The following is a 230,686-nucleotide window of genomic DNA, read 5'->3' as shown; positions in this document are numbered from 1 at the left end:
GCATCAGCAATCAGTTTCTCTGCTTCTGCTTCATCTTTTGCTCTTACTTTATAGGTTCCAAACTTATAAATAGATTGTGGAGTTAATCCCAAATGTCCCATTACAGGAATTCCTGCGTTCACGATTTTCTTTATCGATTTAGAAATCTCTTTTCCTCCTTCAATTTTCACGGCATGGGCACCTCCTTCCTTCATCATTCTTACTGCAGATTCCAATGCTTTTTCAGGGTTACTCTGATAAGTTCCGAAAGGCAGATCTGCAATGACCAAAGCTCTGTCAGTTCCTCTTACCACACTTTGAGCGTGATAAATCATCTGATCCAGTGTAATGGGTAATGTAGTTTCAAAACCAGCCATCACATTTGCTGCAGAATCTCCAATCAAAATAGCATCTACACCGCCAGCATCTACCATCTTTGCCGTGGTAAAGTCATAGGCCGTAAGCATTGTTATTTTTTCCTTGTCGAATTTCATTTTACGCAAGGTTTCAGTCGTAACTTTTTTAATTTCAGAGTGAACAGACATAATTTATCTATTTTTAAAAGTTAAAAAGTCGGCCTTCAGCCGACTTAAATTTTGTATGATTTTTATAAAACTACGTGACCGAGTTTCATGAGTTTGTCGTGATTTAAAATCTTGATATTTCTTCCGTCTACTTCAATCAGGCTGTCCTGTTTGAATTCTGAGATCAGACGGATGGCACTTTCTGTGGCAGTACCAATAATATTGGCAATTTCTTCCCTTGTCAGAGAAATTTTAATAAAGCCTTCCGGATCTACTCCCAGCTTCTGCTCCAGAAGCAGTAATATTTCAGCCAGCCTTTCTCTTACCGTTTTCTGTGCAAGGAATGTAATGGTATTGGAAGATTCTCCCAATTCGTATGAAATTTTCTGAAGCATGACAAAAGAAAGCTGTGGATCTACCTCTAAGAGATACATAAAGATATCTGCTGGTAGAAAAACACACTCAATATCCGTCATAGCTTCGGCTTTGGCTTGGAAGTTTTCTCCACAAAGCAAAGAACGATAGCCGATGATATCCCCTTCTTTGATAAATCTTAAAATCTGATCTTTTCCGAACGCTCCTGATTTTGATAATTTGGCAGCACCTTTTTCAAGGACATAAACTCCCTTTGGAGTTTCTCCATCCTCAAAAATAGTGTCGTGTTTCTGAAAACTTAATTTCTTTTTGCCATTAATATATTTTTCAAAATCTGCGCTAGAAAGTCTTTCCTTAAATGATTTATCATTAAAAACTTTGGCGAACCTCTCTTCAATTGCTATCTGTTGTTCCTGCGGCATTTTATATGATATTTATCACAAAAATAGAACTTTTTAACACGATAAACAAAAAAAATTGTTATAATTTTGTAGTTCAATATTTTATGGTGGTGAGCGAGAACTGTTTTCATTGTGGTCAAGGTATAGAAAAAGAGAGAATTTTGTTTGATGAAAGGATTTTCTGTTGCAACGGATGTAAATCTGTTTACGAAATTCTGAATTCGAACAATTTAAGTAACTTTTACGAGCTTAATAAGGGTGCTGGAATTCGCCCGGGTGATGAAAACTCTACTCAGTTCGATTATCTGGACACCCCTGAAATTTTCGATAAGGTCACCGACTTTTCTGAAGGCAATACCAGCCTTGTAACATTCAAAATCCCTGTCATCCACTGTTCTTCATGTATCTGGCTGTTGGAAAGTCTGCATACCTTAAATAAGTACATTAAATATTCACAGGTTAATTTTACAAGAAAAACCTTACAGATCTCTTTTAACCATAAAGACTTACCTCTCAGCGAACTCGCTAACTTTTTAACTAATCTGGGATATAAGCCGGTAATCAGCCTTGAAACAGCCGAAAAAAATGTTGACCATCTCGACAAATCTCTTCTTGTAAAATTTGCCATCGCAGGTTTTGCATTTGGGAACGGAATGTTCCTGGCCTTTCCTGAATATGTAGGAGGGGAAGATTACTGGATGGAGCATTATAAAGGTCTTTTCAGAGTATTAATGTTTCTGCTGGCCTGCCCTGTTGTGTTTTATTCCGCTTCGGATTATTATAAATCAGCATGGTATGGTTTAAAAAATAAAATCGTCAATATTGATGTTCCTATTGTATTGGGAATATTTGTTCTTTTCGGAAGAAGTATTTATGAGGTAGCCACCAATTATGGCCCCGGATATTTCGATACCCTCTGTGGTCTTTTATTCTTTATGCTGATGGGAAAGCTTTTCCAAAAAAGGACCTACAGTGCCCTTTCCTACGACAGAGATTACAAATCTTTCTACCCTATTGCCGTAACCAAAGTTGATTTTGAAGGAAAACAGGAAAACATTCTGCTTTCTGAAGTAAAAGTAGGTGACAGAATATTGGTTAGAAACCAGGAAATCATTCCGGTAGATGCCATCCTGATCAACGGAGAAGGAAATATTGACAACAGCTTTATTACCGGAGAGAGTGAAAGCATCAGCAAACAGCCGGGAGATAAGATTTTTGCCGGAGGAAAACAAGTAGGATCATCTTTGGAGCTGGAAGTTATCAAAGATGTAGACCAGAGTTACCTTACCCAGCTTTGGAATAAAGAAGCATTTAAAAAGCACGAAACAGGGCTTGACACCCTTACCAATAACATCAGTAAATATTTCACATTCATCATCTTAGGCATTGCGGTTATTTCCGGAATTTATTGGTCATTTATTGATTTATCGAAGATGTTTCAGGTTATTTCAGCTATTCTGATCATTGCCTGCCCTTGCGCTCTTGCATTGTCCGCGCCGTTCACTTTCGGTCACATTATGAGGATTTTAGGTAGAAATAAGTTCTATGTAAAAGATACATTAACAATTGAGAAAATTGCCAAGCTGGATACGATTGTCTTTGACAAAACGGGAACCATTACCCATAGAAAAAAGTCAAATATCAAATATGACGGCTCTGAAATTGCTGAATTTGACTTACTTAATATCAAGACGTTATTAAAGAACTCCAACCACCCTCTCTCAAAATCACTGTATGAATTCATAGAAGTCAATGATGACTATTTCCCTGTAGAAAACTTCAGGGAGATTTCAGGAAAAGGATATGAAGCAAGCATAAGAGGAAATCTTTACAAAATAGGTTCAGCCCGTTATAACAACCAGGAACCAAAGAATCTGGAAACCGCTGTTTTCATTAGTAAAAATGATCAGTTTTTAGGAAAGTTCATCTTCAAAAATGAATACCGTCCTAAGCTTAAAGATTTATTTAATAAACTAACCCACTACAAAATATTTATCCTTAGTGGAGATAATTCTTCAGAAGAAACCCAACTGCAGGAACTTATTCCCAATTACAAAGGAATGGCCTTCAATCAAAGCCCGGAGGATAAACTGAACTACATTAAGAATCTTCAGGATCAGCATATGAAAGTAGCCATGCTGGGAGACGGACTGAATGACGCGGGCGCCTTAAAACAAAGCAATGTGGGCATTGCCATTGCTGATGACACCAACAGTTTTACACCATCTTCTGATGTCATTATGAATGGTGAGAAAGTAGTCAGTCTTGACAACTACCTGAACGTCTGTAAAGGCTCCATCACCATTGTGAAAATGACATTCATAATCAGTTTTCTATACAATATAGTTGGTTTAAGTTACGCAGTTACAGGACATATGCATCCTCTATTTGCCGCAATCATCATGCCGGCGAGCTCCATAACTGTGGTTGCCTTCACTACACTTTCAACCTGGATTTTAGGTCGTAAATATTTTAAAAAACGTGCTTAAAAGCCCTTATTTAGACTGATTTTAAATTAGCTGAAATCGGCATTTCGTGATGAATGTCATTATTTTTCACTAAATTTGAACCCCGAAAATAGGTTAATTTTGTTGTCCAATGGATATTCTATATTTAATGATCGTTTGCAGTGTTTCCTTAGCTGCGATTTTCTTGGTCGTATTTATAGTGTATGCCCGAAAAGGACAGTTTGAAGATGATGAATCTCCTGCTGTCAGAATCCTTTTTGATGATGAAAGAATCGAAGAAAAAGATGAAACCGGCGACAAGAATAAAGACGAAAAAGAAATAGGAGAAAATAATAAAAATTGAGAAAAATAGTGAATAGTTGATATGGAAACACAAAAGTTTAGTTATGACAATAGTATTGTCCGTGCGTTCCTCTATGCGACCATCATCTTTGGTTTTATAGGGTTTACGTTTGGGCTTACGGCGGCATTAATGCTTTTCTACCCGGAATTACCTGAATTTTTATTCGGTACAGATGATACAACCATTAATAGTTTATCATCCGGTAATATCCAAGGGTTAATAAACACTCATGGGGCGTTTGGTTTTGGTAGAATCAGGATGTTGCACACCAATACCGTAATCTTCGCGTTCGTGTGTAATATTGTTTATGTTGGAGTATATTACTCTACGCAAAGATTATTAAAAACAAGAATGTACAGTGATACATTATCATGGTTACATTTCTGGACTTGGCAGTTTATGATCGTTGCTACGTTCATCACCTTCTTTATGGGGATCAATACTTCTAAAGAATATGCTGAACATGAGTGGCCGATCGACATATTGATTGCTTTCTCATGGATCATTTTCGGGGTTAATATGATTCTTACTATTTCAAAAAGAAGAGTAAGACACCTTTATGTAGCAATTTGGTTTTATCTAGGTACCTGGGTTGCAGTAGCCATGCTTCATATTTTCAATAACCTTGAAGTTCCGTTGTCATTCACTGGCTGGAAGTCTTATTCTGCTTACGCAGGAGCAAAAGATGCCATCGTACAATGGTGGTATGGTCACAATGCAGTAGCATTCGTATTGACTACTCCAGTATTAGGTTTAATGTATTATTTCTTACCAAAAGCAGCAGACAGACCGGTTTTCTCATATAAACTGTCTATTATTCACTTCTGGTCATTAATTTTCGTATATATCTGGGCTGGTCCTCACCACCTTCAGTATACAGCTCTTCCGGCATGGGCGCAGGCAGTAGGAACAGGTTTCTCTATTATGCTTATTGCACCGTCTTGGGGAGGGATGTTAAATGGTCTTCTTACCTTAAGGGGAGCCTGGGATAAAGTAAGAGAAAATCCTATCCTTAAGTTCTTCGTAGTAGCTGTTACCTGTTATGGTATGGCCACGTTTGAAGGACCGCTTTTAGCAACTAAAAATATCAACAAAATTGGTCACTTTACAGACTGGGTTATCGGTCACGTACACTTAGGAGCTCTTGGATGGAATGGTTTCATGGCATTCGGGGTTATCTATTACCTGGTCCCTATTATGTGGAGAACAAAAATTTGGTCTGTAAAATTAGCTAACTGGCATTTCTGGTTAGGGACATTAGGAATCATTTTCTATGCAGTACCAATGTATATTTCAGGATTCACACAAGGATTAATGTGGAAACAGTTCAACCCGGACGGAACCTTATTATGGAAAAACTGGTTGGATACTGTAACGGCTATCATTCCTTACTTTAAAATGAGATTCTTAGGAGGTCTATTCTATATTTCAGGAGCTATCCTGATGATCGTAAACGTAATTGCTACGGTAAGAAAAGGATCATTCCAGAAAGAAGTACCAGCAGAAGCACCAGCTTTAGCAAATATTGGTAACAAACGTAAAGAAGGAGAAGGATTCCACCTTTGGTTGGAAAGAATGCCATTGTTGTTAACCGTATTATCACTGTGTACCATTTCAATAGGAAGTATGGTGGAGATTATCCCTACCCTATCTCTTAAGAAAAGTGTTCCTACTATATCAGCAGTAAAACCTTATTCTCCACTTGAATTGGAAGGTAGAGACATTTATATCCGTGAAGGATGTAATGCATGTCACTCTCAGATGATCAGACCGTTCAGGGATGAGATTACAAGATTCAACGGTAAAAACGGACAGTACTCTAAAGCAGGGGAATTCATCTATGACAGACCATTCTTATGGGGGTCTAAAAGAACCGGACCGGATTTACATAGAGAAGGAGGTAAAAACCCAAGTTCTTGGCACTACAAACACATGTATAACCCAAGATCTACATCCGCAGGTTCTATTATGCCACGTTACCCTTGGTTGATCGCTACTAACCTGGACAGATCTAAAATGGTAGACAAAATGAAGCTGATGAAGAATACATTCGATGTTCCTTATACAAAGGCTCAAATTGATTCTGCAGACCAGTGGGCGAATAACCAATCGGCAAAAATTGTAAAAGATATCTTCTCGGAAGCAAATGACTTGAAAGAGGCATACGCTAAGAGACCTCAGGGAGAATTAGAGAAAAAAGAAATTGTAGCTCTTATTTCTTACCTACAGAGATTAGGAACTGATATCAAAACAACAGAAATCAAAACAGCAAGTAATAACTAACATTAAAATGTTCATATGATTCCTCAGAACTTTAAAGATATATTATCCAATACAGAAAATGCTGGTTTCTACCAGACCCTGGCTCTAATTTTCTTTATGCTGTTCTTCGTTGCTTTGATAATCTATGTTTTTAGCAAGCCTAAAAAGTATTACAAAGAAGAAGAAGAGGCACCACTTGGGGATGATGAAGATGACGATTTTAATTTAAAAAATTAAACTATTTTTTATGAAACAAAGAACACCTGTTGTCGTAAACATCTTGATAATAATTGGACTTTTAATAGTTTTTTATTATTTATTTGTACAGAGCTACGCATTCCTGGCTTCACCTTATTTCTGGGGAACAGTAGTGATCGCTGGTATCTTGGCATACATCCATAGTTCGATTGGAGATTTGATTGAGAACAACAAATTCAAAAAACTATCTCCTGAAGAAAAAGCAGCTTATTTAGCTGAAAAGAAAGTTCCTTTCTTAAGAAGAATGTATGATGCAGCCTTCAAAAAGCAATCTGAAACTGAAGAAAAGGATATCCTTATCGACCACGGTTTCGACGGAATTATGGAATTGGATAACCAATTACCGAAATGGTGGGTAGGTTTATTCTATTTTGGGACTGCTTTTTGTATTGTATATATTGCCGCTTATTCATTTACAGATTTCGCTCACCCGTTAAGCGAATATGAAAAAGAATACAAAGAGCAATTGGCAAGTATTGAAGAATATCAAAAAACTCAGCCTCCTGTAACAATTGAAACAGCTAAATATTCAGCTGATAATATCGCAGAAGGTAAAGAATTATTCAAAACAAACTGTGCATCTTGTCATAAAGAAGACGGTAGTGGAGGTATCGGGCCAAACCTTACTGATAACTATTGGATCAACCAACCGGAGAAGACTTTATTCAAGAATGTTTTCCATATGGACTGGAATGGTTCTCCTACTAACCCGGCGATGAGAGCCTTTGGTAAAAACGGAGAAGTTTCAGGTGCCGAAATTGAGAAGATTGCAGCGTATGTATATCACATCAACCAAGAGCAACCACCGGTGACTCAGGCTCAGGGAGGAGCAGCTCCTCAAGGAACTGAAGCACATTGGGAAAAAGAATAATTTAAGAAATTAGAAACATATGAAAAAAACATAATTTGTTATTAACTAAAAAATAGTAACGAATTATGTTTTTTCTTTTTTAAATAAACCTAGTACAATATGTCAGACATAGAAGAAATAGAAGCAAGAGGCGGACAGGGGCAAGTTCTGGACCCTGAAACTTACAGAGATTCTATTGGGACAATGGAGCAATCCGGAAAAAGAAGATGGGTGTTCCCAAGAAAACCAAAAGGGAAATACACCAACTACAGAAACCTTGTAAGCTACGCTTTACTCATTATTTATTTTTCACTGCCATTTATCAAGATCAATGGCAACCCATTGTTGTTATTTAATGTTATAGACAGAGAATTTTTCATCTTTGGCCAGCCCTTCTATCCACAGGACTTTTTTATTCTTACTTTAGGTGCCATCGCATCTTTAATCTTTATTATTGTTTTTACGATTGCATTCGGAAGAATTTTCTGCGGGTGGATATGCCCTCAGACAATTTTTATGGAATCGATCTTCCGTAAAATAGAATATCTGATTGAAGGTGACCGAAACAGGCAGATGAAGCTGGACAGACAGGAGTGGAATAGTGAGAAAATCTGGAAAAGAAGCTTAAAATGGTCTGTTTATATTATTATATCACTTATTATCACTCACTTTATGTTTATGTATATTGTGGGTTATGAGGAAGTATTTAAAATTGTCTCTGAAGGGCCATTTGCCCATCCTACCAATTTTATTGTAATGATTCTCCTTACAGCAGCCTTTTATTTTGTATTTGCATGGTTCAGAGAACAGGTATGTACGCTGGTTTGTCCTTATGGCAGACTTCAGGGTGTATTGATTGATAAAGACACGATCAATGTTTTCTACGATTTTAAAAGAGGGGAAAACAGATCAAAATGGAGAAAAGGAGAAGACAGAAAAGCGGCAGGCAAAGGAGATTGTATAGACTGTCACCAGTGTGTAGTGGTATGTCCTACCGGAATTGATATCCGTGACGGACAGCAGCTGGAATGTATTAACTGTACAGCATGTATTGATGCCTGTGATGAAGTAATGGAAAAAGTAGGCCTTCCGAAAGGCCTGATAAGATATGCTTCTGAAAATGAAATTGAGCAGGAAACTAAGTTCAAGTTCACTGGAAGAATGAAAGGATTCTCCATATTCCTATTCCTATTGGTTGGGTTCCTGGGCTATCTCCTTTATAGCCGCGGTGAAATGGAAGCAAAATTCATTAAACCTGCAGGCAGTACATTCTTTGTAAGGGATGGAAAAATTACCAATACTTATAATTATACTTTCCTTAATAAAACAAACGATAAGAAAATTGTAACCATAAAAGTCATCAATCCTGCCCATGGGGAGATTATTTATAGTGGATCAAGCAAAATACAGGTAGACCGGGATAAAATTTCTAAGGGAACAGTTAATATCAGCTTCCCTGAAGATGAAATGAAGCTATCTAAGCAGAATATTACCATTGGTGTTTATGATATGAAAGGCAAGCTTATTGATTCCTATCAGACCTATTTTGAAGGACCTTTCAAACTACAATTTTAATTTTCAGGAAACCTCAGGGATTCAAAAGAATATTAATCAAGGGGGATTTAAGTATCATAAAAGACAAATAAAAAAAATACGGAAAAAATGAAGAACTTTAGTTGGGGACATGGTGTTGTAATCGCATTATTTGCATTCATCGTTTTTATATTATCCATGTTGTTTCTTTTCCCGAACGGGCAGAAGAATTCTGAAATGGTTACTGATAATTATTATGAAGAGGAGCTACAATACCAGGATGTAATTGATGCTAAGAAAAAGGCTGACAATCTGCAGGAAAAACCTGTATACAGCCAGGATGCCAATGGAATAAAAATCACTTTTCCAAAAGATTATAACAATTCTAATGCAACGGCAAAATTTGTTTTAAACAGAACCGACGATCAGAATTTAGATATCAAAAAATCTGTGCAGCTTGATGCTGACCACAGTTTCGTAATACCTGCACAGGTATTGAAAATGGGTAATTATACCTTAAGACTGAGCTGGACAAAAGATAAAGCAGACTACAGAATGGATTATGATGTAATATGGAAATAGGACTTATCATATCAGCTATTGCTTTAGGCTTTGCTTCCGGTTTTCACTGTATCGGAATGTGTGGTCCTATTGCCTTATCCATGGGACTCACAAAAAAGCAGGCAGCTAATTTCTATCTTCAAAATCTCACCTACCAATTCGGAAGGATATTTACCTATTCTTTATTAGGAGCTCTTCTGGGGATTATTGGACAGGGTTTTGAGATGGCAGGATTTCAGAAATACCTGACGATTACCGCAGGGGTTCTGTTGATTATTATGGCTGTATTCTCTTTTGGGGGAAAAGATTTTGCTTCAAAAATCCCTTTTCTCTCTAAGTTTTTATATTCTGTAAAGTCAAATTTAGGAAGACTGCTTCAAAAGGCAGATTACCGTTCCAGATTTACAACAGGTATTCTTAATGGTTTTCTACCATGCGGAATGGTTTATATGGCTTTAACGGCCAGCCTGGCAGGCGGAGGAATATGGCAGGGAGCCGCGTACATGGCTTTATTTGGTTTAGGAACCCTACCGTTCATGTTTGCTATTGTTTTAGCCGGAAATCTCATGAATCAAGCCTTTAGAATAAAAGTTTTAAAAGCTGTTCCCGTGATCATGATTATCCTAGGAGGATTATTCATTCTGAGAGGCCTGGAACTGGGAATACCTTACGTTTCCCCTAAAGCAGAAGCCATGACCATATCCAAAGATCCCAATGGAGCCGTAAACTGCCATTAAAAAAAAAAGAATAAAATAACTCGATGTTAATTCAAGACATTGATAATCCAATAAAGTTTTCAAAGAACCAAAAATTCAGCATACATAAAAGGTTAATTTTTTTTTTTTCATGTGCATTAATTAAGAGGTTCAATATAACCATACCATAGAGAATGATTAATATCAAAGAACATAGTGTTAATTTCTCTGTTAAACCATTTATAGTCCGGATCTTTAGAATAGCCAGGATTATTGACTGCTACAAACCGAATAACTCCTCCTTTTACAGTTTTGTATAAGTCATAGACCTGAAATTTATCAAAATTGTATCGGGAAAAAAATTGATTTTCATCTTCTTTATGTTTAACCGTAGTATACAATTTTTTTACGTCTTCAATGTTCATGTCTTTATAAAAAAAACCTAAAATATTTGAAAACGTAGGCTGGTTGTTATACATAAACAGAAATTGTTCACCATTCTTTTTAGGAACCTTGTAATGCAGTAGTTTGTGCATTTCAGAATTTTTAAAAAAAATATACTGTTTATCTATTTTTTTAAACCGATAATCTCCATAGGTATAGAATGGTATATTTTGTTTTCCGTTATCAAAGGTTAAAACAAATTTATCATACTTATCCGGGTGGTCGGTTTCTACCTTTTGCTGTCCATTAAAATAATAATAATTTTTACAGCTTATAAATGAAAGCAGGACTATTACTGCTATTATTTTAACTAAACCATTCACTTCTACTTGTTTCTCACAAATATAGAAAAATATAACTCCCTATAAAAGGAATAATAATTATTTATTATGTTGATACCCTTTTTTAGAAAACTAATAAAAATTAAAAAACAGAAAATTCGTAACAAACAAAAGAAGGTGCATCACAACTAGACAATGGGTAATCGTTTAAACGAAAACCCTTCTCATAAAGGAGTACAGGAAAATTCCATAAAAAAGGCCGTTCTCACGAGTGTGAGGCGGCCTCTTCTTTTTATGAATAAAAATATTCTAGTTAATAGTATCAAATCTCGCGTATTCAGCGATCTTCTTAGGAAGTTTAATTCCTTCTGCCGTCTGATTGTTTTCAAGCAATGCAGCCATAATTCTTGGCAACGCCATCGCGGATCCGTTTAAGGTGTGAACCAACTGAGACTTTCCGTCTGCTTTATAACGGCATTTCAGTCTGTTAGCCTGGAATGTTTCAAAATTAGAAACAGAGCTTACCTCCAACCACATTTCCTGAGCAGCACTCCATACTTCAAAATCGTAGGTCATGGCAGAAGCAAAACCTGTATCACCACCACAAAGTCTTAATACTCTGAAAGGCAGTTCAAGATCGGTAAGAATTTCTTTGATGTGCTCTACCATTTCTTCTAAAACAGCATAAGAATTTTCAGGCTTCTCAATTCTTACAATTTCCACTTTCTCGAATTGGTGAAGGCGGTTCAGCCCTCTTACATGAGCTCCGTAGCTCCCCGCTTCTCTTCTGTAGCATTGAGAGAAAGCCGTATTTTTAATGGGAAGATCTTTTTCTTCAAGCAATATATCACGGTAAAGATTCGTTACAGGAACCTCTGCCGTTGGAATCAAATATAATTTATCTTCGTTGATATAATACATCTGTCCCTCTTTATCAGGCAACTGACCTGTTCCAAATCCTGATGCTTCATTTACAACGTGAGGAGGATTTACTTCCGTATATCCCTTATCCACATTTTTATCCAGGAAATACTGCACCAAAGCTCTCTGTAATCTGGCTCCTTTCCCCAGATAGACAGGGAAACCGGCACCCGCAATTTTTACTCCCAATTCAAAATCAATCAGGTTATATTTTTTTGCCAGCTCCCAGTGAGGGATAGCCCCTTCGCCAAGACCTTCCACTGTATGAGACTGGAAAATAATTTCGTTATCATCTGCTGAAGCTCCACTCTTTACCAATTCATTTGGGATATTGGGAAGCTGGTATAGAATATCCAATAAAGCTGTTTCTTTTGCTTCTAACTGAATTTTCAATTCTGAACTCGACTCTTTGTACTGTGCTGTTTTAGATTTTGCCGATTCCGCTTCTTCTCTCTTTCCTTCCTTCATCAAAAGTCCTATTTCTTTGGAGATTTTGTTGATCTCGGAAAGCTGGGAATCTAATTCAAACTGGATTCTTTTTCTTTCTTCGTCAGCAGCGATAGCCTCGTCTACCAACTCAAGATTTTTGAATTGTCTTTTTTTAAGACCTTCTAAAACGCGCTCTTTATTGTCGCGTAAAAAATTGACTTGTAACATTTTATTGAGATGTTAAATATTAGAAAGTTAGCTTCAATAAACTAACAATTGTACAAATTTAAAATTATTTTGTGATAGTAAAGGTATTTATCGAATTTGGTTGATCCGCTTCTTTTGAAAATTGCAGCACATCATTGTAATATACTTTAGATACCTGGAATAAAGTGGGTGTTTTACGGTACTCAATTCTTAATCTATCTGTAATAGTATCCGCTACATTATTCACTGTTTTTATTAAACCCAGAGTCATTACAGAATAATAAGAATTACCTGTACCCGGATTGTCCGGACTTACAGAATCCAGTCTTTTTCTTTTGGCACCGGCAATATATTCCATATAAAATGTAGAATCAGCTGTCATTCTCAGTGGAATACTGACGGGAGAAATATCTCTGTCTCCTAAACTGTCGTTCACCGAATATCCACTGAATGATCCTGGTTTTTTGCTATTCAACAAATCCTGCCCTGCACCGTTAACCATATAAATATTCATGATCTGATCAATCCTTTGTAAAGATTCATCATCACTTTTACAACTTAAAAGTGCGAAAGCCATAACCCATATTCCAAAAACAATATTTCTCATTCACAACAAAGATAAAATATTAATCTTTAGACTCCTTCTTTATTTCTCAAAATATTTCTGGTACCACAACTCAAAAGTCACCAGCTGCCAGATTTTTACCCAGTCATATTCATTTTCCAAATGATTCCACCATTCATCGATGACTTCTGTTTTGAAAAAATTTCTTTTTTTAAGGCTCTCAAGATTTTCAACAATAAAATTTCTGATTTTTTCTTCATTCTTAATAAAATGGTTCAGAGGAAAAGAAAAACCTCTTTTTGTCATATTCAAAACTTCGGAAGGAAGATATCTTTCGGCTGTTTTCCGTAATAAGGGCTTATTCTGAATCCCATTAAACCTGAAACGCTCCGGTAAAACGGCAACATAATCTATCAACCGGTTGCTGAGATAGGGATAACGAAATTCCACCCCATATTTCATGGCACTCAGGTCGTCTCTGAAAACATGGTGAGACGACAGAGAATATTTCATATCATATTCAAAATAGCCTGAATAATTTTTAGATTCTGATAAATGATACCTTGTAAGATCTGAATCAATATTTCTGAAAATGTCTGGTCTTATTATATTTTTTGCTTCAAAGGGGGCCATACTTATCTGGCTCTGGCGGAAAAAATCAAACATAAAATCCTGAGAAAAGTAATTTTTCACCTTTCTGGAAAAAGGATCTTTCGTAACAATAAAATGTCTGGTGAAGTTAAAATTCTTCATCAAAAGCCATTTTTTAAGTTTCAATGTATGGGAATAGCCTCCAAAAAGTTCATCTGCCCCATTTCCGCTCAACACTACTTTTATATCATTATCTTTTGCATATTTTGCAGCATTGATCAGTACTTCAAGACTACAGTAAGGTTCTTCAAAATGCTGTATATTTTCTTTTAACTGGTCTAAGATATCTTCATCATTTACTTTTTCAACCTTATGTGAGACTCCAAAGTGCTCAGCTGCCAGAGAAGCGTTCTGTATCTCCTCTTCAGAAAAAGGATAGGAAATAGTGTATGTACTGATATTGGCATTAAAAAGTTTTGATTTCGAGGCAATTAACGTAGAATCAATGCCCCCACTCATCATGACTGCTACAGGAACATCTGCATATAGCTGCTCCGATATGCTTTCAGACAGCAAATGATCTATAGTTTTTACAGCTTCTTCTTCAGAAATATTCTGTTCGGTCTTTAAAGGCAGTTTCCAAAATTTTTCAGTCGTTATTTTCTGATCTCTTAAACTAATGGTCATCACAGAAGCCGGTTCTACAGAAAAAATCCCCTTAAAACAGGTTTTCGGAGCTAATGTTGTCTGAAAAAGAAAGTTAGTATATACTCCATCCCAATTGATTTCAGCCGCTACCAGCTCATTTTTCAAAATGGCCTTTATTTCTGAGGCCCAAACTATGCCCTGTTCACTTTGATGATAGAAAAGGGGTTTCATTCCTACTCTATCTCTGCCCAAAATAAGCTTCTTTGCGCTGAGATCAACAATGCAGAGTGCAAACATTCCATCCAGCTTTTCAAACATGCCAGTTCCCCATTCCTGATAAGACTTCAGCAGTACTTCAGTGTCAGAGGAGCCTTCAAAGTGATATCCTACTATACGGAGTTCTTCCCTGAGTTTTCTGAAGTTGTAAATCTCCCCATTGAAAGTAATCACCACCTGCTCATTTTCAGTAAGCATAGGCTGATGCCCTTTTTCAGAAAGATCAATGATAGAAAGTCTTCGAAATCCTAAAGCAATGTCTGAGCTATCATCTTCCAAAATGGGAAACTGCTCTTTTATTTTTGGAGTGGAATCATTGCCGGAAAAAGATGTTCCTTTTTTTATATCAGAAAGCCAAAAGCCCTCATCATCCGGTCCCCGATGCTTAATGGCCTGATTCATCTCTAAAATATTTTTAGAGGAAATACTTTTATGAAATGAATAATAACCGCTGATTCCGCACATATTAGATCTTAATAGTTGTAAAAATAGGAAAATGACTTTATTTGCTGGCCACAAGGACCTATTTCTTTATAAATTTTGATTTTAAAAGATAGATCTCTTCTTTTGAGATCATAAAATCACTCAATTTAAATTCTGTAGAACGGTAAAACTTCCGGAATAACAGGAATGAAGAAGCCAAATAAGAAAATGTGGTCACAAAACACGCCCCCCAAATTCCCCATCTCGGTATAGCTATAAAAGAAAAAAGAACCGTAATGACCAACCCTACAATTGACTTCACGTTCAGTATTTTAAGTTCTCTGATCCCTGAAAAATAATATCCGATCATATCACTTATCGCTATGGCAAAAATACCGGGAAATAAAAGAAGCATTATTTCTTTGGTATTCCTGAATTCCCTTCCAAAGATCATTTCATAGACCTGGGCGGGAATAATAACGATTCCCAGAACAAAGCCCACCATGAGGATAAAGGTCAGCTTGAGTGAAGATTTCGTTTTTTCTATAGATTCTTCCCTGCTTTTACTGTTGACAACATCAGAATATAAAACAACAGCAATACTTCTGGTAATCGTCCATATTGCTTCTGAAAAGGTAATCCCGATCGAAAAGATCCCTACACTTGCTATTCCCTCAAAATGTTCGAGGAAATAAAATGAAAGCCTGTAGTTCAGAAACTGGACAAATGCACTCAATTGTGTTTTCCAGCCATATTCAAACATATTCCTTGAAACCTCTTTTGAAAATGATATTTCTGAAATACTGCATTTTCTGATAATTTGAAAAAAGCTGGTAAAAAATAAAAGTCCCAGACATCCAATCTGGGCAAGGAAATACACAGAAACATCTTTACTATTGAAAAGATAGATGAAAATTCCAATAAAGACAATATGTACCAGCTGTTGTAAAACTGTATATATATTAAACTTTCTGATATTCTGTGTCCCAACAAACAAATTAATATTCGTTGATAACAGTGAAGAAAAAACTGAGATGCCGATAAGATAGGGAAGATAGCCACTCTGAATTGAGGCTAAACTAAAAGCAAGAGGAATTACTATACCTGTCACAAGTGACCATAAATAGGCATATAGCAACACTTTTTCAATCTTAAACTTTGAAGCAAAATAAGAAGTACTGCTGCCTGAAAAGATACTGCTGAAAAAGCTTACTGCGGCAGCATTGGCAATGACAATGGAAATAGTTCCCTTTCCCTCACTTCCCCACATATTCGTGGAAAAAATAACCAAACCGAAACTCAGGATCAGAATCAGGAAGCGCGAAATAAAGGTTTTAATAACAGTAAGCTTCATGGTTATTATTTTTCGATAGCTTTTTTTACAAAATTAGCAAATGAATCACGAATAGCTCCCCAATTGTATTTTTCCTTAAATTCTTTTCTGGCATTGAATGCGTGGGCATCATACAGCTCAGGGTTTGTCACATACTGTATGATGATTTCTGCAATCTGTTCCGTATTCTGAGGGTCTACAAGGCTTCCAAATGAAAGATTTCCCATATGTTTCCTGATTCCCTTCAGACGAGAATAAATTACAGGCTTTCCGGCTCCCATAAAATAAAACAACTTGATGGGAAGAGAGTGATTATTCTCAAAATTGATTTCCCTGAGGTCAAAGCAAATGTCAGCATCGGAAAATGCTTCTGTAAATTTCTCAAAAGAAACAGGTTCTTTAATTTCAATCTCATCAAACGCATATTTTTTAAGCAAAGCTGAAAAATGCACTTCATCACTTTCCTGTCTCGTTGACCCTACAATAAGGATTTTAAGTCTAAGCTGAGGAAGCTTATTTCTTACCCGATCAGCTGCTTTAAAGAAATTATCAATCCCTTTATCTTTTGAGATCATCCCTGTATAACAAAGGGTAATATTACCAGGCTCAAGTTTTTTTATACTTTCCCTGATATACATTTCATCCGGATAATAAGGAAGGACCATTTGTTTTTTAAACCCAAATAAATAGCCTAAAGGAAATTTCTTTGTAGTTTCTCCAAAAATAAAATGAGTACTGAGGAAACCGGCATACAGCTGAATCAGAAAAAATTTTGCTGCCTGAATGATCTTAACAGGAAATTGATAGACTTCAAGCATAGACATGGCAGGATACCATTCCGTAATATCATAAATACAGCTGATTCTATGCTTTTTTACAAACTTTCCGGAGGCAATTACTGCCAGAGGCTCTGAGCAGATAATACCATCCGGCTGAAAGGCCCGACAGACATCCCGGAATATTTTTATTTTCGTCTCTATGCTTTCTTCTAAAGCAGAATACGCCTCAATATCAATCCCGTCAAGAAATCCTTTATAATCTGTGTACAGACTGCAGATTTTAACGGTATACCCTTCATCTCTGAGAGCTTTAGCCTGATGATAAAAAATCCTGTCATCATCATATCGGTGTGAAGTCGTTAAAAAAAGTACTTTTGGCATTAGCAATTACTGAGTCTTTACAAAGATACATTAAAACAAAAAAGTGGAAATACATTCCACTTTCTGATTGATTACCGTGTTTCTTTAAACACTTATTTTATAGAAGCCGCCCAGCTTTTTTCCAAAGGTAAAAGGAAGTGGCTCAGGAAATCAAGGTAGGTATTTTTAGAGAAGTCAAAAACCTGGATATCTGTTGAAAGTTCTCCATTTCTCAATTGGGATTTAAAATCCTGAAGTTTTAATGTTTTTACCTCTCCGTTGTCTACAAAGCTGGCTTTCATTCTGTCGAAAAGTCCCAGTTGATATTCTTCATCAATTTCTCTCATAATCTTACCCAATGCGTCAATACTGCATCCTGAAGCCATTTCTTTTTCTTCATCTACACAGATGATGATAAACTGATTTTTTTCAATCTTAAAAGAAGAAGAAAGTGCTTTTCCATGGGCTGCCCATGTTGCAAGGAAGTCAAACAATTTTTCAGTAATTGCTTTTGCTTCTTTGGTTTCAAGAGGCCTTGAAGCCGGGTATATAATAACTCTGTAGTCGTTAGTTTCTACAATATTGGATTCTTCTATTTTCATATGTACGTATTTTTAATCCCATATGCTGTTATCATTGCCGCCTTTTTCTGTTGACAGGAAAGTTGGGTTAAATGACGACTTCATATGCTATCAATTTAAGTATCAAAATTAAGAAATATTCTTGAGTTGATCACAAATAAAAACTCAAGCCAAAGCCTGAGTTTATATTTGTATTGTATATAAAGGACCTATAAATCCTCTGCCTCAGCAAGAAGTTCTACAATATCCTTTACGGCAACTTCTGTATTTTTATTAAAATGTTTTACTCCATCTGTCATCATTGTATTACAGAAAGGACATCCTGTAGCAATCACTTTAGGTTCAAAAGATAAGGCTTCTTCTGTACGCTCAATATTGATGTCTTTATTTCCTTTTTCAGGTTCTTTAAACATCTGTGCCCCTCCGGCACCACAACAAAGACCGTTTGTTTTGCAACGCTTCATTTCCACAAGCTCTGCATCCAGTTTTTCAAGTAATAGTCTTGGCGCTTCATACTCGTCGTTGGCTCTTCCCAGGTAGCACGGATCATGAAAGGTAATTTTCTTTCCTTTAAATGCACCGCCTTCAATCTTTAGTCTTCCTTCTTCCATTAATGTTTTAAGGAACTGGGTATGGTGAACCACATCAAAGTGTCCGCCAAGGCTTGGATATTCATTTTTAAGGGTATTAAAACAGTGCGGGCAAGCCGTTACTATTTTTTTCACCTCATATGCATTCAATACTTCAATATTGGTAAGGGCCATCATCTGAAAAACGAATTCGTTTCCAGCTCTTTTTGCAGGGTCTCCGGTACAGCTTTCTTCCTGTCCCAGCACTGCAAATTCAACTCCTATTTTATTTAATATTTTGCAAAATGCTTTTGTAATTTTTTTGGCGCGGTCATCGAAACTTCCAGCACATCCAACCCAAAATAAAACTTCCGGGGATCTTCCTTCGGCAGCATATTCTGCCATTGTTTTAATTTGCATTTTCTTTTTGTTTAATTAATAAGTTAGCATAGTATTCCTTTGCCTTTTTCATGACCTCCACAGGGACTATAGAAACATATAAAGGATTGGCTTCGTCATAATTCAGATACTTCCAGGTATTTGATGTTGTTTTATCATTGAGGGCAAGGATCATACTTTGCTTACTCATTTCCAGGGTCGTATCATTTATAAATTTCGCCTCCATTCCCTGAGCCTCCATCATTCCCAGCACCATCTTCTTTTTATCATCATCGAACTTTTCCTTTAAAAATGTCATTTTCATTTTCATGGGATAGCTGCTGAACGCATATTTTGTATTATCTGCGGTGGTAAAGATATCAGAAACATTAAATGTAGTCTGATCTGTATCTACCATTTCTATTTCAAATTCATCATTCTTCTCAAACATTTTTTTGAAGCCATCGATCATTGTTTGTTTATCAATTTTTTCAAATATTGCCGGATGAGTCATATTCACCATTCCATCATAATCTTTCTTTTGAAATAAAGATATGAAAGACCGTGAATCTTCAAGAATTTTCTTCTGATCAGCCGATTGAGCCCATAGAAAACCTGAACATAAGAACAGAAATATGTAGATTAGCTTTTTCATGATTTAATCATTTGCCCAGTTCAAACGGTCCGCCTGGTTATATTGCCATGGCGCTGCATTATTTTCTACATTGGTCATCATCAGATTCAGTTCCTGCGGTGCAGCCGACTGTTCCATTACCAGGAATCTCCTCATATCAAAAATAATGGAAAGTGGATCTAATAATACAGGGCAAGCTTCTGTACAGGCATTACAGGTAGTACAGGCCCAAAGTTCTTCTTTTGTGATATAATCATTCAACAACTTTTTACCGTCGTCAACAAATTTTCCGTTTTTATCTATATTTTTTCCTACTTCTTCCAATCGGTCTCTTGTTTTCATCAGGATTAATCTTGGAGAAAGCTTTTTACCCGTAATATTAGCCGGGCAAACAGAGGTACAGCGTCCACATTCTGTACAAGAATAGGCATTAAGCAATTGTACCTGATTCAGATCAAATATATCTTCTGCACCAAATTTAGAGGGAGCAGCATCCGCCTCTCCTTCTGCCGGAGCAGCATAAGGGTCTGCATTAGGATCCATCATTAATTTGATTTCCTTAGTTACAGATTCAAGATTGTTGAATTTTCCTTTTTTATCAAGATTGGCAAACCATGTACTTGGGAAGGCCAGGATAATGTGTAAATGTTTTGAATAGTAAAGATAGTTCATGAAGAAAAGGATCCCTACAAAATGGAACCACCATGCCGCTTTCTCTGTAAAGAAAAGAAAACCGTCACTAAAGCCTCCTAAAACAGGTGCTAAAAAGGTAGAACTGATGGGGAAACTTCCATGCTCAGGAAGAAGGCCTCTCTGTTGCAAAACCCAATCTGCACCGTTCATCTTAAAGAAAGCCACCATTAGGGCAAATTCTATAATAAGAATCCAGTTAGCATCTTGTTTTGGCCATCCGAAAAGTTCTTTCATAGTTAATCTTTTAACCCCATAAAAGTTTCTTCTGATAAAGAATACAACCACTCCGATCACTACAAGGAGTGCCAGAATTTCCAATGTTGCAGTAAAGAAATTATAAAATCCATGTCCGAAAACCGAAGCCAGAAAACGGTGGGTTCCGAATACTCCGTCCACTACAATTTCTACAAGTTCGATATTAATAATAACAAAACCTACATATACAAAAAGGTGCAATATCCCTGCAACAGGGCGTTTTACCATTTTGCTCTGCCCCATAGCCACTTTTGCCATGGTACTCCAGCGCTCGGATTTCCTGTCATTTCTGTTGATTTCATGCCCGAGCCTGATATTTCTGTAGATCTTCTGCAGGCTTTTAGCAAACAAGCCAAACCCAGCCACTAATAAAATCAGGAAAATAATGTTATCGATGTACTGCATAGGACGTATTAGTCTTTATTATTTTTACCAAAAACCGAGAAATTAATATATCTCTTAGGATTCGCTTTCATATCTTCAATCAATGAATTCAGATTCAATGATGCTGAATTCAGATTATTATAAAGTTGTTCATCTTTCATTAGTTTTCCTAAACTTCCTTCACCTTTATCTATTCCACCAATTACCTGATTCAGCTTACCTACCGTGGTATCCAAATTGGCAATTGTTGCATTTAATTGTTTGGTATCAATGCTTTGTGCTAAGTTTCCATATTTATCTAAGGTTACTTTTCCACTCTGCATGGTAAGGCTTGCATCGTCCAATACTTTCTGAAGCTTAGGATCGTTATGCCCTACCAGAGTATTTACACTTCCTGCTGTAGTCTGCAATGCCCCTACCGTTTTATTCAGATTGGTTAACAGAGCCCTGATTTCAGCTCTATTCTGAGCATCAAAGATCTGATTGGCATTAGTCATCAGAGAATCTACCCTGTGTAATACCACCTGTAGCTGATCTTTAACCGGACCTACCTGAGAAGAAAGACTTCCCATCATCCCCAATTTAAAAGCTCCCTTCAAGGTATCCCCATCTTTTGCAGTAGGACCGCCATACACAAGGTTCACTCTCATTTCTTTACCGGACATTAATCCCGGTTCAAAAATTTCCAGCATTGAATTTTTTGAAAACTCAAACTTGTTGTCCACTGTAATTTTGACAACAAAGCTAATTTTACCCTCTTTTGTTGTCTGAGGAATAATCTTATCCACCTGTCCTACTTTCAGACCGTTGATAGACACTGCTGAAGATTGCGCAAGGCCTTCCACATTGTCATATTTTGCGTAAAATATATTATCGGTAGTAAAAAGGCTTTTCCCTTTCATGAATTGAAACAACACTACAAAGCCTACGATAGCTAGAAGTGTGATCACACCAGCTTTTAATTCTTTACTGAACTTCACTTGCTAATTTTTTTCTAATAAGCAAATATAGTACATTTTAAATAAATCTTTTCGGTTATTATTCTGCGTTAAATACAAAAAAAGCGACAAAAAAATTTGTCGCTTTTATATTGTTGAAATTTAATTTCTTATTGTTGCTGATTTCCTACCTTATTCCAGATCTCAATTCTATAATCTTCGATTTCAGAATTATCCTGAAGACTCTTTAGCCAAGCCTGTCCGAACATTCCTGCATTTCTCTGTGTAATAGATTCTGTGAACTGTTTAAGATCTCCAGGCTGCTTGTTTATTGTTTCTGATTTTTTGATCAGAACATACACTCCTGTTCCTCCTTCAACCGGCTTAGAAAGCTGACCTTTCTTCACTCCAAATGCAGCACCAGCCACCTTAGGTTCCATAGCACCTGCTACTGAAGGGTTCAATAGGTTCACCTGAGCTGATTGTTTTGAAGAAGCAAACATTGTAGCAATCTGATCTAAGCTAGAAGCTTTAGCTCCTGCAATTTTATCAGAAATCTGTTTTGCCGCCAATTTATTTTTAACAATCACTTCAATCTGATCTCTTACAGATTCCGGATCAGCAAGTCCGGCTTCCTGTTTTCCGTTCAGGTATACTACAATTTTGTCCCCTGTTCCGTCTACAGTAAATAATTCTGTATCTCCTTTAGTTCTTTTCTTATCAAAAGCCCAGGTTAAGATCTCAGCGTCTTTTTCAGTACCTAAGCCCTGAAGCTGGCCTTCAAATCTTTTTGCTGCTTTTGGATTGGAGAACTGATAATTACCTTTCTTAGCAATGTTCACAAAATCGTTGAAAGATTTCCCTTGAACCTGCTGAATGAATTTTCTTGATTTCTTATCTGTTTCAGCTTCTGTAGCATCTGAAGCTTTAATTGCCTTTACTAAATTAGCAACCTGATACCCCATTGATCCGGATTTTTTATCTTCAATATTGATGATATGGTAACCGAACTGCGTTTCTACTACCCCTGTAGCTCCTTTAGGATTATTGGCAAGGTAAGTAAGGAATTCCGGAACGAAAGGTGTTTCTGGAGTTGTCCATCCTAAACTTCCTCCTTGTGCTGCAGAGTTTGGATCATTAGAAAGCTTAAGGAATTCTGTAAATTTAGCAGGAGTTGCTTTTACAATAGCCCCGATAGAGTCTGCCAATTTCTTAGCCTGCTCCTTAGATCTTGTTACGCCTTCTCCGGCAGGGCTTCCTTTGAAAGCAATAAGAATATGTCTTGATAATGTAGAATCTGAAGTCTTTTTACCAACAAGTTTAGACACTACATAGAAATCCTGTTCTTTATACGGACCAAAAGTCTGCCCTATGGCTGCAGTAGCAATCTGGCTCTGTATAGTAGCCGGCAACTGAGTAGGTTTCATATACTGAGGATTGAAAGGCATATCAGAGTTTGCCATTACAAACATAGAGTCATTCTTCGTATTCTGGAAGTTTTCTGTACCTCCGCTGGCATCACTACCTACTGAGTATAATTTTGTAATTTCTTTCAATGCTGCGGCATCATCTGCTGCGCTAGGCTTAGATGGGAAAAATACAATCCCGATATTTCTGCTAGGCTCAGCTTTGAACATTACAGCATGCTGCTTAATATAATTAGCAAGATCTTCCGTTGTAACATTAATTTTAGTTTTCTGAAGGTAAGCCGCATAGTCTACTTTCACAAAGTCGATATCTGCAAGCTGGTCTCTCTGCTTCATCAATTCTTCAGCCTCTTTCTTACCTGTAGTAATCCCTGCTGAAATATTGCTGAACACCTGTCTGGCCATCAGTCTGTATTCAATTGTTTTTCTTGTCTTTAACCATTGAGCATACCCCTGAGGGTTAGCACTCTGTAATGTTTCGATTTCTTTTTTAAGCTCTTGAGTTTTAAAGTTACCCTTTTCATCAAAAAACTGTTTATTCTGAGCAAACATCTGATCATACTGAATCTGGTTCCAGAAATAATCATCAGTCATTTCAAAGCCCAATTTCTCGAACTGCTGTTTGATAAGTTTAGATTGCACCAATAATTGCCAAGCCTGCTCTTCAAGACCGGTCTTTGGACCACCTTGTTGTTCAGCCTGTTGCTGCAGTACGAAAAGTTGATCGTTAAACTCTTCGCGGGTAATTTTTTCACCATTTACTTTTCCTAAAATGTCAGGATTTTTACCAAAAACCTTGTCGATACTGTCTGGGTTAACCAAAAACGCTAAAAGCGCTAAGGCTATTACTCCCATTAAAAGCCAAGGCTTACTCCTAATTTGTCCTAAAATTGCCATTTTATAAATTATAGTTTTTTATCAGTTTGCGAAAATACACATTTTTAAGAAATTACAGAAATAGAAGTGCTTTATTTTAATTTTTAATCATCAAGTTTATTTAAAAAAGGAAATTTTGACCATATTTTTTCGTAAAAAACAAATGGCATAAGTATTGTGCAAGTTAAGGTATTATAATATATCACCCGTTTTCAGGGCTTATTATAAAAAATCACTTTAACGATTAAAAACGAAAATGACAATTTGTCATTTGATTGAGTATGACAGAATTTGAAGATATTAGTTTAGAAGAAATGATCAGCGACGGATTTGATATCGTAACTGAGGAAATCAATCTTTCCGACTTTTCGGAAACTGATAAAAATTCCGAACAAAAAATATTCCCTATACTTCCTGTAAGAAATATGGTAATGTTCCCCAATGTGGTAATTCCTATTACTGCAGGGAGAAAAACCTCAATACAACTTCTTGAGGAAGCTCAGAAGAACGGAGATTTTATTGGAATCGTAAGCCAGAAAAATTCGGATCTGGAGCAGCCTACTGAAAAAGATATCTATCTTACCGGAACACTGGCCAAGATCATTAAGATTATAAAATTACCTGAAGGTAATATCACTGCTATTACTAAAGGTTTTCACAGGTTTAAGATTAAAAAAATTGTGGGTCTTCAGCCTTATTTTAAAGCTGAAATTTCAAAATTAAAGGATTCTAAGCCTAAAAATCCTGAAGAATATGAAGCGCTGCTTGAAAACATCAAGGAGCTTGCTTTAAAAATCATCGAATTGGATCCTAACATTCCTAATGCAGCTAATTTTGCAATCAAAAACATTAATAACAATGATGATCTTTTGAATTTCATCTGCACCAACTCCAGTTTTCCTTCTGTGGAAAAACAAAAACTGCTGGAGGAAAAAAGCATGATGCAAAGAGCTAATAAATGCTACGAGCTGATGCATGAGGACTTCAGAAAGCTGGAATTAAGAAGCCAGATCCATCAGAAAACATCCAAAGATCTTGATAAACAACAGAGAGAGTATTTCCTGAACCAACAGATCAGAACAATTCAGGAAGAGCTGGGCGGTGGCCCTGAAAGCGATGTTGAAGACCTCATTGCCAAAGCTAGAACCAAAAAATGGAGCCAGGAAGTGGAAGACCATTTCCAGAAAGAGATCGGCAGGCTTCAACGTCAGAACCCTAATTCTCCGGACTATAATGTTCAGAGAAACTATCTGGATTTCTTCACGGATCTGCCCTGGGAAACTTATACCAAAGATGTTTTTGACATTGCAAAGGCGGAAAAAGTATTGGATAAGGCTCATTTTGGACTGGAAGATATCAAGAAAAGAATCCTGGAGCATATGGCTGTTTTAAAATTAAAAAACAACATGAAATCTCCAATTCTCCTATTGGTAGGGCCTCCGGGAGTAGGTAAAACCTCTTTAGGAAAGTCTATTGCTGATGCCTTAGGAAGAAAATATGTAAGATTATCTCTGGGTGGCCTTCATGATGAAAGTGAAATCCGGGGACACAGAAAAACCTATATTGGAGCAATGGCAGGAAGAATCATCCAGTCTATTAAAAAAGCTGGCACCTCTAACCCTGTGATCGTTCTGGATGAGATGGATAAAATTGCACAGGGCATCCATGGTGACCCTAGTTCAGCATTACTAGAAGTTCTTGATCCTGAACAAAATAAATCTTTCTATGACAATTTCCTTGAGATGGGCTATGATCTATCTAAAGTAATGTTCATTGCAACAGCCAATTCATTATCAACCATACAGAGCCCTCTTTTAGACAGAACAGAAATTATACAGATTGCAGGCTATACACTGGAAGAGAAGATTGAAATTGCAAAAAGACATTTAATTAAGAAACAGCAGGAAGAAAATGGGTTGAATGCCCAGTCGTTTAAACTTGGAAATCCTGAGCTTAAACATATCATAGAGGCTCACACATCAGAAAGTGGTGTAAGAAGTCTGGAGAAAAGAATTGCTTCCATAGCAAGATGGGTGGCATTACAGACTGCTCTGGTAAAAGAGTATGACTCTAAAATCTCATTAGAAAAAGTAGACGAAATTCTTGGTGTTCCAAGACCTAAAAGTCTATCTGAAATCACAGGAGTACCCGGCGTTGTAACAGGTTTAGCGTGGACAAGCGTAGGTGGAGATATTCTTTACATTGAAAGCATCTTAAGCAACGGAAAGGGAACATTAACCATGACCGGAAATCTGGGAACGGTAATGAAAGAGTCTGCAACCATTGCTTTAGAATATATTAAAGCCAGACATGATGAACTGGGAATTCCGCAGGAAGATCTGGATAAGAAAAATATCCACGTCCACGTTCCGGAAGGAGCAACTCCTAAAGACGGGCCATCAGCAGGTATTGCGATGTTAACTTCCATGGTTTCTTCTTTCAAAAACAAAAAGGTAAAACCTCACCTTGCGATGACGGGAGAAATTACACTAAGAGGAAAGGTTCTTCCTGTGGGAGGAATTAAAGAGAAGCTTCTTGCTGCTACCAGAGCTGGAATTAAAGATGTCATTCTTTGTGATGCCAACAGAAAAGATGTGGAAGAGATCAAAAAGGACTATTTAAAAAATCTGAAAGTTCATTATGTCAGCAGAATGGAAGAGGTCATAGACATCGCTATTGAAAAATAATTAGTAACATATCAACTCTCAATAAAGAAACACGTTCCGGGATATCCGGGGCGTGTTTCTGTTTTATCTTAAAATCAGTAAAAAATACATCCAACTTTCATTTTGATGGAATAAAATTTGCTCCGCTAAAAATAAAACTCAAGTTGATGATTAAATAATTTCTCAATTCGGTGGGTTTTCTTATTTTTAATCCATACGCATATTTTAAATTATGAATTTTCTTAGACTCCCTTTCCTTATCAAGCTCACTCTTGTAGTAGTTTCCATTATTGGTATTGGCTATCTGCTGGCACTAGGACAGAGTATTCTAGCCCCTTTTTTCTTTGCATTCCTGATGGCGATGCTTTTTTTACCGTTGGCTACTTTCATGGAAAGAAAGCTAAGATTTCCAAGGTCAGTCTCTACCATGACCTCTGTTTTTATTATGTTATTCATTTTAAGCGGTATCATCTATTTTTTTAGCACCCAACTGTCTGATTTCAGCAAAGATCTTCCCCACCTCAGAGAACAGTTTACAACGTTGTTCAATAATCTACAGCATTGGGTTTCTAAAACATTTAATGTGAAAGTAGATGAGCAGGTAGACTATATCAATCAGGGACTGAACAAGCTTTTATCTTCTTCCGGAGCCATTTTAGGTTTTACATTTGGAATATTTTCAACAGGATTTGGGTTTATTCTATTTTTCACGCTATTCTTTATCTTCATTTTAAATTACCGAAGACTTTTAAATAATTTTATAGTTACTGTTTTCAATGAGAGACATAAGAGCAGCGTGCAGGAAGCCGTCACAGAAATTCGTGTAATGACCAAAAAATATATTTTCGGGCTCTTCCTTCAGGTTATTATCGTATCGACGCTTACGTCCATTGTTCTTACTATTTTAGGGGTGAAATATGCCATCCTGTTGGCTGTCCTGACAGGTCTGCTTAATGTTATTCCCTATCTTGGAATCTTCATTTCTCTTGTCATATCCTGTTTTATTGCTTTTGCCACCTCTACTCCATCTACCTGTATTTATGTTATTATCGGCTATATTGGTGTACATGCTGTGGATGGAAACATCGTTTTGCCATTCGTAGTGGGTTCAAAAGTAAAAATCAATGCGCTATTTTCTTTTATTGGAATTCTTTTAGGAGAACACCTTTGGGGAATAGCGGGGATGTTTTTGTGTATTCCTGCCATTGCCATCATTAAAATCATCTGTGAAAAAGTAGATGATTTAAAACCTTGGGGAAAGTTGCTTGGAGAAGAACAGAAACCTAATAAAAAGAAGAAGAGCTATAAAATTTCAAAGAATATTACCCTCGAGGAAATGGATTAGATATTCGTGCAAGGCCATGAACAATGCGCAGTATTAAAACGCGGATATGGCTTACATCAACACATATCAATAATGAAAATTAAACATAGAAATTGTATTTTTTATGAAAAATAAATAAACAAGTATCATATTTGTTTTACATTTGATATAAAATTATCAATTATGAAAATCGTAAAATTCATTTTCTGTCTTTTGTTTGCACTTACATTTATTAATGCTGGTTTAAACAAGTTTTTCCAGTATGCTCCCATGCCTAAAATGACGGATGAGCAAATGAAAATATATGCTGCCTTCACTGAAATCGGTTGGCTGATGCCTTTGGTGGGGGTTGTAGAAATTGTTGGAGGTATATTATTTATTTTTCCAAAAACCAGAGCATTGGGCGCTATTATCATATTGCCTGTTATGATAGGGATATTTCTTCAGAATGTATACAGAGACCCATCCCAAATGGGGATAGGAATGTCTGTTGTCTTACTTTTAATCAACTTATGGGTAATTCTTGACAATAAAGAGAAATACAGGAATTTAATCAGTTAATAATTAGGTTGCAGGTGACAGATAATAGGAGATCACTATAGCACATGTGCTTCAAAATTTACGGTGATTAAAAACACCAAATCATGAAATCCATGTTATTTTACAAGCTGTCAGCTGCAACCTGTTCTACCATCTGCCACTTATATCCTATACAAATGCACTGAATCCTGTAATCGAACGTCCTACGATGAGCGAGTTTATTTCTTTTGTTCCTTCATAAGAATAAATAGCTTCTGCATCTGCAACAAATCGAGCTACATCATATTCCAGCAAGATTCCGTTTCCACCCATTACTTCTCTTGCTCTGGACACAATATCTCTTGTTCTAAGGGTACAGAAAACTTTAGCTAAGGATGCATGTTCATCTTTTAAAATCCCTTCATCCTGCATTTCAGATAACCTGAAAACCATAGTCTGCATCGCAGTAAGGTTGGATAACATTTCCACCAGATGTCCCTGAATCATCTGAAATGAAGCAATAGGCTTTCCAAACTGCTCTCTTTTTCGGGTATAATCCAAAGCACTCTCATAGGCACCTCTTGCGCAGCCTGTAGCCATCCAGGCCACTCCTGCCCTGGTCATCCGAAGTACTTTTCCGGTATCTTTAAATGAGTTGGCATTCTGAAGCCTGTTTTCTTCAGTTACCAAACAGTCTTTTAAAGTAATAAGGCCATTCTGAACAATTCTTAAGGCCATTTTTCCTTTAATCTTTTCTACAGAGAATCCGGGATTATCTTTTTCCACGATGAACCCTTTTACTTCTCCGCTATCCAAATCTCTTGCCCAGATAATGATAATATCTGCAAATGTTGCATTTCCAATCCATTTTTTCTGTCCGTTAAGAATCCAGCCATCAGCTGTTTTCCTGCAGGTTACGGTAAGACCTCCTGCGGCTCCGGATCCTACTTCGGGTTCTGTAAGCCCAAAAGCTCCTATCTTTTCAAATTTCTGCATTTGGGGGAGCCATTTCTGTTTTTGCTCTTCCGAACCGCAGATGTAAATAGAACCCATTGCCAACCCGGACTGTACTCCAAAAAAAGTAGCAATTGATGCATCTACTCTAGCCATTTCCATAGCAATAACACCTTCCATCAAAAAAGGCATTCCCGGACAGCCATACCCTTCGTAGGTAACGCCACAGATATCAAGTTTCTGAAATTTAGGAATCAGTTCGAAAGGAAATTCATCCCTCAGCCAATAATGGTTCACCAGAGGTTTCACTTCTTTTTCCATAAAAGCCCTTACTTTAAGCTGTATCTCCCGCTGTTCAGGAGTTAAGGTATGGTAGATATCATAAAAATCACCATCAATAGGTGGCAGCTCTTTCTTTTTCTTATCCGAATCCAGCATTTTCATAAGCCCGGCAAGCTGTTTATCATCCAGCTTTGAAAAATTTTGCATCAGTTTTGGTAAATCCACTTTTTTAGAGATTGTACTCAATTGATCAAAATCTATGGAAGTGAATAGCCCTATCGCGTTTCTTATTTTGGAAAAAGTATTTGACATAATGGTTTTTTGTGAATTTGGTTTGTAAAAGATAAGCAAAAATTACTCCGAAAAAAAATAACAGATATTGAATAGTTTTTACAAAATACTTAAAATCAATATATTATACCGGAATATTTTCTTTACAAGCTTTTTACTTCAGTTTTTCAAGCATTACAAAAGATCCTGCCCCAAATTTGACCTAAGCAAAACATTAAAACCCACACTATGAAAACTACTTACATTACATTATCGCTATCTGCAGCTCTTTTACTAGGATCCTATTCATGTAAAAAAGGAGAGGTAGCTTCTACAGATCTTGAAGCCTATGGCACTACAGATTCCGCAGCAACCATTGTATCGGACAGCATCTCAACAGTCGCTACGATGAAAGTAAAAGATAAGCAGTTCATCAAAACTGCAGATATTAATATGGAGGTAAAAGATGTTTATAGTACAACGATCTCTATCGAAAAATCAGTTCAGGATCTTGGAGGATTTGTAACTAAGAGCAATCTTCAAAGTAATGTCATTTCGGAAAATACTTATAATACATCTGATGAAGAAGCTATGCTTGTTAAAAAATATCAGACAGAAAACAGGATGCTGGTACGTGTTCCTACCGAAAAGTTAGGAGAACTTCTGACATTGATTAATAACAGCAAGCTATTCCTTAATTCCAGATCTGTTAACGCAGAAGATATTACAGCCAGCATTAAATATGCGGAAATGGAAAGTAAAAGAAACCAAAAAACATCCGAAAACATCAGCCAGCTGAAAACAAATAAGGATAAAGTAAAGCTTGACGACGAAAATATGACAGAAGGAAATATCCAGAAACTGACCAGTATGGATACAGCCGATAATCTGAAGTACAGTACTGTTGATATTTACATCAAAGAACCCAAATTACGCATCGCAGAAATAGCTGTTACCAATACCAATAGCATTGACAATAAATATAAAATCAATTTTATAGATCAGGTGAAAGACGGTTTTGTGTATGGATTTTATCTGATTCAGAATATTATAATAGCTCTTATCAACGTTTGGCCACTCTTATTAATTGCAGGTGCAATCATTTATTTTTTCAGAAAAAGAAAAACAGCAAAGCATGAGCAATCAAAAATCTCATAATAAAAAAACACCTAACCAATTGGTTATCAACATAATTTTAGATTTTACAACCTCCTTTTTTAGGGAGGTTTTTATTTTTTGCAAAAAAAAACTGTAACGATTCTAATATCCAATTTACCTACTGTTTAAAGAATAAGAAAAAAATTAATAATATGAAAAATTTAGTAAAACTTGGATTTGCAGCTTTATTATCAATGAGTCCTATTGCTGCAACAGCACAAAATAAAGATGCCGGCAATAACAGTCTGCTTTGGGAAATTTCAGGAAATGGTCTTTCAAAGCCATCTTATATAGCCGGAACTTTTCATATCTTATGCAGCAAGGATTTTGAAATAAAACCCAAGGTATTGAAAGCTCTTCAGAAGTCTGACAATTTTGTCATGGAGATCAATTATACAGATCCTGCTGAAATAAAATCACTACAAAAAATGTATCAGACAGATAAAAAAATATCAGATCAGCTTTCTCCGTATGAAGCTAAAGAACTGAATGCAATTCTGGCTGATTATGGGACAGATCTAAAAAGCATAGACTCATCAAGTCCACAAGCGCTTTATGCACTACTTTCTACTAAAGCAATACCATGTCCCCAGACTGAAATAAAGCTCTATGAAATAGAACTTCTTCAGAAGGCAATAAAAGATAAAAAAACGATCAGAGGTCTTGAAAAGGTAGAGGATCAGATGAAAAGCATTAATGAAGCTTATAATCTGAGAAGTACAATCACCCAACTAAAAATGGGCAAGGAATATGAAATTCTTTTTAAAAAGATGATAGAAGCTTTTAAAAATGAAGATGTACAATTACTTTATAGTCTTTTTAAGGATGAAAGATTTATGAATACCCAGCAGGAAAAAGCAATGCTTACCAACAGAAATCAAAACTGGGTAAAAGCAATGCCTGAAATAATGAAAAACCAAAGTTCTTTATTTGCTGTGGGCGGATCTCATCTTATGGGTGAAAATGGCATCATCCCTCTCCTGCAGTCAAAAGGATATACCGTAAAACCTGTATCCAGCTTATAACGACAACCAAACCATGAAACTATTGTGAGCAATCCAACTGAAACAGCTTTTTTAAAGCTTATCAACCAGCACAAGGGTATTTTATATAAAGCATCCCGCATCTATGCTGATTCTATGGAGGACCGGGAAGATCTGCAGCAGGAGATTCTTATCCAGCTATGGAAATCTTATCAAAACTTCAAAGGAAACAGTGAATTCTCAACATGGATGTACCGCGTCGCCATCAATACCTCCATTACCTACTTAAAAAAAGAAAAACAGAGAGCCACTGCCTATACAGACCCATCTCATCATTTTGAAGTAGCACAGGAGGACTACAACCCGGCAAAGGATAAGCAGCTGGAAATTTTTTACAGTGCCGTGCAGGAACTCAACCCGTTGGAAAAAGCCGTCATATTTTATTTCATGGAAGGGATGTCTCATAAGGAAATCGGAAGCAATCTGGGGCTCAGTGAAGGTAATGCGCGTGTAAAACTCAACAGAACAAAAGAAAAAATACAGCAAATCATAAAAAAATCAGGTTATGAATTTTGATCAATTAAAAGAACAATGGAATAGTGAAGGCGATAATGTCGAAATTCCAGATACTATAGAAAAGCTAAAAGAAAGCAAACATCCTGTTTCAAAGATCCAGAAAAACATGAAAAAGGAATTCCCATTGCAGGTGATTGCCATTATCCTCATTGGTTTTTTTCCTCTTCAACTGGAATTCCCATCTTCGCAATACATCATCTATTATATATCTTATACAATGATGATTGTTATATCTTCTTATTACCTCTATGGATTTTATAAGTTTTATAAACAAACTGAATTATATACAGGTAATACTAAAAACAGCCTCTGGAAAATATACCATGAACTGCGGTTGAATATGGAAAGATACCAGTCTTTCGGATTCTTATTATTGCCACATTTTCTTATTACCCTTGGTTTGGAAATCTACAACCTTTTGGAAAAAAAGGGAAAAGCACTGTCTGAACTTAGCAATTCATATCAGCAAGCCTTAATAATAGCCGTATTACTGGGAACCATTTCCATGGTTGTAAGTATTGTTTTATGGACAAAATATATCTATGGGCGCAATGCGAAACAACTGGAAAATATCCTGAATGAAATGGATGAATAAAATAACCCAACCTTTTTTAGGCCTAAAAAGACAAAGCCCCGGATCCTATCTGAGGCTTTGTTCTTTAAAAAAATGTTATTTCTCATCTTCAAATTTATTTGAGGTTTTATTTTTCCTTAAATTTGCAGATCAGAAATAAAGTCTTATGAATTTTTATAAATCTTATTCTCTGAACTCTAATTCCCGAAAAATATGCTATCAAAAATAAATCCTATACAAACTAACAGCTGGAAAGCTCTTGATGAACATTTCGCAGGAAACGATTTTGACCTGAGAAGCCTTTTCCAGTATAACCCGAATCGTTTTTCAGAATTCTCTTTACAAAAGGATAATTATCTTTTTGATTATTCTAAAAACTTAATTGATTCAAGAACAAAAGAACTTCTGTTACAGCTGGCCGAAGAATGCCAGTTGAAAGAAGCGGTTTCAAAAATGTTCTCTGGTGATAAAATCAATGAAACAGAAGGAAGAGCGGTATTGCATACAGCGTTGAGAGATTTTTCTGAACGCGAAATTCTTGTAGACGGTGAAAATATCAAACCACAGATCAAAAGAGTTCTTAACCATATGAAAGCTTTCTCCGAAAAAATCATATCCGGAGAACACAAGGGTTTCAGTGGAAAAGAGATTACAGATGTGGTGAATATCGGAATTGGTGGTTCAGACTTAGGACCTGTCATGGTATGTTCTGCTTTAAAGCACTTTAAAACCAGACTGGATGTACATTTTGTTTCCAATGTAGATGGCAATCATATAGCAGAGGTCGTTAAAAAATTAAATCCTGAAACCACTTTGTTCATCATTGCATCCAAGACCTTTACGACTCAGGAAACGATGACGAATGCCAATTCAGCAAAAGACTGGTTCCTGAAAGCTGGAAAACAGGAAGATGTAGCAAAACACTTTGTAGCCTTATCTACCAACATTGAGGAAGTAAAAAAATTCGGAATTGCAGAAGAAAATATTTTTGAATTCTGGGATTGGGTAGGCGGAAGATATTCCCTTTGGAGTGCCATCGGATTAAGTATTGTACTTGCTGTAGGATACGAAAATTTCGAACAGCTTTTAAAAGGAGCTTTTGATACTGACCAACACTTCCAAACTGCAGACTTCTCTGAAAACGTTCCGGTTTTAATGGGGCTTTTAGGAATCTGGTACCGTAATTTCTATGCCGCAACCAGCTATGCTATTCTGCCATACTCTCAGTATTTAGACAGGTTTGCAGCTTATCTTCAACAAGGAGATATGGAAAGCAACGGAAAATGCGTAGACAGAAACGGAGAATTTGTAGAATATGAAACAGGCCCAATTATCTGGGGAGAGCCGGGAACAAACGGGCAACACGCTTTTTACCAGCTGATCCACCAGGGTACTGAATTGATTCCTGCAGACTTTATTGCATATGCAAAAAGTGCCAATGAGGTTTCTGATCACCAGGAAAAATTGCTGGCCAACTTCTTTGCACAAACAGAAGCCCTCGCTTTTGGTAAAACTGAAGAAGAAGTAGAACAAGAGCTTGTCAATGCCGGGAAATCCGATGAGGAGATAGACCGACTGTTGAACTTTAAGGTCTTCCATGGAAATACACCTACTAACTCTATGATATTTAAAGAATTAACTCCTTTTTCACTAGGACAGCTTATTGCGATGTATGAGCATAAGATTTTTGTTCAGGGAGTGATCTGGAATATTTTCAGCTTTGATCAATTTGGAGTGGAATTAGGTAAAGTGTTAGCCAATAAGATTCTTCCGGAACTGGAGAGCAATGAGCCAATAAGCTCGCATGACAGCTCTACCAACGGATTAATTAATTATTATAAAGAAAATAAATAGTCCATAAAAGGAAGGTTCTGGAGAAATGATGTAGAAAAAGAGGGAGCTGATGAATTTCAGGATATCGTTGTATTCAATAAAATCTAAATAAAGTAAAAAAAGTAAAAATGGCAGAAATTCTTGACGGACTTAAAGTATCCAAAGAAATAAAAGCAGAGATCAAGGTTGAAGTAGACAAGATCCTTGAAAGCAAAAGAAGAGCACCACACTTGGTAGCAATTCTTGTTGGAAACAACGGGGCAAGCAAGGCTTATGTGAATGCTAAAGTAAAAGACTGCGAAGAAGTAGGATTTCAATCCAGCTTAATTAAATTTCCAAGTACAGTTTCTGAATCTGAATTGCTGGAAAAAATCGATGAACTGAATAAATCTAAGGCAGTAGACGGATTTATCGTTCAGCTACCTTTACCAGACCAGGTTGATCAGGAAAAAATTATCAATGCAATTGACCCAAGAAAAGATGTAGACGGATTCCATCCTGAAAACTTTGGAAAGATGGCTTTGGAAATGGATACTTTCTTACCGGCTACCCCTTTCGGAATCTTAACATTACTGGAGAGATACAATATTGAAACTAAAGGAAAAGACTGTGTAATTATCGGAAGAAGTAAAATTGTGGGAAGACCAATGAGTATTCTAATGGGAAGAAAAGATTTCCCTGGAAACTCTACTGTTACCCTTACCCACTCTTACACGAAAGATATTGAAGAGTATACTAAAAAAGCAGACATTGTGATCACCGCTTTGGGAGATCCACATTTCTTAAAAGGAGAAATGATCAAAGAGGGTGCTGTTATTGTTGATGTAGGAATTACAAGAGTAGATGATGATTCTCCAAAAGGATATTATCTGGCAGGTGATGTAGATTTTGACAGCTGTGCTGCTAAGGCAAGCTGGATCACTCCGGTTCCTGGAGGAGTAGGCCCTATGACAAGAGCAATGTTAATGAAAAACACCATTATTGCTTACAAAACTTCGGTCTATAACGACTAATTTTAAAAATGAATAAAGAAGAAGATATTTTATTAAAAGAAGGTAAAATGCTCCCTGTAATGGAGCATTTTTACACTTTACAGGGCGAAGGTGCCCATACTGGGAAAGCCGCCTATTTTATCAGGTTGGGAGGCTGTGACGTAGGATGCCACTGGTGTGATGTAAAAGAAAGCTGGGATCCTGAGCTTCATCCTCTGATGAATGCCACAGAGATTGCAGAAACAGCGGCTAAACACTGCAAGACAGTTGTTCTTACAGGAGGAGAACCCCTAATGTGGAACTTGGAGATCCTTACCTCCAAACTAAAGGAATTAGGATGTACCATTCATATTGAAACTTCAGGAGCATATCCTATGAGCGGACATTTGGATTGGATTACTCTTTCTCCAAAGAAAACAGGGCTCCCAAAAGAAGAAATTTATCAAAAGGCTCATGAGCTTAAAGTCATCATTTTCAATAACAACGACTTTAAATTTGCTGAAGAACAGGCTGCAAAAGTTTCTGATCAGTGTAGGCTATACCTTCAAAGCGAATGGAGCAAAAGAAATGATATGTATCCTAAAATTACAGATTTTATTCTGGAGCACCCGGAATGGCAGGCCTCTGTTCAGACCCATAAATACCTGAATATTCCGTAAAAATACGTAAATTAGCTAGCCATTCTGTTAAAATCATTAGATGCAGAGAATTCGATACTCTAGATACCTGAAATCGATTATTATTTTGCTTGACCTTATGGTTATTGCATCTATTTTTATATTTTTTTTTATAAGCAGAAACGAAAGTTTAAAATACCATAAGGAAACCTGGTATCAGAATATTTTTTCTCTGATTTTGTTATTTTTGTTCTGGGTGCTTTTAAGCGGTAGGACAAAAATTTACAATATTCCAAGGAATCTGACCTATACCCTTTTCCTTGAACGTCTTTTCATCCATTTCCTTTTTTTTATACTGGGGGTTCTGCTTATTGGAAAAGTAAGTAAAAATGTTTTTTTCAATTCAGACATTTACTGGCTTTCGTTTTACCTTTTGGCTTTTATTTTTCTGGCAAAATCGATCATTTATTTTACCATTAAATATTTCCGTTCACTGGGGATCAACTATAGAAATGTAATGTTTCTTGGAAACAACGATTCTACAGGCATTCTAAAAAATATATTTGAGGCCAGAAAAGATTATGGATACCGGATATTTGAATATGAATATGCAGATATAAATACAGATGAACTCGTTAGTTTCTGGAAAAAAAATGGAATACATACCTTATTTTTATCTACAGAAAATTCATTTAACGAAAATACGGAGACAAAAATTTTCAAACTGGCAGAAGACCATAAGGTACATATCTCATTGATTCCGAGTATAATACAAAGTGACTTTTTTCTTTATGATCTCGGATATATCCAGACCCAGCCCGTTCTTAACCAGGCAAGATATCCATTAGATTATTACTCTAATTTCCTGGTGAAAAGAACCTTTGATATTGCTTTTTCCATAATTATACTAGGTTTATTCTGCTCCTGGGCATTTCCTATTATTGCTATTTTAATAAAAGCCACTTCTAAGGGGCCGGTTTTCTTTATACAGAAAAGATATGGCTTCCATGAAGAAGTCTTTAATTGTTTAAAGTTCAGGACTATGGTTCCTAATGACGAATCTGCTACCCGCACGACCCGGGAAAATGATTCGAGAATCACTAAAATCGGTAAGTTTCTGAGAAAAACCAGTCTGGATGAGCTTCCACAGTTCATTAATGTATTGAAGGGAGAAATGTCTGTGGTGGGTCCACGTCCTCATATGCTGGCTGTAGATAATTATTATAAACCAAAAATCGGAAGATACAGCTTAAGAAGTATGGTGAATCCGGGAATTACAGGTCTTGCGCAGGTAAGCGGTTTGCGGGGTGATTTCGGAGATGTGGAAGTAGAAATGAAAAAGCGGGTTCTGGCAGATGCATTCTATGTCAGAAACTGGAGTTTCGTATTGGATATGGTTATTATTTTAAAAACAGTATTACTGGTTATAGGTGGGGACAAAAATGCAAAATAAGGCTTACAGCATAATAAAAAAGTTTTAATTTTAACACTTATCCGGGCTCCAGTCTTGGTATCAACCTTAGCCCAATTCAATAAAAAAGTCTAATTTAGCGCTATGTTAAAAAAGTTTTTCACAGCAGTAGGCGAATACATGATTCTACTGGGTAAATCCTTGCAGAAACCTCAGAAAATGAAGGTTTTCTGGAAGCTGTTCATGAGAGAAATTAATGATTTAGGGGTCAATTCTTTTGGCCTTGTGATCTTCACTTCTATATTCGTAGGGGCAGTAGTTGCCATTCAGATGTTCAACAACTTCGATGCATCTTCGTTCCCTATTCCTCCATCCTTTGTAGGGTATGCCACAAAGGCAGTACTTGTTTTAGAGTTTGCACCTACTATTATCAGTTTAATTCTGGCAGGCAAGGTAGGTTCTTATATCGCCTCCAGTATTGGAACAATGAGGGTTTCCGAGCAAATTGATGCGTTGGACATTATGGGAGTTAATTCACCTAATTTTTTAATTCTTCCTAAAATTATTGCCTGTATGCTTTTTAATCCCCTTCTTATCGCCATCAGTATCGTATTTGGTATTGGCGGAGGATATATTGCAGGGATATTAACAGGAAACTGGACAGAAAACGACTATATTATCGGAATTCAAATGTATATGCCTAATCTCTTTATATACTATGCATTTAGCAAAACCATAGTTTTTGCTTTCATCATTGCTACCGTTCCTTCTTACTTCGGATATAATGTGAAAGGTGGATCTCTGGAAGTAGGGAGAGCCAGCACACAGGCTGTGGTATGGACAATGGTATTTATTATCATTTCGGAATTAATTTTAACCCAATTAATATTAAGCTAATGATTGAGGTAAAAGATCTTAAGAAAAGTTTTGGAGATGTTGAAGTACTTAAGGGAATTTCAACGTCATTTGATAAAGGAAAGGTAAACTTAATCATTGGGCAAAGTGGCTCCGGGAAAACAGTTTTTCTTAAAAGTCTGTTGAATGTTTATATGCCGTCATCCGGGGAAATCTTATTTGACGGAAGGAATGTCAATACCATGACAAGAGATGAAAAACAACATCTCCGTTCTGAAATTGGAACGGTATTCCAGGGAAGTGCCTTATTTGATTCTTTAACTGTAGAAGAGAATATTATGTTTCCATTGGATATGTTTACCAATCTTACGTATAGAGAGAAAAAGAAAAGGGTTTTTGAGGTAATAGGCAGGGTTCATCTTGATAAAGCTGATAAAAAATATCCATCTGAAATTTCAGGGGGAATGCAGAAAAGGGTAGCCATTGCAAGAGCTATTGTCAACAATCCCAAATATTTATTCTGTGATGAACCCAATTCGGGGTTAGATCCATATACTTCCAAGATCATTGATGATCTTCTCTATGAAATCACCAAGGAATATAATACAACAACCATCATCAATACACACGATATGAACTCTGTAATGACGATTGGCGAGAAAATTGTATACCTGAGATTAGGGATCAAAGAGTGGGAAGGAAATAAAGATATCCTGATCACTGCAGGCAATAAAAATCTGATCGATTTCGTTTATTCTTCAGAACTGTTTAAAGAGCTGCGAGAATATCTGCTTGAAAATAATAAAACAATTGAAAATACAAATACAAAAATAGACGATAATGAAAAAGGTACTTAGTATAGCATTAATAGGGTTTTCAATGTGGGCTTCAGCACAGATTTCACTGGCTGGTAAAGCCAATTTAATATTTCCTACAGGCTCTCCTTCATGGTCAAACATCAAAGGAACGGTGAATGATGCTATTGAAGGAACAGGAAAAAATAATGTAGGTTTCAATGTGGGACTTTCCCTAAAAGTAGGTCTGCCTACTTCATTATTTGTAATGCCTGAAATCTATTATACACACTTCAAAAATGAGTTCACCACAGAGAACACAACTTTTGACGTAAAAAGCAACCGTGTAGACGTTCCGGTTCTTTTAGGTTATAATCTTTTAGGAAATATGCTGGGGGTATTTGTAGGTCCGGTAGGAAGTTTCAATTTGAGCAAGGATAATACTTATAATGACTTCAAAGAAAATTCCAAAAATGATTTTACAGTAGGATACCAGTTTGGAGCACAGCTTGAAATCAAAAAACTGATTGTCAATGCAAGATATGAAGGAGCATTCAGTAAGGATGAAAGAAATTTCATCAATAAGGTTTCAGGATCTGAAATCAGATATGACAACAGACCTAACTTATTTATGGTAGGTTTAGGGTATAAATTTTAATCAACTATCGAAAATAACAACTTGTAAATCCTCAAATTTTATATTTGAGGATTTTTATTCTGACTTTCTTCAAGCTCAGCCTGTCTTTTAGCAATCTCAGCAGCCTGTTTTTCAAGGTCTTCTTTATCCTTTTGCAGCTGCTTGAATTCTTTTTTCTTTTGCTCTGCCTTTATAGCACTTCCTTTACTTAGGTAGCCTACCATCCCTCCAATGATCAATCCTATTCCAACCCCTGCCATTACCCCCATAATGTGGGAAATTTTAATCTGCTCTACGGCAAAATCAGTAGTTAAATAAAAAAGTAATGCGGAAACAGCTAAAAGTATAAGTCCGGTAATTGATAAACTCTTCATAATATTGTGTTTAGGTGGTTAATTAAAAAAGCCTTACCAAATTTACTAAAAATTTAATAAGGCTTACTCAAGATTAAAATTCTATATGATTATATTTTCCCTCCTGCAGCCTTATAATACTCTAAAGCTTTAGGAAGATCCTTATTAATATCTGAAATTCTGGTTTCCGGATTCGGGTGTGTAGATAGGAATTCCGGCTGTCTGTTTCCTGAAGCTGAGGCTTCCATTCTATTCCAGAATGGGATAGCAGCTCTCGGATCATATCCTGCCATAGACATCAGGTAAAGCCCCATTTCATCGGCTTCAGACTCCTGCCCTCTTCCGTATTTCAATAAAGCAACCTGAGATCCGATAGGATAGACCTTTTCGAAAACACCCGCCCATTGTGCATTGGAAATTGTTCCTCCTAAAATAGCGCCTCCGTATTGAGCTACCATAGCCTGAGAAATTCTTTCATTTCCGTGTCCTGCCAATGCGTGGGAAACTTCGTGCCCCATTACTACAGCAAGTCCGTTATCATCTTTCGTTACCGGCAAAATCCCTGTATAAACAGCTACTTTACCTCCTGGCATACACCATGCATTCAACTCACTACTCTGCAAAAGATTAAATTCCCAGTTATAATTGGCAAGATCTGCTGATCTTCCAATGCTCTGGTAATATCTCTCCGCTGCGTTTTTAATTCTACTTCCAACATTGGCTACTTTCTTTGCATCTGCCGTACCGGTAATCACTTTACCTTTAGACAATGTCGTTCTGTATTCCTGTGCAGACATTGTTAAAATTTCCGAGTTGTTGGCCAACTGTAACGATGATCTCCCGGTAATCGGGTTCGTGGTACAGGCAACAGCCGACAGAGCAATAGCTCCTATTCCAAATAGATGTGTAACTTTCATAGTTTGAGTGTTAATAATTCAACCTTAACAATTTTTATTCCAAAACAGTATGAAAAAAATATATTTGCATACATTTTGCTATTTAAAATTAATAATTTAATTCGATCATGAAAAAGTTTATTTCTTTCTTATTTGCTTTTGGACTGTTGTTCTTTTTTCAGAACTGTGCTTCTCAAGGTTCAGCAGATCCAAAAACAGTAGAAACTTTAGTAGATTCACAGGAGTTTACATTCTATGCACAAAGGGCAAATGCTACAAACTATGATGTGATCAACATTATGAATTCAATGCCGAATTCCACAGCTACAAGAATGCTGAATCTGAATGGGGATTACACGATTGATCTCAGTAAAAATAATATGGTAGTCGTTCTTCCTTATTTTGGAAGAGCATTTAGCCCTAATTACGGAAATCCCGATCAGAATAGTTACCGGTTTACTTCAAAAGATTTTACCGTAAAGAAATCACAAACTAAAAAAGGAAAATGGGTGCTAAAGATCAAGCCTAATGACGTAAGTAATGTTAACGAAATCAATATTGAGATCTTTAAAAATGGCAAAGCATTTGTTTCTATAGGAAGCAATGACAGACAGCCGATTACCTACGATGGATATATTGGAAAAACTGAGATAAAAAAAGATAAGGAAAACTAGTCTTTATTTATCTTTAGATAAAAACATTTCTACAAATAACTTTGCTTCAGTGCTTGGACTTGAAACCATCTCTGAAGCATTTTTTTTGTGCATAGTATAAGCTTCTTCCATAGCCTCATTCTTTTTCATCAGAGCTAAAATATATTCCTGAACCCAATATTCGAATCGTTTTTCAGCCTGAAGGATGCGGATTTCTTCAAACCGTCCACTTTTTTTCTTCAGATCAATAAATTCAGTAATGGTATCGTATATTTCTTTTAATCCTTCGTTATGCAGAGCAGACCCCAGCAAAACAGGGATTTTCCAATCCTTTTCTTTAGGAGGAATAAAATCCAAAGCTCTTTTTAATTCTAATCTGGTATTTTTGGCTTTCTGAAAATTATCCTGATCTACTTTATTAATAAAGATAAGATCTACCATTTCCATGATCCCTCGTTTTATTCCCTGAAGCTCATCTCCTCCGCCGATAATTTTAAGAAACAGAAAAACATCTGTAATATCTGCAACCAATACTTCAGATTGTCCTACTCCAACAGTTTCAATCAATATGTAATCATAACCTGCAGCTTCGCAGATCATCATCGTTTCAAAAGTTGTATTGGCAACTCCTCCTAAGAATCCAGAGCTTGGGGAAGGACGGATGAAAGCATTTTCTTCTTTTGCAAGCTCTTCCATCCGGGTTTTATCTCCCAAAATACTTCCTTTGTTAATAGAGGAACTAGGATCAATGGCTAAGACAGCAACTTTTTTACCCTCAGCGATAACCAATCTCCCGAAATTTTCAATAAAAGTAGACTTCCCGGCACCAGGCACTCCTGTAACCCCTACTCTAACAGACTTTCCTGTAAAAGGCATTATCTTTTTCAGAAGTTCTTCTGCCTGCACTCTATGTTCTGCCTTTTTACTTTCAACCAAGGTAATAGCTTTTGCAATCAGGCGTTTGTTTCCTGATTGTATTCCTTCTATTAAGTCTTCTGTAGAAAATTTCATTGGTTCAAAAATAATTAATTAAATGGGAATAGCCAATAATTAATGGGCAATGATCAAGCAGAAACGAGGTATCATTTTATCAATACCTATTTCCTGTCTGTTTTAATTTTTATTTCTTCTAAATTAAAACAGCAACACGCCTTATCATGGGCTTAGAGAATTTATTACATTTGTTATGTATCAAAAAAAGAAATATGAAAAAACTCATCGCTGTGGCGTCATTTACTTCCATTTTATGGGCTTCTTGTACACCAAAAGCGGCTACGGCTACTGCCGGATCTTCAACCTCAACAGCAGAACAAATTGCCCAGGGGAAAACGATTTTTGAAAATTCATGTGCAAAATGTCATAAATTACCTGATCCCACGTCTCACAATCCTGTACAATGGGTAGGCATTATGAATTCTATGGCCCCAAAAGCAAAGTTAAATGATGATCAACACCAATGGGTTTACGATTATATCATTTCTGTGAAAAAATAATCACCAAACAAAAATATGGCTATGAAAAAAATGATTTTAAGTGGTATTGCAGCTTCGGCACTTCTGATGTCCTGCGGACCTAAAAGTACGGCTGTAACGGGACCTAAATATACCTCAGCTGAACAGCTGGCCCAAGGAAAAACAATTTTTGAAAACTCCTGTGCAAAGTGTCATCAGTTACCTGAACCGACAAAGCACGACAATGAGGGATGGATAAAAACCTTAAGCAGGATGGCTCCGAAAGCTAAACTGAATGATGACCAGCATCAAATGGTGTATGATTATCTGATTTCCGTAAATAAAAAATGAATTGTCACTTAATTCAATAAGGGAGTTGAAAACAACTATCCTCAGATTGAAGGTTAAGAAAAGATAAAAAGGCCAATTCCACTTGTGATGAAACGGCCTTTTTTATTATTCTGGAAAGATAACTTTTATCTTACAATAAGTTTTTCAGTCTGAGATTTATCTCCCTGCTGAATATAAACCATATATATCCCTTTCTGGAGGCCTTTTGTAGAAACAGCTTTTTTCGATGCAGATTCTCTGGAATCGGAAAATACCAGTTTTCCGGACATGTCAAACATTTTAATCTTAACTTCTTTAGATGACTTATCTATATTTCCTACAAAGAACTCATCATAAGTCGGATTAGGGAATATAATCAGTTTGTTATCTGCTGCTTTAGTTTCCTGAGTCGCCAAAGCAGTGTTGCATTCCGCAGGAACCGTAAAGTCTTCTACTTGGTCATTGGCCAGAGTATTACTTCCGGCAGAAGCATTTACCCCTAGTCCTCTTTTGGCAAATGCATTCCAGATCATGCACTTATCTGCTCCTGCATTTCCTACTACATCAGCCTGCAGAATGGCATCTCTACCATCAACAAATGAAGGGTTACATGCCTGAAGTTTAAGAGCATCTACTACAATCTGTAAAGCCTTTGCATTCCCAGAGGTGGGGCTAGCCATCACATCACTGTTATACCCATACTTTTCAATATATTTCCATGTAAGATCCCAAAGCATTGTTGCCCAGATAAATCCTATTGCATGTGACCCCGAAACAGTATTAGTCCTTCCATAAGTATAATTATTTATAGAAAAATCAGGAGAATATTTCGCTAATCTGATTCCGGTCCCTGCAGCATCCTGTCCGCTGCTATACGTACCTATTGATCTTGCCAGAGCAGACGTATCCCCCGGTCTTGTCGTAAGCATTAAAGCAAAATAATCAGACCATCCTTCCCCCATCTGTTCAGCAGAATTTAGACAACTATATCCTTGCCCTGTTAATCTATTTGAAATACCATGTCCATACTCATGAGCAACAATTCCATTATCCAAGCTCGAATGTTTAAAACCACTATAATCAAAATTTAAGGTAGCATTGATTGCTGTCCCGGCTGTAATTTGACTAACAAGATATTGCCCTTCAGTTTTTCCTACCATAATAGAAGGAATGGTAATCGTATTATCGGGTGTTGCTATTCCCATTCCTATCGGCGTATCGCTTGATGGATGATACTGAATAACCCCTACTGCCCCTGCATTTTGTAAATTTTTTGTTTTCAAAGAAAAACCACACCCTGCTGCAGTTACAACACCTATTTTTCCGGCCATACTTCCTGCAGCAACTGTTGTGCATGCATTGGCAGGTATAGAAACAGCCAGGTCGCCTGTCACAGATTGTCCACCAAATAAAAGTGAACCAAATGCAGCCCCTTCTGTCAGTACTTTAGGGCGGCTTGCAATATTTGCAGGTGAATTATATTGATATCTTGAAATAGGATCTGCCGCTGTTTGCTTCCTATCCCAAAGGTACATTTGCATAACCGGCGCATCGAGATAAGTTTGTCCTCCAATGACAGTTTCATATCCTGGATAGAAATTCGCATTATTAAGTCCACTTCCATCAAAAGCTTCTGCATTTACTGCATCATTCTGTATCCCACCTTTGCCAAAGTTATTGGTTTGATAGTTTCTTGCTGCTTCTGTAAATCCAAATTTATAGAATGTGTCGTGCATCTTATTATTCACATAAAATAAATTGGTGATGGCTGCATCTCTGTAAGCGAAAGGATTATCATATCTGCCATCTGCAAAAGGAAAATTGAAATTCAGTCCACTTCCTCCATCGGGAGAATATCCCGGAACATTAGCATTATCCTGGTCGGAATAAGCATACACATTATTACCTCTGGTGTTGGTATAACTGTTTACTCCATCGGAGTGCCATCCTTCAGGAGATGCCGTCAAGTTCCAGGGATTGTTAACAACCGCACGGGCACCAAATGTGGGAGCTTCTACCGGAAGCGGAAAAATATTGTAAGAAGCATCAGTGGGCAGCAGCAAATTGGCTGTTGCAGTTGGCGTATTTTCTTCAACATCTGCTGGTAAGTGCTCCAAAAGATTTAATCTCTCATCAGATTTTTGATGTATATTAGAATTATCTTCAAAATCGCAACTGAGTGTCATATTATTTTTACTCAGTATTTCACCGGTACTGGCATCAGCGATCACATGCCAGACATTCGGAGAATTCTTATCCGAAACAAATAGTTCTTTTGAAAGGATGTATACATTGTTTTTTTCAAAGTATACATCGGCCAGATAATCTACTTTGGAAATCTTCTCTAATCCAAGCTTCTGCTGTAGAGCTTCTTCTCTGAACCTCTCCTGTACTTTACCCTGTTTAGCTACAACCAGATTTCTGCTGAAATCATTTTTTTCAGAGATAATTTTACCTTCTTTAATGATAACTTTCCCCAAAGCATTATAAATCCTCAGCCCATTATAGGTTTGTTGTACATTTACAATATTGGCCCTTAAACTTTCGGAAACATCTTCATTGAGTATAATGACTCCAATCTTCTCCTGACTGGAGTTTTTTTGAGCCAATTGCCCACTTTTTTGATAATAGTCCTGAATTTGTTTTGTAGAATTTTGAGCATGTATACTGCCAAAAGCAAAAAACACCGCCATTGAAATTGGCATCAAAAATAGTTTTTTATTCATGTTTTTGTTTTTAAAATATCAAATCTAAATAACATAAGCACAAAAAACTAAAAAACATTATTAAAAAATCAAAAATGCAAACTTATTGTGTGTTTTCCAATCTTTTAGTTTTTTTATTTAACCATTCAAAAGATTTTGCATTATAAAATTAACTTTCAATATTAAAAACAATTTCTATTACTGAAAGCTTATCCTTCTAATTGTAAAGAGTTTATAAGTTAATCATCCTTTCCCGGCAATCTGGTTTTAGGCATTTTACTTTTAATAAATTTCTCTTTGTCTTCTATCATTTCAACCATACTTCTAAGCGCATAGTTCAGAGCTTCCATACATTCAGAAAGATTGTATGGAAAATAGTCTAACGCTTCAAAATAATATTTACTTTTAGTTAAGGTCATTTTTATAATTTTTCAGTTCATTTTTTAGAATATTTCTTTCTTTTTTGAAAGAGGTATCCTTATAATTTTTCTTAAAGTCTGTCCCGGAAAATGTGCGGACAGGATTTCCGCGCTGTACCTGAAGATGCTGAGTCCATGTCTCCTGTACTCTTCTTTCCAGCTCCTGAATATACACTCCCATTACCTTTTCTTTTAACCTAAGGACTGACCGTTTTTTATTTTCCAGCTGTGAACGTGAATCCTGTACAAATACGGCTTGTCCTGTCGGCATATGGGTAGCACGAACAGCTGTATTCACTTTGTTTACATTCTGACCGCCACTTCCCTGGCTTCTTGTTGTCTGAAACTGGATATCTTTTTCATTGAAGTCAATTTTTTTCAGGTTTTCCAGTTCAAAAATTCCAATAAACCAATTGCTTCTTTTATGCAGTTTTCTGAATGTACTTTTCCCCATCCAGCAGATACTTCCTAACCAGCCTTTCAAAAAATCATTAATTTCTTTTCCTTTTAAGAGCAGGGTTACCGATTTTAGGGTCAGGTTTTCATCACCGTTTTCACGATGAATAATTTCATAGTCTATTGTATGTTGCTTTATTTCTTCAAGAAATATTTTCAATACTTTAGCAACTACCCACTGGCATTCTAAAGGTCCTCTTCCTGAAGTTATTTGTATTAATTTTTCCATTGTTTATTTATTGAAAGCTGTTGGTTTACAGCTAACAGTCAAGTTTTCTCAACTGTCAGCAATAAACCATAAGCTTAATTATCGGTCCATTCTTACGATTCTTGGTTGGAATGTTCCTAAAATATCCACCAGTTCACTTTGTGCGTTCATCACCTCATTGATGTCTTTATAAGCCATTGGTGCTTCTTCAGCATTACCACCCATTAAAGTAACATTCTTCAGTTTCAGTTCCTTTTTAATGTCATTCTGGGTGAAAAGACTTCTGCATGCTCTTCTGGAGTGGGCTCTTCCTGCCCCGTGTGATGCAGAATTCAGGGCATCCGGATTTCCTTTTCCACGAACAATAAATCCTTTTGCCGTCATAGACCCGGGAATCATTCCCAGTTCATTTTCATTGGCTGGAGTTGCCCCTTTTCTGTGAACAATCATTTCTTTACCGTGATGAATTTCCTTCCAGGCAAAGTTGTGATGGTTTTCAATTCTGGCTTTTACTCTTCCGCCTACAGCTTTCACCAATCTCCGGTGAATATCATCATGACAGGCCGAGGCGTAGTCTCCTGCGAGATTCATGGCGGTCCAGTATTCTAATCCAAGATGGGTACTAAGGTCCAGCCAGGCAAATTGTTGGGCTTCTTTTGGCAGCGGACACTGTTCCACAGCCACTCTTGAATAATACTGGGCAATCTCTGCCCCTAACCCTCTGGAGCCACTATGAGAGAGAATTCCCAGATATTTTCCTTTTGGCAATCCGATCTGTTCATCCTCCGCTGTAATTTCCACTTCTCCAAATTCCACGAAATGATTTCCTCCCCCTGAGGATCCCATTTGTTTAATGGCTTTACCCTTTAACCTTCTAAGAATTGGAATATGATCAAAGGTATCTCTATCAAAGATTTCGTGGTCTATATGGGATTTATGGGTTTCATACATCCCAAATTTTGTGTGTTCTGCAAGAGCTTTCTCATATTTATCTCGTGCTCCGTTAAGATATGACACCGGTGTATCCAAAATACTAAGGCTCATCCTACAGCCGATATCCATCCCAACTCCATAAGGAATTACTGCGTTTTCTACCGCAAGAACTCCCCCGATCGGAAGGCCATAGCCACTGTGTGCATCGGGCATTAAAGCTCCCTGAACTGATACCGGCAGTTTTAAAGCAGTATACAGCTGGCTTTTTGCTTCTTCCGAAATATTGCTCCCGAAGATCTGAAAAGAAGCGCGCTGGGCATTCAGCATTCTTTTTTCTGTTTTTTTGGATGAAAGCAGGCTCTCTGCAATCTGTCCAAAGGTCAGATCTTTTTCAAAATTTTCCGGATGTACCAGTATTTCCTTTAAAAGAGATTTCACATGGTGGATATTTTTGGTGGCAAAATTTCTTTTCATGACTTCCAAAGCCACATTGACACTTTGATTATTTGGATAGCCCAGTTTTAATATATCTTTTCCTTTTAGTTTTAAATTTCCCATTGTTTTTGTTTTAAATAATAGCAGGACCTATATCGTCCATAAAGCTTTCTGCAATCTCTGTTGCAGACATTCTGCAGGCAATATATCTCCTGCTTTTGATAAGATGTAAGTCTTCTTTTTTCGTTCTCCATGAATTTGATTTGCCATAGATTGTTTTCTGGACAATTCCGGCAATTTTATGATGCTTTACATAAGATTCCAACTCCGCATATTCTTTTTCCAGTTCAAAGTCTATAGGCTTATAGTGGGTAATCATATGGGGTCTTACTCTTAAGATAAACCTCCATGGCTCGATAAATTCGTAGTACACTTCGTTGCATTTCCGATAAGGACAATATTCTTCGTATTTCAGAAAATATTGCCGCTCTTGTACAGTGAGTCCAAATTTTGGATCATTCCAGGACCAGGAAGAAACACGTTTAAGCTTCTGCTCTTTTTCTACATATATTCTTTTACCGAATTTTCTCTTCTTCTTAAGAAACTGCCGGCTATCGGAAAACATAGAGGTATTGATTTTCTTCAAAATTCCTTCAAAAAGCTCTCCGTCTTTGGATCTCATTACATCCTCCCTAACGACAAAGAATCTTATAAATCCTCTTTGATAAGGATTCTCTAGAGGAATCCATGGAATATTTATTTTTATACTCCAAAGCTCTTCACTACGTTTATACTTTTTTCTTATCTGCTTTATTATATCTTTTCTAACTGTTCTTTTCCTGCTTCTGGCGCTTCTAAGGCGAGAAAACAGAAGGTTATCATTTTCCATTTTAAGACATCAGATATCTGATACAAAATCAAAGATAATGACTTGTACTGCATCTGTTTTTTCAACTTAAATTTTAGTTGAATGATTTTATGATAATAAACATCATGAATCTGAATCATAGAGATTCTTTCATTCTGTCCTTAATGACACTGAAAAGATTTCGGGGAAACGTGAGTTTGAAATATTGCGCAATAAAAAACCCGAAATCTTTACGACTTCGGGTTCTGATATTTCATTGTACTGTTATTCTATGAGTATACCAAACCGCGAAGCCTTACCACGATAAGTGGCAATCCAAGTGTAGAATTCTGTTTTGTTCTGAACATTGCTTCGTTGTTTTTTTAATGGTTAAACTTGATTTTCAGGTGCAAATATATTAATTTTTCTGAATATTCAATTTTTTTAATAAAAGAGCCTGAATATTTTATATCCAGGTTTTCCTTTATAGGGAGATTAATCTTTTGATCCTAAGCTGTCCATCTCATCCTCCATTCCTTTAACTTCATTGGAATGGTAGACTCTTTCTGATCCCAGGAAATAAATATTGTGTCTTGCTTTGGCAATGATCCCGTTATATTCCTCTTCTGACATTCCTTCAGGAATGGTGTCCCGGGCTTCTGACGGTTTACGGTAAACTTCTAACGCGCCATTTTCATTTAAAACAGTTTTAGCCACCTTAGCCTGCTGAAGGTCATCCGCATACACAATAACATTGCTTCTGCCAATACTGTGTTTACGGTAGGCTTCGAGCATTTCCGCATCGTGGGCAAAAACGTATTCAAAAAATCCTTTTGTTTGTTCGTCCTCCTGATAATGATCAGCTGATAATCCACTTTCTACCTTAGATTTTGAAACAATAATATTTGCTTCATCAAAACCTTTTTCTTTTAAATTCTTTTTAATTTCCTCTGTATCTACAGTCACCGGAAATACTGAAACTACTGTATAAGCCATAATGAAATTTTCACTTAAACTATACAAAAGTTGTGCACTTATTCTATAAAAAATGTTAATTTAAAAATTTTTCTAAGATTTCCACAGCACATTTAGGAAGATTGGTTCCTGGCCCGAAAATAAAATCGGCTCCATTGGCATAAAGAAACTCATAATCCTGCTGTGGAATTACTCCTCCTACCACAATGGTAATATCATCTGCTCCCAATTTCGAAAGCTCTTCTACAACCTGTGGCACCAATGTTTTGTGTCCCGCAGCCAGTGAAGATACACCCAGAATATGAATATCGTTTTCAATGGCTTGTTTTGCCACTTCTTCCGGAGTCTGGAACAATGGAGCAACATCAACGTCAAACCCCATGTCTGCAAATGCTGTAGCTACTACTTTTGCTCCTCTATCGTGCCCATCCTGGCCCATTTTGGCTACCATAATTCTCGGACGGCGGCCTTCTTCTTCTTCAAATTTCTGAGTAAGGGCAAGGGCTTTTTCAAAATATTCGTTTTTACCGGCATTCATAGCATATACACCAGAGATTGTTTTAATATTTGCTTTATATCTTCCGAAGGTTTCCTCCATGGCATCACTCATTTCGCCAAGAGTAACTCTTCTTTTTGCCGCTTCGATGCACAAAGCCAATAGGTTTCCTTTGCCTGTTTTAGCGCTTTCACGGATATCATTTAAAATCTGTTCAACATTTTCAGCGTTTCTTTCTGCTTTGATGGTATTCAATCTTTCGATCTGCTTTCTGCGAACTTCTGTGTTATCAATATCCAGGATCTCTATTCCATCCTGTTTCAATGAGGATTTGAATGAATTGACACCAATAATGAATTCTTCCCCACTATCAATCTTAGCCTGTTTTTTTGCAGCAGCCTCTTCAATTCTCATTTTGGGAATTCCGGCTTCAATGGCCTTAGTCATTCCTCCTTCCTGCTCTACCTCATCAATATACCTCATCGCTTCTTCTATCATCTGCTGAGTAAGGCTTTCTACAAGATTACTTCCTCCCATAGGATCTACCACATCACAAATTCCACTTTCCTGCTGAAGGATGATCTGTGTATTTCTGGCAATTTTCGCTGAATAGTCTGTAGGCAAAGCAATAGCCTCATCCAATGCATTGGTATGCAGGGACTGTGTTCCCCCTAACGCTGAAGACAATGCTTCAATAGCTGTTCTTGTAATATTGTTAAAAGGTTCCTGCTCTGTCAGAGACCATCCGGAAGTTTGTGAATGGGTTCTTAAGGCTAAAGATTTTGGATTCTGAGGATTAAACTGCTTTAAAAGCGTAGCCCAGATATACCTTGCAGCTCTCATTTTAGCAATTTCCATAAAATGATTCATCCCGATTGCCCAGAAAAATGACAGTCGTGGTGCAAAATCATCTACATTCATGCCGGCTTTAATCCCCGTTCGTACATATTCTAGACCGTCTGCAAGGGTATATGCCATTTCCAGTACCGGAGTAGCCCCGGCTTCCTGCATGTGGTATCCCGAAATGGATATCGAGTTAAATTTGGGTATATTTTGTGAAGTATATTCAAAGATATCAGCAATAATCTTCATGGAAGGTGCCGGCGGGTAGATATAGGTATTTCTCACCATAAATTCTTTCAGGATATCATTCTGAATAGTTCCTGAAAGGAGTTCCTGTTTTACACCCTGCTCTTCTGCTGCAACGATATAAAAAGACAGAATAGGAAGCACCGCCCCATTCATCGTCATGGAAACAGAGATCTGATCCAAAGGAATTTCGTTGAAGAGGATTTTCATATCTTCCACAGAGTCTATGGCAACTCCTGCTTTTCCTACATCACCTACTACTCTTGCATGATCGGAATCATATCCTCTGTGGGTGGCAAGGTCAAAAGCAACCGACAGTCCTTTTTGCCCCGCAGCCAGGTTTCTTCTGTAAAATGCATTGGATTCTTCTGCTGTGGAAAATCCTGCATATTGTCGGACTGTCCATGGTTTCTGAACGTACATCGTGGAATACGGGCCTCTCAGAAAAGGTTCAATTCCCGGAGAAGTCTGTGTTAAAGATTCATCTTTTACATCTTTTTTTTCATAAGATGACTTAAGCTCCAATCCGTCTTTTTCAAAATTGTATATTTCTCTTTCCTGAGGCAATACATTAAAATCCGGCTTTTTCACAGAAATTGTCTTTCGCATTCCAATAATTTTTGTCTGCGTAAAGTTAATTTTTTTGAATGAAACACAAAACTTCTGTTAACATTCTATTGATCTAAAACTTAGCCACAAAAAAAAGACCGGACAAATGCCCGGTCTATGTTGATATACGTTTTGTTTATTTTTTGATAAGCTTCGTATTGTACGTATTTTTCTCGTCTTTGATTGTCACTACATACATTCCTTTGATTAATGAAGCAACGTTGATTCTTCCTTCAATCTTACCTTCCTGAACCAATCTACCGTCCGCAGAATAGATTTTGTAATCCGCTTTACCTTTAAGGTTTTTCACTTCTACAAAGGTATCAGCAGGGTTAGGATAGATAGATACTTCAGATGTTTTTGTATTGTTTACTTCACCTACTGCCAGGTTACCTGCAATTTTAACCGGGAAATCTTTAAATGAACCAGCTGAATAGATTTGTCCTCCTTCCATGTAAGACGGGCTACCACATGGTCCACCTGCATCAACAAAAGAAGTACTTGCTACTCTCATTCTTAAAGTTTTATCTCCTGAATAGGTATCACCAGGGACAGTAAATGTTATTGTTCCTGCATGCAGAGAATTCGCATCAGGAGTACCACTTTTAGATCCAATTTTCTCTGTACTTTCGAAAACACCATTTCTGTTGTAGTCTATCCATACCTCTACAATATCAGGATAACTTGCATCTCCGATCTCGTTACCTATATCAATGTAAGACAATGTATATTGTGTTCCCTGGGTAAGATTAATCACTTTGGTAGCATCTTCACTGAAATCTAAATAAGTTCTGAAGATACTCTTATAGGTTGCATCTAAGTAAGCTAAATTAGCTACGTTTAATTTAGCCAAACCACTGTTAAGTGTAAAGCTTGCAAAACTATTTCCACCAGTGCTCATTAAGCAATAATCAGCTCCTGTTCTTAATCCTTTAGTTTTAAAGGTATAGTTAGAAGAAAATGTTCCTGGGACAGAATTTACTACGGCAGCCACCTGTACTTCATAATTAGTTTCATCTTCAAGAGCGCTTAGCAATACAGAATTAGTAGGGCTCGTAGTATTTGTCCAGTTGGTAACTCCTGCTTTTCTATAATTAATAGAATAGGTAGCACCAGGAACACTATTCCAGCCTACAACAGCAGTGTTTTTCAATATATCCGCAGCGATGGCAGATACTCCGGTTGGCGCATCTGTAGTTGAAGTTGGAGCAGTACCAATGGTAACTTTTGGAGATACTGCATAGAATATATTTCCAATTGCAGAAATTTTTAATTTAATAGGACCCGTAACACCAGAAGGGATTTGGCCAGTATAACTTCCTGTATTAGGAGTAGAAGCTACAAGCTCTGTCCATGAAGATCCGTTTACAAGATCCGTTGTATATTCTATTTTTACGTTAGCTACGTTGTACGGTGCAGAGTTAGTATTCACTACATCCCATGAAATTGTATTAGCAGCATTATTGTATAATACTGTAGCTTCAGTAAGACCTTTAAATTTGAAAGGACCATCCGCTTTAACATCTACCGTAGTTTCAGCAGACACTAACATTGGGGTAGCATTTTCATCCCTAACAGTCACAGCATATTTAAGTAGTCTTGGAATATAAGAAACACTTTCCCATTTCGCTTTATCTGTTAGATTTCCTGACATCACTATAGGAAGGCTAGGAAAATATCTTCTTCCACTTGCTGTTCCAAAATAAGATCTTGTCAATGCTCCCTGAGCGTTATATCCCCAACCCGTATCTCCAGATATTGAATGATTGCGATCAACACTATCATACTGTTCCCACGTATATTTAATAGGGTCAGCATCTGTAGCTGCAGCATCCAGATAATAAGCAGTACCTTTAGGAATACTATAAGCAGTAAGAGGTGAAATTACCGGAGCTGTATTGGTTGTTATATCCTGCCATACCCCGCATGTTGTCTTGCTATCCAGCTTGTTTAACACCTGGTTCACAGAGGAATAATGGAAATAGGCATCCGTAAAGTTCTGTACATTATCTCCTGTAATTCCGGCATATCCCATGATGGTAGTACCACCACCTGGTTCTATATTTACTCCTGATCCTTCTGAGTTGTGTGAGAATGTATGGTTTGCTCCTAACTGGTGTCCCATTTCATGAGCTACATAATCTATATCAAAAGCATCTCCAGTTGGAGTTGTATTCTGTGTAAAAGCAGAACCTTTTGCTAAAGAAGTTGCAGTTGCAGGATTAGTACATGTGGTTCCTATACCTCCCGCATTACCGTTACCTCCTGCCGCATTGAATACGTGCCCCATATCATAATTTGCATTTCCAACTTGTGCCGTTAATGTCTGCTGAAGTTGTAAATTTAAATTTCCTGTATAAGGGTCTGAAGCAGGATCAATATATATGATATTAGGAAGGTCCTGGATCAAAGCTTTAATACCAAAATCTTTCTGAAAAATTCCGTTTACACGGGTCATTGTATTATTCATCGCTACGAGTGCAGGAGCTCTTTTTTCAGCATCTGTAGCAGTAGCGGGCACCCCTGCCTGGTTCATAAAATATTGGGTATACTCTCCTGATGCGGAAAGAGCCAATCTATACGTTCTGAATTTTGTACTTGCAGGCCTATTGGTAATCCCAACATTTACATTAGAAAGGTTTTTTTTTCCGTAAGCTTCTAATGACTTTATATCTTTAATGCTTTTCTCTTCTGTTGTACATTCAAACCCATGTTCTCCTTCCGTTCTCTTTGTTTTATAGAAAACACCATATGTTTGTTTGTCTGAAGTAATAGGCTCAATAAACTGGAATTTTCCATCTTTAATGATCATAGACTGCATTTCTGTAGGGGAGGTACTAAATCTTAAATATTTAGACGGATCGTCTACCCCCACTCCCATATAAGACCCTAACTGGTATCTGTCTGCCAGAGACTTCTCCATTACAGGATCACTGTATACAGCAAATCTTTCAATTTTCCCTTCTGCTGTAGGAAGAGAAACAATCACTGCCTGAGCTCCTTTTCCTGTTTCTACAGCATCTTTTAAAACATTCCTAAGAGACTGTAAATCTAGTCTATAAGAATGCTGAACTTCTACTTCTTTTCTGATTTCGGACGTTCTTTGCGATGCAGGCGTCCACCTCTGTGCATTAAAACTGGACAGCCCAGCCGCTAGTGCACAAACTAGTAAAATTCTTTTTTTCATAATTACTTAATTGAATAAAAATTAGTAAACTTTAAATATCCATCGTAAAAATACTAATTACAACTAAGGTAACATCGAAAAAAAACGACTAATTTTAATAAAATCAGCCGTTTTTGTTATTTTTTATTATTTATGTATTATTTCTTAATTCCCATCTCATACAAAGCAAACGATATAAGATCTGCATTTTCAGCAATTACTTGTTCTGTAGATCTTCCTGCTCCATGTCCTGCATTTTTTTCTATTCTCAGTAAAATTGGATTTTTACAAGCCTGCTTATCCTGAAGCTCTGCTCCAAATTTGAATGAGTGTGCCGGAACTACCCTGTCATCATGATCACTTGTAATAATCATGGTAGAAGGATAGCAAGTACCCGCTTTTACGTTATGAACCGGAGAATATGATTTAAGATATTCAAACATCTCTTTATTGTCTTCTGCTGTACCATAGTCATAGGCCCAACCGGCACCGGCAGTAAATTTATTATACCTCAACATATCCAAAACGCCTACTCCCGGGAATGCTACTTTTGCTAAATCCGGGCGGATAGTCATGGTAGCACCTACCAATAGTCCTCCGTTTGATCTTCCTGAAAGAGCCATATATTCTTTTGAAGTATAACCTTTACTTTGCAGGTATTCTCCAGCAGCAATAAAGTCTTCGAAAACGTTTCTTTTCTGCATTTTGGTTCCGGCATCATGCCATTTTTTTCCATATTCACCCCCGCCACGGATATTTGGAACGGCATAAATACCGCCATTTTCCATCCAGATGGCATTCACTACAGAGAAAGAAGGCTGTAAGCTGATGTTAAAACCTCCATAAGAATATAGGATAGTAGGATTTTTACCATCAAGTTTAGTTCCCTTTTTATAGTTAATCATCATAGGAACCTTTGTACCATCTTTAGAAGTATAGAATACCTGTTCAGAAACATAATCCTCAGGATTAAACTTCACTTTCGGCTTTTGGTATACGTCAGATTTACCGGAATCTACATTAAATTTATAAGTGGTTCCCGGTGTGATATAATTACTGAATGAATAATATACCTCTTTTTCCTTTTCTTTTCCTCCAAAACCGGAAATATTACCTTTTCCTGGAAGTGCTATTTCCCTGATTAATTTTCCTGTCTTATCAAATTGTTTTACCTGATCAATGGCATCAATCATATACGTAGCAAAGAAGTATCCTCCTCCCTGGGTAATCCCCAATACATTTTCCGTTTGTGGAATCACATCTTTCCATGTTTCAGGAGCCGGGTTTTTTATGGAGGTTTTCACAAGACGCATATTCGGAGCATCTTTATCCGTGAATATAAAAAGATCGTCACCTTGCGTATCTACAATACTGGCATTAATATCAAATCCTTTTGTAATTTGTACAAAGTCTCCTCCATTCTTTAAATCCTTGATATACAACTCATTTCCATTGGTTGCGTTGGCTGCAGAAATAATCAGAAATCTCTGATCTTCAGAAACACTTGCTCCCAGGTATCTTCTTGGGGTTTTCTCGCCACCGAAAATCAGCTTATCTTCAGACTGCCTGGTTCCCAATTTATGAAAATATACCTTATGTTTATCCGTCATCCCAGAAAGCACCGTTCCTTCTTTTGGTTTATCATAGCTTGAATAATAGAAACCTTCGTCTCCCTGCCACGAAATACCACTGAATTTCACATCCAGAAGGGTGTCATCAATCTGCTTTTTAGTGACCGCATCAATGATAATAATCTTGTTCCAGTCACTTCCTCCTTCAGAGATAGAATAGGCTGCAAGGTTTCCTTTTTTGTTGAATGACAAGTTAGAAAGTGAAGTTGTTCCTTTTTCTGAAAATTTATTAGGATCTAAAAATACTTCTGTTGCTTTGGTTTTATTATTTGTTCTGTACAAAACAGACTGTGCCTGTAAACCATCGTTTTTAGAATAATATGTATAATCTCCTTCTTTGAAAGGGGCTGAAATTTTTTCATAATTCCAGATCTCTCTCAGTTGATCTTTAATTTTATCTCTGAATGGAATTTTTGAAAGATAATTCTGACTGTAAGCTACTTCTTCATCCACCCATTTTTTGGTAGGTGCCGAATCATTTTCCAAATCTCTGAAAGGATCAGCTACAGCACTCCCAAAATAGGTATCAGTCTGGCTTCCCTTTAATGCTTTAGGATAATTCATTTTTTGAGAATAAAAAGATGCTGAAAACAGAACTCCAGCAGTTAATAATAAAGGTTTAAAATTCATAGTGAACGGTTTTCTCAAAAATACGTAAAGTAGGCGAAATAAAAAAAGCCCCGAAAAAACAGGGCCTTTTACTCTTCAATACATTCTTGATCATTATTCTTTTGATCCGAAACTGTCAAAATAGAAATCAGTCAGATTGGTAACAATCTCATCCGGGCTACCGTTCCAGTAATATATTTTATTGTTTTCTTTAAGCTCATATAAACTAAACTCCTGATCAATGCTTACTGTTTTATCTGCATTTTTAAAATCCTGAACAGCCTGAACCAGATATTTTTTCAAATCTTCCGCTTTTACTTTCTGTGGATTTTCTGCAGGCTCCGGTGCTAATTTTGAAGGAACTTTAAAGCTTACATTATAGCTTACCTGAGCAATCTTTTGGTCTTTAATATATTCATTAGCAACCACTTTCACATTTTTAACGGTAAGTTTTCCTTTTCTGAAGTTGTCAAACATCACTCTAAAGTAATCTTCAGCTTCTTTTTTACAGGTTGAGGCTACTGTTTTAGGGAAAGCTGTCAGGAAGTTTTCTGCAGTCGTCTTAATCATTTCTTCAGAGGTTTCTTTAAAGTTAACCTGATAAGCATCCTGCCCTTCTACCGTAGGTCTTAAATAATCATTAAGCTTACCAATTGAAGCATCGTCGTTATTTACAAAAGCGCCAAAAAATAATTCAAAAGCTTCTGCCGGCTTTTTTACTTCTGTCTGAGCTGTAGCGTAGTTACCCAGCATGGTAAGTAACACAAATAAAATAATTTTGTAGTTTTTCATAGTTCGATTTTATGATATGTTGTTGATTTGGAAAAAACAAAGCCTCCAAAAAATCGGAGGCTTTACTTTTATTTTTAAATATTTTAATAATTTTCTTCTTCTCCTTTCATCTTTTCTGCATTTTCCGCCATGATTACAGCATCTATCATTTCTGCAATATCTCCATTCATATAGGCATCAAGATTATACATAGATTTATTGATTCTATGATCCGTTACTCTTCCCTGGGGGTAATTGTATGTTTTGATTTTTGCAGAACGGTCTCCTGTAGAAACCATTGTTTTTCTCTGAGCGGCAATATCTCCCTGAACTTCCTGCAATTTGATATCATATAATTTGGCACGAAGCATTTCCATTGCCAATTCACGGTTAGCGAGCTGAGAACGGGCCTGCTGACAAACCACTACAAGACCTGAAGGCTTGTGTGTAAGCTGAACTTTAGTTTCAACCTTGTTAACGTTCTGACCTCCTGCACCTCCTGAACGTGAAGTCTGCATTTCAATATCAGCCGGGTTAATCTCTACATCCACTTCTTCAGCTTCAGGTAAAACAGCAATGGTAATGGCAGAGGTATGAACTCTTCCCTGAGATTCTGTTTCCGGTACACGCTGTACACGGTGAACTCCTGATTCGAATTTCATAATTCCGTAAACACCTTCACCTTCCACCTTCATGATCAGTTCTTTGTAGCCTTTTGCAGCTTCATTAGAATCTGTCACTTCATGTCTCCAACCTTTTGTTTTAAAGTACATGGAGTACATTCTGTAGATATCTTCCACAAAAATAGCTGCTTCATCACCTCCGGTTCCGGCACGTAATTCTACAATAATGTTTTTGTCATCTGCAGGATCCTTAGGAATAAGCAATACTTTCAGCTCTTCCTCCAAACCGGGAATCTTAGCCTGGGCTTCTAATTTTTCTTCTTTTGCAAGATCTACCAAATCTCTATCCGAACCATCAGCAATGATCTCATCAGATTCTTCAATAGCATCCAAGGCTCCTTTGTACTGATCATAAACCTTTACAATTTTACCCAAATCACTATATTCTTTGTTCAAAGAAGAATATCTTTTTTGGTCTGAAATGACATCAGGCTGTATAATAAGGTCTGCAACCTCATTATATCTCTGTTTTATAGCTTCTAATTTTGGAATTAATGATTTAGACATTATAGAATTTTTGTGGGTGCAAAGATAAGGATTATTAATTCAAAATTAAAATTACAAATCAGCATAAATTTTTGAACAATAGAGTACAATATCAGAAGGTCAATTTACAAATTCACTTATTCACTTTTGGAATCATCAGTTTCCGGCTTACTCCTTTTAGAAAGTTTTCTATCGATTAAGTACAATGTAATTCCTACTGCTACAATTCCCAACCCAATACAACTTTCCTTAGGATTGTGAATCAAAGTAAAATAAAGGATATAAATACTGAACAGTAAAAAAACAGTGGGGAAAATATAAAAAGCATTGGATTTAAATATTTTCCGGTCTTCTTTTTTAAGAAAATATACTGTAGAAATAGCCAGACTGGCAAATAACTGAAGAATGAATGCTGTATAAACGAAAATCTCTTTAAAACTTCCTGTTAAAATAATTACCGAAGCAATAACAGCATGAGCAAAAACAGCTCTTACCGGGATTCCTTTTTTATTGCCTGCTGAAAGAGGTTCCCACAGATAAGTATCCTTCGCAAAAGCCTGAGTAAGCCTCGAACCTACCCATAAATAGCCACTAATGGTTGCAATCAGTTGTAAGGCAATAAAGATATTCACTATTTTTCCAAAGGCAGAGCCCAGCATATTAACCGCAGCTTCACCCATTACATCCTCTTTTCCTGCCAATTGATCCACTGAAGCGTGCTTCAGCATAATGTAATTGACTAAAATATAGCTTACTGTCACAAAAACAGTTCCTATAATCAGAGATTTGGGAAGGTTTTTCTGTACATCCTTGATCTCTCCGGCAATATAAGATGCTGAATTCCAACCGGTATATGAATAGGTAACAAAAACCAGAGAAGTAGCAAAAGCAGGAAGCATGATTTCATTCTGCCAGCTGTCACTGAAGTTAAGACCGTTTCCCATTTGGGCAGATTCTGAAAGTCCTACACCCAAAATAACCAAAACGATAATAAAAGTGATTTTGATTAACGTGAAAAAATTATGAAATCTACTTGAAGCTTTTAAACTAAAGGATAAGGCAGCCGCTACGATAAAAATCACTGCGATGGCAAAACCATTTCCAAACGTGTATTGAAATACTGAGAGATATTTTGACATGGCTAACGCCGCTAAAGCCACCGGGGAAGAGAAACCAATAATCAAAGATATCCAGCTGATAAGGTATCCGAATAACGGATGATAGGTTTCTTTGAGATAGATGAAATCACCCCCATTTCCTTTAAAATGAGATCCTAATTCGGCATAGCAAAAAGCCCCGAATAATGCCAGAATTCCACCAATACTCCATAGCAGAAAGATGCTGTAGGTATTTGTAATATCAGACAACTGAAATCCCAGTGTTGTAAAAATTCCGGTTCCTATCATATTGGAAACCACAATAGCTGCAGCTGTTTTCCAGCCGATCTGATGTGAAGGAGTATTCATTGATGATTAAAAATTAAAATTAAGCCTTCCGAAGAAATAGCTACCCAAAGTTCCCATTTGTACAGGAGCATATTTAAATACTCCATAATATGAATTTTCATAAATCTGACGATCAGGGAATACATCAAAGACATTATTAGCACCTACGGTAAAGTTGATATTTTTTGTAATATCATATCCTACACTGACATCTGTAATCACCTTCGGCGAAAATTCCTGAACGCTTCCAAAAGGATATCCGTCCCTTATTACTTTACCAAAATAGGTATTTCTTACGAGAAAATTAAACTTTCCAATTCCATAATTCAATCCTAATGAGGCTTTTGTTTTGGGTGATAAAGTTTCAATAATATTGATCTGGTCGGGTCCAAAAAATTCATTCTGAGGAGTTCCCAGGTTTTCAGGAAAATGAAAATCTGTAATTTTTGTTTCTGTATAATTTCCGGCAAGGTTTATATTAAGGTTTCCGCCTTCCAACTTCCAGTCATAGGAAATAACCAGATCCACTCCTTTGGTTTCGGTATCAATAGCATTAGCAAAAAACCTTCCGCTTTCGACCTCTTTTCCCACGCCTACTACATCAGGGTCTGATAACCTGGAATCTGTAATATTACTTGTAATGACAATCCTGTCTTTCACTTTAATGAAGTATCCGTCTAAAGTAATGAATAGGCCTTTCACCGGCTTTAAAGTAAATCCAACGCTTCCGTTGACAGAGGTTTCCTGTTTTAGCTTATCAAATCCAAGCACCTGTGCAGCTTTACTGTCATTATTAAAAATCCCTTTGGTTACAATCGTAGATCCTGAAGTTGAAATATCTGCATAAGAATTATTGAAATACTGCTGCTGTAGGGAAGGAGCTCTGAAACCTGTTCCTACTGCTGCTCTTACAGCATAATTTTTTATAAACTCATACCGTACGGCTAGTTTTCCATTCAGGGTATTTCCAAAATCAGAATAGTTTTCAAACCTTGCTGCTGCATCAATATTCAGCTTTTTATCCAAATCATAAGATATATCAGCATATACCGCTGTAGAATGCCTGTCTTTTTTTAAAGTATTATCCGGTGAAAAGCCAATGAATGATTGCGATCCTCCTGCTCCGATCACTGTTGATCCCGTACCAGCTACATTTCCGTTAACATCATACTGAGTATAAGATGCAGGATCTCCGGATTTGATCTGATATTGTTCAAATCTGAATTCACCTCCAAATGCAATATTAATCCGGTTTATATTTCTAGAAACATCAAGATTAAGGGTATTTTGCAGAAAACTGTGTGCTCCGGCATAAAATCGGGTCGGCGATTTTGCTCCTAAAGAAGCATTATTCGTATTGCTTACATTATAATTGAACGTATTGTTTCCAAATGTATTGCTTACATCAAAAAGCCAGTTGTTTACATTATATTTTGCTCCGACGGCATAAGAGATATCATATACCTGAGATCCCAGCTCCGCCTGAAATCCATTGGGATAAATGGATGAAACAACATTAAACGTTTCACTGGGAAGCCTTCTGAAACCATATCCTTTTCCTTCTTTAATACTGAAGCCTCCAAAGGAATAAAGTTTAAAATTGTTATTAAAAGAATATTCTGAATTAAAAAACAGCTGCGCCTGCTTGATCTGTGCGTCTCCAATCTGAAAGTTGAAGTAATCACGGGTTAAACCCCTTTTTTTAATTTCCTCATCATCTGCAGCTCTTGCGGCCTCAGGATCATCAGCGAAAGGATACGCAAAATTATTTCCGAAAATATCTAAATCATGATTTTGAGTCCTTGTTGTTTTTCCTCTGTGGCTTAGCTGTAACGAAAGATTGACGTAACCTTCTTTTTTTCCTAATGATGCCCCGTAATTAACTCCTGCCTGGTAGGTGTCCCCATCATTCCTTCCGCTTAATCCGTAGGTAATACTTGCTGATGCGCCTGCATTCTTTTTGAGAATAATATTGATTACTCCCGCAATGGCATCAGAGCCATACTGTGCCGCTGCTCCATCTCTTAATACTTCAATTTTTTCAATAGCAATAACAGGAATTGTACTCAAATCTGTTCCCACAGAACCATTTCCAACTGTATTCTGATAGTTGACCAAAGAAGTGGTATGTCTTCTTTTCCCATTAACCAATACTAAGACCTGATCCGGGCCCATTCCTCTCAATGTCACTGGATCAATATGCTCGGTTCCGTCAGAAGCAGACTGTCTTACAGAATTAAATGAGGGAATGACATAGTTCAATAAATCCTGAACCGTTATTTGTGGGGATGCTTTCTGTATTTTATCGATATTAATAACATCTACAGGAACCGGCGTCTCTAGTTTTGTCCTTTTAACATTTCGGTTGCCTACGATGATAATATCTTCAATTTGTTTTCCTTTTTCTTCCTGTTCCTGGGCAGCGATCCCAATGGCACCAAGCAATAATACAGCTATGCTTACTTTTTTCATCTTTTGTTCCTGCAAAAATTATTATACATTCCGAGAATCAATCCTCAGACACACAAGACTTCAAGAAATGGAATTCATATAAGAATATTGACTTCAATTATCTCCCCCATCGGGTTGGAATTAGCACCTTTACACTGTTGGAATTGTGTAGGTTGCTAAGGTTTCTTTGGGCCAAATCCCTCCACCTTTCTTGATAAATCTACTGCAAAAGTAGACTATTTTTTTCAATATGCAAAAGCCGTTTTTACGATTTACAAACGCAGCATAAAAAAGGCTTATGAAAAATTTCATAAGCCTCCCTAATAAAAGTAATTGTAATTGAAGTGAACTATTTTATGTAAAGGGAATACAGTGATTCTACAAGAAGACTGCTTATCCTTTAATAATCTTTTTAGAAACCGTCTGTCCGTTTTTTAATTTTATTTCTACAATGTATAAACCGTCCGGAAGTCCTGTCATATTCATCTGATCATTTAAAAACCCGGCGTCCATCTTTTGTCCTACCGTATTTGTTATGTTTATACTTTCAATCGTGGAATCTGCTTTAATGGTCAGAATTCCTTTTGTTGGATTGGGATAAACCCCTATGTTGTTATGATTGAGTCTTACCTCCGAAGTAGCAAGTTCCGAGGTAGGTTTAATACATCTTACCGATGCCCCCTGCCCTCTGGGTGCCCCTGCTGAAGCATTCGCACTTATGGTCCCTACGTACAGATATTTCCCTCCAAGTCCGGATATATCCGAACTCCAGAAATATCCTCTCTTTCCTACAAAAGTAAAACTAGCGTCTGAAGAACTGCGATATCCTCCTGCAGGCAATTTCAGATGACTGTTGTAAGCACTTGCGGGAGCCGTAACACCTTCAAGGTTAACAATACTCCCCCAGTCTGCCTGTGTTGGCATTCTCCAATCAGCACCTATTGCCTTGCATGGGTCTACACCCACTGTTTTTCCTAGCCCATCTATGTTCTTTGCAGTCCATTCATCAGTAGGCTCAAGAGTGGACCACCACGCGGGTGTTCCTATGATATACGAGCTCACTCCTGCTAAACCATCCGGTCTGTTAGGGGTTGGAGCAGAAATGGTGGCAGAATTTCTTTCCTGATGTCCGTCATCCCATCTTCCCCATTGAAAAAGATCACCATATGAAGCTTCATCATCCAGAGAAGAGGCTACCTTAGAGCTTCCCAGATTCTGCTGCAGCCATATTTTTCCATCATTTCCTCTTACCGTAGTATAAGAAACTGTTTGGCCACGGTATGTAAATTTCACACATCCTACATCTCCAGGATTATTTCCAGGATCTGTATTTGTACAGTTTTGTGGATTTCCCTGTGCATATAAACTATTCAAAGCAATGAATATCAGCATCATTCCCACATTTATTTTTCTCATCGCAAAATATAGATTTTCAAACATAATCAATATTATTTTTAATTATTCTAAATTTAATTAATTTTGCACAAAAGTAGCTTTCCCGTTTAATTCAGAGTTATCATTTCCCAACTTTTAGTTATCCGGTATAGGAGTTATATATGGATATCATTAAAAACAATGCTGATTATGAGTTATTTAAATGGAGAAAAGATATTATTTGCCTCAGATAATATTAGCATAGAATTTTGTTCCGAACGATATTCAAGAACTTCAATACTGGAAGCTGGATCGAGCTTTACCCTGCTCTTCCTGTTGGGGTCAGACATTTATCTTGAAAAATCTACCTGCCTGCTTCCAATGGTTTTTAGAAAAAATCAATACATCCTTTATTATTCTTCGGAAGAAAATAAAGCTGAATTACACTGTGAGAGTCAGGAAGCACTCAAATATTTGCTGATCCGGATTGACTATCAGTATATTGTCAACCTTATTAATCCTCAATCCAGCCAGGAAAGCACGGATATACTGGAAAATATGATCACGAATAATTTCATCTATCTGCATAAAGAAACACCTCCCAACATGACCGTTGAAATGCATATGATTCTTAAAGAAATCATAGATTCTCCAAAGAAAGGTGTTATTCAGAAGTTGTTTATCGAGGCAAAGATTATTAAGCTTCTTATTCTTGTATTTGAGCAGTTCCATGAAAAAAACAGGGGACCATCAAAACCGGGGACTCCGGAAATGATCAAAAAATACCTGGATGAAAATTACCACAGCAATATAAAGGCTGAAGAAATAGGAAAACTACTCGGGATTAATCAGAATATAATCCGGCAGGAATTCAAAACCCAGTATCATATGACCATATCCCATTATATTTCTGAACTAAGAATGCTAAAGGCGAAAAAACTGATTACCAACAGTGATGTAATGATCAAAGAAATCGCTATTGAATGCGGGTATGAATATGTACAGAATTTTACACGCGCCTTTAAAAAGAAATTTGGTGTTGCTCCTGAAAATCTGAGAAATAACAAATAGAAAAACCGCCTAAAAAATTAAGCGGTTTATATATGTTGTTTTGCTTTGATATTACTTTTTCAGAATTAAGGTGAAAAAGCAATGACAATCAATTAATGATGATGTCCGTGATCGTGAATGAAAGGTCCGTTACCCTTAGGCTGGTTGTAAAGAACCTCTACACCTTCCTGCTCATAAATATTCTTTCTTCTGATATCTTCAGGATCGAAAGCCTTTACTTTTCCAAAGTATTCTTTCAAACCTTCCGTAAGCCACATTGGAATGACCAATCCGAAGAACATAAAAATACACCAGAACCCTACTAAGAACATAGTAATAAAGAATACAGTCCATAGGAACTGGTAGAACGGCCAAAATGCTGATAAAATAGTTATCATTCTCTTTAGATTTTAGGCAAAAATAGAGCTTTTTTCTTTTTTACACAAAAGATATAGGCTCTATTTTATAATTTATTTTAATTTTAAACTAACTAGTGGGCAAGATTTGCGAAGAAATCATTTCCTTTATCATCTGTAATAATGAATGCAGGGAAGTCTTTTACTTCAATTTTTCTTACGGCTTCCATCCCCAATTCAGGGAAATCCACGACATCTACAGATACAATATTATCCTTTGCAAGGATAGCTGCAGGCCCTCCGATAGATCCAAGATAGAACCCTCCATATTTATTACATGCATCTGCAACATCTTTACTTCTGTTTCCTTTAGCCAGCATAATCATACTTCCGCCATGGCTTTGAAACTCGTCAACATACACATCCATTCTTCCTGCAGTAGTAGGTCCGAAACTTCCTGATGCCATTCCTTCCGGAGTCTTTGCAGGCCCGGCATAATAAATCGGGTGGTTTTTGAAATACTCTGGCATTGGTTTTCCACTATCTATCAGTTCCTTGATCTTAGCGTGAGCAATATCTCTTGCTACGATAAGAGTACCATTTAATTTTAGTCTTGTTTTGATTGGATATTTTGAAAGATCAGCTAGAATATCCTGCATAGGCTTATTCAAATCAACTTCCACAGCTTCTTCCAAATGAGGAGGTGTAGCTGGTAAGAATCTTTTTGGATCCTGTTCCAGTTGCTCAAGGAAAATTCCTTCTTTTGTAATTTTTCCTTTGATATTTCTATCTGCAGAACAGGAAACTCCCATTCCTACCGGACATGAAGCAGCATGTCTTGGAAGTCTGATCACTCGTACATCATGGGTAAGATATTTCCCTCCAAACTGTGCTCCAATAGCACTTTCCTGGCATATTTTCTGAACTTTAGCCTCCCATTCAAGATCTCTGAACGCCTGTCCGGCTTCATTTCCTTCCGTCGGAAGATGGTCATAATATTTAGCGGAAGCTTTCTTTACAGCCGCAAGGTTCGCTTCTGCAGAAGTTCCTCCAATGACTAAAGCAAGGTGATACGGAGGGCAGGCTGCCGTTCCAAGATCTGAAATTTTCTCTTTGACAAACTCTTCAAGAGACTTTTCGTTCAGTAAAGATTTTGTCTTTTGGTACAGAAATGTTTTATTGGCAGAACCTCCTCCTTTTGTTAAAAACAAGAACTCATAATAATCTCCTTTTTTAGCATAGATATCAATCTGTGCCGGAAGGTTTGATCCTGAATTTTTCTCGTCAAACATGGTTAAAGGGACTACCTGAGAATATCTTAAGTTTCTTTTTTGGTAGGTATTGAAAATTCCACGGCTTAAAAACTCACCGTCGTCTACTCCTGTGTATACATTTTCTCCTTTTTTACCCATTACAATTGCTGTTCCTGTATCCTGACAAGAAGGAAGAGCTCCCTCAGCAGCTACTGCAGCGTTCTGTAGCAAGTTATAAGCAACAAATCGGTCATTGTCCGTAGCTTCAGGATCATCAATAATTCTTCTAAGACTCTCTAAGTGAGAAGAACGCAACATAAAAGAAACATCCGCCATAGCTTCCTCAGCAAGTAATTCCAACCCTTTAGGATCTACAGTTAAGATTTCTCTGTCTCCTAATTTTTCAACTTTTACATAATCTGATGTAAGCTTTTTATACACCGTATCATCTTTCTGAATTGGATACGGATCCTGATATCTAAATTCCATTCAATTTTTTGTTTGCGCAAAAATACGGCTACCGTAAAAAATATGAGTAAAATCAGTCATTAAAATTGATATTTATAATGATTATAAATTGCGAAATTCTGGTGTTATCAGTAACTTTATAAAAATTTCAATCACAATGAATTACAGAATAGAAAAAGACACCATGGGCGAAGTGCAGGTACCTGCAGATAAACTTTGGGGAGCACAGACAGAGCGTTCCAGAAATAATTTTAAAATAGGTCCTGAGGGCTCAATGCCACATGAAATCATTGAGGCATTTGCCTATTTGAAAAAAGCAGCAGCGTACGCCAATAGTGATTTGGGAGTTCTTCCCGCTGAAAAAAGAGATATGATTGCTAAAGTCTGTGATGAAATTCTGGAGGGCAAGCTCAATGATCAGTTTCCACTGGTTATTTGGCAGACCGGCTCAGGAACCCAGTCAAACATGAATGTCAATGAAGTTGTTTCCAACAGGGCACATGTCAATAATGGGGGTACTTTAGGAGAAAAATCTGAAATTCACCCAAATGACGATGTCAACAAATCTCAATCATCCAATGATACCTATCCTACAGCGATGCATATTGCTGCGTATAAAAAAGTAGTGGAAGTAACGATTCCTGCTGTAGAAAAATTAAAAAATACATTATCTGAAAAATCCAAAGCATTCAAGGATGTTGTAAAAATCGGAAGGACTCACCTGATGGATGCTACTCCCCTTACTCTTGGGCAGGAATTTTCAGGATATGTTGCTCAGTTGGAATTTGGATTAAGAGCCTTAAAAAATACCCTGCCTCACCTTTCTGAACTTGCACTTGGCGGAACAGCAGTAGGAACCGGATTGAATACGCCTAACGGCTATGATGTAAAAGTAGCCGAGCATATTGCAAAGTTTACCAACCTGCCTTTTATTACTGCTGAAAATAAATTTGAAGCCCTTGCTGCTCATGATGCTATTGTTGAAAGTCATGGTGCTTTAAAACAGCTTGCTGTCTCATTATTCAAAATTGCACAGGACATCAGGTTACTGGCTTCCGGACCAAGATCTGGAATTGGTGAAATTCATATCCCTGAAAACGAACCGGGATCATCTATCATGCCGGGAAAAGTAAATCCTACTCAAAATGAGGCCTTAACTATGGTTTGTGCTCAGGTTTTAGGAAATGATACTACGATCTCTTTTGCAGGAACTCAGGGAAATTATGAGCTTAATGTTTTTAAACCTGTTATGGCTTACAATTTCTTACAATCTGCCCAGTTGATTGCCGATGCATGTATTTCATTTAATGATCACTGTGCGGTTGGAATTGAGCCTAATCACGAGAGAATTAAAGAGCTTGTCGACAAATCTTTAATGCTTGTAACCGCTCTTAATACTCATATTGGTTATGAAAATGCCGCAAAAATTGCAAAAACAGCCCATAAAAATGGGACCACTTTAAAAGAAGAAGCGGTGAATCTGGGCTTGTTAACTGCCGAACAATTTGACGAATGGGTAAAACCTGAAGACATGGTGGGAAGCCTGAAATAATGTTAAAAACAGAATATATATCAGTAAAGTCCTGGGAATTCCCGGGCTTTTTTGGTAATGCAAAATACTGACTAACAATTTTTTATTAAATTCAGATTCGCATATTATTTTTTCATAAATTAGTGATATAGTTTAAAAACAAAAGCCATGAAAAACTTAACGAAATTAAAGAGACAAAACTTAAGGGAAGTACTAGGAGGAAATTTAGCTTCAAACTGCCAGGGGAAATTTAAATATCCTGCCTATTATAACGGATATTCTGCATGCTGCGTAGCACAAACAGATTATCCCTGCTCCCAGACTGTCATGTGCCAACTTCCTATTGGAATGTGTGATTGAGATTATCATCTGATATCATCTCTGTAAGTAATTGATAAAAGGCTGCTTCATTATTGAAACAGCCTTTTTTATTTATATTATCCTGAGAATTCGTCAAGCATATTTCTGGTTGGAATGAAGAAAAGAGTTCCTGTTACCGCGGTACTGAAATCTAAAATCCGGTCATAATTTCCCGGAGGATTGCCAATAAACATATTTGTAAGCATCTTTTTCGCGGTGCTAAAAGTACTTGCATAGGAAATGAAATAGGTTCCGAATTCATTTTTAGAAGGATTTCCGAAAGGCATATTGTCTCTTACAATTTTAAGTTCTTCGCCATTTTCCCCTTCTATATTCGCTAACGCAATATGTGAATTTGACGGTTTCACTTCATCAGACATTTCAATATCCTTATCTTTTGACCTCCCGATTACCTTTTCCTGGTCTTCTGTAGAAAGGCTTTTCCAGGCATCCATATTATGAAGATATTTCTGAACAAAGAGATAGCTTCCTCCCTGATATTGGGAATCTTCATTTCCAATTTTCGCAAAATAATCACGATCTTCTCCGTGTGGGTTTTCTGTTCCGTCTACAAAACCAAGAATAGACCTTGCATCCCAATATTTAAATCCATGAACTTCCAGAATACTTTCCGCCACAGAACTTAATAATTTGGATATCTCAATACCCATGTCAAAAATAACACTTTGATTGTCTGCTCTTAAGTGAAAATGTAAATCTCCGGGAGTAGAAACGGCAGTATGTTTCAGTCCTTTAATCTCTTCAAAGTCCACAAGTTCTTTCGGCATAGGTGTCGGAAGGCTCAGCTTTTTCCATGCTTCACAACCAATTCCCATCACACAACTGGCCCTGCTGTCCGGAAATCTGTTGAAAACAGAATTATTAAGATTTAAAACCAACGCGCATAGCTCCTGGAAAACCTCTTTCAGCTGTGGAACATCATTAAGCTTCCAAACCATGAATATGGTATTTGTGTTAGGGTAATCCGTAACATTTTGCGATTCTAAACTCATGCTTATTTTTTTGAATTAAGGTTCGTAACAGAATGCTGACTTACAAGTCTGTTAAAATTTTTAACCGATCAATTCTTTAGCCTGCGCCAAAGCTGCTTCTGTAATCTTACTTCCGGAAAGCAGCTGGGCAATTTCGGTTAGCTTTTGATCCTCTGTTAAAGGAATAATTGTAGATTGGGTTCTTCCGGAAACGTCCTGTTTTACCACCTTATAGTTATCATTTCCTTTTGCCGCTACCTGTGCCAGGTGAGAAATAACGATAAGCTGCATGTCTTTAGACATTTCTCTCATAAGGTTTCCGATTTCTTCAGCTACTTTCCCTGAAACTCCGGTATCTATTTCGTCCAGAATAAGAGTCGGAAGGTCATCACTTTCTGCAATAATTTTCTTTACAGCAAGCATAACCCTTGACCTTTCGCCACCAGAAATAGCCGTTTGAATAGGTCGTAACGGAAATCCTGAGTTCGCCTGAAATAAAAGCTGGATATTTTCTTTTCCGAATGCGTTAAATTCAGGAATATCCAGAAGCTCTATATCTACTTTTGCTTTTTCAAGACCTAATTTTTTTAGAAGGGTTTCTGCTTTTTTTACAAAAACAGGCACATTCTTTTTTCTGTTTTTTGAAAGTTTCTCAGAAAGAGCCTGGAGTATTTTTTCTTTATCAGAAATATTTCCTTCTGTTTCAATAATTTGTGCTTCCAATTCTGAAGCGCCTTTCTGATCGCCCGCCAGTTCATTCCTCACTGCTATCAGCTCATTTACGTCTGATACATTATGCTTTAAGAGTAAGGCATTGATTTTATTATTAAGCTCTGTAAGAAGTAATAAGTTCTCCGGATTAATTTCTACATTTTCGGCTTCGTTTTCAAGCTCGGAAATGATATCTTTTATTTCTACAAAAGAAGTTTCCAACCGTTGGTCCAGTTCAGCAAAGCTGGTTGAAATCTCAGAAATCCTAGACAGTTTATTCTTTGCTTCATTAAAGAAAGATAAAATCCCGATTTCTTCCTGGTGGAATCTCGATAAGATTTGACCCAGATTTTCAGAAATCATTCCTGCATTTTCCTGAATGGCAAGCTGATTCTGCATCTCTTCGTAATCTACTTCATCCAGCTTCAGCTCTTCCAGCTCATTAAGCAGAAAGTCTTTATAATCACTTTCTTTATTGGTTTCGGAAAGCTGTGTATGAAGCTTTTTAAGCTGCAGTTTCAAACTTTGGAAATCTGAAAATACCTGTTGATATTCTTCAATGATCTGCTTATTTTCAGAAAGTCCGTCAATTATTTTAAACTGATATTCTGAAGTAAAAAGATTGGAAGTTTCAAATTGAGAATGAATATCAATCAGCTGTGATGAAAACTCTTTAAGCACATCCAGGGTGACCGGAACATCATTAATGAATGCCCGTGATTTTCCCGAAGGTAGGATTTCCCTTCTTATGATCGTCTGAAGTTCATAATCAAGGTCATTTTCTATAAAGAATTTTTTAAACTGATTATTCAGTGCAAATTCGGTTTCTACGACACTTTTTTCCTCTGCGTTCGAAACTGACTTTACATCTGCCCTTTCGCCCAGAATAAGTCTGAGTGCACCCAGAATAATAGATTTACCAGCTCCCGTTTCACCGGTTATTACCTGCAAACCGTTTTTCAATGACACTTCAAGGGTATCAATCAGGGCAAAGTTTTTAATGTAAATTCTCGAAAGCATGGATGAGGGGCTGGTTACTTTAAGTAATGCAAATATAGAATTTTAGTGTTCAGTATTCAATAGCTGAATGTTTGAATTCTTTTATTTCCACTTATTCCACTTATTATCAATATTTTTTGGAGAAATAATAATCATGGTCTGCTTCAGATCATTAATATTGACGGGACCATTATTTCCTGAATTAAAAATATTGAATATCTCGTCACTTTTATTATCCATAAAGGTATTGAAGAAGTATGATTGCTGAAATGAGTTTTCGTACATTTTCAGCTGCATCAGGGCATCAAAAATCACTTTTTTGGCTCCTCCCTGATCCTGATTGAAGAGATTATCTAATCCTGCCCTGTGATAGGTATAAATTACCGAGCGTAATTGACTCCAGTTAGGATTCAAAATTTCATTAACCAGTATCGTGCGGCTTCTTGGCTCATTGACGGTATTCCATCCTTCATAATTTCTGTTCTGCGAATTCTGGGCGATCTGCTGGGCTTTTGAAAACCATTGTGAACCACCCATAGACTGGAAGCTGTCGGCATCATATCCTAAGATCAGATAAATATAAAAACTGATTACATCGGTAAGGTTCTTCCCGGAAAACTGTCTTTCATTAAATATAAGATTTTCATTTTCAATATATTCGAATGCAAATCTTTGATCCTGAAGGTTTATTAAAGGAGATTCATAATTTGAGCTATAAACAGGACGTACAGCCTGTACTACTATAGCTCCTTTAAATCTATTATCCGTTCTTTCAGAGATAACAATAGAGAAACCACATTTTATTTTTTCAAAATTCTGCAGTTTTTTTCCTGTCCAGCTGGTATTATTGATAAAGTCTTTAAGGCTTTTTTCCAAAGCCTTATAAGCTTGCTGGTTACTTCCTCCCAATTGTTGGGAGTTTACCTGTACTGTTGCCAGCAATTCCTGGGAAAAACTGATGCTGTATATAAAAAGCAGAAAAAATAAGCTTATAATTTTTTTCATTGTCTGTTAAAAATTGAGAACGGAAATTTATTAAAATTATTTTAAAAGCTGAGCTTCCACAAAGTTGAGAATATCTTTGGCTACTTCATCTTTCGATTTAAGGTTAAATTCTGTCTTTTCCGTTTTGGTAAATATTTTAATTTTATTGGTATCGTTTTTAAAGCCTGCACCTTCATCGCGCAGAGAATTTAAAACAATCATATCAAGATTTTTCTTTTCAAGTTTTCCTTTGGCATTCTCTTCTTCATTCTGTGTTTCGAGGGCAAATCCTACCAAAAACTGATGGGTTTTCTTTTCGCCCATTGTTTTTAAGATATCAGGATTTTTCACCAGCTCAATTGTCAGATTTTCATCATTCTTCTTGATCTTTTCTTTAGCCACTTCTTTAGGGGCATAGTCTGCTACGGCAGCACTGGCAATTCCGATGTCTATTGTATCATAAAACTCAAATACTTTAGCCAGCATTTCTTTAGCAGAAGTTACTTTGTGAAGTTCCACATTTTTATCATGAATCACCTGGGCACTAGGTCCTGAAATTAAAATTACTTTTGCTCCTCTCTTTGACGCTTCTTCAGCTAAAGCGAATCCCATTTTCCCTGAAGAATGGTTTCCTATAAATCTCACCGGGTCAATGGCCTCATACGTTGGACCTGCAGTAATCAATACCGTTTTTCCTTCAAGACTTTTTTCCTTAGCTTCAGTGTTAAAATAATTTTCAACTGCATTAAAAATGGTTTCAGGCTCTGCCATTCTTCCCTGTCCAATAAGTCCACTTGCCAATTCTCCGTTTTCTGCAGGAATTATTGTATGCCCAAAACTTTCTGCAAGTTCTATGTTTTTCTTTGTAGATGGGTGAACATACATATCCAAATCCATCGCAGGAGCAATAAATACAGGACATTTTGCAGACATATAGGTAGCAATAACCAGATTATCACACATCCCATGAACCATTTTAGACAGTGTGTTGGCTGTACAAGGTGTCACCAGCATTACATCTGCCCAAAGTGCTAACTCCACGTGGCTGTTCCAGCTTCCATTATCTCCATAAAAGTCTGAATAAACAGGCTTTTTCGATAATGTAGACAAGCTTAACTTCGTCACAAAATGTTCAGCATCGGGAGTCATAATAACCTGTACTTCGGCACCTTTCTTTACAAAATCCCTTATCAGAAAATGAATTTTGTAGGCAGCAATCCCTCCGGAAACTGCGATAAGTATCTTTTTACCGGAAACACTCATTTAGTTCTAATTTTTTTGAAATACTAAAATACTTATTTTTTCCCACAATCAGGGTTTAAAACAACAAAGGTCATAAAAGAACTCAGTTCCTTTATGACCTTTGTCTATAAAAATACAGATGATTATTTTCTTTCTTCTGTTTTTCTGAAATAAATATCTTCATTTAGCCATTCTTCAATAGCGATTGAAGTTGGCTTTGGAAGTTTTTCGTAATGTTTAGAGATTTCAATCTGCTCTCTGTTTTCGAAAACTTCTTCTAATGTAGAATTGTGAACGGCAAATTCGTCTAATTTATTGTGAAGTTCCGTACGGATCTCCGCATTGATTTGCTCTGCTCTCTTTCCCATGATAACAATAGCTTCGTAGATTGAACCTACTTTATCTTCAATCTTATCTTTGTCGTAAGTAATAGTATTTACTTCGGCTTTTGTATCTTTTACACTCATTTTGAGAAAATTATTTTATTTATAAGACGGCAAATTTACGAATTATCTTTTAATTTTGAAAGTCGCCGCTGGAGGAGGGGTATTAAGTGCCGCACTATCCCTCTGGATCTGCATTGCTTTCTTTTCATTACTGATTTGATCCTTGATTTGTTGATCAGTTTTATTTTTTTCAGTCAGTTTTGCTTCCTCTTTCTTTTGTTTTGCATTCAAAGTGGCAACTCTAGCTTCTACCTGTTTTTTAACAACAGCGAAATCTTTCTTTTCTTTTTCCAATTTAGCACGTAGATCTATTGCCGTTTTAGAGTATTCCGTATTAGGCAATTCTTTTTCTACCACCTTTGTGTAGGTTAATGCACTTTCAATACGTTCATCTTTAAGTTCATAAACAGATTTTGCGGCTAGCTCATAACGGGATTTCATGATATAATCATAAATCTTCGGACGGAGTTTTGTACTTGGAAAATCTTCCAACACGTTTTCAAGAGCTACGGTAGCGGCTTTATACTGCCCCATTTTGAAATACTGTCTTGCATTTTCATAGGCTTTGAACTCTAATTTATAAGTCAGCTCATCAATAAGCTGGCTGATATTTTTAGATCTTTCAGAATTTGGATAGTTGGTAAGGAAATCCTGAAGTTCGTTAATTGCCAGTTCTGTACTGGACTGGTCAAGGTTATAATCCATTGATCCTTCATAGTAGCATAATGCTGACATATAAGCCGCTTCTTCTGCTCTGGGATCTTTTGGAAAGTTGACCGCAAAGTTTTTAAATTGATGCCCCGCCAGTTTATAACTTTTATCGTAATAGTTTGCATAGGCTGTATTGAAACCTACGTTGGGAAAATCATCTGTTCCTGCTACCAGATTGGTAAGTCTGTCATAAAGAGCCAGTGCATTTTTCCACTTTTTCTTAGCAAAGTTGTCATTCGCTGCTTTTAAGATAAAATCTTTGTCAGCACTCTTCATTGCTTTTTCCTGACGGCTTGCACATGAAGCAACCACTGCTACAGCAAACAGCCCTAAAATATATTTTTTCATATAAAAAATTCAACAGTTTTCGGATTAGACAGCCGATTTACTAATTTGCAAAAATATAACTTTTTTGTCAATAGATTTTTTTTTATGAATATTTAACGTAATTTTAGTCTGCAGCGTATCCCAAAATTGCAAAAACGCTCAATAAAAGATTCATTCTTACTTTCTTTTCGGCTTCTTTTGCATAGGTTTCATCATTTTTACTTGGGACATACAGTTCGTAGAAGTTTTTATTTCGGATCACAAATAGAGTGGATCCTATAATCATGGTAAGAATATCTTCGGGTTTTGGGGTAAAAGTAAAAACGCCTGATGCCACCCCTTTTTTTATGACTTCATCCAGTTTCCTTACAAACAGCTGGTAGAAGTCAAGCAGCTCATCTTTCAGGTTTTCGGTATGACGAAGTTCCTGGGTAACAAAACCATGAAAATAATTGTATTTGAAAAGCTGTGATACAATGTATTTGATCATTTCTCTCATCTGCATTTCAGGTTTTCCTTCTTTGATCGTATCAGCAAATTCAGAAAAATTCTCTCTGGTCTTCAGCACTCTATATTGGTAGAGATAAGACATCATCTTTTCTTTAGATCCAAAATAATAGGAGATCATTGCTACGTTGATATTTGCTTTTGAACAGATATCTCTTACAGAAGTTCCTTCGTATCCTTTTTTTGCTATTAATTCTTCAGCAATATCTAAAATGTGAATCTGTTTTTCTGTAAATTTTTTCTTCATGAAGTGCACTTTGAGTAAAGTTAAGAAATTTTTAACACATTTGTAAACGTTTGTTTAATAATTTTATATTAATTCTAAATAGTCGTATTTTTGAGGATGGAATTTTTTGATTTTCATCACCATAAAAAAAACATCAGATATGGAATTTACAATGTAAATATTGGAGAAATTCCGTCAGATTCCCTTTATTCAATAGGAATTCACCCTAAAGATATTGATGTTAACCATATTGAAGAACAGCTTAAGCTGGTTAGAAATACGGTATCACAAAATTGTTTTGCTATTGGGGAATGTGGTTTAGATTCTTTGGTGATGATTAACCAGAAAATTCAGGAGGATGTTTTTTTGAAACAGATCCAAATAGCCAATGAGATAAAAAAGCCTATTATTATTCACTGTGTCAGAAAGTTTTATGAGGTAATTTCTTTTACAAAAAAGGCTGAACAAGCTATGATTATTCATGGTTTTAACAAAAAACAAAAAATTGCGGAAGATCTGCTGGCTCATAATTTTTATCTGAGTTTTGGAAAAGCTGTTTTGTATAATTTATCTTTGCAACATGTTTTAAGGAACACACCATCAGATAAATTCTTTTTAGAAACTGACAATGAAGATTTTGATATTGAAGAATTATATCAGAAAGTTTCAGAAATAAAGGGGATTTCTTTGGAACAAGTCAATGAACAAATTTTAGAAAATTTACACACTATAAAAAATGGATAAATACTGGCTCGAGAGAACTGAGCTTTTAGTTAAAGATGAAGGATTGGAAAAGCTGACAAAAGCAAATGTCCTGGTGGTAGGTCTGGGTGGTGTTGGCTCTTTTGCTGCAGAGTTTCTCGCAAGAGCGGGAGTAGGCCATATGACCATTGTAGATGGCGACACTGTAGATATTACGAACATCAACAGGCAGCTTCCTGCTTTACATTCTACCATAGGAAAACATAAGGTAGAAGTAGTTGCAGAAAGACTTCTGGATATCAATCCCGAGATAAAATTAATTAAAATCAATGAGTTTCTGAATCCTGAAAGAATGGATGAAGTGCTTGATTCCGGTAAGTTTAATTATATCCTGGACTGTATAGACAGTGTAACTCCTAAATTATACCTTATCCGTGCTGCTAAAAGAAAGAAAATAAAACTTGTAAGCTCCATGGGAGCCGGTGGAAAGACCGATCCAAGTAAGGTCATGGTAAGAGACATCAGTAAGACACAAAACTGTTTCCTGGCCAGACAAATAAGAAAAAGACTTAAAAAGGAAAAGATTAATAAAGGGTTTAGATGTGTTTTCTCCAATGAGCTTCAAAATGAGGAAAGCCTTAAGATGACCGATGGAGCTAATTACAAAAGGTCTTTCTATGGTACTATAAGCTATATTCCGGCCATTTTTGGTCTGTATGCTGCCTCTGAAGTCATCAATTATTTATTGAAACAAGATTAATGCAAAATTTTACATATCCCAGAGCTGAAAAACTCAAAAAGAATATAGAGATCGCTTTACTTTTCGAAAAAGGTAAATGGAGAACTTGTGGAAATCTAAGAATAATCATTTTAAAAGATAAGCCTAATCTTCCGGTAGAAAGTGTCAAGTTCGGGGTTTCTGTTTCTAAAAGATATTTTAAAAAAGCGGTCCACAGAAACCGTTTGAAAAGGCTTCTGAGAGAATGCTACCGCCTGAACAAGGGGTTATTCGAGACGGCATTCGGAGAAAAAACCCTTGCTATGCTGTTTTGGGTTTCTTCGGAAATGCCTCAAAAATACCAGGATGTAGAGGCCCAGTTTATCAAGCTCTGCGAAGCACAAAAAAAGCCATAACGGCAATATATACAATACAAATATCTGCTTATTCAATAAAATCTGTACATGTTATTTTTAGCTTTCAGGTGTATAGGGTAAGCAGATTTTTATTTTTTTTATATTCTTCCTTTTTTGGCACCATACTTCGGGCATCTTGACCTGGATACCTTTGTGAATTTAAGTTTTCATCACTGGGATACTTTTTGTACTTTTAAGGGAAACAATAAATCTGAAAATTAATATGTTAGACCATGTTCCCTATTTTTCTTACATTCTCAGCGCATTTATCGGCATTGGATTGGCTGCCGCCACAGGATTCCGGGTCTTCCTTCCCATGTTTTTTGTAAGCCTGGCTTCTTACTTCCATTGGATCCCTATGAGTGAAAATTTTGAATGGCTTTCCGGCCTGCCGGCGCTCATTACCACCGGTATTGCTACCATCGCGGAGATTCTGGCCTATTATATCCCTTTTATAGATCATTTACTGGATACGGTTTCTGTTCCAATGGCTGCGGTAGCCGGATCAGTATTATTTGCCAGCCAGTTTGCAGGCTTGGAAACGCTTCCCCAGTGGGCATTGGCTCTTATTGCAGGAGGGGGAACAGCCGCAACGATAAGTTCCGGTTTTGCAGGACTACGTGCAGCCTCTACGGCAACAACAGGAGGTCTGGGAAATCCCATAGTGGGAACTACTGAGACTGCAGGAGCGGGTGTAATGTCTATTCTTGCAATGGCCATGCCGGTTGTAGCAGCTGTTTTAGCCATCTTACTTATCATTCTGGTAGTTGTCTTCGGACGGAAAGCCTGGAGGAAGTTACGGGGCCGTAAAGAGACTCATGATACCTTATAAAAAATGTGCTGTCTCCCGGACAGCACATTTTTTTAGTTTTTACTTCTAAAATCTTTTATTTCCTTGATTTTAGATTCAAAATATTCTTTTTTATCAGGATTTTTCTTGATTAATATTTCGAATGCTTTTATTGCTTTAGTATATAGCTTCTGTTCAAAATAAAGGTTAGCCAATGTTTCTGTCATCAAATGAGAGATATCGTCATTTTTCTCTTTAACAACATAAGAGCTTTCTTCTTTTAACTGACTGATCTTAGGGTTATTTTCAATAAAGTTATCAATAACTTTTATCTTCTTTTCAGGCTTTTCTTTTTCAGCTTCTTCCGGTCTGTCGATTTTCAGCCAGCTTTGCCATGTATTGATAAAACCAGGAACATTGCTGTCTACAACAGGCTGAACTGTTTTTTGTACCGGAACTTCCTGCATTGTTTCTTCTTTCATTGAATCTTCATTAGCTTCTTTCTTTCCTTCTGCAACTCTCAGGCTCGAAATATCCGTTCCAAAGAATGATACATTCATCACCGGAGCTTCTTCTTTTGCCCCTTTTTGAGCATTTTCCTGAGCATGTTCAGCTTCATTTTCCGGCAGTTCAGGAACTTCTTCTACAATCTGTACTGCTTCTGCAGCAGACTCTTCTATTATATTTTCAGACTCTTCAACGGCTGCTGTGATATTCTCACTTTTCACTTCCACTTCTGTAGGAATTTCAGGAGTTTCATCCTGTAAGAACACTTCTATTTCAGGTTCAGAAACTTTTGCAGGTTTAGTGAGTAAGGAATCCGGCATATTGGTTTCAAGACTCATTGGCTTCCATGCAGACCGGATTTCAGGTGTTTTCTTTTCTTCCTGTGTAACCTCTTCTATATGAGATTCTTCTACCGGTTCAGGAGTTTCTTGTTTTTCTTCTCCTGAAGCTGACAGTACTTCCTCATCTTTGGCAGGTTCTTCTTCTTTCTCCGTAGACCAGAAATGGAAATTTTGAGTTTCTGCAAAGCTTATTTCATGATCAGCAACTACTTCCGGCTCTTCTTTTTCCTCTTGTGAAGCAGATTTAGCCTCTTTCATTCTTTTCTCAACCTCTTCAATCAGACGTCTCATTTCGTCTTCATGCTTGTTTACATTAGGTTGGGAAATTGCTGTGTTTTCTTTTATTTCTTCTTCATTTATCTGAATTTTGACATCCGGCATAAATGAATCTGTTCCATGGAAACTAATTTCAGCCTCAGGTTCATCAGCAATCCCTTCATTATTAGAAACCGCATTATTATTTTCTTCTACATTTTCTTGTTCCTCTTCATGCTCCTGAACAGTTTCTTCTTCAACGGTAACTTCCGGCACTATAGCTTCTACTTCATGGAAGCTTACTTCCTCTTCTTTCTGAACTTCTTCCTCTTCAGGTTCTGAAGAAATTTCATCTTCAGTAATAATGGTTTCCGGTGTGAAATTTTCTTCTCCCTCTTCATGCTCCTGAACAGTCTCTTCTTCAACGGTAACTTCCGGCAATATAGCTTCTACTTCATGGAAGCTTACTTCCTCTTCTTTCTGAACTTCTTCTTCGGGTTCTGAAGAAATTTCATCTTCAGTAATAATGGTTTCCGGCGTGAAATTTTCTCCTACATTTTCTTCTTTTTCTTCCTCTTTTATATTTTTTGCCACAGTTTGAAATACGGGCTTCTGAGTAACCAGCGTACCTGACTCTAATGTAGATTCAAGATCAATCTTTTCAGTATATACTTCATCAAGAAAGTTTTCTTCTCCTTCAAAAAGAATTCTGTTACGTTCACCGTTAACATAAATAGGCTCAACTCCTTGCGAGGTCTGCAACATACACGAAACGCCTTCTTCCTGCTCCACTTCTTTTTCAGAAGACGGCTCTCTTTTGATAGGAAAGATTTTTTCTTTATTAAAAGAATACCGGACTGGCTTCTGAGCGTTTTCAGAAACCTGCTTTTCTTCTGTAATTTCAGGTTTAGAGCTTTGCTGAATCTTTCCATTGATCAGCTGATAAAGAATTTTTTTATCTGTGGTATAAGCCGCCGTTATGGAAAGCTCCTTCTGATAACTTTCTTTATCATAGAGATGTACCCCATATAAGTGGAGTGCCCTAATATTTTGAATATAGGGAAAAGCGTGAATCTCTTCTTTCAAAAGATGAAGATCTTCTGACTGAATATTTTTCGGATTTTTTATTAATTCTAAAACTCTTGGATTCATCTTACCAATTCGCTACAATGTCGTTAAATATCTTATTAATTATTCTTTCTGTAACAATTTTCACCTGAGATGCTTCGATCTCACTCTGTGATAAATTGCTATTAAAAGCAGCTTCATCCGTGTAGGTTCTGTCAAAACTGGAATCAGGGTGTACTTTATTTTCATAATGTACTTTCACTGTTATTACAAGCCTGTTTTGAGCCTGTTGTATCACTCCACCAGAAGGATTTGTCTGGGTATTGGAACTGATGGTAGTGGGAGAAATGCTGTAATCTGAAATTTCTCCTTCTATCAGAATATCAGGATTTTCTTTAGTCCCTTTCAATGTTGTTCTCTGCAGAAATCTGTTTTGAATATCAGTAGAAAACTGTTGGGATAATGTAGGATTTACAAGCGCCGCATTATTAGGAAACTCATTGATCTGAACTGTCTTTTCATCTGTCAGGGATGACCCTGTGAAGCTGTAACATGAGTTTAGAACTCCCAGCAAAACGAAAAGTACCCCAACTAATATTGGTCTCTTCAGACTAATATTTTTAATCTTAATATTCATTTTTTATTTTATTTCATAGAATCCAATTCCTTTATGCAGGATTAGTCTTCCAGATTATACTGTTTTATTTTTCTATATAAGGTTCTCTGTGAAATTCCCAATTCATCTGCCGCTCTGTTTCTGCGTCCCTTATGCTTCTCCAAAGCCTTGACAATCAAATCTTTTTCATTATTTTGAAGAGAAAGGGATTCCGGTTTATTTTCCTCCACTTCAATGTCTTCAATATCTTCATAGCTGTCATCCTGCGACGAGATAATCGTTGGGTTCTGAACAGCCTGAGTATCGTTATTATTTTCAAAATACAATAAAGATCCCTGAGTTACCTGTGGCTGGCTTTCCGGAGTATAAATCCTGTTGATCAGATTTTTCTCCTGATTACTCAAGTCAGCTGTCCCTCTGTTCTTTATCAATTCCGAAGTTAGGGATTTTAAATCATTGATATCATTCCGCATATCAAAGAGAATTTTGTACATAATTTCCCTCTCACTTCCAAAGTCATTTTGCTTGGGTGTATTCTGATTATTGACCACCATTGGAAGATGCGTTTCCATTGGGATATATTCTGCAAGCTTCTCTGCTGTGACATTTCTATTTCTTTCCACCACAGTCATCTGCTCAACCAGATTTCTTAACTGGCGGATATTTCCCGGGAAAGCATAGTTTTCAATATAATGAACAGCACTGGGTTCCAATTCAAGTTCAGGCATTCTGTACTTCTCTGCAAAATCTATTGCAAACTTTCTGAATAACAAATGGATATCTCCTTTTCGTTCTCTTAAAGGAGGCATGTCTATCTGAACGGTATTCAAACGGTAATATAAGTCCTCACGAAATCTTCCGTCATGAATAGCCTTCATCATATTAACGTTAGTAGCCGCTACAATCCTTACGTTGGTCTTCTGAACCTGTGAAGAACCTACTTTCATAAATTCACCGCTTTCCAGTACCCTTAAAAGGCGAACCTGTGTTTGCAGCGGAAGCTCTCCCACCTCATCCAAAAATATAGTACCGCCGTCGGCTACTTCAAAATATCCTTTTCTGGTGGCTGTAGCCCCAGTAAAAGCTCCTTTTTCGTGTCCAAATAATTCAGAGTCTATAGTTCCTTCAGGAATAGCTCCACAGTTAACTACAATATAAGGCTGATGTTTTCGCCTGGATTCTGAATGGATGATTTTTGGAATAAATTCTTTTCCTACCCCACTTTCTCCAATCACCAAAACGGAAATATCCGTAGGTGCTACCTGGATAGACTTTTCTAAAGCCCGGTTAAGTGCCGGAAAATTTCCGATAATTCCAAAGCGGTTTTTTATGTTTTGTAACTCGTTGCTCATAAGTAAATGTTTGATTATTGATTTAATGTTATCTACAGCTCTTCAATCTGCTTTCTGTAGACTTTGTTAAAATGATGGGTATAGACATCTTTCATGGTCTTTCCTTCATCATACGTTTGCAATGCCAACGTTTTTAAATCCAAATAATCTTTGTTTCTTATTTTCGAAACTTTACTTTTAAAGTATATATTCTCTGCAAAGTCGTATTCTTTGCTTTGTTTTTCAAAATTTTCCAGGGCTTTATCATATCTCCCCAGTTCAAAATAGGTTACACCCAGCTGGTAATGGTCAAACATTCCCTTTACATACCCTCTGGTGGCCAGCTGTCTTTCAATAATTCCGGCAGCCTTCTCTTTCTGTCCTAAAGCACTGTAAGACATAGCCTTTACTATGCTCAGATTATAATCTCCGTTTAGAGATCTTCCCAAATCTTCAGGATAATAATTTTTTAGTGTTTCTAAATCCAGAATAGCACCACTATAGTCTCTTAAAAACTGAAATTTGCACCAGCCTCTGTATCCTAAATGCATTTTAGGATCTAAAGCAACCGCCTTATCAATTAATACCTTCCACGTTACAAAATCTCCATTTTTTAGATAAGGAACGGCCTTCTCCATATAGGCATTGGCAAAATCCGGACACAACTCAATCGCTTTATCAAAGCCTTCCTGAGATGCCCTGTACCCCTGAAAATCGGAAGCCAGGTTGTATAACTCACAAGCTTTTTTACAGTCCTCTCCCTCTATTGCATTACAGTTAACCTGTGCAATAGTATTGGTATACACTATAAGTAACAAAAAGCTAAGGTAATACCTCTGAAACTTTTCCATTTTCAATTTTATAGGTTAAATACTGATAATAGTCTACTTTGGAACCATTGATTTCCTTTGGAATCCATCCATCTAATGATTGGGTAAACTGTAACAGCTTATTTTCCAATTTTACATCCAGAACTGTATCTTTCAGATCCGGGCTCATATGCTGCAGCCTGAACAGTCCTGTCTTTCCTTCACAATTTACTAAAAATCTGACGGTAATAAAACCGTTACTCTTATTTTCAGAATAAATATTTTCTTTTTTCAGTTTTTCTACAATGGCCATCTTTTCTCCTTTGTAATCAAAGCCTTTTGCGCCGTGGTAATACTGAAAACTGAAAGGTTTATCTTTTCCTGTTCCGCATTTCTTAAGATCTGCGACATCTAATTTCCTGTCATATTCAATATCTCCAACCGTATTGGGGTATTTACTCACCTTTTTCTCTGCCTGACACGATATCAGAATACAGGAAAACAAGGCTAGAAAACAGATTGCTTTTACCAAAACTTCAAATTATTCAGCAATTCTCCCTAAAAGTGTGCCTTGCGTATTATCATAAACAAAAACGTCCACAATGTCTCCTATTTTCTGCCCTTCAAGCTTATCGAAGACACAAACGGCATTCTGAGAGTTTCTGCCCTTCCATTGGTTTTTGTTTTTCCTGGAAATTCCTTCAATTAAAATCTGATGTACTTTTCCAACATAAGAGATCATTCTTTTTCTGGAAAGCTCTCCCTGAAGTGCAATAACCTCAGCCAAACGTCTTTGTTTCACATCAGCCGGAATATTGTCTTCCATCTTCTTGTGAGCAGGGGTTCCCGGTCTTTCTGAATACGCAAACATATAGCCGTAGTCATACTCTACTTCTTTCATCAGGCTTAAAGTATCCTGATGATCTTCTTCAGTCTCATCACAAAATCCAACGATCATATCCTGTGAAAATGAAACATCAGGAACAATTTCTTTAGCCTTTCTGATCAGCTCCAAATACTCCTCACGGGTATGCTGTCTGTTCATGGCCTTAAGCATATTGTTACTTCCGCTCTGTACCGGAAGGTGTACATATCTACAGATATTATCATGTTTAGCCATCATGTGGAATACATCTAAACTCATATCCTGAGGATTTGAAGTAGAGAATCTGATTCTCATTTCAGGCACCGCTTTCGCCACCAAATCAAGTAACTGTCCAAAATTAATAGCTGTTGCTTTTTGCATCTCAGAAGCTTTAGCAAAATCTTTTTTAGGACCTCCTCCATACCATAGATAGGAGTCTACATTTTGACCCAGAAGGGTAATTTCTTTATAACCACTATTGCTAAGCTCTTTACATTCTTCGATAATAGAGTGTGGATCACGGCTTCTTTCCCGTCCTCTTGTGAACGGAACTACACAGAATGTACACATATTATCACAACCTCTGGTAATTGTTACATAAGCGGTTACACCATTACCACCCAAACGGACAGGATTAATATCAGCATAGGTTTCTTCCTTGGAAAGTATAACATTGATGGCATCTCTTCCATCATCTGTTTCTTTCAAAAGATTGGGAAGATCTCTGTAAGCATCAGGTCCCACAACAAGATCAACCAGTTGTTCTTCTTCCAAAAATTTGGTTTTTAACCTTTCAGCCATACATCCGAGAACTCCTACCGTCATATTGGGTTTTTCCTTCTTAAGATTTTTGAACTGAGAGAGACGCATTCTTACAGTCTGTTCTGCTTTTTCACGGATAGAACATGTATTCAGAAGAATAAGATCCGCTTCTTCCACCTTCATTGTTGTATTGTATCCCTGCTCATTAAGAATAGAAGCAACAATCTCAGAATCAGAAAAATTCATCTGACACCCGTAGCTTTCTAAAAATAATTTTTTAGAATTTTCAGGTTTTTCAGCCACTGCAAAAGCTTCCCCTTGCTTTGTTTCGTCTATATATTTTTCTTGCACAATAATCAGTTTAAGGTTCGGAATTTAAATTTCAGGGCACACGTCCTGAAAACTTAAATCACAAACAGATAAGTTTGCAAAGATACAAAATATTGTGACAGAATGTCAGGAGATTCTACTGAAGTATTATAGCTTTTTAAAACTTAGATTTAAGAAATAAAATCACCATCAAATTATTAAATTGTAAGCATTTATGCTAATCCTTTTTAAAAATCTATCAAGAACTTATTTTCTAATCTCCATGGTCAAAATGATCTGATGTAAAGTTGATTTTAATTATTTTTTTAGAAATCACCTGTATTCCATCTTTAATGGCCGGCTTCCATTTCTTTTTTACTCTTTTGATGGCAAACTGCATATCGTCAATAAACATTTCGCTATTTTTTACTTTGGGCAAAACATCAAGATTTTCAACCTTCCCATTCGTATTCACATCAAAAACAAAAACGAATTGTCCGTTTACGGCATACTTCTTTAAATCAACATAAGCATGAATCATTTTTAAAAACTCCTGAGTAAAAGCAGCATCTCCGCCGGGAAATTCAGCATTCTGCAAACTGGTTACACTTTCATTCTGTGGCTTTGATTCTTGAGAATACCCCAAAAAGCTAAAAAGAAGGAACAGGATTACAATATATTTTTTCATATTTATAGGTCTACAGATAAAGAAGTCAAGCTCATTCTCAGTTTCATTTCAGATTTTACAGGCTGGCCATTGCAGGTGGCAGGTACCCAGTTTTTCTTTATCCTTCTCACCACATACTGCATATCATCAAAGAAAACTTCGCTATGAAGCACTTTAGGAGAACCCACAATGTCAGTCACTTTTCCTTTTTCATCAATCATTAATGTAAATGTAAAGTCTCCTGTCAGGGTATAGAAATCCGAATTCAGATAGGTATACATATATTTTCTCAGGATCTCTTTGTATGCAGCCGCTCCTCCTTCATAAGCAGCAGGTTTAAAATCATTGCACTTAACAGCAACCTGCATAAAAGGTTCTTTAATATCTATTTTTAAAATATTTTTATTGTTCTCCGTGATAAAAGAATCGTCTCTGTCTTCAAGGTCCTGGGCATATGAAAAATTTGCAGCACAAAGAGCCAGAAGTAAAAATATCGTTTTCATAATTTATATGTATAATAATAAGCAAAGGTAAATATTTACCCTCTTTATAAAAAAGAAAAACTTCACACAATCAGTATGAAGTTTTAAGTTGAGTTTAGGGAATCACCATGCAATTTCAGTTTACAGCAATCCTTTAATATGCTTATAATTGGACTTTACTGTTTCAAAAGCTTCCTCCATTTTACCACCCAGCATCAGCTGGGCCATTGATTTTGTCATGCCTATAACCTGATCAAATTCAATTTTTGGGGGAAGGGCCAGAGCATTAGGATTAGTGAATATATTGAGAAGGTAAGGTCCGTTATAGTTTAAACACTCCTTAATCGCATTTTCCACCTCTTCAGGATCATGAACATTCTTCCCCGGATATCCCATTGCCTGAGCTACCATAGCAAAATCAGGATTGATCATATCGGTTTCATTATCCGGCATGCCTCCCACTTCCATTTCCAGCTTCACCATTCCTAATGTTCTGTTATTAAAAACAATCAGCTTTATGGGAAGTTTATACTGAAAAATGGTTGCCATATCTCCTAAGAGCATCGACAATCCTCCATCTCCACACATCGCAATCACCTGTTTTTCAGGATGAGCTAAAGAAGCTCCAATAGCCATTGGCATCGCATTGGCCATTGATCCATGGTTAAAAGAACCGAGCATCTTCCGCTCTCCCGTTCCGGTAATGAATCTTGCTCCCCAGACGCAGCACATTCCTGTATCTACCGTAAAAATAGCATCCTTTTTGGCAAGCTGGTCCAGGGTATATGCCACATACTCCGGCTGAATAGCATCTTTTTTTCCAAAATCTTTGACATACGTGAGCTGGTTCTCTTTTACTTTTTCGTAGAATGCCAGCTGTTCATTGAGAAAATGATCATCTGTTTTTTCTTTCAACATTGGAAGTAAGGCTTTAATTGTTTCTTTCACATCTCCCGCTAGTCCCAGTTCCAGCTTAGCTCTCCTTCCAAGCCTTTCCGGGCTTTCATCAATCTGTATGATTTTATTTTTGACCGGCATAAACTTTTGGTAAGGAAAATCTGTTCCCAAAAGGATAACGAGATCTGCTTCATGCATTGCATGGTAAGCTGACGGATATCCTAATAGTCCTGTAAGGCCCACTTCATTGGGATTATTGGGCTGAATAGCCATTTTCCCCCGGAATGAATATCCCACCGGAGCTTTTAACAATTTTGACAATTCCACCACTTCAGCATTGGCTGCACCAGCTCCTATTCCGCAGTAGAGAACAACTTTTTTATTATCATTCACAAGTTCCGCGAGATGTTTCAGCTCGTCATCCGATGGTCTGATAACAGGATTTGTTTTAAATATCTGGGCGGAAGTAGCTGCTTCCTCTGCATCCAGCTCAGAAACATCTCCAGGAAGACCGATCACTGCTACTCCTTTTTTAGAGATGGCATGTTGAATAGCAGTCTGCAGTGTTCTTTGCACCTGTTCGGGTCTTGTAATCATCTGATTGTAGTAGCTGCAGTCATCAAACAGCTTTATTGTATTCGTTTCCTGGAAATAATCCATCCCCATTTCCTCACTGGGAATCGTGGAAGCAATAACCAACATGGGAACATGGGAACGATGTGCCTCATACACCCCATTGATCAGGTGAACATGCCCCGGACCGCAACTTCCTGCACATACAGCAAGGCCATCCAGCTCAGCCTCAGCGGCGGCGGCATAGGCTCCCACTTCTTCATGTCTCACATGAATCCATTGAATACTGCTTTTTTTTACGGCCACATTCAGATGGTTGAGACTATCTCCGGTTACTGCATAAATTCTTTTCACATTGGCATTTTCGAGCATTTCAACAATCTGCTCTGCTATATTTTTAGCCATAATTAATAGGTTTGGTGTTATTTTAAGATAAAATACAGCCTTGAAAAATCTGTATCCCTATCAAATTTAACTAATTAAAATGAAACCTTCCCGTGGTTTCAATGTTAAAAAATGGTAATTTAATAATAAACCCGTCCCTACAAAAAGCAACTTTGCGATTAACCAAAAGTTTTTTAAACCTGAATGACTACAGTATTGAAAATAAAAAACGGCCATCCAAAGGACAGCCGTTTATACATTATATTTTTGATTTAAATAACTACTTCAATCTGATTTCTCAATAAATCTTCGAATTCATCTCTTTTACGGATCAAATGCGCTTTTCCATCAAGAAATAAAACCTCAGCAGGTTTTAATCTTGAATTGAAGTTAGAACTCATTTCAAAACCGTAAGCTCCGGCATTATGGAAAGCAAGGATATCGCCTTCTCTCACCTCATTCAGTTTTCTGTCCCATGCGAATGTATCCGTTTCGCAGATATTTCCTACTACAGTATAAATTCTTTCTGCTCCTTTTGGATTAGACAGGTTTTCAATGAAGTGGTAAGAGTCGTAGAACATCGGGCGGATCAAATGGTTAAACCCAGAGTTCACCCCCACAAAAACAGTAGCTGTTGTCTGTTTGATTACATTGGCTTTCACTAAAAGATAGCCACTTTTTCCTACTAAAAATTTCCCTGGTTCGAACCAAAGTTCAAACTTTCTTCCTGATGTTTTAGCAAATTCAGCTAAAACTCTTTCTACTTTTTTACCTAATGTTTTAACGTCCGTTTCTTCTTCGCTATCCTGGTAAGGAATTTTGAAACCACTTCCCATATCAAGATATTTCAGGTTAGGGAAATGCTCAGAAAGCTCAAGCATAATATCTAAAGCCTGAAGGAAAACTTCCGGATCTTTAATTTCACTTCCGGTATGCATGTGAAGCCCTTCCACATTAACGTTTGTACTCTTCATTACTCTTTCGATGTGACGAAGCTGGTGAATTGAGATTCCGAACTTACTGTCGATATGTCCTGTAGAAATTTTATAGTTTCCGCCGGCAAAAATATGTGGATTAATTCTCACAAAAATAGGGTAAGAATTTCCATATTTATTACCAAACTGCTCTAGAATAGAGATGTTATCAATGTTAATATGAACTCCAAAAGTCATTGCTTCCTCTATTTCAGCTAAGTCAACACAATTTGGAGTAAACAGTATTTTATCTTTCGTAAATCCTGCCTTTAGTCCAAGTTTAACTTCATTAATAGATACACAATCCAAAGAAGCACCCAGCTTCTTGACATACTTAAGGATATTGATGTTTGTCAACGCCTTCGCTGCATAGAAGAACTTAGTGTGTTTTAAAAAAGAAGATGTAAGTTTTTCGTATTGAACTTTGATGGATTCAGCATCGTAAACATACACGGGTGTGCCAAACTCATTGGCAATCTTTAATAATTCTTTTGAATTCATAATTTCATTTTTAACATAAAAAAAGGCAGATTCTTCGAAAAAGAGCCTGCCACATTACTTATTTTTATGCAAGACAAGTCTTTTAAATATTCCAAACCTTAGAGAACTTTACAGCTCCCTTTTTTCCAGTTTTTATTTGTTTAAAATTTTGCATTGCTTATTTTTATTTTTTGCAAAAATACTATTTATTTTTTATTTTATGAAAATTGATTTGAAAAGCTCTTTTTCTTGATAAAATCTGTAAAGTGCAAATTTTTCTATTATTTCGGTAACGGCAATGTTTCAAAATCACCACGAAGCAGTGCCAGCTGTAATTCGTTATTCAAATCACCCGCAGGTAAAGGAAGATCAATTTTCAATTTAGCAAGCTTACTCAGGGTTTGTATCTGCGTAAACAGTTCATAAAAACCGTATGATATCACCTTTCCGTTTTCAATAATTAAAAATAACTTTTCCCCTAGTTTCCTTCCTGATCCAAGCCAAAGCTCATTCCTTTTTCGGAAGTCTATTTTTTGTTTCAGTACAGCAGCTTCTTTATATTCCGGTAATGCTCCGAGAAACTGTACCGCTTTTGTTCCCTGGGTGAAAGACCTGAATTTCAAAATTGGCTTTTCTGTTTTATTGAGGTTGTTTTTTTCAACAACATATTTATTATTTCTAAAATAAAGTCCGAAAGGCAGGACCTCCTTCTTCTTAACATTTTTAGAATTGAGAATGAGCTTTGCAATAATATCTGTGCCGGTAAGCTCAAAATTAATCTGGCTGACATTTTTTTGAACCTCTTCCCATTTTTTTGATTTTGAATTGAAAACTTTTTTTGAAAATTTATTGATATCCTGAACATAGTCCGAGAAAATAATCTTTCCGGCTTCATTCTGAAAATAAACAAATCCTTTTTCATTTGGCAGATCCTGGGTCAGCTCTTTGATCTTATTGATATATGTTTGCGCATTAGATTCCTCATGCTGCTTCTGAATAATTTCATTTTCAATATCTTTTGACACCAAAAGCTTGAACAATTCCAGCGTTGCTCTGGCATCGCCTTCAGCTCTGTGATGATTCGTCAAAGGAATTCCTAATGATTTTACCAGTTTCCCTAACGAGTAACTTACCTCATCCGGAATGAGTTTTTTGGCGAGCGGTATAGTATCTAATGTATTGGTTTTAAAATCATACCCGAGTCTTTTGAAAGATTGGCGCAGCATCCGGTAATCGAAATCGATATTGTGACCTACCAAGGTGGTATTTTGGGTTATCTCGATAACTCTTTTGGCTATTTCATGAAATTTCGGTGCCGTTTTAACCATCTTTGGGGTAATGCTGGTCAGCTTCTGCACAAAAGGAGTAATATCACTTTCGGGGTTTACAAGAGATATAAACTGGTCCGTAATTTTCTGACCATCATACCTGTAGATGGCAATATCTATAATGCATTCATTTCTATAACCTGCACCATTACTTTCTATATCTATAATCGAATACATTTAATTTCCCGTTAACTGATATTTTTAATTTAAATTAATAATCCCGTGGTCCTGATATTTTCTTCACCCATCAAGATAACCTGCTAAAGTAACGAAAAATATATCAAAAATGTAGCAGGTCCTCTTTCTTTTCATCTATCTTCTTCTGCCACCGAGGCCAAACATTCCCAGAATAGCTTTTGCCCCTTCTCTCATTAAGGTAGAGGTAAAAGTTCTTCCCGCTTTACTCTGTAATACCTGCTCAAACATACCAGGCTCTTCTTTTACAGGTCTTGTTCTTTGATTAGGTGTAGGATTCTGGGCAGCCTGTTCCATTCTGTTTGTCAGCATTTCGTAGGCTGATTCTCTATCTACAGCCTCTTCATACTTAGCTACTAAAGCAGATTTCGCGGTGAGTTCAGAAATTTCAGCATCGCTCAGAACGTCCATCCTTGATTCCGGGGAAATAAGGTAGGTATGCACTAATGGAGTAGGAATCCCTTTTTCGTCCAAAGCTGTTACAAATGCTTCCCCAATTCCTAAATTCTGAATCAGGTTTGAAGCATTATAAAACTCCGTAGTGGGATAATTTTCAACAGCCTTAGTAATTTCTTTTTTATCTTTTGCAGTAAAGCCTCTAAGTGCATGCTGTATTTTCAGCCCCAGCTGTGACAATATATTTTCAGGGACATCTCCTGGAATCTGCGTAATAAAATAAATACCAACCCCTTTTGAACGGATCAGCTTCACCATTGTTTCAATCTGTGATAAAAGAGCTTTTGATGCTTCATCAAATATAAGATGGGCTTCATCAATAAACAGCACTAATTTTGGTTTTCCACTGTCCCCTTCTTCAGGAAATGTCATATATATTTCTGCAAAAAGCGAAAGCATAAATGTGGAAAACAATTGCGGCTTACTTTGAATCTCAGCTACTCTTAAAATGTTTACCACTCCTTTTCCGTCTCTTGTTGCCAGTAGATCCTGAACATCAAAGCTTAATTCACCAAAAAAACCGGAAGCTCCCTGTTGTTCCAAAGCCACAATAGATCTGAGAATAGTACCTAAAGACGCCGATGCTATTGATCCGTAATTGGCTGCAAGCTCTGCTTTTCCCTGAGCATTATCCGTCACATATTGCAGTACTTTCTTTAAATCATTCAGGTCAATTAATGGAAGACCTTTATCATCACAATATTTAAAAACAATAGACATGATGCTCTGCTGAGTATCATTCAATTGCAGTATTTTACTTAAAAGAACCGGCCCGAATTCTGTAACGGTGGCTCTTAGCTTTACTCCTTTGCCTCCGGAAATACTCATGAGTTCTACCGGAAATGCTTGTGGAGTATAAGGCAGTTGCGTTTTGGCATATCTCTCTTCAATAATAGCATTCATCTGGCCTGCTTCAGCTATCCCTGAAAAGTCTCCTTTAATATCTAAAACCAGCGAGGGTATTCCTGCATGAGAAAGCTGTTCTGCAAAAACCTGCAGTGTTTTTGTTTTACCGGTTCCTGTAGCTCCGGCAATAAGACCATGACGGTTGATCGTTTTTAAGGGAATTGTTACATTAACTTCGGGAACAACTTCTCCATCCAACATTCCCTTTCCCAATATAATATGATCCCCTTTTGGAGTATATCTAGCATTTAATTCTTCTATAAATTGTGTTTTGTCTGCCATCTGATCTTTTTTTAAACTTATAAATATAAAAGTTTTTATAAAATATTTAATCATTAAGAAAATATTATACCATTAATTTTTGTTTTTACTTTCAGCAGATTAATGCTTATCTTACTTTTTAAAATGAACATCAGATGTATGTAAACAAAATCCTTTGCAGAAAGAACTTATTAATTCTCTTCTCTTTTTTATTCACAACCCTTTTTTCCCAACCTCGGAAACAGCCTGTAGATCTATTGATAAAAGGTGATTTCACTCATCAAGCCACTTCAGTGATTTTCCCTCCACTATGGTCAGGATTCCAAAGAGAGGCCATTTATTCTTATGATATGCAGAATAAGCATGTAGCCATAAGCTATATACAGCAAAGCACGAAAAAGAACAAGACTATACTCACGCTGTATATTTACCCCAGAAAATCAATTGACAACCAATCGCTTAGAGATGAGTTTTCCTCATATGAATATGCCCTTAATCAGAATTCCAATAAAGGTACAGATATAAAACCTTCATTTGGAAGCGCTTCCAATGACCAGATAAAGGTAAATTATATTTATTCCATATTCAATCACTCAATGGGTGAACGCGACTTTTTCAAAGGGGTAAAGTATACTGATAAAATGTCTCTTCTTTCTATTTATGAATGTGGAGGATGGAATTTTAAGATCAGAATATCTAGTGATGATATGACCCAAGGTCAGCTGGCTGAATTAAAAGCTAAAACTGAAGGATATTTTGGCCTCCTGGATATAGCTTCTAAAAAAACTCTGCCGATCGAACAGACACCGGACATCATTCTGTCTCCAGTTGTGAAGAGAGATTCTATGATGATGTACTCCACAATCGCTGCAGCTAAGGCTAAAATAGAATGGTTAGGGAACCACTCAGAAAAAAAAGAACTTCTGACAGGGTTTAATGATATGAAAATTGATTCTGAGGTTTATGCCATTGAGAAAATGATAGCATTCTATAAAGCCCATGAAAAAGATTGGCCCCTGCACGAGGACACAAAAAAATATTTTACTCAAATGATCACCATAGCCGACAACGAAAAAATTAAAGATCATATTTATGATAAGTATAACAGATTGATTAATTATGAAGAAGGAGAGGCCAGAAAAGATGAGTATATCCAATTCAAAACAGATAAAAATATTTCAGAAAACACCAATGAAATTGTATACAAAATATATTATAAACTGGAATAGATAACAAGTCCGTTTAAACTTAACCACAAAAGTCATAAAAGATTTTTAAACACTTAAGCTATTTAAGTTATATACTTTGTGTATAAAAATTACACAAAAGTTTTGATGAAAATCTTTGATTTTCATCTTATGTGAACCTAATTATGCGGTATTCCTTTAAACTTTCTAAAGTGTCTAAAAAAACAAAAACTTTTGTGGTTTTTGACTAAGTCGAATCTTCGATTTGTGGTTGAGTAAAAAAGTTTAAACAGCTTTATATCTTAAGTTTCATTACAAGAACATGATAAAAAACAGCATTTAAAAATTAACATTCTCTAAGGCATTATTTTTGTTGAAAAGAAAGGGATCTACGTATTTATTGAGCTGTTGTATTGAAAGAAACTATGACTCAGATTTAACATTTCGTTTACAATTCATCTAATACTTTGTATCTTTAACTCATTAAAAAAATACCCAATGAAAATTGAACAAATATATACGGGCTGTCTGGCTCAGGGTGCCTATTATATTGTGTCAGAAAATGAAGCTGCCATTATAGATCCGCTAAGAGAGGTAAAACCTTATCTGGATCGACTGGAAAAAGACAATGTCACCTTAAAATATATCTTTGAAACCCACTTTCACGCTGATTTTGTTTCAGGTCATTTAGACTTAAGTGAAAAGACGGGCGCTCCAATCATTTATGGGCCAACTGCCGCTCCTGAATTTAAAGCCATCATTGCGGAAGACAACCAAATTTTTGAAATCGGAAAAATAAAAATAAAAGTACTGCATACCCCTGGGCACACCATGGAAAGCAGCACCTATCTTTTGATTGACGAAAACGGTACTGAAACTGCAATTTTCACTGGAGACACCTTATTTTTAGGTGATGTGGGAAGACCGGATCTTGCCCAAAAGGCAACCAGCCTTACTCAGGAAGATCTTGCCGGTATTTTATACGACAGCCTTCAAAACAAAATCATGCCACTGGATGACAGCATCACTGTTTATCCTGCACACGGTGCCGGCTCTGCCTGTGGAAAAAACATGCAAAAGGAAACGGTAGATATTCTGGGGAATCAGAAAAAAACCAATTATGCACTGAACCAGCCTGACAAAGAATCTTTTATCAGAGAAGTTCTGGACGGATTAACCACTCCTCCAAAATATTTCGGAATGAATGTAGCCATGAATAAAGGCGGATATGAAAGTCTGGACGTTGTGATGGACAAAGGTTTAACGCCTGTTTCCGCAGAAGATTTCGAAGCTTTTGCAGAAGAAACCGGTGCTTTAATTTTAGATACCAGAAGTGCTGCAGAATTCCATAAAGGATTTATTCCAAACGCTATCAATATTGGAATAAAAGGTGATTTTGCTCCCTGGGTAGGAACTCTTATTGTGGATGTAAAACATCCTCTGCTATTGGTAACAGATGCAGAAATGGAAGAAGAAGTGATTACCAGATTAAGCAGAGTAGGTTTTGACAATGTTGTAGGCTATTTAAAAGGAGGTTTTGAAGCCTGGAAAAATGCAGGCAGGGAAACAGATGAGATCAAAAGAATTACCCCTGCTGAATTTGCTGATCAGTTTACAGAAGATGCCACCGTTATTGATGTCAGAAAACTGAGTGAATACTCGGCTGAACATATTGACAATGCTTATAACAAACCATTAGACAGCATCAGTGAGTGGGCTAGCGGTATCGATGATTCAAAACATTTTTTCCTTCACTGTGCAGGTGGATACAGAAGCATGATTGCAGCCAGCATTCTTAATTCTCACGGGATTAGAAATTTCACAGAAATTGAAGGAGGCTTTAACGGAATCAAAAAGACAGGAAAATTTCCTACAACGGATTTTGTATGTCAATCCAAAACATTATAAATTCATGAAGATTAAATTCTGGGGGCTTATTTTCGCTTCAGCTTTTCTATTAAGCTCATGCAAAACAGCCAGTATAGCAGAAGCTCCGAAAGCCAATATTAAAGAAGTGGTAAACAGTTCGGACGTAACATTGGTAGACGTAAGGATTCCGGAACAATATACTGCAGGAACCGCTAAAAATGCCATCAATATTCCTCTGGCTGATATTCAGAATAATATTGAAGCCTTAAAAGGCAAAAAAGTAGTGGTATTCTGTAACAAAGGAATTCAGGCAGACCAGGCCATGGAAATTTTAAAGAAAAATGGCGTAGAAGCTTACGATGGAACATCCTGGAAAAATGTAAAAGCAATCCAGAACGAAACTGACAACAAATAATTTGCATAAGCTAAAAACTATGTCACAAAAATTTCAGGAAATTATAAACTCCGAAAGACCGGTACTTATTGATTTTTTCGCAACCTGGTGCCAGCCTTGTAAGGTACAGTCTTCGGTGCTGAACAGTGTAAAAGAAAACATTGGTGAAGGGGCCAGAATTATAAAAATAGATGTAGATCAATATCCGGCTATTGCGTCTCAGTACGGAGTTCGGGGTGTGCCTACATTAGCCATCTTCAAAAATGGAGAGCTTTTATGGAAAGAAAGCGGAGTACATGATGTCAATACATTGACTACCCTTCTCCAGCAATATATTTAACTAAGGCTGAGATTGAGGCCGGGCCTTATTGCTTAAAAACTCAGCTTCAATCTCAGCAATTTCTTATAATTGAATGGAAAAATCATCCCGGTCATTTAAAAACTGGAAATGCTTTCTAAAATCTTCCAATTCATTCATATCCAGTTCCGCAGATACCCTATTCCCGTTTTTATGGGAAATTTCTTTTCCATCGGCAAAAAAACAATGAGAACTTTCCTGATAAAAAAGATTATTGCCATCCGTTCCTATCCTGTTTAACCCAAAAACAAAAGACAGGTTTTCAATAGCTCTTGCTTTTAACAGATGCTCCCAGGCTCCTACCCTTTTTTCCGGCCAATTAGCTACATATAAGATCGCATCATAATCGTTATTGTTTCTTGCAAAAACAGGAAAACGCAGATCATAACACACCTGAAGCAGAAACCTGACTCCTTTATAACTGACAATAACCCGCTCTTTTCCTGGAGTATACACTTTATCTTCTCCTGAAAAGGAAAATAAATGTCTTTTATTATAAAATAGAGTCTCTCCATCCGGCTGTACAAAGTACATCCTGTTATAAAAGCGTCCATCCTGCTCTACCGGAGCACTTCCACTGAAAGCCGTATTCTTTTCTTTTGAGATCTTTTTTAAAAATTCCAGAGATTCTTCATTCCTGTCTGAAACTTCAGAAGCATCCATACAAAAACCTGTTGAAAACATTTCGGGCAAAAGAAAGAGATCAGCTTCCTGATTTTGAAGTTCTTTTTCTATTGCTTTAAAATTTCCGGTTTTATCTTTCCAGACGATATCTAAATTAAGCCCTGTCACTTTCATCTTTAATTACTTTTAAATTATTTTCAATCCGATGTATAAAAATACAGCTTTTATATTTACAAACAGATAAAGAGGAGTTATATCCTCTATTCTTTACCCTGAATAGTTACTCTTTTAAAACTTTCTATCAAAATATTGAAATTCTTAATAATTCATAAAGTCTTCTGTTTTTACAAGATTAATGGTTTTCGGTTTCATTTTTGATGGTGATAAATTTTATTAAAATCATTAAAAATTAGAAATTTATGAAGAAATTGGTTTTTATGGTGATGGTACTCTTTTTTGGAGTGGCTGCCAATGCACAGGCATGGACAGGAAAAGGAGACCAGAAAATTCAGTTGGGTTTAAGTGCCTGGGGATACGGAACAGGTATTACCGGAACCTATGATTATGGACTTAACAAAATGATATCATTGGGAGCCGGTATCAATGGCTATTTTGACAATTACAAAGATAACGATAAGGACAACCGTGTTTTTGTTTTCGGAAGACTGAATTTCCACTTACAGGAAGCATTGAACCTTCCTTCCAAATGGGATATTTACCCGGGAGTTGACCTTGGAGTGCTTGGAAAAGACTTTGGAATAGGAGCTCATATTGGAGCACGTTACTTTTTCACAGAAAAAATCGGCGTTTTTGCAGAGGTCGGTAATAATGGAAGTCTTGGAGTTTCGTTCAATTTATAACCAATCGTCTTTAAATATGACAAAGCTTCTCGTTTCGGGAGGCTTTTTTATTTGGCATAGTTTTGATAATTGTTACCTTTGCAAATTAAAATCTAAAATTTATTAATGGAAATAGCAATCAAACTCTTTCAGTTCATTCTGAGTATCTCTATACTGGTAGTTCTTCATGAGCTTGGGCACTTCTTACCGGCCATATGGTTTAAAACAAGAGCCGAAAAATTCTTCCTGTTTTTTGATCCTTACTTTTCAATTTTCTCAATGAAGAAGATCAATGGTCAATGGAAGTATAAATTCTTCTCAAAAAACCTGCCGGATACTGAAGTAACAGAGGTGAACGGAAAGAAGGAAGAAGTTCCTATCGATATATCAAAACTTCCGGACAGCGACTGGAGAAAACATCCTGAGCAAACTAAATACGGAATCGGATGGCTTCCATTCGGAGGGTATGTGAAAATTGCCGGAATGGTAGATGAAAGCATGGATACCGCACAGCTAAAAAAGGATCCGGAATCCTGGGAATTCAGAGCTAAACCGGCCTGGCAGAGACTGATCATCATGCTTGGTGGGGTTACTGTCAACTTTTTCCTTGCATGGATCATATTTTCAGCATTGGTTGGAAAAAATGGAGAAAACATCTTTGAAGCTGATAAAATCACAACTCCTCTTCATTATACGGAAGCTGCAAAAAAAATGGGCTTTCAGGATGGAGATAAGATCTTAAAAGTAGACGGAAATGTTCAGAAAGATTTCAAAAAATTAGCACTTGATGTTTTATTAAGTGATGAGATCACTGTTTTAAGAGATGGAAAAGAGGTTACTTTCCCAACAAATGACGACGGAAAGGCTTTTGCATTTCAAGATCCTGAACCTAAAGCATTCTTAACACCAAGAATGTCTCCTGTTGTAGATACCATTGTAACAAAATCTACTCTGGATGCAGGATTAAGAATTGGAGATAAAATACTTTCTGTAAATGGAAAACCTCTTAATTATTACGATGAAGTAAAACCTTTGGTAGTTCCTAATGCAGGAAAAGTGACAGACTTTAAAGTATTGAGAAATAATCAGGTTGAAGATTTAAAAATCCCGGTATCTAAAGAAGGAACAATTGGAATTTTAGCGTTTAAAGAAATTCAAAAATATTCCGTTCATAACGACTATAACTTCTTTGGATCAATCAAAAGGGGATTCACACTTACTATTGAGAGTTTAACTTACCAGATCAAGCAGTTCAAATTAATCTTCAATAAAAAGATTAAAGGTTATAAGAAAGTGGGCGGACCTATCGCTATTGTAAAAAACATGCCTGTAAATAAAGATGCTGCAGGACATGTTTCCATTGACTGGTCGGCGTTCTGGGGCTTTACAGCAATGTTCTCTGTATGGTTGGCGTTCCTTAACCTTATTCCAATTCCAGGACTTGACGGAGGTCACGTTTTATTTACCTTATATGAGATCATTGTAGGAAAACCTGTACCACAAAAAATATTGGAAAATGCTCAGATGGTGGGAGTTATCTTCCTGTTGGGATTAATGGTACTGATATTCGGAAGTGATATTTTTAAAATGCTTACCGGAGGTTTATAATTTTTTCGAGAAAATCATTGAAAATATTTGCAGGGTATAAATATTCGTCCTATATTTGCACCACTTAAAAACAAGGACATTCCTCCTTAGCTCAGTTGGTTAGAGCATCTGACTGTTAATCAGAGGGTCGCTGGTTCGAGCCCAGCAGGAGGAGCCAAAAAAGACTTACAGAAATGTAGGTCTTTTTTTTATTTACATACATTTTACTTAATCCTTACACCTGATCACACAAATGTCCATAATAAATTTAAAAGTTCTTAATATGAAATCTATATTTTTAAAAAGCTTGTTTATAATAAGCACATTTTTTATACATAACTATAAGTCTCAATCCGTAAATGATTATATTATTTTTTATAACAGTATCACTCCCAAGCTTAATACTATAGCTTCTAATAAAACACAATTCTACGGACAAAATTTTTCAAAATTTTACAGTGAATTATCAAATAAATATATAACTGTTGTTAATTTATCATATGATAGTAAAACAGATACTGGTAAAAAATATTATATACTAAGATTATTTTTTTGTGATTCTAATATGGATAAACCAGCATTGGATAATAAGTTTCAAATTCCTTGGATAACAATTACATTCCAAGATGAAATCCCTCCTCAAATAAAAAATATGGTACAAAAATCTAATGGAGTATGGACTAGCATTTTTACACAATTTTTTGCGAATATGAAAATAGAAAAAATAGACTTTATTGGAGTTAATGGATATAACAGTAATGATTGGTCTGGTAAATAATCGATCGAACAAAAACAAAAGTTTTAAATTTACTAAACAATAAATTCAATCAACTTAATAAACAAAATGGTTGGTTATACTACAATATTTGTGGTAAAACCAGCCATTTTATTTTAAGACACTTTTAAACACTTATCATTATTCCACCATATTTATCCTTAAAACTCTGCAAACATCACGAAATAGCTTATGCAGCTTAGATTACATGAATATCACAACAGCTACACCATGCCTTTAAAAAATATATTATGAAATCTATATTTTTAAAAAGCTTATTTATAATAAGCACATTTTTTATATATAACTGTAAGGCTCAATCCGTAAATGATTATATCTCATTTTATAATGGGGTTGTCCCTAAATTGAATGCAATTGCCTCTAATAAAACGCAATTCTACGGACATAATTTTTCAAACTTCTATAATGAATTATCACAAAAAGGAATAGACGTTGTAAATTTATCATATGACAGCAAAACAGATACTGGTATAAAATATTACATGCTAGCATTGTATTTTTGTGATAGTAGTATGGATAAACCAGCATTAGATAATAAATTTCAAATTCCTGTGGTTTGGATAACTTTTGAAAACGAAATCCCTCCTCAAATAAAAAATATGGTACAAGAATATAATGGAGTATGGACTAGCACTTTTACACAATTTTTTGCGAATATGAAAATAGAAAAGATTGAATTTGGGGGAATAAATGGATATAACAGTAATGATTGGTCTGCTAAATGATTGGTTCTACCGCAGCTAAAGCCAATCATCAATTAATCTTTATCAACTTTGGTAAAGATTTTTATTTCCATTTACATAAAATCCCAAAAAATGTAGGTCTTTTTTTATTTGCATATATTTTGCTTACCAGACATTGATATTATGTAATTATATAAACAATGCCCTACCTATCCCGGATCTATTTAAAAGATAACCACCCGAAAGATTTCCCCTTCAACCTCCCTTTTTTGAGTAAAGGTTTGGATCTAAGACTTAAAAGCAATGTTACTTTTTTCGTTGGGGAAAACGGAATCGGTAAATCGACCCTACTGGAGGCTATTGCGGAAAACTGTGATTTCAATGTGGCCGGAGGAAACCGAAACCATCATTATAACTTCCATAAAACAGAATCGGGATTATCTGAACACCTTGTTCTCTCCTGGAGTACTAAAACATCACAGGGGTTCTTCATGAGAGCTGAAAGCTTCTTCAACTTTGCCACCTATATCGATGAAGTAGCTAAAGAAGACAGCAGGGTTCTGGACGCTTATGGAGGCAAATCCCTGCACCAGCAATCACATGGTGAAGCTTTCCTGTCATTATTTCATAATCACTTCCAAAAGGGGATTTATATTCTCGACGAACCCGAGTCCGCTCTATCTCCCCAAAGGCAGCTTTCTTTGTTATCTATTATCCACAAATTGGAGAAAGCGGGAAAAGCCCAGTTTATTATTTCAAGCCACTCTCCCATTCTGATGAGCTATCCGAATGCCGAGATCTATTTATTAGATAACAAAATTCAGCGTATCCCGTATAAAGAAACAGAACACTATCAGTTGACAAGGAATTTTTTGGAGCATCCTGAGAGATATTTCAGGCATTTATTCGAAGATATCTAAGATGATATTAAAAATAAGTGAAATATTTCTTACTGAAATTCAACATATTTAGTGCAAAACCATCGATAATTGGGGATAAAACTTGACTGATATTAATATTCCTCTTATATTTGCATCACTTAAAAATAAGGAAAATTCCTCCTTAGCTCAGTTGGTTAGAGCATCTGACTGTTAATCAGAGGGTCGCTGGTTCGAGCCCAGCAGGAGGAGCAAAAAGACTTACAGAAATGTAGGTCTTTTTTTATTTTAAGCAAAGAAAACTTAGCTTTAGGGTAGCTATTCTAACAATGGCAGAGAGCTCCAATACATCATTTTCACCTTAGTATAAGTCGTAAAAACTGTGACTTTTCAGCTTATATTTAATGTCCTGATTCATCACATTTTAAGCACTTAAAATTCGTATCTGATTTTTAATAATTTGTAGTATTATTTTCGTTACATTTGCGAACTTATAGGGAATAATAATTTTTTCTATTTTTTTTCTATTTTTTGAATAAACTGCATACTTTTTGTTTGTGATAATTGCTTGAAGAAACGAATGATGTTAAACAATAACCCTAAACACAATTTTTTATTTTTTTTCCTGCTTTTTACCAGCTTTTCGTTGGCTCAAAATAGAGTAAGCGGAAGAATTGTTGATGAAAAAAATAACAAAGAGCTTAATCAAGTTGATATCTTTATCAATGACAATAAAACTCCGGCGCTTACCACGACTTCCGGAAGCTTCGTTATTCAGTCTGACAGTATTATCATCAGTACATTAAAATTTTCCAGAAAAAATTATACTTCCCAAACCCTGGAGGTGACTCCTGCCACCGCTGAAAATATTTTTGTACAGCTATCACAGGCAAAGGTGAGCAGTATTCAGGAAATTGTTATCAATACCGGGAAAACCAAATACAAAAGCAAAAAAGAAAATCCTGCGTATGCTATTATGCAGAAAGTCTGGGCACGTAAAAGAAATAATGGGCTAGAAAAGTTTGATACGTATTCATATAAGGAATATGAGAAGACCCAATTCGACCTTAATAATCTGGACAGTACATTTATGAAGAAAAAAATCTTCAATAAGCTGGATTTTATCTTTGATTATGCTGATTCTACAGCAAGTGGCAGATTAGGACTTCCCATCTTTCTAAATGAAGCTGTTTATGAAAACTATGGTAAGAATAAACCCGAAAAAGACTCTAAAAGAACGCTCGTTGCTCAAAAAACTTCAGGATTTCAAGACAATCAGGTCATCACCGTTTCGGCAAAGAACCTTTACCGTGAAATCAATATCTACGATAATACACTTAATTATTTCGATATAGGATTTCAAAGCCCTGTAGGATCAGACGGTTTCAGTACCTATGATTACAGCCTTGTAGATACTATTGCTATCCGCGGGGAGAAAGCTTTCCACATAAGATATCAGCCTAAGAGAAAAGATATACTCGCTTTCCAGGGAAATCTTTATATAGACACAGATACCTATGCTGTTATAGGAGCTACTTTAAAATCAACACAAAAAATAAACGTCAATTTTGTCAATAGTGTTTCCACCCAGCTGGAATACGACAATCCTGATGAAAACACATTCCTACCTAAAAAGCTGGTTACAGAATTTGAAATAAGCCCTTTTTCAAAAAAGAAAGGATCTAAAAGTATTATTGCTAAAAGATCTGTAGATTATTCAAATTACGAATTCAATAAACCTCTTGACCCAGCTGTATTCAAGAGAAAAGAAGAGGAATACGAAGACGAGTTTGTCAAAAAAGATGATGCCTATTGGACGAAAGCCAGGCCTGACACATTATCCAAATCTGAACAAGGGGTTTACAACATGCTTGATCAGCTTCAGCAGACTCCAAAATTCAACCGAATGGTTAAATTATTTGAAACCCTGGGCTCCCGTCATTACAATGCCTTTAAAGGGGTAGATATCGGTCCTATTTTTTCGATATACGGAAGAAATAAAGTAGAAGGAGACAGAATAAGACTGGGTGCAAGATCTTATTTCGGATTAAACGATACATGGAGAGTACAGTTTTATACAGCATATGGATTTAAAGATCAACAAGTAAAATATGGTGTTGACGCCAGGTATATGTTCAATAAACTTAACCGGTTTATGATAGGAGCAGGAACCAGCAGGGATATTGCTCAGCTGGGAGGACAGCTGACCAGTGGAGACGGCCTGACAACCGGTCCGCAATCCACCTCTACATTCTTTGCAAGAGGTGAAAATAATTCTTTAAGCTCTGTAAATCAAACCAGAGTATTTGCAGCCATTGAACCCTGGAAAAACATACAATTCAGAGTTGATGGGGTAATGCAAAGTATTAAATCTGCTAACCTGGAGCTCTTTAATCTAATGTATTACAAAGACGGAAACTTAAGAAAAACAGTCAATGACTCTCATGTTACCTTCAGTATAATAGCAAAACCGGGAGCTAAATTTTCCCAGACAGGAATAGACCGATACCAGGCAAAAAACCTTGCCCCAACCATCGTTTTACGCTACACAAGGGGAATCGAGGGCCTTTTCAATGCTGATTTTAATTACGATAAGCTTCAGTTTATGCTTTCCAAACCATTCCTTCTCGGAACTATAGGTAAAACGATTGTCAATCTTGAGGCTGGAAAAAACTTTAATACCGTTCCACTGGCATTGCAGAATATAATCCCGGCTAACCTTTCCTATGGATTGGTTCCCAACACTTTTTCACAGCTTAATTACTATGAATTCGTAGCCGACGCTTATGTTACCCTTAACCTTGAGCATCATTTTAACGGAAAAATACTTTCTTACATCCCATTGATCAAGAAATTAAAATTTAGAGAAGTTGCTTTTATCAGAGGAGCGTACGGATCATTAAGTGATAAATCTAAAGCGATCAACGTAGAAGGATTCAAATATTCTGCTCCCAATGAACATATCTATTATGAGTATGGATTTGGAATTGAAAATATTGGAATTGGAAACCTTAGAATTTTTAGAGTTGATTTCAACTGGCGAGGAAATTATCTGGACAGACCGGATATCTCAAAATTCGGCATTAAAGCAGGATTTCAATTTGGATTTTAATACGATACAAATAATCCGCAGCTTCTCCGAAGCTGCGGATTATTTTTTCAATTTTATCTAACATTCATCGTGCATAGAAGACTTTGTATAAAACATCTAATGCATCTATTCATATTAATTAACTAGTCAAAACATTCCGACAAGGTGCATGGCTCAGAAAGCATACAGTTTGACTGCTGCCATGAGTTCCATCTGCACCACTCAAAACATGATTGAAACATAGAAGGGCACGTTGCCGCGACTCCTCCACTTATTTCCTTTAAACTCTTTTTAGTTAATTTTTTCAGATTCTTCATTTCAATGTATTAATGGTTAAATCATTTATATGGTCAGCCAGCTAGCACACACAAGGCTCTTCATAAGTATTGGTGAGACAGTGTATTTTCTGCCATGCGCTCCATCCGCACCATACACTGCAAGAACTTGTGATAGGTGGGCATTTTTCTGTACCTCCCTGAATTACTTTCAAATTCTTCTTTGTCAGTTTTCTTAGATTTTTCATTTGAATGTATACTGATGGTTATGGTATTAATTACATGAACAAGACTGTTCTACATAGAATATACAACGAAATTTCTCCAGTGGAGATAACCCACACCATACGTCGCAAGATCTGATAGGTGCCTGAGGACATGACCCGGCTCCACCATTAATTGCTTTAAGACTCTTTTTTGTTAATTTTCTTAGATTTTTCATGTTAATTAGTTTTATTTTTTGCCTACTCTATATGCTTTTCGGCTTCCGCAATTAACTTATTGTATGACATTTAACAAATATATAAATATTTCACAAGCAATAGAATATTAATCAAAATATTTTTACTCCCCCAGAAAAAATATTGCCCCAGCCCTATTTCCCAGGATGCAACAAAACAAAAAAAACCTCAGCAAATGAATGCTGAGGCTTAATTTTTTATAAAACGCTTAAGTTATTATGCGTTTGCTTCTACAGATACAAAAGATCTGTTGTTTGCTTTCTTTCTGAAAACTACTTTACCATCTATTAGTGCAAACAAAGTGTGATCTTTACCGATTCCCACGTTATCACCTGGGTGGTGCTGAGTACCTCTTTGTCTAACAATAATATTTCCGGCAATAGCTGCTTGTCCTCCGAAAATCTTCACACCTAATCTTTTAGAGTGAGACTCTCTACCGTTCTTGGAACTACCGACTCCTTTCTTGTGTGCCATTTTATTATTGGATTATTTATTAAGTGCTTTAAATTGATCGATATTCTTAATGATAGCAGCATCTACTTCTTCATGAGTAAGAATATTCTTTTCTAATTCAACTTTAACTGCTTTTCCTAAAGTAATTAAAGTTTCTCTGTTCTCTTTAGACTGAGACAAGTTGTTTTTCTTTAAGTGATAGTTCAGCTCGTGATCTTCACCAAAGTTAACAGTTGCGTTGTCAGAAAGAACTTCTCCTTTCACAGTTTCTTTTTTAGCAGCTTTTTTTGCTCCTGCTTCAAAACCAGTAATACCAGTGATTACGATTTGAGTTAAAGATTGTCTGTGACCGTTTTTCACTTTGTAACCTTTTCTTCTTTTCTTTTTGAAAACGATTACTTTATCAGCTTTTACGTGGTCTAGGATCTCTGCTTCTACAGTGATTCCGTTTACAGCTGGGGCGCCTACAGTGATTGCTCCGTTTACAGTAAGAAGAACTTTATCGAAAGAAACTTTTCCTCCTTTATCTCCTTTTAAACGGTTTACAAACAACTTCTGGTCTTGCTCAACTTTATATTGAAGCCCTGCTATTTCTACAATTGCAAACATTGTTTATAAAATTTTTAGTTATTTCGAGGTGCAAATATACAAATAAAATTCTAAACCCCTTACAATCAAAACAATGTTTTTTTCACAAATAGCCTATTCACTATGTTTTGAATAATTTTTTACAATAAAGTATTCATATGTAAAAGATAATTTTATATCTTCGTTTTACCAAACTAATATTTTTATGAAAAAAAACCTTAATTTCTGCTTATTAGCAGGATTTATTGCTGCATTTTCATTGACATCATGCAGCGATGACAAAATGGAAGAAACGGTAGTACCGGAACAGGCTTCAAGTGCAAAAATTGATCAGCCGGGTGATCTTGAAAAGATTTGTTATTATGTAGACAATAACTGGAACTCCACTGCAGTATTGAAAACATCATTACAAAACTCTACCGACACCAACTTCATGAATGCCCAGATGACTAAAATTGCCAGTCTTTGGGGAAGAAGCAATCCTACTCTAAGGTTTGTGGACGATCCATCCAATTACAATTCAACGTACAATGCCATTTCTTATTCTACAGGAAAAATTTATTATGGCTATGCAATCTATTATGATGCAAAATCAAAAGGCGGAGATATTGTTAATGCCATGATTCTTGCACATGAGTACGGCCACCAGCTTCAGTACATCTTTGGACTTCCTTCTGTCAGTGAAAACACCGCAAGACCAAACGAATTGGAAGCAGACGGTTTTGCCGGCTATTATTTAAGAAGACCCAATGGCTACAACAAAACCAATTTTACAGAAATTGCATCAGCCTATGAGTTCGCACAAAGCATAGGTGACTATCAGACCAATAGTCCGGGGCATCACGGAACACCAGCCCAAAGAAGATCTGCTGTACGTTTAGGATTCCTTTTAGGACAATACGATCTTAATGCCGCTAATTTTGACTATAACTTCTTCTATTATTATCAAGGCGTTTTAAATGGCACGTACAAAATGGCTAAAAACACAGTTAATCCTGAAATTGACGCATACATGAGTCAATATATTGATGAACTGAAAAAAATTCAGACCGGAGAAATTTCTGCTGAAGAGTTTAAAAATCTCAAATAACACAAACATTCACTTTTAGTATATTAAGAAAGGAGGCCGTCTCACAACTCGTGAAAACGGCCTTTTTCATGAAATTTCCTGTACTCCTATATGAGAAGGGGTTTCGTTTAAACGATTCTCAACCCACATCCTCTAGCTGTGCTACGTCTTCTTTTTTATTCACTTGAAAAATAGCGTAAGTTTATTTACTTTTGATTCCACATCCTACAACAATGAACAGAGACCTCTATATTGATTTTGCCAAAGGACTGGCTACCCTCTCTATTATATTTATCCATACCGCTTTCTGGTCCGGGCAATTTTACATTCCGGCAGAGGTGCGGGTATTTTCTCTTGTCTTTGATGTAGCCCTTTTTTACGCTCTGAGTGGTGTTACCTCAGGAGCCAACATTGAAAAAACTCTTTACAGACTATTGAAACTGCAGATCACGTATATGATTTTTGTAACATTCCTTTTCTTTATGGATTATTTCTTTAAAGTCTTCGGACTCAGTTTCTTTTCCATGGAATGGCTTCAAAATTTTTATTCCACATTCGGTTCGAAATATGCCACTACCAATATTTCCACAACACCGCAGTGGCAAAATCTTGGAAACTGGTACCTCCACCAATATACGAATGCTGATACTTTCCCCGTAGTAATGGGGAGCTTCTGGTATCTGAAGGTTTATTTTATCCTGACTGTTTTTGGCGTCTTAATTTTGAGATTTTTTCCAAAGCATATCAATTGGTTGATAGGAATTTGTATTTCCTTAACCTTATTATTCAATATTTTTCCTGAATATTATCCTACGGGCCAGGTTGGCTATGTAGCATTTTATCTCTCTGTATTTTTAATAGGTAACAGAATGCGTGGAAAAAAAATTCCGGAAAAACTTATTCCTGTATTGTATATTCTTGTTGCAGGAAGCTTATTATGGATGTTCTGGTATTATGGAGGTGAGATTTTTTACAAAATAAATAAAAACAAATTCCCCCCAAAAATACCCTATATCATCTGGACATTATTTTCTCTTGTCACCTTATTTGTTCTTTATAACAGATTAAAAATTACAAAAGAAAATTTCGTTACCTACATTGGTAAAAATGCAATCTTCTTCTATTTTGCACAGGGTATCAGCTCATCCCTGGTCTATTTTCTCGTGGTTCCTTTACAGGAAAACATGCCCTGGTGGTCATTGATGCTGCTTATTTACGTTACGAATATCGTGTTGGCATTCATTATTTCTGCAGGTTTAAAAAAAATAGATACTTTAGGGTGGAATATTTTGAAATTCCTAAGGAGAAAGACCGCATCTTAGCATTTTAGAGGTAAATTTGAAATAAAATAATCATTCTTCCCTCAATTTGTTTTAATTTTACAAAAATTTATAACATGTTTAAGTTGAAACTTCCTACCGATCCAAGGTGGGCAAATATTGCGGAAGGAAACATTGAAGAAATTTTGACAGATCATGCGTGGTGTGAGCAAAAAGCAGCTACCAACGCCATTACGCTGATTACAATGCTTCCGGAATATCCCGAAATGGTTACAGAGCTTCTTGCTATTGCCCAGGAAGAACTGGATCATTTTAATCAGGTTCATGAGACCATCAAAAAAAGAGGCTATACTTTTGGGAGAGCCAGGAAAGATGATTATGTCAACCAACTAGCAAAATTTATTGTTCAGGGATCCAGAGATGAACTCATTATAGATAAACTGCTTTTTGCAGCAATGATTGAGGCCAGAAGTTGTGAAAGATTTAAAGTACTCACAGAAAATATTAAAGATGAAGAACTTAAAGTTTTCTATAGAGAACTTATGATATCCGAAGCCAACCATTATACTTCATTTATTGGTTTTGCAAGACAGCTTGGAGATCCGGAGACCGTAAACAGACGCTGGGAAGAATGGCTGGAATATGAAGCTGACATCATTAAATCCTATGGAAATAAAGAAACCATCCATGGGTAAAATTAAAAAATAACAGAGTAAAGACGGTACATTGAAGAAACCTAGCTTTGAAAATATTGCCAACCTTTTTCTGAAGAACTTTTTTCAGGGGTTAGTTATTATAGGTCCTATCGGACTTACTATTTTTGTGATCTGGTATATTGTCAGTGCTATTGACAATCTTATTCCGTCTCTTGCAAAACAGATCCCCGGGCTTGTTTTCGTTTCAATTATATTATTTACCGCTATTCTGGGCTATTTAGGAAATAAATTCGTGGTAGGAAGATTCTTTTTTGATACCATGGATAGTTTACTGGAGAAAACTCCGGGAGTAAAACACATTTATACCCCTACAAAAGATGTCATGTCTTCATTTGTAGGTGACAAGAAAAAATTCAACGATCCTGTATGGGTGAAAACCAATGAAAATCCTGAAATATGGAGGATTGGCTTTTTAACCCAAAAAGAAATGTCGGACGTTGATAAGCATAACTATGTTGCAGTATATCTTCCCCACTCGTATGCTATTTCGGGCTGGGTAATTGTTACTGAAGAAAAAAACATCAAACCTGTAGTAGGAATGAATGCAGCTTCTGCCATGAAGTTTGCAGTAAGTGGCGGTGTAGCCGGTTTCCACTCCGATGAAAATATATTTAAAGCCCCTGAGTAATTCCCCGCTCTCTCTTTACATATATATTGATGATTTGAAATTATTTTCAAAGCAATTTTCTTTACAAACAATTTAAAAACATACTTTAACACATGAATTTACCTTACGCGGAACCTTTCCGCATTAAAATGGTGGAGGAAATCCGCCAATCCACCAGAGAAGAAAGAGAACAATGGCTTAAAGAAGCAAATTATAATCTTTTTAACTTAAAATCTTCGCAGGTTTTTATTGATCTTTTGACAGATTCCGGAACCGGAGCGATGTCAGACAGACAATGGGGAGCCCTGATGACCGGAGATGAAAGCTATGCCGGATCCCGCTCTTTTGAACAACTGCAGCATACGGTTGAAAAAATCACAGGATTTAAATATTTACTTCCAACACATCAGGGAAGAGCTGCTGAAAATGTTCTCTTTTCAGTGTTGGTAAAAGAAGGAGATGTAGTTCCGGGAAACTCTCATTTTGACACTACGAAAGGGCATATAGAAATCAGAAAAGCACATGCTGTCGACTGTACCATTGACGAAGCTTTTGACATCAATGACCTTCATCCTTTTAAAGGGAATATCAATCTTGAAAAACTGGAAGAAGTCTATAAAAGCCACCCTAAAGAAAATATCCCTTTCTGTCTGATCACTATTACCTGTAATTCTTCCGGTGGCCAGCCTGTTTCTTTAGAGAATATGAAGGCGGTAAAAAAACTTTCTGACCAATATGGAATCCCTGTATTCTTTGATTCAGCGAGGTTTGCAGAGAATGCATATTTTATAAAAAAAAGAGAAAAAGGCCAGGAAAACAGAAGTATTAAAGAGATCTGCAAAGAAATTTATTCTTACGGTGACGGAATGACCATGAGCTCCAAAAAAGACGGACTGGTAAACATCGGAGGATTCATCGCCCTGAATAACGAAGAACTTTTCAGAAAGGCTTCAAACTTCACCATTATCTTTGAAGGCTTTATTACTTATGGAGGAATGGCAGGAAGAGACATGGCTGCATTGGCTGTAGGGCTGGATGAAGCCACTGAATTCGCTTATCTTGAAAGCAGAATTTCTCAGGTCGAATATCTTGGTAATAAGCTGATAGAATATGGAATACCGGTTCAGAAACCTATTGGTGGGCACGCTGTATTCATTGATTCGTTAAATTTCCTTCCTAATGTTTCCCGTGCTGAATATCCGGCTCAGACGCTAGGACTTGAAATTTATAAAGAAGCAGGAATCAGAACTGTAGAAATCGGTACTTTATTGGCAGACAGAGATCCTGAGACACGGGAAAACCGCTATCCTAAGCTGGAGTTGGTGCGCTTAGCCATCCCCAGAAGGACATACACCAACAATCATATGGATTATATTGCAGCAGCAGTCAAAAATGTATATGAGAGGCGCGAAGAAATAGCAAAAGGATATAAGATCACCTGGGAACCGGAAATTTTAAGACACTTTACAGTTCACCTTGAAAAAGCATAAAAATAAAACCGGAATTTATTCCGGTTTTTTCTGTTGTATGGATAAATTTTCATTTTTCATATAAACGGATGAAAATGTTCAACTTAAAACATAAAAAATACTATGCTTTTCATTTGAATTTTCAGAAATTCAAAATTAAATTACTTTATTTTTTTCAAATCATGAATGTTTTTGATTTACATTTGCACCAATCTAAAAAATAGATTGCAAAAAGTAATTAAACACCAACTGAAAAATCCGTTATTCCGAAATGAAGAAAATTGCTGTCGTGGGCGCTGGTATTTCCGGCTTAAGCATGGCGAATTACTTAGAAAAGCACAATATTGATTACCATATTTACGAAAGAAGGAAAAAAGAAGATTTAGCAGGTCACGGATTCCTTATCCCACAAGAGGGAATTGAACATCTTTCCCAGATTATTGACCCCCAGCTCCTTTTCAACCATGGAAATTTTCTAAAAAAATACATACAATATTCTCACAAAGGAAAGATCCTTGCTGAAAAAGACCTTAATGATGTTTTTGTTATTTCAAGGCAGGCATTACTCAATATTTTAACTCAAAATATTTCTCCTGACAAAATAACATATGAAAAAACGTTAACTTATAACGAAAAAGGAAAACTAAAACTTCCTGACGAAACCTTTATTGATTCGGATATTGCTGTTATTAGTGATGGTTCCAGAAGCAGAATCAGAAAAAATATTTTTAAGGATGAGAAATTGAGACCTGTAAGGGAAAATGAGATTGTCAATATCATTCAAAACGAAAAAATAGCAGCCTGTATTGAAAATAACTTTATGAAATTCCATCTTGAAGAAGGTGGGCTGACATTCGGAATTCTAAAGCTTTCCGCAGACTCCGTTCTTTGGTATTCACAATTTGACAGTGAAAAGTACAAGATCAGTGAAGAGTGCTCCACAGGCAGTCTTAAAAAATATATGACTGAACTTTTTGAAGACTGGAGTCCTTTAGTTTTGTCTATTATCAAAGAATCCAGCTATAAAAATGTTCATTTGTGGCAGGTATACGAATTGGAGGAACTTACCCCTTTTTATAAGGACAATATAGTCTTTATCGGAGATGCAGCTCACCCGCTGATCCCTTTTACAAGTCAGGGAGTTACCTCAGCACTAAAGGATGCATTCACCCTGACTAAGCACTTAGCCGAAGAAAAGGATATGAGTGAAGCTTTCCGAAAATATGAAGCAGAACGAAAGCCGGAAATTGAAGTTCATATTACCAACGGCAGGGCTTTACTTAATCAGTTTTTGCTTCCGCTGGACCAACATTCAAAAAATATTTTACCTATCTCTTATAAATAAAAATATGTTCACCAATAACGATATCAATTTTGAAGCTCTGAAAAGAAAAGCCTACAACGGAAGATGGGCAACCCTGGAAGATGGAATTATCCCTTTGACAGCAGCGGATCCTGACTTTAGAACAGCTCCTGAAATTGAACAGGGCATCATTGAATATATCAAAGATGGCTATCTGAGCTATGGTCCTTTTTCCGGCCTTCCCGAGTTTAAAAAGAATGTAGCTGAACATTTCAATACAGAGAAATTTGGAAATTTCATCCCTGAAAATGTCCTTGCTGTGAACAGTGCAGCACAGGGAATGTTTTTGATAGCCTCTTATGTTCTGAAGCCGGGAGAAGAGGCTATTATTTTGGATCCGGTAGATTTTCTATTTAAAAAATCCGTGGAAACAGCTGGAGGAAAGGTTGTATTATGCCCCGTAGATACCGTAACCGGAGCTATTGATTTTGAAAAAATGGTTTCACTGATTAATCCAAAGACGAAACTTATCAGCATATGCAATCCGCACAATCCATTAGGAAAGGTATATTCTAAAGAAACGCTTAAAAAGATTTCTGAGATTGCTTCTTCTCATAACTTATGGGTGATGAGTGATGAAATATGGAGCGATATCGTCTATGATAATAAGGATTTTCACACCTATTCATCTGTTTCAGAGGAAGCGAAGAAAAAAAGTTTTACGGTATATGGATTTTCGAAGTCGTTTGGTATTGCAGGGCTTAGAATTGGTGCTGTTTTATGCAATGAACAGGAAATTTTTGAAGATTTTGTAGAAAAATCGAATTTCAACTCAACGATAGAGGGGGTTTCCACATTATCACAGATTGCAGCAAGTGTAGCCCTGGAAAGAGCAAAACCATGGTACAGAGAATTTTTAACGCATCTACAGCATAACAGAGATCTTGCTTTTAACCTGTTAAGCCAGTCTGAAGTCCTGCATCCTAATCTTCCGGAAGCTACCTTTGTATTATTTCCCAGGATTAAAAACGGAATGTCCAGCGATGATTTTACCCAATATGTTCTCAATCATGGTAAAGTGGCCATCGTACCGGGATCAGAAAGATGGTTCGGAAAAGGAGCAGAAGGACACATTAGAATTTGTTTCTCTACTTCACAGGAAATCCTGGAAGAAGGCTTGAATAGAATAATAAAAAGCTTTTAATATTAAAAATATTCATTAAAAATACATAAAAAGTTATTTTTTTACTAAAAGCAATACAGAATGCAATAAATTTAAAATATCCATAACAAATAATCAATTTTAATACTGATTTAAAAATAAAAATTAATAATTTTGAGACAATCACCAACCAAAGTCTCAAATATGAAAATAAAATACATCAGCGTCATTTTTCTTAGTGCTTCTTCATTATCCTATGCTCAGCAAATACAAGATACTATTGCCAAAGAGTCAAAAATAGAGGAAGTTGCCATTACGGGAAGCCGGAATAAAAAAAGAACGGTCATCAATACACCTGTTCCTATAGACGTCATTGACATTAAGCAGGTAAGCCAGGCAACAGGACAGGTAGAAGTCAACCAGCTGCTGCAGTTTGCGGCACCGTCTTTTAATTCCAATAAACAATCCGGATCAGATGGCGCTGATGCGGTAGATCCGGCCACATTGAGAGGCTTAGGCCCTGATCAAACATTGTTATTACTCAATGGAAAAAGATACCATCAATCTTCGTTAATCAACCTTTTCGGAACCAAAGGAAGGGGAAATACAGGATCTGATATGAATACCATTCCCATTGGTGCCATCAAAAGAATTGAAGTCCTTCGTGACGGCGCTTCAGCACAATATGGTTCAGATGCTATTGCCGGGGTGATCAATGTCATCCTTAATGACCGTGATAAGGGTTTTGAGGGGAACGCTTTTTATGGGATGAATCTTTTTAAAAGTCCCGGAGACAAAGATATTGTATCAGATCGCAAAATTGACGGAAATACCTTTGACTTCAGTGGAAACCTGGGAACAAAAATAGGTTCAAAGGGCGGATTTGGAAACTTTACTGTTGAATTCGTCAATAAAGACTATGCTATAAGAAATGCCAATCCTGACAGATACACCGCTCCCAGACAGCGCTTTGGAGATGCAAAAGCTCAGAATGTGTATTTTTTCGGAAATATAGAACTCCCATTATCTGACGGACTTACATTCTACTCACGTCAGGGATTCTCACACAGGAATACTAAAGCTTACGCATGGACCAGAACCCCTGAAGCTGATGGAAACATTCCTGAAATTTATCCGAATGGCTTTGATCCGATTGAAGATACCAGCATCACTGATTTCACCTTTGATAACGGTCTGAAGTTCAAAGTAGCAGACTGGGATGTTGATTTTTATAATGCTTTTGGAAGCAATCGATTTACCTATGATATCAAAAACACTGTAAATGCTACGTTAGGAGCTCAATCTCCCACTAGCTTTGATGCCGGGGGACATTCCTTACTTCAAAATACTACAGGTTTTAATGCAGCCAAACAATTTAAGGTATTGGAAGGTCTCAATATTGCTTTCGGATCTGAATTCAGGTATGAAAAATTTGAAATTATTAAAGGCGAAGAAGCATCTTATGCCATGTATGATATCAATGGAAACATTGTAACCCGAACAACTCCGGATGCTCTGTTGGTCACCAATCCTTTATCCGGGGCAGTAAGACCTGGAGGATCTCAGGGCTTTCCCGGTTATTCTACGGACATTGGTAAAAGCAGAAATAATTTTGCTGCCTATGTTGACACCGAACTTGATCTTACTAAGAAATGGATGATCAGTTTAGCCGGAAGATTTGAAAATTATAATGATTTTGGAAGTACTTTAAACGGTAAATTCGCTACCCGTTATGCTATTACACCGCAGCTGGCATTCCGGGGATCGGTATCAACAGGTTTTAGAGCTCCTTCTCTGGCACAGAAATATTACAGCCAGCAATTTACCAATTTTCAGGGAGGAAAGCTTGTTACCATTCAATTGGCATCTAACGACAGTGACCTTGCCAACAAAGTAGGAATTGACCAGCTGAAACAGGAAACATCTGTCAATGGAAGTGCCGGATTTACTTTTAATACCGGAAAATTTACAGCTACAGTGGATGGTTATTATATCAAAGTAAAAAATAGAATTGTTCTGACCGGAAATTTTTCCAGAGATGACCTGCCAGCTGATGTTCAGGCAGAATACCCATACATTAATCAGGCTCAGTTTTTTGCAAATGCTATAGATACCAGAACAATGGGTATAGATGTTATTTTAAATTATAATGAAACCATCGGTTCCGGCAAGCTAACCGCAACTCTGGCAGGTAATTACAACAACATGGAAATTACCAAAGTGAATACTTCAGAGCAGTTAAAAGGCAAAGAAGATATCTACTTAAGCCCCCGAGAAAAAGGGTTTATTCTGGCCTCTGCACCTAAAACAAAGATTAATCTAAACCTCAACTATAAAATCAGCAAGTTTAACGCCAATTTGCAGCTTGTAAGATTTGATAAAATCACTTTAATAGGTTATGATAATGCTGAACAGGTCTACAATTCAAAAGTAACTACAGACCTTTCCTTTGGCTATGAATTTACCAGCAACCTGAACCTTACATTGGGAAGTAAAAATATATTCAACAGATATCCTACTCTTCAATCCTCTCAGGTAACATCAGGAAATACAGAATCCGGAGGTATTTTTGATCCCGTACAAATGGGGTTTGGAGGAAGACAGGTTTTTGCCCGACTAAACTTTAAGTTTTAATGAAACTTAAATGGAATAAGCCCTCATAATTTTCCTCTTTTTGATTCTTACAACCAACAACTCCTGAACTCATTTCAGGAGTTGTTGGTTTATTTTTTTGAAATTTTATAGAGCTTTCCACTGTCTGTCACTGCGTACAGATTACCATCCATTCCGTTTAAAACATCCCTGAACCGTTCTTTTTGATCTGCCAGAAGGCGTTCTTCACCTATCACTTTATTATCTTTCATTACAATTCTATTGATGTGTTCTCCACTCAGACATCCTATAAATAAGTTTCCTTTCCATTCGTCAACATTTCCTGTATAAAAGGTGATTCCACTGGGAGAGATCACAGGATCCCAATAATAAACCGGCTGCTCTGTACCTTCTCTCTGTGTAATTCCCTCACCTACTTTTTGCCCGGAATACTCAATTCCATAGGTTACATCTCCCCATCCGTAGTTCTTGCCGGGCTGTATAAGATTAATTTCATCTCCACCGCGTGGGCCCATTTCCACATCCCAAAGTGTTCCGTTCGGATCAATAGCCATTCCCTGCGGATTTCGGATACCATAGGCATAAATTTCAGGTTTATATCCCTGTTTGCCGATAAAAGGGTTGCCGGGGGCAGGCTTTCCGTCTTTTGTGATTTTTAGTATTTTGCCTAAATAATTATCTGTTTTTTGAGCGAATACCCTTGTTACCTTATCTGATCTTTCTCCTGTACTTACAAATAAAAATCCATCTTTATCAAATGCCAGCCTGCTTCCATAATGCTTGTCACCATCATAGGATGGCTCTGCTCTGAAAATCACCTTAACATCTGAAATAGTTTTAAAATCCCCGGACAGCCTTCCTTTTGCTACAGAGGTAAGATTCCCCTTTCCGAAAGGTTCCGAAAAACTGAAGTAAATGGTAGTATTGGTTTTAAAATCAGGGTCAAGTGCAACATCAAGCATTCCTCCCTGTCCTTTTGAATCTACTTTCGGAAATCCTTCTATTTTAAAAACCTGCTTTCCATCCTGGGATACAAGGTTCATATGTCCTCTTTTATCCGTAATAAGAAATCTTCCGTCCGGCAGATTGATAATGCCCCATGGTTTTCCGAGATCTTTGTTTATAATCTCTGCTTGATAAGGAGTTACTGTCTTTACAGCTTTAATCCTTGTCTGCCCTTTAAATGCAGGCTTATAGTCAGAATTGGGGGATTCTGTTTCTACACTGCCATCTGCTCCCACCTGCTGAGCATTCACATTAGCTTTCTTACACGAAGACAAAATAAAGAAAACACTCAATAATGGGATGTAAAATTGATTGATATTCATAACATTATGGATTAGGTATTAAAATGAATGGAAAAATAATGCCATAAAATTTGCATAGTAAAACTTTTATTCTACATTTGTAGAGCTAATTGCAATATTGTAGAATGAAAGAAATAAAACTAACTGATTCAGAAAAAGCTCTTATGGAAATTCTTTGGAAAAAAAAGAAAATTTTCATGAAAGAAATTTTAGATTCTTATCCAGAACCAAAACCGGCCGCAACTACGGTTGCCACACTGCTGAAAAGAATGCAGAATAAAGATTTGGTAGGGTATACATTGTATGGAAATTCCCGCGAATACTATCCAAAGATAGAGAAAGGGGAATATTTCAAGGAAGAAATGACTTCCATGATTGACCGTTTTTTCAACAGCTCGGTGACACAGTTTGCCTCTTTTTTTACCTCTAATGCCAAACTGAGTCAAAAACAGCTGAAAGAACTTCGTGAAATAATAGATCAACAGATAAAAGATTAAAAAATGGTTGCTATTGTTCTAAAAATAATGATCTGCTCTTCACTATTGATCGCGATATACCATTTGTTTTTGGAAAAAGAGAAAATGTATGGATTTAACAGGTTCTATTTACTGTTCTCCCTTGTGTTTTCTTATACAGTACCTTTTGTTTCAATTACAAGCTCCTTTCAAAAACCAGAAAAAATTGCTCAGCTGACTATTGAAGAAACAGCACAGCAGATGATCATGATAACATCCGGACAAAGCTCTTTTGACTGGATGAATATGATGTGGATTCTTTATGCAGCTATCAGTATTTTTCTACTGGTCAAAAGCATTCTGGCTATCCGGACGATAAAGAAAATAGAAGGTGAAAGAATCACCTATCTGAATTACCATATTGTATCAACAGAAAAAAGAATTTCTCCATTTAGCTTCTGGAATACGATTTATTTGGGAAAAAATTATATTACCAACAATGTCATTGATTCAAGGATCTTTTTGCACGAAAAGAGTCATATTGACCAGAAACACAGTATTGATATTGCATTCATAGAAGTATTAAAAATCTTCACATGGTTTAATCCTGTTCTTTTTCTATACAAAAAAGCCATGGTTACCAATCATGAATTTCTCGCGGACGAGGCCGTTTTAAAGAATAATTTTAATGTTAAAAGTTATCAGTCTTTAATTTTAGACGAAATTATCAACAGCCAAAATCCAACACTGACCCACTCATTTAATTTTAACAACACCAAAAAACGTTTTATTATGATGACCACCAAAAAATCAAAATTTATTGTCTTAAAAAAGGCTGCAAGTGTACCTGTTTTTATCGCTGCCTTTATGGTATTTGCTTCGAAAACCTATGCCAATAATCCCATCCAGGCAAATACAGAAACACAACCGCTACAGCCATCAAAAAAAGTGCTACCACAACAGATAACTAAAGTAATATATTCTTCTGAGAAAAGTATTAAAAATGAGGAACAGAATCCGGTAACAGTACGCCTGAAGGAAAATTTCAAAACCACAACAGACACACTATCTCCTAAAAAGAAAACAATAACAGAAGCCAATGAGGGTAGAAACACACTAACCGAGAAAACTTTAAATTCCAATGATCATACTATTGAGCCACAATATCCTGGTGGAAGTCAGGCCCTTCGCTCAAAAATTGCCAACACCATGGATGTAAGCAAAATGAAAGCTTTCAAAGGAGTCATTAAGTCAGTTGCTTATATTTACATTGATGAAAATGGAAAAACAACCAAAGTAACCACGTCAGGTGACAATGAAATATTTAACAGTGAGCTTCTTAAAACCCTCACGGTCTTAGGTAATGAAGTAACATGGACGCCCGGCACTCAAAATGGAAAGGCTATAGCAGCAGTAGTGAAACTCCCCGCCGCACTCTCTTTTTAAAAACCATAACATACAAGCGCTAAATATATAGCGCTTTTTTTTCGGAAATCATAAGGCACACAAATGATCAGAAAACTCAAAAGCAGCAGCTCCACAAATAATAAAAGAAACGAAAGATCATCAATAAGTTAAAATTTCACAATCAGGATATTCGTCTTCAAAACTTTATCCTGTCTAATAATTTCTTTCGTATTTTTGTTCTATACATTCTTTTCTATGGATTTTAAGCTTCAATCAGAATATAAACCTACCGGAGACCAGCCACAGGCTATTGAAAAACTTACTGAGGGAATCAATATCGGCGAGAAATACCAAACTCTTCTCGGGGTAACAGGCTCAGGAAAGACCTTTACAGTAGCCAATCTGGTACAAAACGTACAAAGACCCACTTTAGTACTAGCTCATAACAAAACGTTGGCAGCTCAGCTTTTCATGGAATTTAAAGAATTCTTTCCCGAAAATGCTGTTGAATATTTTGTCAGCTACTACGACTACTATCAGCCGGAAGCTTATATTGCGACCACCGGAACATATATTGAAAAAGACCTGAGTATTAATGAGGAAGTTGAAAAATTACGTCTTTCTGCCACGGCCAGTCTGCTTTCGGGAAGAAGGGATGTTTTGATTGTAGCATCGGTTTCCTGTATTTACGGTATTGGAAACCCCACGGAATTCCACAAGTCATTAATTTCCATTGCAATTGGTGAAAAAGTAACCCGAACGGCCCTTTTACATTCTTTGGTGAGCGCGCTATATGCCAGAACCTTAAATGAATTTCAAAGGGGAACATTCCGGGTAAAGGGTGATGTTATAGATGTTTTTCCTGCTTATGCCGACAATGCACTCAGGATACAGTTTTTTGGAGATGAAATTGAAAAAATCCAAAGTTTTGATCCTGTAACCGGAAATGTAGATTCCAACTTTGAGCAGATTCAGATCTATCCTGCCAATCTTTTTGTTACTTCTAAAGAAACACTGAATGGAGCCATCAAGGATATTCAGGATGATATGGTAAAGCAGGTAGACTTTTTCAGTTCCATTGGAAAACCTTTAGAAGCTAAGAGACTTCAGGAAAGAACAGAGCTGGATCTTGAAATGATTAAAGAACTCGGCTATTGCTCGGGAATCGAAAATTACTCAAGATATCTGGATGGCAGGCTTCCGGGCACGAGACCTTTCTGCCTGATTGATTATTTTCCGAAAGACTTTTTAATGGTTATTGATGAAAGCCACGTTACCGTACCACAAGTTCATGCTATGTACGGGGGTGACCGTAGCAGAAAAGAAGCATTAGTAGAATATGGCTTCAGATTACCTGCAGCAATGGATAACAGGCCGTTGAAATTTGAGGAATTTGAAGCGATACAGAATCAGGTAATTTATGTTTCTGCAACTCCCGCAGACTATGAATTAGAAAAAACAGGAGGAGCCTATATTGAACAGATCATCCGTCCTACCGGACTTCTTGATCCTATTATCGAAGTCAGGCCCAGTCTCAACCAAATTGACGACTTAATGGAGGAAATCCGGAAAAGAGCTGACGCTGATGAAAGAGTACTGGTGACTACTCTTACCAAGAAAATGGCTGAGGAACTTACCAAATACTTTGTAAAATTCGGAATCAGAACACGATATATCCACTCTGATGTTGAAACCCTGGAGCGTATTCAGATCATGCAGGATCTGCGTTTAGGTCTTTTTGATGTTTTGATTGGTGTTAATTTATTAAGAGAAGGTTTAGATTTACCCGAAGTTTCATTGGTAGCTATTCTTGATGCCGATAAAGAAGGAATGCTGAGAAGCCGAAGATCAATGATACAAACCGTTGGGCGTGCTGCAAGAAATATTAATGGAAAAGCCATTATGTACGCTGATAAAATCACCAAATCTATGCAGGCCACTTTAGATGAAACCGAATACCGCCGTGCAAAACAAATGCAGTATAATGATGAACATGGTCTTAAGCCAACAGCCTTAAACAAAAAAATATCTGAAAACCTTGTAGGAAGGACCAAAGACTTCCCGGACGAAAAATATACCCAGAAAGAAATCCTGCAGAAAGTAGCTGAAGTAAAAGCCAGCTATGCCGGGGAAGATATAGAGAAAATGATCACGCAAAAACAAAAAGAAATGGAAGCAGCAGCCAAGAACCTTGACTTTATAAAAGCAGCCAAATTAAGGGATGAAATTGCAGCTTTGAAAAGTTAATAATCTGAGTTAATAGAGAATAAATATAAAAACTTAAGGCGGCATCTTCGATGCCGCCTTAAGTTTATCTTACAATTTACGAGTATTATTTTCCATTTCTCACCGCGGCTCTGATCGGAATCAAAAGATCCGTCAATCCATTCAGCTTGATCTCATAAACGGTTGAAAGCTGCATCCCTAGTTTTCCTTTAGGCATTCCTGTCCGGTTAAACCATTCAAGATAGCTTATAGGAAGATCGGCTAAAGTGGTCCCCTCGTATTTACCGAAAGGCATTTTAACCACACAGATTTCTTTTAGTATTTCTGAATTTACTCCTTCCAATTTTAACTTATTAAATTAATTTATTCTCTCCTATTTCCTGATCAGGTATTTCCAGATCCGGAGGGGCATCTTCATCCGAAAATTCATTTCTGTACACCTGAACCAAAAGTAAGGTAAGCGAAATCAGAATCGGCCCAAAAATAAGCCCCATAAAGCCGAAGAGATTCATTCCCATAATAATTCCAAATACTGTATTTAAAGGATGAATATTTTCCAGTTTTTTCAGCAATGTAAACCGCAGTAAATTATCCGTTAAACCAACGACAACGATACAGTAAACTGCCAATCCAACCCCTTGTCCGGTATCTCCTACGGCGATCATATAAATACAAACAGGAATATACACTATGGCTGCTCCTACTACAGGAATCATCGACCCGGCGGCAGTGAGTGCAAAAAGCAAAACAGGGCTTGGCGCACCAAAAATAAAATAACCAATTAAGGCTACAACTCCTTGTCCGATGGCTACAACAGGAATTCCTATTGCATTGGCAATAATAAGCTTTCTCATCTTGTCGCCAATCAAAGAAACGTTCGCTCTCTTTAAAGGTGCTGATGAGGTAAGTATTTTCTCAAATAACCTCGGCTTCTCAAGCATAAAATAAAGAATAAAGTACATGGACATAATCACCGTAAGGGTATTAAAAGTTCCACTTACAGCAACCGTAGAGATTTTCCCTACTGATCCTTTTACTTTGTCCATATTTTCTTTGCTAAGGATATCAAACCCAAATTTAGTATCGATATAAGTATGTATTTTTTCCAGAAATACATTGAACTTAGCCATATATGCCTGTGCATTCCCTATTTTATCTATCAGAAGGTCGGCTATAAAATAAATTGGCAAAATTAAAATCACCAAACTGGCCAACATTAAAACAAATGATGCCAACCAGGGCTTCCATTTTTTAACTTCCTGTAAATAAAAATTATACTTGCGGCATACTACATAAATTGTTATAGCACCCAATACCGAAGGTATAAAAAGTGCCAGGTTAAAACAAATCAGCCCTGCCAATACCAATATAATAACAAGCAGAAAAACCTGCTTTATAGCAACACCGCTTATTTGTTTGTCTTTATTCATCATTTATTACTGCTGTTTTTATTGCTTATACATGATTTGTCTCGGCTTTCCCAGGAATGCACAGTAGGTAGAGTACATGACAATCATCATAAATGGAGCAGTCAAAATAATTCCAATTCCACAAAGAATAATTCCTGCAATAGAAATAATACCTCCTAAAAGTGTTACCAATAAGAAAACAGCATAGTTTTCTTTTGCGATATTAAAAGACTTTCCTAAAGCCTCAGTGGCTGAAGCATTTTCAAATAATAGAATTGGATATCCTAATAAAAGAAACGGATACACAAAAATAAGCGGGAAAAAGCATAATGCTGCTGCAATAGAAGAAATAATCCCTGAAAGGATACTGTAGATCAATATATTTACAAAATTCTGACGATATCCTATAAACAGATCCGAAAACTCAATCTGACTTTTCGTATTGAATTTATTAACAATGTAGATTAATCCTACATATAAAGGAGCTAATAAAATACCAAAAAGACCGGAGAATGTCATATACATCGGAAATCCGGGAGCATTCCAGTAATTAAAGTCACCTCCTGAATCTCTTATTTCCTCCATCATGGAAGCAGAATTAAATCCTGTAAGTGTTTGTATAATGTATCCTCCGATAAGATAAATTATCATGGCAACAATTCCATAACCGAAAACACCCTTATACATGTCAAATGCATGTGAAATTATTGATCCTGTATCTTTGTTAGGTACAGAACCCTGTTGATCAAATTCGTTAAATTCAGACATAGTTTAATATTTTAATGGTTTTACCAAATTTAACTTATTTTGGTAAAAAACACACTAAACCCTATTGAAATTTATTTTTGTTCGGAAAAAGCTGTTTTATAAAGAGAATAAATCATTGCATTCCAAAAAGGAAAAGTAAAAAGACCTCCTACAAAAAACAACGCAAAACCGACGTATTTGAAAAAGACAGCCACTATAACACAAACAAATATTTCAAGAAAATATATTCTCAGTGCTTTAAAGTTTAAAGAAATCGCTTCAAAAATTCTTTTATCAGTAAAGAACATTATCGGGGCCACAAACAGAGTAACCAGCACCCAGACGATACCCAAAATAATGGTCTGAAATGTATAGGCAAATACAAAAAACCAGAATATATAATATCCTATATATTTGAAAAAATTAATCCCGTTATATCCAACAAGCAAATCCTTTAACTCCGGTTTTTCATTAAGATCCAGCTTTCTGTATATCTGATAAAATCCAAGGTTCAGGGGGTAGAGAAAAATGGTAGTTCCTATAATAGCCCAGGAAAATTTTTGAAATCCATCATTGGACATCATTTTCGCTAACTGTGCGGAATACACCTCCATTCCGTCTTTTGCATATTGTGCAGCCTCTGCATATTGGCTTAAAATAGCATATCTTGAATCAAAGAAAAAAAGTACCGAAAGGAAAATTCCAAAATAAAAGATCGAAAACATCAGCTGGAATAAAAGCGTTTTATTCCAATAAAAAAAAGCCTGCTTCAATATAAAATCTAGTCCCGGTTTCTGAGGATATTTATTCTGCATCATAAAAATTTTATGCAAAAGTAAACATCAATAAGTATTTTTGCCGAATGTTTTCAGTGAATCATCAAAAATTTCTAGAAATGGATGAGCTTTCTCTTCAGAAGGTTCCTTACTTTTTCGTTATCGACTTCCTATCCGAGAATGTCGAAATATACAAAGAAGACGAAATAGAAAAATCAGGCTTACTTATTGATTTTCAGAGTTTTTCAACCATAAAAAACAAACAGGAATTACTTGAAAAAATTGAATGGAAATCATTTCCGGAAACGCTGGAAAGCTTTAAATTAGGTTTTGAAAAAGTTCAGAAAAATATTCGTCTGGGAAATTCTTATTTGGTAAATTATACCAGAAAAACTAAAATTCAGACCAATTTAAGCCTAAAAGAAATTTTTTATCATTCAAATGCAAAGTATAAAGTTTTTTATAAAGATTTTTTTGTATTTTTTTCTCCAGAAACTTTTGTCAGGATCATCGATGGTAAAATTTTGACTTATCCCATGAAAGGCACTATTGATGCCTCAGTGGAAAATGCAGCAGAAATTCTGAAGAATGACAAAAAGGAAAAAGCAGAGCACTATACCGTTGTAGATCTTCTCCGGAATGATCTGAGCATGGTAGCAGATGATGTGAAAGTAGATCAGTTTCAGCAAATTGATTTTATTAAAACTCAGCAAAAAGATCTGTACGCCATGAGTTCTGAAATTTCAGGTATATTAAAACCTGAATTTAACGGGAAGCTGGGAAGTGTAATGCAAAAATTACTTCCTGCAGGATCAATTCTGGGAGCTCCAAAACCCAAAACCCTGGAAATCATACTGGAAGCAGAAGGATATGACAGAGGGTATTATACAGGAGTCTGCGGTTGGTTTGACGGCAAAAATGTCGACAGCTGTGTGATGATACGTTTTATTGAAAAAGAAGGCGAGCAACTTTATTTCAAGAGCGGAGGAGGCATCACACACATGAGTAAATTAGAAGACGAATATCAGGAAATGAAAAATAAAATTTATGTCCCAATTCATTGAAAGCATTAAAATAGAAGATCAGGAAATTTTCCTGCCCGATTTACATCAGAAACGTGTCAATCAGACTTTTTCTCACTTTGGGAAAGAAGATCCTATTGATTTGGTTAAAATTTACAAAAATCTGCATCATGATGAAGACGGCCTGTTTAAACTAAGAGTTTCCTATGATCTGGATAAAAAGGTCCGGACTCAAATGATTCCCTATGCAATTCCTGAAATACATGATTTTCAGCTGGTAGAAAATAACAGCTTTGATTATTCTTTTAAGTTTGAGGACCGGAAAGAGCTGGATAAAATGAAGATGAAGTCTAAAGCTGAGGAAATCATTATCGTTAAAAACAACCATATCACCGATACTTCTTTTTCCAATCTTTTATTTTTAAAAGGTAAGGAATGGTTTACCCCAAATACCTATCTTTTAAATGGTGTACAGAGACAACATCTTTTAAAACACAAAAAAATCAAAGAAGCGGAAATTACCCTACAAAACATAAAGCAATTCACACATTTTCAAATCATTAATGCTTTAAATGATTTCGATGATATGTTTATTTATCCTATCGACAGAATTATGAATCTGCCAGGAAATGAAGAATACCTGGATCTTTAATTTTATTTAAGAAAACTAAAATAGTCCTTTAATACATCTGCACTGTTTTTCCCGTGGGTATTTACTTCCAGGATTTTTGGCTGTGCATCCGGTTTGAAGAAATTCTCCAATACACGGTCTAAGGTCAGTTCATCTTCCACTCTGATATACGAGAAACCAAAGTGTTTCGCTAAATGTTCCGCATTTTTACGGTGCTTTGTCGCAATAAACTCATCCAATGTATTGGGGTTGGCATTTCCCGGACCTGGAATGATTTTAAAGATATTCCCTTCCCCGTTATTAAAGATCATAATTCTTACAAACGGTGGAATATATTGATTCCACAGGCCATTGATATCATAGAAGAATCCTAAATCTCCGGTAATCAACAATGTAGGATTCTCATTTTTGATTGCAAAACCCATTGCTGTAGAGGTAGATCCGTCAATTCCGCTGGTTCCCCTGTTGCAAAACATTTTCCTTTTGCCAAAATCAAACAGCTGAGCATATCTTATGGCTGAAGAGTTACTGAAATGAATATTATAGTTCTCAGGAATCGACTGTGAAGCTTTATTGAAAAAGTAAAAGTCAGAAAATCCGACAGTATTTAAAAACTGCTGATGTTTTGCATCTTTTTTATCTCTCAGCACATCCCATAGGTTGAAGTAAGGTCTGGGCTCCAGATTAATGAAATTTAAAAGTTTAGAGAAGAAAACCTCAGGCTTAACCTCAATTTTTTCTGTCAGAGAGAAATAGGTATCCGGCTGCCACACTTCATCCAGGTGCCAATGCTGTTTTGGACGTGCGCTTCTCAAAAATTGTTTTACTTTTTTAGAAACTACATTTTGCCCCACAGTAATCAACAGGTCCGGAGCATACGTCTTATAATCTTCTTCTGTAAAATTAAAGATCAGCCGGTCAATATGTCTGAAGAATTTTTCATGATGCAAATTCGAATTGGCTTCACTTAAAACAACTACCGAATGGTTCTTTACCAGCTGAGTCAGTTGGTTTTCCAATTCAGGACTGTAATCTCGTGTCCCAACCAACAACATAATTCTTTGCGAGGTATGCCATCCGGCAATCAGATGGGAGGGAATTTCATACTCTTTATGTCTGATTGTTTTTTCAACAGAAGGAAAAGCCGGAAGTTCTGAAACCAGTTCATACAAAGGCTCTTCTAAAGGTATATTGATATGCACCGGGCCCTGCTTTTCAAAGCAAAGCTCGATAGCTTTTTTAATAATATCGAAATTAATATCTTCTGCATTTTCCTTACTGTCTTCCAAAAGCTGGAAATCACCGTAGGAATGCTGATGAAAAACATCTTTCTGCCTGATTGTCTGCCCATCGAAAATATCAATAAAATCCGTTGGCCGGTCAGCAGTTAATACCAAAAGTGGAATATTCTGATAAAAAGCTTCTGTAACTGCCGGGTAATAATTGACTACTGCAGAGCCACTGGTACAGGTAATCGCTACCGGTTTCTTCTCACTTTTAGCCATCCCCATTGCTACAAATGCTGCACTCCTTTCATCTACAATACTGAAACAGTTGAAACCATCCACTTCTGAAAAGTGAATCGCTAAGGGAGCATTTCGTGATCCCGGCGAGATGACAATATCTGAAATTCCATACTGCTGAAGAAGATGTGCAAGTATTTGAATACTTCTCTTAGAAGAATATTTTTTCATACCGCAAATTTAACTTATAAAAAATGATTTTAAAATCATTTAATTTAAAAAAAATGTAATTTTGCTGTTCGTAAATTTCTAAAAATGGATAAAATACCTAGTGTAGACCTGCGTGATTTCCTTTCGGACAACCCGGAACGCAAACAGAAATTTGTAAATGAAATCGGAAAAGCTTATGAAGAAATTGGTTTTGTTGCCTTAAAAGGCCACTTTCTTGATGACAACCTGGTAGATGAATTGTATGGAGAGGTAAAAAACTTTTTTGAACAGCCAGTGGAAACGAAACACAAGTATGAGATTCCTGGAATTGGTGGTCAAAGAGGCTATGTTGGATTCGGTAAAGAAACGGCTAAAGGTTTCAAAAGAGGAGACTTAAAAGAGTTTTGGCATTTCGGACAATACCTGTCTGATGATTCAAAATACAAAAAAGAGTATCCTGACAATGTGATCGTTGAAGAACTTCCAAAATTCAATGAAGTAGGTAAAGAAGCATTCCAGATGCTTGAAAAAACAGGCCAGTATGTGCTAAGAGCTTTAGCCATTCACCTGGGTCTGGATGAATTTTATTTTGATGATAAAATTGCAGAAGGAAATTCTATCTTAAGACCTATCCATTATCCGCCGATCACTGAAGAGCCGGATGATGCAGTAAGAGCAGCAGCACACGGAGATATCAACCTTATTACTCTTTTAATGGGAGCACAGGGTAAAGGTCTTCAGGTTCAGAACCACAACGGGGAATGGATTGATGCTATTGCAGAGCCGGATGAATTGATGATCAATGTTGGAGATATGCTTTCAAGACATACCAACAACAAATTGAAGTCTACTATTCACAGAGTGGTAAACCCCCCAAGAGAATTATGGAGTACTTCAAGGTATTCAATTCCTTTCTTTATGCACCCAATCAGTGCTATGTCTTTAAATGCACTTGAAAACTGCGTAGATGAAAACAATCCAAAATTGTATGAAGATACAACAGCAGGGGAATTTTTACATGAAAGACTGATCGAGCTGGGCTTGATTAAAAAATAATACTATAATAGTCAATAATTGATCTGTTTTGAATGTTATCTTTTGTATAACAGCAGGTTAATTATTGACTGTTTTTTTTCTATACTATAGATCTCCAACTATTTTCCCTTCCTGGTTACCTGCTTTTCACGAAAACAGAATGCCATGCTTAAGCCCTTCAACTATTTTTTATTTTTTTTACATACCATATCGATATTAGTTAAAAATATTTTGCATAAATTTACATTACTATCAAATTTTTAATTAAAACAGTATGAAAAATTTAAAAAAACTAAGAAAAGACCAACTGAAAAGTATTTCCGGAGCAGGAATCAAACTTCCGGAGCCTGAATTTTGTATGTATTACTGTAATGGTACTGTCATCTGTGCAGGCTGCAGTGATGATTTCAAATGTCCGGACGACTCAATGTAAAATTGAAGTTCAAACATAATTAGAAACTGAAACCACTCTTTCCCGAGTGGTTTTTAATTTCCACACCTTTCTTATAATACTATGAATTAAATCCTTAACAAAATTTTTGCAATAAAAAAAATAATTCCATCATGGCTGATTTATAAGTATTTTGATTATCTTTAGGCTAACATCAAACTAAAATATTATGAAAAATCTAAAAAAACTGAGTAAAGAGAAACTGAAAAGTATTTCCGGAGGAATAAGCTATCCTTTTCCCGGAGACTGCTTCTATGTATGTAGCGACGGAATAACGTATAAGGAATTGTGCAGGGCAGAGTTTATCTGTCCGGATGGTGAACAACCTGTTATCTATTAGCAACAACCTGTACCTTACAAAAAGCCGTTCTTAATTTGGGCGGTTTTTTATTTCCATTAAAATCAATTTAAAATTAATCAAACAGCCGTAATTGCTGATCTCTGCTTCCGGTAAAGTTTGCCGTAGAGAGTTTTGGAAACTCCTTTCCGTCAAAAAACTTTTTCCTACCAATTTTAAAGGTATTATGAATCATTTCAGCAATATTTCCTTCTCCCCGCTGCCTTTCAAAATATCTTTTATCTCCCAGCTTCCCCCCACGCATAGAACGGATCAAATTTAAAACCTTTTGAGCTCTATCCGGAAAATGTGCTTCAATCCAGTTGACAAAAACCGGTTCTACCGTATCATTTAAACGTACCAACGTATATCCGAATCCCAATGCCCCGGCATCAGAAATAGATTTCAATATAGATAAAGGTTCGTCACTGTTTAATCCGGGAATAATTGGTGCTACCATTATATGTACCGGGATTTTATGTTCAGAAAGAACTTCTATTGCTTTCAATTTATTAGGGGCAGAGCTTGTTCGGGGCTCCATTTTTCGCCTAAGCTCTTCATTGATAGTCGGAATACTTAATGACACAGATACCAGATTCTGTTCTGCCATGGGCTCTAAAATATCCAGATCCCTCAATACCAATGCATTTTTTGTAAGGATATTAACAGGATGTCTGTAGTCAAGACAAATTTGCAGCAGTTTCCGGGTAATTTCAAATTGCCTTTCAGCAGGCTGGTAACAATCTGTATTTCCGGAAAGCAGAATCGGAGCAGCTTTGTATCCTCTTTTTTGGAAAAATTTCTCCAGCAGGTCCGGAGCATTCTTTTTTACCATGATTTTTCTTTCAAAATCAATCCCGGCACTGTATCCCCAATACTCGTGGGTAGGTCTTGCAAAACAGTAAGAACAGCCATGCTCACAACCCTGATAAGGATTCATGGAATATTCCATAGGTAGATCCTCGCTTTTAACCTGATTCACAATAGTTTTGGGAAAAACTTCAGTAAAAGAAGTCTTCACTGCCTCGAAATCTTCATCTTCAGGCTCATAGGTATACCTGTCGAAACGGTTGATAACGTTTCGCTGCGCGCCCTGACCTTTTTTGAAATTTTCGTTTTGCATTCTGATGTAAAATTAAAATGGAATTGACATAAAATAATGAGTTTTAACACTAAAGTTTTCCACAAAGAAAATCCAACACTTTCAAAAGCGTTGGATTTAAACATAATTAAATATATTATTTTACTACTTCAGCGCGAATAATTCTACTCCATGATTTTCATCATCCTGGTTTTTTTCATCAAAGTGTCTGTGATAATCTGAATAACTATCACTATATTTTTTATCTTTCTTCGTTAATATTTTTTTAATGCTTATAAAGCTTAATACTGCCAAAAGACCAACTCCCCCTGCCAGTAAAACTCCAACTTCTTTTTTCATATTTTCTTTGATTTATTGCTTTTACCATTGCAAAAAGTATACCTATTTGAATTTTCTGAATTATAAATTTTGTTAACATTAAACTTTATTTTTAAGGAAATTATAATTCGTTATTTTTCTTAAATTTAGAAATGTAATGGTTTAATTATTGTATTAATTAAGGAAAATATTATTATGGAAAATCCGGAAAACATCGACAGAATGACCACTTTAAGCCAAGTCATGAAAACACTCTCTGAAAGAGGAATACATAGGGAATTCAGAATGAATGAAAATTGCGAAATGAAGTTTGAAAATTCTGATAAAATCTATCAGCCATCTGAATTAACCATCTTAAAAACATACCGTTTCGAAGGAGACAGCAATCCTGATGACAACGCTGTTCTTTACGTCCTGAAAGACAGTAACGGAAACCGTGGAATGATCATCGATTCCTATGGTGCAGACAGCAATTATCCCGGGGAAGAATTTGATAAATTTTTGAGAGATATTCCTGTTCTGGAAAGTGACGAATTTAATTTTTAAAACATATTGAGCTAAATATTATTTTTTAAACCATTACAGCCATTCTGATGAAAATAATTTCATTCCATTAATGGGAAAATTCTGTTTTTGTCATGATGATATCGTAATGGTTTAAAAAATTATTCCATTCCAGAACTATCCTTCTTTTTAAAGACATTATGTAAAAATCCTTTCTTTTTCTCACGTTGCGGTTTAGGATCCGGCTGTTTGTCTTTTGAATCTTTGATTTTATTTTTTATTTCTTTAACAGACTGCTTCACGTCTTTCACAGAAGAAACGGCATCCTTCACTGTTTTTTCCGTTTTTTCAACATTCTTACCAATCAATGTTTTTTTCAAACCCAGCTCAATTCCTTTCCAAAAAAGATTAAAAAACGACTTCGTAGGATCTCTTTCTACATTTTCTACCGTCACCGCCTCTGGGAAGCTTCCGGAATTGGATTTTAAGAAAACATTTGCCACAGCCGTGAGGAAGCCTTTCTTTTCATGATTATCTTTGGTAAGAACAGCAATCTTCAGGTCTTTATGTTTTAAATTAAATGTTCCGTGTAATCCAGCCGGATTTCCCTTAAAACTGAAGAGCATTTCCTGAATTGTTCCAGCAGTAGCCGTTACATGAAGATAAGGCCTGATAAACGGATTGATTCCACTTGCAGGAAGATTCGCCGTCCTGCCCGAAATCACAAATCCATCATTCTGATCAGCAACATCAAAGTTCCAGTTCACAGCAAGCGGTGCCAGATTCATAAATGAACAATTGATTTTGATATCAACTTTGGTAGGTTTTCCTTTTGCTTTGGCAGAGTTCAGGTTTTTGACGTTCATATTGAAATTACTGAATATCAGTTTCCCTGGTCCCATACTTTCGGGAGTATCTTCTTCATACACCAAAACAGAGTTCTTCAGGTCCAGATTGGCAATATTCATCGGAATTTTAATGGACCGCAACATCCTGGAATATAAAGCTTTCACTTTAGGGTCATCTTTCGGAATCTTGCTTCTGAAAATATTGGCGTCAGCAGAATGAATGGTTACATGGGATGCATTGATAAATTTCTGGTGAGAGAAAAGATCCCAGCTGCCTTCTGCAATAATCTGCCCTGCTTTCAAATCATAAAGGTCTCTTTCTACAGGAATCATTTTGATAAACTGGGCTCTCGAAATGAGAGGCTTCATTGCAAAATTATTAACCTGGATTTTATTTTTATTTAATTTCAAAAGTCCGAGACTGATATGGTAGAACTGAGTTTTATAAGCCAAATTACGGGTCGTCAGAAAATAATCTTTTACATTCAAAGAAAGTCCCTGATTATTGGGCTTAGGAGTAATTTCTATACCATTTACCGTAGCGTTCAGGTCATGAAATGCCAGCGGCTGTTTTCCTTTATCATAAATAATCTCGGAGTTTTTTAAAGAAACTTTTCTTACAATTACAGAATGGATAATCCCTGGCCCGGGATTTCCAGGTTTTGTATGACTTCCTGCCTTAATTGTTCCGTTTACATTTTCTATAAGGACATCTTTAAGATCCAGCATCAGTTTTCTATCAATAAAATCAAATTTATTAATATTAAATGCAATATGATTGGTTGTTACGTCCATTGTTGTCCGCTCATTTACAGGAGCTGCCGGTGTTAAAACAACATTTCTGATTTCTCCGCTTGTTGGCTTTAAGGCTACGCTTCCTATCTTAATATTCTGATGATTAGAATAGACAATATTTTTTCCGGAAAATGTGAAATCTTTATATCCGAGAGGAATAACCTTTTCAGAAGTTTCTTTAGTGAATACCAGCTGATTAATGCTTAAATTAAGATTTCCGGCAGACAGAAGATTTTTTCCGTCCGGTTTATTAATCTTAACCACAGCATTATTAAGTTTTATATTTTCTAAGTCAACTTCAAAGTTTGATTTCTTTTCGGTCTTATGAGTCTTTATTCCTGTATTATAAACTGTTAAAACAGGATTTTGGAAATCAGCATTGGCAAGAGAAACCTTATTTTTATTTAAAACGACATCTTTAAAATCCATCCTGGGAATGGTAAATTCAAACAACCGCGTTTTCCTGGGATAGAACTTTTTAAACTGATCAAAAGACAGAAGCGGGATCAGCTTAAAGTCTTCTACCGACATCTGGCCGTCTGCTGTGTTAATAGAGTGAATGGTAATTGCATATACTTCATCTGGCCGGAAAAAGAATTTTTGCCCTTTAATACTGTAGCGGTCAAAAACCACGGGCAGCTTGCTCTCTACGGATTCTTCTGTCAACTGTAAGTTTTCTACAAAAAGATCCAGATGCTGTACCGATAAAAATTTTTGCTTGGTAGGTCTGAAAATAGCTATTGTTCCATCATTAATTCTGATGTTTTCAAATAAAAACGGATTTCTCTTTTTCCCTGTTTTTTGTTCAACAGGTTTTGCAAGAACCACATTCAAATTAGGTTTTGCCAACAGCAGATCTGAGGAACTTATCTTTTTATTGAAAATAGCATCATAAATACCAAAACGGCTTATTTTTAAAGTATCAATAGTTCCCTGTAGTCCTATAACATCAGTGTTTTGTGGATTCTTACTGTTTACGGAAAGAGCTGTCGCTAAAATATTTCCTGTACTGAGATCTACATCCAGCGTCTTGTAGGATATCTTATAATCCGTATTCTTTTTAATATAATCGGGAAGCTGGGTCTTAAGCCATATGTTCAGTCCAAAATTCGCGACAAGAAGAACTCCCGCCAAAATCCCCAGACTTATTAATAACTTTTTAATCCATCTTTTCATATTGTGATTTTAGTTTTAGCCTAGCTTAAAGATAAGACTTATTGATGCATCTGCTCTCTTTTTTGAATTCCTGTGCTTATAATAATTAATCCTTGATTCAGAAACACAAACCATTTACCTATAGATTCTTAAGACCAGACAAAATTTATATTGAAACCCTTAGCGGTTTTGCTGGAAAGAGTTTCAATACTATTTATATTCCGAGTTCAATTACATATCCCTCGTGTCCTCTTATATTTATAAAATTACCTCCTTCAAATCCCAGATACTGCCCTTTTATTCCTGTAAGCTTCCCTGCAAACTCCGGCTTTTTATCCAATGTAAACGAAGTTACTTTTTCAGGTTTTTCAAAAGGGTAATCGAATCTCCAGAGATTTTCGCCTTCGCTATAGAATTTTTGAAAGTCTTCGGGGAAATATTCTTTAATTTTCTCTCTGAAATCAGCAAGATCTATCTCATCTTCAAAATCATCCTGAAGCATTTTTCGCCAATTGGTCTTGTCTGCCAGATGATCTTTTAAGGCAACTTCTATCATTCCGGCTTCATAACGGTTCTCTGTTCTTGCAATGGGCAAAGCAAAAGTAGCTCCCTGATCAATCCATCTTGTCGGGATCTGAGTATTTCTTGTCACCCCTACTTTTACATCTCCAGTGTAAGCAAGATACACCGTATGGGGCTGCAGCTGAATTTCTTTTTCTATCTCCAGATCACGTTCTGCTACTCCCAAATGCGCTGTAGAAAGCTCCGGCCGGATAATGGTATCACTGGCATAAGGACTTTCAAAAAAACAATTCTTGCAGAATCCCATTCTATAAATCGCCTTATCCTTGCCACAATTTACACACTGGAATCCGATATGTTTGATGCTTACCTCTTTTCCAAACAATTCATTCATATGGATGAGATCCCCCGAAAGATTGAGGTAGTATTGGATTGGTTTTGCATCATAGCTTGTCATTTTTAAAATTTGCCCTTGAAACTGCATACTTGTTAAGTTTATAAGTAAATATAAAGATTTTAATTTATTTAATTTTATTTTGAGTTTTTAACTGGATCATCTCTTCCTTCAAGGCCGTTATCTGGCTTTGAAGTTTTTGAATTTCGGTATTCTCCGCGCTTTGTATATGGGGTGAATATTGCCATATTAAATGAATGTCTTTAATCAGATCGTTGTGCTCTTCAAGTCTTTTTTTACTGATTGTAACACTGTCATTCAGAAGCGTGATTTTTAAAAAATCCTGTTCATCTTTTTTAAAAGATTCATAATTAATAATAGCCAGCTCAGGATGATTTTCTTTGATACTTTTAATATAATGCTCTGAACGTTCTTTCAATTTTTCTTTTTCCCATTTCTTTTTTGTAAGCACAATACTCGGTAACAAAATAATGATTGAAATTAAGCTGATCAATCCGGAAATTTTACGATTCTGAACCTTATCTTTTTTCCTATAATATTGGGGATAACCTAGCATCAGACTTAGCACCCATGTTCCAACTGCTATAAAAAAGCAGTTGATCAGATAAAAGTAAAAGCCACCCCAAAAATATTCCCAGTTTGCATTGGCTATTCCAAATCCCGCTGTACAAAGAGGCGGAATACATGCTGTAGAGACTGCAACACCAGCAATAACCTTTATTGCTTCTTTTCTTATAATCCCCAGAAACCAGGCCAATCCTCCCAGAAATGCCAAAAAACAATCAAAAATAGTAGCTGTTTTAAAGCTTTCCAGTTGTGATGTTTCTGCATGAAAAGGTGAAATAAAAAAATATAAAGCAGAAGAGCACAGTGCAACAACAATCATTAAAGCCCAATTAATAACCCCTAATTTTATAAGTTTCTTATTTCCTATCGAAAAACCAAAAGACATTCCCACAATTGGTCCCATTAAGGGTGAAATAAGCATAGCACCAATCACTGCGGCCGGGCTGTTGATATTCAGTCCAATACATGCAATTCCCATAGAAATGACAAGAAGCCACAGATTATGTCCACGAAAATAAATTCCCTCCTCTATTTCCTGGAAGGTAAATTCTTCCTCTTCTTCTTTGGGAAGAACAAATAGTTTTTGGAAATTAATCATTATTTTTATTTTCAGACAAAAGTATAAAAACAGCATTCAAGTATTATTAATAAATTTGACAAATAAAAAACAAAGGATGATTTATCTTGTAACAGGAGGAAGCGGCTTTATTGGTTCTCATTTAATTGAACGATTATTAAGAAATGGACATTCTGTCATAAACATTGACAATTTTGATGATTTCTACAGTTATCATGTTAAAATCAAAAATACTTTAGAGTCTATTGGTGTAATTTCTGATTTTGAGTTTTCTGACAAAGAGACCGATATTCAACGTTTGATCAACCTCTCTTATTCTGACACCTATTCACTTTACCATCAGGACATTAGAGATAAAAAAGAACTTGAAAACATTTTTAAACATCATAAAATTGACATGGTAATCCACCTGGCGGCACTTGCAGGTGTTCGTCCTTCCATTGAAAAACCTCTGGAATATGAGGAAGTCAACGTCCGGGGAAGTATGAATCTTTGGGAGCTGTGTAAAGACTTCAATATTAAAAAAATCATTTGTGCATCCTCTTCAAGTGTGTATGGAAATAATGTTAAAATTCCTTTTGCAGAAACAGACAATGTAGACTGCCCTATTTCGCCTTACGCTGCTACGAAGAAATGCGGCGAGGTTTTAGGCCATGTTTACCATGACCTTTATCAGATTGATATGATTCAGCTTAGGTTTTTTACCGTTTACGGACCAAGACAAAGACCGGACCTTGCTATACACAAGTTTACAAAACTTATTGTGGAAAATCAGGAAATTCCTTTTTATGGTGACGGAAATACAGCAAGAGATTATACGTATATTGACGATATTATTGATGGGATTACAAAGTCTGTCTTTTATCTGGAAAACCACTCTGATGTTTATGAGATCGTTAACCTGGGAGAAAACCAGGTGATCACTTTATCTGAAATGGTTGCTACCATAGAAGGAGCACTGGGAATGACTGCCATAAAAAAAAATCTGCCAATGCAGCCGGGGGATGTCACAAAAACAAATGCAGATATTACCAAGGCCAGGGCTTTAATAGGCTATCAGCCAAGCACAGACTTCCAAAATGGCATAAAAAAATTTGTGGAATGGTTTTTGAGAAAACGACATTAGTAAATTGCTGACATCACTGTAACACAGTTTATGACAGGCAATCATCAAAAAAAATTATAAAAAGAATTGAAAATCAAGTATAAAAAAGCTTATTATATAACCTATTTTTATACTTTTGCAAAAAATTAGAAAATTATGTACTGGACATTAGAATTAGCCTCCTATCTAAGTGACGCACCTTGGCCAATGACAAAAGCAGAGCTTATTGACTACGCAATCAGAACTGGTGCACCTATGGAAGTAGTAGAAAACCTTCAGGCCATTGAGGACGAAGGAGAAATTTATGAATCTATCGAGGAAGTCTGGAGTGACTATCCTACTGATGAAGATTTCCTTTGGAACGAGGACGAATATTAATAAAGCGATAAGCTTTAGGCCGCGTGCTTAGAGCTTTTTTGCCCTTTTTATATAGTAACACGATAAGCGTGTCATTTAAAACGCTTAAGACATCTTGTATTAAGCATAAAGCAAAAAATTTATGAGTTTTTTAAACAAAGTTCTTAAAGGGTTTTTGGGAGACAAAAAAGCGCAGGACCTAAAAGAAGTAAAAAAAGTTGTAACAAAAATCAAAGCTGTAGAACCTAACATCCAACAATTAACGGATGATGGGTTGAGACAAAAAACTGCTGAGTTTAAAGAGAATATAAAATCTGCAACCAGTAAGATTACAGCTCAAATAGAACAGATAAAAGAGCAGATAAAGAATTCAACAAATGTTGACGAGAAAGAAGCTCTTTTCTCAAAAATTGAGTCTTTAAAGAAAGAATCATACGAAATTGAAGAGAAAGTTCTTGCTCAGATCCTTCCGGAGGCTTTTGCATTGGTAAAAGAAACGGCAAGAAGATGGGCTGAGAATGGAGAAATTCGTGTAACAGCCAATGACTGGGATAGAGAACTGGCTGCTGCAGGAAAAGATTTTGTAGAAATTCAGGGAGACACAGCTGTTTGGAAAAACTCATGGGATGCTGCCGGAACTCCTGTAGTTTGGGATATGGTCCACTATGATGTTCAGTTTATCGGAGGTATTATTCTTCACGGAGGTAAGATTGCCGAAATGGCAACCGGTGAAGGTAAAACCCTGGTAGGAACATTACCTATTTATTTAAATTCGCTTCCTGAAAGAGGGGTTCACGTAGTAACCGTGAATGACTATCTTGCTAAAAGAGACTCCGCATGGATGGGGCCTCTTTACCAGTTCCACGGAATGTCTATCGACTGTATAGACAACCACCAGCCGAACTCAGACGGAAGAAGAAAAGCATACAACTCAGATATTACCTATGGAACCAATAATGAATTCGGTTTCGATTACCTGAGAGATAATATGGTGGCTTCACCTTCAGAATTGGTACAAAGAGAACTTAACTTTGCTATCGTGGATGAGGTAGACTCTGTATTGGTAGATGATGCCAGAACACCATTGATTATTTCCGGGCCTGTTCCACAAGGAGACAGACAGGAATTTGATGTTTTAAAGCCTTCTATTGACAGAATTGTTGAAGTGCAAAAGAAAACGGTTTCTGCTATTTTTAATGAAGCAAAAAAATTAATTGCTGCAGGAAATACCAAAGAAGGAGGATTCAAATTGCTTCAGGCTTACAGGGGTCTTCCTAAAAACAGACAGTTAATCAAATTCTTATCGGAAAGCGGAAACAGAGCATTGCTTCAGAAAGTGGAAGCTCAGTATATGCAGGATAATAACCGTGACATGCCGATCGTAGATAAAGATCTTTACTTCGTTATTGAAGAGAAGAACAATCAGGTAGACCTTACAGACAAAGGTGTTGAATACATGTCTCAGGGGAACTCTGATGCCAACTTCTTCGTACTTCCTGATATCGGGACTGAAATTGCTGAAGTAGAAGCTAAAAACTTGTCTAAAGAAGAAGAGTTTGAAGCTAAAGAAAAACTTTTCTCTGATTTTGCCGAAAAATCAGAACGTGTACACACGATGAGCCAGCTACTGAAAGCCTATACATTATTTGAAAAAGATGATGAATATGTGGTGATTGACGGTGAGGTAAAAATCGTTGACGAGCAGACAGGCCGTATCATGGAGGGACGCCGTTATTCAGACGGTCTTCACCAGGCCATTGAAGCAAAAGAAAATGTAAAAATTGAGGCAGCAACTCAAACTTTTGCAACCATTACGCTTCAAAACTATTTCCGTATGTACAACAAGCTTACGGGAATGACAGGTACTGCTGAAACAGAGGCGGGTGAGCTTTGGGAAATCTACAAATTAGATGTTGTGGTCATTCCTACCAACCGTCCTATTTTAAGAAATGACAAACAGGATTTAGTTTTCAAAACTAACAGAGAAAAATACAATGCTGTTATTGAAGAAATTGAAAAATTAACCGCAGCAAGAAGACCTGTACTGGTAGGTACAACTTCTGTTGAAATTTCTCAGTTGCTTTCAAAAGCACTTCAGCTAAGAAAAATTCCGCACCAGGTACTGAACGCGAAACTTCATAAGAAAGAAGCTGAGATTGTTGCAGGAGCAGGACAGCCGGGAGTTGTAACCATTGCAACCAACATGGCAGGTCGTGGTACGGATATCAAGCTTACTAAAGAAGTAAAAGAAGCTGGAGGTTTAGCAATTATCGGTACTGAAAGACACGACTCAAGACGTGTTGACAGACAGCTAAGAGGTAGAGCGGGACGTCAGGGAGATCCGGGAAGTTCTCAGTTCTATGTATCTCTTGAAGATAATCTGATGCGTTTATTCGGATCAGAAAGAATTGCTAAAATGATGGACAGAATGGGTCATAAAGATGGTGAGGTGATTCAGCACTCTATGATCAGTAAATCTATCGAAAGAGCTCAGAAAAAAGTAGAAGAAAATAACTTCGGAACCAGAAAGAGGCTTCTTGAATATGATGACGTGATGAACAAACAGCGTGACGTAATCTATAAGAGAAGAAAGAATGCTTTATTCGGAGATCACCTGAAATATGACATCACCAATATGATTTTCGATGTTGCCAATTCTATCGTTACGAAAGGAAAAGCAAATGGAAGTTATAAGGATTTTGAATATGAGATCATCAAAACTTTCACGATGGAATCTCCTGTTTCTGAAAGCGAATTTGGTAACAAAAACATTCAGGATTTAACGAATATCTTGTTCAAAGCTGCTCAGGAAGATTACCAGATGAAGCTGAACCTATTGAAAGAAAAATCATTCCCTATTATTGAGAATGTATATCAAAATCAGGGTTCAATGTTTAAAATGATTCAGGTTCCTTTCACAGACGGCCACAAAACAATGACTATTGTAGCTGATCTTAAAGAAGCTTATGATACTCAGTGTGAGAGTCTGGTTACTGATTTTGAGAAGAACATTACCCTGTCTCTTATTGATGAAAACTGGAAACTTCACCTTCGTGAGATGGATGATTTGAGAAGATCTTCCCAAGGAGCTGTTTACGAGCAGAAAGATCCGCTTGTAATTTATAAGCAAGAGTCCTTCCACTTATTCAGTGAGATGATTGACAAATTAAACAAAGAAATTATTTCTTTCTTATACAAAGGAGAAATTCCAGCGTAAGAAATAATTCATACTATTATAAAAAATCCGCTTCAGCTTTGTCTGGAGCGGTTTTTTTTATGTGAATATCATCATTATATGACAAATATCAATCATTTAATTTATTTAGAACAGTTAAAAATAATATATTTGCAGAAAATTTGACTTTCATGAAAAATGTACTGATCTGTGCTTCTGATAGGTAACAGCAATCCGCAAAGACTCATCAATACAGTAGGAATTATTACTTATAAATTCAAATTCATAATTATTTTTTCAAAACACTGAGGTTTATCAACAATGAAGAAACTAACAATAGGAGCCGCTCTGTTAACTACAATATTAACTTTTGCGCAGGAAAAAAAGGATACTATCAAGTCTAATGATATTGAAGAAGTTGTTGTCAACGGAAAATATTATAAAAAATATGTAGAAAAGCAAGGCTCACCTTCTCTTCGACTGGATGAAGCACTTATCAAAATCCCTCAAAACATATCTATCATCACCAACAAAGCCCTGGAAGATCAGCAGGTTACCACTTTAAGTGATGGTGTTCTGAGAAATGTTGCGGGAGCACAAAGATTGGAACATTGGGGAGATATGTATACAAGAGTCAATATGAGAGGGTCCAGAGCTGCAGCCTTTATGAATGGAGTTAATGTAACTTCAACATGGGGACCACTCAGTGAGGATATGAGCTACGTAGACCATATTGAATTTATCAAAGGTCCTTCCGGATTCTTGATGTCCAATGGAGAACCTAGCGGTATCTATAATATTGTGACGAAAAAACCAACAGGAAACTCTTTAAACGGAACAGCAAGAGTTACGTTGGGAAGCTTCAATATGTACCGGGGAGAAACCGATATTGATACTAAAATTACAGATAAAGTAGCTTTTAGACTGAATTTAATGGCTCAGAATAAAAAAAGTTTCAGAGACTATGAATTCAATGACCGATACATCATTAACCCTTCATTAAAGGTAAAACTTTCTGAAAATACTACCTTAACAGCAGAATATATTTATCAGAAAGCAAAAATGTCTGAAGTAGGTTCTGCTTATGTATTCAGTTTCCAGGGATATAAGGCAAAACCGGTAGGATATACACTTACTGATCCTGGTATTGACCCAACAAAAGTTGATAACAATACCATAAACATCAATTTACAGCACAAATTTAACGAAAACTGGAAGCTAACTTCACAACTGACGTATGTGAATGAATATACCATGGGAAGTGATCTTTGGCCAAGTATGTTCGAAGGAAATTATATGATCCGTCGTTTAAATTATTGGGAAGCAGATAATACCATGAAATTTGGGCAGGTCTTCTTAAACGGATCTGTAAAAACAGGAGTTGTTTCCCATAAAATTTTGGCAGGCCTTGATCTGGGAAGCAAAAAATATATGGCAGACTGGTCTCAAGGCTATAATCTAGATAAATACAATGCTAACGGAGATTTCGATGCAAACACTAATCCTGTTGCCGATCATAACTATTGGTACAATGTCAATACTAATAACTACGACATCAATACGAATGGAAATCTAGCCTATTCCGGTCCCAATAATACAAAAGCCTATAAGTCTTTTGACAAAAGCACTCCTCTTTCTGTAAGAGCGGGAGCCGGGAGTACCATAGACCAGAATTATACAGGTTTATATTTACAGGATGAGTTAGGATTCTTAGATGATAAATTAAGATTGACCCTTGCTGCCCGTTATACGAATGTGAAAGAAACTAACTATGGAACAAAATCTGAAGCCAACAGAATTACTCCCCGTATCGGACTAAGCTATTCTGTTGATGAAAATATGTCAGCATATGTTTTATATGATCAGGCTTTTGTACCACAGGCAGGTTTATTCAGAGACGGAACAACAGCAACTCCTTTAACAGGTGACAATATTGAAGTAGGTATAAAAAAAGACTGGTTCGGAGGAAAATGGAATGCGACGGTCTCATTATACAATATCAATAAAAATAATGAAATCACAGGCGATCCGGATCTGACAGATAATCCAAATGGAAAATATTCTATTCTTCTTGGAAAAACAAGAGTACAGGGGGTAGAATTCGATCTGAAGGGTGAAATTGTAAAAGGATTCAATGCTATTTTTAACTACGCCTTTACAGAAAATAAATTTACTGAGACAACAGCAACCAGAACGAAGGGAGACCGAGTTCCGGGATATGCAAAACATACGGCAAACGGTTGGCTGAACTATACCTTTAGTGACAATATCCTTGAAGGTTTTGGATTAAGCTTTGGAGGAACCTATATGGCAGACAGAAGCAGCTGGGATTGGGGAGGTACAAACACCCTGCAAATGGCAGATTATGTAAAATTTGATGCCGGAGCTTCATGGGAGAATTCTAAATTCAGAATCAACCTGAACGTATTTAACGTTTTCAACAGATATCTATATTCAGGATCACCTTATGCAGGGTATTACTATTATCAGGCAGATGCCCCTAGAAATTTCAGACTATCAATAGGATATAAATTTTAAAAATTAAGGTTAACCCTCTGGAGGGTTAACTTTTTGCTATGAAGAAAAAGCATCATAAAAAGAAGGTTTCTTCAACAAAGAAATGGTCTGCCAAACTGCATTTGTGGTTTGGCTTATCCGTTGGTATTATTGTTTTCATTGTTTCTCTCTCGGGAACATTATATGTTTTTAAGGATGAAATTCAGAATAGTCTCCGTAAGGAAGCCATTTATATAAAGAATGTTGATGCCGGAAAAAAACCTTTATCAATCAATCTTCTTCGTGAGAAACTGAGCTTAGAACTCCATGAAAAACATCCAATAAGTGCTGTTGAAATTCCCCTGGACAAAAATAAATCCTACCGTTTTTTCTATTATGAGAAAAGTAAAAAAGGCTGGAATTATTTCCAGCAGGTTCTCATCAGCAAGCAAGTCTATGTCAATCAGTACACCGGGCAAATTCTTGCGGTATATAATGAAAAATATGATGTCTTCACTATTCTGAAATACATTCACTGGAGTCTTTTGCTCAATTCTGAATGGGGCCCGTATATGGTAGGAATTCCCACAGTACTTTTCATTATCATGCTGATTACAGGAATCATTTTATGGTGGCCTAAAAACAAAAACGCAAGAAAAGGACGCTTTTGGTTCAACTGGAAAAATATAAAAAACTGGAAACGAAAGAACTATGACCTTCACAATGTATTGGGGTTCTATGCTTCATTCATTGCATTATTACTAAGCATTACCGGAATTTACTTTGCCTATCCTTACGTAAAAAACGTTTTTAACTTTGCGTTATCCGGATCGGTGAACCTGCCTAAAGAAAAAGAAATCAAGTCTCCGGATTCGTTAATGGCGAAAAATGAGAATATTTTTGATCTTGCAGCAGCACAAACAGAAAAATTATATTCAGGATCAGCCAGCTTCAGAATTTCTTTAAACGGAAAAAACAAAAAAGGAAAGGAACTTAAAAACTTACCCGTTACCATTTACGGACAAGAGGGACGGTTTAGTGAAAGAAGCCTGCTCACCTTTGATAAATACTCAGGAAAACTACTAGCCGATAGACCTCATCAAAAACTGACCATTGCCGAAAAATATTCCAATGCCAATTATGATATTCATACCGGATCTTATTTCGGAATCGTTGGAAAAATCATCTGGTTTATTGCCGGGCTCATGTGTACATCACTCCCTGTTACCGGATTTCTGGTATGGTGGGGAAAAAGAAAGAAACAAGGAAAGAAAATATAATGAAAAAAGCGCTTTTATCCGCTGCCTGCTTAGGAACAACAACCGTTTTTGCCCAGGTTAAAGATAGTTTACAAACCAAAAACGTTGATGAGGTCGTGATGACTGCTTCAAGGAAGAAGGAGAACATTAAAGAGGTTCCCAGCTCCATTACTGTTGTTGCAGAAAAGCAGATCCAGTCTCAGCTGACCGTCAATTCAGATATTACAAGTATCCTTCAGTATACCGTTCCAAGTTTAGGAACCAATTCGGGGCAAACTTCCAACACAGGACAGACATTAAGAGGGCGCCAGGTATTGGTATTAATCGATGGAATTCCACAGTCTACTCCACTTCGGAACGGGGCAAGAGATTTAAGAGTGATTGATCCGTCAGCGATTGAAAGAATTGAAGTGATAAAAGGGGCATCCTCCATCTATGGAAATGGTGCAGACGGTGGTATCATCAATTATATTACAAAAAGAAGTAAAACGGATAAAAAGATTTCCGGAATCTCGCAGATCGGTATTACGGGACAGCCTTATGGAGGGACTTTAGGCGTAAGAGCCAGCCAGCTTTTAACAGGAAAAGTCAGCAAATTTGATTACACTCTATCACTGGCCTATGAAAAAACGGGCTATATGAAAGATGGGGACGGTGTTATGCTAAGCCCAACTTACAGTACTGCCAAAATGGATAACTACAACGGGATGCTGAAGCTTGGCTATGACATCAATGACAATCAGAGAATTGAAGCATCATATATCGGCTATTCATCAAGATCAAATCTTAATTTAGGATTAAAGACAGGTGTTTACGGAATTGAGCCTACCATTGGACAAGGAGAAGGAAAAAGCCTGGAAACAACGCCTCAGGGAACGCCAAAAAACCACAATATCAGGGTAAGCTATGACAATAAGAACTTATTTGCCGGAACAGCCTTAAATATTAATCTTTATTACCAGGATTTTAAAACGGTTTACGGATACAGCGATACGTTTTTTAATGGAGGGCAATCCAATGTTATTTCTAAAAAAGCAGGCGCCCGGTTTAATTTTGATACACAGCTTTGGAATTCTCAAAATTCTCAGGGAGAGATTATGTATGGGGCTGATATTTTAAATGATCAGACCGTACAAAAGCTGGAAGACGGACGTTTCTGGACTCCCAACATGAATATGACCAATATTGCGCCTTTCCTTTTGGTAAAAATTGATCTGCTTAAAAAGCTAACCATTAAAGGAGGTCTTCGCTATGAAAACATCAAAGTTAATGTAGATGACTTCAATACCCTCTCTGTTGTTAAAAACGACGGAACATTTACCAAAAGTATTCCTGTAAACGGGGGGAAGCTAAGCTATAATGCCTTAGTGGGAAATATAGGTCTCCGCTATAATATTGAACCTTATATCAATCTTTTCGGAAGCTTTTCACAGGCCTACTCTATCAATGAGCTGGGAAGAATTCTAAGAACCTCAACTTCTGAGACGATTCAAAATCTTGAAACAAAACCCATCATTGTTAATAATTACGAGCTGGGGGCAACAGGACAGCTTTCCAGCTGGCTTAATTATGAGCTTACGTCCTACGTAAGTACCTCGAAACTGGGAGCAACCTTTGTACAGAGTGCGGACAGAGCCCTAACCATTAAAAGGGCTCCCGAAGTAATTTATGGGGTGGAAGGTTTTTTACATTTTACGCCTGTCAAATGGCTTCAGTTCGGAGGAAGCTATAGCTGGATGGAAGGTATTACTTCTCCGGACGACAATGGAGATTATTCTGCAAAAATCAACAACAGCAGAATTTCAGCACCCAAAGTACTGGCGTATGCTCAGGTAAGGCCTATTCCGACATTATCTATCGGGGTAGATATGCTACATTCATTTAGGCAGAACAGATTTGAGCTCAATGCAAAAACAGGGCTATATGCTTATGGGGAAGGATATGTTCCGGACTACACTGTTTTTAACTTAAAATCAAGCTACGAGGTAAACAACAACTGGAAGGTATCTTTAGGAGTTGAAAATATTCTCAACAGAGTTTACCAGCCATCAATTGCCTGGTGGGCAGCCAGAGACAGTGATTTCACCAATTCTTTGGGAGCAAGAAGAACTCTCATGATTGAATATAAATTTTAATTAAACTAAATAAAACTAAAACATATCTTTGCTTTAGTTTTCCATTGCGATATGAATAAAAAGCATCATCATAAAAAAAAACCGGGATTCTTTAAAAAATGGTCTGCAAAACTGCATCTGTGGTTTGGGCTCGGAATAGGGTTTTTGATTTTTATTATCTCCATTACCGGCGCATTGTATGTCTTTAAAGATGAAGTGGAAAATTTTACCCGTAAAGATGTCATTTACCATCAGGAACAAAATATTGAGCAAAAGCAGGTTCTTCCCATCAGAGTGATGGAAAAATCTGTTGCAGAACAGGTAAAAGAAAAATATCCTGTCCATTGGGTCAATATTCCTATCGATAAAAAGCTGTCTTATGTGTTCTACTGGTATGAACACAACACGGATGCCTGGAATTATTTTGATGAATTTCCCGTCTATAAAGCAGCCTATGTCAATCCTTATACAGGAAAGGTACTGAGGGTATATGACGAAAAAAACGGCTTTTTCAATATTGTAAAAATGATCCACTGGAGCTATCTTTTAAAACAGGACTGGGGAACTTATGTGGTAGGAATACCGGTTATTATCTTTATCATAATGCTGATCAGTGGGATTATCCTGTGGTGGCCAAAGAATAAAGCAGCAAGAAAACAACGTTTTGCATTGAAGTGGAAGAACATCAAGAGCTGGAAAAGAAAGAACTACGATCTTCATAATGTCTTAGGATTTTATGCTTCCATCTTTGCTTTAATTTTTTCTATAACCGGCTTATTTTATGCTTTCTTTGTGGTTCAGGCTATGATCTACGTACTATTCTCCGGAGGGGAGACAAAATATCCTGATTTTTCACACATCAAAACAAAAGCGCCTATTGAGCTGAGAACAGAGGGAACTTTGGATAAAGTCATCAGCACTGTACAACAGAAATATCCGGATTCTTATGGATTTGCTATAGATCTTGGCCACGAACATATGGATGACCATGAGCATCCCAACTTTGAGGTATACGTAAAACACCTTAGTTATTCTTACCACAAAAGCAGCAGTCTGATCTTTGATGAAAACTCCGGAGAATTGCTCCATACCCATGATCAACAAGATAAAAACTTCGGTGAAAAAGTAGTGGGATCCAACTATGATATTCACGTGGGATCCATTTTAGGTCTTCCTACCAAGATTATTGCATTTATTGTCAGTCTTATCTGCGCATCACTTCCGGTAACAGGATTTATGATATGGTGGGGCCGGAAAAAGAAAAAACCGTTAAAAACAGTCTAAATTTTTAAATAAAATTGAGTTCTTAATCCATTAATACAATCTTTTTTATAATTTTAGCCCCTAGAATTTAATAATAGAGATGTCATTAATAGATTTATCAAAACAAGTTGCCCTGGGAGTTGATATCGGCGGAACCAATACCAAATTTGGAGTAGTCAATCATCGTGGAGAAGTTCTGGACAAAGGAAACCTTAAAACCGATGCCTATGACAGAGTGGAAGATTTTATCGATGCTTTATATGAACACGTTTATCCTTTAATGGAAAAACACGGGACGGAAAAAAATTTCGACGGAATCGGAGTAGGCGCACCTAATGCGAACTATTACAAAGGCACCATAGAACTGGCTCCCAATCTACCCTGGAAAGGAGTTATTCCTTTTGCTGAGCTGATGACAGCCAAGTTCAATTTACCCTGTACGGTTACCAATGATGCTAATGCAGCAGCGTTAGGTGAAATGCTTTTCGGAGCAGCAAGGGGAATGAAAGATTTTATCATGATCACGCTGGGAACAGGTGTAGGAAGTGGAATCATTGCCAATGGAAGCTTAATCTACGGACATGATGGCTTTGCCGGGGAATTGGGACACACTATTGTAAAACCAGGTGGAAGAAAACATTGGAGTACAGGTTCTGAAGGAAGCCTGGAAGCCTATGCCTCTGCCACAGGAATTACAATCACTGCTAAAAAAATGAGGGCAGAATTTGCAGAGTCTATGCTGAACCAGTATCCTGAAGAGGAAATTAATTCTAAAACAGTATATGAATGTGCATTAAAAGAAGACCCCATTGCTATTGAAGTCTTCAGATATACAGGACAAAAACTGGGTGAAGCACTGGCTAATTTTGTGATGTTTTCTTCACCACAGGCCATCCTTTTATTCGGAGGGGTAATTAAGGCGGGAGACTTTATCTTAAAGCCTGCAAAACTTCACATGGAAAGAAACCTTCTTCCTATCTTTAGAAATAAAGTAAAATTAGTATTCAGTGAACTGGACGAAGCAGATGCAGCCATCTTAGGAGCAAGTGCGTTGGTTTGGGAAAAATAACTGAACAAACATTTTATCATACAAGCAGTCCAAATGGGCTGCTTTTTCTTTTTTAGGAACCATAGATGACACTGATTCTCACACATGATTGAGGTTTATTTTTTGTACTCGTTGGGGTCAATGAGACTTAAAATCATTTGCTATATCTATAGTTGTAATTTGAGTTTAAGACGTTAAATTACGCTCAAATGAAAAACTTTTTCATAATTTTGATTTGCTTTTTTAACGCCCTTCATGGGTAAAGAAAAGAATATTTAAATGACATAATTACCCTAACAATGGACAACAATAATTTAGAACAGATCATCTTTGGTGGCGGATGTTTCTGGTGTGTAGAAAGCTGCTTCAATATGCTGAAGGGTGTTGAGTCTGCTATTTCAGGATATTCCGGCGGACACAAGGAAAATCCCACTTATGAAGAAGTATGTACCGGAACAACTGATCATGCTGAAGTAGTACAGATTACTTACGACCCTGCCATTATCTCTTATGAGCAACTGATGGATGTTTTCTTTTTCCTTCACGACCCTACCCAGCTGAACCGTCAGGGGAATGATATCGGAACCCAGTACCGCTCAGTGATTTTCTATAAAGATGATGCCGAAAAAGCTAAAGCTGAAAAAGCGATCAAAATATCTCAGGGATCAGGAAGATGGCCAGGAACCTATGTTACTGAACTGGCCCCATTCGAGAAATTCTGGCCGGCAGAACAGTATCATCAGGGATATTATAACGTCAACCCTAATCAACCTTACTGCAGTGCTGTGGTAGGTCCTAAAATACAGAAATTTAAAAAGCATTTCGGAGAACTGGAAATGCTGAATATCGAGTAACCAAAACAGAGCGGAGAGAAATCTTCGCTTTTTTTTGTATAAAATATCTGTAAAAACTATTCCAATACCTCTATAGAATCTTTATGCTCACCTGCATATTTATAGATGATGAAAGGAGTAGATTTTCTCAACTCCCTTCCGTTATCGGGGTCTATACCATCCTCCGTAAAAAACTCAACCCCATTATTGTATTTGGAATACCATGTTTTCCCAAGTGCGTTGAATTCCGTCAGGGTATCCTTTCTGGTGATTTTTTTAAAATACTGGAATTTATGCTCATTCATTGCTACAATAGTAAGCCCCGGCCTGATATAGCTGCTGTCCGTTCCCATATATCTTTCTCCATCCCAATACATATATTTTTTCTCAATACCCGGTTTTACAGGAGCTAAAAATGAGAGCCCTGCCTTTTTGTTATTAGAAAAAACAACACTTCCCGTAACAAGACATAATAATAGGGCAATTTCCATAATTCCCAACCCATTCTGCTTGATATACTCAGGTATTTTAAAATGCTGTTCGTTGGTAATATTGATGACAAGCTTGGAAATTTGTTCCGATATAGATTCTTCATCTTCATCCACCTTAATCTTTATCGTGGTTTTATTAGCCTGTTCATCTTCTTTCGTGAAAGTCCGGGAGAAGTCTGCAAAATCTTTATACCCCAGGTACTGACTGAGCTTGTCAAGCTTAAAGGACTCAATATTTATTTTATCCTTAATTTCTGCCACATAGGCATCATAATACCTTACAAGAGTTTTATCTGCAATCGTAAAATAGAGTGTTTCCTCCAGGTGTACGCTTAAAAAAAGAGCTATTCCATTTTTCTTTTCCTTTCCGGAATCCTCTTCCCCCTGCCTGAATACCTCATGAATTAGTAGTTTTATTTTGGACATATATAGTTTTTATCAGTCTTTACAAAATAGATGATTTCCCATCATACCACATTACGGATTTCCGTAAGTCTATCCTGTCCATTTTCTGTCTATCGATGTCTATGTCTTGTCTAACACCTGCTTCACTTCTTGTCGCATCTTTGCTTCAGAAAATCAGTGATAAACAAAACATTACAAAAACAAATTTACAAAACTGATTTCAAAATCACCAGATAAAACGGAGGAAAACTCCGGGTTGGGAAGCAGATGTTTCTCCTCCGTTTTTGAAGGTTCACTTCCCAAAAAATTAAGAAGCGCTTCGAAATTTTAATGTGTACAGCCTGAGATCAAGATTTCTCAGGAGGAAGAAAAACAATTTCAACTTCAAAAATTTTAAGGAAATGATCCAGATTATACTAATGCTATTCGGTTTAGCATTCTCAAATAATAATGCACATACAGCAACAGGTGATAATGACGCAACAGTAATAATGTCAATAACAGAAGACCCAATTACAGACGGAGGCGGAAACGGAAATGGTCACGGAAACGGAGGAAACACAGGAGGAAATACAGGACAAGTTCCACCCCCTTATAGCCAACCTTAATCATTATGAAAGAACAGATTGTACAATCTGTTCTTTTTCTTTACTTTGGATACTACAAAGTAATCTCCATGAAAAAACTCTTTACTATCTCCTTATCAATCCTATTACTCTCCTGTAATAGCAAAAAATCAGAAAAAGAAAGTATTACAGATGCTGAAGTTTATTATAAAATAGCTAAAAGTGACACAACTGGTAACCCATTCTATTACTTTAACATGGCTAAAAACTTGTATTTTGAGGCAAAAGACTCAACCGGAGTTGCTAGAGCATTGGTAAACATGGCAATATTACAAGAACAAAAAGGAGATTACTATGGAAGTATTGAAACCTCTCTTGAAGCCGATCGTTATTTAGAAAATAAAACAGACAATATAAGTTTGCGAACATCAGCTTCAAATTTTAATAACATGGCGATCTGTTCCTCTTATCTTTATGACTTTGATAACTGCATCAAATATTATAAAAAGGCTATTCAATATACCAATATTAAAGAAGATAAGTATATGTTTCAAAATAATCTCGGAGCAGCTTTGATCACTTTAAAAAAATATAAAGAAGCAATCAAAAACATACAACTAGCGCTGCCAACAACAGACAGTCTAAAATACGCAATGGTCATCAATAACTTAGCAAGAGCAAAATATTATGATGATAAAAACTACAATCCTCTTTTTGAATTTAATAGAGCGCTGGAAATAAGGAAAAGAAATAATAGCAGCATAGATGAGAATTCAAGCTATGCTACATTAGCTAATTATTATTTTTATTCTGACAAAAAGAAAGCGTTGTACTATGCTCAGCAAATGCTGAATACTGCTAAAAAAAATAAGAGTTTCGAGGATCAGCTCCAGGCATTACAAAAAATAATAAATCTAACTCCTAATAATAATTTGGTCTATTTTGAAGAGTTCCAAAAATTAAATGATAGTGTACAAATTGCAAGAAATAAGGCAAAAAATCAATTTGCAACAATAAGGTACGATGTAGAAAAAAAGAATACAGAGAATCAAACATTAAAATTCCAGAAAGCAGAGAAAGAAGTTCAGCTCCTCTATCAAAATATTGGTATAGGTGCTCTGTCTTTATCCTTAATTGGTGGCTTATTTTGGTACAGAAGAAGGAAAAAAAGGCTTCAGCAGGAAAAGGAGCTTGAAGTAAAAAACACGCAACTGAAGATGTCTAAAAAGGTTCACGATGTGGTAGCCAACGGGCTTTACCACATGATGATTGATGTTCAGAATAACCCTAACATGGACAAAACAAGAATTCTTAACGATATTGAAAAAATGTATGAAGAATCCAGAGATATTTCTCATGAGAATATGGCAGAGAAAGATTTTGCATTACGCTTTATCAATATGATGACCTCCTATTCTTCTGATGTGCAGAAGGTTTTACCTGTAGGATACAAAGAGAGTATCTGGGAGAATATTTCATATAATACACAGCTTGAGGTTTACTATATTTTGAGAGAGATTCTTGTGAATATGAAAAAACACAGCCACGCAAAACTAGCTTCTGTAAAATTTGAGAAAGACAATCATTGCTTAAAAATAAGATACACAGATAACGGCATAGGAATCAATGATTTAAACTATCAAAAAGGGACAGGAATCCATAATACGGAAAACCGTATTGAAAGCATAGGAGGAGATATTATTTTTGAAAAAAATCCTACAGGTGGATTAATTGTTCGAATAACCATTCCAATACAACCAAAATATGTTTAAAAAAATCCTTATAGCCGAAGATCACGAAGTCAGGAATCTAGGAGTTGTAAATACACTTACAGAATTACAGATTCAGAATTTTGATTTTGTAAATTATTGTGATGATGCCTTACAAAAAATAAAAACAGCAGCTACAAACAATATTCCTTACGACTTGTTAATTACAGACTTATCTTTTGATAAAGATCATATAGAGCAAACCATTAATTCCGGTCAGAGGTTGATCGAAGAGGTAAAAAAAATTCAACCTAGTTTGAAGATTATTGCATTTTCGATAGAAAAGAAACCTAAAATCATTGATGATCTTTTTAAAATACAGAATATCAATGGTTTTGTAAGCAAGGGAAGAAATGACGGTAAAGATCTAAGAAATACAATTAAGAAGGTTTTTTCCGGTGAAACCGTTATTCCACAAGAGATTTTAAATTCTATCCGAAACACATCCTTTGGGTTTACAGAATATGATGTAACCCTTATTGAGCTTCTTTCTAAGGGGTGGAAACAAAGTGAAATTGAAATATATTTTAAAGAAAATAAAATAACCCCTGACAGCAGAAGTGCCATAGAAAAAAGGTTAAATGATCTCCGCTTTGAACTTGGAGCCAAAAACAATATTGAATTGATCGTTATATGCAAAGACATTGGCATTATATAACTTGTTATTTATTAAAAACTAAAAACCAACCTTTCAGCATTTCTGGAAGGTTTTTTTATGAAGTAATTTCAGTTTATGGTTTTCCGTAATGGATCAAGATGTAATGCTCATATTTTTGAAGTGTTAAAACAATACACAATTATGGAATACAAAGTAATACCATTTGTTGCAACTGCCAATCAACAAAATATGAGTGCAAAAAATATTGCAGAGCAACTTGACAATTTAATAAAAATTCATACCAATGACGGCTGGGAATATGTAAGACTGGAAAGTGTATCTACCTATATACAACCTGTTGATGGCTGCTTTGGTCTTGGTCAGAAACCAGGCTATATGACTTCATATCAAATGGCTGTTTTTACAAAGGAAGAAAATGAAAAGCCTGCTAATTCTTCTTATTAAAATGTATTGGATGGTAATTCCTCCAGCAAAAAGAAGGAAATGCATTTTCAAAATCAGCTGTTCCAAATACGTCTACGAAAGAACAATCAATGATGGATTTATTTCAGGGTTAAAAGCGTTCAAATACCGTTTTAAAAACTGCAGATCTGGTGCTTACATCATAGAAAATCTTTCTGGAGAAATTCAAATCATTTTACCTAATCAAGAAGTTCTTAATGAAACGGAAGTTTCAGAAAGATTCATTAAAAATAAAAAATAGTAATCATGGGAAAATTTGTAATCACACAAAGAGTCAACAACGAGTATCAATTCAATCTGAAAGCCGGAAACGGAGAAATTATTTTAACCAGCGAAGGATATGTCCAGAAGGCGTCATGCCAAAAAGGAATAGAATCTGTAAAAGTCAATTCACAGGAAGATTCAAGATATGACAGACGCAAGGCTGTAAATAACAAAGATTATTTTGTTCTTAAAGCCAGAAATGGAGAAATTATTGGTAAAAGCCAGTTGTATAGTACAAAATCTGGTATGGAAAACGGAATTACTTCTGTAAAAAATAATGCTGCTAGCGCAGAAATCATTGATGAAACTTTAAAAAATTAAAACCATGGATCTTAAAATAAAACTGGAACAGTTACATCAAAAAGTAACAGGCCTAAAGGAGCAAATTGGTACTGAAGAAGCTACAAAAAACGCCTTTGTGATGCCTTTCATACAGATCCTGGGTTATGATATTTTCAATCCTACTGAAGTTGTCCCTGAACATGTTTGTGATATCGGAACAAAGAAAGGAGAAAAGGTAGATTATGTAATCAAAAATAATGATGAACCCATTTTCATTATTGAATGTAAACATTGGAAAGAAAGTGCTGATGCCCATAATTCTCAGCTCCACAGGTATTATCACGTTTCGAAAACCAGATTTGGAGTTTTAACCAATGGAATAGTTTACAACTTTTATACAGATTTGGAGAAGCCCAATATCATGGATGAAAAACCGTTTTTCACTATTAATATTGAAGACCTAAAAGACAGTTCCATTAAAATTCTGGAAAGCTTCACAAAGAAAGATTATAATCTGGAAAGCATTCTCGATTCTGCAGAAGCATTAAAATACATCAAAGCCATCAGAAAAGAATTCGAAAAAGAGATCGAAAATCCGTCTGATGAAATGGTAAAGCTTTTAGTGAACCGTTTTTTTGAAAAGCCTTTAACAGCAAATAGAATGGTTTCTTTCAAAGAATATGCTAAAAAAGCTTTAACGACTTCTATTAATGAATCCATCAGTTTTCGGTTAAAATCCGCATTGAGCATTAATGAACAAATAGAAAAAAGAGAAGATGATATAAAAACATCACAGCCTATCGATGAGAATAATGATTCTAAAATTGTCACCACAGAAGAAGAGCTGGAAGGATTTCAAATTGTAAAAGCCATTCTGAGAGAGAAAATTCCGTCTTCGAGAATTGCATATAGAGACACTTTATCCTACTTCGGGATTCTGTTGGATGATAACAACAGAAAGCCACTTTGCAGATTACATTTTAATACAACGAATAAATATTTAGAAACTTTTCACAACGGAAAGGAGGCGGGAGAAAAGGTTCTATTAAATACTCTTGATGAAATCTACAATTATAGGGGCCAACTTCATCAGACATTAGAAAATTACTTATAAAATAATACCCATGAAAAAATTAATCCCATTCATCGTACTTTCTTTCAGCTTATTTCTTTTAAATGCTTGCTTTAAAGCCAATGACAACATAGGACACTTTGGAAGATGTACGGGTTCTGCCTATTGCACCGCCTGTTCAAATTGTTCAGGGTGCGGGCACTGCAACAGTGGTGGAACTTGTGGTGTCTGTCGTGGCGAATCTTCTGGAAGAAACTCATCTTCAGGCAGCTCCACTAAAAGTAAATATAAAAAACACAAATCTTCAGATTCTTATAAATCCTCAAAAATTGAATCTGGTAAGCCGCCAAAAGTATTTATTGATAAGGTTAATATTAGCTCCAGCAACAGATATATGGCGGGAATTGAAGCGATAAATATTTACGAAAGACCATCATTTAAATCTAAAGTAATAACAACCGTTCCCAAAAACACCCAATTGATTCAGCTTGCAAAAGAAGGTTCGTGGTACAGGGTGCAGGTAAAATCAAGTGAAAAAAAAGGGTACATCTTCAATAAAAACATACAATAATCAAAAAACAAAATAATATGAACTTAAAGAAATTCTTAAATGAAGAGCAGGATCCTCAAGCTGTTGAAAAGCTTTTAGGAAGAATCAACAGCCTTCTTACCTTACAGGAAGCTGTAGAATATATAGCTGTTCAAAAGAAACCTGTTATCAATTTATCTCCTGATTGTATTGCCTTAACTAACAGAAGAATTATTTTCTGCAGGCCAAAAACCTTCGGCTTATCAATGGATTTTCAGGATTACAGCTGGGTAGATGTAGCGGATTGCCACATCAAAGAAGGCATTGTTGGTTCTACATTTATCATGAGAACAACATCAAACTATACCAATACGATGGATTATCTTCCAAAAAATCAAGCCAGAAAACTGTATCAGTTTGCACAGGAAGTGGAAGAAAGAATGCGCGGTTTACGAAGAGAAAAAAATCTTGAAACTTTGAGAGCTTCTGCAGGAGGCGTAACCGTAAACAATGCCACTCCTATTATCACACCATCTCCACAATTTCAGCAGGAAAAAAAGACATTGCTGATAGAGAATGAAGATCCTTTTGCCTTATTGCAGAAATTAAAAGATTTAAAGGAGAACGGAATAATTTCTCCTGAAGAGTTTGAAATAAAAAAGAACGAAATTTTAGCAAGAGTTTAAATTATGAAATCAAAATCTACCACCGCTTTACTTGCATTTTTCCTGGGAGGATTAGGCATTCACAGATTTTACTTAGGCCAAACTGTTATGGGATTACTTTATCTGGTATTTTGCTGGACTTTCATTCCCGCATTAATTGCATTTTTCGATTTCTTCATTTTTATTTTTATGTCTGAAAACCGGTTTAATTCTAAATATAATCTCAAAACAGGATTTTAAATATGAAACCATTTCTCACCTTCTGTGCGCTATGTTGTTTCATCGGTATTTTCAGACTTCCTATAGAATATTATACTTTCCTCAGAATTCTTGTTTCCATCGGAGCTTTACTGGTTTTATACAATACTTTAAGTCTTAAGCAGCATTATTTCAGTATAATTTTTCTTGTCATTCTCATTCTTTTCAATCCTGTGTTTCCGATTTATCTGTATCGGAAAAACATTTGGATACCGCTTGATGTTATAACGGGAGTTTTATTTTTATTGATCAATTTCGTAAAAAAAGCAGAACACACAGAGGAAGAAGAAGCTACCGAAGAAATCTCAGAACAATCGGCACCAATACATCAAAGAACTGTTTCAAGAGACAGAATCATTAATCCTAAAAAAACAAAAGAAGAATAACCATCATGGAAAACAATCAAATAACGGAAAACCTCAAAGCTCACTTCTTAAGGTTATATCAAATGGCCATCTGTGATGATGATTTCAGTGCTTTAGAATTAAAAATGCTATACAAATGCGCGGAAGAAAGAGGAATTTCATCAAAAAATCTGGACGAAATCCTTTTAAACCCGATCAATTTAAAATCATTAATTCCGAAAACTATTGAAGAAAAAGTAGATTATCTGTATGATCTCACAGTAATGATATGGGCGGACGGAAGTGTTTCTCCGAACGAATATTCTGCAATGCAAAAGTATGTTCTGATGTTTGGTTTTTTGGAAGAAAACGTAACGGCAATTGTAGATTATCTCATTGAAGCCGTAAAAATCGGAAAGAATAAAAGTGAAATTTTATATGAATTAAAAAATTAACTCATCATGGATACCATCAGTATAAAAAATTTATTTAAATTAAAGTCTGTTCCCATAGAGCCTAAGGAGGAACTGTTTTCTAAAAACGAAGCCGCTCTGAACGAGGAATCTTCCGAAGAAAGCAGGAAAAGAACCTATCATGAATCCGGGTACAGAGACAGTTCGCGGACCAGCGGAAACCACTCTACTCTATCCATCTGTCTTGACGCCGTTTACTCAAAATTTCAGAATGAGGAAAAAGAAATGGTTGAAAAACAACAAAAACTGAAAGAATCTTATGTCAACGAACAAAAAAACAGAGAAACAGAAATCAAGGCATTAAGCGTATCACAAGAGACAAAAGAGGAACAGCTGAAAACAAAAAACATAGACATTGAAAATCATCAGCACACCATTGAAGCCTTAAAGTCAGAAATCCTTGATCTTCCGAGAAATCCCGAAAAATACAATGTAAAAGCAACAAGAGGTGCCTCCACAAAGTTTTGGATCGGAGCAATTCTTCTGTTTCCTATTAGTTTGTATTTGTTCACGTTTTATATTTCAACTTCCTATTCCGCTTTCTTTAAAAATTTTGATGCCAAAAGTACCGTAATCCAAAGTGTTTTGGATGCACAGGCTTTCAGCAAAGCATGGAATGAAGGAGTTATTGAAGGAGCATTTGTTACATTAATTCCGTTTGTATTTTTGGGATTAGGTTTTTTGGTTCATATGTTCGGTGAAAATAAAACAACGGCCAATTACATCAAATTGGGATTATTATTCATTGTTACTTTTGTTTTCGACTCCATTTTAGCCTATGAAATTGAATCAAAATTATATGAATTAAATAAAACTTTTAATTCTCCACCTTTCGATCTTACTATAGCTTTTACCAAAATTCAGTTTTGGGGGATCATTTTCGCAGGATTCATTGTATATATTATCTGGGGAGTCGTTTTCGATTTTGTAATGAAAGAACACCGTGAAAAAGACAAGATCAAAAACGAACAGGAAATCAGACAGAAAAAAGTTGAATTCTTTCAGGAGAAGATCAGTGTTTTGAAGAAGGAAATTGAAGAAATTCTTGCCAACATCGGAAGTATAAAAGAATCTGTTATCAAAACACGGGGTAGAATTGAAGAATTACAGAATATCATTGACGGAGTCATAATTCCAACTAAAGACTACAAACTGTATGCTTCAGAGTATGTTCAAGGCTGGATAACTTTTATTGGTGAAAAAATCGCAGTATCAAGAACGGAGAAACAAATAATGATTGATGACTGTATTGCAGCTTACAATACCAATCTGGAAACTGTGGGTGCTAATTCCGACAATCAAAATTTAGTTTATTTATCATCTTTATAATCGTAAAATATGAAAAAGATATTCTATTTATTAATGATTATTTCTTTGGTTTCCTGCTGTAAAGACAAAAAAATTGGGACAAATGAAGAAAAGAAGAATTCTATTATTGTTGATTCAAACAATATCAATGTCAGTATATTAATTGATTTGTCAGATAGAATTGATCCTGAAACAAATCCGAACCCTACAATGGAATATTACCAACGCGACACGGAATATATTAAAGCTATTGAAAGGGGATTTTTAAATCATATTAAATCAAAAAAAATAATTACTTATGATGATCAGATGCAGGTTTTCTTTAACCCGGAACCTTCTGACCCGAAAATGAATGACTTCACAAAAGACTTAAAAGTTTCTTTCAACAGGGATATTCCAAGAAGTTATTTTGATTCCGTAGAGAAAAAGTATGCAGAACTACCCTTAAACATTTATCAGTCGGCTATAAAAGACAAATCATTTGTAGGTTCTGATATTTGGGAGTTTTTCAAAAACAAGATCAGCGATTACTGCATTAAAGATGATCACAGAAACATTCTGTTTATACTGACTGACGGATATATGTATCATGATGATTCTAAATTTTCGGAAAAGTCAAAAACCTCTTATTTAACACCTAACTTAATAAGGTCACAGAAGCTTACTGCTTCTGATTACAAAACTGTCATTGAGAAAAATGAGTATGGCTTTGTAAAAGCAAATGATAATCTTAAAAACTTAGAAGTAATTGTTCTCGGCATCAATCCAAAGAAAGGCAATCCATTTGAAGAAGGTGTGATTAAAGAATACTGGGAAAATTGGTTTAAAGAAATGAAAATCAAAAAATACCAGATCAAATCTGCCGACCTTCCGTCCAATCTTGAACCCATTATCTTAAAGGCTATTTCAGGAAATTAAAAACAGGCCTATATAGTTAATTATCTAAAAAAGCGAAGAATAAATTTCTCCGCTTTTATTTATTTTCTAATCATTTCCGTGTGCGGAATATCATCTTCAAGATATTTTTTGCCCGTATCCACAAACCCGAATTCAGAATAAAATCTCAGCAGGTAATCCTGAGCTGAAATTTTAATTTCAGAGGTATGAAAACGGTTTTCTATGGTTTCTACAGCATATTTTATCAGCAGTTTCCCCAGGCTCTTTCCTCTGGCCTGTTCTGTGGTTAAAACCCGTCCAAATGAAGTCTCATCATACTTGATCCCTTTATCAAAAACACGGCAGTATGCAAGAACCTGGCCTTCTTCTTCGGCCCAGATATGTACTGCTTTCTGATCATAATTATCCAGATCAGGATAAGGGCAGTTCTGCTCAATAACAAAAACATCGATGCGTGCTTTTAATACTGAATACAACTCAGGAACCGTAAACTCTTCAAAAGTTTTAATTTTCCAGATTATATTACTCATCGAAACTTACATGATTATTTATTAAAAATTCATTCGTTTTTTGGATGAAATTCAGAATCTCATCGCAGCCTGATTTCTTTTCCGCAGAAGTCACATAAAGTTCCGGTAAATCTGCCCATGTTTTATACAGCTCATTTTTATAGTTCTCTACATTCTGAATGGCTACATTAGGTTTCAGCTTATCAACCTTTGTAAAAACAATAGAAAACGGAACTCCGCTCTCTCCGCACCATTGGATGAATTCCAAATCAATCTTTTGAGGGCTGTGTCTGGAGTCTACCAATACAAAAAGATTAACAAGGTTTCTTCTGTTTAAAATATAATTGGTAATCAGCTTTTCAAAATCTTTTCGCAGAGATTTTGAAACTTTAGCATAACCATACCCCGGTAAATCCGTAAGATACCAGTTTTCATTCACAAGAAAATGATTGATAAGCTGGGTTTTTCCCGGAGTCTGTGAAGTTTTAGCCAGATCTTTATGATTCATCATGGCATTGATCAATGAGGATTTTCCTACATTAGATCTTCCGATAAAAGCATATTCCGGAATATTCGGTTCAGGGCATTCCTGCCATTTTCCACTACTCTTTACAAAATCTGCTGTCTTAATAATCATTTTGAATATATTTTAGAAAAATAAACCATTAAGAAGTTCTTAATGGTTATTTATGTATTTAAACTTTATCTTTTACCCAGCTATAGAGAATTTCGTTGAATTCATCTGGCTTTTCCATCATGGCAGCGTGCCCACACTGATCTATCCAAAATAAATCTGAATTTGGGATAAACTTGTGCATGTCTTCGGCTACTTCCGGAGGAGTTACATTATCCTGTTTTCCCCAGATCAGACAGGTAGGTGTCACTATCTTGGGAAGATCATTCAACATATTGTGTTTAATAGCACTTCTGGCCAGCATGACGGTTTTTATTCCCTTCATCCGGTCATTAACTACCCCGAATACCTCGTCTACAAGATCTTCAGTGGCAATTTTAGGATCATAAAAAACTTCTTCCGTTTTCTTTCTGATATAAGAACGGTCATTTTTTCTGGGAAAACTATCCCCGAATGTCCTTTCATACAATCCTGAACTTCCTGTCAGAACAAGATTTTTCACCAGATCCGGTCTTGCCAATGTTAAAATAAGCCCTACATGACCTCCCATTGAGTTTCCTACAATAGTTACCGGTCCCGAAATATGGCTTTCTATAAACTTGATAATATATTTTGCTATGGTGGTAAGATTCGTATTGAGTACCGGCAGATCGTAGATAGGCAATTGAGGCACGTACACCTTAAAACCCCTGTCCGAAAAAAAATCTACCATTTTATCGAAATTACTCAAACCACCCATTAACCCGTGCAACAGCACCAATGGATGTCCTTCTCCCGCCTCTACATAGGAATATTTCTTTTCTTTTTTTGTACTAAATATCATAAAACGCTTTAATGAAGCTTTGCAAAAATACAAATTAAACCTCAAAAATATTTTGATTATCCTAATTTAAGATAAAAATAATATAATATTCTCCTTTTTAACTTTTTTTTTCGAAACCTCTTTATTATGGCCTGAATAACACATTTAGCAACACATTCCAGGTCAGGCATTTATACAATCGAAATTCAATCTTTAATAAAACTTATTAACATTGAGTCAAAAAGTGGGAAAAAGTGGGAAATTTTGGAAATTATTATATAAATTTGTCCCAAATGAAAAGTTTCATTGGAACATATGAGTGTAAAATTGACGACAAAGGCCGCCTAAAAGTTCCTTCATCTTTAATCAAACAGATGGAAAACTTCGACGATAAGGCGTTTGTAGTCAAAAGATCTGTGTTCCAACCTTGTCTGGAAGTCTACCCTATGAATGCATGGGATAAACTGATGGGCAAAATTAATAAACTGAACAGATTCATAAAAAAGAATGCTGATTTCATACGAATGTTTACAGCAGGCGTAAAAACAGTAGAGTTGGATAATGCTGGAAGATTACAAATTTCAAAAGACCTGACCCATTTCGCAAATCTTCAGAAAGATATTGTGATTACCAGCGCCGGGGAGCTTTTTGAAATTTGGGATAAAGAGGCTTATGAAAAGGTAATAGCCACCAACGAAACTGATTTTGCAAGCCTTGCTGAGGATGTAATGGGCTCTTTCGATGAAGAATAGCTGTGATGGTTATTAGTATATTTTAATAAAACACAATTAAGCATGTATCATAACCCCGTTTTGTTGAAGCAGAGTGTAGATGATTTGGTGACGAATCCTGACGGAATCTATGTAGACTGCACCTTTGGAGGAGGTGGCCACTCAAGGGAAATCCTAAGCAGACTTTCTGAAAAAGGAAAACTGTTTAGTTTTGACCAGGACCTGGATGCACTTAAAAATACAATTGATGACCCAAGATTTACATTAGTTAATCAGAATTTCAGATTTCTGGAAAACTCATTATTAATGTATGGAGCTCCTCAGGTTGATGGTGTTTTGGCAGACTTAGGTGTTTCATCTCACCAATTCGATGAAGCAGACAGAGGTTTTTCTACCAGAAGTAATGCTCCTTTGGACATGAGAATGAATGTTATGCAGAATCTGGATGCCAAAAGAGTGATCAATGAATATGAAGAAGCAGAGCTTGCCGATCTTTTTTACCATTACGGAGAATTAAGAGAAGCCAGAAAACTGGCAAGAGAAATCGTTCATCACAGAAAAACAAAAACCATAGAAACCACAGAGGATCTGAAAAAGCTTTTCAGCTATATCCCTCCTCATAAGGTCAATAAATTCTATGCACAGCTTTTTCAGGCGATAAGAATTGAAGTCAACCAGGAACTGGAGGTTTTAAAAGAAATGCTGGTTCAGGCTTACAATGTTTTAAAACCGGAAGGAAGATTAGTTGTTATTTCTTACCATTCTCTGGAAGACCGTCTGGTAAAAAGATTCCTGAAAAATGGAATGTTTGAAGGAGAACCGGCAAGAGATATCTACGGAAATTATAAAAAGGCATTTGAACTGATCAAGAGTAAAGCGATTATCCCCGATGAAAAGGAGATTGAAGAAAACTCAAGAGCAAGAAGTGCAAAAATGAGAACTGGAATAAAAGTATAAAAATAGTGAATGGTTAATGGTCAGTTTTAATAAAATAAACATTCAGCCATTAACAAACAAAGTGGATTCACTGCGAAGCAAATTGACATAATAATAATTTGGCAAAAAGAACAACAAATCGCCCACAGAAGAAGCTCACCTTTATAGATATTATAAAAGGAAACTTCCTCAACCGTGATGAAATAAAAATACATTACCGGTATTTCTTATTGTTGTTTGTGCTGATGATGGCCATGATTTACAGCAATCATCTCGTCAACAAGAAAATTAAGATTGTCAATGCCTTAAAGGAAGAAACAGAAGAATATAAATCGAGAAATGCTTACGCCCAGAGTAAGCTGATCAAAGTAAAAATGGAATCGGAACTGGGGAAAGAAGTCGCAAGGGACTCATTAATGACCCTCGAAAATCATCCTCATAAATTGCTAATAAAACTGGACAGTACAGATGCAAAAGCAAAATGAATACGACAATAAACGTAAAAAAACGTTAAGATGGGGCTACCTCTTCGCAGTGGTGGCTTTGTGCGTGTTTGTAATGTTCTTGGCAAGGATCGTAATCCTCCAAAACACTAATGTTCAGGAAATTAAAGACGATTACATCAATAAAAACTACCGTGAAGCCACTTTAAAAGCGGCACGCGGAAATCTATTTGCCTCCGACGGCTCTATCCTCGCTACAACTGTAATGCGTTATGATATTTATCTTGACTTCAAAACGATGAAAGATACTATCTACAGCAACAATATCGGGGCACTCACAGATTCTTTAAGCAAAATGTTCGGAAAGTCCAGAGGAGAATTCAGACAGAAATTTGACGAACAGAAGAAAAAGAAAAACCAATATTATACCTTGGTAAAGGGGCTTGATTTTGACCAGTACGACAGGATCAGAAACTTCCCGATCTTCAAAAGAGGTAAAAATAAAGGGGGCTTTATCGTTGACAGAAACTACAAGAGAGAGCTTGCTACCTCAGAAATCGGTTCAGGAACGATTGGTATGGATAACGGAGAACTTAAATCCGGGCTTGAAGGAGCCTTCTCAAAATATTTAACAGGAACAGACGGAAAGAGGCTGGAGCAAAGAATTAATTCTTCCCAGTGGAAACCGATTGACTTCTGGAAAGTTCAGGAACCCGTAGACGGCGAAGATGTTTACACTACGTTAGATCTTAGAATTCAAGATATTGCACACTCTGCACTGGAGAAACAGTTGATTCACTTTGAGGCTAAACATGGCACCGTAATCGTCATGGAAGTGGAAACAGGAAAAGTACGTGCACTCGTTAATTTAAGAAGAACAGAATCAGGAGAGTATGAGGATTCTTACAACTATGCACTGAAAGACAATATCGAACCGGGGTCTACCTTTAAGACCATTTCTCTTCTAGCCGCAATGGATGACGGCTTTATTGATGAAAATACAACTGTAAACGTAGGAAACGGAGTCTGGACGTATGCAAAACAAAGAATTTCAGACGGGCATGGTGGAGGAACTTATGACATTAGTGATGTTTTAGCTAAATCCAGTAACGTGGGAACCTCAAAACTGATTACAAAATACTATGCTGAAAAGCCGCAGATTTTCCTTGATCATTTAAAACGTTGGAAATTATTCGACAAAATGGACATTGAACTTCCGGGAATCACAAAACCGAAAATTGTAACGCCACAAAACAAAAGATGGAATGCCGCAACATTAGCTTCTATCTCTTACGGATACTCTTCAAACATCAATCTGCTGCAGTTAACCACTTTCTATAACGGGGTTGCCAATGGTGGTAAAATGCTTAAACCTTTATTCATCGACAAAATTATGAAAGATGGAAAGGTAATGTATAATGCAAAACCCGAAGTAATGGTCAATAAAATGGCTTCAGAAAAAGCGATTAAAATGATGACCAATGCCCTAACCAAAGCTGTAGAAAAAGGGACAGGTAGAAGTATCTTCACCCCGAACCTTAAAATGGCCGGAAAAACAGGGACTGCAAGGTTTGAATACTGGCTTCCAGGACCTATGAAATACAGGGCTTCATTCGCGGGATTCTATCCCGCAGACGCACCAAAATATACATGCTATGTAATGGTAAGTGAGCCCAATACCTCCATAGGATTTTACGGAGGACCTGTAGCCGCACCGGTGTTTAAAGAAATTGCAGGAAAAACATTCCTGAAAACACCTCAAAATATTGAAAAAGAAATGCTGGTGGACAAAAAGGTGAACCTTAATAAAATGGTGGAACCTAATGTAAAAGTAGCCGTAAATAATAAACAAATGCCTAATGTAGTCGGATTAATTGGTAAAAATATAATCCCGCAACTGGAGAATTTAGGATACCGTGTAGACTATAAGGGAGTGGGAAGGATAAAAGAACAATTCCCATTAGAAGGTACAACAATCAGTAAGAACCAGAGAATTTATTTGTCTCTGCAACATTAAATAGAAACAGAGTCCCAAAGGGACGATTTAACAAAAGATAGGATGAAATCCTGTTGATAAAAAATGACAGTAACAGAATTAGTAAACAGAATCCCAGTAATAGAAATCCACGGTGATAACAACCGTGAGGTTAAGGAATTGGTGTTCGACAGCAGAAAGATTACAGAAAACGCTCTTTACATAGCTATAAGAGGAACAGTGGTGGATGGTCACTCATTCATCAGATCCGCTATTGAAAAAGGGGCCACCACAATCGTCTGCGAGGAGTTTCCTGAAGTATTGGCTGAAAATGTAACTTATATAAAAGTAAAAGACGCTTCTAAAGCTTTAGGTCACTTTGCTTCTAATTTCTATGGAAATCCTTCTCAGAAACTGAAACTGGTAGGCGTTACAGGAACCAATGGTAAAACTTCTGTTTCCACCCTTCTTTTTGATGTTTTCAAAAACCTGGGTTATGATGCTGCTTTATTGTCAACTGTTGAGATCAGAATTGGAGAAGAAATCATTCCGGCAACCCATACGACCCCGGATGTGATTACTATTAATAAAATTTTAGCCGACGCCGTTGAAAAAGGATGTGAATTTGCCTTTATGGAAGTAAGTTCCCACGGAATTGCTCAAAACAGAATTGAAGGCTTACATTTCAAAGTGGCAGGTTTTACTAATCTTAGCCATGATCATTTAGATTACCATAAAACATTCGAAGAATATTTAAAAACAAAAAAAAGATTCTTTGATCAATTAGAAGATACCGCTATTGCCATCACAAATGTAGATGACAAGAATGGCACTGTAATGCTTCAGAATACAAAGGCACAGAAGAAATCTTATGCTTTGAAAACAATGGCAGACTATCACGGGAAAATCTTAGAAGTAGATTTCAACGGAATGCTGCTGAATTTTAACGGAAAAGAATTCTGGACAACGCTGACTGGGAAATTCAATGTCTACAATCTGCTGCTTGTTTTCGGAATTGCACAAGAGCTTGGTTTTGAACAGGATGAGATCCTTCAGGCGATCAGTACATTAAAAAGAGTTTCCGGAAGATTTGAAACCTTCAAATCAGATGGTGGAATCTTCTTTATCGTAGATTATGCTCACACTCCGGACGCATTGGAAAATATCCTGGACAGCATTAACGATATCAGAACAAAAAATGAAAGATTAATCACTGTTTTTGGCTGTGGTGGTGACAGAGATCACTCCAAAAGACCTGAAATGGGAAATATCGCGACTAAAAAATCAACATTGGCTATCATCACCTCAGACAATCCGAGGACTGAAGAGCCAGGACAGATTATAAAAGAAATTGAAGCAGGTGTTGAATCTCAAAACTTCAGCAAATACACTTCAATTCCCGACAGAAGGGAAGCTATAAAAATGGCTATAAAGTTTGCAGAACCTAAAGATATTATTTTAGTTGCCGGAAAAGGCCACGAAAATTATCAGGAGATTAATGGTGTAAAACATCATTTTGATGACAAAGAAGTAATTAATGAGCTTTGGAAATTAATGAGTAAATAAATTGAAAGATTGAATTTATTTAAAGATTTAAAAATTTGATAATGACAAAGAATTTTGAAAATTTCCCTGTATATATCAAAAGTTTAGATCTTATTGAAAAAGTCTATATATTCCTTCAAAATCAAAGTTTTGAAAAAGAATTTGAATTTAACAACCAGATAAAAAGAGCGAGTTTTTCTATTAGTAATAATATTGCGGAAGGCTCTGAATATAATAACAACAGACAATTTATTAGATATTTAAAAATTGCAAAAGGCAGCTGTGCTGAAGTTAAAAGCATGCTGATTGTAAGTAAAAGATTAAAATTAGGTGACGAAAGAAAAGCTGAAGAAATTATTGCCCTTTCAAGAGAAGTTTCTTCAAACATATCAAAATTCATTAAATATTTAAGTGAAAATATTGAGAAGCCCAATCTTTAAATCTTTAAATAAATTAAATTTTTAAATAATAAAAAACAGAAACATGCTATACTATCTATACGAATATTTAACCAACCATGGAATCCATGTTCCGGGATTAGGAATGTTGAAATACATCTCCTTCCGTGCCGGAATGGCTGTACTTTTGTCTTTGATTATTGCTCTTGTTTATGGAAAAAGAGTCATCAACTACCTGAGAACAAAACAAATGGGAGAACTGGTACGTGACCTTGGGTTAGATGGCCAGAAACAAAAAGAAGGTACTCCTACCATGGGAGGTCTTATCATCATTCTGGCAACCATTATTCCCGTATTACTGTTTACAAGAATTACCAATGTTTATATTGTCCTGTTATTGGTTTCAATGTTCTGGATGGGAGCCATTGGTTTCCTCGATGATTATTTAAAGAAAATCAAGAAAAATAAAGACGGGCTGAGCGGTAAGTTCAAAATTGTAGGCCAGGTTGGATTAGGATTAATTGTGGGGGTTACCATGTATTTCCACCCTGATATCACCGTTAAAAGAAAATACGCTGATGCAAAAGTAGTCAACAGAAACAATGTAGAGCAAAACTTTATGCCTACTGAAAAAATTACTGTTTCCACCGTACCTTTTGCAAAAAACAACGAGTTCGATTACAGCGGAATTTTGTTTTGGATGAATGATAAAGATGCCCACGAATGGGCATGGGTTGTCTTTATCCCTATCGTCATCTTCATTGTAACCGCCGTTTCAAACGGAGCCAACATCACTGACGGAATAGATGGTCTCGCAGCAGGAACAAGTGTGGTCATACTCCTCACGCTGGCCCTTTTCGCCTACCTTTCCGGGAACATCATCTTTGCAGATTATCTCAATATCATGTTCCTCCCGAATATGGGTGAAACCACCATTTTTGCCGTTGCGATGGTAGGAGCGGTTATTGGATTTTTCTGGTACAATACTTACCCCGCACAGGTCTTTATGGGAGATACCGGAAGCTTAATGCTGGGCGGAGTTATTGCCGTTTTAGCTATTATTTTAAGAAAAGAATTATTGATTCCCGTATTATGTGGAATCTTCTTAATTGAAAACCTGTCTGTTATGCTTCAGGTAGTTGTTTTCAAATACAGAAAGAAAAAATATGGGCTGGAATATGCCCAAAACAATAGACTATTCAAAATGTCACCATTACACCACCATTATCAGAAAGATGGCTTCCACGAAAGCAAAATCGTGAACAGAATGATCATCATCGGTGTAATACTGGCTATTGTATGTCTGATCACCTTAAAAATGAGATAAATATTGTCAAGCGTAGAAAGTATTAATCTTAAAAAACCAGATTACATTAATACATTTTTACATTGTGCATTTTACAAAAAAAGAATATGAAAATAGTTGTTTTAGGAGGAGGAGAAAGCGGATGTGGAGCTGCATATTTGGCTAAAAAGAAAGGTTTGGAAGTGTTTCTTTCAGACAAAGGAGTCATTAAAGATAATTACAAGCAGTTTCTTACCGAAAATGAAATTGAATTTGAAGAAGGATCGCACGACGAAGAAAGAATTCTCAATGCAGACTGGATCGTAAAAAGCCCGGGAATTCCTAAAAAGGCTGAGATTATCTATAAAATTCATGAGAAAGGAATAAGACTTTCTTCTGAAATTGAATTTGCTTCTGAATTTACAGACGCAAAGATCATTGCTATTACCGGAAGCAACGGAAAAACAACTACTACCTCTCTGATCTACTATATCCTGAAAAATGACGGATTAAATGTAGGATTGGGAGGAAATATCGGATACAGTTTCGCCAAACAGGTGGCCGATGAAAATTATGAATATTATGTTCTGGAAGTAAGCTCTTTCCAGTTGGATGATATCCAGAACTTCAGACCTTATATTTCTTTATTGCTGAATTTATCCCAGGACCACCTGGATCAGTATAACTACAATTATGAAGAATATGCATTGGCAAAATTCAGAATTGCTGAAAATCAGGAAAATGACAACTTCTTCATCTATAATAAAGATGATGAAATGAGCAAAAACCTTCTTGAAAAGCTTGAAATAAAAGCCAAGATGATTCCTTTCTCAACAAAAGAAAAATTAACGGAAGGGGGTTTCATCAACGATGACAGCATTGTAGTAAAAGTAAAAGATGATTTCTCAATGAAAATTGAAGAATTATCTCTGATGGGAAACCATAACGTTGCCAACAGCTTAGCAGCATCAATTGCCGGTAAGATATTGAAAATCAACAATGAAAGCATAAGAAACTCATTAATGACTTTCCAGGCGGTAGAGCACAGACTGGAGTTTGTTTCTGAAATTGATGGCGTTAAATACATCAATGACAGTAAGGCAACCAACGTCAATGCCACATACTACGCTTTGGAAAGTATGAAAACCCCAACCGTATGGATTGTGGGCGGATTGGATAAAGGAAATGACTATACCGAAATTGAGGATTTAGTTAAGAAAAAAGTAAAAGCAATTGTTTGCTTAGGAATCGACAATAAGAAGATTATAGATTTCTTTAAAGATAAAAAAGAATTTATTTATGATACTTCAAGCATGGAAAAAGCAGTGGAAATATCAAAATCACTGGCCAAAAAAGGCGATACCGTCCTTCTGTCTCCATGCTGCGCAAGCTTTGATTTGTTCAAAAGCTATGAAGACAGAGGAAACCAGTTTAAAGAGCAGGTATTAAAATAAAATGTAGGCAGTACAAAATACATGGTACTTTATACATCAAGACAATATTATGGACGAACAGAACACAGAAAGCAGATTTGAATTTCTAAAGGGCGATAAAGTACTTTGGATGGTCATTCTTGTGATCTCCATTTTCTCTATTTTCCCCGTATACTCTGCTAGTTCAAATCTGGAATACATCGTTAATAACGGGACCACTACAGGCCACGTTATCAAACATATGTTCTTTGTAGTCTTAGGATTAGGAATCATGAGACTGGCAGGAACCGTAAAATATGAATACATCGGAAAGCTCAGCAGTATTTTACTCGGCCTGATGGTTGTTTTATTGGTTGTCACCATGTTTACCGGTCAGACCATTGATGGAGCCAGTGCCTCAAGATGGCTGAAAATTCCCGGAACACCTATCTCATTCCAGCCGTCATCATTTGCCTTTTTAATGCTGATTATCTATTTGTGCCGGTATTTAACAAAAAAGATAACAAGAGAAAGACTGCCCATAGAAAATATCATGTATATTTTCGGACCTATTCTTCTTGTTTTTGTACTCGTTGCGAAAGATAACGGATCTACAGCATTAATGATCTTAATGGTTTCTGTAGTTGTTCTGGTCATCGGACAGCTTCACTGGAAGTATATTGCAGGCTTTATTTCAGCTTCATTTGTGGCTATAGTATTATTTCTGCTGATTGCCTTAAATACCAATATGATTGGAGGAAACCGTGTTCATACATGGATGAGCCGTGTAGAGACCTTTACATCAAGCAAGGCAAAATCAACAGATACCGATGATGAAAGTGTAAAAGCCAAAAATTATCAGGTAATGCAGGCAAAGGCAGCCATCGTACACGGTGGAATTACCGGAATGGGACCTGGAAAAAGTGCATTAAAACAAATGCTACCACAGTCTGCCTCCGACTTTATCTTTGCCGTTATTGTAGAAGAATATGGTGTCATTGGGGCCGCTTTCCTGATCAGCCTTTATCTCATCATGATGATAAGGATTGTAATGATAGCCAGCAAGATGCCGGCATTCTTCGGATCATTGCTGGTCCTCAGTCTCGGAGTAATGATTTTTATACAGCTCGCCGTAAATATTGCCGTAGCTGTGAATCTGATCCCCGTAACAGGACAGCCTCTGCCACTAATAAGCTACGGAGGAACCTCCATGCTCGTTACCTACCTGCAGCTAGGAATTATTCTGAATATAAGCTCTAGAATACAGATTTATGATGAGGAAGGAATGGGCAAAAAACAAAGCATAGCAGAAATAAACGATATTGCGTAATGTCATTGCGAGGAGCGAAAGCGACGAAGCAATCTCAAAATTTATATAAATGAACAAAAAATTAAAAATAGTATTATCAGGCGGAGGAACAGGAGGACATATCTTCCCGGCTATCGCTATTGCTGATGAAATCAGAAAAAGATTTCCTGATGCAGAATTTTTGTTCATTGGAGCCAACGGAAAAATGGAAATGGAAAAAGTTCCGCAGGCTGGCTATACAATAGAAGGAATTGATATCGCCGGAATCGACAGAGGGAATCTATTATCCAATTTGGGACTACCTTTCAAAATTCTGAAAAGCTTATCCCGCTCCAAAAAAATAATCAAAGCCTTTGCTCCTGATTTTGCAGTGGGAACCGGAGGATTTGCCAGCGGCCCTGCCCTTTATGAAGCAAGTAAAATGGGAATTCCCATCTTCATACAGGAACAGAATGCCCATGCAGGAGTAACCAATAAAATTTTAAGTAAGAAAGCCAAAGCCGTTTTTACAGCCTATCCAAAAGTAGAAGGTTTTCCGGCAGAAAAAATAAAATTCCTGGGCAATCCGATCCGCTCGGCTATTATTTCAGGAATGCAGGAAACAGCTCAGGCAAAAGAAAAAATGGGATTGAATAAAGACAAACTTACCATTCTATCTGTGGGAGGTTCTTTAGGATCTAGAACATTAAATAATGCCTGGAAATCTCATTTAAATGAAATTGTAAACAAAGATTATCAGCTGATCTGGCAAACAGGTAAGCTTGATTATAAAGATATTATAGATGAAACAAAGAATGTGGACACCAGAAATATTCAGATCCTTGAATTTATCAAAGATATGGAGCTGGCCTATTCTGCAGCAGACATTATTGTTTCCAGGGCCGGAGCAATCGCCATATCAGAACTGGCAGTAGCACAAAAACCGGTGCTGTTGGTTCCTTTCCCTTTTGCAGCGGAAGACCATCAAACAAAAAATGCCATGAACCTGGTTGAAAAAAATGCCGCCAGAATGGTAAAAGACTCGGAAATGCAGGAAAAATTCTGGAATGTTTTATCAGAGATCTGCGAAAATGAAAGTGTAAGAAAAGAAATGTCTGACAACATGAAATATTTTGCAAAGCCTAATGCTGCAAAAGAGATTGTAGACGAAATATTTAATAAACTGTAAAAAGTAAAAGGTACAATGTAAAAACTGAGAAAAATACATTATACTTTGTACATACTACATTAAGACAAAAAATGAAGAAATTAGAAACATATCAGAATTTTTACTTCGTTGGGATCGGAGGTATCGGAATGAGTGCTCTCGCACGCTATTTCCATGCATCCGGTAAAAAGGTACTGGGATATGATAAAACCAATACCAAACTTACTCAGAATCTGATGAATGAAGGTATTGATATTGTTTTTGAAGACCTTACTGATGAACGAATAAACTCCCTTAAAAAAGAAGATACACTGGTTATCTATACTCCGGCTATTAAAATACTTGGGATTTTGGATTATTTTAACCAAAATCAGTTTGAAGTATTGAAACGGGCTAAAGTTTTGGGACTGATTACAGAAAATACAGATTGTATCGCCGTAGCAGGAACACATGGAAAGACCACAACATCTACCCTTGTGGCACATTTGTGCAAAGAAGCAGATCTGCCTTTCTCATGCTTTTTAGGAGGGATTTCTGAAAATTTTAAATCCAACTTCCTGTACAATGGCTCTACCTATTCTGTAGTAGAAGCTGATGAATATGACCGAAGCTTCCTGAACCTGTCTCCGGACTGGGCCGTAGTAACCTCTACAGATGCAGACCATCTGGATATTTATGGTGATAAAAGCCATATTGAAGAAGGCTTCAGACAGTTTGCAGCATTGGTTCCCGAAGATAAAAAACTCTTTGTAAGAAAAGGGATAGAAATCGGCAGAGGACATCAGACTTATGCTGTGAATGAACCGGCTGATTATTATTCAGACAACCTGCGTATGGATCATGATAAGATCTATTTTGATTTTCATACCCCAACAGAAACAGTAAAAGATTTCGTCTGGGAAATCCCGGGAATACATAATGTGGAAAATGCTACTGTAGCATTGGCTATTCTTCACAATTTGGGCGCAGATTTTGATACGCTGAAAAAGGCAATTGCCAATTTTAAAGGAATTAAGAGAAGATATACCAAACATTTTTATCAAAACGGCAAAATATATATTGATGATTATGCCCACCATCCTACAGAAACAAATGCTGTAATAAGCTCTATCAGAACATTTTACCCTGATAAAAAGCTATTGGTTGTCTTCCAGCCGCACCTGTTCAGCAGAACAAGAGATTTTGCAGACGGATTTGCGGAAAGCCTGAGCCAGGCAGATGAATTGATTTTGCTGGATATTTATCCCGCAAGAGAACTTCAGGAAAACTTTGAAGGTGTCACGTCAAACTGGCTGCTGGAAAAAGTACATTTAGAAAAGAAAGAAGTATCGGCTTTATCCGCTGCTTTTGAAAAAATAAAAGAAAAGGATTTTGATATCCTTCTTACAGTAGGCGCAGGAAATATTGATACCCTGTATGATCCTATCTGTGAGTGGTTAACCAAAATTTGAGCGTAACGCAATGCACGCGGAGAAAATAAAAGTTCGTTCGCAAAGGCGTTTCACTCAGCAAAAAAAACACAAAATGTATGATAGAAAATGAAATTTCAGGAATTGTTTTCGATGCTGGAATAAAAATACATCGTACGCTTGGAATTGGCCTTTATGAAAAAGTATATGAAGAATGTTTAATCTATGAGTTGAAAAGTAGAGGATTAAATGTAGAAAGTCAGAAAAGTATTGACATAGAATATGAAGAATTAAAAATTCCTAAAGCATTCAGAGTAGATTTATTAATTGAAAACAAAGTAATAATTGAAATAAAAGCAATACCGGAAATCAATGATTATCATTTTTTCCAGCTTTTAAATTATTTGAGAATAACAAACATAAAGCTGGGAATGATCTTAAATTTTCATTCTATGTTATTTAAAAATGGAGTAAAACGAGTTGTAAATAAATTATGAATAAGCCGTCGCTGAGTGAAACGCCTTTGCGAACAAAAAAATAAAATCCTTTGCGCCTATAGCGTTTAAAGAAAAAATATGAAAAATAAGTACAGAATATTAAAAATTGTTGTCACCGTAATCATCCTTGGGTTGTTACTGAGTTTCTCATTGAAGAGATTCGGAAATCAGCAGATTACCGACAGTAAAATTTCTGTAAAAATGAGTGAAAAAACTCCGGTTTACTTTGTTGACGAAAAAGATATCCGGGAGATTGTAAAAAAAGAAAACCCATCGGGAAAGGTAGGTGAACTTAATATTCCTTCACTGGAAAAAAAAATCAATGCTCTGCCAGCCGTAGACAGCGCCAATGTTTATTTAAACTTAAATGGGAAGCTTAATCTGGATATTAAGCAGAGAGTTCCTGTCTTCAGGCTAAATAAAGATGGAAAAGACTTTTATGTAGATGAAAAAGGAATCGAGTTTCCTATTTCAAGAACCTATTCTCATCCCTGCATGCTGGTAACAGGTAATATTCAGCCCGATGAATATGAAAAACTGGCAGAGCTGGTGGAAAAAATTGATAAAGATGATTTCAGTAAGAAGTATTTTATTGGAATTTCAAAATATAAGGACAGCTATAATCTCCTGACAAGTGAGGGGAATTATAGAGTGGAAATTGGTGATTTAGATAATATAGATTTTAAAGTAAAAGGATTTAAAACTTTTGTGGAAAAATACCTGGTATATCAGGACCCTCAAAAATACAGCATGGTTTCTGTAAAATACCAGAACCAGATTGTAACCACTTTAAATCCTTATTTCAAAGAAAACGACAGTCTTCTGAAAGCTGGAAAGCTGGAACTGGCAAAAGCACCATCGCTAACGGCTATCGCTAAAAAAACGGACGCTAAACCCAAAATAGCTGAACTAAAAAAAACGAACTCAACAAAACCAAAGGAAAGCACAAAACCTAAAACACAGGCAAAGAAAAAAACAGAGAAAAAAACACAGGCTCCGGTACCGTCCAAGCCTAAGCCCAAATCAAAGGTGAAAATAGAATAAAAAGTCCCAAAGGACGATTTAACACAAAATAGGAGATATCCTATAATGGAAAAAGTAGAAAAAATCAAATCGATATAAAAATGGAAAATCAAGAGTATTCAGTAGGTCTGGACATCGGAACAACAAAGATTGTTGCGATTGTCGGAAGACGGAATGCACATGGGAAAATAGAAGTTCTCGGTGTAGGAAAAGCTAAAAGTCTTGGTGTTCATAAAGGAATTGTGAACAACATTTCACAAACCATTAATTCAATCAAGGCTGCAGTATCCGAAGCACAATCCAGTGCAGGAGTTCCTATCCGTAAAGTAACGGTAGGTATTGCAGGAAAACACATACGTTCTCTGCAGCACTCCGATTATATTATGCGTGAACATCCGGATAAATTTATTACAGATGATGACATTGAAGCATTAAAAGATCAGGTCAAGAAGCTGGTAATGCTTCCTGGAGAAGAAATAATCCATGTACTTCCTCAAGAATATAAAGTGGATTCCGAAGGTGAAATTCAGGAACCTGTCGGTATGCACGGAAAACGTTTAGAAGCGAACTTCCATGTTGTAGTAGGTCAGATGGGAAGCATCCGAAATATTGCAAGATGCGTCCGTGAAGCCGGGCTGGAAATGGAAGCCCTTACTTTGGAGCCACTAGCATCGTCAGAAGCTGTTCTTACCAAAGAAGAAAAAGAAGCTGGTGTAGCCATTGTTGACATTGGTGGTGGTACTACCGATATTGCTATTTTTAAAGATAATATCATTCGCCATACATGTGTTATTCCTTACGGAGGCGGAATTATTACAGAAGATATCAAAGAAGGCTGTTCAATTATTGAAAAACATGCAGAACAACTGAAAGTAAAATTCGGTTCGGCTGTTCCCGAATTGGAAAAAGACAGTACTTTTGTAACCATTCCCGGGCTTCACGGAAGACCGGATAAAGAAATTTCTTTAAAAACTTTGGCACAGATTATCAATGCAAGAGTGGAAGAAGTCCTGGAAATGGTAAACACAGAGCTGAAGGCTTATGGTGCTTTTGAACAAAAGAAAAAGCTAATTGCCGGAATTGTTCTTACAGGTGGTGGTTCCAATTTGAAACACCTTCGTCAGCTTGCCAATTATACCACAGGTTTCGACAGCAGAATCGGTTTTGCCAATGAATATATTGCGAACGATAAAAATCAGTATCTGAAAGGCCCTGAATTTGCTACTTCTATCGGGTTATTGATGGAAAGTTTAAAAATCAGGGATAAAAAACAGACCGCTGACGAAATGGAAGAAGTTGCCCATGAACAGCCTCAGGCTGAAAAAGCAGCTCCCCTGGCAGAAACTGTTCAACAGGTTCAGCCTCAGGCAGCAAGCATTCAGGAGCAGGCTGTAGCCAACGAACAGCGGGAAAACAGAAGGGCAAAACTGACTTTTGGACAGTCGCTTATGGAAAAAGTAAAAAAATTCTTTGAAGAAGTAGAATAAGTTATAAATGATAGATGATAATGATAAATGATTTATCAACCATCACTCATCATTCATCAATTGTAAAAAAAATAGTTATGGAAAATATAGGTACACAAGGATTTTCATTTGATTTACCAAAAGGAAATTCATCGATCATAAAAGTAATCGGTGTAGGAGGCGGAGGAAACAACGCCCTGAAACACATGTACGAAAAAGGAATTCACGGGGTAGATTTCGTGGTCTGTAATACGGATGCTCAAACTCTAGATAATAACCCTGTTGCTAATAAAGTTCAGCTAGGAACTACCATTACAGAAGGTCTCGGAGCCGGTGCTGACCCTGAGGTTGGAGAAAAGTCTGCAATAGAAAGTATTGAAGACATCAAAGCAGCTATGGGACAGAACACTAAAATGGTGTTTATTACTGCCGGAATGGGCGGTGGTACAGGTACTGGAGCAGCTCCTGTCATTGCTAAAGTAGCAAAAGATATGGGGATTCTTACGGTAGGTATCGTTACGGTTCCTTTTAGTTTTGAAGGAAAAAGAAGGCTGGACCAGGCTGAAAACGGTCTTGACAAATTAAAAAATAACGTTGACTCATTAATTGTGATCAACAATGATAAACTAAGACAGCAGTTCGGAAACCTTGGATTCAAACAGGGGTTCTCAAAAGCTGATGAAGTGTTAGCCAATGCCGCAAAAGGAATGGCAGAAGTTATTACCGGTTATTTTGATGTAAACATTGACTTTAGAGATGCTAAATCAGTGCTTCAAAACTCCGGTACGGCTCTTATGTCTACGGGTACAGCTTCAGGTGAAAACAAAGCTGAAGAAGCGGTAAGAAAAGCCCTTGATTCTCCGTTATTAAATGACAATAAGATTACCGGTGCCAAAAATGTATTATTGCTGATCAGAAGTGGTGCAGAAGAAGTTACCATGGATGAAATCGGAATCATTATGGACCATATCCAGAAAGAAGCTGGAAACACAGCTGATATCATCTTTGGGGTGGGTGCTGATGAAGAATTAGGCGATGCTGTAAGTGTTCTTGTGATTGCTACAGGGTTTTCTAATGACAACAAGAAATTTGCAGGTCCTACAGAAAAGATCAGAATCAGTCTTAATGACAATTATGAATCTCAAAAATCTTCTCCTTTTAAAACAAGAGAAGAAAGAGAATCTGCTCCAGAAGCGTCTCATGATTTCAGCAGAAAAAATCTTTTTAGATTAGATGATGAAGACCACGATACTCCACAGTTCGGGGCTACATCTATTGAAAAAAAAATGATTATTGAAGAGGAGGAGATTAAAACAGAGATAAAATTTACTGACAGACAGCAAGAAACGCTGAACACTCCTGAGCAAAACTGGAGAAATGAAGAGGAAAATGATCAGGATGGCTTCAGCTTATTTTCAATTGATGACGAGAATGAAGATCCAAACGATTTGGAAATCCAGTCTTTCTCTTTTGATTTTGAAAATAAAAAAGAGGAGCCTCAGTCTGGAAGTACGTTTAACAATTCTTTTTCAGAGGAAAAACCTGTTGAGTTCAATTTCTTTGTCAATGAATCCAACAGAACGGAGCCAAAGACAGATTTTGGACAGCCTAAAGCGGAATTTAACGCACCTGCCAGTGCTGTAGCTGAACCTGCACAGAAAATTGAAACGTTCTTCCAGAAAGAAGAAACCAAAGCAGAAACAAAGCCTGCATTTGAAAGTAAGGCAGAAATTGAAACTCCAAAATCTGAAGAATCAGAATTCACTTTCGTGAATAAAGCGGTGGATCAGGAAAGAGTTTTTGAAAGAAGAAATAAATTAAAAGAATTCAATTCCCGTTATCAAAGTTTTGACAGCACCAGTGAATTTGAATCTATTCCAGCTTTCAAAAGAAAAAATATTTCTATTGACGGAACCAATGCATCAGACCAGAATATCAACACATACCTGTCTGATAACAATGGCTCTATGCAGATTAAAGAAAACAGGTTTTTAAATAAAGACGTAGACTAAATAATATAACAATATAGAAGTGTACCAATGTAACAATCTTTACCGCTATCAATTATTGGTAAACTGTTACATTGATACATTGTTAAATTTGAAACCATGAGTTTAGAAAATATAATTAGCGAAGCTATAAAAACAGCTATGAGAGAGAAAGACAGAGTCGCTTTGGATTCTCTCCGTGCTGTAAAATCTCAAATTCTTCTTCTGAAAACTGAAGCCAGAGGTGCTGAAGTTTCTGCAGAACAGGAAATTGCGATTCTTCAGAGAATGATCAAACAGCGTAAAGATTCTTTTGAACAGTTTACTGCTCAGAACAGACAGGATCTGGCAGAAGTAGAGGAAGCACAGATGAAGGTCATTGAGAAATTTTTACCTAAACAACTTTCTCCTGAAGAACTAGAAGCAGAAATTAAAACTATTATTTCTGAAACCGGAGCCGAGTCTATTAAGGATTTAGGGAAGGTAATGGGAACTGCTTCAAAAGCATTAGCCGGAAAATCTGACGGAAAAAGTATTTCCGAGATGGTTAAAAAGCTTCTTTCATAACGGGATTCGGTTTCGGGTTATCCCGATCTCGCAAACGTATTCTCACAACTAAAGGATATTCAACCTTTGCATATCGATTTGATTAAAGAATCCCGGGACTTTACAGTCCCGGGATTCATTTTTGGATATTTAAGTTTATTATTCAGTTCAAATTAAACTGAAAAAAAGAATATTTAACTGCGGTTTATGCCGAGTTAAATAATTTGTTAGCCTGAGGGAAAGCTGCAATTGTTTTTTTCATGGTCGTTTGTTTTTTCAGAATCATTTCAAATTTAATAAATATATTTTATTATTCCTATTTTAAATTCAATTATTTTTAAATATTGTTGAAATATTAATATTACATTAATTTTATATGACTAATCCAGCGATAGTTATTATATATTGATCAAACGTAAAGAATTGTTTAACTTTGTATCGATAAAAAACAAAATATATGTATCCAACAGATTTAGTAATGCCTATGAAGGCTGAACTTACAGATAAAGGTTTCCAGGATTTAACTTCTCCTTCTCAGGTAGAAGAAGCTTTAAAGCAATCGGGAACTACACTATTAGTAATCAATTCAGTGTGCGGATGTGCTGCAGGAGCAGCAAGACCTGGCGTGGTATACTCTTTAACAGGAGATAAAAAGCCTGACCACTTAACAACTGTTTTTGCGGGATTTGATACTGAAGCTGTAGCAGAAGCAAGAAAACACCTTGCTCCATTCCCACCAAGCTCTCCTTGTGTTGCTCTTTTCAAAGACGGAGAATTAGTTCATATGCTGGAAAGACACCACATCGAAGGGAACCCTGCAGGGGCTATTGCCGCTAACCTTCAGGCTGCTTATGATGAGTATTGCTAAGAAACAAATAAGCTAAAAAGCAAACCGTTACAAAATATGTGACGGTTTTTTTATTTAACATCATAAAAAATTTTCTGAAAAATCAAATATTATTATATTTGTTGGAATGGCAACCAAGGCACTTTTTAATACTGTAGTCAACTGGTTTATCCGTCAAAGGATAGATCAGATACAAAATTTCATGGATCATCCCATTGAAACACAGAAGGGCATATTATTTTCCCAACTGTTTCATGCAGAAGATACGGAATACGGTAAACTACATGGATTCAATTCTATTTCGAGTTATCAGGACTTTAAGAATAAAGTTCCGATCGTCACCTATGAAGATTTTGAACCTTATATTGAAAAAGCAAGGCAGGGGCATAAAGATGTAAGCTGGCCAGGCCTCATTAAACATTTTGCCAAGTCTTCGGGAACCACCAATGCAAAAAGTAAATTTATTCCTATTTCAGCAGAAAGTCTTGAGTACTGCCATATGAAAGCAGGAAAAGATATGGTTTCTATTTACGCAAACAACCATCCTGAAAACCAGCTTTTCACCAATAAAAACCTTCGTTTGGGGGGAAGCTCAGAGCTCTATGCTGATTTTAACACCAAGTTTGGTGATCTGTCTGCCATTCTTATTGACAATCTTCCTTTTTGGGTTGAAATTACAACCACCCCAAGTAAGAAAGTTTCTCTGATGTCTGAATGGGAAAGTAAATTAAAAGCCATTACCTCAGAAGTGAAAAATGAAGATGTAGGCAGCATTCTTGGAGTACCGAGCTGGATGATGGTTCTTCTGCAGAGAGTATTGAAGGAAACAGAGGTCGGCAGTATCTCGGAGCTATGGCCTAATTTGGAGGTGTTTTTTCACGGCGGAATCAGTTTCAAGCCCTATCGGGAGCAGTACCGCAATATCATCGGAAAAAACATCAATTACTACGAAATATACAATGCTTCTGAAGGCTTCTTCGGTATCCAGGACAGATCAGACAGTGATGAAATGCTTCTTATGCTTGATTATGGCATCTTTTATGAGTTTATTCCAATGGACCAGTTTCATTTTTCCAATCCGAAAGTGGTGAACCTCGAAGATGTTGAAATTGGTAAAAACTATGCCATGGTGATTACAACCAATGGTGGATTATGGAGATATTTGATTGGCGATACGGTAGTCTTCACGTCTGTTAATCCTTTCAGAATAAAAATAACGGGACGAACGAAACATTATATCAATGCGTTTGGCGAAGAACTGATGATTACGAATGTAGAATCTGCACTTTCTAGAGCTTGTGAAGCTACGGGTGCTCAGGTTACCGATTTTACAGGCGCCCCTGTTTTCATGAAAGAAAATGAAAGCGGCGCTCATGAATGGATCTTTGAGTTCAGCCATTATCCCGATAACTTAGACCTGTTTGTTGATGCTTTTGATCAGCATCTGAAGACCATCAATTCGGATTATGAAGCTAAAAGATACAACAATATAACCCTGAAAAGACCGGTAGTTCACATTGCCAAGCACAACTTATTTTATCACTGGCTGGAATCTAAAGGAAAGCTTGGAGGGCAGAATAAAGTACCAAGACTGAGCAATGACAGAGAATATATAGATCCGTTATTGGAACTTAATAAGTAGATTTTTTTTCAGGAGAAGATACAGCATAAAAAAACCGCAGTAAACTGCGGTTTTTGTTATTTACTTAAATCTTCTTTTACTTTTTTGGCAGCGTCTTCAACTTTTGAGGCTCCTTGTCTTGCAGCATCTTTTGCATCTTTTCCTGCTTCCTGCACCCCGCTTTTTATATCCTTTCCTACCTTATTAAGGTCCTGTTTGGTCTTGTCAGCTGTTGCATCAATCTTATCTTTCGCTTTCTGAGCTGCGTTATCAATCTTATTTCCAGCTTCATCCACCTTTGTTTTAATGTCTTCTTTTGTCTTATTGACTTTTGAGCTGTCAACAATATCAGAAGGGGTTTCTGTGGTGGTAGTTGTAGTGGTGGTAACTGATCCGTCAGGATTTTCTACCTGTTCAGTTTTCTTTGTCGATTTTGTGCATGCTATTGTGAATACTGAGATCACTAATGCTGCTAAGATACTTTTTTTCATATTGTATACTTTAAATAAATGATGTTTATTATTCGGTTTTGGTTTTGGTATCGGATGCAGATGATGTTTCTGAAACTTTCTGTTTCTTTTCAGCATCTGTTTTTTTCTTCTCTTCTTCCAGCATCTTTTTGGCTTCCTTATCCAGCTCTTCTTTAAGTTTCTTTTCTTCTTCCTGAAGCTTTCTAACCTGTTTTACGGAGTCCAGATACTGTGGAGAAGACATTTTTATCTTTCTGGCAATATCTACAGAAACGGCACCCGTAGAAAATGAATCTATTGCCGTTGTATCATACTGTATTTTAACTTCCTGTTCATTACTAAAGCCCGCAGATTCTTTTTTGGAACATGCGATGAACAGAATAATAAAAACAAAAGCAGCAAACCCTAAATTTTTCATGGAACTAATTTAGCAGAAATTCTGCAATTACAGGATAATGATCCGATAATTTCACAGATTGATCTACTTTATAGCTTAGAGGAATAATTGATTTTGAAGTAAAGATATAATCTATTCGCAAAGGTACCTTATAGTCATGAAAACTACTTGCACTTCCTTTTCCCGCAACCAAAAAGGCATCCTGAAGATCTTTCCCTAAATTATAATATTCATAAGAATTGGGAACAGAGTTAAAATCTCCTGCTAAAATAACAGGATAGGGAGATAAATCTATTATCTTTCTTATTTTCTTAACCTGATCTTCATGGGCTTGAAAAGTAGGAATCATGTGGGATAGAAGAGCGGATATATTTCCGGCACCAAAAGCATCAAGCTTCGTAAACATTGATTTATGAAGTCGGAAGGGTTCCAGGTATACATTGACAATCCGTACAATTTTTCCATTGATATCTATATCTGCATAGAAAGAATTGCCTCTTGCTTTCTCTTCAATAATTTCAGCCTGACGTACTATTTTATGTTTCGTTTTAAGGATAACCGAAGGATATTTTACAAGATCCTGTCTTAATTCACGGTTGGTATCTTTCTCCTGAACCAGGATAATATCTGCATTTTGCTCTTTAATATAATTTTTCACCTTATCCCATCCATAATCTCCATATTTTACATTAAAGGTTAAAACCTTGATATCTCTTATGGTCTTTACATTCTCTACTTTTGGAGAAAAATTAACCCATCTTCTTATTGGGTTATAGAATAGAAAAATTCCTAAAGCAAAAGCTATTGCCACTTTTTGCTTCTTAAAAATCCATACCACTGTAAGAATAATATACGCGAACATCAGATATGGAAAACCCAGAGAAAGAAGATTAAGGTTCCCAAAAATATTTGGAGGAACCCATGCATTTCCCAACGTGCATAGCAATAAAACAGCAATAACAATATGTATAAATAGCAGTATCTGGTTCGGCTTCATGAAAAAATGGTCTTGGTACGTATTTTTTTAAGCAAAAACCCTACCAAGCACCCATATTTAACTTTTTTTATGATTATTTACTACCTGAAGAAAACTCAGAAATGACAGGATAATGGTCTGAAAAACTGACAGAACGGTCCACTGCATAGGAAACAGCCTTCACAGACGGAGAAGAAAAAATGTAATCAATCCTTATAGGAAATTTATAATCATGGAAGCTGGTAGCACTTCCTTTTCCGGCATTCACAAATGCATCTTCAAGTCCGGATGACAGGTGGTAATACTCATAAGAATTGGGAACCGAATTAAAATCTCCTGCCAGGATCACAGGATATGGTGAGCTTTCAACAGCATTTTTAATAAGCTCAACCTGTTTTTGATGGATTTTAAAAGTAGGAATAAGCCTTTTTACAATATCCTTCATCTTTTGCTCATTGGCATCAGAATTTCCGTTAAGGGTCACCATCTCTCTTTCAAACTTAAAAGGATGAAGATAAACATCAATAAACCGGTATACTTTCCCTTTTATCTCGATATCAGCCTGTATTGCCGGTGGAATTTCACTTTTTTCCGGAAAATCAAGTTCTTTACTATCCAGCACCTTGTGTTGTGTAAGGATCGTTCCCACTCCCGAAAAATTCACTCTTTTATAATCTTCAAGGTATGGAAAATCTCCTCCTCTGCCTTCCTGTAAAAGTATGACATCTGCTTCCTGAGATTTTAGATACTTTCCGATATCCTCTTTTCCCATAATTCCTCCCTTCACGTTAAAGGAAACTATTTTAATATCTGCTTTCTCTTCTTTATCAGAAGAAAAATTAATGATCCTTTGTATCGGACTGATAAAAACCAATCCCACCAGCATGAATACAAAAGCCCTCTTTTTCCAGCTGAATATCCAAAAAACAGTCATCAGAATATAGGCAATCATCAGGATAGGAAACCCTAACGAGAGCAAATTAAACCATGGAAATATCTTAGGCGGAACATAGGCATTCAGTAAAGAAGCCAATAAAAGGAACAAAATTCCTACGTGCAGAATCAGTACTATAAGTCGAAAAATCTTCACAAAGCAGCTTTAATTAAATCTGTATAAATGTTTTCTCCAGTTTCTGGCCAATAACCATCCTACCAAAGCTCCTCCAACGTGAGCTAAATGGGCAATACCTCCTCCATTTCCTGAAACACCAAGATATATGGAAACAACAACAATAATAGGCAGTAAATACTTTACCTTAATAGGAACAGGAATAAACATTATTCCAATTTTCGAATCCGGATATAATGTGGCAAATGCCGCCACTACTCCAAAAATTGCACCGGAAGCCCCCATCATACGTGATTTTAATAACCCATAATACTCACTTGATAATGCCAGCCCCTCAGCTGTTGTGGCACTAATTCTCTGATCTCCTGAATAATTGAGTGCCGCTTTAGGATAAATTTCCGAAGCATTTAATCCCAAACTTTGTAAACCTGAAATAATCTGTTGTGCTTCAACAAAATTCCAAAGGTTAAATAAGAAAAATGCACCTAACCCACTTGCAAAATACAATATCAGGTATTTTTTTTCTCCCAGTGTTTGTTCCAAAATTGGCCCAAAACTGAATAGAGTAAACATATTGAATAAAATATGCATCAGTCCGCCCGGCTCATTAAACGGAGCATGCATGAACATGTGCGTGATAACCTGCCAGGATTTAAAATTGGGAGAGAAAGGATAGAACCCCGAAAGTGTATCGTATAAATTAAAAAACAAGAAATTGGATATCAAATAAACAATAATATTAATAATGATAAGATTTCTTGTAATCGGTGGTATATTGTTAAACATTTTTTTTAAAATTTGTTTTTAAAATCATTAAACGGAACTTCATAGAAACATCTTTTTCCGTCCGGTAAAAATTCTGGGAATCCTAATGCTGTAAAATCTTTAATAAGCTGCTCCGCATCTTTTTTATAAAGGAAATCAAATCTTGACTTCGAATGCATTTTGGCCCATTGATTCTGATAATACTGCATGAATTCTTCTTCTGTTTTATATTCCAGTATTTCAAAAAGGTTCTCCAGAAACTTCATAGCCTGTGTTTCTTTCAGCCCTTCGGGAAGTGAATCTATTCTCAGTACACTTTCATGAGCAATTTTCATGTCAAACCCTAGTTCGGGAAGATATTTTTTGATAGAATTATATTTATTCTTTTCTATTTCGTTCATGTGATACTCCAGAGAAAACAGGAGGGCATGGCTGTTGGTGTTGGATTTCTTTGATGCTGATTTATTATTGTTTTCAGAAACCACAAGCCTGTGCATTCTTCCAAGATCCAGCATCAGAGTCATATCTCCTTTATTGAACACCCAGTATCCGTTGGGAAGCCTCATCAGGTCTTCATCAAAATCTTCATCTTCAAATAAATTGATTTTTGAAGGTTCTGCTGTAATATTCTGACTGTACATTTCCGTAAGATTCTGAATCTCCTCCGGAAGTACAATATTTCTTTCTTCCAAAAACGGATTATAGTCTTTATCAACAATAATTTCAGGCATTTTTATAACTCCTCCGCCGCCGTTTCCTTTACTGGGAATAGGTTTATTCATCATTTCGTCTAAATCCGGATCTCTGTCAAAATCAAGACTTGGAGAAACATTATAAATTCCCAACGATCTTTTTATCGTGGAACGAAGCAACGCAAAAATAAGATGCTCATCTTCAAACTTCACCTCAGTTTTCTGTGGATGTATATTAACATCTATTTTTTCAGGGTCCAGCTCCAGATAAAGGAAAAATGATGGAACATATCCCGGTAAAAGCAATCCTTCAAAAGCTTCCTGAACTGCTTTATTGAAGTAAGGACTCTTGAAATATCTTCCATTCACAAAAAGAAACTGTTCACCTCTGTTTTTCTTGGCTCCTTCCGGTTTTGCTACAAACCCATGAAGCTTACACCAGATAATATCTTCTTTGATAGGAATAAGCTGGGGCTGCAGTTTTCTTCCGAAAATATCTACAATACGCTGCATCTGGCTCCCTTTTCTGAGTTTGAAAACCGGTTCATCATCATGAAACAACGAAAACTCCAATCCTTCATGTGCCAATGCAACACGCTGAAATTCATCGATTACGTGCCTGAATTCAATATTATTATTTTTCAGAAATTTTCTTCTGGCAGGGACGTTATAAAATAAATTCTTCACTAAAAAATTGGATCCGTCCGCCGTTTGTATCGGGTCCTGAAACTGAAAAACCCCACCTTCAAGGTAAATATTGGTTCCAATGGATGCGTTTTTCTGCTTTGTTCTCAATTCAACCTGTGAAACGGCCGCGATGGAAGCCAGCGCTTCACCCCGAAATCCTTTTGTAGCAATTTTAAAGATATCTTCCGTTCCCCTGATTTTGGATGTAGCATGTCTTTCAAATGCCATTCTGGCGTCTGTTTCAGACATTCCTTTTCCATCATCCACTACTTGAATCAGGTTTTTCCCGGCGTCCCTGAGAATCAGTTCGACCTTAGACGCATCTGCATCAATAGCGTTCTCCAAAAGCTCCTTCACAATGGATGCAGGCCTCTGCACCACTTCTCCTGCTGCAATCTGGTTAGCTACATGATCCGGTAAAAGTTGAATAATATCTGACATAAAAAAACGTAAATCAACTTACAAAAATAGACAATGAAATTGGGAATTAAAACATTAAAAGAGGGAATTAATATTTAATTATCAACATTTCAACAATGCAGCTTTTTACAGACTGAGCCTCAAACCATTCACTACAGCAGTTTTATATAAAGATCAATCCCCTATTGTTCTTACACAAATAGAGGATTGATTCACAGCTAGTTTATACAAAAAAATTAATAGTGATATTTATTTATCATTTCACATTCAGTCTTCAAAGGCCAGTTTTCTTTTCTTTTCTCTTTCCGGGATTCCGTGGATCTTCTCATACAGATAAGCCAGAAGGTTGGGTTTTTTATAAATCCTGTTGTATCTGTATTTGGTATTAAAATGTCTCACATGAATTTTATAAGCATCGTATCCTATCACAATTAAAAGACACAGGCTGATCACATAAAACACTCTGAATTCCAGATAATAATAAGTAAGCCCCGAGAATACTGCTCCTAAGACATAGGCAATCATAATACTCAAGAGTAACTTTGCCCTCCCGATCAGCTCACCGTTTTTTCTATATTTTTTTTGGGTAAACATAGAAACCAGAATTCCCAGGTCGGTAGTTGTTCCGGTAAGGTGAGTTGTTTTTACTGAAAAGTTTGAGATACTGGCCGTTAAGCCATTCTGAAGACCTGTAGCAAAAAGCATTAATGCGACCAGATATTCTGTTTCTTCCAAAGTTTTCTGATAATAAAACTGTCCGTATACTCCTACGAAGAGAAGACATATAATTTCCAATACAATTGGCATGGAATGGGCAAAATACTTGCTTTTTTTATTGAAATTAATGACAATAAAATTGGATAGAAAGCTTCCGAAGAAGAACAAAAAGATCCATCCGGCCACTATTCCCACCTGTGCCCAGTTGGCCTTGCTGATTTCTGCCGCCAAAACAGCGTAATGTCCCGTTACATTCGATGTAAAAGAGAGAAATATTAATAGGGATGCTATATTTATAGTACCTGCTGTAAATGCAGTCAGCGTCCCCAATCTGATATTATCCCCCAGTGTCCTGCTGTTACTATAATTTCTTAACATTTTTTTATTTTTTTTAATTTGTGTTTATTTTAGACCTCTACAAAGATCTCTGCAAGCCTTCCTCTTTCCGGAAGCCTTTCTCTAACCTCAACGGCAATTTCACGAGACTTCAGGTCTTTGCAATTCCTGATATAAGGAATAAGATCAAACTTTCCTTTACCCTTGCTCTTAATAGACGAAGAATAATAAGCTTCTTCTATATTCCCTGCACTCACGTATTGATTGAATGTTCTCTGAAAGCTTCCTGTAAAAACATCACAAATGATTTTATTGACCAGATGAGGATATTTATTCTTCACGATTCCATAAGCATCGCAAAACTCTGCCGGCCTGATCTTATTGAAAATGGATGTTTTGGTATTGAATAAAAGATCTCTGATAGAATCTCCGGAATCATATCCTGAGGTAAGAAGGATATCATATTGGTTTTCGTCATTCGCGGCTTCTTTCTCTTTTAGCACTTTTTTCAATATGTTTAATGACTCAAGAGAGTAATCCGTTGCAATTAAAATTGTTTTAGCCATGTTCTTTTATTTTGTTTTGTGTTTATCTTTTTTGATGATACAAAACTAGAACGACCAAATTAGAAGGTCCTTGGAATGGAATTAAAATGTGATTAAAGAGATTAAAATGAGATTAGAAAATTGTTAAGAGAAATTAATCTGAGAGAAAGGTAAATTAAAACAACAACAATAAAACAATGATAATCAACCAATTATATAATCACAACAGATCACCTGAAAATTCAGGTTTAAACACCTTCTTTCTGTGTGCTGTAGAAATTAGGGAAACGCATCTGAACCGTAGTTCCCTGATTTTCGTGCGAGCTTACAATCAGCTCACCGTGATGCATTCTTACGATGTTTCTTGCCAGTGGAAGTCCTATTCCATAGCCTTCATAATTGTTGGTATTGGAAGCCCGGAAGAACGGATCGTAGATTTTATTCATTTCTACCTCCGGAATCCCGATTCCATTATCCTTTACAATAATATAGACATCTGTATCTGTGGCCCCTAAAGAGACTTTTACCTGCTGAAAATTAGAATATTTACAGCCATTACTGATGATATTGGCTACTGCAAGATGCAGCAACTGCTCATTCCCCTGTACTTTCAGTTTTTTAGGATTATCAGGGAGCATACTGATATCGAGATATATATTATTCCTGGAATCTATTCTTCGTAGTGTTTCAATTACATCCCACAGCAGCTGGTCAATTCTTACCTTATCCATTTTCTGGATCTTGCCGTCAAATCCGGTTTGGGCAATCATTAATAAAGCTTTGATCTTTTTATCCAGTTTTTCTGCCTCATCAAGGATGATTTCCAGCGTTTCCTTATATTCTTCAGCGGTTCTGTTGATGGAAAGTGCTACATCCGCTTCTCCCATAATGGAAGTCAGCGGCGTTCTCAATTCATGGGAGACATTGCCAATCAGATGGTTCTGGGTTTCAAAAGAGGTTTCAATCCGGTTGAGCATATCATTGAAAGTGTCTACCAGTTCATTCAGCTCCTTGTTATCCGGTTGAGATTCCAACCTTAAGTGAAGGTTTTCAGAACTGATTTCTTTTACTTTTCCCGTAATTTTTAAGATCGGCCGGAACAGTGTCTTGGATAAATAAAAAGAAAAAATCATACTGAAGAACAATGAAAGCACAATACAGGTGAGCAATGTTCTTTTTAAAAAACCAAGATAATAGACCACATAATGGTTCTTGGCAGAAGCAATAGCGATATAGTCTTTATCGTCGTATCTGAAAGTCTGGCCAATATAATAGAATTCCTTATCATTATAATTGGCTTCCCCCTGCTTGATAATATTTTTAAAAAAATAAGATGGAATATGAACTTCCTGGGATATCTTCTTGAAATTGGAATCTGTAGGGACTGCAAAAACATAATCTTTTTCCATGGGAAGCTCTTCATCATTCAGGCTACTGAGGACATAGTTTTCCGGAAGATCAAGATGGTCTTTGCTTTTTTCTATCTGCACAATAGTTGCTGTACGGATCTTCAGCAGTTCATAAAATCTCTGATGTGAAAAATTAACGATCGAAAAATAAACCAGCCCACTGAAAAGCAATATAATGACAGTAAAAACCAGCATTAAAAGCACCATTGTTTTGGTCTGATTTGTGATCACTTTATTAAACATTCATTACGATTTTTTCAGGACGTAACCCATTCCTATTACTGTATGAATCAACTTATTGTCATCCTGGCTATCCAGTTTTTTCCTTAAGTAATTGACATAGACATCTACCACATTGGTTCCCAACTCATAATTGACGCCCCATACTGCATCCAGAATTTCCGCTCTGGAGATTACCTTTTCCGGATTCGTAAGGAAATAGACTAATAATTTATATTCAGTAGAGGTAAGGGTAATTTCTTCCCCTCCACGGGTTATTTTTTTTGTATAGTCGTTCACGATAAGATCAGAAAACTGAAATACATGCTCGTTATCCAGTTCCGGCTCAACTGTCTCCTGCGGTCCATTGTTGTTACTTCTTCTTAACAAAGATTTCACACGGGCTACCAATTCAATGAATTTAAATGGCTTTACCAGATAATCATCGCCTCCGCTTTCTAATCCCAGCACAATATTTTCAGAAGTTCCCAATGCCGTTAAAAACAGAATAGGAACGCTCTGATTGGTTTTCCGGATCTCCTTACAGACATCCAGCCCATTCATTTCCGGAAGCATAATATCTAAAATCACCAAATCGAAATCATTTGCCTGAACCAGCTGTACTCCGGTACGCCCGTCAAAAGCGACAGAAATTTCATATCCGTTTTCCTGAAGTCCCTTTTTAATAAAAGACACCACGCTGGTTTCGTCTTCGATAAGAATAATTTTTTTCATAAATGAAATAACGAGTTTTACAAAAATAGGGAAATTTTGGGATGAACAAAATTGCTCTTCTCCCCTCAATAATAATTTTAAATGAATTGAGACCCTTCCTTATCCAACCTACATAGAATAATACTACCTTTGTTTTTCATATAATGACGAAAATAATTTAGGTTAAATTGAATACAGCATGAATGACTTTTTAATAGGTATCGGCAAGCGATTAAAGGATATTAGAAAAAAGAATAATTTAACCATTAATGAACTGGCATTCAAAGCCAATGTAAGCAATGGCCTTGTTTCCAGAATCGAAAACGGGAGAACAATACCTTCTCTTCCGGTGTTACTTGACCTCATCCAGTCCTTGGAAATTGATGCAAGCTATTTCTTTGAAGGGGTAGAGAAAAAATCCCATGCAAAATTCATTTATGTGCCAAAAGAAAGCCAGCAGCTCATAGAAAAAGAAGTGGAAGCTGAAGGTTTCAAGTATATGCATATCTTCAGTAAAAGTCTTCATTCTTTAGGTTTTGAAGCGGTATTGCTGACTCTTGAACCTAATTCTAAAAGAGAAAAAGTGATCACAGATGCCTGGGAGTTCAAATTCGTCCTGAAAGGTGAAGTAAAATATGTTATTGATAATGAAGAGATCATTTTAAAAGAAGGCGATTCTTTATATTTTAACGGAAAATTTCCACACGTTCCTGTAAGCATCAGCGATGAAAGCTGTGTAATGCTGGTTCTCTATTTTTATACTGCATAGATTTTCACAGCTTCATGTAACACAAAACCTTACCTTCTGTTTCTAATATTATAAAGAAGTGAAGGTGGAAATATTTTCTCTTTACTTCCCATCCTCCATTTCTTACGAGGTTATATAAGCTTGTACCCTAACCTGTTCTCCGTTTTGTTCTTTCAACTTCTAAAGTTGACAAGCAAAAGTTTACTATTTGTAAACTTCTAGTTTTCTTATTTTGGGTAAAATGAACGTAATGTTAATCAAAAACACCCTTCTCATATTCCATTTAAAAATTAAATAAAAACATAAAAGCAACCTCATAAATACATTAAAATAAATAGTTTAATATAAAGACTAAATCAAAATATTCTTTTATACAAATATTTTTAAGGTAAAATAAAAGTAACAAACAGCCTTGATTTATTAAACAATACTTAACACCAAATATTTATATATATTAAAATTATTAGCGTGATTTGCATAAAAAATTTAATATATGTAAAAATGAGAACAAACTTAGAGAAATTACTAACCCTTGCTTCTGTCTGTATTGTCACTTCTGTTGCAGCACAAAAGCAGCTCATTATAGGAACTGTTCTTGATAACAGCCAGCCCCTTCCCGGCGCCACTGTAAAAATAAAAGGTCTATCTAAAAATATAACGACTGATATTGACGGAAAATTTACGATCAATGATATTAAAGAAGGTCAGTACAATTTACAAATTACCTACATAGGATATGAAACAGCAGACATTATTATTACACTAAAGCCTGATCAAACTGTAGATCTAGGAACCGTTATGCTTTCTCAGCCCCGAAAAAATATTGATGAAGTTGTGGTTACCGGTACTTTGAAAAATACAGAAGCAAGAGCTTTAAATCTTCAGAAAAATGCAATCAATATCACCAATGTCATTGCATCAGACGGAATTGGAAAACTACCGGACAGAAATGCTGCAGAAACCGTACAGCGCGTACAGGGAGTCTCTATCGAAAGAGACCAGGGAGAAGGAAGATTTGTTTCATTAAGAGGACTTCCTCCTTTCTGGGCCTCCACGACCATCAACGGAAACAGGCTTCCCACCGCAGAGGAAGAAACAACTTCCAGAGCTACAGCATTTGATTTTTTCCCTACAGAACTGATATCTTATGTACATGTCAATAAGTCATTTACCCCGGATATGGAAGCAGATGGAATTGGCGGCGGTGTTAATTTTATTACCAAGACTCCTCCCATGAAAACAGAGTTTAAAGCAACATTGGGGAGCGGTTATAATGCCAAAGCAGATAAAGGAGTTTATAATATCGGGCTTTTGTATGGCGGAAGAACAAAGGATAAAAAGTTCGGATACCTATTCAATTTTGCCCATTTCATCAGAAACTGGTCTACTGACAATTTTGAAGCAAGAAGAAGTGGTAACGAAGGGGTTTTCAGAATGGAGCTTCGGGATTACAACGGCGTAAGGAAGACAACCGGAATTAATGCTGCCTTTGAATATGTTCTTTCCCCAAAAAACACCCTCTATGTAAAAGGAATGTACGGCACCTTGTCTGATGATGAAACACATTATAAACACAGAATTCGCTTTGATAAATTCAGCAGTACCAATAATACGGCAAGAGTAGAACTTCAGAATATCCATAACTTACTGATCACAGAGCTTACCTCTGTTTCATTAGGGGGAATTCATAAGTTAAATAAAGGAAAAATAGACTGGGATCTTTCTTATTATGACAATCAGTTCAAGTATGGGAATATCCCCGATAAGCAAAACAACTCTTACTATGTCATCAAATATACCCAATCTGGAGTAGGTATTAACCCCGATTATATTTCTGATCACGGGAATGGCCCAAGAGCCTACTGGAAAGCCGATGGTGGAAAATTGGATTACAAAAACCCTGATTCCTTATTTGGTTTCTACAGCGATCCTAATTTTAAAATGGATGCTTCACAAATGAAATTTACAGACCTTGAATTTTATAAAGTTTTTGTTCAGGAAAAAGACAAGATTGTTGCAGCCTTTAACCATGAGATTAATGCTTCTGATAAATTAACCCTGAAATATGGTTTTAAGTACAGGGATAAAGAACGTAATACAAGGTTTTCAGATATTTTTTACACCTGGAACGGCGGAACGGCTCCTCTTTTATCAGATTATTCCCAATTTATTACTTCACAGCCAAACGGAACCAAATATCTCAGTGAAATGAATGCACACATCGGAAATACTTTCGGTCCGGTACTTTCTACCTCGGGAATGAACCAGTTCTGGTTTGACAGTCAAAAAAACCTGAAGATCAATACTGCTGATTCCGAGGCTTTAGAATATAACAAAGCGTTGGGAAGAAATTTTGATGTCCTGGAGAAACATGCCGATGCATTTGGAATGGCAACCTATAAAGTGAATGATAAGATTATGGTTTTAGGAGGAATAAGATTTTCCAACACCAATACCAAAGTAAAGGGCTATAGTGTGATCGATGATGTACTGACCCCTGTTGAAAATACTAAAAACTACCTGGCCGTTCTTCCCATGATCCATGTAAAGTATGCATTAAATGATAAAACGAATCTTCGTTTTGCTGCTACGAGAACTTTCTCGAGACCTAACTTCGGAGATCTTACGCCAGGAGGAACCTATAGTGAAGCGGATAATGAATTCAAGGGTGGAAACCCCAACCTCAATCCAACATATTCATTAAACTTTGACCTGATGGGAGAATATTATTTCTCCAATGTAGGGATTCTGAGCGGTGGTGTTTTCTATAAATCCATTACAGATCCTATTTTCCAGGATTCATTCATTGGAAATTATAACGGGATCAACGGGGTCCAGTTTACAGCCCCAAACAATGGAAAGGCAGCATGGCTGGGCGGTATTGAACTGGGAATCAATAAGAGGTTTGATTTCCTTCCGGGTTTCCTTAAGTATTTTGGAGCTCAGGTGAATGCCACTTTTATGACCTCAGAAATGGAGAAGCCAAGCGGAAGAAAGGTAAAACTTCCTTATCAGGCCAAAGAACTCTATAACATACAGCTCTTCTTTGAGAGAAAAAGCTTCAATGCAAGACTTGCTTATAATTATAAGGGAAAATATGCTGTAGAATATGCTGAGGATGATCGTAATGACTCTTATTATGGTAAATACAGCAGCCTGGACTTCGGAGGTTCTTACCAGCTTACTAAACATCTGAGTCTGTATGCGGATATCAACAACATCCTCAATAAACCTCTGATCTATCATTTCGGACAAAATGAAGACCGTCCTGAACAGGTGGAATATTATGGGGTAAGATGTAACCTTGGAATAAAACTGAACTTCTAAACCCAAATAATGACCAGAACAATCAATCCTAAAACACTGGTAACACTGAAAGCTGCTTTTGCCGCTTTTGGTGTTTACTTCTGCATGTACGGTTTCAGAAAACCTTTTACCGTAGCCTCTTTCGAAGAACTATCTTACTTCGGAGTAGATTATAAGATCCTGATTATCATTGCCCAGGCTGTAGGGTATTTTATTTCGAAATTCATTGGAATTAAATTCATTTCTGAACTAAAACCTGCAAAAAGGCTGCATTATTTATTTTCCTTTATTGCCATCGCAGAACTTTCTTTATTAGGGTTTGCAATTATTCCTGCTCCTTATAATATTCTTTTTATGTTTCTCAATGGTATTCCGCTGGGAATGATCTGGGGTATTGTTTTTTCCTACATAGAAGGCCGTAAAACAACTGAAATTATCGGATTATTTCTGTGCTCAAGCTTTGTGGTTTCTTCAGGATTTACAAAGTCTGTAGGAAAGTTTTTGATGGATACTTTTGCTATTTCAGAATTCTGGATGCCTTTTTCTGCCGGACTGATTTTTATTGTCCCTTTGCTTATTTCAGGAATTCTTCTGGAAAAGATTCCGAAACCCACTGAAGAAGATATTCAGCTTAAAAGTAAAAGAAAGCCTCTTAACGGAAAAGAAAGGAAAGAGCTTATCCGTCAGTTTTTTATCCCTGTTGTCTGCATTATTTTTCTTTATATCTGTTTAACTGTTTTAAGGGATTTCAGAGATAATTTTAACCGCGAGATCTGGGACGGTCTTCACTTTACATTTGACAGTTCTATTTTTACATTAACAGAAATCCCCATTGCCATTATGGTTCTTTTGATTTTAAGCTGTATGGTAAAGGTTAAAAACAATAAAAAGGCTTTTGCTTATTATCACTATATCCTCTTTGCCGGAATTTTAACGGTGGGGCTTTCCACCTATCTCTTCCAACAGAATTCATTATCTCCGTTTTTATGGATGACCATCTCCGGATTTGGAATGTATATCTGCTATATTCCTTTTAATGGAATTTATTTTGACCGGATGATTGCCGCATTTGATATTAAAGGCAATGTAGGCTTTCTGATCTATACGGTAGATTCCTTTGGGTATCTGGGAAGTGTTCTGATCTTACTGTATAAGAATTTCGGTTCTGCGCAGACTTCGTGGCTCAGCTTTTATATCAGTCTGAATTATATCATTACAGTCAGTGTTTTAATTCTTTCGGTTATTGCCTTTCTGGCTTTTAAAAAAAAGGCAAAACCCAATTCTAATTCTAATCAATACATCAATTTCGATACTTCGAAAATCTTATAAATTATAGTAAAATGAAAACAAAATTTGATTTACTCATTGTGGGAGGCGGAATCTTAGGAACATTCCATGCCTATCATGCCCTGAAGAAAAATCTGAAAGTAGCTTTACTGGAAAGAAATGCGCTGCCTCAAGGGGCAACGGTAAGAAACTTTGGACAGGTAGTACCATCCGGAATGGATCTTAAATGGCAGAATTTCGGGAGAGAAAGCCTTGCTATATATAATGAACTTCATGCTCAGACAGACCTTACTATCAGGCAAAACGGCTCTGTATACATTGCTTCTGATGCTGAAGAGCTTCAGCTTATTGAAGAACTCTATGAAATCAACAGAAACAACGATTATGAATCTGTTTTATTATCTAAAAATGACTGTATCAAGAAGTTTGACGGCCTACGCTCGGATTATTGCAAAGGAGGGTTGTTCTTTCCCCAGGAGCTTTCCGTAGACTCTGCAGATATGATTGTAAAACTTCACAAGCTTTTACAGGAAAAAATGGGGCTGGAGATCTTCTACAACACCACAGTTATTGAAACAGGTGAAGATGACCGGAAATGTACTGTGATCACTGCTGAAGGAACAGAATTTTCTGCTTCCCGGATTATCATCTGCGGGGGACATGAATTTAAAACATTATACCCTAAAGTATTCAATGAAAGCGACCTGGAAGTAAGCAAACTGCAGATGCTGCAAACCAAACCCCAGGGAATCTATTCTCTTCAGGGAAATATTCTTACCGGACTTTCCGTCAGAAGATATGAATCATTCAGTGAATGTCCTTCTTTTCAAAAAATCAAATCACTGGAAGATCCTCATTCATTTGAGAAGAAATATGGCGTTCATATTCTTTTTAAGCAAGCTCTTGACGGCTCTATCATTCTTGGTGATTCCCATGAGTATGCTGATGCTAAAAATGCGGACGACCTTGGATATGATCTCAATATGGAAATTGATGAATTCATGATCCATGAAGCAAAAAAAATAATTGACCTTCCTACGTATGAAATTCAGAGAAGATGGTTTGGAGTGTATTCCCAGTGCAAGACGAAAGATATTTTCGAATACAGCCCCTCTCCGAATATCCACATTATAACGGGTATCGGAGGAAAAGGAATGACCGGAAGCGGAGGGTTCTCCAAGTTTAGCATAGAAAAAATTTACGCATAAAAATTCAATGAAAAATATAGAATTACTGGTTCTGGATATGGCCGGAACAACAATTGATGAGGACAATGTAGTGTATAAAACCTTAACAGAGGCTGTCAACAGCCACGGTTATTCTGTGAGCCTAGAAAAAGTTCTTAGAACCTGCGCCGGAATGGAAAAGCTGGAGGCCATCACAAGTCTTTTGAAGGATATTAAGGGTAATGGAAATGATGCCCCTTTTATTTTTGAAAACTTTTCCGAAAAATTAAAGGAAGCTTACCGTGATCTTGATGTAAAACCCATCAACGGTACAGAAAATTTTCTTCTTACCATGAAAGCCCAAAACAAAAAAGTGGTTCTCAATACAGGATATACCGCTGAAATTGCCCAACAGCTGTTAGATAAATTACAGTGGAAAGAAAACGTACATTTTGATGCTCTGATCACTGCTGATGATGTTTCAGAAAGCAGACCGAGTCCGGAGATGATCAATCTGGCTATGAAAAAATTCAATATCACGGAACCCAAAAAGGTCTTAAAGGCTGGTGATTCCGTGATTGATATTGAAGAAGGAAAAAATGCAGGATGCGGGCTAACCATCGCCGTGCTTTCCGGTGCCCAAAGCAGAACAGAGCTGGAGAAAGCAAAACCCGATTATATCCTAAATACAATCTCTGAAGCTGAACATATTCTTTAACAACTTCTTTTTCAACTTTATGTAATACAAATGGCACAAGTGTTTTGTGTCGTTTGTTTTTTAATAAGTAAAAAGTGAACCGCTCCGTCATCACTCCGGAAAAGGGGGAATTTTAGTTCCTTCGATTGGCTATTTATAAAAAATGTTTGATTTTCTACTTATTGAGATTACATTTTATAAACTATTTACTTATCAATTAATTAATTTTCTGTTTACATATATTTACAAATAGTAAACTAATTTTACAATAGTTAAAAATAAATTACTATTTGTAAACTTTTCATTAAATCCTTATCCCATGAAAACAAAACTATTCTCAATGGCTGTTGTGATGAGCTGCTTCCTTGGAGCTCAGACCAAAAAAGTTCTTTTTATTGGTATCGACGGATGTCGGGCAGACGTCATGATGTCTGCCAATACTCCAAACATCAAGAGCCTCATCAACCAGTCTATTTATTCTCTTGACGGGCTTTGCGCTGCCACTACATGGAGCGGAAACGGATGGAGCACCATGCTTACTGGCGTTTGGCACCCCAAACATAATGTGCAGGATAATAATTTTACCAATCCCAATTATGTAAATTATCCTGACTTTTTGGCAAGAGCAGAAAGCCATAACCCTAATTTAAGAACAATTTCCCTCGCACATTGGGCGCCTATCAATGATAAAATTATTCAGAATGCAGATGTGAAGTCTAATCTGGCAACGGATCTTGCTGTGAAAAACGCAGCAGTCAATGCGCTGCAAAATGACAACCCTGATATTCTGTTTGTAGATTTTGATGATGTAGACCATGCAGGGCATTCTTATGGCTTTTCTTCAGCTGTTCCGCAATATGTATCTTCTATTCAGACCACAGACTCATATATCGGAGAGATTGTGAGCGCGATGAAAAACAGAAACAGTTATCAAAATGAGGATTGGCTGGTTGTTTTAACTACAGATCACGGTGCGGTAGACAGCTCGCATGGCGGGGGAAACCTTTCGGAGAGAAATATTTTTACCGTGTATTCCAATCCAGGATTTACTCCTCAGCAGATCAGTAAAACGGTTTTAGAGTCCAATAAAACTTTCAATCAGCTGAGTTTCCCGGCTGGAACTTATGCAAAGCCAACAAATCAGAATTTTTTCAACTTTGGAGCGAACCAGGATTTTACCATTGAATTTTGGGTGAAACCCAATGCTGCCTATTCCAGCGACCCTGTCATGATTGGGAATAAAAACTGGGCCAGCGGAAAAAACAAAGGGCTTGTGGTCTCAGGATATTCCGGGCAGACCTTTAAAATGAATATTGGTGATGGAACAAACAGAATTGACCTGGTAGGAGGAAAGGTAGAAACCAATAAGTGGAAGCATATTGCCGCCAGTTTTGATAGAGACGGCCTTGTCACTTTATATGAAGATGGTGTTCCGGTCACTTTTGCCAATATGAATACCATCGGAAATATTGATTCCGGTCTTCCATTAACGTTAAATCAGGATGGAACCAACACGTATGGACTCAACCTTCCCGCGTCTTATAAAGACATCAGAATCTGGAAATCTGCTCTTCCGAATAATGTAATCGTTAACTGGGCCCATCAGGATATTACCCCTTCACATCCTTATTATTCTCAGCTGCTGGCCAACTGGAAGTGTGATCATACCTCAGGAAATACCATCACAGATTCAGGTCCCAATTCCAATCACATGACCATAACAGGATCTCCGGCTTATAGTGTCAATACCTCCGCCAGTTTTAAAATCTCTGACTACACCTCTACAACAAGAGAAACAGATCATTTTCCAACGGTACTGAACTGGTTGTGTATTCCGGTACAATCCACTTGGGGAATTGATGGGATAAACAGAATTCCAGTTTGTTCAAACGGTGTTTTAGGAGCTAAAGAAATAAGGAGAAATACTGATGATTTCACCATCTATCCCAATCCTGCTTCAGCAAGCATAACCATCCTATACACCTCTGAAGATAAGGAATCTAAGGCAGAAATCATTGATGCTAAAGGGATGATTATTTCAAGTCTTCATTTGAAATCTTCCAATGGGTATTACAACGAAAAAATAAATATTGAACCCCTTCCGGCTGGTATATACTTCATTAAACTTAGCGGAAGTAAAAACTCACTGACAAAGACCTTCATTAAGAAATAACAGTAAAGCAATTAGATTTAATTTTTGATATTAGAACTCGGATATAATGTCCTTGTTCTAATATTTTTTTTTATCAGTTTTTAAAATCTAATTCCATCTGTACATCCACACGGTCATATCCCGCATTGGTAACCGGCATATGCTTAAATCCAAGTTTTTCGTACAGTTTTATGGCTGGAACCAGAATTGAATTGGTTTCCAGAAACACTTTCTCAGCCTTTAGCTCCCTAGCTTTCTCTATTAAAGTATTTCCCAGCAGATATCCAATTTTCTTTCCCTGTGCTTTTGGACTTACTGCCATTTTTGAAAGTTCAAAAATAAGGGGCTCATTACTGTTTCTTACTAATGCACATGTTCCCACGGCTTCTCCATTAAGCAGGGCAAAAGCAATATGACCTCCTTTCTGCAAGATATGTTCTTCAGGATGATCCAGCAGTTTATAATCACCGGGCTCCATCACAAAGAAATTACTAATCCATTCTTCATTTAAAGCTCTGAAAGCTTCTTTATATTGAGATTCATAGGCTATAATTTGTACTTCATTATTGATATCATTCATCTCTATGGGTGTATTAAATTTTATTTTTTATCATTTTACCAAGTTTCTCCAGGTCACTTTCTACACGGTCTGTCCATTCCAGGGCATAATTCAGCCTCATACAGTTCTGATACTGGTTATATTGTGAAAACATTCTGCCGGGGGCAAAGTTTACTTTCTGGCTTAATGCCTCATCATAAAGGTCTTCCGTACAGATCCTCTGATCCAGTTCCAGCCACAGCATAAAACCTCCTTTCGGTTCTGAAATTTTGGTGTTATCCGGAAAATATTGGGTAACAGATTTCTGAATCTGCAGGTAATTGGCATACAGTTTTTTCCTGAACATTCTCAAATGATGGTCGTACCGCCCATGTTCAAGAAAATCAGCAATGACATCTGAAAATAAAGACGGACTAGAAACTGTCTGAACCAGTTTCTGACGGATAATCTTATCTTTAAATTTCCCCGGGGCTACCCAGCCTACACGATATCCCGGGGCCAACGTTTTAGAAACAGATCCCACCCACATTACAATTCCGGCTTCATCATAGAATTTACAGGGCTTGGGTCTTCCTGCTCCAAAGTAAATATTTCCATAAACATCATCTTCCACCAAAGGAACATTATATTCGGTAAGCATTCTTACCAGTTCCTTTTTGTTCTCATCAGGCATCTGAAATCCCAGCGGATTATTATAATTAACGACAAAGCAGCAAGCAGAAATCTTTGGCAGTACTTTTTTTAAAGCATCCAGATCTACTCCGGTGATAGGATGCGTTGGAATTTCCACCGCCTTCAATCCCAGCAGGTGAATCGCCTGCAGTATTCCAAAATATACGGGACTTTCAATGGCTACGGAATCCCCGGGCTGGGTAACCGCCATCAGACAGTTATAGACTCCGTTCATCGCTCCGGAAGTGATGACAAGGTCGTCCTCTGTAATTTTCCCTTCCATTACAATCGACCATTTGGCAATTTCCCGGCGAAGATTTTCACTTCCCTGTACCGGCTCATAATTGGTCCCGCTATCACTGCTCTTCTTCATTACGTTAATCATACACTTCTTCATTTTAGCCACAGGAAGAAGGCTTTTTCCGGGAATACCCAGTGCAAACTGAGTAACATCTGTTCCGGCGATGGTTCCGAATACTTTGCCAATAAGGTCTTCCGGTGTTTTTTGTCCTTCTGAAACTTTCATCTTTGCAATAGAAGGCAATGCCAGTTTTCGCTGGGAAGTCTGGCTTACGTAATAACCATATTTTGGGCGTGATTCCACCAGAGACCGGCTCTCCAGCTCCATATATGCCTGTTTTACAGTGTTTAAGCTAACATTATGCAATTTCTGGGCACTTCTTAGCGATGGCAGCCTGTCTCCAAACTGCAAGGTTTCGGTTTTAATCTGTTCGGTAACAGCATTGGCTATTTTTAGATACAAAACATCTTTAGACATTGATCAGGGTTTTACGTAAAAGTACACTTTTATCTATGCTTTATTAAAAATCCAGCCAGCTAATCATGCTTTTAATGCTGCTTTTTAACTGTTCCGGATTTCGAAAATTGGGCGTTGTATTCTTTTTGAAATAAGCTTCCACTTTTAAAGAAAATCTTTTCTTTTCTGCCTCGGAGATTCCCTTTTTATCATAGATTTTAAAGGCAATTTCTCCTTTTGTATTTATAATAAGACTGGCAAATGAAACAATTTCATCACCCTTTTTTGCCAGGAAAAACGGAACTCCAAAATCCGGACTTATCTTTGAAGTGTTCTGTGTCTGTAGAAATAATTTTTTCAGCGCCAACATATCTGAAATATAAACTTCAGCATATTGAAGCTGCCCGTGATGTTGAATGGTTGTTTCCATAATATCATGATTTAATGAAACAAAATTATGGAGGATTTACCTTTGGATACAGATACAGAAGAATGGAATATTATGGGTACAGATATGCTGCAAATCTCCAAATGCAAATGTTTTTATCCATCATATACTTTAAAATGCTCTATTTTTGCAAAAAAAATTAGACAATTTGAGTTTTTTTGGAAGTAATGTAAAGAAAATCAGACAGGCAAAAGGATTAAGCCAAAAGGCATTTGCCGATTTATTTGATTTAAGCAGAGGGGTAATAAGCTCTTATGAAGAAGGCCGCGCTGAGCCTAAAATAGAAACGATACTAAAGGTTGCCAACCATTTTAACCTTAGTCTTGATAAGCTTCTCACCGAAGCCGTACAGGTACATCAGTTAGCCAATGTTTCAGATATCAATCAGCTGATGCTTTTCCCGGAATTAGCTATAGAGGATAGCGATGAAACAAAAGCGCCGGAAAACAATATTCAAAATACAACGGTTTTGCAAAAAATATTAGCATCGGTAGATTGGCTGTATGAATTTACGACTGAAAATCAGGTGTTATCACCCTATCAGTATGGAGATATTTTATTCCTGAATAAAGCAGATGTAAAAAGTGATTTGAACAGCCGTTTATTAGTACATACCAATGGCCGTTTACAATATGCTGTTGGAAACAATCCAGCCCATAGAGGCAAACAGGAGCTTTATAAGATTGTGGGCTATGTTTCCACTGCTGAAAAGAATATTTTTGAGAGTATTTTTGAGAGACTGGAAAAACTGGAAAGGAATATACAGCATTAATAAGTCGATGACAAAATTAAAACTATTATGCGTCAAGTTTTGGCGTTAAACAAGAATATTTTTGTAAACAATTTATAGAATCAATCATAAATTTAAAAAAAAATAATTAGTACACAATATTTGTGGATAACTTTTTGTATATATCTTTGTAATGAAAAAACATAATAAAATGGTTAGAATTGTCAACAATATGTTCTTTTTGATAGAATCTTTATTTAAAACTACAGCATCTTTAGTTGCTGAAGATCCTTTATTTAATAAAGACTTTATGGATAAATTTTCTGATCCACAGGACAAAGAAAAGTTAGAGAAAATGGTCGCACAATTAAAAGCGGACAATGACAACAAACCCCATAAAATTACTTTAAAAAATAATAAAGAAGTAACAATTGTTGTAAATTAAGTCTATGGAATTTAATATAGCTTTAAATACTATTGTCTATTTAATGATATTTTTATTTCCGGGAATCATTTTCCGGAAATTTCTTTTTATAAGAGAATATTCAAAAGAATTTGATAAAGGCAATCTATTTGAAAGATTTATTTGGACAATTTTGACAAGCATTATCATATTACTTGCTACTTTTTCTATTTTCCTTTTTTTAAAAAATATATTAAACTTAGATTTACTACCTTCAATTTCTTATAAAACGATTTGGGATACTTTTAATGATCTATCTAATAACAAACTTCCAGATCCAGATAAAAAATTTTCAATAAAAGATAAAGATGTTTATAAGCACTTTTTTCTTTTAATGATTTCCATTTATATATTATCAATCATTTTAGGAATTATCACCTACCTAGTGACACGTACAACATTTGTGAAATCTATAGGAGTTTTAAAATATCTAAATTATTGGCAAGATCTGGTAAAAGGTACATATAATTCAAATAATGATGATACTTTAACTTATGCCTATACTACAGCAGACGTATTGACAGAACAAAATGACACTACAAAGTTATATTCAGGAAGAGTTATCAATTATTATTTAGATTTACAAACAAATCAGCTTCAAACAATTGTTTTATCAGATGCTAAAAGATATAAAAAATTAGATAATGGAGGTTTTGAAATAAAAAGTATTCCTGGGCACAATTTCATTATAGAGAAAGAAAGAATTTTAAACATCAATTTCACTTACATCTATGAAAGCAAAGATGAAAATAAAGTTTATAAATGGATTTACAGAATAGTAAATACTATTTTTATATTGCTATTTATTGGTGTGATTTCAACAATGTTTTTTAGCGACATTTACATTTATACGAGCACTTTTTTACGGAAGACAGTTTTTGTAATTTGTGGAGTTTTGTTGATTTTAATTTTAAATAAAAATGTTAAAAAAGTATTATCTGGTCAATGGTCTACTCTGAAAACTACTAATATTTACTTTTTTATTTCTTTTCTTCTTCCCTATATATGGCTTTTTAATTTTCTTAAATGGTACTGGGTTCTAAGTTTAGAATTTGTTTTTTTGATTTTAATGAGTTTTCTTCTTCCAGATAATCAAACTGATGCTGAAACTAGTATTTCTGTCGAAAATAATGAACCCCAAAATTCTGAAAGTAATTAATAACTATTGCATAGAAAAGATATATCTATAACAAATTGATCTTGAAAAGTAAATAAAATATAATCTATACCATGGAAATTTCTAAGCTAAAGTCTCGTTCTTGATACTTTAAATCCACATCAACTCTATATTTTGCCAGAACAACTCGAGAAATGATATTGCTAAGTTATAGTAATTTTTAGGAGTATTATCGCTTCTCTATTTAGAGTCAAGGTCATAGTTATATTTAAATTCTTTTATTTCAGGTCTTTGTTGATCATTTAAAAATTTTAAATATGATTTTTCTGTCATATGATTATATGATCCAGGAAAACCCTATCAATAATAGTACAATAAAAAACCCTCCGTATATATTACAGAGGGTTTTAGTACCCCGGGCGGGACTTGAACCCGCACGTTCTTACGAACACAGGATTTTAAGTCCTGCGTGTCTACCAGTTCCACCACCAGGGCAGGTGTGGAGCGAAAAAAAAGATTCAAACCTGAAGTTCCAATCTTTTCAAAGGCTGTAGCCAACCTATTGAGTATTTCGCATAGTGCGGATGAAGGGACTCGAACCCCCACGCCTCACGGCACCAGATCCTAAGTCTGGCGTGGCTACCAATTACACCACATCCGCTGGTTGTATTGCTCTGTTTTCACAGATACAAACTCTATTTCTTACAAATATAAGACTTTATAATTACATAACAGTCTCTATAAAAACAAAAAACCCTCCGTCACAAAGTACAGAGGGTTTTGTACCCCGGGCGGGACTTGAACCCGCACGTTCTTACGAACACAGGATTTTAAGTCCTGCGTGTCTACCAGTTCCACCACCAGGGCAGGTGTGGAGCGAAAAACGGGATTCGAACCCGCGACCCCAACCTTGGCAAGGTTGTGCTCTACCAGCTGAGCTATTTTCGCATAGTGCGGATGAAGGGACTCGAACCCCCACGCCTCACGGCACCAGATCCTAAGTCTGGCGTGGCTACCAATTACACCACATCCGCTGGTTTTTTTGTATTGTAAGTTTTAAAGAGCTTGCTTCGTTTTTGTGAGTGCAAATATAGGACAATTTACTTTACCTCCAAACTTTTCAGGGAAAAAAAATATTTTTTTTACATTTTTTTTCCCCGGCAGCTATTATTACGATTCATTTTCTTATTTTTACATCGTTAATATTTACGATATGGAATTACAAGGAACGGTAAAGAAACTTTTTGATGCTCAAACATTTGCGAGCGGATTTCAAAAAAGAGAAATGGTTATTTTAACTCAAGAACAGTATCCACAGCCGATAAACATAGAATTTTTGTCTGATAAAATTAGTTTATTAGATAATCTTAAGGAAGGAGAGAACGTAAAGGTAGGAATCAACATCAGAGGTAGAGAATGGGTTTCTCCTCAAGGTGAGACGAAATACTTCAACTCTATTACGGGATGGAAAATAGAAAAAGTTTTTGATAATGGATCAGAGCCTACTCAGGCTATGCCTCAGCAGTCAGCTTCTCCTGTTTCTAACGAGAATCCGTTTGCCGGAGATGACGATGATGATTTACCTTTTTAATTAAGAAATAAAGATCAACTATAAATCCTGCTTTTTAAGTGGGATTTTTTTCTACAATGGTTCGATTAGACGAAAATGAGATTTCATTTCCTGACCCTGAAACGTATGACGGTCAGGATGGGTTAATTGCCTTTGGGGGCGATCTGTCTGTGGAACGGATATGGTTTGCTTACCAATTGGGGATTTTCCCATGGTATAACCCCGGAGAAGAAATTCTATGGTGGAGCCCTGATCCAAGGTTTGTGTTATTTCCTGATGAGATAAAAGTGTCTCAATCTATGCGGAAGATATTGAACAGAAATGTTTTTACGTTTTCAGAGAACCGGGACTTCAGAGGTGTCATTAAAAGCTGTCAGCAAACCAGTCGAAAAGGACAGGACGGAACCTGGCTTTCTGACGAGCTGATGGAATCTTTCATTAAACTTCATGAATATGGCCTCGCCAAAAGCATAGAAGTCTGGCAGAATGACGAACTTGTAGGTGGGTTTTACGGATTACAGATTGGGAATTTATTTTGTGGTGAAAGCATGTTTGCCAAGGTAAGCAATGCTTCAAAGGCGGGCTTTATTCACTTTGTTCAAAACCATAAAGATACTATTGAATTAATTGACTGCCAAACGCATACAGACCACCTGGAAAGCTTAGGAGCCCGTATGATTTCTAAAAAAGAATTTTTAAAAATTTTACACAAAAATAATGAACGCAGATAAAGAAAAATGGGTTCTTCTGGTTATCCTGAGTATTATTTGGGGGTCGTCATTTATTCTGATTAAAAAATCGCTGGAACATTTCAATCCGTTTCAGGTAGGATCATTAAGAGTTCTTATTGCAGGAATTATTCTACTTCCTGTTGCTATTTCCAATTATAAACTTTTCCCAAAAAAGCACCTAAAATGGCTTATTCTTGCTGCTTTTACAGGAAATTTTATTCCTATGTTCTTATTTCCGATTGCAGAAACAGAGGTAAGCAGCAGTATTGCAGGAATTATCAATTCCATGATGCCTATTTTCGTTATTATTGTGGGTGCGCTGATATGGAAGTTCGAAACCACTAAAAAACAGATTTTCGGAACATTGATAAGCTTCACAGGAGTTTGTATTCTGGCTTTTGGAGGTGGCAGCAGTGGAGAATTAAAAATAATTCCTATTTTGCTGTTATTACTGGCTACTTTATGCTACGCCGTAAGTACCACCACTGTAAAATCAAAGCTCATGGAGGTATCTTCCACCATCTTGTCGGCTTTTGTTTTTTCATTTGTCTTATTTTTCCCTTCCCTTATTGCTTTAACAAGTACAGGATTCTTTTCTGAATTTACTTTTTCGAAGGACAATATGCTCGGGTTATTATTTGTCAGTCTCTTATCTGTCTTCGGAACAGGACTGGCCATGATGATGAACTATCGTTTACTGAAAGTTTCTACACCTCTTTTTGCTTCTACGGTTACCTTGGTAATGCCAATTGTTGCTATTATCTGGGGAATTATAGATGGTGAACAGCTGACTTATATGCAGTTTATAGGAGCAGGGATAATTATTGCCGGATTGATATTCCTGAGAACTATCCCAAAAAAATAATTTACAGCAGGAAACAGCATTAGATTTGAACGGAAATTTCCCCAATACTCTTTTTGATAGACGTATTTACGAATACAGCCATTCATAAAAAAATCCCGCATTGCTGCAGGATCTCTGTTTATATTAAGATTAAATGTAAAGATTATTCAACCGAACCCGGGGTATCCCTGATTCTTTTCGTTTAATTCTTCTTAACCTTACTGGCTTTCACCTTTTTCACTTCGTCTTTAATGAATGGATATTTTTTCTGCATATCCTTTGCCAGACTTGGGTCCAGGTCTAATGCTTTCTGAAGGGATTCCATTCCTTTATCCTTTTCTTTCAGATTGAAAAAGCAATTACTTAACTGATAAAATAATTCAGCTCTGTAGTGTTTTTTAATCGCATTGTTTAAAATGGTTACTGCTTCTTCATATTCACCTAAAAGCATCAATACTTCCGAATATGCATACCAGTTGTAAAATCTTGAAGGTTCATCCGCTACCAGCTTCTTAAGACAGGAAAGGCTCTCTTCGAATTTTCCTGAATCAATGAATAAAAACGCCAATCTTTTTTGATAATCAAGGTTATTTTCATTCAGTTGAGTCGCTTCTTTAGCAAAATGCAGCGCTTCGGACATTCCTCCCATTTCTTCATACAGATAAGACTGCTCCATCATCGCAAGATAAAACTGAGGGTCTTCTCTTAGCGATTTCTGAAATGAATTTAATGCTAAAATAGGCTGTTTTAAAGCTTTATGGCATAATCCGATCTTATAAAAGGTGAATGCTTTTGTATATTCCAGCTCAAGCATTTCCTCATATACTTCAATTGACTTCTGATATTGCCCCAATGCTTCATAACAAGCAGCCTTATTTGCATATACTCCCACAGAACTGGAATTGATTGCCAATAGGTAATCATATCCCCTGATCGCTTCTTCGAAATTCTTTCTGTTAAAATAGAACTGACCATATTCGAACCAAGCGGTTTCCGAATAGGAAAACTCATCTAAATATTCATTAAGAAAGGCAATAGCCTCCTCGCTCTTATTCAAATCACTGAAGCACACCATACAGTTTTCTAATGCATATTCATCAGTAGGATCTTCTTTCAATGCTTTTCTATAGTGTTTAAGAGCGTTAAAAGGGTCTCCAAGATTCACATATTCATCTGCAATAAAATTGTGAAGGAAGTTTTCTTCTTCCCCCAGCTCAAGTGCTTTCTTACAAATTTCAATGGATTTTCTAGGATTTCCTAAGTTCGAATAATATTTGGCATAGCAAACCAAAAAGTCTGTATGCTCCATAGAGGAACCTTTCAGCTCATTGATAAGCTCTTTAGCTGTAGTATACTCTTCCCACTCCAACAGAATTTCAAGCTTTTTAATCTTGATATCTAAAGAATTGGGATGAAGTTTGAGACCAAAATTAACCGCCATATCAGCGTAATTAAAATCTCCCAGCTCCAAATAATACACAATAATGTCTTCCAACTCTTCTGTGTCAAAGTAGAATTCATCATTATTTTCCATCATTTCCTCGAACTTCTTTACAAGTTCATTTCCAAAATACTCTTCCAATAGTGTCCTCTTTGTCGGTCCGATGCCTGAATTTACTTACAGACCTCGGCAAACTTATTAATTAATGATACATCTGAAACTGATATTCAAATATTTATGCAAAGTTGCAATTTTTTTTTGAATTTTCCATTTCGTAATTTCTATTATAAAAATAGTAAAAAAAGAAAACAGATAAAAGGATTGTGGATAAAAAAATCAAATTGTTATTAAATTCTTATCACCAGTCTCTTTCCATTTTGAATTTCTTTATTCCAGGCAGATTCAATATATTCTAAATCAACAACTTCTGTTTCTATTTTAATTTTTCCTTCAGTAGCGGCCGGAAACATTCCCGGAATTATTTCTGAAAATAAAAGTTGGGACTCTTCTTTTGTCCAGCTTCCCAGCCCTGATCCTGAAATCTGAATGTCTGTTCCTCTTAAAATCTGTGAAGATAACTGAATATGGTCTCCACTCATTCCTCCTACAGAAACCAATTTTGTCTTATGAGAAAATGTTCCGTCTCCTTTAAGAGCCGTCAGGATCATTTCTACAGAGTGTCCCCAAATATAATCTAAGATGACATCAATAGGGGTTTCAGCGTGGATCTCTTTAATTTTTTGTTTAAAACCTTCATCATCACGCAGTAAAGAAACAGCTTCATCGCCTCCCAGTTCAAGCAGAGATTGTAGTGCGGCTTCGTTTCTTCCGGTAACAATCACTTTTCCTGCTCCGTATAGCTTCGCAATCTGAACGGCTATCCTTCCCGTAATTCCGGTTGCACCATTGATTAAAATGGTATCTCCTTGCTGCATTTCCGCTTTGCATTTTAACCCCATTGCCGAACCCATCACTGCATTGGGCAATGCTGCAGCTACAGAAAAATCAAGGTTTTCCGGAATGGGCACCACCAATTGCCGGTCTGCCACAACTTTCTCTGCCACACTCCCCTTTTTACTGAAAAAATATACTTTAGTTCCGTTTTCAAGATATCCTACACCATCTGAGCCAATAATTTTAGGCTGGAACGCTTCGTTATCAGCAGAATAGTGATTTCCACTGGCTCTGGCTCTGTCCAGGTTTTTAATAGATGCAGCCTTCACCGAAACTAAAACGTCGTTATCTGTTATAATTTCCGGTTCAGGGAAATCTGTGTATTGAGGAATACTTCCTTTTTCAAATACTACTGCTGCTTTCATTGTTTTAAATTTTATACAAATTTATCTCGGAAGAAAGGCTTAGAGCAATAACATTTGTTATCAGATTGGAATAATTGCGCAGAGAGCCGGAGGTAATTATTGTTTTAAAATAATCCCTGAAAATAGTTTTCAGAAAGGTTTATCTTTCAGTATTTTGCTTTTTATCCTGCTGAGATGAACCGTTGTAATCCCGAGATATGAAGCAATATAATGCTGGGGCACTCGTTTGATGATCTCAGGCTTTTCTTTCATCAGATTAAGATAACGCTGCTGTGGGGTATCTTTAATAAATGAAAAGAAGTGCTTCATATAATCAAACATTCTTTCAAAAAAAGCGTCCATCAACAGGGTCCTAAGTTCAGGACATTCATACACTTCTTCCAGAAAAGCATCTACATCAGGCTTTCCGATTTTATATAAAATACAAGGTTCTATTGTTTCGAAAGAAACCATGCTTGGAAGTCCTTTTTTAAAGCTTTCAAGAGAAGAAAACATTGTATTTTCAAGAAAAAACTGAAAGGTAACATCTTTACCATCATTATTATACCATGCCCGGACAACCCCTTTTTCAAGATAATATGCATTACAGGAGACTTCATTTTCTTGTAATAACAGCGTTTTGACCGGAACTTCGATCCTTTCAAAAGTGTTCAGAAACTTCCGCCATTTTTCTTTAGGGAAGGGAAATTTGTCTTTTATATGCTCAAACATGGGATACAAAAAAGAACGGAGCTAGATGGCATCCGTTCTTTAGGTTTTATTTAAATTAAACTTTTGATCTTAGCGATGATATCATCTCCCAATTTATCGGCTTCCTCCTGAGATTTAGCTTCTGTATAAATTCTGATAATCGGTTCTGTATTGGATTTTCTAAGGTGAACCCAATTGTTTTCAAAGTCTATTTTAACACCATCCACTGTAGAAACTTCTTCATTTTTATATTCCAGCTCCATTTTGCTTAAAATATCATCTACGTTGATCTCCGGTGTAAGTTCTATTTTCTTCTTCCCCATAAAATAACTTGGATATCCTGCTCTCAATTCAGATACTGTTTTATTTTCTTTTGCCAGATGGGTTAAAAACAATGCTACTCCCACTAAAGAATCTCTTCCGTAATGCAGTTCAGGATAGATAATTCCTCCGTTTCCTTCTCCTCCGATCACTGCATTTTTATCCTTCATTAAAGTAACCACATTTACTTCTCCTACGGCACTTGCAAAGTATTCTGAATGGTGGGTTTGAGCTACGTCTCTCAAGGCACGACTTGATGAAAGGTTAGAAATTGCCACTCCATTTTTATGTTTCAACAGGTAATCTGCTACAGCCACCAAAGTATACTCTTCGCCGAACATTTCTCCTTTTTCATCAATTAGGGCCAATCTGTCTACATCCGGATCTACAACAACTCCCAGGTCTGCTTTTTCTTTAATCACCAGCTCGCGGATATCTCCCAAGTGTTCTTTTAAAGGTTCCGGGTTGTGTGGAAACTGTCCTGTAGGTTCACAATACAGTTTAACGGTCTCACAGCCAAGCTTATCTAATAACATAGGAATAGCGATTCCACCTGTAGAGTTTACCGCATCCAGTACCACTTTAAATTTTTTAGCTTTAATGGCCTCTACATCTACCATTGGCAGCTCCAGGATCTGCTGAATATGGATATCAAAAGCATCATCTCTTGTTTCGTAATTCCCAAGATCATCTACCTCCGCATAGTTGAAATCTTCACTTTCTGCTAAAGCAAGTACATCTGCACCGTTTTCTCCATTGATGAATTCTCCTTTTTCATTCAGTAATTTCAGGGCATTCCATTGTTTTGGATTGTGAGAAGCGGTAAGGATAATTCCTCCGTCAGCTTTCAATTCCGGTACCATGATCTCTACCGTAGGTGTTGTAGAAAGCCCTAAATCTACCACATTGATACCCAACCCTTGTAAAGTAGCGGTAACAAGAGAAGAAACCATCTGACCGGATATTCTTGCATCTCTACCGATCACAAGGGTTAAATTTTTATTATTTTTATTATTCTGAAGCCAGGTTCCGAAAGCCGAAGCAAATTTCACCACATCAAGCGGAGTCAGGTTATCATTTACTCTTCCTCCTATGGTTCCTCTAATTCCTGAAATAGATTTAATTAACGACATTATATTTTGATTGTTTGATTGTTTTCTTTCTATATTTTTCTACGCAAAGATACTTAAAAGACTCTTGAACTTATAAAACAGGAATCTTTTTTTGAATTTTATCATAGGTGTTTTTTACAACTTTCGGAGGGGCAAAACGATACCCTATATACAGCAGACCATAGAGGTTATTATTTTCCACAGTCTGGTTATTTTTCTGATCATAGGCATAGGCACTGAAATTCATTTTTCCTCCGAATAAAAAGCGGTCTGTATTGTATCCTATATGAAGTCCTCCTTCCATCCTTATGGTTACATACTGCGCATTGACCCGCGATTTATCGCTCAGGTTTTCATAATAACTGGAGAATTTTCCACCGAGGCCTAATGCTAAATAGGGAGCAATATGCACTTTTTTACCAATCACCCAATTGTAGAAATATCCCATATTGGCTCCGATTTTATATTGGATTTCTTTGCTCTTCTGCCCATCTGTTATATTGGTAAAAAGGCTTATATCATAGTCCAGGAAAGGAACCCAGCTGCCACTGCTTTTTTTCTGCCATTCTCCCTGGGTATAGATACTTTTGGCTGAGAAATTTTCATTGAGAACATATGCGGTAGATCCTCCGAAACTTTGTACCCTGAAGTCCGGGAACTGGATATATGCATCTTTCCCTTCCTGCCAGCCGGGAAGAAAATCTTTCATATTTTCCAGATAAAATCCTTTTACGTTTTTATAGTAGAGGGTCTGAATAAATTTTTTGGGAAATAGCCGTAAGCTAAAGTCTGTATAAGAACTCTTCCCTTTCAGCTCATCATCGTTATTGCCTGAAATAAAATGGGGTGAAAAAGACAGGGTAGCACTTATTATTTTATAGTCAACCGAGAGGGAAGTCCTTGTTTTGTTGTTGATTGAAAATGTCATTTGGTTTTCATTTTTTCCTTCTCCCTGCGAAAAAATATAACTTTCAATATTGGTATCAATATTGGCACGGATCATCACCTGATCTGTATAGGATTTTATATTCGTGGTATCGCTTTGTGCTCTTCCATAGAACGCAAAAAAAGGAAATAAGAAAACAAAGACTGCTTTTGAAAGCTTCAAACTGAATTTTTTAAATTAAAAAAATAAATTTACTACATTTTTTTAATTAATTATTTTAATTCAATATTAAGAACAGCCGCAATCTTTATCACAATTTGTTCTTTTGGAACTGAATTTTTTGGGCGTAAAATTCTTTCTGAGTATCTTAAATAAAGAATAACAGGCAAATGCTACTATTACAAAGATAATGACGTATTGAAAAACTAATGATGAATCCATTATTTTAAAATCTGATATGCTATCATCGACACAAAATATGCCAAACCTGTCATCATGATTACCTGAAAGCCTGTCCATTTCCAGCTTTTGGTTTCTCTGTAGACTACTGCAAGTGTAGAAACACACTGCATTGCAAATGCATAAAATAAAAGTACTGAAACTCCCGTAGCAAAGCTAAAAACTTTCTCTCCGTTTGGCTTTACATCCCGTCTCATCTTATCAATTACTTTCACTTCCGGAGCATCATCTTCAAGACTGTATAGTGTAGACATTGTTCCCACAAAAACCTCTCTGGCAACAAAGCTGGTAAGAATTCCAACTCCCATTTTCCAGTCATATCCAAGCGGAGCAATGACAGGCTCTATTCCTTTACCCATTTTTGCAAGGTAAGAATGGTCGAGCTCTACATTGGTTGCTACCAACTCATTCGGCTGTTGTTTGGGTCCGAAGTAACTTAGGAACCATATAATGATACTTACAATGAAAATAATTTTACCTGCTCCGGTAATAAAGTCCCAGACTTTACCTAAAACCATCTTAAGATCATATCCGAAGAGCGGTTTTTTATAAGCCGGCAAATCCATTACCAAATAGGTTTTACCTTTATGCTTAATAAATCCTTTAAGAATGGCTGCAGAGAATAATGCTACCAGAAAGCCCAGAAGATACATCCCCATCAGCACCAATGCCTTATATTTTACCCCTAAAAATGTTCCTTCAGAAATAATGAGCCCAATAATGATACTGTATACCGGAAGCCTTGCAGAACACGTCATAAAGGGAGTCACCAGGATAGTCAGCAATCTTTCTTTAACGTTTTCAATATTCCTTGTAGAGATCACTGCAGGAATTGCACAAGCCGTTCCTGAAACAAGCGGAACAATACTTTTCCCATTGAGTCCGAATGGCCGCAGAAGCCTGTCCATCAGGAATACTACCCTTGCCATATATCCTGAATCTTCCAGTAGATAAAGGAAGTACAGCAGAATCCCGATCTGGGGTGCAAATACAACAATTCCTCCTATACCCGGAACAATTCCGTTTGAAATCAGTGAATTGACGGGTCCTTCCGGAAGATGCTCCGCTGTAAAGGCTGCAAGCCATGAGAAAGATTCCTCAATCCAGCTCATAGGATATTCTGCCAGGAAAAATACACTTTGAAAAATAACTAATAAAATGGCTAAAAATACTACATATCCCCAAAATTTGTGAACCAAAACCTTATCCAGCTTTTCCGTTAACAATTCTTTGAACTGAGGTTTTTTAGTAATTACATTTTCTAAGATTTTATCTACATTCTGATATCTCCTAACTGTTTCCTGAACCTGTAATCTTTTAGGTACCAAACTTTTAGAATCTGCTTCATTAAGCTGATCCATTACAGATTCTATTCTTCCCAGGTCTGTACCTAACGAAAGGCTCATCCATGCTTTATATTCGTTATCAAAACCTTTATGTGAAGCCAGTTTCCGTATAAAATCCCTGTGTTCGTTCGGTGTTTCAAATGAAATCTTATCTGCTTTTACAAATTGGTTATTGTAAACGGCTTCTCTTACTTCATCTATACCAATATGTTCTTTGGCATTTGTCTGAATGATCGTAATACCTAAGGCTTTGGAAAACTGTTGGATATCTATATTAATCCCTCTTCTTTCCGCCTGGTCAATCTGATTGACAATCAGAATCATGGGAACGCCGAGATCCTGAATCTGCTGAAACAAAAGAAGGCCTCTTTTCAGACTTAAAGCTTCAAGAATATAAACAACTCCGGCATAGTTTTCCTGTTCATCGATAAGATATTTTGAAAAAATAGCCTCATCTTCAGAACTTGGATACACGCTGTATGATCCGGGCAGATCTACTACCTCAACGTCTTCATTTTTATAGGTATAATTCCCGGAATAACTGGCAACAGTTACCCCGGCATAATTTCCGGTCTTCTGCTTTTTATTACAAAGTGTATTGAAAACCGTAGATTTTCCTACATTCGGGTTTCCTACTAAAAGTATTTGTTTTTTCTTGTTTGCCTGCATTAATTCAATTCTTCAACAATGATGTAATCTCCTTCTTCCTCACGAAGAGCAATCCGGCTTTTCTCTACTCCAAACTCTACATACATTGGCCCATTGAATGGAGCCTGATACAAAATCCTGAAAAAAGTCTCCGGAAGAAGCCCCATTTCAATGATTTTATTGGGCATTTTCAGATGGTCATTATCATAGCCCAATATCTTCCCCATTTTGTTTTTGGGAAATCCACTTAATTTATGTAATCCTTTCTCTTTCAAAGCCTGATTTTTAGTGTTGCAAATATACGTTATTTAAATTTAATCTAAATAACAACAGATATGAAAGAAATCAACCCAAATACATTGCTGTATCTGGGTTGATTTGAATATAATTTAGTTGATATGAAGTCTGTTCTGATTTTTATTTTTCTGCTTTTTCTACAGCTCCTACGCTTAATTTAGTGTAAGGAGGCTCCACAGGGTTATCATTGGCGTTATAAAAGTCTTTATACTGTTTTTCCTGCTTTTTCATCATGTCTCCAATAGTCCCGTCCATACCCGGAATTGTTTTAGACATCATCTCCTGGGTAATCATTGGCCTTACAGAAGCAAAAGGATCCTTCTTAAAATCATTGAATGTTTTTTCAAACTTTTCTCTAGGCAGATCTTTAACCTTTCCTCCTGAAGCCTGCATCAAATGTTCAATGTAAGAGAACTCTGTATAATCTTTCACTTTTTTATTCCCCTGTAATACCCATGAATAATTTTTCTCTGAATCTTCTATTTTTACAATAAGCCCTGGAAGACCATAAAACTTGTACGGTCCGTCCTGGAAAGGAATATCTGTTGTAAACCATGCCGTCCATTTTCTATCTCCAAATTCTGTAGTGGCCTTCTGAGTATTGTACTCACCTATCTTTTGTTTGTCGCCAAGAATCTTCCAGTTGAACTTTAAGTTTTCACTATATCCAATATTGGTAGGTGTAAAACCATTTGCAATTTTGTCAACATACTGAATTCCCATACCTGGATACGTTTTATATATCCTTGCTGAAATCTTTGGCGTTTTAATAGTTTTTGAAAGGTCTTTCATAGTCCCAGCCTTCTGCATTGCCTCTATTTCTATTTTCATAATAGAATCTTGTGCAATAACGGTATAATCCTGATAAACAGATCTGTTTTTATCTGTAATATCCAGGATAGTAATCACTTTATCCATTTTTGCAGAATCTTTCTTGGGCTTAAAGGTAAGCTCATAAAAGAACCGGTTAGCTGTTTCCTGTGCACTTGCTGCTGCAAAAAGAGCTATAAAGAATATGGAAAATAGCTTTTTCATTTTAATCAAGTTTATTAATTAGTAATCGGATGTGAACTTTTGTTACAGTTTTTCTTCATTTTTATTTTCATGAGGGTTAATTTTCGCCTGATCAGAAAGGCAAATTATAAAAATTATGATTTTGTTAAAACATTTCAAGTTTTAAAAGAAGTATCTTTAATATTCTAAAAACCAAAATATTATGGACACTTTATCACAATTAAAATCCGAACTGGAGGGAGAATTTCAAACAACAAAAAAATTCATTGAACTCTTTCCTGAAGGGAAAAATGATTATGCTCCTCATGAAAAAAGTATGAAAATGATGCCTCTTGCGACACATCTTGTGGAAGTTTTTGAATGGCCAAATACTATTTTAAACACTTCGGAACTGGATTTTGCCAAGGGAGGATACCAGCCCACTGTTCTTTCCACAAAAGAGGATCTTTTAAAGAAACTTGATCACGATTATCAATCCGGAAAAGCAGCTTTAGAAAATGCTTCCGAAGACCAATTAAATCCAAGCTGGACGATTAAAAATGACGGGCATGAACTGGCAAGCTGGAGCAAGTATGGAGCGATCCGTCATGCTTTAAACCAGATTACTCATCACCGGGCACAATTGGGAGTTTATTACAGGCTCAATAACATTCCTCTTCCCGGAAGTTACGGTCCGTCTGCAGATCAGCAAAGCTTTTAATACTTCAGTATATCTCAACAAAAAACCAATCCGGTTCGGATTGGTTTTTACTTTATTTAAAGTTGAATTTTACTGTAAACATTACCTGGCTGGGGCGGAGCTGCATTGTAGTCTGTGTAATCGTTGCATCCCCTACATTGATCCTTTCAAATACTTTTCTGTCTCCAATATTCATCCACTTTAGTTCGAAGTCTACTTTTTTCTTTGCCCAGCTAAACTGATAAGAGACATCAAAAAAGCCATTATTTAATTTGGTCTGTCCTAATTTTGAGTTAATCTGATCCCAATAGAAACCTATGGTATGATTTTCCAACGGATAGAAAAACACATTTAAATTATGGGTATACCCCTCAGTTTTTCCAAGATCATCCTGAATAATACCATTGGATTGCTTATTCCATGATTTTGTCATATTAAAATCGAAACTCATCCACGAAAAATAGGTGTTGTTTAATTTAAATCCTAATGTATTTCCGTCAGTTCTGGTATTAATGTCCTGTTCATTTCTTCTTGACTGAGACTTTGAATTTGTATTGTTATAATTCAGGGAAGCATTTGTTTTAAATTTAGGAAAATACTTTCCAATTTCTGCATAGTAACTGTTGTTTGTTCTTTTGTTCTCGCTTTCAATATATTCAATAACACTGAATCCGAATTCATTTACTGCACTTGAGGCCAACAGGTTGTTCTTAGCATCACTTAATCTGTATCCTGCATTAAAGAAAATATTGTTTAATGGATTTCTATATTCTAATCTTGCTCCTGCACTTTTTGTCGTCGTTTGGGGTATTGGATTTTTGGGGTTCATTACATTAAATCCACCCGGGCTTGTTAAAATATATCCTGCATAGGCGGTTTGGATATCTCCAAAATTATTACTGATACTTCCGTTCAAGCTTGCTTTAAAAAATGAAGCAAAAGAATATTGAGCAAAGACATTAGGGGTAAATGTTGTTTTATTTAATGATTTTGAAACATTTCTGAATGCATCTTCAGCTTTAATATTATTGAAGTTAACAGGGAAATTAGCAAATAAGCTCCAGGCTTCAGATTTATAATTAATCCCCACGGATGCATTTGGATTGATTTTCGTGAATTTCAGATCATTTTCATAGGCAAAACCTGTAAAATCCGGTTTATTATCATCAGTAATTCCATCGAAGTTTGTAGTCAGCCTATCTGTTGAAAAATCAATTCCCACCTGTGGAGTAAAAGTCCAGCCTTTTGTTGAAAAACTGATATTTGCAGAATGTGATGTATCTAAAGATTTAATTCTAAAATACTGTAAAGCTGTACTTCCTGGAGTAAATTTAATGGTAGCTAACTGAGCAGTATCTGATACTTTGTAGGGAAACTGCAGATACTCAGCAGGAGAAATTTCTAAGATCTGCTTGTCATCCTGATAACTGATATAAGACTTAAAATTCACCATTTTTTCTTTCCATGGAATAATCGTACTTAAAGAGTTTTGAAAAGATGAAGTTGGAGATTCCAATGCTTCATTTCCAATGCTTCCTCTTCTTTCTGCCAAAGCTCTGTCGGCATTCCAGAATTGAGAAAATGTAGTTGTATTTTTAAAGAATCCTTTTTTAGCGTTTTTAGTAAATATCAATTCTCCTTTTACTTTATCTGTATAGAAGTTGTTCAGGAATTTGGTATTATATTTCGTTCCCTGCTGGATATCTGTAATGGTACTATTGGACTCCCTTTCCACCGCATTATTAGTATAGTTTGCATTGGCTTTGAGTTCCCACTCCTTCTTTTTATCAATATTGGTTAGGTAGTTCGCTGAGAGGTAATGAACACTGTTCATCAAATATCTTTTTACCGGAAGATCAGGAACGCTGGCTTTTTCAACATCTAACCAGCTATTTTGTGAAATATTACTTCTTCTTCCTTCCCATCCGCTTCCAAAAGCGAGAATATTACCTTCACTCTCTACCTGTTCCCCCATATTATTGGTTTTATAATTGACTACCCACTGGCTTTTCTGGCCGAAAAACATGGGAGTCAGCTTTACATTCCAAAGCCAGGGATCTCCAAAACCTGTTCCCACCTCTCCTCTTCCGGTCATGGTTACAGAGTTTTTAAGCTTAATATTAATGGCTGCCTGATCGGAAGGGACTTTATCCTGAAGAATTTTTACCGGCTGGTGATTTTCAAGAACTTCTACTTTCTGAACGGCGTCTTTGGGAAGTGAATTGTTAATGGTTCCATATCCACCCTCCATTAAATCCTTTCCGTTAACGTAAAATTTATTGATCGCATTTCCCTGATAAAGGATCGTCCCGTCTTTATTGACTTCAATTCCCGGGATTTTTTTCATTACATCCGCAAGCGTTCTGTCGTTTTTGCTATTAAAAGCTTTAAGGTCATAAGAAATGGTATCTCCTCTGGCGGTGATCATTTTTGTCTTCAGCTGCACTTCTTTGATTTCTGTAGCCTCCGACTGCATTTTAAAACTCAGGTTCTGGTCGGTATTGCTGATCTGTTTGGTAACCGGTTTTTGGTTAAACGCTTTCACCTTAAGATCCACATTAGATTCTGCAGAGGTAAATGTTACTTTATATTCTCCTTTAGAATTGGTGATCCCATATGCCAGAATAGCATCTTTACCGGGTTCTTCAATGGTTACACTTGCGCTGGGTATGGCTACTCCATCGTCATCGGTAATTTTTCCTGACACCGTTTTCTGTGCAAAAGTGAACACAGAAATAAAGATCATCAAAAATAAAGAAATATTTTTTTTCATACTTATGTATTTACCCAATTAGTTAATCATTGTTGAATTTCGTTACACTTTTCATAAAGATCATTTTTAAACCGAAAAGTTAAATCCATATCACTACAAATATAGTTATATTTTAACAAGATAAATACCTTTGCATTTAAAAATCCAGATATTCATGGATAAGAATGCTGAGGCAAAAAATGCCCTATTCTTAAAACCACATTATCAAATGGATAGAAAAAGAGATAAGCCAACCACAGATTATAAATATTTCAATAATACATCCATTTAATTTTTGGATTAATAAATTTATACTCTTATTCATATTTGAATATTAAAAGTAAATTATAATTTCTATTATCAGAATTAAAATAACATTATTACAAAATTTGAAATATTTTTATTAATATTTATATCATTTTGTTTGTCAGATAAAAGAGATACATTAGATGTAGGAATGAACTCTTATTCATTTTATTTGTATTTTATTGCCCTATGATTATTTATAGGACAATTTATTTATGTCTTTTGAAAAGAGTTTAATAAAAAGGTATTAAATGGCATTTTACTATTTTTATTTAGTCTAAACAGCTGAAAATAATTTCAATCATAGATAAAAAAAATTTTCTTAGTCTTCTCATTATACTTTAATTTAATAATTTTGTAATATAAAATTTACATAATGGGAATAAATTTAAAGCCTATAGATATTGTAGATGACATTTCCAAAGAGGAATTCTACGAAAAGTATCTAAAGCCAAGAAGGCCCGTTGTCATCAAGAATATGGCAAAAAAATGGCCGGCGTACCAAAAATGGACGATGGAATATATGAAGGAGGTTGTAGGAGACGTGGAAGTTCCGCTATATGACAGTTCAAAAGCAGATCCTTCTGCCCCCATCAATTCTTCCGCCGCAAAGATGAAGTTTGGAGACTATATAGATCTTATTCAGAGGGAACCTACCGACCTTAGAATTTTCCTTTTTGATCCGATAAAATTTGCCCCGAACCTTCTTGAAGATTATATTTCACCTAAAGAACTAATGGGTGGTTTTTTAGATAAATACCCCAATATGTTTTTTGGAGGTAAAGGTTCTGAAACCTTTCTTCATTTCGATATTGATATGGCCCATATTTTCCATACTCACTTTAATGGAAGGAAACACATTCTTCTTTTCGATTATAAATGGAAAGAAAGGCTATACCAAATTCCGTATGCAACTTATGCCCTGGAAGATTATGATATTGAAAATCCGGACTTCACCAAATTTCCGGCACTGGATGGTGTAGAAGGTATTGAGTGTTTCCTGGAGCATGGGGACACACTCTTTATGCCTACAGGATGGTGGCACTGGATGAAATATCTGGACGGAAGTTTCTCTATTTCATTAAGAGCATGGGACAAATCATGGGCTGTAAAGGCACATTCTTTATGGAATCTTACGGTACAGCGTAAATTTGATGATATCATGAAGTCCAATTTCAAAAAAGAATATATGGACTGGAAAGAAAAGTTAGCGGTTAAAAGAGCAGAACTGGCCTTACAAAGAGGTCTTCCAAAATAAAAAAAAGACGTTTCTGGCTGAAACGTCTTTTTTATTTTTAATAAAAGTAAGATTACTTCTTAATAATTTTATAGCTTTTTTCAGCCACTCCTTCTTTAATTTTCAATATATAATTTCCTGTTGCCAGATCATTAACATATAGTCTTGCATTTTCGGAATTTACAGTTTCTTTTTTGAGCAATTTCCCGGTAAAATCATATATGCCTACTTCAGACATTTTATTTTTATTACTAATGTTTAAAACATCTTTTACAGGATTTGGATAGATAGATGCTTTGTTTAAATTTACTTCCGAAATTCCTAGATTATTGGTGGAAATTTCAAAATCATCTATCCCAATATACCAGATATTCGTTGTAGAAGAATAAAAAGCAATATAAATTGTTTGCCCAACATAAGGGGTCAAATCATAAGTATACTGTTGCCAGGTAGTAGGCGGTTTTACTGAGGCTGCTAAAGTATCTGTAAAGGCAGCGGCCGTAGGATCCGTTGTCGATATTTTGATATCAATAGTCTCTGCAAGTGAGGCACCTTTGTTTTTTGCCCAAAAAGAAAGTTTGTCTGACACTCCTGTTACTACCAGAATAGCAGGACTAATAGCATAATCATCATGTGCTGTACTTCCATATTTCAACCCTAAGAAATGTGTTCCTGAATATGGAGCAAATGCAGATGGAGAAGAAGCATTCGCTGTAATCCAGGTTTCAGAGTCGCCTCCGTTTATTATGGTCCAATCTGCCGGCATGGTAGCCGAATCAAAACTTTGGGAGTACTGTGCTGACATCCCTAAAGGTATAAGACAACACATGGCTAATAATTGATAAATTTGTTTCATTGTTTTTTATTTATATATCAATTCAAATTTAAACAATATTTATCTTTAAACTAAAAAACAAAACAAAATCCTACAAATTAACCAAAAATGTTGAAAATTAATCAAATAATGAGCTATATCATTGAAAATTTAATTTATTCAATCCTAAATATAGGATACTGTCTGAATGTTTTTTCTTCAAAGTAAGGTGAATGTCTATAGACCCAGTCTAACTGCATTTCACCATCTTCAGAAAGCTTTTTATCTGATAATTTTGCCTTGTCAAAGACGTCTTTCAGATTTTTATCTTTCTTTAACAGCTCTGCAGCCGTATCTTCAAATATATAGGCTGAATAGTATTCTTTCTGAGCTAAGATTCCATCAAAAAAGTTCCAGTTGAAAAACGAGTCTAACGCCTCAGGTTCAAGGGTTTCAATAACATACTTCACACCAGGCTGATTGGTAGAAACTAAATAATCACCTTTAGAAAAAGTATGTTTTTTCTCTGCTGCTTCTACAGTCGTTTCATAGTGAAGATAATGTCCTTCGTAAGGATTTTTAACTGTTTTAAAATCTTTAATCTTATAAGACTCTACTGCTATAGTACTATCTTTCTGAAGCGGCTTCATCTGAATTCCATTTCTTTTAAATTCCTCAATGACTCTATATTGAGCCTGTGGAATCACATAATACCTGGGAATTGTAATGTAACCGGTAGGAACTGCCGTGGTAAACAGCTTTATATTCTTTGTAAAAGGTTTGTTCCTGTCATAATACAGTCTTGGTTTCCCAGAAATTTCGCTGGGTTTATATTTTCCTTCATACCCTTTAAAATCCATGGTAGAAAACTTTGTAGAATCTATTTTCCAACGGATTCCATATGGTTTGCCTGCCCGATACTGCTTCAGGTTTTCCAAACGGAGTTGTTTTATTTTACTATAATCCTTATCCAGGTTCTCCAGATTAACCAGCATATACTTGTAAGTGGCATCTACCCTTTTGTCATACGGCTTCAGCATATGGGTTTCAGGAACTGTTCCCAATGAATTGAACAAAGAGGTATACCCCGTTGAGTATCTCGGGGAGTCTTCAAAAGAAGCAAAGCCCACCTCCGGAACATCCCCGTGAATATTCACATAAGGGGTGCTTTCATAGCCTAACTTTTTCATCTCATTAAGGTTTTTAGCCTGATAATCATTGTAAAAATAGGTTCCGAGGGTATTTCCCAGGCGCTCTTTAAAAGTAGAAATATAGGTAAATGTATATTGATAGTCTGCTCCGTTACTCACATGATTATCGATAAATACATCCGGTTTCAGCCACTGGTAGATTTCCTGAAAGCTTCTTGCATTTTTAGAATCTGCCTTGATAAAGTCTCTATTAAGGTCATAGTTTCTTGCATTTCCTCTAAAGCCATACTGTTCCGGGCCATTCTGATTGGCTCTGGAATAAGAGCCTCTGTTCAGCATTCCACTAATGTTATAGGCAGAAATAGCAGCAATGATAAAATTTTGTGGTGTTTTAATTTTCTTTGTTGCCAAATCACGCATCAGCATCATCGTAGCATCTATTCCATCCGGTTCTCCGGGATGAATTCCGTTATTGACAAAAAGAATTGCTTTATCTTTTCTCAGTTTTTCAACATCTTTTTCAGCAAAAGGATTGTATACCACGACATAAATAGGTTTTCCATTGTCATCTTCTCCTTTTTTAAGATATTGAATGGTGTTAAAATTCTTCGCCAGATCCTGATAATAGGTATTCATTTCGTCATAGGTAACCGTCTGATTTCCATTTCCTTTTTCAAAAGGAGTCTGAAAAGATTTCTGGGCAAAGACTAAGCTGGAACTTAAGGTGAGTAAAAGGTATTTCAGTTTCATTGATATTTTATTTTCCGGCCTAAAATTAGTTAAATATGATTATGGCAGAAAAGCAAAATAGTAAAAAGGCAAAAATGACCCTGTTGATTAAGTAAAAACAGCCATAAAAAATTAAAACCTCATAGTTTTAGTATACCTGTGAGGTTAGATTGCAGACAACATCTTATTCATCTTTTAATTTTATACGTTTCTTCCTTTTTCATCAGGATATAGCAATGGAAGCGGATCACT

The 230,686-nt window shown here is 36.4% G+C and carries 212 protein-coding genes, 7 tRNA genes and 1 riboswitch (2 of these 220 only partly in view); of the genes, 116 read left to right on the top strand and 103 right to left on the bottom strand.

Annotated elements, in window-relative coordinates; genetic code table 11:
- Both panB and MP477_RS06545 read right to left on the bottom strand, forming a co-directional pair.
- Positions 1–524, bottom strand: the 5' portion of a protein-coding gene (gene panB, locus MP477_RS06550) for a 3-methyl-2-oxobutanoate hydroxymethyltransferase (RefSeq protein WP_047491717.1). It extends 292 nt beyond the left edge of the window; 524 of the gene's 816 nt are visible here — the first part of the coding sequence; the start codon lies at positions 522–524; its stop codon lies beyond the left edge, outside the window.
- 62 nt (positions 525–586) lie between these two features.
- On the bottom strand, positions 587–1,300 hold the full coding sequence (locus MP477_RS06545) for a Crp/Fnr family transcriptional regulator (protein ID WP_230032601.1): 714 nt from the start codon (positions 1,298–1,300) through the stop codon (positions 587–589).
- A gap of 89 nt (positions 1,301–1,389) precedes the next feature.
- On the opposite strand from MP477_RS06545, the gene MP477_RS06540 reads away from it, so the two are divergent.
- From MP477_RS06540 to MP477_RS06505, 8 genes are all read left to right on the top strand, one after another.
- Positions 1,390–3,768, top strand: a complete 2,379-nt coding sequence (locus tag MP477_RS06540) for a heavy metal translocating P-type ATPase metal-binding domain-containing protein (protein ID WP_257189682.1) — start codon at positions 1,390–1,392, stop codon at positions 3,766–3,768.
- 109 nt (positions 3,769–3,877) lie between these two features.
- Positions 3,878–4,090 (top strand): cbb3-type cytochrome oxidase assembly protein CcoS, encoded by a 213-nt coding sequence (ccoS, locus tag MP477_RS06535; RefSeq protein ID WP_047491719.1) that lies wholly within the window; start codon positions 3,878–3,880, stop codon positions 4,088–4,090.
- Between the two features lie 21 nt (positions 4,091–4,111).
- The gene (ccoN, locus tag MP477_RS06530; protein WP_047491722.1) at positions 4,112–6,373 is read left to right on the top strand and encodes a cytochrome-c oxidase, cbb3-type subunit I; all 2,262 of its coding nucleotides are present in this window, start codon (positions 4,112–4,114) and stop codon (positions 6,371–6,373) included.
- 15 nt (positions 6,374–6,388) lie between these two features.
- Complete coding sequence (locus tag MP477_RS06525) at positions 6,389–6,589, top strand: cbb3-type cytochrome c oxidase subunit 3 (protein WP_027373015.1); 201 nt, start codon at positions 6,389–6,391, stop codon at positions 6,587–6,589.
- Positions 6,590–6,599: 10 nt separating this feature from the next.
- Positions 6,600–7,481: a cbb3-type cytochrome c oxidase N-terminal domain-containing protein gene (locus MP477_RS06520; protein ID WP_047491724.1), complete on the top strand. Its 882-nt coding sequence runs from the start codon at positions 6,600–6,602 to the stop codon at positions 7,479–7,481.
- A 99-nt stretch (positions 7,482–7,580) separates the two neighbouring features.
- Entirely contained in the window at positions 7,581–9,035 is a 1,455-nt protein-coding gene (ccoG, locus tag MP477_RS06515; RefSeq protein ID WP_230032608.1) for a cytochrome c oxidase accessory protein CcoG, read from the top strand.
- An 87-nt stretch (positions 9,036–9,122) separates the two neighbouring features.
- Positions 9,123–9,575: a FixH family protein gene (locus tag MP477_RS06510; protein ID WP_257189678.1), complete on the top strand. Its 453-nt coding sequence runs from the start codon at positions 9,123–9,125 to the stop codon at positions 9,573–9,575.
- A complete protein-coding gene (locus MP477_RS06505) occupies positions 9,566–10,291 on the top strand; it encodes a sulfite exporter TauE/SafE family protein (RefSeq protein ID WP_257189677.1) in 726 nt (241 codons plus the stop codon). The genes MP477_RS06510 and MP477_RS06505 overlap by 10 nt, the downstream gene beginning before the upstream one ends.
- A gap of 116 nt (positions 10,292–10,407) precedes the next feature.
- Here MP477_RS06505 and MP477_RS06500 read toward each other — a convergent pair whose 3' ends face one another.
- The 12 genes from MP477_RS06500 to MP477_RS06445 form a co-directional block, all read right to left on the bottom strand.
- Positions 10,408–11,016 carry a hypothetical protein gene (locus tag MP477_RS06500; RefSeq protein ID WP_257189676.1) on the bottom strand — a complete coding sequence of 203 codons (609 nt, stop codon included), beginning with the start codon at positions 11,014–11,016 and terminating at the stop codon, positions 10,408–10,410.
- Between the two features lie 267 nt (positions 11,017–11,283).
- On the bottom strand, positions 11,284–12,552 hold the full coding sequence (gene serS, locus MP477_RS06495) for a serine--tRNA ligase (protein WP_257189675.1): 1,269 nt from the start codon (positions 12,550–12,552) through the stop codon (positions 11,284–11,286).
- Positions 12,553–12,616: 64 nt separating this feature from the next.
- Positions 12,617–13,138: a hypothetical protein gene (locus MP477_RS06490; RefSeq protein ID WP_230032632.1), complete on the bottom strand. Its 522-nt coding sequence runs from the start codon at positions 13,136–13,138 to the stop codon at positions 12,617–12,619.
- A 39-nt stretch (positions 13,139–13,177) separates the two neighbouring features.
- Positions 13,178–15,076, bottom strand: coding sequence for an asparagine synthase (glutamine-hydrolyzing) (gene asnB / locus MP477_RS06485; protein WP_257189673.1), 1,899 nt, complete (start codon positions 15,074–15,076; stop codon positions 13,178–13,180).
- Between the two features lie 58 nt (positions 15,077–15,134).
- Complete coding sequence (locus MP477_RS06480) at positions 15,135–16,388, bottom strand: lipopolysaccharide biosynthesis protein (RefSeq protein ID WP_257189669.1); 1,254 nt, start codon at positions 16,386–16,388, stop codon at positions 15,135–15,137.
- Between the two features lie 5 nt (positions 16,389–16,393).
- Complete coding sequence (locus MP477_RS06475) at positions 16,394–17,527, bottom strand: glycosyltransferase (protein ID WP_257189668.1); 1,134 nt, start codon at positions 17,525–17,527, stop codon at positions 16,394–16,396.
- Positions 17,528–17,619: 92 nt separating this feature from the next.
- The gene (locus tag MP477_RS06470) at positions 17,620–18,108 is read right to left on the bottom strand and encodes a hypothetical protein (protein ID WP_257189667.1); all 489 of its coding nucleotides are present in this window, start codon (positions 18,106–18,108) and stop codon (positions 17,620–17,622) included.
- 188 nt (positions 18,109–18,296) lie between these two features.
- On the bottom strand, positions 18,297–19,076 hold the full coding sequence (locus tag MP477_RS06465; RefSeq protein WP_106918014.1) for a (Fe-S)-binding protein: 780 nt from the start codon (positions 19,074–19,076) through the stop codon (positions 18,297–18,299).
- Positions 19,066–19,689: a hypothetical protein gene (locus MP477_RS06460; RefSeq protein WP_257189666.1), complete on the bottom strand. Its 624-nt coding sequence runs from the start codon at positions 19,687–19,689 to the stop codon at positions 19,066–19,068. The genes MP477_RS06465 and MP477_RS06460 overlap by 11 nt, the downstream gene beginning before the upstream one ends.
- A 3-nt stretch (positions 19,690–19,692) precedes the next feature.
- On the bottom strand, positions 19,693–21,021 hold the full coding sequence (locus MP477_RS06455) for a (Fe-S)-binding protein (RefSeq protein ID WP_257189665.1): 1,329 nt from the start codon (positions 21,019–21,021) through the stop codon (positions 19,693–19,695).
- 8 nt (positions 21,022–21,029) lie between these two features.
- Positions 21,030–21,980 carry an MlaD family protein gene (locus MP477_RS06450; protein ID WP_230032653.1) on the bottom strand — a complete coding sequence of 317 codons (951 nt, stop codon included), beginning with the start codon at positions 21,978–21,980 and terminating at the stop codon, positions 21,030–21,032.
- A 128-nt stretch (positions 21,981–22,108) separates the two neighbouring features.
- A complete protein-coding gene (locus MP477_RS06445) occupies positions 22,109–24,262 on the bottom strand; it encodes a peptidylprolyl isomerase (protein ID WP_257189664.1) in 2,154 nt (717 codons plus the stop codon).
- A 260-nt stretch (positions 24,263–24,522) separates the two neighbouring features.
- Between MP477_RS06445 and lon the strand changes: the two genes are divergently transcribed.
- The 3 genes from lon (at position 24,523) to MP477_RS06430 (ending at position 28,792) form a co-directional block, all read left to right on the top strand.
- A complete protein-coding gene (gene lon / locus MP477_RS06440; protein ID WP_257189663.1) occupies positions 24,523–26,928 on the top strand; it encodes an endopeptidase La in 2,406 nt (801 codons plus the stop codon).
- A 211-nt stretch (positions 26,929–27,139) separates the two neighbouring features.
- The gene (locus MP477_RS06435; RefSeq protein WP_230032660.1) at positions 27,140–28,252 is read left to right on the top strand and encodes an AI-2E family transporter; all 1,113 of its coding nucleotides are present in this window, start codon (positions 27,140–27,142) and stop codon (positions 28,250–28,252) included.
- A gap of 162 nt (positions 28,253–28,414) precedes the next feature.
- Positions 28,415–28,792 (top strand): DoxX family membrane protein, encoded by a 378-nt coding sequence (locus MP477_RS06430; RefSeq protein ID WP_230032662.1) that lies wholly within the window; start codon positions 28,415–28,417, stop codon positions 28,790–28,792.
- Positions 28,793–28,939: 147 nt separating this feature from the next.
- On the opposite strand, the gene MP477_RS06425 is transcribed toward MP477_RS06430, so the two are convergent.
- Positions 28,940–30,298, bottom strand: a complete 1,359-nt coding sequence (locus MP477_RS06425; RefSeq protein ID WP_257189662.1) for an acyl-CoA dehydrogenase family protein — start codon at positions 30,296–30,298, stop codon at positions 28,940–28,942.
- A 207-nt stretch (positions 30,299–30,505) separates the two neighbouring features.
- Between MP477_RS06425 and MP477_RS06420 the strand changes: the two genes are divergently transcribed.
- The 11 genes from MP477_RS06420 to MP477_RS06370 all read left to right on the top strand — a co-directional run bounded on the left by MP477_RS06420 (position 30,506) and on the right by MP477_RS06370 (position 40,707).
- A complete protein-coding gene (locus MP477_RS06420) occupies positions 30,506–31,414 on the top strand; it encodes a DUF4349 domain-containing protein (RefSeq protein ID WP_257189661.1) in 909 nt (302 codons plus the stop codon).
- A 152-nt stretch (positions 31,415–31,566) separates the two neighbouring features.
- Entirely contained in the window at positions 31,567–32,439 is an 873-nt protein-coding gene (locus tag MP477_RS06415; RefSeq protein WP_257189660.1) for a TraB/GumN family protein, read from the top strand.
- Between the two features lie 24 nt (positions 32,440–32,463).
- Positions 32,464–32,973: an RNA polymerase sigma factor gene (locus MP477_RS06410; RefSeq protein ID WP_257189659.1), complete on the top strand. Its 510-nt coding sequence runs from the start codon at positions 32,464–32,466 to the stop codon at positions 32,971–32,973.
- Complete coding sequence (locus MP477_RS06405; protein WP_257189658.1) at positions 32,963–33,568, top strand: hypothetical protein; 606 nt, start codon at positions 32,963–32,965, stop codon at positions 33,566–33,568. Before MP477_RS06410 ends, MP477_RS06405 begins: the two co-directional genes overlap by 11 nt.
- 192 nt (positions 33,569–33,760) lie before the next feature.
- Positions 33,761–35,401 (top strand): glucose-6-phosphate isomerase, encoded by a 1,641-nt coding sequence (gene pgi / locus MP477_RS06400; protein ID WP_257189657.1) that lies wholly within the window; start codon positions 33,761–33,763, stop codon positions 35,399–35,401.
- Positions 35,402–35,508: 107 nt separating this feature from the next.
- Positions 35,509–36,393 (top strand): bifunctional 5,10-methylenetetrahydrofolate dehydrogenase/5,10-methenyltetrahydrofolate cyclohydrolase, encoded by an 885-nt coding sequence (locus tag MP477_RS06395; protein WP_257189655.1) that lies wholly within the window; start codon positions 35,509–35,511, stop codon positions 36,391–36,393.
- An 8-nt stretch (positions 36,394–36,401) separates the two neighbouring features.
- On the top strand, positions 36,402–37,031 hold the full coding sequence (locus tag MP477_RS06390; protein ID WP_230032681.1) for a 7-carboxy-7-deazaguanine synthase QueE: 630 nt from the start codon (positions 36,402–36,404) through the stop codon (positions 37,029–37,031).
- 40 nt (positions 37,032–37,071) lie between these two features.
- A complete protein-coding gene (locus MP477_RS06385; protein WP_257189654.1) occupies positions 37,072–38,442 on the top strand; it encodes an exopolysaccharide biosynthesis polyprenyl glycosylphosphotransferase in 1,371 nt (456 codons plus the stop codon).
- A 102-nt stretch (positions 38,443–38,544) separates the two neighbouring features.
- The gene (locus tag MP477_RS06380; protein WP_230032705.1) at positions 38,545–39,297 is read left to right on the top strand and encodes an ABC transporter permease; all 753 of its coding nucleotides are present in this window, start codon (positions 38,545–38,547) and stop codon (positions 39,295–39,297) included.
- Entirely contained in the window at positions 39,297–40,112 is an 816-nt protein-coding gene (locus tag MP477_RS06375; protein WP_084087006.1) for an ABC transporter ATP-binding protein, read from the top strand. The genes MP477_RS06380 and MP477_RS06375 overlap by 1 nt, the downstream gene beginning before the upstream one ends.
- The gene (locus tag MP477_RS06370) at positions 40,096–40,707 is read left to right on the top strand and encodes a porin family protein (RefSeq protein ID WP_257189651.1); all 612 of its coding nucleotides are present in this window, start codon (positions 40,096–40,098) and stop codon (positions 40,705–40,707) included. The genes MP477_RS06375 and MP477_RS06370 overlap by 17 nt, the downstream gene beginning before the upstream one ends.
- A 38-nt stretch (positions 40,708–40,745) precedes the next feature.
- Here MP477_RS06370 and MP477_RS06365 read toward each other — a convergent pair whose 3' ends face one another.
- Together MP477_RS06365 and MP477_RS06360 are read right to left on the bottom strand one after the other, a co-directional pair.
- The gene (locus MP477_RS06365) at positions 40,746–41,060 is read right to left on the bottom strand and encodes a hypothetical protein (RefSeq protein ID WP_257189649.1); all 315 of its coding nucleotides are present in this window, start codon (positions 41,058–41,060) and stop codon (positions 40,746–40,748) included.
- Between the two features lie 89 nt (positions 41,061–41,149).
- Positions 41,150–41,956: a M48 family metallopeptidase gene (locus MP477_RS06360; RefSeq protein WP_230032711.1), complete on the bottom strand. Its 807-nt coding sequence runs from the start codon at positions 41,954–41,956 to the stop codon at positions 41,150–41,152.
- A gap of 107 nt (positions 41,957–42,063) precedes the next feature.
- On the opposite strand from MP477_RS06360, the gene MP477_RS06355 reads away from it, so the two are divergent.
- Positions 42,064–42,609: a DUF4251 domain-containing protein gene (locus MP477_RS06355; RefSeq protein ID WP_230032713.1), complete on the top strand. Its 546-nt coding sequence runs from the start codon at positions 42,064–42,066 to the stop codon at positions 42,607–42,609.
- Between the two features lie 3 nt (positions 42,610–42,612).
- Here MP477_RS06355 and meaB read toward each other — a convergent pair whose 3' ends face one another.
- Positions 42,613–43,599, bottom strand: coding sequence for a methylmalonyl Co-A mutase-associated GTPase MeaB (gene meaB / locus MP477_RS06350; protein WP_257189648.1), 987 nt, complete (start codon positions 43,597–43,599; stop codon positions 42,613–42,615).
- A gap of 194 nt (positions 43,600–43,793) precedes the next feature.
- On the opposite strand from meaB, the gene MP477_RS06345 reads away from it, so the two are divergent.
- Both MP477_RS06345 and MP477_RS06340 read left to right on the top strand, forming a co-directional pair.
- Positions 43,794–44,081, top strand: coding sequence for a cytochrome c (locus MP477_RS06345; RefSeq protein WP_257189647.1), 288 nt, complete (start codon positions 43,794–43,796; stop codon positions 44,079–44,081).
- Positions 44,082–44,102: 21 nt separating this feature from the next.
- A complete protein-coding gene (locus MP477_RS06340; RefSeq protein ID WP_230032717.1) occupies positions 44,103–44,390 on the top strand; it encodes a c-type cytochrome in 288 nt (95 codons plus the stop codon).
- A 125-nt stretch (positions 44,391–44,515) separates the two neighbouring features.
- Here MP477_RS06340 and MP477_RS06335 read toward each other — a convergent pair whose 3' ends face one another.
- The 14 genes from MP477_RS06335 to MP477_RS06270 all read right to left on the bottom strand — a co-directional run bounded on the left by MP477_RS06335 (position 44,516) and on the right by MP477_RS06270 (position 66,223).
- Positions 44,516–47,095, bottom strand: coding sequence for a T9SS-dependent M36 family metallopeptidase (locus MP477_RS06335; RefSeq protein ID WP_257189646.1), 2,580 nt, complete (start codon positions 47,093–47,095; stop codon positions 44,516–44,518).
- Positions 47,096–47,313: 218 nt separating this feature from the next.
- A complete protein-coding gene (locus tag MP477_RS06330) occupies positions 47,314–47,493 on the bottom strand; it encodes a hypothetical protein (RefSeq protein WP_257189645.1) in 180 nt (59 codons plus the stop codon).
- A complete protein-coding gene (prfH, locus tag MP477_RS06325; protein ID WP_257189644.1) occupies positions 47,480–48,178 on the bottom strand; it encodes a peptide chain release factor H in 699 nt (232 codons plus the stop codon). The genes MP477_RS06330 and prfH overlap by 14 nt, the downstream gene beginning before the upstream one ends.
- A gap of 78 nt (positions 48,179–48,256) precedes the next feature.
- On the bottom strand, positions 48,257–49,648 hold the full coding sequence (locus tag MP477_RS06320; protein WP_257189643.1) for an RtcB family protein: 1,392 nt from the start codon (positions 49,646–49,648) through the stop codon (positions 48,257–48,259).
- Positions 49,649–49,658: 10 nt separating this feature from the next.
- Positions 49,659–50,414 carry a hypothetical protein gene (locus MP477_RS06315; RefSeq protein WP_257189642.1) on the bottom strand — a complete coding sequence of 252 codons (756 nt, stop codon included), beginning with the start codon at positions 50,412–50,414 and terminating at the stop codon, positions 49,659–49,661.
- A 453-nt stretch (positions 50,415–50,867) separates the two neighbouring features.
- Positions 50,868–51,368, bottom strand: a complete 501-nt coding sequence (locus tag MP477_RS06310) for a hypothetical protein (RefSeq protein WP_230032727.1) — start codon at positions 51,366–51,368, stop codon at positions 50,868–50,870.
- A 55-nt stretch (positions 51,369–51,423) separates the two neighbouring features.
- Complete coding sequence (gene scpA / locus MP477_RS06305) at positions 51,424–53,541, bottom strand: methylmalonyl-CoA mutase (RefSeq protein ID WP_257189639.1); 2,118 nt, start codon at positions 53,539–53,541, stop codon at positions 51,424–51,426.
- Between the two features lie 136 nt (positions 53,542–53,677).
- Entirely contained in the window at positions 53,678–56,728 is a 3,051-nt protein-coding gene (locus MP477_RS06300) for a reprolysin-like metallopeptidase (protein WP_257189638.1), read from the bottom strand.
- A gap of 137 nt (positions 56,729–56,865) precedes the next feature.
- The gene (locus MP477_RS06295; RefSeq protein ID WP_373567408.1) at positions 56,866–58,968 is read right to left on the bottom strand and encodes a prolyl oligopeptidase family protein; all 2,103 of its coding nucleotides are present in this window, start codon (positions 58,966–58,968) and stop codon (positions 56,866–56,868) included.
- A gap of 93 nt (positions 58,969–59,061) precedes the next feature.
- Positions 59,062–59,739, bottom strand: a complete 678-nt coding sequence (locus MP477_RS06290) for a hypothetical protein (RefSeq protein ID WP_230032734.1) — start codon at positions 59,737–59,739, stop codon at positions 59,062–59,064.
- 83 nt (positions 59,740–59,822) lie between these two features.
- Positions 59,823–60,908: a peptide chain release factor 1 gene (prfA, locus tag MP477_RS06285; protein WP_047491851.1), complete on the bottom strand. Its 1,086-nt coding sequence runs from the start codon at positions 60,906–60,908 to the stop codon at positions 59,823–59,825.
- Between the two features lie 116 nt (positions 60,909–61,024).
- The gene (locus MP477_RS06280) at positions 61,025–62,353 is read right to left on the bottom strand and encodes an APC family permease (RefSeq protein WP_257189637.1); all 1,329 of its coding nucleotides are present in this window, start codon (positions 62,351–62,353) and stop codon (positions 61,025–61,027) included.
- A 6-nt stretch (positions 62,354–62,359) separates the two neighbouring features.
- A complete protein-coding gene (locus MP477_RS06275) occupies positions 62,360–64,804 on the bottom strand; it encodes a TonB-dependent siderophore receptor (protein WP_257189636.1) in 2,445 nt (814 codons plus the stop codon).
- A gap of 94 nt (positions 64,805–64,898) precedes the next feature.
- Positions 64,899–65,004, bottom strand: a riboswitch (SAM riboswitch).
- Positions 65,005–65,176: 172 nt separating this feature from the next.
- Positions 65,177–66,223, bottom strand: coding sequence for a T9SS type A sorting domain-containing protein (locus MP477_RS06270; RefSeq protein WP_257189635.1), 1,047 nt, complete (start codon positions 66,221–66,223; stop codon positions 65,177–65,179).
- Positions 66,224–66,367: 144 nt separating this feature from the next.
- Between MP477_RS06270 and MP477_RS06265 the strand changes: the two genes are divergently transcribed.
- Complete coding sequence (locus MP477_RS06265; protein WP_257189634.1) at positions 66,368–67,228, top strand: helix-turn-helix transcriptional regulator; 861 nt, start codon at positions 66,368–66,370, stop codon at positions 67,226–67,228.
- Positions 67,229–67,320: 92 nt separating this feature from the next.
- On the opposite strand, the gene MP477_RS06260 is transcribed toward MP477_RS06265, so the two are convergent.
- Positions 67,321–67,605 carry a hypothetical protein gene (locus MP477_RS06260; protein WP_174772367.1) on the bottom strand — a complete coding sequence of 95 codons (285 nt, stop codon included), beginning with the start codon at positions 67,603–67,605 and terminating at the stop codon, positions 67,321–67,323.
- A gap of 92 nt (positions 67,606–67,697) precedes the next feature.
- A complete protein-coding gene (locus tag MP477_RS06255) occupies positions 67,698–69,305 on the bottom strand; it encodes a fumarate hydratase (RefSeq protein ID WP_257189633.1) in 1,608 nt (535 codons plus the stop codon).
- A 136-nt stretch (positions 69,306–69,441) separates the two neighbouring features.
- On the opposite strand from MP477_RS06255, the gene fumC reads away from it, so the two are divergent.
- Positions 69,442–70,836: a class II fumarate hydratase gene (gene fumC / locus MP477_RS06250; protein ID WP_257189632.1), complete on the top strand. Its 1,395-nt coding sequence runs from the start codon at positions 69,442–69,444 to the stop codon at positions 70,834–70,836.
- Between the two features lie 147 nt (positions 70,837–70,983).
- Positions 70,984–71,175: a hypothetical protein gene (locus MP477_RS06245; RefSeq protein WP_257189631.1), complete on the top strand. Its 192-nt coding sequence runs from the start codon at positions 70,984–70,986 to the stop codon at positions 71,173–71,175.
- A gap of 77 nt (positions 71,176–71,252) precedes the next feature.
- Here MP477_RS06245 and MP477_RS06240 read toward each other — a convergent pair whose 3' ends face one another.
- The 7 genes from MP477_RS06240 to MP477_RS06210 form a co-directional block, all read right to left on the bottom strand.
- On the bottom strand, positions 71,253–72,188 hold the full coding sequence (locus MP477_RS06240) for a Dyp-type peroxidase (protein ID WP_257189629.1): 936 nt from the start codon (positions 72,186–72,188) through the stop codon (positions 71,253–71,255).
- Positions 72,189–72,248: 60 nt separating this feature from the next.
- Positions 72,249–73,898 (bottom strand): DNA repair protein RecN, encoded by a 1,650-nt coding sequence (locus MP477_RS06235; protein ID WP_257189628.1) that lies wholly within the window; start codon positions 73,896–73,898, stop codon positions 72,249–72,251.
- Between the two features lie 81 nt (positions 73,899–73,979).
- A complete protein-coding gene (locus MP477_RS06230) occupies positions 73,980–74,882 on the bottom strand; it encodes a DUF4835 family protein (RefSeq protein WP_230032749.1) in 903 nt (300 codons plus the stop codon).
- 36 nt (positions 74,883–74,918) lie between these two features.
- Positions 74,919–76,124 (bottom strand): bifunctional phosphopantothenoylcysteine decarboxylase/phosphopantothenate--cysteine ligase CoaBC, encoded by a 1,206-nt coding sequence (coaBC, locus tag MP477_RS06225; RefSeq protein WP_230032752.1) that lies wholly within the window; start codon positions 76,122–76,124, stop codon positions 74,919–74,921.
- Between the two features lie 122 nt (positions 76,125–76,246).
- Positions 76,247–76,570: a DNA-directed RNA polymerase subunit omega gene (locus MP477_RS06220; protein ID WP_027378789.1), complete on the bottom strand. Its 324-nt coding sequence runs from the start codon at positions 76,568–76,570 to the stop codon at positions 76,247–76,249.
- Positions 76,571–76,612: 42 nt separating this feature from the next.
- A complete protein-coding gene (locus MP477_RS06215; protein WP_230032754.1) occupies positions 76,613–77,608 on the bottom strand; it encodes an outer membrane protein assembly factor BamD in 996 nt (331 codons plus the stop codon).
- A 103-nt stretch (positions 77,609–77,711) separates the two neighbouring features.
- Positions 77,712–78,341 carry a TetR/AcrR family transcriptional regulator gene (locus MP477_RS06210; protein WP_230032758.1) on the bottom strand — a complete coding sequence of 210 codons (630 nt, stop codon included), beginning with the start codon at positions 78,339–78,341 and terminating at the stop codon, positions 77,712–77,714.
- A 96-nt stretch (positions 78,342–78,437) separates the two neighbouring features.
- On the opposite strand from MP477_RS06210, the gene MP477_RS06205 reads away from it, so the two are divergent.
- From MP477_RS06205 to MP477_RS06190, 4 genes are all read left to right on the top strand, one after another.
- A complete protein-coding gene (locus MP477_RS06205) occupies positions 78,438–79,064 on the top strand; it encodes a TatD family hydrolase (protein ID WP_230032759.1) in 627 nt (208 codons plus the stop codon).
- Complete coding sequence (locus MP477_RS06200; protein WP_257189627.1) at positions 79,057–79,782, top strand: tRNA threonylcarbamoyladenosine dehydratase; 726 nt, start codon at positions 79,057–79,059, stop codon at positions 79,780–79,782. The genes MP477_RS06205 and MP477_RS06200 overlap by 8 nt, the downstream gene beginning before the upstream one ends.
- On the top strand, positions 79,782–80,156 hold the full coding sequence (gene rnpA, locus MP477_RS06195) for a ribonuclease P protein component (RefSeq protein WP_230032762.1): 375 nt from the start codon (positions 79,782–79,784) through the stop codon (positions 80,154–80,156). The genes MP477_RS06200 and rnpA overlap by 1 nt, the downstream gene beginning before the upstream one ends.
- Positions 80,157–80,379: 223 nt before the next feature.
- Positions 80,380–80,988 (top strand): DUF4126 domain-containing protein, encoded by a 609-nt coding sequence (locus MP477_RS06190; protein ID WP_257189625.1) that lies wholly within the window; start codon positions 80,380–80,382, stop codon positions 80,986–80,988.
- Between the two features lie 32 nt (positions 80,989–81,020).
- On the opposite strand, the gene MP477_RS06185 is transcribed toward MP477_RS06190, so the two are convergent.
- The 12 genes from MP477_RS06185 to MP477_RS06130 form a co-directional block, all read right to left on the bottom strand.
- Positions 81,021–83,201, bottom strand: a complete 2,181-nt coding sequence (locus MP477_RS06185) for a tetratricopeptide repeat protein (RefSeq protein WP_257189624.1) — start codon at positions 83,199–83,201, stop codon at positions 81,021–81,023.
- Position 83,202: 1 nt separating this feature from the next.
- Positions 83,203–83,754 carry an LptE family protein gene (locus MP477_RS06180; RefSeq protein ID WP_047491908.1) on the bottom strand — a complete coding sequence of 184 codons (552 nt, stop codon included), beginning with the start codon at positions 83,752–83,754 and terminating at the stop codon, positions 83,203–83,205.
- A gap of 41 nt (positions 83,755–83,795) precedes the next feature.
- Positions 83,796–85,085, bottom strand: a complete 1,290-nt coding sequence (locus tag MP477_RS06175) for a sigma-54-dependent Fis family transcriptional regulator (RefSeq protein WP_257189623.1) — start codon at positions 85,083–85,085, stop codon at positions 83,796–83,798.
- 32 nt (positions 85,086–85,117) lie between these two features.
- Entirely contained in the window at positions 85,118–85,915 is a 798-nt protein-coding gene (locus MP477_RS06170) for a tetratricopeptide repeat protein (protein WP_257189622.1), read from the bottom strand.
- The gene (locus MP477_RS06165; RefSeq protein WP_257189620.1) at positions 85,887–86,336 is read right to left on the bottom strand and encodes a hypothetical protein; all 450 of its coding nucleotides are present in this window, start codon (positions 86,334–86,336) and stop codon (positions 85,887–85,889) included. The genes MP477_RS06170 and MP477_RS06165 overlap by 29 nt, the downstream gene beginning before the upstream one ends.
- Before the next feature lie 78 nt (positions 86,337–86,414).
- Positions 86,415–87,851 carry a tRNA (N6-isopentenyl adenosine(37)-C2)-methylthiotransferase MiaB gene (gene miaB / locus MP477_RS06160; RefSeq protein ID WP_230032773.1) on the bottom strand — a complete coding sequence of 479 codons (1,437 nt, stop codon included), beginning with the start codon at positions 87,849–87,851 and terminating at the stop codon, positions 86,415–86,417.
- A gap of 232 nt (positions 87,852–88,083) precedes the next feature.
- Positions 88,084–88,497: an energy transducer TonB gene (locus tag MP477_RS06155; protein WP_257189614.1), complete on the bottom strand. Its 414-nt coding sequence runs from the start codon at positions 88,495–88,497 to the stop codon at positions 88,084–88,086.
- 2 nt (positions 88,498–88,499) lie between these two features.
- Positions 88,500–88,979, bottom strand: coding sequence for an energy transducer TonB (locus MP477_RS06150; protein WP_257189612.1), 480 nt, complete (start codon positions 88,977–88,979; stop codon positions 88,500–88,502).
- 120 nt (positions 88,980–89,099) lie between these two features.
- Positions 89,100–90,833, bottom strand: coding sequence for a thiamine pyrophosphate-dependent enzyme (locus tag MP477_RS06145; protein ID WP_257189611.1), 1,734 nt, complete (start codon positions 90,831–90,833; stop codon positions 89,100–89,102).
- Between the two features lie 251 nt (positions 90,834–91,084).
- On the bottom strand, positions 91,085–92,287 hold the full coding sequence (gene lysA / locus MP477_RS06140; RefSeq protein WP_257189610.1) for a diaminopimelate decarboxylase: 1,203 nt from the start codon (positions 92,285–92,287) through the stop codon (positions 91,085–91,087).
- A 260-nt stretch (positions 92,288–92,547) separates the two neighbouring features.
- The gene (locus MP477_RS06135) at positions 92,548–93,771 is read right to left on the bottom strand and encodes a PolC-type DNA polymerase III (protein WP_257189609.1); all 1,224 of its coding nucleotides are present in this window, start codon (positions 93,769–93,771) and stop codon (positions 92,548–92,550) included.
- A gap of 135 nt (positions 93,772–93,906) precedes the next feature.
- Positions 93,907–95,433: a DUF853 domain-containing protein gene (locus MP477_RS06130; protein WP_257189608.1), complete on the bottom strand. Its 1,527-nt coding sequence runs from the start codon at positions 95,431–95,433 to the stop codon at positions 93,907–93,909.
- 134 nt (positions 95,434–95,567) lie between these two features.
- Here MP477_RS06130 and MP477_RS06125 point away from each other — a divergent pair, with 134 nt between their 5' ends.
- The 4 genes from MP477_RS06125 to MP477_RS06110 all read left to right on the top strand — a co-directional run bounded on the left by MP477_RS06125 (position 95,568) and on the right by MP477_RS06110 (position 99,202).
- Positions 95,568–96,641, top strand: a complete 1,074-nt coding sequence (locus MP477_RS06125) for a hypothetical protein (RefSeq protein ID WP_257189607.1) — start codon at positions 95,568–95,570, stop codon at positions 96,639–96,641.
- Positions 96,642–97,097: 456 nt separating this feature from the next.
- Positions 97,098–98,507 carry a rhodanese-like domain-containing protein gene (locus tag MP477_RS06120; protein ID WP_257189606.1) on the top strand — a complete coding sequence of 470 codons (1,410 nt, stop codon included), beginning with the start codon at positions 97,098–97,100 and terminating at the stop codon, positions 98,505–98,507.
- A 4-nt stretch (positions 98,508–98,511) separates the two neighbouring features.
- Positions 98,512–98,883 carry a rhodanese-like domain-containing protein gene (locus MP477_RS06115; protein WP_230032792.1) on the top strand — a complete coding sequence of 124 codons (372 nt, stop codon included), beginning with the start codon at positions 98,512–98,514 and terminating at the stop codon, positions 98,881–98,883.
- 19 nt (positions 98,884–98,902) lie between these two features.
- On the top strand, positions 98,903–99,202 hold the full coding sequence (locus tag MP477_RS06110) for a co-chaperone YbbN (RefSeq protein WP_230032793.1): 300 nt from the start codon (positions 98,903–98,905) through the stop codon (positions 99,200–99,202).
- A 63-nt stretch (positions 99,203–99,265) separates the two neighbouring features.
- Here the strand turns inward: MP477_RS06110 and MP477_RS06105 are convergent, their stop codons facing one another.
- Positions 99,266–100,018, bottom strand: a complete 753-nt coding sequence (locus MP477_RS06105) for a nitrilase-related carbon-nitrogen hydrolase (RefSeq protein ID WP_257189605.1) — start codon at positions 100,016–100,018, stop codon at positions 99,266–99,268.
- Positions 100,019–100,263: 245 nt separating this feature from the next.
- On the opposite strand from MP477_RS06105, the gene MP477_RS06100 reads away from it, so the two are divergent.
- From MP477_RS06100 to MP477_RS06065, 8 genes are all read left to right on the top strand, one after another.
- Positions 100,264–100,704: a DUF6646 family protein gene (locus MP477_RS06100; protein ID WP_230032796.1), complete on the top strand. Its 441-nt coding sequence runs from the start codon at positions 100,264–100,266 to the stop codon at positions 100,702–100,704.
- A 105-nt stretch (positions 100,705–100,809) separates the two neighbouring features.
- Complete coding sequence (rseP, locus tag MP477_RS06095; protein WP_257189604.1) at positions 100,810–102,291, top strand: RIP metalloprotease RseP; 1,482 nt, start codon at positions 100,810–100,812, stop codon at positions 102,289–102,291.
- 80 nt (positions 102,292–102,371) lie between these two features.
- Positions 102,372–102,448, top strand: a tRNA-Asn gene (locus tag MP477_RS06090).
- A 105-nt stretch (positions 102,449–102,553) separates the two neighbouring features.
- Complete coding sequence (locus tag MP477_RS06085; protein WP_257189600.1) at positions 102,554–103,048, top strand: hypothetical protein; 495 nt, start codon at positions 102,554–102,556, stop codon at positions 103,046–103,048.
- Between the two features lie 248 nt (positions 103,049–103,296).
- Positions 103,297–103,791: a hypothetical protein gene (locus MP477_RS06080; protein WP_257189599.1), complete on the top strand. Its 495-nt coding sequence runs from the start codon at positions 103,297–103,299 to the stop codon at positions 103,789–103,791.
- 158 nt (positions 103,792–103,949) lie between these two features.
- On the top strand, positions 103,950–104,669 hold the full coding sequence (locus MP477_RS06075; protein ID WP_257189598.1) for an AAA family ATPase: 720 nt from the start codon (positions 103,950–103,952) through the stop codon (positions 104,667–104,669).
- Positions 104,670–104,805: 136 nt separating this feature from the next.
- Positions 104,806–104,879: transfer RNA gene (locus MP477_RS06070), tRNA-Asn, on the top strand.
- Between the two features lie 394 nt (positions 104,880–105,273).
- The gene (locus MP477_RS06065; RefSeq protein ID WP_257189597.1) at positions 105,274–107,739 is read left to right on the top strand and encodes a DUF5686 and carboxypeptidase regulatory-like domain-containing protein; all 2,466 of its coding nucleotides are present in this window, start codon (positions 105,274–105,276) and stop codon (positions 107,737–107,739) included.
- A 337-nt stretch (positions 107,740–108,076) separates the two neighbouring features.
- On the opposite strand, the gene MP477_RS06060 is transcribed toward MP477_RS06065, so the two are convergent.
- From MP477_RS06060 to rplU, 4 genes are all read right to left on the bottom strand, one after another.
- Positions 108,077–108,241, bottom strand: coding sequence for a hypothetical protein (locus MP477_RS06060; RefSeq protein WP_230032807.1), 165 nt, complete (start codon positions 108,239–108,241; stop codon positions 108,077–108,079).
- Positions 108,242–108,267: 26 nt separating this feature from the next.
- Entirely contained in the window at positions 108,268–108,435 is a 168-nt protein-coding gene (locus MP477_RS06055) for a hypothetical protein (protein WP_230032813.1), read from the bottom strand.
- A gap of 235 nt (positions 108,436–108,670) precedes the next feature.
- Positions 108,671–108,928, bottom strand: a complete 258-nt coding sequence (gene rpmA / locus MP477_RS06050) for a 50S ribosomal protein L27 (RefSeq protein WP_047489604.1) — start codon at positions 108,926–108,928, stop codon at positions 108,671–108,673.
- A gap of 12 nt (positions 108,929–108,940) precedes the next feature.
- Positions 108,941–109,516: a 50S ribosomal protein L21 gene (gene rplU / locus MP477_RS06045; protein ID WP_230032815.1), complete on the bottom strand. Its 576-nt coding sequence runs from the start codon at positions 109,514–109,516 to the stop codon at positions 108,941–108,943.
- Positions 109,517–109,700: 184 nt separating this feature from the next.
- On the opposite strand from rplU, the gene MP477_RS06040 reads away from it, so the two are divergent.
- The 8 genes from MP477_RS06040 to MP477_RS06005 all read left to right on the top strand — a co-directional run bounded on the left by MP477_RS06040 (position 109,701) and on the right by MP477_RS06005 (position 119,735).
- A complete protein-coding gene (locus tag MP477_RS06040; protein WP_230032816.1) occupies positions 109,701–110,585 on the top strand; it encodes a metalloprotease in 885 nt (294 codons plus the stop codon).
- A 212-nt stretch (positions 110,586–110,797) separates the two neighbouring features.
- On the top strand, positions 110,798–111,886 hold the full coding sequence (locus MP477_RS06035; protein WP_257189596.1) for an acyltransferase family protein: 1,089 nt from the start codon (positions 110,798–110,800) through the stop codon (positions 111,884–111,886).
- 74 nt (positions 111,887–111,960) lie between these two features.
- On the top strand, positions 111,961–112,539 hold the full coding sequence (locus MP477_RS06030; protein ID WP_257189595.1) for a tRNA-(ms[2]io[6]A)-hydroxylase: 579 nt from the start codon (positions 111,961–111,963) through the stop codon (positions 112,537–112,539).
- 31 nt (positions 112,540–112,570) lie between these two features.
- The gene (locus tag MP477_RS06025; RefSeq protein WP_230032820.1) at positions 112,571–113,188 is read left to right on the top strand and encodes a DUF502 domain-containing protein; all 618 of its coding nucleotides are present in this window, start codon (positions 112,571–112,573) and stop codon (positions 113,186–113,188) included.
- Between the two features lie 92 nt (positions 113,189–113,280).
- Complete coding sequence (locus MP477_RS06020; protein ID WP_257189594.1) at positions 113,281–114,657, top strand: tryptophanase; 1,377 nt, start codon at positions 113,281–113,283, stop codon at positions 114,655–114,657.
- A 250-nt stretch (positions 114,658–114,907) separates the two neighbouring features.
- Positions 114,908–115,981 (top strand): NAD(P)/FAD-dependent oxidoreductase, encoded by a 1,074-nt coding sequence (locus MP477_RS06015; RefSeq protein ID WP_257189593.1) that lies wholly within the window; start codon positions 114,908–114,910, stop codon positions 115,979–115,981.
- A gap of 4 nt (positions 115,982–115,985) precedes the next feature.
- The gene (locus MP477_RS06010) at positions 115,986–117,143 is read left to right on the top strand and encodes a pyridoxal phosphate-dependent aminotransferase (protein ID WP_257189592.1); all 1,158 of its coding nucleotides are present in this window, start codon (positions 115,986–115,988) and stop codon (positions 117,141–117,143) included.
- Between the two features lie 162 nt (positions 117,144–117,305).
- Positions 117,306–119,735 (top strand): TonB-dependent siderophore receptor, encoded by a 2,430-nt coding sequence (locus MP477_RS06005; protein ID WP_257189591.1) that lies wholly within the window; start codon positions 117,306–117,308, stop codon positions 119,733–119,735.
- 89 nt (positions 119,736–119,824) lie between these two features.
- On the opposite strand, the gene MP477_RS06000 is transcribed toward MP477_RS06005, so the two are convergent.
- Positions 119,825–121,042 (bottom strand): PQQ-dependent sugar dehydrogenase, encoded by a 1,218-nt coding sequence (locus MP477_RS06000; protein WP_257189590.1) that lies wholly within the window; start codon positions 121,040–121,042, stop codon positions 119,825–119,827.
- A gap of 104 nt (positions 121,043–121,146) precedes the next feature.
- On the opposite strand from MP477_RS06000, the gene MP477_RS05995 reads away from it, so the two are divergent.
- The 3 genes from MP477_RS05995 to uvrB all read left to right on the top strand — a co-directional run bounded on the left by MP477_RS05995 (position 121,147) and on the right by uvrB (position 125,130).
- On the top strand, positions 121,147–121,518 hold the full coding sequence (locus MP477_RS05995) for a BlaI/MecI/CopY family transcriptional regulator (RefSeq protein WP_257189589.1): 372 nt from the start codon (positions 121,147–121,149) through the stop codon (positions 121,516–121,518).
- Between the two features lie 3 nt (positions 121,519–121,521).
- Positions 121,522–122,922, top strand: coding sequence for a M56 family metallopeptidase (locus tag MP477_RS05990; RefSeq protein WP_257189588.1), 1,401 nt, complete (start codon positions 121,522–121,524; stop codon positions 122,920–122,922).
- A 216-nt stretch (positions 122,923–123,138) separates the two neighbouring features.
- The gene (gene uvrB / locus MP477_RS05985; protein ID WP_257189587.1) at positions 123,139–125,130 is read left to right on the top strand and encodes an excinuclease ABC subunit UvrB; all 1,992 of its coding nucleotides are present in this window, start codon (positions 123,139–123,141) and stop codon (positions 125,128–125,130) included.
- Between the two features lie 85 nt (positions 125,131–125,215).
- Here uvrB and MP477_RS05980 read toward each other — a convergent pair whose 3' ends face one another.
- The 4 genes from MP477_RS05980 to MP477_RS05965 all read right to left on the bottom strand — a co-directional run bounded on the left by MP477_RS05980 (position 125,216) and on the right by MP477_RS05965 (position 128,083).
- On the bottom strand, positions 125,216–125,452 hold the full coding sequence (locus MP477_RS05980) for a DUF3820 family protein (protein WP_257189586.1): 237 nt from the start codon (positions 125,450–125,452) through the stop codon (positions 125,216–125,218).
- A gap of 10 nt (positions 125,453–125,462) precedes the next feature.
- Positions 125,463–126,542: an AI-2E family transporter gene (locus MP477_RS05975; RefSeq protein WP_230032837.1), complete on the bottom strand. Its 1,080-nt coding sequence runs from the start codon at positions 126,540–126,542 to the stop codon at positions 125,463–125,465.
- Between the two features lie 15 nt (positions 126,543–126,557).
- Positions 126,558–127,286 carry a beta-carotene 15,15'-monooxygenase gene (locus tag MP477_RS05970; protein ID WP_230032838.1) on the bottom strand — a complete coding sequence of 243 codons (729 nt, stop codon included), beginning with the start codon at positions 127,284–127,286 and terminating at the stop codon, positions 126,558–126,560.
- Between the two features lie 71 nt (positions 127,287–127,357).
- Positions 127,358–128,083: a hypothetical protein gene (locus MP477_RS05965; protein WP_257189585.1), complete on the bottom strand. Its 726-nt coding sequence runs from the start codon at positions 128,081–128,083 to the stop codon at positions 127,358–127,360.
- Between the two features lie 44 nt (positions 128,084–128,127).
- On the opposite strand from MP477_RS05965, the gene MP477_RS05960 reads away from it, so the two are divergent.
- Both MP477_RS05960 and MP477_RS05955 read left to right on the top strand, forming a co-directional pair.
- Entirely contained in the window at positions 128,128–129,105 is a 978-nt protein-coding gene (locus MP477_RS05960; protein WP_257189584.1) for an aminodeoxychorismate synthase component I, read from the top strand.
- Entirely contained in the window at positions 129,089–129,715 is a 627-nt protein-coding gene (locus MP477_RS05955) for an aminotransferase class IV (RefSeq protein WP_230032846.1), read from the top strand. The genes MP477_RS05960 and MP477_RS05955 overlap by 17 nt, the downstream gene beginning before the upstream one ends.
- 2 nt (positions 129,716–129,717) lie before the next feature.
- On the opposite strand, the gene menD is transcribed toward MP477_RS05955, so the two are convergent.
- Positions 129,718–131,388 carry a 2-succinyl-5-enolpyruvyl-6-hydroxy-3-cyclohexene-1-carboxylic-acid synthase gene (menD, locus tag MP477_RS05950; RefSeq protein ID WP_257189583.1) on the bottom strand — a complete coding sequence of 557 codons (1,671 nt, stop codon included), beginning with the start codon at positions 131,386–131,388 and terminating at the stop codon, positions 129,718–129,720.
- An 84-nt stretch (positions 131,389–131,472) separates the two neighbouring features.
- On the opposite strand from menD, the gene MP477_RS05945 reads away from it, so the two are divergent.
- The 3 genes from MP477_RS05945 (at position 131,473) to MP477_RS05935 (ending at position 133,193) form a co-directional block, all read left to right on the top strand.
- Positions 131,473–132,423 carry an isopenicillin N synthase family oxygenase gene (locus MP477_RS05945; protein WP_230032856.1) on the top strand — a complete coding sequence of 317 codons (951 nt, stop codon included), beginning with the start codon at positions 131,473–131,475 and terminating at the stop codon, positions 132,421–132,423.
- 253 nt (positions 132,424–132,676) lie between these two features.
- A complete protein-coding gene (locus MP477_RS05940; protein WP_230032857.1) occupies positions 132,677–132,835 on the top strand; it encodes a hypothetical protein in 159 nt (52 codons plus the stop codon).
- 187 nt (positions 132,836–133,022) lie between these two features.
- On the top strand, positions 133,023–133,193 hold the full coding sequence (locus tag MP477_RS05935; protein ID WP_230032859.1) for a bacteriocin: 171 nt from the start codon (positions 133,023–133,025) through the stop codon (positions 133,191–133,193).
- Positions 133,194–133,266: 73 nt separating this feature from the next.
- Here MP477_RS05935 and MP477_RS05930 read toward each other — a convergent pair whose 3' ends face one another.
- The gene (locus MP477_RS05930; RefSeq protein WP_257189582.1) at positions 133,267–134,313 is read right to left on the bottom strand and encodes a PA0069 family radical SAM protein; all 1,047 of its coding nucleotides are present in this window, start codon (positions 134,311–134,313) and stop codon (positions 133,267–133,269) included.
- A gap of 123 nt (positions 134,314–134,436) precedes the next feature.
- Entirely contained in the window at positions 134,437–134,631 is a 195-nt protein-coding gene (locus MP477_RS05925) for a hypothetical protein (protein ID WP_230032863.1), read from the bottom strand.
- A gap of 174 nt (positions 134,632–134,805) precedes the next feature.
- Here MP477_RS05925 and MP477_RS05920 point away from each other — a divergent pair, with 174 nt between their 5' ends.
- Positions 134,806–135,156, top strand: coding sequence for a hypothetical protein (locus tag MP477_RS05920; protein WP_257189581.1), 351 nt, complete (start codon positions 134,806–134,808; stop codon positions 135,154–135,156).
- 119 nt (positions 135,157–135,275) lie between these two features.
- On the opposite strand, the gene MP477_RS05915 is transcribed toward MP477_RS05920, so the two are convergent.
- From MP477_RS05915 to MP477_RS05905, 3 genes are all read right to left on the bottom strand, one after another.
- Entirely contained in the window at positions 135,276–137,933 is a 2,658-nt protein-coding gene (locus tag MP477_RS05915) for a hypothetical protein (protein WP_257189580.1), read from the bottom strand.
- A 193-nt stretch (positions 137,934–138,126) separates the two neighbouring features.
- Positions 138,127–138,918, bottom strand: a complete 792-nt coding sequence (locus MP477_RS05910; protein ID WP_257189579.1) for a DUF2797 domain-containing protein — start codon at positions 138,916–138,918, stop codon at positions 138,127–138,129.
- A 37-nt stretch (positions 138,919–138,955) separates the two neighbouring features.
- Positions 138,956–140,014: a DUF389 domain-containing protein gene (locus tag MP477_RS05905; protein ID WP_257189578.1), complete on the bottom strand. Its 1,059-nt coding sequence runs from the start codon at positions 140,012–140,014 to the stop codon at positions 138,956–138,958.
- A gap of 76 nt (positions 140,015–140,090) precedes the next feature.
- Between MP477_RS05905 and MP477_RS05900 the strand changes: the two genes are divergently transcribed.
- The 9 genes from MP477_RS05900 (at position 140,091) to msrA (ending at position 153,664) form a co-directional block, all read left to right on the top strand.
- Entirely contained in the window at positions 140,091–141,119 is a 1,029-nt protein-coding gene (locus tag MP477_RS05900) for a GDP-mannose 4,6-dehydratase (RefSeq protein ID WP_257189577.1), read from the top strand.
- Positions 141,120–141,254: 135 nt separating this feature from the next.
- Positions 141,255–141,476 carry a DUF2795 domain-containing protein gene (locus MP477_RS05895; protein WP_002662059.1) on the top strand — a complete coding sequence of 74 codons (222 nt, stop codon included), beginning with the start codon at positions 141,255–141,257 and terminating at the stop codon, positions 141,474–141,476.
- A gap of 121 nt (positions 141,477–141,597) precedes the next feature.
- Complete coding sequence (gene secA, locus MP477_RS05890; protein WP_257189571.1) at positions 141,598–144,672, top strand: preprotein translocase subunit SecA; 3,075 nt, start codon at positions 141,598–141,600, stop codon at positions 144,670–144,672.
- Between the two features lie 279 nt (positions 144,673–144,951).
- Positions 144,952–147,168, top strand: a complete 2,217-nt coding sequence (locus MP477_RS05885; protein ID WP_257189570.1) for a TonB-dependent siderophore receptor — start codon at positions 144,952–144,954, stop codon at positions 147,166–147,168.
- A 38-nt stretch (positions 147,169–147,206) separates the two neighbouring features.
- Entirely contained in the window at positions 147,207–148,406 is a 1,200-nt protein-coding gene (locus MP477_RS05880) for a PepSY domain-containing protein (protein WP_257189569.1), read from the top strand.
- The gene (locus tag MP477_RS05875; protein WP_257189568.1) at positions 148,406–150,520 is read left to right on the top strand and encodes a TonB-dependent receptor; all 2,115 of its coding nucleotides are present in this window, start codon (positions 148,406–148,408) and stop codon (positions 150,518–150,520) included. The genes MP477_RS05880 and MP477_RS05875 overlap by 1 nt, the downstream gene beginning before the upstream one ends.
- Positions 150,521–150,571: 51 nt before the next feature.
- Entirely contained in the window at positions 150,572–151,783 is a 1,212-nt protein-coding gene (locus tag MP477_RS05870) for a PepSY domain-containing protein (protein WP_257189567.1), read from the top strand.
- A gap of 79 nt (positions 151,784–151,862) precedes the next feature.
- The gene (locus MP477_RS05865; RefSeq protein WP_230032879.1) at positions 151,863–152,831 is read left to right on the top strand and encodes an ROK family protein; all 969 of its coding nucleotides are present in this window, start codon (positions 151,863–151,865) and stop codon (positions 152,829–152,831) included.
- A gap of 278 nt (positions 152,832–153,109) precedes the next feature.
- Positions 153,110–153,664 (top strand): peptide-methionine (S)-S-oxide reductase MsrA, encoded by a 555-nt coding sequence (gene msrA, locus MP477_RS05860; protein ID WP_257189566.1) that lies wholly within the window; start codon positions 153,110–153,112, stop codon positions 153,662–153,664.
- A 56-nt stretch (positions 153,665–153,720) separates the two neighbouring features.
- Here the strand turns inward: msrA and MP477_RS05855 are convergent, their stop codons facing one another.
- Positions 153,721–154,560, bottom strand: coding sequence for a hypothetical protein (locus tag MP477_RS05855; protein WP_230032887.1), 840 nt, complete (start codon positions 154,558–154,560; stop codon positions 153,721–153,723).
- A gap of 380 nt (positions 154,561–154,940) precedes the next feature.
- Between MP477_RS05855 and MP477_RS05850 the strand changes: the two genes are divergently transcribed.
- The 14 genes from MP477_RS05850 (at position 154,941) to MP477_RS05785 (ending at position 164,068) form a co-directional block, all read left to right on the top strand.
- Positions 154,941–155,147 carry a hypothetical protein gene (locus tag MP477_RS05850; protein ID WP_230032889.1) on the top strand — a complete coding sequence of 69 codons (207 nt, stop codon included), beginning with the start codon at positions 154,941–154,943 and terminating at the stop codon, positions 155,145–155,147.
- Positions 155,148–155,152: 5 nt separating this feature from the next.
- Positions 155,153–156,877: a tetratricopeptide repeat-containing sensor histidine kinase gene (locus MP477_RS05845; RefSeq protein WP_257189565.1), complete on the top strand. Its 1,725-nt coding sequence runs from the start codon at positions 155,153–155,155 to the stop codon at positions 156,875–156,877.
- The gene (locus tag MP477_RS05840) at positions 156,870–157,532 is read left to right on the top strand and encodes a response regulator (RefSeq protein ID WP_257189564.1); all 663 of its coding nucleotides are present in this window, start codon (positions 156,870–156,872) and stop codon (positions 157,530–157,532) included. Before MP477_RS05845 ends, MP477_RS05840 begins: the two co-directional genes overlap by 8 nt.
- Before the next feature lie 141 nt (positions 157,533–157,673).
- On the top strand, positions 157,674–157,937 hold the full coding sequence (locus tag MP477_RS05835; RefSeq protein WP_257189563.1) for a hypothetical protein: 264 nt from the start codon (positions 157,674–157,676) through the stop codon (positions 157,935–157,937).
- Positions 157,909–158,196 (top strand): membrane protein insertion efficiency factor YidD, encoded by a 288-nt coding sequence (yidD, locus tag MP477_RS05830; protein ID WP_257189562.1) that lies wholly within the window; start codon positions 157,909–157,911, stop codon positions 158,194–158,196. The genes MP477_RS05835 and yidD overlap by 29 nt, the downstream gene beginning before the upstream one ends.
- Before the next feature lie 5 nt (positions 158,197–158,201).
- Positions 158,202–158,540, top strand: coding sequence for a YegP family protein (locus MP477_RS05825; RefSeq protein WP_257189561.1), 339 nt, complete (start codon positions 158,202–158,204; stop codon positions 158,538–158,540).
- Positions 158,541–158,544: 4 nt separating this feature from the next.
- Entirely contained in the window at positions 158,545–159,615 is a 1,071-nt protein-coding gene (locus MP477_RS05820; RefSeq protein ID WP_257189559.1) for a type I restriction endonuclease, read from the top strand.
- 10 nt (positions 159,616–159,625) lie between these two features.
- Entirely contained in the window at positions 159,626–160,144 is a 519-nt protein-coding gene (locus MP477_RS05815; protein WP_230032902.1) for an SH3 domain-containing protein, read from the top strand.
- A 17-nt stretch (positions 160,145–160,161) separates the two neighbouring features.
- Positions 160,162–160,788: a PH domain-containing protein gene (locus MP477_RS05810; protein WP_257189558.1), complete on the top strand. Its 627-nt coding sequence runs from the start codon at positions 160,162–160,164 to the stop codon at positions 160,786–160,788.
- A 3-nt stretch (positions 160,789–160,791) separates the two neighbouring features.
- On the top strand, positions 160,792–161,007 hold the full coding sequence (locus MP477_RS05805) for a TM2 domain-containing protein (protein ID WP_257189557.1): 216 nt from the start codon (positions 160,792–160,794) through the stop codon (positions 161,005–161,007).
- A gap of 2 nt (positions 161,008–161,009) precedes the next feature.
- On the top strand, positions 161,010–161,411 hold the full coding sequence (locus MP477_RS05800) for a DUF6804 family protein (protein ID WP_230032907.1): 402 nt from the start codon (positions 161,010–161,012) through the stop codon (positions 161,409–161,411).
- A 5-nt stretch (positions 161,412–161,416) separates the two neighbouring features.
- Complete coding sequence (locus tag MP477_RS05795) at positions 161,417–161,824, top strand: hypothetical protein (protein WP_230032909.1); 408 nt, start codon at positions 161,417–161,419, stop codon at positions 161,822–161,824.
- Between the two features lie 6 nt (positions 161,825–161,830).
- Positions 161,831–163,171, top strand: a complete 1,341-nt coding sequence (locus tag MP477_RS05790; RefSeq protein ID WP_257189556.1) for a beta-carotene 15,15'-monooxygenase — start codon at positions 161,831–161,833, stop codon at positions 163,169–163,171.
- A gap of 9 nt (positions 163,172–163,180) precedes the next feature.
- Positions 163,181–164,068, top strand: a complete 888-nt coding sequence (locus MP477_RS05785) for a hypothetical protein (RefSeq protein WP_257189555.1) — start codon at positions 163,181–163,183, stop codon at positions 164,066–164,068.
- 59 nt (positions 164,069–164,127) lie between these two features.
- Here the strand turns inward: MP477_RS05785 and MP477_RS05780 are convergent, their stop codons facing one another.
- The 3 genes from MP477_RS05780 to MP477_RS05770 are packed head-to-tail and all read right to left on the bottom strand — an operon-like array spanning position 164,128 to position 166,013.
- Positions 164,128–164,577 (bottom strand): GNAT family N-acetyltransferase, encoded by a 450-nt coding sequence (locus MP477_RS05780; RefSeq protein ID WP_257189554.1) that lies wholly within the window; start codon positions 164,575–164,577, stop codon positions 164,128–164,130.
- Positions 164,570–165,193, bottom strand: a complete 624-nt coding sequence (yihA, locus tag MP477_RS05775; protein WP_230032918.1) for a ribosome biogenesis GTP-binding protein YihA/YsxC — start codon at positions 165,191–165,193, stop codon at positions 164,570–164,572. Before yihA ends, MP477_RS05780 begins: the two co-directional genes overlap by 8 nt.
- A 58-nt stretch (positions 165,194–165,251) precedes the next feature.
- A complete protein-coding gene (locus MP477_RS05770) occupies positions 165,252–166,013 on the bottom strand; it encodes an alpha/beta fold hydrolase (protein ID WP_230032924.1) in 762 nt (253 codons plus the stop codon).
- A 272-nt stretch (positions 166,014–166,285) separates the two neighbouring features.
- Between MP477_RS05770 and mraZ the strand changes: the two genes are divergently transcribed.
- The 18 genes from mraZ to MP477_RS05680 all read left to right on the top strand — a co-directional run bounded on the left by mraZ (position 166,286) and on the right by MP477_RS05680 (position 186,591).
- Complete coding sequence (mraZ, locus tag MP477_RS05765) at positions 166,286–166,744, top strand: division/cell wall cluster transcriptional repressor MraZ (RefSeq protein ID WP_047489740.1); 459 nt, start codon at positions 166,286–166,288, stop codon at positions 166,742–166,744.
- Positions 166,745–166,786: 42 nt separating this feature from the next.
- Positions 166,787–167,680, top strand: coding sequence for a 16S rRNA (cytosine(1402)-N(4))-methyltransferase RsmH (gene rsmH / locus MP477_RS05760; protein WP_230032930.1), 894 nt, complete (start codon positions 166,787–166,789; stop codon positions 167,678–167,680).
- Between the two features lie 98 nt (positions 167,681–167,778).
- Positions 167,779–168,144 carry an FtsL-like putative cell division protein gene (locus MP477_RS05755; protein WP_230032932.1) on the top strand — a complete coding sequence of 122 codons (366 nt, stop codon included), beginning with the start codon at positions 167,779–167,781 and terminating at the stop codon, positions 168,142–168,144.
- Positions 168,128–170,119: a penicillin-binding transpeptidase domain-containing protein gene (locus MP477_RS05750; RefSeq protein WP_230032943.1), complete on the top strand. Its 1,992-nt coding sequence runs from the start codon at positions 168,128–168,130 to the stop codon at positions 170,117–170,119. Before MP477_RS05755 ends, MP477_RS05750 begins: the two co-directional genes overlap by 17 nt.
- A gap of 63 nt (positions 170,120–170,182) precedes the next feature.
- Positions 170,183–171,643 (top strand): UDP-N-acetylmuramoyl-L-alanyl-D-glutamate--2,6-diaminopimelate ligase, encoded by a 1,461-nt coding sequence (locus MP477_RS05745; RefSeq protein ID WP_257189553.1) that lies wholly within the window; start codon positions 170,183–170,185, stop codon positions 171,641–171,643.
- Between the two features lie 41 nt (positions 171,644–171,684).
- Positions 171,685–172,062 carry a four helix bundle protein gene (locus tag MP477_RS05740; RefSeq protein WP_257189552.1) on the top strand — a complete coding sequence of 126 codons (378 nt, stop codon included), beginning with the start codon at positions 171,685–171,687 and terminating at the stop codon, positions 172,060–172,062.
- 43 nt (positions 172,063–172,105) lie between these two features.
- A complete protein-coding gene (gene mraY, locus MP477_RS05735) occupies positions 172,106–173,347 on the top strand; it encodes a phospho-N-acetylmuramoyl-pentapeptide-transferase (RefSeq protein ID WP_047489752.1) in 1,242 nt (413 codons plus the stop codon).
- 86 nt (positions 173,348–173,433) lie between these two features.
- Positions 173,434–174,759, top strand: coding sequence for a UDP-N-acetylmuramoyl-L-alanine--D-glutamate ligase (murD, locus tag MP477_RS05730; RefSeq protein ID WP_230032955.1), 1,326 nt, complete (start codon positions 173,434–173,436; stop codon positions 174,757–174,759).
- Positions 174,760–174,808: 49 nt separating this feature from the next.
- Entirely contained in the window at positions 174,809–176,047 is a 1,239-nt protein-coding gene (locus MP477_RS05725) for an FtsW/RodA/SpoVE family cell cycle protein (RefSeq protein WP_230032957.1), read from the top strand.
- Between the two features lie 49 nt (positions 176,048–176,096).
- Positions 176,097–177,194 carry an undecaprenyldiphospho-muramoylpentapeptide beta-N-acetylglucosaminyltransferase gene (murG, locus tag MP477_RS05720; RefSeq protein ID WP_257189551.1) on the top strand — a complete coding sequence of 366 codons (1,098 nt, stop codon included), beginning with the start codon at positions 176,097–176,099 and terminating at the stop codon, positions 177,192–177,194.
- A 71-nt stretch (positions 177,195–177,265) separates the two neighbouring features.
- A complete protein-coding gene (murC, locus tag MP477_RS05715; RefSeq protein ID WP_257189550.1) occupies positions 177,266–178,624 on the top strand; it encodes a UDP-N-acetylmuramate--L-alanine ligase in 1,359 nt (452 codons plus the stop codon).
- A gap of 77 nt (positions 178,625–178,701) precedes the next feature.
- Complete coding sequence (locus tag MP477_RS05710; protein ID WP_257189549.1) at positions 178,702–179,079, top strand: GxxExxY protein; 378 nt, start codon at positions 178,702–178,704, stop codon at positions 179,077–179,079.
- 78 nt (positions 179,080–179,157) lie between these two features.
- Entirely contained in the window at positions 179,158–180,123 is a 966-nt protein-coding gene (locus MP477_RS05705) for a cell division protein FtsQ/DivIB (RefSeq protein WP_257189547.1), read from the top strand.
- Between the two features lie 80 nt (positions 180,124–180,203).
- Positions 180,204–181,589 (top strand): cell division protein FtsA, encoded by a 1,386-nt coding sequence (gene ftsA, locus MP477_RS05700; RefSeq protein ID WP_257189546.1) that lies wholly within the window; start codon positions 180,204–180,206, stop codon positions 181,587–181,589.
- 77 nt (positions 181,590–181,666) lie between these two features.
- A complete protein-coding gene (ftsZ, locus tag MP477_RS05695) occupies positions 181,667–183,580 on the top strand; it encodes a cell division protein FtsZ (protein ID WP_230032972.1) in 1,914 nt (637 codons plus the stop codon).
- Between the two features lie 96 nt (positions 183,581–183,676).
- Positions 183,677–184,123 carry a GatB/YqeY domain-containing protein gene (locus MP477_RS05690; RefSeq protein ID WP_230032973.1) on the top strand — a complete coding sequence of 149 codons (447 nt, stop codon included), beginning with the start codon at positions 183,677–183,679 and terminating at the stop codon, positions 184,121–184,123.
- Between the two features lie 436 nt (positions 184,124–184,559).
- Positions 184,560–184,970: a BrxA/BrxB family bacilliredoxin gene (locus MP477_RS05685; protein ID WP_230032974.1), complete on the top strand. Its 411-nt coding sequence runs from the start codon at positions 184,560–184,562 to the stop codon at positions 184,968–184,970.
- A gap of 106 nt (positions 184,971–185,076) precedes the next feature.
- Positions 185,077–186,591, top strand: coding sequence for a GH3 auxin-responsive promoter family protein (locus MP477_RS05680; RefSeq protein WP_257189545.1), 1,515 nt, complete (start codon positions 185,077–185,079; stop codon positions 186,589–186,591).
- Positions 186,592–186,647: 56 nt separating this feature from the next.
- On the opposite strand, the gene MP477_RS05675 is transcribed toward MP477_RS05680, so the two are convergent.
- The 10 genes from MP477_RS05675 to MP477_RS05630 all read right to left on the bottom strand — a co-directional run bounded on the left by MP477_RS05675 (position 186,648) and on the right by MP477_RS05630 (position 196,007).
- On the bottom strand, positions 186,648–187,061 hold the full coding sequence (locus MP477_RS05675) for a hypothetical protein (protein ID WP_230032976.1): 414 nt from the start codon (positions 187,059–187,061) through the stop codon (positions 186,648–186,650).
- 28 nt (positions 187,062–187,089) lie between these two features.
- Positions 187,090–187,458, bottom strand: a complete 369-nt coding sequence (locus MP477_RS05670) for a hypothetical protein (RefSeq protein WP_257189544.1) — start codon at positions 187,456–187,458, stop codon at positions 187,090–187,092.
- A gap of 4 nt (positions 187,459–187,462) precedes the next feature.
- On the bottom strand, positions 187,463–188,434 hold the full coding sequence (locus MP477_RS05665) for an endonuclease/exonuclease/phosphatase family protein (RefSeq protein ID WP_230032978.1): 972 nt from the start codon (positions 188,432–188,434) through the stop codon (positions 187,463–187,465).
- 73 nt (positions 188,435–188,507) lie between these two features.
- Positions 188,508–189,503 carry an endonuclease/exonuclease/phosphatase family protein gene (locus MP477_RS05660; RefSeq protein WP_257189543.1) on the bottom strand — a complete coding sequence of 332 codons (996 nt, stop codon included), beginning with the start codon at positions 189,501–189,503 and terminating at the stop codon, positions 188,508–188,510.
- A 9-nt stretch (positions 189,504–189,512) separates the two neighbouring features.
- Complete coding sequence (locus MP477_RS05655) at positions 189,513–190,268, bottom strand: rhomboid family intramembrane serine protease (protein ID WP_257189542.1); 756 nt, start codon at positions 190,266–190,268, stop codon at positions 189,513–189,515.
- 5 nt (positions 190,269–190,273) lie between these two features.
- Positions 190,274–192,067, bottom strand: a complete 1,794-nt coding sequence (mutL, locus tag MP477_RS05650) for a DNA mismatch repair endonuclease MutL (RefSeq protein WP_257189541.1) — start codon at positions 192,065–192,067, stop codon at positions 190,274–190,276.
- A gap of 246 nt (positions 192,068–192,313) precedes the next feature.
- A complete protein-coding gene (locus tag MP477_RS05645; protein WP_257189539.1) occupies positions 192,314–193,141 on the bottom strand; it encodes a YoaK family protein in 828 nt (275 codons plus the stop codon).
- A gap of 29 nt (positions 193,142–193,170) precedes the next feature.
- Complete coding sequence (locus MP477_RS05640) at positions 193,171–193,665, bottom strand: hypothetical protein (RefSeq protein ID WP_257189538.1); 495 nt, start codon at positions 193,663–193,665, stop codon at positions 193,171–193,173.
- A gap of 227 nt (positions 193,666–193,892) precedes the next feature.
- On the bottom strand, positions 193,893–195,296 hold the full coding sequence (locus tag MP477_RS05635) for a HAMP domain-containing sensor histidine kinase (protein ID WP_257189537.1): 1,404 nt from the start codon (positions 195,294–195,296) through the stop codon (positions 193,893–193,895).
- Positions 195,297–195,299: 3 nt separating this feature from the next.
- Entirely contained in the window at positions 195,300–196,007 is a 708-nt protein-coding gene (locus tag MP477_RS05630) for a response regulator transcription factor (RefSeq protein WP_257189536.1), read from the bottom strand.
- A gap of 178 nt (positions 196,008–196,185) precedes the next feature.
- Between MP477_RS05630 and MP477_RS05625 the strand changes: the two genes are divergently transcribed.
- The 6 genes from MP477_RS05625 (at position 196,186) to MP477_RS05600 (ending at position 205,363) form a co-directional block, all read left to right on the top strand.
- The gene (locus MP477_RS05625) at positions 196,186–196,755 is read left to right on the top strand and encodes a helix-turn-helix domain-containing protein (RefSeq protein WP_257189535.1); all 570 of its coding nucleotides are present in this window, start codon (positions 196,186–196,188) and stop codon (positions 196,753–196,755) included.
- A gap of 480 nt (positions 196,756–197,235) precedes the next feature.
- On the top strand, positions 197,236–200,061 hold the full coding sequence (locus MP477_RS05620) for a TonB-dependent receptor (RefSeq protein WP_257189534.1): 2,826 nt from the start codon (positions 197,236–197,238) through the stop codon (positions 200,059–200,061).
- A 9-nt stretch (positions 200,062–200,070) separates the two neighbouring features.
- Positions 200,071–201,369 carry a DUF5690 family protein gene (locus tag MP477_RS05615; RefSeq protein ID WP_257189533.1) on the top strand — a complete coding sequence of 433 codons (1,299 nt, stop codon included), beginning with the start codon at positions 200,071–200,073 and terminating at the stop codon, positions 201,367–201,369.
- Positions 201,370–201,380: 11 nt separating this feature from the next.
- Positions 201,381–202,535: a TIGR03364 family FAD-dependent oxidoreductase gene (locus MP477_RS05610; RefSeq protein ID WP_257189532.1), complete on the top strand. Its 1,155-nt coding sequence runs from the start codon at positions 201,381–201,383 to the stop codon at positions 202,533–202,535.
- A gap of 7 nt (positions 202,536–202,542) precedes the next feature.
- The gene (locus MP477_RS05605; RefSeq protein WP_257189531.1) at positions 202,543–203,211 is read left to right on the top strand and encodes an HAD-IA family hydrolase; all 669 of its coding nucleotides are present in this window, start codon (positions 202,543–202,545) and stop codon (positions 203,209–203,211) included.
- Positions 203,212–203,509: 298 nt separating this feature from the next.
- Complete coding sequence (locus MP477_RS05600) at positions 203,510–205,363, top strand: alkaline phosphatase family protein (protein WP_257189530.1); 1,854 nt, start codon at positions 203,510–203,512, stop codon at positions 205,361–205,363.
- A gap of 73 nt (positions 205,364–205,436) precedes the next feature.
- On the opposite strand, the gene MP477_RS05595 is transcribed toward MP477_RS05600, so the two are convergent.
- Genes MP477_RS05595 through MP477_RS05585 form a run of 3 tightly spaced genes read right to left on the bottom strand, consistent with a single transcriptional unit; the run spans position 205,437 to position 207,760 of the window.
- A complete protein-coding gene (locus MP477_RS05595) occupies positions 205,437–205,922 on the bottom strand; it encodes a GNAT family N-acetyltransferase (protein ID WP_257189529.1) in 486 nt (161 codons plus the stop codon).
- Between the two features lie 13 nt (positions 205,923–205,935).
- On the bottom strand, positions 205,936–207,351 hold the full coding sequence (locus MP477_RS05590; RefSeq protein ID WP_257189528.1) for a PLP-dependent aminotransferase family protein: 1,416 nt from the start codon (positions 207,349–207,351) through the stop codon (positions 205,936–205,938).
- A 43-nt stretch (positions 207,352–207,394) separates the two neighbouring features.
- Positions 207,395–207,760 carry a hypothetical protein gene (locus MP477_RS05585; RefSeq protein ID WP_257189527.1) on the bottom strand — a complete coding sequence of 122 codons (366 nt, stop codon included), beginning with the start codon at positions 207,758–207,760 and terminating at the stop codon, positions 207,395–207,397.
- A gap of 145 nt (positions 207,761–207,905) precedes the next feature.
- Between MP477_RS05585 and MP477_RS05580 the strand changes: the two genes are divergently transcribed.
- From MP477_RS05580 to MP477_RS05570, 3 genes are all read left to right on the top strand, one after another.
- A complete protein-coding gene (locus MP477_RS05580; RefSeq protein ID WP_257189526.1) occupies positions 207,906–208,550 on the top strand; it encodes a helix-turn-helix domain-containing protein in 645 nt (214 codons plus the stop codon).
- 151 nt (positions 208,551–208,701) lie between these two features.
- On the top strand, positions 208,702–208,953 hold the full coding sequence (locus MP477_RS05575; protein ID WP_257189525.1) for a hypothetical protein: 252 nt from the start codon (positions 208,702–208,704) through the stop codon (positions 208,951–208,953).
- Between the two features lie 4 nt (positions 208,954–208,957).
- Complete coding sequence (locus tag MP477_RS05570) at positions 208,958–210,130, top strand: hypothetical protein (protein ID WP_257189524.1); 1,173 nt, start codon at positions 208,958–208,960, stop codon at positions 210,128–210,130.
- Between the two features lie 369 nt (positions 210,131–210,499).
- Here the strand turns inward: MP477_RS05570 and MP477_RS05565 are convergent.
- The 5 genes from MP477_RS05565 to MP477_RS05545 all read right to left on the bottom strand — a co-directional run bounded on the left by MP477_RS05565 (position 210,500) and on the right by MP477_RS05545 (position 211,122).
- A tRNA-Leu gene (locus MP477_RS05565) sits at positions 210,500–210,583 on the bottom strand.
- Between the two features lie 84 nt (positions 210,584–210,667).
- Positions 210,668–210,749: transfer RNA gene (locus MP477_RS05560), tRNA-Leu, on the bottom strand.
- Between the two features lie 122 nt (positions 210,750–210,871).
- Positions 210,872–210,955 (bottom strand) — tRNA-Leu (locus MP477_RS05555).
- A gap of 5 nt (positions 210,956–210,960) precedes the next feature.
- Positions 210,961–211,036 (bottom strand) — tRNA-Gly (locus tag MP477_RS05550).
- Positions 211,037–211,040: 4 nt separating this feature from the next.
- Positions 211,041–211,122, bottom strand: a tRNA-Leu gene (locus MP477_RS05545).
- 179 nt (positions 211,123–211,301) lie between these two features.
- Here MP477_RS05545 and MP477_RS05540 point away from each other — a divergent pair.
- From MP477_RS05540 to MP477_RS05530, 3 genes are read left to right on the top strand one after another with little or no spacing between them, the layout of a single operon-like run.
- Positions 211,302–211,679: a DUF3127 domain-containing protein gene (locus tag MP477_RS05540; RefSeq protein WP_230033019.1), complete on the top strand. Its 378-nt coding sequence runs from the start codon at positions 211,302–211,304 to the stop codon at positions 211,677–211,679.
- A 56-nt stretch (positions 211,680–211,735) separates the two neighbouring features.
- The gene (gene aat, locus MP477_RS05535) at positions 211,736–212,389 is read left to right on the top strand and encodes a leucyl/phenylalanyl-tRNA--protein transferase (protein WP_257189523.1); all 654 of its coding nucleotides are present in this window, start codon (positions 211,736–211,738) and stop codon (positions 212,387–212,389) included.
- Entirely contained in the window at positions 212,376–213,254 is an 879-nt protein-coding gene (locus tag MP477_RS05530) for a DMT family transporter (RefSeq protein WP_257189522.1), read from the top strand. The genes aat and MP477_RS05530 overlap by 14 nt, the downstream gene beginning before the upstream one ends.
- A 181-nt stretch (positions 213,255–213,435) precedes the next feature.
- Here the strand turns inward: MP477_RS05530 and MP477_RS05525 are convergent, their stop codons facing one another.
- From MP477_RS05525 to MP477_RS05490, 8 genes are all read right to left on the bottom strand, one after another.
- Positions 213,436–214,815 (bottom strand): tetratricopeptide repeat protein, encoded by a 1,380-nt coding sequence (locus MP477_RS05525; RefSeq protein WP_230033034.1) that lies wholly within the window; start codon positions 214,813–214,815, stop codon positions 213,436–213,438.
- 206 nt (positions 214,816–215,021) lie between these two features.
- The gene (locus tag MP477_RS05520; protein WP_257189521.1) at positions 215,022–215,993 is read right to left on the bottom strand and encodes a zinc-binding alcohol dehydrogenase family protein; all 972 of its coding nucleotides are present in this window, start codon (positions 215,991–215,993) and stop codon (positions 215,022–215,024) included.
- Between the two features lie 129 nt (positions 215,994–216,122).
- Positions 216,123–216,704, bottom strand: coding sequence for a Crp/Fnr family transcriptional regulator (locus tag MP477_RS05515; protein ID WP_257189520.1), 582 nt, complete (start codon positions 216,702–216,704; stop codon positions 216,123–216,125).
- A gap of 50 nt (positions 216,705–216,754) precedes the next feature.
- Complete coding sequence (glmM, locus tag MP477_RS05510; protein ID WP_257189519.1) at positions 216,755–218,137, bottom strand: phosphoglucosamine mutase; 1,383 nt, start codon at positions 218,135–218,137, stop codon at positions 216,755–216,757.
- 70 nt (positions 218,138–218,207) lie between these two features.
- Entirely contained in the window at positions 218,208–219,224 is a 1,017-nt protein-coding gene (locus tag MP477_RS05505; RefSeq protein ID WP_257189518.1) for a DUF4421 domain-containing protein, read from the bottom strand.
- 218 nt (positions 219,225–219,442) lie between these two features.
- Entirely contained in the window at positions 219,443–221,476 is a 2,034-nt protein-coding gene (feoB, locus tag MP477_RS05500) for a ferrous iron transport protein B (protein ID WP_257189517.1), read from the bottom strand.
- Positions 221,476–221,730, bottom strand: coding sequence for a FeoA family protein (locus MP477_RS05495; protein ID WP_257189515.1), 255 nt, complete (start codon positions 221,728–221,730; stop codon positions 221,476–221,478). The genes feoB and MP477_RS05495 overlap by 1 nt, the downstream gene beginning before the upstream one ends.
- Before the next feature lie 142 nt (positions 221,731–221,872).
- Entirely contained in the window at positions 221,873–222,787 is a 915-nt protein-coding gene (locus MP477_RS05490; RefSeq protein WP_230033047.1) for a GLPGLI family protein, read from the bottom strand.
- A 181-nt stretch (positions 222,788–222,968) separates the two neighbouring features.
- On the opposite strand from MP477_RS05490, the gene MP477_RS05485 reads away from it, so the two are divergent.
- Entirely contained in the window at positions 222,969–223,466 is a 498-nt protein-coding gene (locus MP477_RS05485) for a DinB family protein (RefSeq protein WP_230033049.1), read from the top strand.
- A 52-nt stretch (positions 223,467–223,518) separates the two neighbouring features.
- Here MP477_RS05485 and MP477_RS05480 read toward each other — a convergent pair whose 3' ends face one another.
- Positions 223,519–226,218, bottom strand: a complete 2,700-nt coding sequence (locus MP477_RS05480; RefSeq protein ID WP_257189514.1) for a carboxypeptidase-like regulatory domain-containing protein — start codon at positions 226,216–226,218, stop codon at positions 223,519–223,521.
- A 661-nt stretch (positions 226,219–226,879) separates the two neighbouring features.
- On the opposite strand from MP477_RS05480, the gene MP477_RS05475 reads away from it, so the two are divergent.
- Positions 226,880–227,761 carry a cupin-like domain-containing protein gene (locus MP477_RS05475; protein ID WP_257189513.1) on the top strand — a complete coding sequence of 294 codons (882 nt, stop codon included), beginning with the start codon at positions 226,880–226,882 and terminating at the stop codon, positions 227,759–227,761.
- Between the two features lie 52 nt (positions 227,762–227,813).
- On the opposite strand, the gene MP477_RS05470 is transcribed toward MP477_RS05475, so the two are convergent.
- From MP477_RS05470 to MP477_RS05460, 3 genes are all read right to left on the bottom strand, one after another.
- Positions 227,814–228,596, bottom strand: a complete 783-nt coding sequence (locus MP477_RS05470; RefSeq protein WP_257189512.1) for a T9SS-dependent choice-of-anchor J family protein — start codon at positions 228,594–228,596, stop codon at positions 227,814–227,816.
- A gap of 134 nt (positions 228,597–228,730) precedes the next feature.
- Positions 228,731–230,455 (bottom strand): hypothetical protein, encoded by a 1,725-nt coding sequence (locus tag MP477_RS05465; protein WP_257189511.1) that lies wholly within the window; start codon positions 230,453–230,455, stop codon positions 228,731–228,733.
- Between the two features lie 180 nt (positions 230,456–230,635).
- On the bottom strand, positions 230,636–230,686 hold the 3' end of the coding sequence (locus MP477_RS05460) for a metallophosphoesterase (RefSeq protein WP_257189510.1). 681 nt of this gene lie beyond the right edge of the window; only the last 51 of its 732 coding nucleotides appear in the window; the start codon falls outside the window, past its right edge; it ends in the stop codon at positions 230,636–230,638.

The sequence above is a fragment of the Chryseobacterium sp. WG23 genome, assembly GCF_024586575.1.
Classification (GTDB): domain Bacteria; phylum Bacteroidota; class Bacteroidia; order Flavobacteriales; family Weeksellaceae; genus Chryseobacterium.
This window is presented reverse-complemented; position numbering and strand designations above follow the sequence as displayed.

Excerpts from the sequence above, each read along its gene's own strand:
- MP477_RS06435 (WP_230032660.1), top strand. The coding sequence starts at position 27,140 with ATGAATTTTCTTAGACTCCCTTTCCTTATCAAGCTCACTCTTGTAGTA.
- MP477_RS06420 (WP_257189661.1), top strand. The coding sequence starts at position 30,506 with ATGAAAACTACTTACATTACATTATCGCTATCTGCAGCTCTTTTACTA.
- MP477_RS06390 (WP_230032681.1), top strand. The coding sequence starts at position 36,402 with ATGAATAAAGAAGAAGATATTTTATTAAAAGAAGGTAAAATGCTCCCT.
- MP477_RS05875 (WP_257189568.1), top strand. The coding sequence starts at position 148,406 with ATGAAAAAAGCGCTTTTATCCGCTGCCTGCTTAGGAACAACAACCGTT.
- MP477_RS06310 (WP_230032727.1), bottom strand. The coding sequence starts at position 51,368 with ATGGCTTATACAGTAGTTTCAGTATTTCCGGTGACTGTAGATACAGAG.
- MP477_RS06000 (WP_257189590.1), bottom strand. The coding sequence starts at position 121,042 with ATGAATATCAATCAATTTTACATCCCATTATTGAGTGTTTTCTTTATT.
- yidD (WP_257189562.1), top strand. The coding sequence starts at position 157,909 with ATGAAAAGCCTGCTAATTCTTCTTATTAAAATGTATTGGATGGTAATT.
- MP477_RS05520 (WP_257189521.1), bottom strand. The coding sequence starts at position 215,993 with ATGAAAGCAGCAGTAGTATTTGAAAAAGGAAGTATTCCTCAATACACA.
- MP477_RS05595 (WP_257189529.1), bottom strand. The coding sequence starts at position 205,922 with ATGAATGATATCAATAATGAAGTACAAATTATAGCCTATGAATCTCAA.
- MP477_RS05615 (WP_257189533.1), top strand. The coding sequence starts at position 200,071 with ATGACCAGAACAATCAATCCTAAAACACTGGTAACACTGAAAGCTGCT.
- MP477_RS06150 (WP_257189612.1), bottom strand. The coding sequence starts at position 88,979 with ATGAAAACGATATTTTTACTTCTGGCTCTTTGTGCTGCAAATTTTTCA.
- MP477_RS05910 (WP_257189579.1), bottom strand. The coding sequence starts at position 138,918 with ATGCAGTTTCAAGGGCAAATTTTAAAAATGACAAGCTATGATGCAAAA.
- MP477_RS06405 (WP_257189658.1), top strand. The coding sequence starts at position 32,963 with ATGAATTTTGATCAATTAAAAGAACAATGGAATAGTGAAGGCGATAAT.
- MP477_RS06260 (WP_174772367.1), bottom strand. The coding sequence starts at position 67,605 with ATGATAACTATTTTATCAGCATTTTGGCCGTTCTACCAGTTCCTATGG.
- feoB (WP_257189517.1), bottom strand. The coding sequence starts at position 221,476 with ATGCAGGCAAACAAGAAAAAACAAATACTTTTAGTAGGAAACCCGAAT.
- MP477_RS06180 (WP_047491908.1), bottom strand. The coding sequence starts at position 83,754 with ATGAATATTAAGATTAAAAATATTAGTCTGAAGAGACCAATATTAGTT.
- MP477_RS05685 (WP_230032974.1), top strand. The coding sequence starts at position 184,560 with ATGTATCCAACAGATTTAGTAATGCCTATGAAGGCTGAACTTACAGAT.
- MP477_RS06105 (WP_257189605.1), bottom strand. The coding sequence starts at position 100,018 with ATGAAAGTGACAGGGCTTAATTTAGATATCGTCTGGAAAGATAAAACC.
- MP477_RS05570 (WP_257189524.1), top strand. The coding sequence starts at position 208,958 with ATGGAATTTAATATAGCTTTAAATACTATTGTCTATTTAATGATATTT.
- fumC (WP_257189632.1), top strand. The coding sequence starts at position 69,442 with ATGAATTACAGAATAGAAAAAGACACCATGGGCGAAGTGCAGGTACCT.
- MP477_RS05600 (WP_257189530.1), top strand. The coding sequence starts at position 203,510 with ATGAAAACAAAACTATTCTCAATGGCTGTTGTGATGAGCTGCTTCCTT.
- MP477_RS06255 (WP_257189633.1), bottom strand. The coding sequence starts at position 69,305 with ATGGAATTTAGATATCAGGATCCGTATCCAATTCAGAAAGATGATACG.
- MP477_RS06345 (WP_257189647.1), top strand. The coding sequence starts at position 43,794 with ATGAAAAAACTCATCGCTGTGGCGTCATTTACTTCCATTTTATGGGCT.
- MP477_RS05705 (WP_257189547.1), top strand. The coding sequence starts at position 179,158 with ATGAAAAATAAGTACAGAATATTAAAAATTGTTGTCACCGTAATCATC.
- MP477_RS06425 (WP_257189662.1), bottom strand. The coding sequence starts at position 30,298 with ATGTCAAATACTTTTTCCAAAATAAGAAACGCGATAGGGCTATTCACT.
- ccoG (WP_230032608.1), top strand. The coding sequence starts at position 7,581 with ATGTCAGACATAGAAGAAATAGAAGCAAGAGGCGGACAGGGGCAAGTT.
- MP477_RS05490 (WP_230033047.1), bottom strand. The coding sequence starts at position 222,787 with ATGAAAAAGCTATTTTCCATATTCTTTATAGCTCTTTTTGCAGCAGCA.
- MP477_RS05675 (WP_230032976.1), bottom strand. The coding sequence starts at position 187,061 with ATGAAAAAAAGTATCTTAGCAGCATTAGTGATCTCAGTATTCACAATA.
- MP477_RS05745 (WP_257189553.1), top strand. The coding sequence starts at position 170,183 with ATGACAGTAACAGAATTAGTAAACAGAATCCCAGTAATAGAAATCCAC.
- scpA (WP_257189639.1), bottom strand. The coding sequence starts at position 53,541 with ATGCGAAAGACAATTTCTGTGAAAAAGCCGGATTTTAATGTATTGCCT.
- asnB (WP_257189673.1), bottom strand. The coding sequence starts at position 15,076 with ATGTGCGGAATCAGCGGTTATTATTCATTTCATAAAAGTATTTCCTCT.
- secA (WP_257189571.1), top strand. The coding sequence starts at position 141,598 with ATGAGTTTTTTAAACAAAGTTCTTAAAGGGTTTTTGGGAGACAAAAAA.
- mraY (WP_047489752.1), top strand. The coding sequence starts at position 172,106 with ATGCTATACTATCTATACGAATATTTAACCAACCATGGAATCCATGTT.
- MP477_RS05990 (WP_257189588.1), top strand. The coding sequence starts at position 121,522 with ATGGTTGCTATTGTTCTAAAAATAATGATCTGCTCTTCACTATTGATC.
- MP477_RS06185 (WP_257189624.1), bottom strand. The coding sequence starts at position 83,201 with ATGAATCCAAGAGTTTTAGAATTAATAAAAAATCCGAAAAATATTCAG.
- MP477_RS05605 (WP_257189531.1), top strand. The coding sequence starts at position 202,543 with ATGAAAAATATAGAATTACTGGTTCTGGATATGGCCGGAACAACAATT.
- MP477_RS05465 (WP_257189511.1), bottom strand. The coding sequence starts at position 230,455 with ATGAAACTGAAATACCTTTTACTCACCTTAAGTTCCAGCTTAGTCTTT.
- MP477_RS05665 (WP_230032978.1), bottom strand. The coding sequence starts at position 188,434 with ATGAAGCCGAACCAGATACTGCTATTTATACATATTGTTATTGCTGTT.
- MP477_RS05780 (WP_257189554.1), bottom strand. The coding sequence starts at position 164,577 with ATGAGTAATATAATCTGGAAAATTAAAACTTTTGAAGAGTTTACGGTT.
- ftsZ (WP_230032972.1), top strand. The coding sequence starts at position 181,667 with ATGGAAAATATAGGTACACAAGGATTTTCATTTGATTTACCAAAAGGA.
- MP477_RS06380 (WP_230032705.1), top strand. The coding sequence starts at position 38,545 with ATGTTAAAAAAGTTTTTCACAGCAGTAGGCGAATACATGATTCTACTG.
- MP477_RS06370 (WP_257189651.1), top strand. The coding sequence starts at position 40,096 with ATGAAAAAGGTACTTAGTATAGCATTAATAGGGTTTTCAATGTGGGCT.
- MP477_RS06245 (WP_257189631.1), top strand. The coding sequence starts at position 70,984 with ATGAAAAACTTAACGAAATTAAAGAGACAAAACTTAAGGGAAGTACTA.
- MP477_RS05805 (WP_257189557.1), top strand. The coding sequence starts at position 160,792 with ATGAAATCAAAATCTACCACCGCTTTACTTGCATTTTTCCTGGGAGGA.
- MP477_RS06340 (WP_230032717.1), top strand. The coding sequence starts at position 44,103 with ATGAAAAAAATGATTTTAAGTGGTATTGCAGCTTCGGCACTTCTGATG.
- MP477_RS06235 (WP_257189628.1), bottom strand. The coding sequence starts at position 73,898 with ATGCTTTCGAGAATTTACATTAAAAACTTTGCCCTGATTGATACCCTT.
- MP477_RS05790 (WP_257189556.1), top strand. The coding sequence starts at position 161,831 with ATGGATACCATCAGTATAAAAAATTTATTTAAATTAAAGTCTGTTCCC.
- MP477_RS06505 (WP_257189677.1), top strand. The coding sequence starts at position 9,566 with ATGGAAATAGGACTTATCATATCAGCTATTGCTTTAGGCTTTGCTTCC.
- murG (WP_257189551.1), top strand. The coding sequence starts at position 176,097 with ATGAACAAAAAATTAAAAATAGTATTATCAGGCGGAGGAACAGGAGGA.
- MP477_RS05995 (WP_257189589.1), top strand. The coding sequence starts at position 121,147 with ATGAAAGAAATAAAACTAACTGATTCAGAAAAAGCTCTTATGGAAATT.
- MP477_RS06320 (WP_257189643.1), bottom strand. The coding sequence starts at position 49,648 with ATGGGAAATTTAAAACTAAAAGGAAAAGATATATTAAAACTGGGCTAT.
- MP477_RS06510 (WP_257189678.1), top strand. The coding sequence starts at position 9,123 with ATGAAGAACTTTAGTTGGGGACATGGTGTTGTAATCGCATTATTTGCA.
- MP477_RS06040 (WP_230032816.1), top strand. The coding sequence starts at position 109,701 with ATGAAAAAAAACCTTAATTTCTGCTTATTAGCAGGATTTATTGCTGCA.
- serS (WP_257189675.1), bottom strand. The coding sequence starts at position 12,552 with ATGTTACAAGTCAATTTTTTACGCGACAATAAAGAGCGCGTTTTAGAA.
- MP477_RS05480 (WP_257189514.1), bottom strand. The coding sequence starts at position 226,218 with ATGAAAAAAAATATTTCTTTATTTTTGATGATCTTTATTTCTGTGTTC.
- MP477_RS05975 (WP_230032837.1), bottom strand. The coding sequence starts at position 126,542 with ATGATGAATAAAGACAAACAAATAAGCGGTGTTGCTATAAAGCAGGTT.
- MP477_RS06010 (WP_257189592.1), top strand. The coding sequence starts at position 115,986 with ATGTTCACCAATAACGATATCAATTTTGAAGCTCTGAAAAGAAAAGCC.
- MP477_RS05590 (WP_257189528.1), bottom strand. The coding sequence starts at position 207,351 with ATGTCTAAAGATGTTTTGTATCTAAAAATAGCCAATGCTGTTACCGAA.
- MP477_RS05620 (WP_257189534.1), top strand. The coding sequence starts at position 197,236 with ATGAGAACAAACTTAGAGAAATTACTAACCCTTGCTTCTGTCTGTATT.
- murD (WP_230032955.1), top strand. The coding sequence starts at position 173,434 with ATGAAAATAGTTGTTTTAGGAGGAGGAGAAAGCGGATGTGGAGCTGCA.
- MP477_RS06445 (WP_257189664.1), bottom strand. The coding sequence starts at position 24,262 with ATGGCAATTTTAGGACAAATTAGGAGTAAGCCTTGGCTTTTAATGGGA.
- MP477_RS06135 (WP_257189609.1), bottom strand. The coding sequence starts at position 93,771 with ATGTATTCGATTATAGATATAGAAAGTAATGGTGCAGGTTATAGAAAT.
- MP477_RS05640 (WP_257189538.1), bottom strand. The coding sequence starts at position 193,665 with ATGGCTAAAACAATTTTAATTGCAACGGATTACTCTCTTGAGTCATTA.
- rplU (WP_230032815.1), bottom strand. The coding sequence starts at position 109,516 with ATGTTTGCAATTGTAGAAATAGCAGGGCTTCAATATAAAGTTGAGCAA.
- MP477_RS06300 (WP_257189638.1), bottom strand. The coding sequence starts at position 56,728 with ATGAAAAAAAGAATTTTACTAGTTTGTGCACTAGCGGCTGGGCTGTCC.
- MP477_RS05770 (WP_230032924.1), bottom strand. The coding sequence starts at position 166,013 with ATGATATTTAGTACAAAAAAAGAAAAGAAATATTCCTATGTAGAGGCG.
- MP477_RS05930 (WP_257189582.1), bottom strand. The coding sequence starts at position 134,313 with ATGCAAAACGAAAATTTCAAAAAAGGTCAGGGCGCGCAGCGAAACGTT.
- MP477_RS05870 (WP_257189567.1), top strand. The coding sequence starts at position 150,572 with ATGAATAAAAAGCATCATCATAAAAAAAAACCGGGATTCTTTAAAAAA.
- MP477_RS05945 (WP_230032856.1), top strand. The coding sequence starts at position 131,473 with ATGGATAAAATACCTAGTGTAGACCTGCGTGATTTCCTTTCGGACAAC.
- MP477_RS05935 (WP_230032859.1), top strand. The coding sequence starts at position 133,023 with ATGAAAAATCTAAAAAAACTGAGTAAAGAGAAACTGAAAAGTATTTCC.
- MP477_RS06275 (WP_257189636.1), bottom strand. The coding sequence starts at position 64,804 with ATGAAAAAAGTAAGCATAGCTGTATTATTGCTTGGTGCCATTGGGATC.
- MP477_RS05850 (WP_230032889.1), top strand. The coding sequence starts at position 154,941 with ATGATCCAGATTATACTAATGCTATTCGGTTTAGCATTCTCAAATAAT.
- MP477_RS06130 (WP_257189608.1), bottom strand. The coding sequence starts at position 95,433 with ATGGCAGACAAAACACAATTTATAGAAGAATTAAATGCTAGATATACT.
- ccoN (WP_047491722.1), top strand. The coding sequence starts at position 4,112 with ATGGAAACACAAAAGTTTAGTTATGACAATAGTATTGTCCGTGCGTTC.
- MP477_RS05680 (WP_257189545.1), top strand. The coding sequence starts at position 185,077 with ATGGCAACCAAGGCACTTTTTAATACTGTAGTCAACTGGTTTATCCGT.
- MP477_RS05690 (WP_230032973.1), top strand. The coding sequence starts at position 183,677 with ATGAGTTTAGAAAATATAATTAGCGAAGCTATAAAAACAGCTATGAGA.
- prfA (WP_047491851.1), bottom strand. The coding sequence starts at position 60,908 with ATGTCTAAATCATTAATTCCAAAATTAGAAGCTATAAAACAGAGATAT.
- rseP (WP_257189604.1), top strand. The coding sequence starts at position 100,810 with ATGGAAATAGCAATCAAACTCTTTCAGTTCATTCTGAGTATCTCTATA.
- MP477_RS06335 (WP_257189646.1), bottom strand. The coding sequence starts at position 47,095 with ATGAATAAAAAACTATTTTTGATGCCAATTTCAATGGCGGTGTTTTTT.
- MP477_RS05655 (WP_257189542.1), bottom strand. The coding sequence starts at position 190,268 with ATGTTTAACAATATACCACCGATTACAAGAAATCTTATCATTATTAAT.
- MP477_RS06415 (WP_257189660.1), top strand. The coding sequence starts at position 31,567 with ATGAAAAATTTAGTAAAACTTGGATTTGCAGCTTTATTATCAATGAGT.
- MP477_RS05915 (WP_257189580.1), bottom strand. The coding sequence starts at position 137,933 with ATGAAAAGATGGATTAAAAAGTTATTAATAAGTCTGGGGATTTTGGCG.
- MP477_RS06365 (WP_257189649.1), bottom strand. The coding sequence starts at position 41,060 with ATGAAGAGTTTATCAATTACCGGACTTATACTTTTAGCTGTTTCCGCA.
- meaB (WP_257189648.1), bottom strand. The coding sequence starts at position 43,599 with ATGAAATTTTCTACAGAAGACTTAATAGAAGGAATACAATCAGGAAAC.
- MP477_RS05855 (WP_230032887.1), bottom strand. The coding sequence starts at position 154,560 with ATGTCCAAAATAAAACTACTAATTCATGAGGTATTCAGGCAGGGGGAA.
- MP477_RS05900 (WP_257189577.1), top strand. The coding sequence starts at position 140,091 with ATGATTTATCTTGTAACAGGAGGAAGCGGCTTTATTGGTTCTCATTTA.
- MP477_RS06385 (WP_257189654.1), top strand. The coding sequence starts at position 37,072 with ATGCAGAGAATTCGATACTCTAGATACCTGAAATCGATTATTATTTTG.
- MP477_RS06005 (WP_257189591.1), top strand. The coding sequence starts at position 117,306 with ATGAAAATAAAATACATCAGCGTCATTTTTCTTAGTGCTTCTTCATTA.
- MP477_RS05670 (WP_257189544.1), bottom strand. The coding sequence starts at position 187,458 with ATGAAAAATTTAGGGTTTGCTGCTTTTGTTTTTATTATTCTGTTCATC.
- rnpA (WP_230032762.1), top strand. The coding sequence starts at position 79,782 with ATGCAAAATTTTACATATCCCAGAGCTGAAAAACTCAAAAAGAATATA.
- MP477_RS06190 (WP_257189625.1), top strand. The coding sequence starts at position 80,380 with ATGTTAGACCATGTTCCCTATTTTTCTTACATTCTCAGCGCATTTATC.
- MP477_RS06075 (WP_257189598.1), top strand. The coding sequence starts at position 103,950 with ATGCCCTACCTATCCCGGATCTATTTAAAAGATAACCACCCGAAAGAT.
- MP477_RS05895 (WP_002662059.1), top strand. The coding sequence starts at position 141,255 with ATGTACTGGACATTAGAATTAGCCTCCTATCTAAGTGACGCACCTTGG.
- aat (WP_257189523.1), top strand. The coding sequence starts at position 211,736 with ATGGTTCGATTAGACGAAAATGAGATTTCATTTCCTGACCCTGAAACG.
- lysA (WP_257189610.1), bottom strand. The coding sequence starts at position 92,287 with ATGAATTCAAAAGAATTATTAAAGATTGCCAATGAGTTTGGCACACCC.
- MP477_RS06120 (WP_257189606.1), top strand. The coding sequence starts at position 97,098 with ATGAAAATTGAACAAATATATACGGGCTGTCTGGCTCAGGGTGCCTAT.
- MP477_RS06355 (WP_230032713.1), top strand. The coding sequence starts at position 42,064 with ATGAAAAAGTTTATTTCTTTCTTATTTGCTTTTGGACTGTTGTTCTTT.
- MP477_RS06460 (WP_257189666.1), bottom strand. The coding sequence starts at position 19,689 with ATGAAAAAGCTAATCTACATATTTCTGTTCTTATGTTCAGGTTTTCTA.
- MP477_RS06315 (WP_257189642.1), bottom strand. The coding sequence starts at position 50,414 with ATGGAAAATGATAACCTTCTGTTTTCTCGCCTTAGAAGCGCCAGAAGC.
- glmM (WP_257189519.1), bottom strand. The coding sequence starts at position 218,137 with ATGTCGTTAATTAAATCTATTTCAGGAATTAGAGGAACCATAGGAGGA.
- MP477_RS05795 (WP_230032909.1), top strand. The coding sequence starts at position 161,417 with ATGGAAAACAATCAAATAACGGAAAACCTCAAAGCTCACTTCTTAAGG.
- MP477_RS05530 (WP_257189522.1), top strand. The coding sequence starts at position 212,376 with ATGAACGCAGATAAAGAAAAATGGGTTCTTCTGGTTATCCTGAGTATT.
- MP477_RS05785 (WP_257189555.1), top strand. The coding sequence starts at position 163,181 with ATGAAAAAGATATTCTATTTATTAATGATTATTTCTTTGGTTTCCTGC.
- MP477_RS06295 (WP_373567408.1), bottom strand. The coding sequence starts at position 58,968 with ATGAATTTTAAACCTTTATTATTAACTGCTGGAGTTCTGTTTTCAGCA.
- lon (WP_257189663.1), top strand. The coding sequence starts at position 24,523 with ATGACAGAATTTGAAGATATTAGTTTAGAAGAAATGATCAGCGACGGA.
- MP477_RS05645 (WP_257189539.1), bottom strand. The coding sequence starts at position 193,141 with ATGTTAAGAAATTATAGTAACAGCAGGACACTGGGGGATAATATCAGA.
- MP477_RS06360 (WP_230032711.1), bottom strand. The coding sequence starts at position 41,956 with ATGAAAGTTACACATCTATTTGGAATAGGAGCTATTGCTCTGTCGGCT.
- MP477_RS06030 (WP_257189595.1), top strand. The coding sequence starts at position 111,961 with ATGTTTAAGTTGAAACTTCCTACCGATCCAAGGTGGGCAAATATTGCG.
- MP477_RS06265 (WP_257189634.1), top strand. The coding sequence starts at position 66,368 with ATGAGTTATTTAAATGGAGAAAAGATATTATTTGCCTCAGATAATATT.
- MP477_RS05750 (WP_230032943.1), top strand. The coding sequence starts at position 168,128 with ATGCAAAAGCAAAATGAATACGACAATAAACGTAAAAAAACGTTAAGA.
- yihA (WP_230032918.1), bottom strand. The coding sequence starts at position 165,193 with ATGATTATTAAGACAGCAGATTTTGTAAAGAGTAGTGGAAAATGGCAG.
- MP477_RS05740 (WP_257189552.1), top strand. The coding sequence starts at position 171,685 with ATGACAAAGAATTTTGAAAATTTCCCTGTATATATCAAAAGTTTAGAT.
- MP477_RS06080 (WP_257189599.1), top strand. The coding sequence starts at position 103,297 with ATGAAATCTATATTTTTAAAAAGCTTATTTATAATAAGCACATTTTTT.
- MP477_RS06270 (WP_257189635.1), bottom strand. The coding sequence starts at position 66,223 with ATGTTTGAAAATCTATATTTTGCGATGAGAAAAATAAATGTGGGAATG.
- MP477_RS06375 (WP_084087006.1), top strand. The coding sequence starts at position 39,297 with ATGATTGAGGTAAAAGATCTTAAGAAAAGTTTTGGAGATGTTGAAGTA.
- MP477_RS06480 (WP_257189669.1), bottom strand. The coding sequence starts at position 16,388 with ATGAAGCTTACTGTTATTAAAACCTTTATTTCGCGCTTCCTGATTCTG.
- MP477_RS05815 (WP_230032902.1), top strand. The coding sequence starts at position 159,626 with ATGAAAAAATTAATCCCATTCATCGTACTTTCTTTCAGCTTATTTCTT.
- rsmH (WP_230032930.1), top strand. The coding sequence starts at position 166,787 with ATGTATCATAACCCCGTTTTGTTGAAGCAGAGTGTAGATGATTTGGTG.
- MP477_RS06020 (WP_257189594.1), top strand. The coding sequence starts at position 113,281 with ATGAATTTACCTTACGCGGAACCTTTCCGCATTAAAATGGTGGAGGAA.
- MP477_RS05970 (WP_230032838.1), bottom strand. The coding sequence starts at position 127,286 with ATGTCTGAATTTAACGAATTTGATCAACAGGGTTCTGTACCTAACAAA.
- MP477_RS06060 (WP_230032807.1), bottom strand. The coding sequence starts at position 108,241 with ATGAAAAATCTAAGAAAACTGACAAAGAAGAATTTGAAAGTAATTCAG.
- MP477_RS06110 (WP_230032793.1), top strand. The coding sequence starts at position 98,903 with ATGTCACAAAAATTTCAGGAAATTATAAACTCCGAAAGACCGGTACTT.
- MP477_RS06125 (WP_257189607.1), top strand. The coding sequence starts at position 95,568 with ATGTATGTAAACAAAATCCTTTGCAGAAAGAACTTATTAATTCTCTTC.
- MP477_RS05515 (WP_257189520.1), bottom strand. The coding sequence starts at position 216,704 with ATGTTTGAGCATATAAAAGACAAATTTCCCTTCCCTAAAGAAAAATGG.
- MP477_RS06395 (WP_257189655.1), top strand. The coding sequence starts at position 35,509 with ATGGCAGAAATTCTTGACGGACTTAAAGTATCCAAAGAAATAAAAGCA.
- MP477_RS06290 (WP_230032734.1), bottom strand. The coding sequence starts at position 59,739 with ATGAAAAACTACAAAATTATTTTATTTGTGTTACTTACCATGCTGGGT.
- MP477_RS05840 (WP_257189564.1), top strand. The coding sequence starts at position 156,870 with ATGTTTAAAAAAATCCTTATAGCCGAAGATCACGAAGTCAGGAATCTA.
- MP477_RS06230 (WP_230032749.1), bottom strand. The coding sequence starts at position 74,882 with ATGAAAAAAATTATAAGCTTATTTTTTCTGCTTTTTATATACAGCATC.
- MP477_RS06545 (WP_230032601.1), bottom strand. The coding sequence starts at position 1,300 with ATGCCGCAGGAACAACAGATAGCAATTGAAGAGAGGTTCGCCAAAGTT.
- MP477_RS05820 (WP_257189559.1), top strand. The coding sequence starts at position 158,545 with ATGGATCTTAAAATAAAACTGGAACAGTTACATCAAAAAGTAACAGGC.
- MP477_RS05710 (WP_257189549.1), top strand. The coding sequence starts at position 178,702 with ATGATAGAAAATGAAATTTCAGGAATTGTTTTCGATGCTGGAATAAAA.
- MP477_RS05865 (WP_230032879.1), top strand. The coding sequence starts at position 151,863 with ATGTCATTAATAGATTTATCAAAACAAGTTGCCCTGGGAGTTGATATC.
- MP477_RS05965 (WP_257189585.1), bottom strand. The coding sequence starts at position 128,083 with ATGATGCAGAATAAATATCCTCAGAAACCGGGACTAGATTTTATATTG.
- coaBC (WP_230032752.1), bottom strand. The coding sequence starts at position 76,124 with ATGAGTGTTTCCGGTAAAAAGATACTTATCGCAGTTTCCGGAGGGATT.
- ccoS (WP_047491719.1), top strand. The coding sequence starts at position 3,878 with ATGGATATTCTATATTTAATGATCGTTTGCAGTGTTTCCTTAGCTGCG.
- msrA (WP_257189566.1), top strand. The coding sequence starts at position 153,110 with ATGGACAACAATAATTTAGAACAGATCATCTTTGGTGGCGGATGTTTC.
- MP477_RS06115 (WP_230032792.1), top strand. The coding sequence starts at position 98,512 with ATGAAGATTAAATTCTGGGGGCTTATTTTCGCTTCAGCTTTTCTATTA.
- MP477_RS06490 (WP_230032632.1), bottom strand. The coding sequence starts at position 13,138 with ATGAGAAATATTGTTTTTGGAATATGGGTTATGGCTTTCGCACTTTTA.
- MP477_RS05575 (WP_257189525.1), top strand. The coding sequence starts at position 208,702 with ATGAAAAAACATAATAAAATGGTTAGAATTGTCAACAATATGTTCTTT.
- MP477_RS05585 (WP_257189527.1), bottom strand. The coding sequence starts at position 207,760 with ATGGAAACAACCATTCAACATCACGGGCAGCTTCAATATGCTGAAGTT.
- MP477_RS06520 (WP_047491724.1), top strand. The coding sequence starts at position 6,600 with ATGAAACAAAGAACACCTGTTGTCGTAAACATCTTGATAATAATTGGA.
- MP477_RS06055 (WP_230032813.1), bottom strand. The coding sequence starts at position 108,435 with ATGAAAAATCTAAGAAAATTAACAAAAAAGAGTCTTAAAGCAATTAAT.
- MP477_RS05540 (WP_230033019.1), top strand. The coding sequence starts at position 211,302 with ATGGAATTACAAGGAACGGTAAAGAAACTTTTTGATGCTCAAACATTT.
- MP477_RS06210 (WP_230032758.1), bottom strand. The coding sequence starts at position 78,341 with ATGAAGAAAAAATTTACAGAAAAACAGATTCACATTTTAGATATTGCT.
- MP477_RS06170 (WP_257189622.1), bottom strand. The coding sequence starts at position 85,915 with ATGGAAAAGTTTCAGAGGTATTACCTTAGCTTTTTGTTACTTATAGTG.
- MP477_RS06470 (WP_257189667.1), bottom strand. The coding sequence starts at position 18,108 with ATGAAAATAGAAGAATCCAATATTGTAGAAACTAACGACTACAGAGTT.
- MP477_RS06085 (WP_257189600.1), top strand. The coding sequence starts at position 102,554 with ATGAAATCTATATTTTTAAAAAGCTTGTTTATAATAAGCACATTTTTT.
- MP477_RS06145 (WP_257189611.1), bottom strand. The coding sequence starts at position 90,833 with ATGGCTAAAAATATAGCAGAGCAGATTGTTGAAATGCTCGAAAATGCC.
- MP477_RS06215 (WP_230032754.1), bottom strand. The coding sequence starts at position 77,608 with ATGAAAAAATATATTTTAGGGCTGTTTGCTGTAGCAGTGGTTGCTTCA.
- menD (WP_257189583.1), bottom strand. The coding sequence starts at position 131,388 with ATGAAAAAATATTCTTCTAAGAGAAGTATTCAAATACTTGCACATCTT.
- MP477_RS05925 (WP_230032863.1), bottom strand. The coding sequence starts at position 134,631 with ATGAAAAAAGAAGTTGGAGTTTTACTGGCAGGGGGAGTTGGTCTTTTG.
- MP477_RS06330 (WP_257189645.1), bottom strand. The coding sequence starts at position 47,493 with ATGACCTTAACTAAAAGTAAATATTATTTTGAAGCGTTAGACTATTTT.
- prfH (WP_257189644.1), bottom strand. The coding sequence starts at position 48,178 with ATGGAAAAATTAATACAAATAACTTCAGGAAGAGGACCTTTAGAATGC.
- MP477_RS05920 (WP_257189581.1), top strand. The coding sequence starts at position 134,806 with ATGGAAAATCCGGAAAACATCGACAGAATGACCACTTTAAGCCAAGTC.
- rpmA (WP_047489604.1), bottom strand. The coding sequence starts at position 108,928 with ATGGCACACAAGAAAGGAGTCGGTAGTTCCAAGAACGGTAGAGAGTCT.
- MP477_RS05630 (WP_257189536.1), bottom strand. The coding sequence starts at position 196,007 with ATGAAAAAAATTATTCTTATCGAAGACGAAACCAGCGTGGTGTCTTTT.
- MP477_RS06015 (WP_257189593.1), top strand. The coding sequence starts at position 114,908 with ATGAAGAAAATTGCTGTCGTGGGCGCTGGTATTTCCGGCTTAAGCATG.
- MP477_RS05625 (WP_257189535.1), top strand. The coding sequence starts at position 196,186 with ATGAATGACTTTTTAATAGGTATCGGCAAGCGATTAAAGGATATTAGA.
- ftsA (WP_257189546.1), top strand. The coding sequence starts at position 180,204 with ATGGAAAATCAAGAGTATTCAGTAGGTCTGGACATCGGAACAACAAAG.
- MP477_RS06280 (WP_257189637.1), bottom strand. The coding sequence starts at position 62,353 with ATGAATACTCCTTCACATCAGATCGGCTGGAAAACAGCTGCAGCTATT.
- mutL (WP_257189541.1), bottom strand. The coding sequence starts at position 192,067 with ATGTCAGATATTATTCAACTTTTACCGGATCATGTAGCTAACCAGATT.
- MP477_RS06205 (WP_230032759.1), top strand. The coding sequence starts at position 78,438 with ATGGAATTTTTTGATTTTCATCACCATAAAAAAAACATCAGATATGGA.
- MP477_RS05835 (WP_257189563.1), top strand. The coding sequence starts at position 157,674 with ATGGAATACAAAGTAATACCATTTGTTGCAACTGCCAATCAACAAAAT.
- MP477_RS06240 (WP_257189629.1), bottom strand. The coding sequence starts at position 72,188 with ATGAGTTTAGAATCGCAAAATGTTACGGATTACCCTAACACAAATACC.
- uvrB (WP_257189587.1), top strand. The coding sequence starts at position 123,139 with ATGGATTTTAAGCTTCAATCAGAATATAAACCTACCGGAGACCAGCCA.
- MP477_RS05885 (WP_257189570.1), top strand. The coding sequence starts at position 144,952 with ATGAAGAAACTAACAATAGGAGCCGCTCTGTTAACTACAATATTAACT.
- pgi (WP_257189657.1), top strand. The coding sequence starts at position 33,761 with ATGCTATCAAAAATAAATCCTATACAAACTAACAGCTGGAAAGCTCTT.
- MP477_RS05955 (WP_230032846.1), top strand. The coding sequence starts at position 129,089 with ATGTCCCAATTCATTGAAAGCATTAAAATAGAAGATCAGGAAATTTTC.
- MP477_RS05905 (WP_257189578.1), bottom strand. The coding sequence starts at position 140,014 with ATGATTAATTTCCAAAAACTATTTGTTCTTCCCAAAGAAGAAGAGGAA.
- MP477_RS06455 (WP_257189665.1), bottom strand. The coding sequence starts at position 21,021 with ATGCAGTACATCGATAACATTATTTTCCTGATTTTATTAGTGGCTGGG.
- MP477_RS06100 (WP_230032796.1), top strand. The coding sequence starts at position 100,264 with ATGAAGAAATTGGTTTTTATGGTGATGGTACTCTTTTTTGGAGTGGCT.
- MP477_RS05485 (WP_230033049.1), top strand. The coding sequence starts at position 222,969 with ATGGACACTTTATCACAATTAAAATCCGAACTGGAGGGAGAATTTCAA.
- MP477_RS05940 (WP_230032857.1), top strand. The coding sequence starts at position 132,677 with ATGAAAAATTTAAAAAAACTAAGAAAAGACCAACTGAAAAGTATTTCC.
- MP477_RS06465 (WP_106918014.1), bottom strand. The coding sequence starts at position 19,076 with ATGCAAATTAAAACAATGGCAGAATATGCTGCCGAAGGAAGATCCCCG.
- MP477_RS06155 (WP_257189614.1), bottom strand. The coding sequence starts at position 88,497 with ATGAAAAAATATATTGTAATCCTGTTCCTTCTTTTTAGCTTTTTGGGG.
- mraZ (WP_047489740.1), top strand. The coding sequence starts at position 166,286 with ATGAAAAGTTTCATTGGAACATATGAGTGTAAAATTGACGACAAAGGC.
- MP477_RS06475 (WP_257189668.1), bottom strand. The coding sequence starts at position 17,527 with ATGCCAAAAGTACTTTTTTTAACGACTTCACACCGATATGATGATGAC.
- MP477_RS06430 (WP_230032662.1), top strand. The coding sequence starts at position 28,415 with ATGAAAATCGTAAAATTCATTTTCTGTCTTTTGTTTGCACTTACATTT.
- MP477_RS06220 (WP_027378789.1), bottom strand. The coding sequence starts at position 76,570 with ATGAGTGTAAAAGATACAAAAGCCGAAGTAAATACTATTACTTACGAC.
- MP477_RS05800 (WP_230032907.1), top strand. The coding sequence starts at position 161,010 with ATGAAACCATTTCTCACCTTCTGTGCGCTATGTTGTTTCATCGGTATT.
- MP477_RS05470 (WP_257189512.1), bottom strand. The coding sequence starts at position 228,596 with ATGAAACAAATTTATCAATTATTAGCCATGTGTTGTCTTATACCTTTA.
- MP477_RS05825 (WP_257189561.1), top strand. The coding sequence starts at position 158,202 with ATGGGAAAATTTGTAATCACACAAAGAGTCAACAACGAGTATCAATTC.
- MP477_RS05725 (WP_230032957.1), top strand. The coding sequence starts at position 174,809 with ATGGACGAACAGAACACAGAAAGCAGATTTGAATTTCTAAAGGGCGAT.
- MP477_RS05610 (WP_257189532.1), top strand. The coding sequence starts at position 201,381 with ATGAAAACAAAATTTGATTTACTCATTGTGGGAGGCGGAATCTTAGGA.
- MP477_RS06175 (WP_257189623.1), bottom strand. The coding sequence starts at position 85,085 with ATGAGCAACGAGTTACAAAACATAAAAAACCGCTTTGGAATTATCGGA.
- MP477_RS06200 (WP_257189627.1), top strand. The coding sequence starts at position 79,057 with ATGGATAAATACTGGCTCGAGAGAACTGAGCTTTTAGTTAAAGATGAA.
- MP477_RS06035 (WP_257189596.1), top strand. The coding sequence starts at position 110,798 with ATGAACAGAGACCTCTATATTGATTTTGCCAAAGGACTGGCTACCCTC.
- MP477_RS05635 (WP_257189537.1), bottom strand. The coding sequence starts at position 195,296 with ATGTTTAATAAAGTGATCACAAATCAGACCAAAACAATGGTGCTTTTA.
- MP477_RS06525 (WP_027373015.1), top strand. The coding sequence starts at position 6,389 with ATGATTCCTCAGAACTTTAAAGATATATTATCCAATACAGAAAATGCT.
- murC (WP_257189550.1), top strand. The coding sequence starts at position 177,266 with ATGAAGAAATTAGAAACATATCAGAATTTTTACTTCGTTGGGATCGGA.
- MP477_RS05475 (WP_257189513.1), top strand. The coding sequence starts at position 226,880 with ATGGGAATAAATTTAAAGCCTATAGATATTGTAGATGACATTTCCAAA.
- MP477_RS05845 (WP_257189565.1), top strand. The coding sequence starts at position 155,153 with ATGAAAGAACAGATTGTACAATCTGTTCTTTTTCTTTACTTTGGATAC.
- MP477_RS05880 (WP_257189569.1), top strand. The coding sequence starts at position 147,207 with ATGAAGAAAAAGCATCATAAAAAGAAGGTTTCTTCAACAAAGAAATGG.
- MP477_RS05810 (WP_257189558.1), top strand. The coding sequence starts at position 160,162 with ATGAACTTAAAGAAATTCTTAAATGAAGAGCAGGATCCTCAAGCTGTT.
- MP477_RS05960 (WP_257189584.1), top strand. The coding sequence starts at position 128,128 with ATGTTTTCAGTGAATCATCAAAAATTTCTAGAAATGGATGAGCTTTCT.